197 protein-coding genes, 1 tRNA gene, 1 other RNA gene, 3 pseudogenes, 1 riboswitch and 1 other annotated feature (1 of these 204 cut by a window edge) are annotated in these 210,717 nt (G+C 56.9%); of the genes and pseudogenes, 91 read left to right on the forward strand and 111 right to left on the reverse strand.

Annotated elements, in window-relative coordinates:
* A protein-coding gene (gene fadD, locus MFP24_RS22920; RefSeq protein WP_249232367.1) for a long-chain-fatty-acid--CoA ligase FadD crosses the window boundary here: on the forward strand, nucleotides 1-117 show its 3' end. Its footprint begins 1,569 nt before the window's first position; 117 of the gene's 1,686 nt are visible here — the last part of the coding sequence; its start codon lies beyond the left edge, outside the window; it ends in the stop codon at nucleotides 115-117.
* Nucleotides 118-177: 60 nt separating this feature from the next.
* Entirely contained in the window at nucleotides 178-1,299 is a 1,122-nt protein-coding gene (rnd, locus tag MFP24_RS22925) for a ribonuclease D (RefSeq protein WP_249232366.1), read from the forward strand.
* Between the two features lie 123 nt (nucleotides 1,300-1,422).
* Here the strand turns inward: rnd and minE are convergent, their stop codons facing one another.
* The 3 genes from minE to minC are packed head-to-tail and all read right to left on the reverse strand — an operon-like array spanning nucleotide 1,423 to nucleotide 3,217.
* Entirely contained in the window at nucleotides 1,423-1,692 is a 270-nt protein-coding gene (gene minE / locus MFP24_RS22930; RefSeq protein WP_136167850.1) for a cell division topological specificity factor MinE, read from the reverse strand.
* Nucleotides 1,693-1,695: 3 nt separating this feature from the next.
* Nucleotides 1,696-2,508: a septum site-determining protein MinD gene (gene minD / locus MFP24_RS22935; protein WP_249232365.1), complete on the reverse strand. Its 813-nt coding sequence runs from the start codon at nucleotides 2,506-2,508 to the stop codon at nucleotides 1,696-1,698.
* A gap of 22 nt (nucleotides 2,509-2,530) precedes the next feature.
* Nucleotides 2,531-3,217: a septum site-determining protein MinC gene (gene minC, locus MFP24_RS22940; protein WP_249232364.1), complete on the reverse strand. Its 687-nt coding sequence runs from the start codon at nucleotides 3,215-3,217 to the stop codon at nucleotides 2,531-2,533.
* A gap of 136 nt (nucleotides 3,218-3,353) precedes the next feature.
* Between minC and MFP24_RS22945 the strand changes: the two genes are divergently transcribed.
* From MFP24_RS22945 to MFP24_RS22960, 4 genes are all read left to right on the forward strand, one after another.
* Nucleotides 3,354-3,611: a YcgL domain-containing protein gene (locus MFP24_RS22945; protein ID WP_249232363.1), complete on the forward strand. Its 258-nt coding sequence runs from the start codon at nucleotides 3,354-3,356 to the stop codon at nucleotides 3,609-3,611.
* Between the two features lie 224 nt (nucleotides 3,612-3,835).
* A complete protein-coding gene (locus tag MFP24_RS22950) occupies nucleotides 3,836-4,492 on the forward strand; it encodes a fumarylacetoacetate hydrolase family protein (protein ID WP_249232362.1) in 657 nt (218 codons plus the stop codon).
* Nucleotides 4,493-4,591: 99 nt separating this feature from the next.
* Nucleotides 4,592-5,038: a cysteine cluster protein YcgN gene (gene ycgN / locus MFP24_RS22955; protein ID WP_009112912.1), complete on the forward strand. Its 447-nt coding sequence runs from the start codon at nucleotides 4,592-4,594 to the stop codon at nucleotides 5,036-5,038.
* Nucleotides 5,039-5,127: 89 nt separating this feature from the next.
* Nucleotides 5,128-5,325, forward strand: coding sequence for a DNA polymerase III subunit theta (locus MFP24_RS22960; RefSeq protein WP_136167854.1), 198 nt, complete (start codon nucleotides 5,128-5,130; stop codon nucleotides 5,323-5,325).
* 66 nt (nucleotides 5,326-5,391) lie between these two features.
* Here MFP24_RS22960 and dsbB read toward each other — a convergent pair whose 3' ends face one another.
* On the reverse strand, nucleotides 5,392-5,925 hold the full coding sequence (dsbB, locus tag MFP24_RS22965) for a disulfide bond formation protein DsbB (protein ID WP_249232361.1): 534 nt from the start codon (nucleotides 5,923-5,925) through the stop codon (nucleotides 5,392-5,394).
* Nucleotides 5,926-6,333: 408 nt separating this feature from the next.
* On the opposite strand from dsbB, the gene fadR reads away from it, so the two are divergent.
* A complete protein-coding gene (fadR, locus tag MFP24_RS22970; protein WP_009112909.1) occupies nucleotides 6,334-7,053 on the forward strand; it encodes a fatty acid metabolism transcriptional regulator FadR in 720 nt (239 codons plus the stop codon).
* A 68-nt stretch (nucleotides 7,054-7,121) separates the two neighbouring features.
* Here the strand turns inward: fadR and MFP24_RS22975 are convergent, their stop codons facing one another.
* Entirely contained in the window at nucleotides 7,122-8,660 is a 1,539-nt protein-coding gene (locus MFP24_RS22975) for a SpoVR family protein (RefSeq protein ID WP_249232360.1), read from the reverse strand.
* Between the two features lie 284 nt (nucleotides 8,661-8,944).
* On the opposite strand from MFP24_RS22975, the gene MFP24_RS22980 reads away from it, so the two are divergent.
* Nucleotides 8,945-10,201 (forward strand): D-amino acid dehydrogenase, encoded by a 1,257-nt coding sequence (locus MFP24_RS22980; RefSeq protein WP_249232359.1) that lies wholly within the window; start codon nucleotides 8,945-8,947, stop codon nucleotides 10,199-10,201.
* Here the strand turns inward: MFP24_RS22980 and MFP24_RS22985 are convergent.
* The 3 genes from MFP24_RS22985 to yeaG form a co-directional block, all read right to left on the reverse strand.
* Nucleotides 10,198-11,397 (reverse strand): multidrug effflux MFS transporter, encoded by a 1,200-nt coding sequence (locus MFP24_RS22985; RefSeq protein WP_249232358.1) that lies wholly within the window; start codon nucleotides 11,395-11,397, stop codon nucleotides 10,198-10,200. The genes MFP24_RS22980 and MFP24_RS22985 overlap by 4 nt on opposite strands.
* Nucleotides 11,398-11,538: 141 nt before the next feature.
* Nucleotides 11,539-12,810 carry a YeaH/YhbH family protein gene (locus tag MFP24_RS22990; protein WP_249232357.1) on the reverse strand — a complete coding sequence of 424 codons (1,272 nt, stop codon included), beginning with the start codon at nucleotides 12,808-12,810 and terminating at the stop codon, nucleotides 11,539-11,541.
* Nucleotides 12,811-12,846: 36 nt separating this feature from the next.
* Nucleotides 12,847-14,781 (reverse strand): protein kinase YeaG, encoded by a 1,935-nt coding sequence (gene yeaG, locus MFP24_RS22995; protein WP_249232356.1) that lies wholly within the window; start codon nucleotides 14,779-14,781, stop codon nucleotides 12,847-12,849.
* A gap of 468 nt (nucleotides 14,782-15,249) precedes the next feature.
* Here yeaG and MFP24_RS23000 point away from each other — a divergent pair, with 468 nt between their 5' ends.
* Both MFP24_RS23000 and MFP24_RS23005 read left to right on the forward strand, forming a co-directional pair.
* A complete protein-coding gene (locus MFP24_RS23000; RefSeq protein WP_249232355.1) occupies nucleotides 15,250-15,999 on the forward strand; it encodes a MipA/OmpV family protein in 750 nt (249 codons plus the stop codon).
* A 110-nt stretch (nucleotides 16,000-16,109) separates the two neighbouring features.
* Nucleotides 16,110-16,964 carry an aldo/keto reductase gene (locus tag MFP24_RS23005; RefSeq protein ID WP_249232354.1) on the forward strand — a complete coding sequence of 285 codons (855 nt, stop codon included), beginning with the start codon at nucleotides 16,110-16,112 and terminating at the stop codon, nucleotides 16,962-16,964.
* A 59-nt stretch (nucleotides 16,965-17,023) separates the two neighbouring features.
* On the opposite strand, the gene MFP24_RS23010 is transcribed toward MFP24_RS23005, so the two are convergent.
* Nucleotides 17,024-17,899, reverse strand: coding sequence for a D-hexose-6-phosphate mutarotase (locus MFP24_RS23010; RefSeq protein WP_249232353.1), 876 nt, complete (start codon nucleotides 17,897-17,899; stop codon nucleotides 17,024-17,026).
* 163 nt (nucleotides 17,900-18,062) lie between these two features.
* The gene (gene gapA / locus MFP24_RS23015) at nucleotides 18,063-19,058 is read right to left on the reverse strand and encodes a glyceraldehyde-3-phosphate dehydrogenase (RefSeq protein WP_249232352.1); all 996 of its coding nucleotides are present in this window, start codon (nucleotides 19,056-19,058) and stop codon (nucleotides 18,063-18,065) included.
* A gap of 344 nt (nucleotides 19,059-19,402) precedes the next feature.
* Between gapA and msrB the strand changes: the two genes are divergently transcribed.
* Entirely contained in the window at nucleotides 19,403-19,822 is a 420-nt protein-coding gene (gene msrB / locus MFP24_RS23020; RefSeq protein WP_249232351.1) for a peptide-methionine (R)-S-oxide reductase MsrB, read from the forward strand.
* Nucleotides 19,823-19,938: 116 nt separating this feature from the next.
* A complete protein-coding gene (locus MFP24_RS23025) occupies nucleotides 19,939-20,214 on the forward strand; it encodes a YeaC family protein (RefSeq protein ID WP_249232350.1) in 276 nt (91 codons plus the stop codon).
* Nucleotides 20,215-20,261: 47 nt separating this feature from the next.
* On the opposite strand, the gene pncA is transcribed toward MFP24_RS23025, so the two are convergent.
* The 3 genes from pncA to sppA form a co-directional block, all read right to left on the reverse strand.
* Nucleotides 20,262-20,909 (reverse strand): bifunctional nicotinamidase/pyrazinamidase, encoded by a 648-nt coding sequence (gene pncA / locus MFP24_RS23030; RefSeq protein ID WP_249232349.1) that lies wholly within the window; start codon nucleotides 20,907-20,909, stop codon nucleotides 20,262-20,264.
* A 19-nt stretch (nucleotides 20,910-20,928) separates the two neighbouring features.
* Nucleotides 20,929-21,948: an asparaginase gene (gene ansA, locus MFP24_RS23035; RefSeq protein WP_249232348.1), complete on the reverse strand. Its 1,020-nt coding sequence runs from the start codon at nucleotides 21,946-21,948 to the stop codon at nucleotides 20,929-20,931.
* A 78-nt stretch (nucleotides 21,949-22,026) separates the two neighbouring features.
* On the reverse strand, nucleotides 22,027-23,883 hold the full coding sequence (gene sppA / locus MFP24_RS23040; protein WP_249232347.1) for a signal peptide peptidase SppA: 1,857 nt from the start codon (nucleotides 23,881-23,883) through the stop codon (nucleotides 22,027-22,029).
* Nucleotides 23,884-24,066: 183 nt separating this feature from the next.
* On the opposite strand from sppA, the gene MFP24_RS23045 reads away from it, so the two are divergent.
* The 3 genes from MFP24_RS23045 (at nucleotide 24,067) to MFP24_RS23055 (ending at nucleotide 26,921) form a co-directional block, all read left to right on the forward strand.
* Entirely contained in the window at nucleotides 24,067-24,618 is a 552-nt protein-coding gene (locus tag MFP24_RS23045) for an NAD(P)H nitroreductase (RefSeq protein WP_249232346.1), read from the forward strand.
* A gap of 93 nt (nucleotides 24,619-24,711) precedes the next feature.
* Entirely contained in the window at nucleotides 24,712-26,634 is a 1,923-nt protein-coding gene (locus MFP24_RS23050; RefSeq protein WP_249232345.1) for a DNA topoisomerase III, read from the forward strand.
* Nucleotides 26,631-26,921, forward strand: a complete 291-nt coding sequence (locus MFP24_RS23055) for a DUF1496 domain-containing protein (protein WP_249232344.1) — start codon at nucleotides 26,631-26,633, stop codon at nucleotides 26,919-26,921. The genes MFP24_RS23050 and MFP24_RS23055 overlap by 4 nt, the downstream gene beginning before the upstream one ends.
* Before the next feature lie 67 nt (nucleotides 26,922-26,988).
* On the opposite strand, the gene xthA is transcribed toward MFP24_RS23055, so the two are convergent.
* Complete coding sequence (gene xthA, locus MFP24_RS23060) at nucleotides 26,989-27,795, reverse strand: exodeoxyribonuclease III (protein ID WP_249232343.1); 807 nt, start codon at nucleotides 27,793-27,795, stop codon at nucleotides 26,989-26,991.
* Nucleotides 27,796-27,936: 141 nt separating this feature from the next.
* A riboswitch (glycine riboswitch) is annotated at nucleotides 27,937-28,029 on the forward strand.
* A 118-nt stretch (nucleotides 28,030-28,147) separates the two neighbouring features.
* Between xthA and MFP24_RS23065 the strand changes: the two genes are divergently transcribed.
* Nucleotides 28,148-28,768 (forward strand): trimeric intracellular cation channel family protein, encoded by a 621-nt coding sequence (locus tag MFP24_RS23065; protein ID WP_249232342.1) that lies wholly within the window; start codon nucleotides 28,148-28,150, stop codon nucleotides 28,766-28,768.
* Between the two features lie 94 nt (nucleotides 28,769-28,862).
* On the opposite strand, the gene MFP24_RS23070 is transcribed toward MFP24_RS23065, so the two are convergent.
* From MFP24_RS23070 to MFP24_RS23085, 4 genes are all read right to left on the reverse strand, one after another.
* Nucleotides 28,863-28,992, reverse strand: a non-coding RNA gene (locus MFP24_RS23070) — RtT sRNA.
* Nucleotides 28,993-29,034: 42 nt separating this feature from the next.
* Nucleotides 29,035-29,119: transfer RNA gene (locus tag MFP24_RS23075), tRNA-Tyr, on the reverse strand.
* 157 nt (nucleotides 29,120-29,276) lie between these two features.
* Nucleotides 29,277-30,125: a formyltetrahydrofolate deformylase gene (purU, locus tag MFP24_RS23080; protein ID WP_249232341.1), complete on the reverse strand. Its 849-nt coding sequence runs from the start codon at nucleotides 30,123-30,125 to the stop codon at nucleotides 29,277-29,279.
* An 84-nt stretch (nucleotides 30,126-30,209) separates the two neighbouring features.
* The gene (locus MFP24_RS23085) at nucleotides 30,210-30,680 is read right to left on the reverse strand and encodes a YchJ family protein (protein ID WP_249232340.1); all 471 of its coding nucleotides are present in this window, start codon (nucleotides 30,678-30,680) and stop codon (nucleotides 30,210-30,212) included.
* 135 nt (nucleotides 30,681-30,815) lie between these two features.
* Here MFP24_RS23085 and rssA point away from each other — a divergent pair, with 135 nt between their 5' ends.
* The 3 genes from rssA (at nucleotide 30,816) to galU (ending at nucleotide 33,941) form a co-directional block, all read left to right on the forward strand.
* Nucleotides 30,816-31,724: a patatin-like phospholipase RssA gene (gene rssA, locus MFP24_RS23090; protein ID WP_249232339.1), complete on the forward strand. Its 909-nt coding sequence runs from the start codon at nucleotides 30,816-30,818 to the stop codon at nucleotides 31,722-31,724.
* A gap of 87 nt (nucleotides 31,725-31,811) precedes the next feature.
* Nucleotides 31,812-32,828 carry a two-component system response regulator RssB gene (rssB, locus tag MFP24_RS23095; protein ID WP_249232338.1) on the forward strand — a complete coding sequence of 339 codons (1,017 nt, stop codon included), beginning with the start codon at nucleotides 31,812-31,814 and terminating at the stop codon, nucleotides 32,826-32,828.
* Between the two features lie 201 nt (nucleotides 32,829-33,029).
* Nucleotides 33,030-33,941: a UTP--glucose-1-phosphate uridylyltransferase GalU gene (gene galU / locus MFP24_RS23100; RefSeq protein WP_249232337.1), complete on the forward strand. Its 912-nt coding sequence runs from the start codon at nucleotides 33,030-33,032 to the stop codon at nucleotides 33,939-33,941.
* Nucleotides 33,942-34,078: 137 nt separating this feature from the next.
* Here the strand turns inward: galU and hns are convergent, their stop codons facing one another.
* Nucleotides 34,079-34,486 carry a histone-like nucleoid-structuring protein H-NS gene (hns, locus tag MFP24_RS23105; RefSeq protein WP_009112886.1) on the reverse strand — a complete coding sequence of 136 codons (408 nt, stop codon included), beginning with the start codon at nucleotides 34,484-34,486 and terminating at the stop codon, nucleotides 34,079-34,081.
* A gap of 393 nt (nucleotides 34,487-34,879) precedes the next feature.
* Between hns and MFP24_RS23110 the strand changes: the two genes are divergently transcribed.
* Nucleotides 34,880-35,476 carry a thymidine kinase gene (locus tag MFP24_RS23110; protein ID WP_249232336.1) on the forward strand — a complete coding sequence of 199 codons (597 nt, stop codon included), beginning with the start codon at nucleotides 34,880-34,882 and terminating at the stop codon, nucleotides 35,474-35,476.
* 150 nt (nucleotides 35,477-35,626) lie between these two features.
* Here MFP24_RS23110 and adhE read toward each other — a convergent pair whose 3' ends face one another.
* Complete coding sequence (gene adhE, locus MFP24_RS23115; protein WP_249232335.1) at nucleotides 35,627-38,317, reverse strand: bifunctional acetaldehyde-CoA/alcohol dehydrogenase; 2,691 nt, start codon at nucleotides 38,315-38,317, stop codon at nucleotides 35,627-35,629.
* Between the two features lie 810 nt (nucleotides 38,318-39,127).
* On the opposite strand from adhE, the gene oppA (MFP24_RS23120) reads away from it, so the two are divergent.
* From oppA (MFP24_RS23120) to oppF, 6 genes are all read left to right on the forward strand, one after another.
* Nucleotides 39,128-40,765: an oligopeptide ABC transporter substrate-binding protein OppA gene (oppA, locus tag MFP24_RS23120; protein WP_249232334.1), complete on the forward strand. Its 1,638-nt coding sequence runs from the start codon at nucleotides 39,128-39,130 to the stop codon at nucleotides 40,763-40,765.
* A 107-nt stretch (nucleotides 40,766-40,872) separates the two neighbouring features.
* Nucleotides 40,873-42,510, forward strand: a complete 1,638-nt coding sequence (gene oppA, locus MFP24_RS23125; RefSeq protein WP_249232333.1) for an oligopeptide ABC transporter substrate-binding protein OppA — start codon at nucleotides 40,873-40,875, stop codon at nucleotides 42,508-42,510.
* A gap of 63 nt (nucleotides 42,511-42,573) precedes the next feature.
* Entirely contained in the window at nucleotides 42,574-43,494 is a 921-nt protein-coding gene (gene oppB, locus MFP24_RS23130) for an oligopeptide ABC transporter permease OppB (RefSeq protein ID WP_249232332.1), read from the forward strand.
* 16 nt (nucleotides 43,495-43,510) lie between these two features.
* Nucleotides 43,511-44,419, forward strand: a complete 909-nt coding sequence (gene oppC, locus MFP24_RS23135; RefSeq protein ID WP_249232331.1) for an oligopeptide ABC transporter permease OppC — start codon at nucleotides 43,511-43,513, stop codon at nucleotides 44,417-44,419.
* 11 nt (nucleotides 44,420-44,430) lie between these two features.
* A complete protein-coding gene (locus tag MFP24_RS23140; RefSeq protein WP_249232330.1) occupies nucleotides 44,431-45,426 on the forward strand; it encodes an ABC transporter ATP-binding protein in 996 nt (331 codons plus the stop codon).
* Nucleotides 45,423-46,445: a murein tripeptide/oligopeptide ABC transporter ATP binding protein OppF gene (gene oppF, locus MFP24_RS23145; protein ID WP_249232329.1), complete on the forward strand. Its 1,023-nt coding sequence runs from the start codon at nucleotides 45,423-45,425 to the stop codon at nucleotides 46,443-46,445. The genes MFP24_RS23140 and oppF overlap by 4 nt, the downstream gene beginning before the upstream one ends.
* A gap of 62 nt (nucleotides 46,446-46,507) precedes the next feature.
* Here oppF and MFP24_RS23150 read toward each other — a convergent pair whose 3' ends face one another.
* Together MFP24_RS23150 and cls are read right to left on the reverse strand one after the other, a co-directional pair.
* Complete coding sequence (locus MFP24_RS23150; protein ID WP_249232328.1) at nucleotides 46,508-46,831, reverse strand: HI1450 family dsDNA-mimic protein; 324 nt, start codon at nucleotides 46,829-46,831, stop codon at nucleotides 46,508-46,510.
* Nucleotides 46,832-46,886: 55 nt separating this feature from the next.
* Complete coding sequence (gene cls / locus MFP24_RS23155) at nucleotides 46,887-48,347, reverse strand: cardiolipin synthase (protein ID WP_249232327.1); 1,461 nt, start codon at nucleotides 48,345-48,347, stop codon at nucleotides 46,887-46,889.
* Between the two features lie 194 nt (nucleotides 48,348-48,541).
* Here cls and MFP24_RS23160 point away from each other — a divergent pair, with 194 nt between their 5' ends.
* Entirely contained in the window at nucleotides 48,542-48,718 is a 177-nt protein-coding gene (locus MFP24_RS23160) for a YciY family protein (RefSeq protein WP_249232326.1), read from the forward strand.
* 44 nt (nucleotides 48,719-48,762) lie between these two features.
* Here the strand turns inward: MFP24_RS23160 and MFP24_RS23165 are convergent, their stop codons facing one another.
* Both MFP24_RS23165 and MFP24_RS23170 read right to left on the reverse strand, forming a co-directional pair.
* Nucleotides 48,763-50,430 carry a methyl-accepting chemotaxis protein gene (locus tag MFP24_RS23165; RefSeq protein WP_249232325.1) on the reverse strand — a complete coding sequence of 556 codons (1,668 nt, stop codon included), beginning with the start codon at nucleotides 50,428-50,430 and terminating at the stop codon, nucleotides 48,763-48,765.
* 140 nt (nucleotides 50,431-50,570) lie between these two features.
* Nucleotides 50,571-50,867, reverse strand: a complete 297-nt coding sequence (locus MFP24_RS23170; RefSeq protein ID WP_249232882.1) for a YciI family protein — start codon at nucleotides 50,865-50,867, stop codon at nucleotides 50,571-50,573.
* Nucleotides 50,868-51,060: 193 nt separating this feature from the next.
* Here MFP24_RS23170 and MFP24_RS23175 point away from each other — a divergent pair, with 193 nt between their 5' ends.
* Both MFP24_RS23175 and MFP24_RS23180 read left to right on the forward strand, forming a co-directional pair.
* Nucleotides 51,061-51,861, forward strand: a complete 801-nt coding sequence (locus MFP24_RS23175) for an energy transducer TonB (protein WP_249232324.1) — start codon at nucleotides 51,061-51,063, stop codon at nucleotides 51,859-51,861.
* 112 nt (nucleotides 51,862-51,973) lie between these two features.
* Nucleotides 51,974-53,451, forward strand: a protein-coding gene (locus tag MFP24_RS23180) for an IS1182 family transposase (RefSeq protein WP_407062047.1) whose coding sequence is annotated in 2 segments (ribosomal slippage) — nucleotides 51,974-53,408 and nucleotides 53,408-53,451 — 1,479 coding nt in all. Because the reading frame shifts where the segments join, the coding sequence is not laid out codon by codon here.
* A 254-nt stretch (nucleotides 53,452-53,705) separates the two neighbouring features.
* Here MFP24_RS23180 and yciA read toward each other — a convergent pair.
* The 4 genes from yciA to MFP24_RS23200 all read right to left on the reverse strand — a co-directional run bounded on the left by yciA (nucleotide 53,706) and on the right by MFP24_RS23200 (nucleotide 56,171).
* Nucleotides 53,706-54,131: an acyl-CoA thioester hydrolase YciA gene (yciA, locus tag MFP24_RS23185; RefSeq protein ID WP_009112872.1), complete on the reverse strand. Its 426-nt coding sequence runs from the start codon at nucleotides 54,129-54,131 to the stop codon at nucleotides 53,706-53,708.
* A 62-nt stretch (nucleotides 54,132-54,193) separates the two neighbouring features.
* Complete coding sequence (locus MFP24_RS23190) at nucleotides 54,194-54,757, reverse strand: septation protein A (RefSeq protein WP_249232322.1); 564 nt, start codon at nucleotides 54,755-54,757, stop codon at nucleotides 54,194-54,196.
* A gap of 200 nt (nucleotides 54,758-54,957) precedes the next feature.
* The gene (locus tag MFP24_RS23195) at nucleotides 54,958-55,710 is read right to left on the reverse strand and encodes a YciC family protein (protein WP_249232321.1); all 753 of its coding nucleotides are present in this window, start codon (nucleotides 55,708-55,710) and stop codon (nucleotides 54,958-54,960) included.
* Nucleotides 55,711-55,811: 101 nt separating this feature from the next.
* Complete coding sequence (locus MFP24_RS23200) at nucleotides 55,812-56,171, reverse strand: YkgJ family cysteine cluster protein (RefSeq protein ID WP_249232320.1); 360 nt, start codon at nucleotides 56,169-56,171, stop codon at nucleotides 55,812-55,814.
* 283 nt (nucleotides 56,172-56,454) lie between these two features.
* Here MFP24_RS23200 and ompW point away from each other — a divergent pair, with 283 nt between their 5' ends.
* Nucleotides 56,455-57,093: an outer membrane protein OmpW gene (gene ompW, locus MFP24_RS23205; RefSeq protein ID WP_249232319.1), complete on the forward strand. Its 639-nt coding sequence runs from the start codon at nucleotides 56,455-56,457 to the stop codon at nucleotides 57,091-57,093.
* Between the two features lie 148 nt (nucleotides 57,094-57,241).
* Here ompW and MFP24_RS23210 read toward each other — a convergent pair whose 3' ends face one another.
* The 6 genes and pseudogenes from MFP24_RS23210 to MFP24_RS23235 all read right to left on the reverse strand — a co-directional run bounded on the left by MFP24_RS23210 (nucleotide 57,242) and on the right by MFP24_RS23235 (nucleotide 64,913).
* Nucleotides 57,242-57,961: an oligogalacturonate-specific porin KdgM family protein gene (locus MFP24_RS23210; RefSeq protein ID WP_249232318.1), complete on the reverse strand. Its 720-nt coding sequence runs from the start codon at nucleotides 57,959-57,961 to the stop codon at nucleotides 57,242-57,244.
* Nucleotides 57,962-58,337: 376 nt separating this feature from the next.
* A complete protein-coding gene (gene trpA / locus MFP24_RS23215; RefSeq protein ID WP_249232317.1) occupies nucleotides 58,338-59,144 on the reverse strand; it encodes a tryptophan synthase subunit alpha in 807 nt (268 codons plus the stop codon).
* Nucleotides 59,144-60,337, reverse strand: a complete 1,194-nt coding sequence (trpB, locus tag MFP24_RS23220) for a tryptophan synthase subunit beta (RefSeq protein ID WP_249232881.1) — start codon at nucleotides 60,335-60,337, stop codon at nucleotides 59,144-59,146. The genes trpA and trpB overlap by 1 nt, the downstream gene beginning before the upstream one ends.
* A gap of 53 nt (nucleotides 60,338-60,390) precedes the next feature.
* On the reverse strand, nucleotides 60,391-61,752 hold the full coding sequence (gene trpCF, locus MFP24_RS23225; RefSeq protein WP_249232316.1) for a bifunctional indole-3-glycerol-phosphate synthase TrpC/phosphoribosylanthranilate isomerase TrpF: 1,362 nt from the start codon (nucleotides 61,750-61,752) through the stop codon (nucleotides 60,391-60,393).
* A 7-nt stretch (nucleotides 61,753-61,759) separates the two neighbouring features.
* A pseudogene (trpD, locus tag MFP24_RS23230) lies at nucleotides 61,760-63,351 on the reverse strand (bifunctional anthranilate synthase glutamate amidotransferase component TrpG/anthranilate phosphoribosyltransferase TrpD).
* Complete coding sequence (locus MFP24_RS23235; protein WP_249232315.1) at nucleotides 63,351-64,913, reverse strand: anthranilate synthase component 1; 1,563 nt, start codon at nucleotides 64,911-64,913, stop codon at nucleotides 63,351-63,353. Before MFP24_RS23235 ends, trpD begins: the two are co-directional and overlap by 1 nt.
* 28 nt (nucleotides 64,914-64,941) lie before the next feature.
* Nucleotides 64,942-65,046, reverse strand: a sequence feature (Trp leader region).
* A gap of 214 nt (nucleotides 65,047-65,260) precedes the next feature.
* On the opposite strand from MFP24_RS23235, the gene rnm reads away from it, so the two are divergent.
* The 3 genes from rnm (at nucleotide 65,261) to rluB (ending at nucleotide 67,982) form a co-directional block, all read left to right on the forward strand.
* Nucleotides 65,261-66,163 carry an RNase RNM gene (gene rnm / locus MFP24_RS23240; RefSeq protein WP_263458571.1) on the forward strand — a complete coding sequence of 301 codons (903 nt, stop codon included), beginning with the start codon at nucleotides 65,261-65,263 and terminating at the stop codon, nucleotides 66,161-66,163.
* Nucleotides 66,164-66,270: 107 nt separating this feature from the next.
* Entirely contained in the window at nucleotides 66,271-66,891 is a 621-nt protein-coding gene (locus tag MFP24_RS23245) for an L-threonylcarbamoyladenylate synthase (protein WP_249232313.1), read from the forward strand.
* A gap of 206 nt (nucleotides 66,892-67,097) precedes the next feature.
* Complete coding sequence (rluB, locus tag MFP24_RS23250) at nucleotides 67,098-67,982, forward strand: 23S rRNA pseudouridine(2605) synthase RluB (protein ID WP_249232312.1); 885 nt, start codon at nucleotides 67,098-67,100, stop codon at nucleotides 67,980-67,982.
* 292 nt (nucleotides 67,983-68,274) lie between these two features.
* Here rluB and cobO read toward each other — a convergent pair whose 3' ends face one another.
* Both cobO and MFP24_RS23260 read right to left on the reverse strand, forming a co-directional pair.
* Nucleotides 68,275-68,865, reverse strand: coding sequence for a cob(I)yrinic acid a,c-diamide adenosyltransferase (cobO, locus tag MFP24_RS23255; protein WP_249232311.1), 591 nt, complete (start codon nucleotides 68,863-68,865; stop codon nucleotides 68,275-68,277).
* Nucleotides 68,866-68,882: 17 nt separating this feature from the next.
* Nucleotides 68,883-69,644 (reverse strand): YciK family oxidoreductase, encoded by a 762-nt coding sequence (locus tag MFP24_RS23260; protein ID WP_249232310.1) that lies wholly within the window; start codon nucleotides 69,642-69,644, stop codon nucleotides 68,883-68,885.
* Between the two features lie 316 nt (nucleotides 69,645-69,960).
* On the opposite strand from MFP24_RS23260, the gene sohB reads away from it, so the two are divergent.
* Entirely contained in the window at nucleotides 69,961-71,007 is a 1,047-nt protein-coding gene (sohB, locus tag MFP24_RS23265) for a protease SohB (protein WP_249232309.1), read from the forward strand.
* Nucleotides 71,008-71,066: 59 nt separating this feature from the next.
* Here the strand turns inward: sohB and MFP24_RS23270 are convergent, their stop codons facing one another.
* Nucleotides 71,067-71,336: a YciN family protein gene (locus MFP24_RS23270; RefSeq protein WP_009112800.1), complete on the reverse strand. Its 270-nt coding sequence runs from the start codon at nucleotides 71,334-71,336 to the stop codon at nucleotides 71,067-71,069.
* A 500-nt stretch (nucleotides 71,337-71,836) separates the two neighbouring features.
* Between MFP24_RS23270 and topA the strand changes: the two genes are divergently transcribed.
* Both topA and cysB read left to right on the forward strand, forming a co-directional pair.
* Entirely contained in the window at nucleotides 71,837-74,434 is a 2,598-nt protein-coding gene (gene topA / locus MFP24_RS23275) for a type I DNA topoisomerase (protein WP_249232308.1), read from the forward strand.
* Between the two features lie 517 nt (nucleotides 74,435-74,951).
* Complete coding sequence (gene cysB, locus MFP24_RS23280) at nucleotides 74,952-75,926, forward strand: HTH-type transcriptional regulator CysB (protein WP_249232307.1); 975 nt, start codon at nucleotides 74,952-74,954, stop codon at nucleotides 75,924-75,926.
* Between the two features lie 45 nt (nucleotides 75,927-75,971).
* Here the strand turns inward: cysB and nth are convergent, their stop codons facing one another.
* From nth to MFP24_RS23325, 9 genes are all read right to left on the reverse strand, one after another.
* Nucleotides 75,972-76,607 (reverse strand): endonuclease III, encoded by a 636-nt coding sequence (nth, locus tag MFP24_RS23285; protein WP_249232306.1) that lies wholly within the window; start codon nucleotides 76,605-76,607, stop codon nucleotides 75,972-75,974.
* Nucleotides 76,604-77,317 carry an electron transport complex subunit E gene (locus MFP24_RS23290; RefSeq protein WP_249232305.1) on the reverse strand — a complete coding sequence of 238 codons (714 nt, stop codon included), beginning with the start codon at nucleotides 77,315-77,317 and terminating at the stop codon, nucleotides 76,604-76,606. Before MFP24_RS23290 ends, nth begins: the two co-directional genes overlap by 4 nt.
* Nucleotides 77,314-77,943, reverse strand: coding sequence for an electron transport complex subunit RsxG (rsxG, locus tag MFP24_RS23295; protein WP_249232304.1), 630 nt, complete (start codon nucleotides 77,941-77,943; stop codon nucleotides 77,314-77,316). Before rsxG (MFP24_RS23295) ends, MFP24_RS23290 begins: the two co-directional genes overlap by 4 nt.
* A 9-nt stretch (nucleotides 77,944-77,952) precedes the next feature.
* Nucleotides 77,953-79,008, reverse strand: coding sequence for an electron transport complex subunit RsxD (gene rsxD / locus MFP24_RS23300; protein ID WP_249232303.1), 1,056 nt, complete (start codon nucleotides 79,006-79,008; stop codon nucleotides 77,953-77,955).
* On the reverse strand, nucleotides 79,009-81,153 hold the full coding sequence (gene rsxC / locus MFP24_RS23305; protein WP_249232302.1) for an electron transport complex subunit RsxC: 2,145 nt from the start codon (nucleotides 81,151-81,153) through the stop codon (nucleotides 79,009-79,011). It lies immediately after the preceding gene.
* Nucleotides 81,146-81,724 (reverse strand): electron transport complex subunit RsxB, encoded by a 579-nt coding sequence (rsxB, locus tag MFP24_RS23310; RefSeq protein ID WP_249232301.1) that lies wholly within the window; start codon nucleotides 81,722-81,724, stop codon nucleotides 81,146-81,148. The genes rsxC (MFP24_RS23305) and rsxB overlap by 8 nt, the downstream gene beginning before the upstream one ends.
* Nucleotides 81,724-82,305: an electron transport complex subunit RsxA gene (gene rsxA, locus MFP24_RS23315; RefSeq protein WP_249232300.1), complete on the reverse strand. Its 582-nt coding sequence runs from the start codon at nucleotides 82,303-82,305 to the stop codon at nucleotides 81,724-81,726. Before rsxA (MFP24_RS23315) ends, rsxB begins: the two co-directional genes overlap by 1 nt.
* A 321-nt stretch (nucleotides 82,306-82,626) precedes the next feature.
* Entirely contained in the window at nucleotides 82,627-84,135 is a 1,509-nt protein-coding gene (araA, locus tag MFP24_RS23320) for an L-arabinose isomerase (RefSeq protein WP_249232299.1), read from the reverse strand.
* A 36-nt stretch (nucleotides 84,136-84,171) separates the two neighbouring features.
* A complete protein-coding gene (locus tag MFP24_RS23325) occupies nucleotides 84,172-85,857 on the reverse strand; it encodes a ribulokinase (RefSeq protein WP_249232298.1) in 1,686 nt (561 codons plus the stop codon).
* Nucleotides 85,858-86,234: 377 nt separating this feature from the next.
* Between MFP24_RS23325 and MFP24_RS23330 the strand changes: the two genes are divergently transcribed.
* The 6 genes from MFP24_RS23330 (at nucleotide 86,235) to MFP24_RS23355 (ending at nucleotide 93,157) form a co-directional block, all read left to right on the forward strand.
* Nucleotides 86,235-87,218 (forward strand): arabinose ABC transporter substrate-binding protein, encoded by a 984-nt coding sequence (locus tag MFP24_RS23330; RefSeq protein ID WP_249232297.1) that lies wholly within the window; start codon nucleotides 86,235-86,237, stop codon nucleotides 87,216-87,218.
* Between the two features lie 105 nt (nucleotides 87,219-87,323).
* Complete coding sequence (gene araG / locus MFP24_RS23335) at nucleotides 87,324-88,847, forward strand: L-arabinose ABC transporter ATP-binding protein AraG (RefSeq protein WP_249232296.1); 1,524 nt, start codon at nucleotides 87,324-87,326, stop codon at nucleotides 88,845-88,847.
* 18 nt (nucleotides 88,848-88,865) lie between these two features.
* On the forward strand, nucleotides 88,866-89,873 hold the full coding sequence (araH, locus tag MFP24_RS23340) for an L-arabinose ABC transporter permease AraH (protein ID WP_249232295.1): 1,008 nt from the start codon (nucleotides 88,866-88,868) through the stop codon (nucleotides 89,871-89,873).
* Between the two features lie 71 nt (nucleotides 89,874-89,944).
* The gene (gene araC / locus MFP24_RS23345) at nucleotides 89,945-90,880 is read left to right on the forward strand and encodes an arabinose operon transcriptional regulator AraC (RefSeq protein WP_249232294.1); all 936 of its coding nucleotides are present in this window, start codon (nucleotides 89,945-89,947) and stop codon (nucleotides 90,878-90,880) included.
* A gap of 97 nt (nucleotides 90,881-90,977) precedes the next feature.
* Complete coding sequence (locus tag MFP24_RS23350; protein ID WP_249232293.1) at nucleotides 90,978-92,024, forward strand: oxidoreductase; 1,047 nt, start codon at nucleotides 90,978-90,980, stop codon at nucleotides 92,022-92,024.
* Between the two features lie 104 nt (nucleotides 92,025-92,128).
* Nucleotides 92,129-93,157 (forward strand): bile acid:sodium symporter family protein, encoded by a 1,029-nt coding sequence (locus MFP24_RS23355; protein ID WP_249232292.1) that lies wholly within the window; start codon nucleotides 92,129-92,131, stop codon nucleotides 93,155-93,157.
* A 344-nt stretch (nucleotides 93,158-93,501) separates the two neighbouring features.
* Here the strand turns inward: MFP24_RS23355 and add are convergent, their stop codons facing one another.
* The 4 genes from add to manA all read right to left on the reverse strand — a co-directional run bounded on the left by add (nucleotide 93,502) and on the right by manA (nucleotide 98,456).
* Nucleotides 93,502-94,524, reverse strand: coding sequence for an adenosine deaminase (gene add / locus MFP24_RS23360; protein WP_249232291.1), 1,023 nt, complete (start codon nucleotides 94,522-94,524; stop codon nucleotides 93,502-93,504).
* A gap of 82 nt (nucleotides 94,525-94,606) precedes the next feature.
* Complete coding sequence (locus MFP24_RS23365; RefSeq protein ID WP_249232290.1) at nucleotides 94,607-95,581, reverse strand: arsenic resistance protein; 975 nt, start codon at nucleotides 95,579-95,581, stop codon at nucleotides 94,607-94,609.
* Nucleotides 95,582-95,672: 91 nt separating this feature from the next.
* Nucleotides 95,673-97,220: a YdgA family protein gene (locus MFP24_RS23370; protein ID WP_249232289.1), complete on the reverse strand. Its 1,548-nt coding sequence runs from the start codon at nucleotides 97,218-97,220 to the stop codon at nucleotides 95,673-95,675.
* Between the two features lie 63 nt (nucleotides 97,221-97,283).
* The gene (manA, locus tag MFP24_RS23375) at nucleotides 97,284-98,456 is read right to left on the reverse strand and encodes a mannose-6-phosphate isomerase (protein ID WP_249232288.1); all 1,173 of its coding nucleotides are present in this window, start codon (nucleotides 98,454-98,456) and stop codon (nucleotides 97,284-97,286) included.
* Nucleotides 98,457-98,621: 165 nt separating this feature from the next.
* Between manA and fumC the strand changes: the two genes are divergently transcribed.
* Nucleotides 98,622-100,019 carry a class II fumarate hydratase gene (gene fumC / locus MFP24_RS23380; RefSeq protein ID WP_249232287.1) on the forward strand — a complete coding sequence of 466 codons (1,398 nt, stop codon included), beginning with the start codon at nucleotides 98,622-98,624 and terminating at the stop codon, nucleotides 100,017-100,019.
* A gap of 57 nt (nucleotides 100,020-100,076) precedes the next feature.
* Here fumC and tus read toward each other — a convergent pair whose 3' ends face one another.
* Nucleotides 100,077-101,009 (reverse strand): DNA replication terminus site-binding protein, encoded by a 933-nt coding sequence (gene tus, locus MFP24_RS23385; protein WP_249232880.1) that lies wholly within the window; start codon nucleotides 101,007-101,009, stop codon nucleotides 100,077-100,079.
* Nucleotides 101,010-101,119: 110 nt separating this feature from the next.
* Entirely contained in the window at nucleotides 101,120-102,361 is a 1,242-nt protein-coding gene (locus MFP24_RS23390; protein ID WP_249232286.1) for an MFS transporter, read from the reverse strand.
* Nucleotides 102,362-102,493: 132 nt separating this feature from the next.
* Between MFP24_RS23390 and MFP24_RS23395 the strand changes: the two genes are divergently transcribed.
* From MFP24_RS23395 to MFP24_RS23410, 4 genes are all read left to right on the forward strand, one after another.
* Entirely contained in the window at nucleotides 102,494-103,387 is an 894-nt protein-coding gene (locus MFP24_RS23395; RefSeq protein ID WP_249232285.1) for a LysR family transcriptional regulator, read from the forward strand.
* 148 nt (nucleotides 103,388-103,535) lie between these two features.
* Nucleotides 103,536-104,753: a sugar metabolism global transcriptional regulator Mlc gene (mlc, locus tag MFP24_RS23400; protein ID WP_249232284.1), complete on the forward strand. Its 1,218-nt coding sequence runs from the start codon at nucleotides 103,536-103,538 to the stop codon at nucleotides 104,751-104,753.
* Nucleotides 104,754-104,920: 167 nt separating this feature from the next.
* On the forward strand, nucleotides 104,921-105,586 hold the full coding sequence (gene bioD, locus MFP24_RS23405; RefSeq protein WP_249232283.1) for a dethiobiotin synthase: 666 nt from the start codon (nucleotides 104,921-104,923) through the stop codon (nucleotides 105,584-105,586).
* Nucleotides 105,587-105,723: 137 nt separating this feature from the next.
* Entirely contained in the window at nucleotides 105,724-107,211 is a 1,488-nt protein-coding gene (locus MFP24_RS23410; RefSeq protein ID WP_249232282.1) for an MDR family MFS transporter, read from the forward strand.
* Between the two features lie 184 nt (nucleotides 107,212-107,395).
* Here the strand turns inward: MFP24_RS23410 and MFP24_RS23415 are convergent, their stop codons facing one another.
* From MFP24_RS23415 to MFP24_RS23445, 7 genes are all read right to left on the reverse strand, one after another.
* Nucleotides 107,396-107,713: a DUF1161 domain-containing protein gene (locus MFP24_RS23415; protein WP_249232281.1), complete on the reverse strand. Its 318-nt coding sequence runs from the start codon at nucleotides 107,711-107,713 to the stop codon at nucleotides 107,396-107,398.
* A gap of 95 nt (nucleotides 107,714-107,808) precedes the next feature.
* Nucleotides 107,809-108,159 (reverse strand): DUF1283 family protein, encoded by a 351-nt coding sequence (locus MFP24_RS23420; protein ID WP_249232280.1) that lies wholly within the window; start codon nucleotides 108,157-108,159, stop codon nucleotides 107,809-107,811.
* A 98-nt stretch (nucleotides 108,160-108,257) separates the two neighbouring features.
* Nucleotides 108,258-109,499 carry an acyltransferase family protein gene (locus MFP24_RS23425; RefSeq protein WP_249232279.1) on the reverse strand — a complete coding sequence of 414 codons (1,242 nt, stop codon included), beginning with the start codon at nucleotides 109,497-109,499 and terminating at the stop codon, nucleotides 108,258-108,260.
* 447 nt (nucleotides 109,500-109,946) lie between these two features.
* A complete protein-coding gene (gene ydfG, locus MFP24_RS23430; RefSeq protein WP_249232278.1) occupies nucleotides 109,947-110,696 on the reverse strand; it encodes a bifunctional NADP-dependent 3-hydroxy acid dehydrogenase/3-hydroxypropionate dehydrogenase YdfG in 750 nt (249 codons plus the stop codon).
* Nucleotides 110,697-110,723: 27 nt separating this feature from the next.
* A complete protein-coding gene (locus MFP24_RS23435; RefSeq protein WP_249232277.1) occupies nucleotides 110,724-111,776 on the reverse strand; it encodes an aldo/keto reductase in 1,053 nt (350 codons plus the stop codon).
* A 157-nt stretch (nucleotides 111,777-111,933) separates the two neighbouring features.
* On the reverse strand, nucleotides 111,934-113,151 hold the full coding sequence (locus tag MFP24_RS23440) for a glycosyltransferase family protein (RefSeq protein ID WP_249232276.1): 1,218 nt from the start codon (nucleotides 113,149-113,151) through the stop codon (nucleotides 111,934-111,936).
* 41 nt (nucleotides 113,152-113,192) lie between these two features.
* A complete protein-coding gene (locus MFP24_RS23445) occupies nucleotides 113,193-114,017 on the reverse strand; it encodes a mannosyl-3-phosphoglycerate phosphatase-related protein (protein ID WP_249232275.1) in 825 nt (274 codons plus the stop codon).
* Nucleotides 114,018-114,299: 282 nt separating this feature from the next.
* On the opposite strand from MFP24_RS23445, the gene MFP24_RS23450 reads away from it, so the two are divergent.
* Complete coding sequence (locus tag MFP24_RS23450) at nucleotides 114,300-115,925, forward strand: dipeptide ABC transporter ATP-binding protein (protein WP_249232274.1); 1,626 nt, start codon at nucleotides 114,300-114,302, stop codon at nucleotides 115,923-115,925.
* Here the strand turns inward: MFP24_RS23450 and MFP24_RS23455 are convergent.
* Genes MFP24_RS23455 through MFP24_RS23485 form a run of 7 tightly spaced genes read right to left on the reverse strand, consistent with a single transcriptional unit; the run spans nucleotide 115,905 to nucleotide 123,397 of the window.
* Nucleotides 115,905-116,741, reverse strand: coding sequence for a sulfurtransferase (locus MFP24_RS23455; RefSeq protein WP_249232273.1), 837 nt, complete (start codon nucleotides 116,739-116,741; stop codon nucleotides 115,905-115,907). The two genes, MFP24_RS23450 and MFP24_RS23455, sit on opposite strands and share 21 nt — an antisense overlap.
* Nucleotides 116,741-117,739 carry an ornithine cyclodeaminase gene (locus MFP24_RS23460; RefSeq protein ID WP_249232272.1) on the reverse strand — a complete coding sequence of 333 codons (999 nt, stop codon included), beginning with the start codon at nucleotides 117,737-117,739 and terminating at the stop codon, nucleotides 116,741-116,743. Before MFP24_RS23460 ends, MFP24_RS23455 begins: the two co-directional genes overlap by 1 nt.
* 1 nt (nucleotide 117,740) lies before the next feature.
* Nucleotides 117,741-118,739 carry a 1-aminocyclopropane-1-carboxylate deaminase/D-cysteine desulfhydrase gene (locus MFP24_RS23465; protein ID WP_249232271.1) on the reverse strand — a complete coding sequence of 333 codons (999 nt, stop codon included), beginning with the start codon at nucleotides 118,737-118,739 and terminating at the stop codon, nucleotides 117,741-117,743.
* 45 nt (nucleotides 118,740-118,784) lie between these two features.
* A complete protein-coding gene (locus MFP24_RS23470) occupies nucleotides 118,785-120,134 on the reverse strand; it encodes a M20/M25/M40 family metallo-hydrolase (protein WP_249232270.1) in 1,350 nt (449 codons plus the stop codon).
* Nucleotides 120,131-121,045 (reverse strand): ABC transporter permease, encoded by a 915-nt coding sequence (locus MFP24_RS23475; protein ID WP_249232269.1) that lies wholly within the window; start codon nucleotides 121,043-121,045, stop codon nucleotides 120,131-120,133. Before MFP24_RS23475 ends, MFP24_RS23470 begins: the two co-directional genes overlap by 4 nt.
* Before the next feature lies 1 nt (nucleotide 121,046).
* A complete protein-coding gene (locus MFP24_RS23480) occupies nucleotides 121,047-121,907 on the reverse strand; it encodes an ABC transporter permease (protein ID WP_249232268.1) in 861 nt (286 codons plus the stop codon).
* Nucleotides 121,904-123,397, reverse strand: a complete 1,494-nt coding sequence (locus MFP24_RS23485) for an ABC transporter substrate-binding protein (protein WP_249232267.1) — start codon at nucleotides 123,395-123,397, stop codon at nucleotides 121,904-121,906. Before MFP24_RS23485 ends, MFP24_RS23480 begins: the two co-directional genes overlap by 4 nt.
* 191 nt (nucleotides 123,398-123,588) lie before the next feature.
* Between MFP24_RS23485 and MFP24_RS23490 the strand changes: the two genes are divergently transcribed.
* Nucleotides 123,589-124,251: an FCD domain-containing protein gene (locus tag MFP24_RS23490; RefSeq protein ID WP_249232266.1), complete on the forward strand. Its 663-nt coding sequence runs from the start codon at nucleotides 123,589-123,591 to the stop codon at nucleotides 124,249-124,251.
* A 14-nt stretch (nucleotides 124,252-124,265) separates the two neighbouring features.
* Here the strand turns inward: MFP24_RS23490 and MFP24_RS23495 are convergent, their stop codons facing one another.
* The 6 genes and pseudogenes from MFP24_RS23495 to MFP24_RS23520 form a co-directional block, all read right to left on the reverse strand.
* On the reverse strand, nucleotides 124,266-125,099 hold the full coding sequence (locus MFP24_RS23495; protein WP_249232265.1) for a helix-turn-helix transcriptional regulator: 834 nt from the start codon (nucleotides 125,097-125,099) through the stop codon (nucleotides 124,266-124,268).
* A 19-nt stretch (nucleotides 125,100-125,118) separates the two neighbouring features.
* Nucleotides 125,119-125,745 carry a YbhB/YbcL family Raf kinase inhibitor-like protein gene (locus MFP24_RS23500; RefSeq protein WP_249232264.1) on the reverse strand — a complete coding sequence of 209 codons (627 nt, stop codon included), beginning with the start codon at nucleotides 125,743-125,745 and terminating at the stop codon, nucleotides 125,119-125,121.
* Nucleotides 125,729-126,384, reverse strand: a pseudogene (locus tag MFP24_RS23505) (alpha/beta fold hydrolase); the annotation flags it as partial. The pseudogene MFP24_RS23505 and the gene MFP24_RS23500, both read right to left, overlap by 17 nt.
* 681 nt (nucleotides 126,385-127,065) lie before the next feature.
* Nucleotides 127,066-127,353 carry a type II toxin-antitoxin system RelE/ParE family toxin gene (locus MFP24_RS23510; protein ID WP_249232263.1) on the reverse strand — a complete coding sequence of 96 codons (288 nt, stop codon included), beginning with the start codon at nucleotides 127,351-127,353 and terminating at the stop codon, nucleotides 127,066-127,068.
* Entirely contained in the window at nucleotides 127,350-127,616 is a 267-nt protein-coding gene (locus MFP24_RS23515; RefSeq protein WP_249232262.1) for a CopG family ribbon-helix-helix protein, read from the reverse strand. Before MFP24_RS23515 ends, MFP24_RS23510 begins: the two co-directional genes overlap by 4 nt.
* Nucleotides 127,617-127,795: 179 nt before the next feature.
* Complete coding sequence (locus MFP24_RS23520) at nucleotides 127,796-128,908, reverse strand: 5-methyltetrahydropteroyltriglutamate--homocysteine S-methyltransferase (protein WP_249232261.1); 1,113 nt, start codon at nucleotides 128,906-128,908, stop codon at nucleotides 127,796-127,798.
* A 338-nt stretch (nucleotides 128,909-129,246) separates the two neighbouring features.
* Between MFP24_RS23520 and MFP24_RS23525 the strand changes: the two genes are divergently transcribed.
* From MFP24_RS23525 to sodC, 5 genes are all read left to right on the forward strand, one after another.
* The gene (locus MFP24_RS23525; protein WP_249232260.1) at nucleotides 129,247-129,516 is read left to right on the forward strand and encodes a YjbD family protein; all 270 of its coding nucleotides are present in this window, start codon (nucleotides 129,247-129,249) and stop codon (nucleotides 129,514-129,516) included.
* 200 nt (nucleotides 129,517-129,716) lie between these two features.
* Nucleotides 129,717-131,099 carry an SrfA family protein gene (locus tag MFP24_RS23530; protein WP_249232259.1) on the forward strand — a complete coding sequence of 461 codons (1,383 nt, stop codon included), beginning with the start codon at nucleotides 129,717-129,719 and terminating at the stop codon, nucleotides 131,097-131,099.
* The gene (locus tag MFP24_RS23535) at nucleotides 131,099-134,083 is read left to right on the forward strand and encodes a virulence factor SrfB (RefSeq protein ID WP_249232258.1); all 2,985 of its coding nucleotides are present in this window, start codon (nucleotides 131,099-131,101) and stop codon (nucleotides 134,081-134,083) included. Before MFP24_RS23530 ends, MFP24_RS23535 begins: the two co-directional genes overlap by 1 nt.
* Nucleotides 134,080-136,542 (forward strand): putative virulence factor, encoded by a 2,463-nt coding sequence (locus MFP24_RS23540; protein ID WP_249232257.1) that lies wholly within the window; start codon nucleotides 134,080-134,082, stop codon nucleotides 136,540-136,542. The genes MFP24_RS23535 and MFP24_RS23540 overlap by 4 nt, the downstream gene beginning before the upstream one ends.
* Nucleotides 136,543-136,761: 219 nt before the next feature.
* On the forward strand, nucleotides 136,762-137,286 hold the full coding sequence (gene sodC / locus MFP24_RS23545; RefSeq protein WP_249232256.1) for a superoxide dismutase [Cu-Zn] SodC: 525 nt from the start codon (nucleotides 136,762-136,764) through the stop codon (nucleotides 137,284-137,286).
* 51 nt (nucleotides 137,287-137,337) lie between these two features.
* On the opposite strand, the gene MFP24_RS23550 is transcribed toward sodC, so the two are convergent.
* Together MFP24_RS23550 and MFP24_RS23555 are read right to left on the reverse strand one after the other, a co-directional pair.
* Nucleotides 137,338-138,657: an ABC transporter substrate-binding protein gene (locus MFP24_RS23550; RefSeq protein WP_249232255.1), complete on the reverse strand. Its 1,320-nt coding sequence runs from the start codon at nucleotides 138,655-138,657 to the stop codon at nucleotides 137,338-137,340.
* A gap of 131 nt (nucleotides 138,658-138,788) precedes the next feature.
* Complete coding sequence (locus tag MFP24_RS23555) at nucleotides 138,789-140,078, reverse strand: Gfo/Idh/MocA family protein (RefSeq protein WP_249232254.1); 1,290 nt, start codon at nucleotides 140,076-140,078, stop codon at nucleotides 138,789-138,791.
* Between the two features lie 103 nt (nucleotides 140,079-140,181).
* Here MFP24_RS23555 and MFP24_RS23560 point away from each other — a divergent pair, with 103 nt between their 5' ends.
* The 3 genes from MFP24_RS23560 (at nucleotide 140,182) to uspE (ending at nucleotide 143,996) form a co-directional block, all read left to right on the forward strand.
* Complete coding sequence (locus MFP24_RS23560) at nucleotides 140,182-141,774, forward strand: hypothetical protein (RefSeq protein WP_249232253.1); 1,593 nt, start codon at nucleotides 140,182-140,184, stop codon at nucleotides 141,772-141,774.
* 379 nt (nucleotides 141,775-142,153) lie between these two features.
* Nucleotides 142,154-142,906, forward strand: a complete 753-nt coding sequence (fnr, locus tag MFP24_RS23565) for a fumarate/nitrate reduction transcriptional regulator Fnr (RefSeq protein WP_249232252.1) — start codon at nucleotides 142,154-142,156, stop codon at nucleotides 142,904-142,906.
* Nucleotides 142,907-143,030: 124 nt separating this feature from the next.
* Nucleotides 143,031-143,996 carry a universal stress protein UspE gene (uspE, locus tag MFP24_RS23570; RefSeq protein WP_249232251.1) on the forward strand — a complete coding sequence of 322 codons (966 nt, stop codon included), beginning with the start codon at nucleotides 143,031-143,033 and terminating at the stop codon, nucleotides 143,994-143,996.
* 72 nt (nucleotides 143,997-144,068) lie between these two features.
* Here the strand turns inward: uspE and pntB are convergent, their stop codons facing one another.
* Nucleotides 144,069-145,457, reverse strand: coding sequence for a Re/Si-specific NAD(P)(+) transhydrogenase subunit beta (pntB, locus tag MFP24_RS23575; RefSeq protein WP_249232250.1), 1,389 nt, complete (start codon nucleotides 145,455-145,457; stop codon nucleotides 144,069-144,071).
* A gap of 10 nt (nucleotides 145,458-145,467) precedes the next feature.
* Nucleotides 145,468-146,997, reverse strand: a complete 1,530-nt coding sequence (gene pntA / locus MFP24_RS23580; protein ID WP_249232249.1) for a Re/Si-specific NAD(P)(+) transhydrogenase subunit alpha — start codon at nucleotides 146,995-146,997, stop codon at nucleotides 145,468-145,470.
* A gap of 530 nt (nucleotides 146,998-147,527) precedes the next feature.
* Between pntA and ydgH the strand changes: the two genes are divergently transcribed.
* Nucleotides 147,528-148,478: a DUF1471 family protein YdgH gene (ydgH, locus tag MFP24_RS23585; RefSeq protein ID WP_249232248.1), complete on the forward strand. Its 951-nt coding sequence runs from the start codon at nucleotides 147,528-147,530 to the stop codon at nucleotides 148,476-148,478.
* Nucleotides 148,479-148,594: 116 nt separating this feature from the next.
* Here the strand turns inward: ydgH and kdsA are convergent, their stop codons facing one another.
* The 6 genes from kdsA to hemA are packed head-to-tail and all read right to left on the reverse strand — an operon-like array spanning nucleotide 148,595 to nucleotide 153,932.
* Nucleotides 148,595-149,449, reverse strand: a complete 855-nt coding sequence (gene kdsA, locus MFP24_RS23590; RefSeq protein WP_249232247.1) for a 3-deoxy-8-phosphooctulonate synthase — start codon at nucleotides 149,447-149,449, stop codon at nucleotides 148,595-148,597.
* 49 nt (nucleotides 149,450-149,498) lie between these two features.
* Nucleotides 149,499-150,308 carry an invasion regulator SirB1 gene (gene sirB1 / locus MFP24_RS23595; RefSeq protein WP_249232246.1) on the reverse strand — a complete coding sequence of 270 codons (810 nt, stop codon included), beginning with the start codon at nucleotides 150,306-150,308 and terminating at the stop codon, nucleotides 149,499-149,501.
* 2 nt (nucleotides 150,309-150,310) lie between these two features.
* Nucleotides 150,311-150,703 (reverse strand): SirB2 family protein, encoded by a 393-nt coding sequence (locus tag MFP24_RS23600; protein WP_318011361.1) that lies wholly within the window; start codon nucleotides 150,701-150,703, stop codon nucleotides 150,311-150,313.
* Between the two features lie 19 nt (nucleotides 150,704-150,722).
* Nucleotides 150,723-151,559: a peptide chain release factor N(5)-glutamine methyltransferase gene (prmC, locus tag MFP24_RS23605; protein WP_249232245.1), complete on the reverse strand. Its 837-nt coding sequence runs from the start codon at nucleotides 151,557-151,559 to the stop codon at nucleotides 150,723-150,725.
* Nucleotides 151,559-152,641 (reverse strand): peptide chain release factor 1, encoded by a 1,083-nt coding sequence (gene prfA / locus MFP24_RS23610; RefSeq protein ID WP_249232244.1) that lies wholly within the window; start codon nucleotides 152,639-152,641, stop codon nucleotides 151,559-151,561. The genes prmC and prfA overlap by 1 nt, the downstream gene beginning before the upstream one ends.
* A 34-nt stretch (nucleotides 152,642-152,675) precedes the next feature.
* Complete coding sequence (gene hemA, locus MFP24_RS23615; protein WP_249232243.1) at nucleotides 152,676-153,932, reverse strand: glutamyl-tRNA reductase; 1,257 nt, start codon at nucleotides 153,930-153,932, stop codon at nucleotides 152,676-152,678.
* Between the two features lie 214 nt (nucleotides 153,933-154,146).
* On the opposite strand from hemA, the gene lolB reads away from it, so the two are divergent.
* The 3 genes from lolB to prs all read left to right on the forward strand — a co-directional run bounded on the left by lolB (nucleotide 154,147) and on the right by prs (nucleotide 156,741).
* Nucleotides 154,147-154,770 (forward strand): lipoprotein insertase outer membrane protein LolB, encoded by a 624-nt coding sequence (lolB, locus tag MFP24_RS23620; protein WP_249232242.1) that lies wholly within the window; start codon nucleotides 154,147-154,149, stop codon nucleotides 154,768-154,770.
* A 3-nt stretch (nucleotides 154,771-154,773) separates the two neighbouring features.
* Nucleotides 154,774-155,646 carry a 4-(cytidine 5'-diphospho)-2-C-methyl-D-erythritol kinase gene (gene ispE, locus MFP24_RS23625; RefSeq protein ID WP_249232241.1) on the forward strand — a complete coding sequence of 291 codons (873 nt, stop codon included), beginning with the start codon at nucleotides 154,774-154,776 and terminating at the stop codon, nucleotides 155,644-155,646.
* A 147-nt stretch (nucleotides 155,647-155,793) separates the two neighbouring features.
* Nucleotides 155,794-156,741 carry a ribose-phosphate diphosphokinase gene (prs, locus tag MFP24_RS23630; protein ID WP_009112736.1) on the forward strand — a complete coding sequence of 316 codons (948 nt, stop codon included), beginning with the start codon at nucleotides 155,794-155,796 and terminating at the stop codon, nucleotides 156,739-156,741.
* A gap of 83 nt (nucleotides 156,742-156,824) precedes the next feature.
* Here the strand turns inward: prs and ychH are convergent, their stop codons facing one another.
* Nucleotides 156,825-157,094 (reverse strand): stress-induced protein YchH, encoded by a 270-nt coding sequence (gene ychH / locus MFP24_RS23635; protein ID WP_249232240.1) that lies wholly within the window; start codon nucleotides 157,092-157,094, stop codon nucleotides 156,825-156,827.
* Nucleotides 157,095-157,419: 325 nt separating this feature from the next.
* Between ychH and pth the strand changes: the two genes are divergently transcribed.
* Both pth and ychF read left to right on the forward strand, forming a co-directional pair.
* On the forward strand, nucleotides 157,420-158,007 hold the full coding sequence (gene pth, locus MFP24_RS23640; RefSeq protein WP_249232239.1) for an aminoacyl-tRNA hydrolase: 588 nt from the start codon (nucleotides 157,420-157,422) through the stop codon (nucleotides 158,005-158,007).
* A gap of 123 nt (nucleotides 158,008-158,130) precedes the next feature.
* On the forward strand, nucleotides 158,131-159,222 hold the full coding sequence (gene ychF / locus MFP24_RS23645) for a redox-regulated ATPase YchF (RefSeq protein ID WP_249232238.1): 1,092 nt from the start codon (nucleotides 158,131-158,133) through the stop codon (nucleotides 159,220-159,222).
* 113 nt (nucleotides 159,223-159,335) lie between these two features.
* Here the strand turns inward: ychF and MFP24_RS23650 are convergent, their stop codons facing one another.
* From MFP24_RS23650 to MFP24_RS23660, 3 genes are read right to left on the reverse strand one after another with little or no spacing between them, the layout of a single operon-like run.
* Nucleotides 159,336-159,782 (reverse strand): DUF421 domain-containing protein, encoded by a 447-nt coding sequence (locus MFP24_RS23650; RefSeq protein WP_249232237.1) that lies wholly within the window; start codon nucleotides 159,780-159,782, stop codon nucleotides 159,336-159,338.
* Nucleotides 159,783-159,791: 9 nt separating this feature from the next.
* Nucleotides 159,792-160,295, reverse strand: a complete 504-nt coding sequence (locus tag MFP24_RS23655; RefSeq protein ID WP_249232236.1) for a hypothetical protein — start codon at nucleotides 160,293-160,295, stop codon at nucleotides 159,792-159,794.
* 54 nt (nucleotides 160,296-160,349) lie between these two features.
* Entirely contained in the window at nucleotides 160,350-161,399 is a 1,050-nt protein-coding gene (locus MFP24_RS23660; protein ID WP_249232235.1) for an alpha/beta hydrolase, read from the reverse strand.
* Nucleotides 161,400-161,502: 103 nt separating this feature from the next.
* Between MFP24_RS23660 and MFP24_RS23665 the strand changes: the two genes are divergently transcribed.
* Nucleotides 161,503-162,417, forward strand: a complete 915-nt coding sequence (locus MFP24_RS23665) for a LysR substrate-binding domain-containing protein (protein WP_249232234.1) — start codon at nucleotides 161,503-161,505, stop codon at nucleotides 162,415-162,417.
* Between the two features lie 5 nt (nucleotides 162,418-162,422).
* Here the strand turns inward: MFP24_RS23665 and MFP24_RS23670 are convergent, their stop codons facing one another.
* Nucleotides 162,423-163,277, reverse strand: coding sequence for a helix-turn-helix transcriptional regulator (locus tag MFP24_RS23670; protein ID WP_249232233.1), 855 nt, complete (start codon nucleotides 163,275-163,277; stop codon nucleotides 162,423-162,425).
* Between the two features lie 170 nt (nucleotides 163,278-163,447).
* Here MFP24_RS23670 and MFP24_RS23675 point away from each other — a divergent pair, with 170 nt between their 5' ends.
* Nucleotides 163,448-164,425 (forward strand): SDR family NAD(P)-dependent oxidoreductase, encoded by a 978-nt coding sequence (locus MFP24_RS23675; RefSeq protein WP_249232232.1) that lies wholly within the window; start codon nucleotides 163,448-163,450, stop codon nucleotides 164,423-164,425.
* A gap of 84 nt (nucleotides 164,426-164,509) precedes the next feature.
* On the forward strand, nucleotides 164,510-164,698 hold the full coding sequence (locus MFP24_RS23680) for an aminoglycoside adenylyltransferase domain-containing protein (RefSeq protein ID WP_249232231.1): 189 nt from the start codon (nucleotides 164,510-164,512) through the stop codon (nucleotides 164,696-164,698).
* 5 nt (nucleotides 164,699-164,703) lie between these two features.
* Here MFP24_RS23680 and MFP24_RS23685 read toward each other — a convergent pair whose 3' ends face one another.
* The 3 genes from MFP24_RS23685 to MFP24_RS23695 all read right to left on the reverse strand — a co-directional run bounded on the left by MFP24_RS23685 (nucleotide 164,704) and on the right by MFP24_RS23695 (nucleotide 166,000).
* Nucleotides 164,704-165,003, reverse strand: a complete 300-nt coding sequence (locus MFP24_RS23685; RefSeq protein ID WP_249232230.1) for a winged helix-turn-helix domain-containing protein — start codon at nucleotides 165,001-165,003, stop codon at nucleotides 164,704-164,706.
* 95 nt (nucleotides 165,004-165,098) lie between these two features.
* Nucleotides 165,099-165,680 carry a TetR/AcrR family transcriptional regulator gene (locus tag MFP24_RS23690; RefSeq protein ID WP_249232229.1) on the reverse strand — a complete coding sequence of 194 codons (582 nt, stop codon included), beginning with the start codon at nucleotides 165,678-165,680 and terminating at the stop codon, nucleotides 165,099-165,101.
* The gene (locus MFP24_RS23695; RefSeq protein ID WP_249232228.1) at nucleotides 165,677-166,000 is read right to left on the reverse strand and encodes a DMT family transporter; all 324 of its coding nucleotides are present in this window, start codon (nucleotides 165,998-166,000) and stop codon (nucleotides 165,677-165,679) included. Before MFP24_RS23695 ends, MFP24_RS23690 begins: the two co-directional genes overlap by 4 nt.
* 202 nt (nucleotides 166,001-166,202) lie before the next feature.
* Here MFP24_RS23695 and MFP24_RS23700 point away from each other — a divergent pair, with 202 nt between their 5' ends.
* The 5 genes from MFP24_RS23700 to MFP24_RS23720 all read left to right on the forward strand — a co-directional run bounded on the left by MFP24_RS23700 (nucleotide 166,203) and on the right by MFP24_RS23720 (nucleotide 171,629).
* Nucleotides 166,203-167,387, forward strand: coding sequence for a helix-turn-helix domain-containing protein (locus MFP24_RS23700; RefSeq protein ID WP_249232227.1), 1,185 nt, complete (start codon nucleotides 166,203-166,205; stop codon nucleotides 167,385-167,387).
* 201 nt (nucleotides 167,388-167,588) lie between these two features.
* Nucleotides 167,589-168,092, forward strand: coding sequence for a Csu type fimbrial protein (locus MFP24_RS23705; RefSeq protein ID WP_249232226.1), 504 nt, complete (start codon nucleotides 167,589-167,591; stop codon nucleotides 168,090-168,092).
* A gap of 71 nt (nucleotides 168,093-168,163) precedes the next feature.
* The gene (locus MFP24_RS23710) at nucleotides 168,164-168,835 is read left to right on the forward strand and encodes a fimbrial biogenesis chaperone (RefSeq protein WP_249232225.1); all 672 of its coding nucleotides are present in this window, start codon (nucleotides 168,164-168,166) and stop codon (nucleotides 168,833-168,835) included.
* A gap of 2 nt (nucleotides 168,836-168,837) precedes the next feature.
* Nucleotides 168,838-171,180: a fimbria/pilus outer membrane usher protein gene (locus MFP24_RS23715; protein WP_249232224.1), complete on the forward strand. Its 2,343-nt coding sequence runs from the start codon at nucleotides 168,838-168,840 to the stop codon at nucleotides 171,178-171,180.
* Nucleotides 171,177-171,629 carry a spore coat protein U domain-containing protein gene (locus MFP24_RS23720; RefSeq protein WP_249232223.1) on the forward strand — a complete coding sequence of 151 codons (453 nt, stop codon included), beginning with the start codon at nucleotides 171,177-171,179 and terminating at the stop codon, nucleotides 171,627-171,629. The genes MFP24_RS23715 and MFP24_RS23720 overlap by 4 nt, the downstream gene beginning before the upstream one ends.
* Nucleotides 171,630-171,688: 59 nt before the next feature.
* Here the strand turns inward: MFP24_RS23720 and MFP24_RS23725 are convergent, their stop codons facing one another.
* Entirely contained in the window at nucleotides 171,689-171,934 is a 246-nt protein-coding gene (locus MFP24_RS23725; protein WP_249232222.1) for a hypothetical protein, read from the reverse strand.
* Nucleotides 171,935-172,224: 290 nt separating this feature from the next.
* On the opposite strand from MFP24_RS23725, the gene MFP24_RS23730 reads away from it, so the two are divergent.
* Entirely contained in the window at nucleotides 172,225-173,169 is a 945-nt protein-coding gene (locus MFP24_RS23730) for an omptin family outer membrane protease (RefSeq protein ID WP_249232221.1), read from the forward strand.
* Nucleotides 173,170-173,242: 73 nt separating this feature from the next.
* Here the strand turns inward: MFP24_RS23730 and MFP24_RS23735 are convergent, their stop codons facing one another.
* The 4 genes from MFP24_RS23735 to nifL form a co-directional block, all read right to left on the reverse strand.
* A complete protein-coding gene (locus MFP24_RS23735) occupies nucleotides 173,243-173,770 on the reverse strand; it encodes a nitrogen fixation protein NifQ (RefSeq protein ID WP_249232220.1) in 528 nt (175 codons plus the stop codon).
* Complete coding sequence (nifB, locus tag MFP24_RS23740; RefSeq protein ID WP_249232219.1) at nucleotides 173,770-175,170, reverse strand: nitrogenase cofactor biosynthesis protein NifB; 1,401 nt, start codon at nucleotides 175,168-175,170, stop codon at nucleotides 173,770-173,772. The genes MFP24_RS23735 and nifB overlap by 1 nt, the downstream gene beginning before the upstream one ends.
* Nucleotides 175,171-175,349: 179 nt before the next feature.
* The gene (gene nifA / locus MFP24_RS23745; RefSeq protein WP_249232218.1) at nucleotides 175,350-176,936 is read right to left on the reverse strand and encodes a nif-specific transcriptional activator NifA; all 1,587 of its coding nucleotides are present in this window, start codon (nucleotides 176,934-176,936) and stop codon (nucleotides 175,350-175,352) included.
* 4 nt (nucleotides 176,937-176,940) lie between these two features.
* The gene (nifL, locus tag MFP24_RS23750; RefSeq protein WP_249232217.1) at nucleotides 176,941-178,425 is read right to left on the reverse strand and encodes a nitrogen fixation negative regulator NifL; all 1,485 of its coding nucleotides are present in this window, start codon (nucleotides 178,423-178,425) and stop codon (nucleotides 176,941-176,943) included.
* Nucleotides 178,426-178,759: 334 nt separating this feature from the next.
* On the opposite strand from nifL, the gene rsxA (MFP24_RS23755) reads away from it, so the two are divergent.
* Genes rsxA (MFP24_RS23755) through MFP24_RS23790 form a run of 8 tightly spaced genes read left to right on the forward strand, consistent with a single transcriptional unit; the run spans nucleotide 178,760 to nucleotide 184,509 of the window.
* Nucleotides 178,760-179,338 carry an electron transport complex subunit RsxA gene (gene rsxA / locus MFP24_RS23755; protein WP_009112707.1) on the forward strand — a complete coding sequence of 193 codons (579 nt, stop codon included), beginning with the start codon at nucleotides 178,760-178,762 and terminating at the stop codon, nucleotides 179,336-179,338.
* A 10-nt stretch (nucleotides 179,339-179,348) separates the two neighbouring features.
* The gene (locus MFP24_RS23760; RefSeq protein WP_249232216.1) at nucleotides 179,349-179,897 is read left to right on the forward strand and encodes an RnfABCDGE type electron transport complex subunit B; all 549 of its coding nucleotides are present in this window, start codon (nucleotides 179,349-179,351) and stop codon (nucleotides 179,895-179,897) included.
* Nucleotides 179,890-181,335 (forward strand): electron transport complex subunit RsxC, encoded by a 1,446-nt coding sequence (gene rsxC / locus MFP24_RS23765; protein ID WP_249232215.1) that lies wholly within the window; start codon nucleotides 179,890-179,892, stop codon nucleotides 181,333-181,335. Before MFP24_RS23760 ends, rsxC (MFP24_RS23765) begins: the two co-directional genes overlap by 8 nt.
* Entirely contained in the window at nucleotides 181,329-182,300 is a 972-nt protein-coding gene (locus tag MFP24_RS23770; protein WP_249232214.1) for an RnfABCDGE type electron transport complex subunit D, read from the forward strand. The genes rsxC (MFP24_RS23765) and MFP24_RS23770 overlap by 7 nt, the downstream gene beginning before the upstream one ends.
* 1 nt (nucleotide 182,301) lies before the next feature.
* Nucleotides 182,302-182,952 (forward strand): electron transport complex subunit RsxG, encoded by a 651-nt coding sequence (gene rsxG, locus MFP24_RS23775; protein ID WP_249232213.1) that lies wholly within the window; start codon nucleotides 182,302-182,304, stop codon nucleotides 182,950-182,952.
* Nucleotides 182,945-183,682, forward strand: coding sequence for an electron transport complex subunit E (locus MFP24_RS23780; protein WP_249232212.1), 738 nt, complete (start codon nucleotides 182,945-182,947; stop codon nucleotides 183,680-183,682). Before rsxG (MFP24_RS23775) ends, MFP24_RS23780 begins: the two co-directional genes overlap by 8 nt.
* Nucleotides 183,679-183,942: an RnfH family protein gene (locus MFP24_RS23785; protein WP_249232211.1), complete on the forward strand. Its 264-nt coding sequence runs from the start codon at nucleotides 183,679-183,681 to the stop codon at nucleotides 183,940-183,942. Before MFP24_RS23780 ends, MFP24_RS23785 begins: the two co-directional genes overlap by 4 nt.
* Before the next feature lie 39 nt (nucleotides 183,943-183,981).
* On the forward strand, nucleotides 183,982-184,509 hold the full coding sequence (locus tag MFP24_RS23790; protein WP_249232210.1) for a flavodoxin: 528 nt from the start codon (nucleotides 183,982-183,984) through the stop codon (nucleotides 184,507-184,509).
* A gap of 116 nt (nucleotides 184,510-184,625) precedes the next feature.
* Here the strand turns inward: MFP24_RS23790 and nifM are convergent, their stop codons facing one another.
* From nifM to nifE, 10 genes are all read right to left on the reverse strand, one after another.
* Nucleotides 184,626-185,507: a nitrogen fixation protein NifM gene (gene nifM, locus MFP24_RS23795; protein WP_249232209.1), complete on the reverse strand. Its 882-nt coding sequence runs from the start codon at nucleotides 185,505-185,507 to the stop codon at nucleotides 184,626-184,628.
* The gene (locus MFP24_RS23800) at nucleotides 185,494-185,940 is read right to left on the reverse strand and encodes a nitrogen fixation protein NifZ (RefSeq protein WP_136168386.1); all 447 of its coding nucleotides are present in this window, start codon (nucleotides 185,938-185,940) and stop codon (nucleotides 185,494-185,496) included. Before MFP24_RS23800 ends, nifM begins: the two co-directional genes overlap by 14 nt.
* The gene (locus tag MFP24_RS23805; RefSeq protein WP_249232208.1) at nucleotides 185,937-186,284 is read right to left on the reverse strand and encodes a nitrogenase-stabilizing/protective protein NifW; all 348 of its coding nucleotides are present in this window, start codon (nucleotides 186,282-186,284) and stop codon (nucleotides 185,937-185,939) included. Before MFP24_RS23805 ends, MFP24_RS23800 begins: the two co-directional genes overlap by 4 nt.
* 261 nt (nucleotides 186,285-186,545) lie before the next feature.
* On the reverse strand, nucleotides 186,546-187,691 hold the full coding sequence (gene nifV / locus MFP24_RS23810) for a homocitrate synthase (RefSeq protein WP_249232207.1): 1,146 nt from the start codon (nucleotides 187,689-187,691) through the stop codon (nucleotides 186,546-186,548).
* A 17-nt stretch (nucleotides 187,692-187,708) separates the two neighbouring features.
* Complete coding sequence (gene nifS / locus MFP24_RS23815) at nucleotides 187,709-188,899, reverse strand: cysteine desulfurase NifS (protein WP_249232206.1); 1,191 nt, start codon at nucleotides 188,897-188,899, stop codon at nucleotides 187,709-187,711.
* A gap of 11 nt (nucleotides 188,900-188,910) precedes the next feature.
* Complete coding sequence (gene nifU, locus MFP24_RS23820) at nucleotides 188,911-189,777, reverse strand: Fe-S cluster assembly protein NifU (RefSeq protein ID WP_249232205.1); 867 nt, start codon at nucleotides 189,775-189,777, stop codon at nucleotides 188,911-188,913.
* Between the two features lie 33 nt (nucleotides 189,778-189,810).
* Nucleotides 189,811-190,128, reverse strand: a complete 318-nt coding sequence (locus MFP24_RS23825) for a hypothetical protein (RefSeq protein ID WP_249232204.1) — start codon at nucleotides 190,126-190,128, stop codon at nucleotides 189,811-189,813.
* Between the two features lie 152 nt (nucleotides 190,129-190,280).
* The gene (locus tag MFP24_RS23830) at nucleotides 190,281-190,739 is read right to left on the reverse strand and encodes a NifB/NifX family molybdenum-iron cluster-binding protein (protein ID WP_249232203.1); all 459 of its coding nucleotides are present in this window, start codon (nucleotides 190,737-190,739) and stop codon (nucleotides 190,281-190,283) included.
* A complete protein-coding gene (gene nifN, locus MFP24_RS23835; RefSeq protein ID WP_249232202.1) occupies nucleotides 190,727-192,127 on the reverse strand; it encodes a nitrogenase iron-molybdenum cofactor biosynthesis protein NifN in 1,401 nt (466 codons plus the stop codon). Before nifN ends, MFP24_RS23830 begins: the two co-directional genes overlap by 13 nt.
* Nucleotides 192,128-192,142: 15 nt before the next feature.
* Nucleotides 192,143-193,519 (reverse strand): nitrogenase iron-molybdenum cofactor biosynthesis protein NifE, encoded by a 1,377-nt coding sequence (gene nifE, locus MFP24_RS23840; protein ID WP_249232201.1) that lies wholly within the window; start codon nucleotides 193,517-193,519, stop codon nucleotides 192,143-192,145.
* Nucleotides 193,520-193,790: 271 nt separating this feature from the next.
* Between nifE and dld the strand changes: the two genes are divergently transcribed.
* From dld to MFP24_RS23880, 8 genes are all read left to right on the forward strand, one after another.
* Complete coding sequence (dld, locus tag MFP24_RS23845; RefSeq protein ID WP_249232200.1) at nucleotides 193,791-195,545, forward strand: D-lactate dehydrogenase; 1,755 nt, start codon at nucleotides 193,791-193,793, stop codon at nucleotides 195,543-195,545.
* A 301-nt stretch (nucleotides 195,546-195,846) separates the two neighbouring features.
* A complete protein-coding gene (locus MFP24_RS23850; RefSeq protein ID WP_249232199.1) occupies nucleotides 195,847-197,412 on the forward strand; it encodes a BglG family transcription antiterminator in 1,566 nt (521 codons plus the stop codon).
* Between the two features lie 28 nt (nucleotides 197,413-197,440).
* The gene (locus MFP24_RS23855; protein WP_009112674.1) at nucleotides 197,441-197,911 is read left to right on the forward strand and encodes a PTS sugar transporter subunit IIA; all 471 of its coding nucleotides are present in this window, start codon (nucleotides 197,441-197,443) and stop codon (nucleotides 197,909-197,911) included.
* Between the two features lie 22 nt (nucleotides 197,912-197,933).
* Entirely contained in the window at nucleotides 197,934-198,248 is a 315-nt protein-coding gene (locus MFP24_RS23860) for a PTS fructose transporter subunit IIB (RefSeq protein WP_249232198.1), read from the forward strand.
* 25 nt (nucleotides 198,249-198,273) lie between these two features.
* On the forward strand, nucleotides 198,274-199,365 hold the full coding sequence (locus MFP24_RS23865; RefSeq protein WP_249232197.1) for a PTS fructose transporter subunit IIC: 1,092 nt from the start codon (nucleotides 198,274-198,276) through the stop codon (nucleotides 199,363-199,365).
* A gap of 12 nt (nucleotides 199,366-199,377) precedes the next feature.
* Nucleotides 199,378-200,229, forward strand: coding sequence for a class II fructose-bisphosphate aldolase (locus MFP24_RS23870; protein ID WP_249232196.1), 852 nt, complete (start codon nucleotides 199,378-199,380; stop codon nucleotides 200,227-200,229).
* Nucleotides 200,230-200,319: 90 nt separating this feature from the next.
* Entirely contained in the window at nucleotides 200,320-201,180 is an 861-nt protein-coding gene (locus MFP24_RS23875; protein WP_249232195.1) for a ketose-bisphosphate aldolase, read from the forward strand.
* 36 nt (nucleotides 201,181-201,216) lie between these two features.
* Entirely contained in the window at nucleotides 201,217-202,128 is a 912-nt protein-coding gene (locus tag MFP24_RS23880; RefSeq protein ID WP_249232194.1) for an ROK family protein, read from the forward strand.
* A 30-nt stretch (nucleotides 202,129-202,158) separates the two neighbouring features.
* On the opposite strand, the gene MFP24_RS23885 is transcribed toward MFP24_RS23880, so the two are convergent.
* Genes MFP24_RS23885 through nifH form a run of 5 tightly spaced genes read right to left on the reverse strand, consistent with a single transcriptional unit; the run spans nucleotide 202,159 to nucleotide 207,116 of the window.
* Nucleotides 202,159-202,824 carry a NifB/NifX family molybdenum-iron cluster-binding protein gene (locus MFP24_RS23885; protein ID WP_249232878.1) on the reverse strand — a complete coding sequence of 222 codons (666 nt, stop codon included), beginning with the start codon at nucleotides 202,822-202,824 and terminating at the stop codon, nucleotides 202,159-202,161.
* 49 nt (nucleotides 202,825-202,873) lie between these two features.
* Nucleotides 202,874-203,089, reverse strand: coding sequence for a putative nitrogen fixation protein NifT (nifT, locus tag MFP24_RS23890; protein WP_249232193.1), 216 nt, complete (start codon nucleotides 203,087-203,089; stop codon nucleotides 202,874-202,876).
* 59 nt (nucleotides 203,090-203,148) lie between these two features.
* The gene (gene nifK / locus MFP24_RS23895; protein WP_249232192.1) at nucleotides 203,149-204,714 is read right to left on the reverse strand and encodes a nitrogenase molybdenum-iron protein subunit beta; all 1,566 of its coding nucleotides are present in this window, start codon (nucleotides 204,712-204,714) and stop codon (nucleotides 203,149-203,151) included.
* Nucleotides 204,715-204,772: 58 nt separating this feature from the next.
* Nucleotides 204,773-206,221 (reverse strand): nitrogenase molybdenum-iron protein alpha chain, encoded by a 1,449-nt coding sequence (gene nifD, locus MFP24_RS23900; protein ID WP_249232191.1) that lies wholly within the window; start codon nucleotides 206,219-206,221, stop codon nucleotides 204,773-204,775.
* 10 nt (nucleotides 206,222-206,231) lie between these two features.
* Nucleotides 206,232-207,116 (reverse strand): nitrogenase iron protein, encoded by an 885-nt coding sequence (nifH, locus tag MFP24_RS23905; protein ID WP_249232190.1) that lies wholly within the window; start codon nucleotides 207,114-207,116, stop codon nucleotides 206,232-206,234.
* 304 nt (nucleotides 207,117-207,420) lie between these two features.
* Here nifH and MFP24_RS23910 point away from each other — a divergent pair, with 304 nt between their 5' ends.
* Together MFP24_RS23910 and MFP24_RS23915 are read left to right on the forward strand one after the other, a co-directional pair.
* Nucleotides 207,421-208,641, forward strand: a complete 1,221-nt coding sequence (locus MFP24_RS23910) for a M20 peptidase aminoacylase family protein (RefSeq protein WP_249232189.1) — start codon at nucleotides 207,421-207,423, stop codon at nucleotides 208,639-208,641.
* A gap of 262 nt (nucleotides 208,642-208,903) precedes the next feature.
* On the forward strand, nucleotides 208,904-210,097 hold the full coding sequence (locus MFP24_RS23915) for a serine hydrolase domain-containing protein (RefSeq protein ID WP_249232188.1): 1,194 nt from the start codon (nucleotides 208,904-208,906) through the stop codon (nucleotides 210,095-210,097).
* A 44-nt stretch (nucleotides 210,098-210,141) separates the two neighbouring features.
* Here MFP24_RS23915 and MFP24_RS23920 read toward each other — a convergent pair.
* Nucleotides 210,142-210,357 (reverse strand): annotated as a pseudogene (locus MFP24_RS23920) (type II toxin-antitoxin system RelE/ParE family toxin); the annotation flags it as partial.
* Nucleotides 210,358-210,413: 56 nt separating this feature from the next.
* Between MFP24_RS23920 and MFP24_RS23925 the strand changes: the two are divergent.
* The coding region (locus MFP24_RS23925) for a transposase (RefSeq protein WP_249232187.1) at nucleotides 210,414-210,717 on the forward strand (304 nt) is incomplete at its 3' end.

Raw genomic sequence — 210,717 nt, forward strand, 5'->3', positions numbered from 1 at the left:
AAGGTGCCGAAAGAGATTGAATTCTGCGAGGATTTGCCCAAGTCTAACGTAGGCAAGATCCTGCGCCGGGAACTGCGGGATGAGCAAAATAAAATCGCGGAGACGACAAACACATAGGCGAATCGCCGGCTGCCGGCGATTTATGGATTATATTGCAACCACCAAGAGAATGATGTTTTGAATTATCAGTTGATCACCACCGACGCCGGGTTAGAACAGGTTTGCACGCAGGCGCGCCACTATACGCAGGTCGCGCTGGATACCGAGTTCGTCAGAACTCGCACTTATTACCCGCAATTGGGGCTGATCCAATTGTACGATGGCGAACGGCTTGCGCTTATCGATCCCTTGACCATTACCGACTGGGCGCCTTTTCAGCAGCTGTTGAGCGACGAGCAGGTGGTCAAATTTCTGCACGCCGGCAGTGAAGATCTGGAAGTTTTTCTTAATGCTTTCGGCCTGTCGCCGACGCCGTTTATCGATACCCAGATTCTGGCCGCTTTTTTAGGTAAGCCGCTCTCTTTTGGCTTTGCCGCCCTGGTGGCCGAATATATGGACGTCGCGCTGGATAAAAGCGAATCGCGTACCGACTGGCTGGCTCGTCCGCTAAGTGAAAAACAGTGCGACTATGCCGCCGCCGATGTGTTCTACCTGTTGCCGATGGCCATAAAACTGGTGCAGGAGACGGAGGCCGCCGGATGGATGGCCGCCGCGCTCGATGAATGTCGCCAGCTGTGCCAGCGTAAGCGGGAAATATTGGCGCCGGAGTCGGCCTATCGCGAAATCGGCAATGCCTGGCAGCTGCGCGGGCGGAATCTGGCCTGCCTGCAACTGCTCGCCGCATGGCGCCTGCGCAAGGCGCGCGAGCGCGACAGCGCGGTGAACTTCGTGGTGCGTGAAGAGAATCTGTGGCAGGTGGCGCGTTTTTTACCCGCGTCGTTGGCAGAGCTGGATTCGCTGGGGCTGAGCGGTCCGGAGATTCGCTATCACGGTAAAACGATGCTGGCATTGGTTGAGCAGACCAACGGCTTGAGCGACGAGGACTGTCCGCCGCCGGTGATCAACCTTATCGATTACCCCGGCTATAAAAAGGCCTTTAAAGATATTAAAGCGCTGGTGCAGGGCGTCAGCGAACGTAGCGGATTATCCCCTGAGCTGCTGGCGTCCCGCCGTCAGATTAACCGGCTGCTTAACGAGCACTGGAAATTGAACGGACAGAATGCGCTGCCGGAAATGCTGTCTGGCTGGCGTAATAATTTATATGGCGATGAGCTGCGGGCAGTTTTACAACAGTATTAAGCGCGGCTCGTTCACCCCGGCCATCTTTTATTCAGGCGCTTTATTTCTCAATACGAAAAAGGCAGGGGAAAGGGATCTGAATATCCCCTGCCAAATAAGCAGGGGATATTACGGCGGGAAAAGTCATTTAGGGTTTTCTTCCGTTTCCGGCAATGTTACGTTCAGCTCAAGTACGGAAATATCATCGCCCTTTTGCTCTAACTGAACGCTCACCATTTCCGGGTCTATCTGTACGTATTTACAGATAACTTCCAGAATATCCCGTTTTAACTGCGGCAGATAATGGGGCTCGCTGTCTCCCCGACGTCGCTCCGCGACAATAATCTGCAGCCTTTCCTTGGCAATATTGGCCGTCGCTTTTTTGCGGGACAGAAAGAAATCGAGTAATGCCATAATTTATCCCCCAAAAAGTCGTTTAAGGAAACTTTTCTTCTCTTCTTCAACGAAGCGGAAAGGCCGCTCTTCGCCTAATAGACGATCGACGGTGTCTGAATAGGCTTTGCCGGCGTCGGCTTCCGGATCCAGGATAACCGGCTCGCCCTGGTTGGACGCCCGCAGCACCGACTGATCTTCCGGGATAACCCCGACCAGCGGAATACGCAGAATTTCCAGCACGTCTTCCATGCTCAGCATATCGCCGCGATTCACCCGGCCCGGATTATAGCGGGTCAAAAGCAGGTGCTCTTTGATCGGCTCTTCCGAGCGTTCGGCGCGGCGCGACTTGGAGGACAGAATGCCCAGAATGCGGTCGGAGTCGCGTACCGATGAGACTTCCGGGTTGGTGGTGATCACCGCCTCATCGGCGAAATAGAGCGCCATCAGCGCGCCGGTTTCGATACCGGCCGGCGAGTCGCAGACGATAAAGTCAAAGGACATTTCACCCAGATCGTCCAGCACTTTTTCCACGCCTTCGCGGGTCAGCGCGTCTTTATCGCGCGTCTGCGAAGCGGGCAGAATGTACAGATTTTCAGTGCGCTTATCTTTGATTAACGCCTGATTCAGCGTGGCGTCGCCCTGGATCACATTAACAAAGTCGTAAACCACGCGACGTTCACATCCCATAATCAGGTCGAGGTTGCGCAGACCGATGTCAAAGTCGATGACAACCGTCTTTTTTCCTTTCTGGGCTAAACCGGTAGCAATGGCCGCGCTTGAAGTAGTCTTGCCAACGCCCCCTTTACCCGATGTAACAACAATGATGCGTGCCATAAATGTTTCCTTGTCAAAGGGCTTAGTCTAGAGGTTGTATGTTTAAAACGTTATCCTGCAGGTTAAGGTTTACCCTTGCCGCCTGCCCGGAAAATGCGGGTGGAATTTGATCGCTCAGCCAATATCGGCCGGCGATCGATACCAGTTCGGCCGCCAGATGGGTGCAAAATATCTGGCTCTGCACATCGCCTGAAACGCCGGCCAGCGCCCGGCCGCGCATCATGCCGTAAATATGGATATTGCCGTCGGCGATCACTTCCGCCCCCGCGCTGACGCTGCTGGTGACGATCAGATCGCAGTTCCGCGCATAGATTTGCTGGCCGGAGCGAACGGGGGCGCTGATGACCTGGGTCTTCGCGGCGCCGGGCGCTGCGGTGACGGGCGGCGCTGCCCGCCGCTGCTCTTTCCCTTCGCTCAGCAGGGGCAACCCCGCCTGCGTAATGACCTGTTTCAACCGCTCGTCCTTGCATCCGCTGATGCCGACGACGTGCAGCCCGGTTGAGGAAATGGCCTGCTGTAATTTTATCCAGTCGATATCCGCGGTTAACGCGGCGACATTAATGACAACGGGAGCATTTTTCAGAAAAGCGGGCGCCTGCTCGATCTTTTCCTGTAATGCCTGATAAATTACCTCGGGTTGGGAATCATGCAAATGAACAACCGATAAGGTAAAGCTGCTGCCTTTTAGTTCAATTGGCGTTTGTGACATCTATCCTGACTCAGTTTCAGCATCTTTTAATCCCCAGAGTAACATTTGAGGCATGATATTCCAGAGCGCTGTAAGCATGTTATAGTCACAATTATATACAGGCAAGATGCCATTCTCATTAAATAGAGTAAAAAAAATGTTTTGTGCGATCTACCGGAGTTCCAAACGCGATCAAACCTATCTCTATGTCGAAAAAAAAGACGATTTTTCCCGCGTGCCTGAAGAATTGATGAAAAGTTTCGGCAAACCGCATTTAGCCATGTTATTGCCGCTGGACGGCAGCAAGAATTTGGCCGCCGCCGATATTGAAAAAGTTAAACAAGCGCTCGAAGAGCAGGGGTTTTATCTGCAGGTTCCGCCGCCGCCGGAAAGTTTATTAAACACGCTTTGGTAAATGTAAAAAAATAATACCAACGCTTATTTTCGGATAATGCCTTAGTGATAATATCTCGCCGTTTGCCATTAAAAAAGAAATCCGCCGTTAATAAACGGATTTCTTTCCTGAACGATCTTCCGCCCAGGGGCATTTAACGCGTTGCCGGCGGGAGGGGGGTATCAGGCGCGCGTTTATTGTGATAAGTGTAATGTTTACCCAACTGACAGGGCAGGAGACTATTCATGTATCAACACAGAGACTGGCAGGGTGCGCTGCTGGATTTCCCGGTAAACAAAGTGGTGTGCGTAGGCAGTAACTATTCGGCGCACATTAAGGAAATGGGAAGTGCGACGCCCACCGAGCCGGTTTTATTTATTAAGCCGGAAACCGCGCTGTGCGATTTACGCCAGCCGGTCGCCGTTCCCAAAAATCTTGGCTCTGTCCATCATGAGGTCGAACTGGCGGTGCTGATCGGCACGCCGCTGAAGCAGGCGAATGAGGAGCGGGTGGCGCGGGCCATCGCCGGCTACGGCGTCGCGCTGGATTTAACGCTGCGCGATGTACAATCCGCATCCAAAAAAGCCGGGCAGCCGTGGGAAAAAGCCAAGGCGTTTGACGGTTCCTGCCCGATTTCCGGTTTTATTCCGGTAGCGGAATTCGGCGATCCGCAGCAGACGGATCTGGGGGTTAAAGTGAATGACGAGGTGCGACAACAGGGCAATACCCGCGATATGATTACGCCGATCCTGCCGCTGATTGCTTATATGAGCCGCTTCTTTACGCTGCGCGCGGGCGATATTATCCTCACCGGAACGCCGCAGGGCGTTGGGCCGATTTTGTCTGGCGATATGCTGAAAATCACCCTTAACGACCGCTCTCTCAACACCCGCATTATCTAATTCCGCGCTGCCCGCTTCACTGCGAACGGGTAGCAAAACTTGCCTCCGCCGCGTAAACCCGCTATACAGAGCGCCAATACAGATTAACCGGAAAGAGAAATGACTGAACGCCCTTTTTGGCAGCACAAGACGTTGGCTGAAATGTCCGACGACGAATGGGAGTCGCTGTGCGACGGCTGCGGGCAGTGCTGTTTGCATAAACTTATCGATGAGGACACGGAGGAAATCTACTTTACCAACGTGGCCTGTAATCAATTGAATATAAAAAGCTGTCAATGTCGCAACTATAGCCGTCGCTTTGAATATGAGCCCGATTGCATCAAGCTCACCCGCGAAAATCTGCTGACCTTTAACTGGTTGCCGGCCACCTGCGCCTATCGGCTTATCCATGAAGGGAAGGGGCTGCCGCAGTGGCATCCGCTGATTGCCGGTTCCAAAACGGCGATGCACGGAGAACGGATTTCCGTGCGGCATATCGCGGTGCGGGAGAACGAGGTGGTGGATTGGCAAGACCATATTCTGAACAAGCCGGCGTGGGCCCGATAAGCGGAAATATTCGCACGCCTTCCCCATGTGAAAATCAAAATGTGTTGTATAATTTTAATACAACAACAGCGAAAGAAAGGGGGGAGCAGATGATCAACTTTGAAAAGATGATTCTTGGATACAGCGATCAGTACGCTGATTTTGCTGCTTCCACGATTGCTTTTATGGAAAGTCAGAAAAAAACCATTAATGCTGACGAAATCGCGGAAAAAATCCCACAAGAGAAACGGCAGTACTTTAAAGAAAGATTGGACCATTACAGGGATATATACGGACCACAGCAGTAGCATAGATTGATAAAAAAGCCCGGGTGATATTTACCCGGGCTTTTTTACGCGCCGGCGCGCGGCTTTTCAGCGGCTGAAAAGGTCGCGGCGTTTGGGGCGGAAAGGCTGGGCGATCAATACCAGCAGCGCAATCAGCAGATAGGCGGCGAAAATACCGACCAGCCACTGCGGCATTTCCAGCGACAGTAATTGCCATTGGCGCTCCGAGCAGTCGCCCGTCGCATTGAATACCGCGGGGAGCCATTTATCCAGCGGCAGCCAGGACGGGAAGCTGACAAAGAAATCGCAGGTATTAAAGGGCGAGGGGTGCAGCAGGATATCCGTATGCTTCCAGGCCAGGCGCAACCCCTCGAATGAACTGTAGATCCACAGCGCAATCGCCGGATACCGCAGCAGCAGGCTGCCCGGCGCGACGGCGCCCAACAAACCGGCCCCCATGATGCCGAACAGGGCATTGCGCTGATAAATGCACAGCACGCAGGGCTTTAATAGCAACACATGCTGGAAATAAAGCGCGACCAATTCCAGAGCCAAGGCTGTCAATGCCAGTAATAACCAGGCGCCGCGGCCACGTGAGCAACGGTTGAGAAATCGCAACATAACAAGTATTCCATGCCAAAATGAGCGACTCGGCAGTTAAAGCGGACCAGCCTCACTGCCATCATTATTCAGCGCGGATTCGACACCATTAAAAACCGCTAACGGGGCTTGCGCTGACTGAATTGATATCCACCGACCACTATACAGGATTATCCGCGCCAATGACGGTCATAAATGATGCCGGCCCGTCGCCGTGGAGACTTTTCTTTATCGCTAACGTGGCATCATAGCTGAAAATTTTGCCCACCGGCCAGTGATATGGATTGCCGGATTGCATGGTTTTGTTTGCAGTCACAGTTTTATCTTGAATTTGTTTGGCGCGGGGCGGCGATGCTATGTCATGTTTGGTTCATCTGGTATGATGAGTGCAGCTTTCATCGGTAAATATCGCTACGGAATATCAAACTCATGGTTATAAAGGCGCAAAGTCCAGCCGGATTCGCGGAAGAATATATTATTGAAAGTATATGGAATAACCGCTTTCCTCCGGGGTCAATTCTGCCTGCAGAAAGAGAGCTTTCCGAGTTGATAGGCGTGACGCGCACCACGTTGCGGGAAGTGCTGCAGCGTTTGGCGCGCGACGGCTGGTTGACGATTCAACACGGTAAACCAACGAAAATCAATAACTTCTGGGAAACATCCGGACTGAATATCCTGGAGACGCTGGCGCGGCTCGACCACGATAGCGTACCGCAACTTATTGATAATCTGCTGGCGGTGCGTACCAATATCGCGGCTATTTTTATCCGCACGGCGCTACGGCAGCACCCGGAAAAGACCCGTGAGGTATTAAAGCAGACCGGCGCCGTGGATGATAACGCGGATGCGTTCGCGCAACTGGATTACAACGTATTCCGCGGGCTGGCGTTTGCCTCCGGTAATCCGATTTACGGCCTGATTCTCAATGGGTTGAAAGGGTTGTACATTCGCGTCGGCCGCTACTATTTTTCCAATCCCGATGCCCGCAGGCTGGCGCTGGACTTCTATAAGCGGCTGGAAACGCTGTGCCATGACGGCCTGTACGAGCAGGTTATGGACGTGGTCCGGCATTATGGCAAAGAGAGCGGCGCTATCTGGCATAGTATGCAGAGCGCCATTCCGCACGATATCGCCGAAATTCGCCGCTAACAATCAAAAGGGTATTCAGACAACGGCCCGAATACCCTTTTGCAACGATTTATCAGTTCGATGTAGCGCTATGAAGAGGGCGCGTTACGCGGCGGGCAGCGCTCCAGCAGCTCGATGCTGCCGTCATCGTTCGCCTGCTCCATATATACCTCAAAACCCCATAGACGATGAACGTGCTTCATCACTTCCTGACTGCTCTTATCCAGCGGCGCCCGATTATGCGGGATATAGCGCAGCGTCAGTGAACGATTGCCGCGTAAATCCACATTCCAGACCTGAATATTGGGTTCGAGATAGCTCAGATTATACTGTGCCGACAGCTCCTGGCGGATCAGGCGGTAGCCTTCTTCATCATGGATCGCGGCGATTTCAAGATAATTATTGTGGTCGTCGTCAAGCACGGTGAATAGCCGGAAATCACGCATCACTTTCGGCGACAGGAACTGGCTGATAAAGCTTTCATCCTTAAAGTTCTCCATGGCGAAGTGCAGCGTATCGAGCCAGTCTTTACCTGCGATTTCCGGGAACCAGTAGCGGTCCTCTTCGGTGGGCTCCTGACAGATGCGCTTAATGTCCTGAAACATGGCGAAGCCCAGCGCGTAAGGGTTGAGCCCGCTGTAGTAAGGGCTGTTGTATGGCGGCTGGTAAATGACGTTGGTATGGCTGTGCAGGAACTCCAGCATAAAACGTTCGGAAACCCGGCCTTCATCATAGAGATGATTAAGAATGGTGTAGTGCCAGAAAGTGGCCCATCCCTCGTTCATCACCTGGGTCTGTTTCTGCGGGTAAAAATACTGGCTGACTTTACGCACGATGCGCAAAATTTCACGCTGCCAGGGTTCCAGCAGCGGCGCGTTTTTTTCCATAAAGTAGAGCAGGTTTTCCTGCGGTTCGTGCGGGAAACGCCGGGCCTGCTCCTGCGCCACGCCCTGTTCGCGGCGCGGAAGGGTTTTCCACAGGTCGTTGACCTGGCTTTGCAGATAAGCTTCGCGGCTCTTCTGGCGGGATTTCTCTTCTTCCAGCGAGATTTTCTGCGGGCGTTTGTAGCGATCCACGCCATAGTTCATCAGGGCGTGGCATGAGTCCAGCAGGCGCTCCACCTCTTCGACGCCGTAGCGCTCTTCGCATTGCGCAATATACTGCCGGGCAAAGATAAGATAGTCGACGATTGAACCGGCATCGGTCCAACTGCGGAACAGATAATTGCCTTTGAAGAAAGAGTTATGCCCGTAGCAGGCGTGGGCCATAACCAGCGCTTGCATCGGCAGGGTATTCTCTTCCATCAGATAGGCGATGCAGGGATCGGAGTTGATAACAATTTCATAAGCCAACCCTTGCTGGCCGTGCTTGTAACGTTGTTCGGTTTCAATAAATTTCTTGCCGAACGACCAGTGGGAATAGTTAATCGGCATGCCTATGCTGGAATAGGCGTCCATCATTTGCTCGGAGGTAATCACTTCGATTTGATGGGGATAGGTATCCAGACGATAGAGTTTCGCTACCCGATCTATCTCATCAAGATAGACCTGCAGTAATTCAAAAGACCAGTCTGGCCCGTCATCCAGGCGATTAGGTTTTTTTACCGGGTTATCAGTCGATATAGCCATCAGCGCGCCCCTTACATGATCGCCTGCACAATATCGTACAGACATGATTAATCTTAGCTCAATCTGATAAAAGTGACGTAAAAACGGCAGGTTGGCAGAAAACATTCACCGAGTCATTCGGTATAATATGCTGCCTGCGGCGGCAACGAACAATAGATAAATGCTATATCTCCACATGATGACAATTTTTACCTAAATGCTAGAGTAGTCTTTTATTCCAATAGATAGCTAATTATCCAGCATATTACATGGCAAGTAAGCGTAACGGACGGAGATAAGTAAAGATGCGGATTGTCATTCTAGGGAGTGGTGTTATTGGCGTTAGTACCGCCTGGTATCTGGCGCAGGCCGGACATGAAGTGACCGTCGTCGATCGGCAGGCTGAGCCGGCGCTTGAAACCAGCGCCGGCAACGCCGGACAGATCTCGCCGGGCTATTCCGCCCCCTGGGCGGCGCCGGGCATACCGCTGAAGGCCGTTAAATGGCTGTTTCAACGCCATGCGCCGCTGGCCATCCGGCCCGACTTTTCGGCTGAACAGCTGCGCTGGATGTGGCAGATGCTGCTGAATTGCGACAGCCGTCATTACCAGGTCAATAAGGCCCGCATGGTCAGGCTGGCCGAATACAGCCGCGATTGCCTGCAGGCGCTGCGCCAGAAAACCAATATTCAGTATGAAGGCCGGCAGGGCGGCACGCTGCAACTGTTTCGCACCGCGCAGCAGTATGAAAACGCGGTGCGCGATATCGCGGTGTTAAAAGAGGCGGGCGTGCCGTATCAACTGCTGGATAACCTGCAGCTGTCCTCCGTCGAACCGGCGCTGGCGAACGTCACGGATAAGCTCACCGGCGGTTTACGCCTGCCCCATGACGAAACCGGGGATTGTCAGTTATTCACCCGCAGTCTGGCCAAAATGGCGGCGGATGCCGGCGTGGTATTCAGGTTCGGTCTGGCCGTCCGTCATTTGCAGGTGGCGGGGGCGCAGGTCACCGGCGTGCAATGTGACGATGAGACGTTGACCGCGGACGCTTACGTCATGGCCTGCGGCTCGTATTCGACGGGGCTGTTGCGTGATTGGTTCACTATCCCGGTCTATCCGCTGAAAGGCTATTCCCTGACCATACCGCTGCTCGATGAGGCCGCCGCGCCGGTTTCCACCGTGCTGGACGAGACGTACAAGGTCGCCATCACGCGTTTCGATCGGCGTATCCGCGTGGGCGGCATGGCGGAAATCGCCGGTTTTGATACCGAGTTGAATGGCAAACGGCGTAAAACGCTGGAGATGGTGGTGCGCGATCTTTACCCGCACGTCGGGCCGGTGGAGCAGGCGACCTTCTGGAGCGGGTTACGTCCGATGACGCCGGACGGCACGCCGCTGGTCGGACGCTCTCCGCTGAAAAACCTGTTCCTGAATACCGGGCACGGTACGTTGGGGTGGACGATGGCCTGCGGCTCGGGACAGCTGCTGGCCGATATCATCGCCGGTAAAGCGCCGGATATTCAGTCCGACGATTTATCCGTATTCCGCTACGCCAGGGTTTAACGCTGGGGCAGCGGGGTAATGCGGCCTTTCAGCCCGCGGGTTAACGCTCTTGCCCGAACGGCCAGCAGCGCGGCGCACAGCATAACCAGCGCCAGGGATATTTTGGCCGGCAGCGGCAAGGCCATCGCCGCCAGCCCCAGCGCCGCGCCGCCCGCCATCTGAATAAAGCCGGCCATCGCCGAGGCGATCCCGGCCTCATTCGAGTAGGGTTCCAGCGCGTAGCTGGTGGAGGGGCCGATAAGAAACGCCAGCCCGGCGCAGGCCAGCGCGACGGGCAGCATATAGCTCGGCCAGGTATCCTGTAGCTGGGGCGGCAGCAGGGCCACGCCGGCAATCAGGCTGAGAGCCCCGGCGCCCATCAGCGCGCTTCCTATGCTCAGGCAGACCGGACGGCCAATCTTGCGAATAATGCGGTTGGCGAAAAAGCTCACCAGCATGATCCAAAAGCCATTGGCGCCGAAGGCCAGCGAAAATTGCAGCGGCGTCAACTGAGCCTGATTCATCAATACCACCGGTGAAAAGGAGACATAGGTCAGCGCCATGCCCATGGCGCCCGCATTCACCAGGGCGAATGCCAAAAAGCGCGGGCTGGACAAAATGCGCGCGTATTGCCGCAGCGGCAATTGACGAATCGGCAGGGTGGATTGCGGCCGGGTTTCCGGCAGGAAAAAGGCGATCAATAGTAAAACCGCCACGCTGTAGCCGGTCAGAAACCAGAACGGCGCGCGCCAGCCGAAGGCTTCGGCCAGCAGCCCGCCGAATAACGGCGCCAGGGCCGGCACGATATTCAGCGTGCCGTTAAGAAAACCGAACGCGCGGGCGGCGTCATCGCCGCTTAGTCTGTCGCGTACGCTACTGGAAATCGCCACCGCGGTGCAGCAAACCGCCATGCCCTGAAAAAGGCGCGACAGCACGAAAATGGCGGCATCGGTCGCCAGCGACGCCATCACGGCGCCGATAAGGTAGATAACCACGCCGGCCAGCGCCATGGGGCGACGGCCATAGATATCCACCAGCGGGCCGGCGATCAGCTGCCCTAATCCCATAACCAGAATGAAAAGCGCGATGGTTGATTGAATCAGCGGTTCGGAACTGTTTAATCCTTGGGCGATGGCGGGGATCAGCGGTAAATAGATATCGATGCCCAGCGGCCCCAGCAATACCAGAGCCAGCAAGAGCAGAACAAATTTTTGCATAACGAAACGGCGGCCTGAGTTTATCTTGGCGTTAGGGTAATGCGGCGCGCCGGCTAATGAAAGGGTTATATTGGTGACGTTGTAACAAGTTACGGGCGATTAAATCAGCCAGGATAGGATTAGCTGGCTGATTTAGTTAGGTTAGTTACCGATGGTTTGCTTGCGGAAAAGTTCACGGAACACCGGATAGATATCATCCGGATCGCGGATATGCTGCATGGCGAAGTTATCAAATTCGTCACGCAGCATTTCGTACTCGCGCCACAGCGTTTGGTGGGAGCGGCGGGTGATTTCAATATAGCTGTAATAACGCACCATCGGCAGTAGCTGGTCGGCCAGCAACTGATGGCACAACGGGGAGTCATCGGCCCAGTTATCGCCGTCGGACGCCTGCGCCGCATAGATATTCCAGAGCGACGGATCGTAACGTTCGCGCACTACCTCCTCCATCAGCTTCAACGCGCTGGAAACAATGGTGCCGCCGGTTTCCTGCGAGTAGAAGAACTCCTGCTCATCCACCTCTTTAGCCTGGGTATGGTGCCTGATATAAACCACCTCGACGTTTTTATAATTTCTGCTGAGAAACAGATAGAGCAGAATATAAAAGCGTTTCGCCATATCCTTGGTGGCCTGATCCATCGAACCGGAAACATCCATCAGGCAGAACATCACCGCCTGACTGGACGGCTCGGCCCGGCGCTCATAATTTTTGTAACGCAGGTCGAAAGTATCGATAAACGGCACCCGGGCGATCTTTTGCCGCAGTTCGGCAATATCCTGGCGTAAACGCTCTTCTTCCAGCAGTTGCACCGGTTCGGAATGCTCCAGCTGTTCCAGTTCCTCCTCCAGGGCGTGCAACTCACGGCGTTTGCCCGCCGTCATCGCCATCCGCCGGGCCAGGGAGTTTTGCAACGAGCGCACCACGCTGATATTGGCGGGAACGCCATTGGCGGTATAACCCGCGCGATGGTTTTTGTACTCGTTCAACTGCCGATGCTGGGTTTTTTTCAGATTCGGCAGCGCCAGATCTTCAAACAGCAGGTCCAGATATTCGTCCTTGGATATCTGAAATACGAACTCATCCTGACCTTCGCCGTCTTTACTGGCATCGCCCTGGCCGGAACCGCCGCCGCCTCCCTGCGGCCGCTCGATGCGGTCATTCTGTATAAAGTGATCGTTCCCCGGATGCACGCGATGGCGCCGGCCGCCGCGCCCCTGATGGAACATCGGTTCGTTAATGTCTCCGTTGGGAATCGATACCGATTCCCCGCTGTCTATATCGGTCACCGAACGCTTGTTAATGGCCTCGGAAATCGACTGTTTTATTTGCGACTTATAGCGGCGCAGAAAGCGCTGGCGGTTAACCATGCTTTTGTTTTTGCCATTTAGCCGTCGATCAATGAAATAGGCCATGCTTCCCCCAAACGACGTTGCCAGTTTCATGCATCATTATGACGATTTCCTCACCCGCAGATACCATTCGCACAGCAAACGCACCTGTTTGCGGGTATAGCCTTTTTCCATCATGCGATCGACGAAATCATCATGCTTTTTCTGTTCATCCGTTGAGGTTTTGGTATTGAACGAAATCACCGGCAGCAGCTCTTCGGTGTTGGAGAACATTTTCTTCTCAATCACCGTGCGCAATTTCTCGTAACTGGTCCAGTTCGGATTACGTCCGCTATTGTTGGCGCGGGCACGCAGCACGAAGTTGACGATTTCGTTACGGAAATCCTTGGGATTACTGATGCCCGCCGGTTTCTCGATTTTCTCCAGTTCGGCGTTCAGCGATTCACGGTCGAACAGCTGCCCGGTATCCGGATCGCGGTACTCCTGATCCTGAATCCAGAAATCCGCATAGGTAACATAGCGATCGAAGATGTTCTGTCCGTATTCGGAGTAGGATTCCAGATAGGCGGTCTGAATCTCTTTGCCGATAAACTCGGCGTATTTGGGGATTAGATAGCCTTTCAGGTGTTCCAGGTATTTCTCCGCCTGTTCCTGCGGGAACTGCTCGCGTTCAATCTGCTGCTCCAGTACATAGAACAGGTGTACCGGGTTGGCCGCCACTTCGCTGTGATCGAAGTTAAAGACACGGGAAAGTATCTTGAAGGCGAAGCGGGTGGAAAGACCGTTCATGCCCTCATCGACGCCGGCATAATCGCGATACTCCTGATAGGACTTCGCTTTCGGGTCGGTGTCTTTCAGGGTTTCGCCGTCGTAAACCCGCATCTTCGAATAGATGCTGGAGTTTTCCGGCTCTTTCAGCCGCGACAGGATCGAGAAACGGGACAGCGTTTCCAGCGTACCCGGCGCGCAAGGGGCGTGAACGAGTTCGCTGTGATTAAGCAGCTTGTCGTAGATCTTGACCTCTTCGGAGACGCGCAGGCAATACGGCACTTTCACGATGTAGACGCGGTCAAGGAAGGCTTCGTTGTTTTTGTTATTACGGAACTGCACCCATTCCGATTCATTGGAGTGCGCCAGAATAATGCCGTTGAACGGCAGGGCGGCGATACCTTCCGTACCGTTGTAGTTGCCTTCCTGCGTCGCGGTCAGCAGCGGGTGCAGCACTTTAATCGGCGCCTTGAACATTTCCACAAATTCCATGATGCCCTGGTTGGCGCGGCACAGCGCGCCGGAGTAGCCGTAGGCGTCGGGATCGTTCTGCGCGTAATGTTCCAGTTTGCGGATATCGACCTTGCCGACCAGCGCCGAGATATCCTGATTGTTTTCGTCGCCCGGCTCGGTCTTGGCAATGGCGACCTGCGCCAGAATGGACGGCCAGACTTTGATGACTTTGAATTTAGTGATGTCGCCGCCGAATTCCTGCAGCCGTTTGGCGGCCCACGGCGACATGATGGTGCCCAGATAACGCCGCGGAATGGCGTATTCTTTCTCCAGAATGGCGGCATCTTCCCGTGGGTTAAACAGGCACAGCGGATGATCGTTGACCGGGCTGCGTTCGCCGTTGGCGCTAAGTATATAGATCGGGACGTGCTGCATCAGCACTTTCAGGCGTTCCGCCAGCGAGGATTTACCGCCGCCGACCGGTCCCAGCAGATAGAGAATCTGTTTCTTCTCTTCCAATCCCTGCGCGGCGTGTCTCAGGTAGGAGACGATTTGCTCTATGGCGTCTTCCATGCCATAAAATTCTTCAAAAGCGGGATAGCGCGCAATAACCCGATTGGAAAATAGACGGGATAGCCGCGATTCATGAGCGGTATCCACCATCTCGGGTTCACCGATAGCCATTAGCAATCGCTCGGCCGCGTTAGCATACGCACTACGATCCTGCTGACAGATAGTAAGGAATTCCTGCAGTGTGAACTCTTCATCCTTGGCAGCGTCGTAACGCTGACGGTAGTGATCAAATATGTTCATAGCGATGCCGTCCTTCGTCGATTAGCACAGATGATTAAGAGAGCGTGTAGAATGCGTACGGCCTATAATATGCCCTCGAAAGAAGAAATCTCCCCTGACTACAGCCTAACTACGGTCTGATTACAGCAACCCTTATGCCAACTTGTGACTCCGGGCGATATCGTGGTTTTATTTATGCCTGCAGGCGCGGAAAACTTCATCTTCTATATTAAAGCGTAGTTTGCATCCGTAAAATTTCCTCTCCTGAGCAGACATCTTTTTAAGACATTTCAATGACTCACTTCCTGGCAATAGCGTGTAACATCCAGCGTGGCGGGTCTTGAAGCAGAATAACGCCTGTTGCACATAAGGTAGAGACAATATTGGTATAAGTTATTCTCTTGTCTTATTTTTATTAAGACGCGCAGAGAAAAACACCAACGGCCGCAGCATCATTTTTAACGATGTATATCTGTATAGGAAAAAATTGTGAAGAAATTTCAACTATGTCTGTCAGTCGCGCTGGCGTCGGCCGCCGCGGCGCTCCCCGCAGCCTATGCTGCGGAGGTTTCCCTGGGGCTGGGGGCCGCAGGGTCGACGTCCGTCTATCGCGGTGACGATAATCACGTTTACCCGTTGCCGATGTTGAATTATGAAAGTGAAAGCTTTTATTTTCGCGGCCTGGGGGGCGGATACTATTTGTGGAATGACGGCGCCAACAAGCTATCGCTGACCGCGTACTATCTACCGTTGGGGTTCAAGCCCGGCGACAGCGATGACGTCCGGATGAAGCAGTTGGATAAGCGGCGCGGCACGCTGATGGCCGGGGCGGCCTATGAGCATATCGCCGAGTGGGGGCAAATTCGCACCGTACTGGCCGGCGATACGCTGGACTACAGCAACGGCCTTATCTGGGATAGCGCCTATCTTTATCGCTTTACGCTGGGCGATCTGAATATTACTCCCGGCATCGGCGCCAGCTGGTTCAGTGAAAATATAAACCGTTATTACTATGGCGTCAGCAGTAAGGAGTCGGCGCGCTCCGGGTTTAATCGCTACCGTCCCGGGGATGGCTGGGCGCCCTATGTCGAGCTCAGCGCCAATTATCAGATAAATCCCAGCTGGAGCGCCTGGGCGGTGGGCCGCTATACCCGTCTGTCCGACGAGGCGAAGGATAGCCCGATAGTCGATAGCAGCTATAGCGCATTATTGAGCCTGGGCGTCAGCTACCGGTTCTAAAGCCGGTCGACAGATGGTGCGCCGATTGCACTAAAATGGGGTGATATCACTCCATTTGCACTTTAATGGCGCATTGGCGTGGCGCGCTATTGGTTACAGGAGAAAGGATAATGGCGATAAAAGAAGTCGGTTTTCCGGACGGAAGCACAGTGCCGGCGGTCGGGCAGGGAACCTGGTTTATGGGGGAGAATGCCGCAGCCAGAGCGCAGGAGGTCAAGGCGCTTCAGGCGGGTATCGACCAGGGGCTGACGCTGATCGACACCGCGGAAATGTATGCCCGTGGCGGGGCGGAAGAGGTCGTCGGAGAGGCGATTCGCGGGCGACGCGACGGGGTGTATCTGGTTTCCAAGGTTTATCCGCACAACGCCGGCGGCCAGAAGGCGGTTAACGCCTGCGAGCAGAGCCTGAAGCGTCTGCAAACCGATTATATCGATCTCTATTTGCTGCATTGGCGCGGCGGCATCCCGCTGAGTGATACCATCTCCGCCATGGGGCAGCTGCAGCGCAGCGGCAAGATCCGCCGCTGGGGCGTATCCAATCTTGATGTTGATGATATGCGCGAGCTGTGGTCGCTGGAAGGGGGCGAGGCGTGCATGACCGATCAGGTGCTGTACCATCTGGCGTCGCGCGGTATCGAGTTCGATCTGCTGCCGTGGTGCCGGCAACAACGGGTGCCGGTGATGGCGTATTGCCCGATTGCCCAGGCGGGGCGGTTGCGCGACGGGCTGTTTGCCCACCCGGTGGTTAACGCCGTCGCCAGGCAGCATGACATCACTCCGGCCCAGGTTCTCCTGGCCTGGGTTATCCGCCAGCCAGGAGTGATAGCCATTCCCAAAGCCAGCAGCGAAACGCACGTTAAACAGAATGCGCAGGTACTGGATATTGTGCTGTCGCCGGAGGCGCTTGCGCAGCTGGATCAGGCATTTCCGCCGCCGCGGCGCAAACAGCCTCTGGATATTGTCTGATACGCTCCGGAGCGCGTAGATAATGGCGGATGATCGGGCGATTATCCGCCATCCGGCGATTATGCCGTTTTCCTGATGCGCAGGGTGGCGGACAGCCGGGCGGGGGAGCGCAGCGTGGCGGTAAAAGGCTGATTAATGCGCGCGGTTTCCACGCAGACGAAGGTTTTATAGCCGTCGTCGGTCATATCGCCGATGGTGTGCGATAATTCCGCGCCCGGGTTCCATGACACCACGTCGCTGTGGTGGGCGTGGTGCACTTCAATCGTGCGCTGCAACGCCGGGTCATTAATAACGCTAATAGTCTGCGGATGGGTGTAGATGCGGTCCGTACGGCCGGTAAAGACCAAATCGCCTTGCTGATACGCGATCTCGCCCTGATTCACTTTATCGATAAACTGTTCCCCCAGGCCGCCGATGGCGATCCGGCCGATATCCCCGATATGGAAATAAGTGTGCAGGGCGCTGGTGATGCTGTAATCGCCATGGGCTTCCAGTTCGATACGGCTCTCTTTCCCCAGAGTGAAACGCGCGATCAGGGTAAATTCGTGCGGCCAGTATTCCCGGGTCTGCGCATTGTCGCGCAGCGTGAAGGCGAGCTGCACGCCGTGTTCGTCTTCGCTATGGGAGGTGAACTCCCACGGCAGCAGACGTGCAAAGCCGTGGTTGGGGGAGGAAAAGGGGCCGAACCACGGAAAGCAGATGGGGATCCCGCCGCGGATCGCCACCTGTTCGGTGAACGCGGTGTTGTCGCTCAGCCACAACACCGGCGCTTCGCCCGTCGGCTGCCAGCTCAACAGATGGGCGCCCTGTAATGCCACCGCCGCGCGAACCTGCGGGTGTTCGACCACGATGACCGGCAGTTGATCCAGCTGCCGTTGGCTTACGGTTGCCGTAACGGGTTTGCTGATGGGAAGCGCGAAAATCTTATCATTCATGATGTTGCCTTTTTTTGTGGCGTGCCATCCATGGCCGCCACCCTGTGGGTCGTCGCTAACGCGACGTCAAAAACTTCTCCCGGAAGTTTTTTGGTTGTTGTTAATCAGCAAGTAAAAAGGGCGGCCCCAGGGCCGCCCTTCATCATTGAATCATTACCCAGACTTACTTGGAGATATGGGCGATCAGATCCAGAACTTTGTTGGAGTAGCCGGTTTCGTTATCGTACCAGGAAACCAGTTTCACAAAGTTGTCGCTCAGCGCGATACCGGCTTTCGCGTCGAAGACGGAAGTCAGTTTTTCGCCGTTGAAATCGGTGGAAACCACGTCATCTTCGGTGTAACCCAGAACGCCTTTCAGTTCGCCTTCGGAAGCGGCTTTGATGGCGGCACAGATTTCTTTGTAAGAAGCCGGTTTTTCCAGACGGGCGGTCAGGTCGACAACGGATACGTTCGGGGTAGGAACGCGGAACGCCATACCGGTCAGTTTGCCGTTCAGTTCAGGAATAACCTTGCCGACCGCTTTCGCTGCGCCGGTAGAAGACGGGATGATGTTCTGAGATGCGCCGCGGCCGCCGCGCCAGTCTTTGTGAGACGGGCCGTCAACGGTTTTCTGCGTTGCGGTGGTGGCGTGAACGGTGGTCATCAGCGCTTCAACGATACCGAAGTTGTCGTTGATGACTTTGGCCAGCGGCGCCAGGCAGTTGGTGGTACAGGATGCGTTGGAAACGATATCCTGGCCGTCGTAGCTTTTATGGTTAACGCCGATAACGAACATCGGGGTGCTGTCTTTGGACGGACCGGTCAGCACCACTTTTTTGGCGCCGGCGGTGATGTGTTTACGCGCGGTTTCGTCAGTCAGGAACAGACCGGTTGCTTCAGCGACAACATCAACGTTGACTTCGTTCCACTTCAGGTTCGCAGGATCGCGCTCTGAGGTGACACGAATCGTTTTACCGTTAACAACCAGGTGGCCATCTTTAACTTCAACGGTGCCGTTGAAACGGCCATGGGTAGAGTCATACTTCAACATATACGCCATGTATTCAGCGTCTAACAGATCGTTGATCGCGACGATTTCGATGTCGGAACGTTCCTGTGCAGCGCGGAAAACAATACGGCCGATGCGGCCAAAACCGTTGATACCTACTTTGATAGTCATATATTCCACCAGATATTGGTTAGTGAATAAAAGGTTGGTTGTAAAATTACAAAAACCTTGCTGGGCGTCAAGCGGAATCGTGTCAATAGTTGCTGTAAGTCAAACCTGCCGCCAACCCTTGCACGAAAATCCGCCAGTGCTTGTAAATAAAGAACATTTCAGACGGATACCGGCTCTGAGAGCATCATATAAACTCCGTCCCATCCAGAATTGCGATAAAGGTCACAATTAAATATTCGCCCCGACAACAGCTATTATATTAAGCCAAAATGGCCTGTAAAGTTGTTAATTTTTTGTTATAATTAATGATCAATTTAATAGCTAACACACGCAGTGAGGCGACTATGAGCGACGATCCCTCTCAACAAACACCGCCAGATGCAGAACAACTGACGGAAATGCAGCGCTATGTGACCCAACAGCGGGGCACCGAACCCGCTTATTCCGGCAAGCTGCTGCACAATAAGCGCACGGGTATTTACCACTGCCTGTGCTGCCAGAAGCCGCTGTTCTATTCGGATAACAAGTACGACTCAGGGTGCGGTTGGCCGAGTTTCGACCAGCCGGTCTCATCCGACGTCATCCGCTATCTTGAAGATAACGCCCACAACATGCGGCGCATCGAGATTCGCTGCGGTAACTGCGACGCGCATCTGGGCCACGTATTCCCTGATGGTCCGCAGACCACGGGGGAGCGCTACTGCGTTAATTCCGCGTCGCTCAGCTTTATCGACGACGTAGATGGCGAGCGGGTTGACGGCTAAATCGGCCACCGGTGCAAGCTGGCTACCCGACCTGAATTGTAACCTAGCTTAATCGTTTCAGCCAAGCGTTTATAGCGATAAATATGGCAGCAAAACCGCATGCGGGGAGATAAAGGATGCAACTCGACGATCTGATTGACGCCATGACGCCGGAAATTTATCAACGGCTGGCAACGGCGGTGGAGTTGGGCAAATGGCCGGACGGCGTCGCTTTGTCCGCGCAACAGAAAGAGAATTGTCTGCAAATGGTGATGCTGTGGCAGGCTCGCCATAATCAACAGGCGGAGCATATGACCATCGGCCCCGACGGCGAGATTGTGATAAAAAGCAAACAACAGCTGAAGCAGCAGTTCAGTGAACCCGCCGTGGTGAAGATAAAAATGCAAGGCTAAACGCAGGCCGGGGGGAAGGGCGACGGACCTGCGCCGAGACGGCGGCGTTAGCCGCCGGACGCCAGCCCGGCAACGAAGCTTTGCAGATCGACAAGCTTCGCGCCGCGCCGCTGCATTTCCGCCAGCGCCGCCTGGCTGTCCTGCGGGTCAAGATTGACGCCGCGGCATCCATCCACCAGCACCTCGGTTTTATAGCCCAGTTCGAGGGCGTCCAGCACGCTGAATTTCACGCAATAGTCCGTGGCGATGCCCATCACGGTCAGGCGAGTAATGTTCCGCGTCCGTAGCCAGTCGTCGAGCGCGGTTTTAGCGCGGTGCCCGTTATCAAAAAACGCGCTATAGCTATCAATATCGGCCTGGGTGCCTTTGCGTACCACCCATTCAATCGCCTGCCGGTTCAACGCCGGATGAAACTGCGCCCCCGGCTGATGCTGAACGCAGTGTACCGGCCACCAGACCTGGGGCAGGCCGTCCAGCTCGCCGGTTTCCCCCACGGCGGCGTTGGCGTTGATCGCGAAGCTGCCGTGATCGGCCGGGTGCCAGTCCTGGCTGGCAATGACCGGGATGTTCGCCGCGGCGCAGGCGGCGATGGCGCGATTCGCCACCTCAATCACCCGATCGCCCTCGGCCACCGCCAATGCGCCGCCGGGACAGAAATCATTTTGCAAATCAATTAACAATAGCGCTCTGTTCATGGTTGGCCTCGTGACGGATTTAGTCTTTATCGCTCAGTTCGCCGCGCAGATTTTGCTGCATCAGCCGCCGAATTTGCTCAGGGTCGAGGTCCGGCCGGCTGAGCAGATAGTGCAGTTTCGTCAGCGCGGCTTCGACGGTCATATCAAAACCGCTGATCACGCCGGCCTGCGCCAGCGCATTACCCGTGGCGTAGCCGCCCATATCAACCCGCCCGGAGAAGCACTGCGTCAGGTTAACCACCACGATGCCGCGTTCCGCCGCCTGACGCAACTCATTCAGCAAGCCGGGGCTTTGCGGCGCGTTGCCCACGCCGTAAGAGCGCAGTATCAGCGCTTTTACCGGCTGGCGCAGAAAGTTGCTCACCACGTCCGCCGAGATACCCGGATAAATGGTAATCACCCCGATAGGCTGGGGCGTAATGGAATGAACGCGCAGCGGAGGACGGTTCTCGTCTGACGCCATCGGCGCCAGGCGGCGGATATGAATACCGGCTTCCAGCAGCGGCGGATAATTAGGCGAGGCGAACGCATCAAACCCATCGGCATGGGCCTTGGTGGTGCGATTGCCGCGCCACAGTTTGTTATTGAAAAACAGCGCGACCTCATTGACCGGGTGATTGGCGGCAATATACAGCGCATTCAGCAGGTTGGTTTGCCCGTCGGAACGTAATTCCGCCAGCGGAATCTGTGACCCTGTCACTATTACCGGCCTGGAGAGATTCTGCAACATGAAAGAGAGCGCCGACGCGGTAAACGCCATGGTGTCGGTGCCGTGCAAAATAACAAAACCGTCATAGTCGCCGTAATGCTGCTGAATATCGTTGGCGATGGTTTGCCAGTCCGCCGGCGTGGTATCGGAGGAATCAATCAATGGCTGATATTCATGAATAGTAAACGCCGGCATTTCGGCACGATGAAATTCCGGCATCTGCGCCAGCTGCCGCTGTAAGTAGCCGGAGACGGGAATATAGCCGTTGGCGGAACGCTGCATGCCGATGGTGCCGCCGGTATAGGCGACGTAAATGGATTTTTTGCGCATAGATATGAAAGACGATAGAGATGACCAAAGAGAGAAAGCGGCATAGCCATAAAAATGGCTATGCCGGACCGAACGGCTTTACCGCACCTGCACTTCGCCGCAGGTGAGGCAGAGCGCGTAACGATGCTGCGGGTCGTTAAGGTTATGCATAATGGACGGCTGCGCCCGAACCACTTCGGCCAGCTGCGCCGCCGGTGCGGGCAGCAGCGACTGAACGGTGCCGGGCAGCCAGGCATAAACCGAGGCGTTAATCTGGTTCAGCATGGCGTCAAACAGGCTGGGCTGTTCGGCAAACCAGCTAAGCTGGTATTGCCCCAGTTTTGCCAGTTCGGCGGCTTTTTTCACCGCATCGTCAAAATCCCCTAACTGGTCCACCAGGCCATTCTCTTTGGCGTCGCTGCCGATCCACACGTGTCCCTGAGCGATCTGATCGATCTGCTCCGGCGTTTTTTTGCGAGCCTGAGCGACGATATCGATAAAATTCTTATACCCGCGCTCAATGCTTAACTGAACCAGCTGGCTGAATTCGGGCGGCAGCGATTTGGTGATCGACAGGTCGGCCAGCGGCGAAGTGGCTACGCCGTCGGTGTGCACGCCGATGCTTTCCAGAGAGTTTTCAACGGTGTTGATTACCCCGAAGATGCCGATAGAGCCGGTGAGGGTGCTGGGGCTGGCGATAATGGCGTTTGCCGGCGTTGAAATCCAGTAGCCGCCCGATGCCGCCATACCGCCCATGGAAACCACCACCGGTTTGCCGGCCAGGCGTACCGCCATCAGCTCGGAGCGGATCATTTCCGATGCCGTCACGCTGCCGCCGGGGCTATTGACGCGCAGCACGACCGCCTTGACCTTGGGATCGAGACGCGCGGCGCGGATCTGGGCGGCCGTGGTATCGCCGCCCACCATTCCCGGCGTTTCCGGGCCGTCAATAATGGCGCCGTTGGCAAAAATCACCGCTATCTGATTATTGTTCTGCACCGCCGGCTTGGGCGCATAGTCGTAAATGCTGATGAAATTGAAGTTATTGGTTTTGTTATTCCAGCCGAACGCTTTTACCAGCGTTTGCTCGATAACGGAACGGGAAGTCACTTCATCCACCAGTTTATTCTGCAAGGCATAGCGGGCGGTGTCGCCTTGCACCGCCTGTAGCGCGGAGAGAATACCGACGGCGCCGGGGAACAGCTGCTGCGGGGTTATCTGCCGGTTGGCGGCGACGGTGTTCAGATAGTGCTGCCAGAGGGTGTTAATCCAGCGGCCGTCCGCTTCTTTGGCCTCCGGGGACATATCATCGCGCAGGTAGGGTTCGACCGCGGATTTATAGGTTCCGACGCGGAATATATTGGTGGTGACTTTCAGCTTGTCGAGCAGGGATTTGAAGTAGAGATTGTTGGTGGCGAAACCATGCAGGTCCACGCTGCCCTGCGGGGTCAGCGCCACCGTATTGGCGAAACTGGCCAGATAATATTGCGCCTGATTATAGCTATCGCCCACGGCGTAGATGGGTTTGCCGCCGTCGCGGAATTCCCGCAGGGCTTTACCGATGTACTGCAGCGATGGCTGGTCCGCGCCGGTAAAGTCGCTCAGATCCAGCACGATGCCGGTAATATTATCATCGGCTTTCGCCTGCCGAATGCTGTCGACAATATCAAACAGGGAGTTTTCCTGGCGGCGGTTGCTGGATGCGCCGAAAAACTCACGCCCCAGCTGACGCAGCTTATTATTCATGCTGGGCTGATCGACCACCACGCCGGTGAGGTCGATCAGCAAGGCGCCGCGGGCGGTTTCCGCCGGCTTGCTGTTGAATTGCGTATAGATCCCGACTCCGATAAGAATGAGCGCGATAAGAAAAATATTGAGAATAAATTCTCTGATAAAATTAAGCAGACGCCATGTCCACTTAAAAAATCCGCTAAAAATTCGCCACAATGTGCGCATAACATCTCCGAAAACGGGAAAACAGCTTAATATCCTAAAGAGCGGACGCTTAAAAGTCAGCATTAAATAGTGCCCGCAAGGCGCCGGGGTGGGGCTATCTTGTAACAAAACTTCTACTTGTGCTACCGTGGCGCGCAATATCGCCTTATCACAGAAACCAGATTGTAATACAGGAGATGTGCGATGGATGCTCTCGAACTGTTACTTAATCGCCGTTCGGCTTCCCGCCTGACAACGCCCGCACCTTCGGGCGCGGCGCTGAACAATATTATCCACGCCGGTATGCGCGCTCCCGATCACGGAACCTTACAGCCCTGGCGCTTCTTTGTGATTGAAAATGAAGGGCTGGCGCGTTTTAGCGCGCTGTTGAGCGATGCGGCGCAGCAGGCGGGGATGGATGAAGCCGGGATAGAAAAAGCCCGTCTGGCGCCGTTCCGCGCGCCGCTGATTATTACCGTGGTGGCGCACTGCGCGGAAAATCCCAAAGTTCCGCGCTGGGAGCAGGTGGTTTCCGCCGGCTGCGCGGTACAGGCGATGCAAATGGCCGCGCTGGCGCAGGGGTTCAACGGCATCTGGCGCAGCGGCGCCTGGACGCATCACCCGCTGGTGCGCGAGGCTTTTCATTGCCGCGAGCAGGACGAGATCGTCGGCTTCCTCTATCTCGGGACGCCGCAGCTAAAGGCATCCACCAAGGTGACGCCCCTTGAGCGTGAAAAATTCGTCCGTTATTTCTGATAAACGCGCAGTGAAAGGTCTTCGCTCCTCGTTGCCGCTTCCCTGTTCGGCACAGCGGCGGTTGGAAACACTCTTTCAGCGTAATGGTGCGTAATGCGACTTTTTATTGCCGAAAAGCCCAGCCTCGCGCGGGCGATTGCGGATGTGTTGCCTAAACCGCATCGACGCGGCGATGGTTTTATTGCCTGCGGTCAGGACGATGTGGTGACCTGGTGCATCGGGCACCTGCTTGAGCAGGCGCAGCCCGACGTTTACGACGCGCGCTATGCTCGCTGGTCGTTGGCCGATTTACCGATCGTTCCCCAGAAGTGGCTGCTGCAGCCCCGTCCGTCGGTGAGCAAACAGCTTAACGCCATCAAAAAATTACTGCTGGAAGCCGATGAAATCATTCACGCGGGCGACCCCGATCGTGAAGGACAGCTGCTGGTCGACGAGGTGCTGGAATATCTCTCGCTACCGCCAGAAAAGCGCCATCAGGTGCGCCGCTGCCTGATTAACGACCTGAACCCCCAGGCGGTTGAACGGGCGGTGGCCAGGCTGCGCGAGAACCGGGAATTCATTCCGCTGTGCGTTTCCGCGCTGGCCCGTTCCCGCGCCGACTGGCTGTATGGCATCAATATGACCCGGGCCTATACGCTGCTGGGGCGTAATGCCGGCTATGACGGCGTGCTGTCCGTGGGCCGGGTACAAACGCCGGTGCTGGGGCTGGTGGTTCGCCGGGATGAAGAGATCGAAAACTTTGTGTCGAAAGACTATTTCGAAGTTAAAGCCCATATCATCACCCCCGCCGGCGAACGGTTTGTCGCGCTCTGGCAGCCGAGCGAGTCCTGCGAGCCTTATCAGGATGAGGAAGGGCGCTTATTGCATCGCTCCCTGGCGGAGCACGTGGTCAAGCGCATTGACGGCCAGCCCGCATGGGTGACCGGCTATAATGATAAACGCGAGTCGGAAACGGCGCCGCTGCCTTATTCGCTGTCGACGCTGCAGATTGAAGCCGCCAAACGCTTCGGACTCAGCGCCCAGCAGGTGCTGGATATTTGTCAGAAGCTGTATGAAACCCACAAGCTGATTACCTACCCGCGTTCCGATAGCCGCTACCTGCCGGAAGAGCATTTCGCCGGGCGCCATGCGGTGCTGAACGCCATTTCGGTGCATCAGCCGGAATTATTGCCGCAGCCGGTAATGGATATCGACAAACGCAACCGCTGCTGGGATGACGGCAAAGTGGATGCCCACCATGCGATTATCCCCACCGCCCGCAGTTCGCACACCGCGCTGTCGGATAACGAGCGCAACGTTTACGGACTGATCGCCCGCCAGTACATCATGCAGTTTTGTCCGGACGCGGTGTTCCGTAAATGCGTTATCGATCTGGATATCGCCGGCGGGAAATTTGTCGCCAAAGCCCGCTTTCTGGCGGAAGCCGGCTGGCGCACGCTGCTGGGGGGCAAGGAGCGTGATGAAGAGAATGAGGGCACGCCCCTGCCGGTGGTCGCCAAAGGCGACGAACTGCTGTGCGAACGCGGCGAAGTGGTGGAGCGGCAAACCCAGCCCCCGCGGCCGTTTACCGACGCCACCCTGCTGTCGGCGATGACGGGCATCGCGCGATTTGTGCAGGATAAAGCGCTCAAGAAAATTCTGCGCGCTACCGATGGTTTAGGTACCGAGGCGACGCGCGCGGGCATTATCGAGCTGCTGTTCAAGCGTACGTTTCTGTTCAAGAAGGGGCGTTATATCCATGCCAGCGAGGCGGGGCGGGCATTAATCCACTCTCTGCCGGACAGCGCCGCGCATCCGGATATGACGGCGCACTGGGAGGCGACGCTGACGCAGATCAGCGAAAAGCAGTGCCGCTATCAGGATTTTATGCAGCCGCTGACCCAGACGTTGCAGGAGTTGATTCACCAGGCCAGAGCAAGCCGGGCCGTGAGCGCGTTCAAGGGCATCACGGCTCCTCCGGTGAGCGGTAAAAAGCGGCGCAAGCCGCAACGCAAAGATAAGGAGCAGAGTCAATGAGAGGATTAGCTGGCTGGTTTATGGCCGCCGCCGTGCTGGCGCTGCCGTCGGCGGCGCAGGCGAATCGCGGCGGAACGGAGGTGGTGGTGCCGGTTCCCGCCGAAGCGTGGGGCGCCGGCTCCGCCGCGCGGGAGCGGAATAATAATTGTATGCGCTGTTGTGTTTACGAAAACCGTAACTATACGGAAGGCGCGGTGTTGAAAGTGGACGGGGTGATCCTGCAGTGCGTGCGGGATAAACAGACCCTGGGGACCAATAATCTGATTTGGCAGCCGATCAAACAGTAGCGTCAACGCTTAAACGCCGCCGGTTAAGCGCGGTCGCGCCGCGGAACTGCGCCACCGCGTCGTTATATTACACCGCGAACTCGGCCCATATCGGCGCATGGTCGGACGGCTTTTCCATCGCCCGGATATCATAGTCGATGCCGGTAGCGGTACAGCGTTCGGCCAGCGGCCGGCTGGCCAGTATCAAATCGATACGCAGGCCCCGGTTGGTATCGAAACCGGCGGAACGATAGTCAAACCATGAAAAACGGTCGTTACAGTCCGGGTTGGCGGCGCGGAACGTATCGACAAGCCCCCAGCCCTGTAACCGGGCCAGCCATTCGCGCTCTTCCGGCAAAAAGGAACATTTCCCGGTGCGCAGCCAGCGCTTGCGATTCTCTTCACCGATACCGATATCAAGATCGGTGGGGCTGATATTGAGATCGCCCATAATGATTAAGGGGCGATCGGCGAGATGGTGCTGCTCGATGTAGTTTTGCAGATCCTGATAAAAGCGCGTTTTGGCAGGAAATTTAATCGGATGATCGCGGCTTTCCCCCTGCGGGAAATAGCCGTTTACCACGGTAAGCGTCCCCTGTTCGGTAGCAAAGTCCGCCATAATAATGCGGCGCTGGGCGTCTTCCTCATCCGTCGGAAAACCGCGGCGCACGGCAATCGGCGGGGTCTTGCACAAAAGCGCGACGCCATAGTGGCCTTTTTGTCCGTGATAAAAAACGTGATAGCCATGTTGGCTCACTTCGTCCAGGGGAAACATATCGTCATGGACTTTAGTTTCCTGCAGGCCGATCACGTCGGGCCGGTGCTGTTCGATAATGGCGGCCAACTGATGCGGACGCGCTCTTAGCCCATTGATATTAAAAGAAACAACCTTCATATTCGCTGCCGTTCAATGAAAATGTTTCCCGATGGTAACAGAAATTCAGGCGGTGAGTCACCGCCGGCGTGGGAAGCCGCTCAACGGGTAAACAAGATTCGCCTATAGCGGATTGAACCGGGAGGGCGTAGCCCGTATACTCCGCAGTTCGCAGGAGAGAGAGCTTCGCCATCGAGGCTCCGCCGAAGGCGCAAACTCCCATAATCGCTCAGGCCGCCATACTGCGAATTCCATTTCAGCCAACTGGAGAGAGGTTGTTGCGACAACCCACCGAAGGGGCAAGCGGCGAGCGCCGCGTAAACTCTCAGGTAAAACGGACAGAGGGAGGGGCACATTTCACAGGAAATATTGTGTGCTGACTTACATCTATCTGATCGCCATCACCGCTGAAGGCATGTCCGGCGCGCTGGCCGCCGGGCGCCGCAATATGGATATTTTCGGCGTCGGCATGATTGCGTTTATCACCGCGCTGGGCGGCGGCACGGTGCGCGACATTCTTCTTGGCAACTATCCCATCGGCTGGACGCAACACCCCGGTTATATCTATCTCACCGTCGGCGCCGGCCTCTTTACCATTATCATCGCGCGCGTTATGCATCATTTGCATCGCCTGTTTCTGGTGCTGGACGCCATGGGGCTGATCGCCTTTACCATTATCGGCTGCAACGTCGCGCTGGCGCTGGATTATTCCCTGACGGTGGTGATTATGGCCGGGATTGTGACGGGGATTTTCGGCGGCATTCTGCGCGATATCTTCTGTAACCGTACCCCTATGGTATTAAAGAAAGAGCTCTATGCCAGCGTTTCGCTGCTGGTCGCGCTGCTGTATCTGGGGTTGAAGTCACTCAACGTGAATCATGATATCAACCTGCTGGTTTCTTTCGCCATTGGCCTGTCGCTGCGTCTGGCGGCGATCCGCTGGTCGTGGCAACTGCCAGTTTTTTCTTACGGGCCGGGGAGTTGGAAGAGTTAATCCCACGCCCGAACCTTGGTCGAAGGTTCTCACCTTCCCCCAACGGGAATCTGAAAGCTGAGTGCTGGAATTTAATTCAGGGAAATCTTAGAAGTGGTGGTGGGGGAAGGATAACTCGCCGCTGCGCGGCTCGCCCTGCGGGCCAACGCTGAAGCGTTGTTCAAAACCTGGCGGTTTTGTCGAACCTTGGTCGAAGGTTCTCACCTTCCCCCAACGGGAATCTGAAAGCTGAGTGCTGGAATTTAATTCAGAGAAGTCTTAAAAAGTGGTGGTGGGGGAAGGATTCGAACCTTCGAAGTCTGTGACGGCAGATTTACAGTCTGCTCCCTTTGGCCGCTCGGGAACCCCACCACTGGCCTTGCTGCAAGATGCTTTCGTTTCAAGCGGGGCGCATCATATCAAATGACGCGCCGCTGTAAAGCCTGATATATCAAAAATAAACCCGTTTGCCGATTTTTTATTCCATTCGGCGCATCCTGATAGATAAAACGATGTCCGATCGGCAAATTTAAAGAATAATGGTGCGGTTCCCATAGACGAAAACGCGCTGCGCCAGCACCCGGTACAGCGCGCGGCTTAACACGTTTTTCTCTACGTCGCGTCCGGCTCGCATCATATCATCGGCGGTGTAGGTATGGTCGACGTGAATAACGTCCTGCATGATGATCGGGCCTTCGTCCAGGCTGTCGTTCACGTAGTGCGCCGTGGCGCCGATGATTTTCACGCCGCGCTCATAGGCCTGATGATAGGGGCGGGCGCCGATAAAGGCCGGCAGGAATGAGTGGTGGATGTTGATCACCTGATTGGGATAATGCTGCACAAACGCCGGGGTCAACACCCGCATGTATTTCGCCAGCACCACGTAATCCGGCTGATACTGGTCAATCTGCGCGATCATCTGTTGATCGTGTTCTTCCCGGGTAAGCCCCTCATGGCTGACCAGATGGAACGGGATCTCAAACCGTTCGACCAGGGTGCGTAATGTTTCATGGTTGCCGATAACCGCGGCGATTTCGACATCCAGTCCGCCGTAGACGCTTTTCATTAACAAATCGCCCAGACAGTGGGCTTCCTTGGTCACCAGAATGACAATCCGGCGGTTACCGGCGCTGGTCAGTTCTCGAACCGAGCCCTCGGGAAGCGCGCCGTCCAGATCGGCCAGCAGGGTGGTATCGTTGAAGATACCTTCCAGTTCGGTGCGCATGAAAAAACGCCCGGTGCGATGATCCACAAACTCGTTATTTTGCACGATATTGAGTTCGTGCTTGTAACAGATATTGGTGATTTTGGCGATAAGCCCTTTGGCGTCCGGGCAAATGGTGCGTAAAACTTTTCTTTGTATATTCTGGGGTTGCATGAGCACGTGGATCCTGTCCAAAACTAAAATAACGACCGTATGTTAATGCAGTGCCGGAATTCACTGCGGGTTAATCTCTGTTTCCTACTGTCCGCAACACTTTTTGTATTTTTTGCCGGAACCGCACGGACAGTGCTCGTTTCTGCCGGTTTGCAGATGAATGCCGTCCATATAGTACCAGCGATTATGATGGCGAAGGAAGCGTGAGCGCTCGCGCATGATTAATCCCGTCCGTTGTTTGTCCGTCGCGGACGAATAGCGGGCGGCGAATTCGACATAACCTTCATCCGGCGTGCCGCCGGCGGAGGTTGCCAATATGCTAAGTCCCAGCCAGCGAGTATCCTGACAGCTTTCGGCAATGGCGGTGCGCCATTTTTCCGGCTGCAGTTCGGGATGCCAGGTCGCTATCAGGTAATCCACATCCCGTCTGACATAGGCCGTATAGCGGGAGCGCATCAGGGTAACGGGATCGGCGGGTTGAGCGGCATGGCTGAGGTATGGCTGGCAGCACGATCGATATGGCGACCCGCTGCCGCAGGGGCAAGATTCCGGCACAGCATCTCCTGAAAAAAACTTAATTATAAAAAACGTGATAAATAATAGTGGGATCCCTATTCAGGATGCCGATATGTTACCTAATAAGCTCAGGATGTAGCAATGTGCGCTAGAATGAAAACACATGAGGCAACCATGCGACAGATAAAAGTTGGTCTGGCATTAAGTTCCGGAGCCGCCAGAGGATGGGCTCACATCGGTGTTATCAAGGCACTGAAGGAGCTGGGAATTGAAGTTGATGTGGTAGCCGGTTGTTCCGTCGGCGCCTTGGTCGGCGCCGCCTATGCGACGCACCGGCTGGATGCCATGGAACGCTGGGTCAGCGGATTTGGCTATTGGGACGTTATCCGCCTGATGGACCTCTCCTGGCAGCGCGGCGGCCTGTTGCGCGGCGACAGAGTGTTTAATAATGTAAAGCTTCTGTTACGTACGCAGCGGATTGAGGATTGTGATATTAAATATGGCGCCGTGGCGACCAATCTGAGCACCGGGCGGGAGCTCTGGTTGACAAAAGGGGATTTGCATCAATCAATCAGAGCGTCTTGCAGCATACCCGGCCTGTTATCTCCCGTTCGCTTTAACGGCTATTGGCTGGTGGATGGCGCGGTGGTGAATCCGGTGCCGGTATCATTGACCCGGGCTATGGGGGCCGATATTGTGATCGCCGTTGATTTGCAACAGGAGGCCAGCCTTAACCACCACGATTTTCTATCGATTAAGCCGACGGCGCCGGAACCTGAGGTGGGGGAGGTTGCCAATAGCTGGCGGGGTAAAATTCGTGAGCGTTTGTTGCGGGGGCAACGTCAGCGCACCGTGGTCTCGCCGACGGCGATGGAGATCATGAGCACGTCAATTCAGATTCTGGAAAACAGGCTGAAGATGACCCGGATGGCGGGCGACCCGCCCGATGTGATCATCCAGCCTTATTGCCCGCAGATTGCCACTCTGGATTTTCATCGGGCGCAGGAAGCGATTGAGGCCGGTCGCCAGGCCGTGGAGAAGAAACGTGATGAATTGCTGCCTTTGGTCAACAAGTCGCACTGAATATCCTGCGCACGCGACGTCAGACGTTATAAGCCCTGGCGTTAACGCAAATCTGGACAATGAAGAGTTTGAAGTAAGGGGCAACTGATGGAACAACCGTTGGCGGGTAAACATATTTTGGTTATCGAGGATGAAGCCGTTTTCCGCTCGGTGCTTTCCGGTTATCTGACTTCGCTTGGCGCCGCCGTTTTGGAGGCTATCCATGGTCTGGAGGCGTTAAGCGTTTTGGAGCATCATCATCCTGATTTAATCATCTGCGATCTGAAAATGCCGATGATGGGCGGCATTGAGTTCCTCGAACATTTGCGCTTAAAAGATAACAATACCCCGATACTGGTGATATCCGCGACCAGCCAAATGGCCGATGTGGCGAAAGTTCTGCGGCTTGGCGTGCAGGATGTACTGCTCAAGCCCATTCGTGACTATGCTCGCTTGCGTGAGTCGGTTATGTCATGTCTGTATCCGGATATGTTTACGTCGCCGTCAAATGAGCTTGAACAGTTAATGCTGGATATGGATTCGCTTAATCAGTCGCCCGAAACCGTTACAAAGCTGCTGGCGCAACTGCAGCCGCCGGTGCAGCAAACGCTTGCGCGTTGCCGAATAAATTACCGCCAGCTCACCGTTGCCGAGCAACCGGGACTGGTGCTGGATATTGCCGCGCTCTCTGAAGACGATCTGGCGTTCTATTGTCTGGATGTTACCCAGGCGGTAAACAATAACGGCACGCTGGCCGCCTTATTGCTCCGTACGCTGTTCAACGGGGTGCTTCAGGAGCATCTGGCGAATCAGCAGCACCGTTTGCCTCATTTGCCGATGTTATTAAAACAGGTCAATCAACTGCTGCGCCAGGCAAGCCTGGAAGGACGTTTTCCCCTGTTGGTTGGCTATTATCATCGGGAATTAAAACAGCTGATACTGATTTCCGCCGGTTTAAATGCCACGCTGAACGTCAATGAGCGTCAGATCGCGCTGAATAGCGGCGTGCCGTTGGGAACGCTTGATGAAGCCTACCTCAATCAGTTAAACCATCATTGCGATGCCTGGCAGTGTCAGATATGGGGAGTCGGGGGGCGTTTACGGCTAATGCTTGCTACAGAATAGTCTGATAGCTGGCATGTTTACTCTCTTCAGGCGGCGTTCGGCTTCCGTTATTATTTTTTATTTTCTACTATGTAACCTGTTACCTTATTTTTTATTGAACGCCACGGTGGGCAAGCGTGGCCCGGCTAAACTGGTATACTTATCCTGTTTTAGGCCAGACAAATAAAGTTCATTATTTGAACGATATATAAGAGGTTGTTTATGTCGATTTTTAATAAAAAAGTAAAAAAAGCGGTTATCCCGGTAGCGGGGTTGGGAACGCGCATGTTGCCCGCCACCAAGGCTATTCCCAAAGAGATGCTGCCGTTGGTAGATAAACCGCTAATTCAATATGTTGTCAATGAGTGTATCGCTGCGGGAATCAATGAAATAATTCTGGTCACCCACTCATCAAAGAATTCCATCGAGAACCATTTCGATACCAGCTTTGAGCTGGAAGCCATGCTGGAAAAACGTGTTCAACGTCAGTTGCTGGAAGAAGTTCAATCTATTTGTCCGAAGCACGTTACCATTATGCAGGTTCGTCAGGGGCTGGCTAAAGGATTAGGGCACGCCGTATTATGCGCGCATCCATTAGTGGGTGATGAACCGGTGGCGGTTATTTTGCCGGACGTGATTATTGATGAATATGAATCGGATCTGCGGAAAGATAATCTGAGCGAAATGTTGCAACGTTTTTCTGAAACCGGGCATAGCCAGATTATGGTTGAGCCGGTTGAGAATGTTAGCAGCTATGGCGTAGTAGACTGCAAAGGGGTGGAATTAAAACCCGGTGATAGCGCGCCGATGGTCGGCGTAGTAGAAAAGCCGAAGGCCTCTGAAGCGCCATCTAATTTAGCCGTTGTCGGCCGTTATGTTCTTTCGGCTGAAATTTGGTCCCTGTTGGAAAAAACCCCGCCGGGGGCGGGCAATGAAATTCAGTTAACGGACTCCATCGCCATGTTAATGGAAAAAGAAACGGTGGAAGCGTATCACCTGAAGGGCGTTAGCCATGATTGCGGCAACAAACTCGGGTATATGCAGGCTTTCGTGGAATATGGCCTGCGCCATGATAGCCTGGGTGGCGAACTCACCCAATGGCTGCAGGAAACTATTGAAGCGGAAGAAAAATAATATTCGGCAAACGCGGCTCTCTGTTTTATTACCCAAGGCGGAGAGCATAAAATTTCATCGACATACTGCTTTTTTGCACAAAAAAAACCCTTGATGGAAATCAAGGGTATTTGCGTTTTGTGTTATCCGAAAAAGGATTAGAGCAGGAAATCGTCTAAAGATTTACCTTGTTCTTCGATCGCTTTTTTGATTACCGCCGGAGTGCGGCCCTGGCCGGTCCAGGTTTTTACTTCGCCGTTCTCGTCGGTATATTGATATTTGGCAGGGCGGGCGGCGCGCTTGCTTTTACCGGCTACTTTGACTGAACCTAAAGATTGTAATAGCTCGTTAGGGTCAATACCGTCTGCAATCAACATATCGCGATACTGCTGTAATTTACGTGCGCGTTCTTCAACTTCTGCCTGAACCTGGCTTTCTTCTTCGCGGCGCTCATTTACCACGACTTCCAGTTTCTCCAGCATTTCTTCCAAAGTGTCCAGACTACATTCTCTTGCCTGGGCACGCAGAGTACGGATGTTGTTTAGAATCTTTAGTGCTTCGCTCATTGTGATAATCTCAAATTTATATTATTGGTGGCGTGTATGTAGTGTGATAATAGAGTGCTATTTTCTTTTCTGCAATAGTCAAATTTGTAAGTTTGTTAAAAATTGCCATTTTAAAACGGATATCACACTCGGTGTTACAGGAATATAAAAACCCACACCGCGCTAAAAATACATTTAATCCGTCATTTTTTCAACGCCCATCTGCTCGATAAGATATTGCGCTCCGGTCTGCCTTATAAGGAATGTTTATATCTTTTATCCCATCGCGTCTATCAATAGCGCTAACCCGGCGAGTTTGCGCAAGTAATAGTCCGTTGCATGCACTAACGTCGAGTTGTTACAATAAATTTTTAGCGCATGCGTGATATAGCCTCTCTTTTGGAGCATCCGGGTATGGCTCAACTTTATTTTTATTATTCAGCAATGAATGCAGGGAAATCCACCGCGCTATTACAGTCGGCATATAACTATCAGGAACGAGGTATGCGGGCGCTGGTTTTCACCGCAGAAATAGATAACCGGGATGGGGTGGGGGTGGTCAGTTCGCGTATCGGCCTTTCTTCTCCGGCGCTATTGTTTAATCCGCGGACATCGCTATTTAACCTGCTGGCGAAAGAACACCGTAGCCAGCCGATTCATTGCGTATTAATTGATGAATGCCAGTTCTTGACGCGCGAACAGGTTAGCGAGCTTTGCGACGTGGTGGACCAATTGGATATCCCGGTATTGTGTTATGGCTTGCGCACGGATTTCCGCGCCGAGCTGTTTTCGGGCAGCCACTACTTATTAGCCTGGGCGGATAAGCTGATTGAACTCAAAACGATTTGCCATTGCGGCCGTAAAGCGAACCGCGTATTACGGCTCGACGCGCAGGGGAATCCTCTTCATGAAGGGGAACAGGTGGTTATCGGCGGTAATGAAAGCTATGTTTCCGTTTGCCGCAAGCATTATAAGATTGCGTTAGGATTGGTCAGAGGTGAAATCGAATAAGGGCGGCTATGGGCGAAAAAATACCCTGGCGGTATAACCGTCAGGGTATCGGAGCGTTGACAACGTAGCCATGCGCAATAGCGAAATCCAAATCCGTCATTCCCGCAGATCCCCGCCTGCGCGGGGATGACGAGGATGATTGGCAATGGGTTAGCTAGTCACTTTTTTGGCTTGCTTCGCCGCTTTTGCTGCGGGAGCAGGTGCGGCAGCGACTTCGGCAGTCTCTTTGGTATGTTCCGAGAACTTGCGTCCGTAATAGGTATCCAGCAGGATCTGTTTCAGCTCTGAAATCAGCGGATAGCGCGGGTTGGCGCCGGTACACTGGTCGTCGAAGGCGTCTTCGGACAGTTTGTCCACTTTCGCCAGGAAATCGGCTTCCTGTACGCCGGCTTCACGGATAGACGTCGGAATACCCAGGTCCGCCTTGATTTCATCCAGCCACTTCAGCAATTTCTCGATCTTCTGCGCGGTGCGGTCGCCCGGCGCCGACAGGCCCAGATGGTCGGCGATTTCGGCATAGCGACGGCGCGCCTGCGGACGGTCGTATTGACTGAAGGTGGTTTGCTTGGTCGGGTTGTCGTTGGCGTTATAGCGGATAACGTTGGCGATCAACATGGCGTTGGCCAGGCCGTGCGGGATATGGAATTCCGAGCCCAGTTTATGCGCCATCGAGTGACAGACGCCCAGGAAGGCGTTGGCAAACGCGATACCCGCAATGGTGGCGGCGTTATGTACCCGTTCACGCGCTACAGGATTCCTGGCGCCCTCATGATAGCTGGCCGGCAGGTTTTCTTTCAGCAGTTTCAGCGCCTGCAGGGCCTGACCGTCCGAATATTCATTCGCCAGTACGGAAACATAGGCTTCCAGCGCGTGGGTGACGGCGTCCAGCCCGCCGAAGGCACACAGCGATTTCGGCATATTCATCACCAGATTGGCGTCGACAATCGCCATATCCGGGGTTAATGCGTAGTCGGCCAATGGATATTTCTGGCCTGTCGCATCGTCGGTCACCACGGCGAACGGCGTGACTTCGGAGCCGGTGCCGGAGGTGGTGGTAACGGCGATCATCTTGGCTTTCACGCCCATTTTCGGGAACTTGTAGATACGCTTACGGATGTCCATAAAGCGCAGCGCCAGTTCTTCAAAATGCGTATCCGGGTGTTCGTACATCACCCACATGATTTTCGCCGCATCCATCGGGGAACCGCCGCCCAGCGCAATGATGACGTCCGGTTTAAAGGAGTTCATCTGTTCCGCGCCTTTACGCACGATGCTCAGGGTGGGGTCCGCTTCCACTTCGAAGAATACTTCGGTTTCCAGCCCCTGACGTTTCAGTACGTCGCTGATCTGGTCGACATAGCCGTTATTGAACAGGAAACGGTCAGTCACGATAAACGCGCGTTTCGCTCCGTCGGAAGCGACCTCTTCCAGCGCGATCGGTAATGAGCCGCGACGGAAATAGATTGATTTGGGAAGTTTATGCCACAACATGTTTTCTGCTCGCTTGGCTACCGTTTTCTTGTTGATCAGGTGCTTCGGACCGACGTTTTCCGAGATGGAGTTGCCACCCCAGGAACCGCAGCCCAGCGTCAGGGAAGGGGCGAGTTTAAAGTTATACAGATCGCCGATCCCGCCTTGTGAAGCCGGGGTGTTGATCAGGATACGGGCGGTTTTCATCATATCGCCGAAGTGGTTCACGCGATCTGTCTGGTTGTCCTGGTCGGTATACAGACAGGATGTGTGGCCGATACCCCCCATCGCCACCAGTTTTTCCGCCTTGAGCACGGCATCGTTAAAGTCGGTGGCGCGATACATCGCCAGCGTCGGCGACAGCTTCTCATGAGCGAAGGGTTCGGTTTCGTCAACCGCAGTCACTTCGCCGATCAGCACCTTGGTGTTCGCCGGCACGGTAATACCCGCCAGTTCGGCGATTTTCGCCGCCGGTTGACCGACAATCGCCGCGTTCAGCGCGCCGTTTTTCAGCAAAATAGCCTGCACTGCCTGCAAATCTTTGCCTTTCAGCATATAAGCGCCATGGGAGGCAAAGCGTTCACGGACGGCGTTATAAACGCTGTCGACCACGATCACGGATTGTTCCGAGGCGCAAATCACGCCGTTATCGAAGGTTTTCGACATCAGGATGGATGCGACGGCGCGCTTGATATCCGCGGTTTCGTCGATAACAACCGGCGTGTTGCCCGCGCCTACGCCGATGGCCGGTTTACCGGAGCTGTATGCGGCTTTGACCATGCCCGGTCCGCCCGTCGCCAGAATCAGGTTGATATCCGGGTGGTGCATTAATTGATTGGAGAGTTCGACGGAAGGCTGGTCGATCCAGCCGATGATATCTTTCGGCGCACCGGCGGCGATAGCCGCCTGCAACACGATATCCGCCGCTTTGTTGGTGGCGTTTTTTGCCCGCGGATGCGGGGAAAAGATAATGCCGTTACGGGTTTTCAGACTGATCAGGGCTTTAAAAATCGCGGTGGAAGTGGGGTTGGTGGTCGGCACGATACCGCAAATCAGACCGATGGGTTCGGCAATGGTAATGGTGCCGAATGCGTCGTCGGTGGAGAGGATGCCACAGGTTTTTTCATCCTGATAGGCGTTGTAAATGTACTCGGAAGCAAAGTGGTTTTTAATCACTTTATCTTCCACAATCCCCATCCCGGATTCGGCGACCGCCATCTTCGCCAAGGGGATCCGGGCGTCGGAAGCAGCCAGTGCGGCTGCCCGGAAGATTCTGTCGACTTGTTCCTGAGTAAAATTGGCAAATTCATGCTGTGCCTTTTTTACTCTTGCGACCAGTGCGTTAAGTTCAGCGACATTGGTTACGGCCATAATGCTCTCCTGATAATGTTAAACTCTTTCAGTCAATGGTCTGCTCAGTAAGAAGTATAGATAAACGGACGCGTATCCGTGCCCGGGCAACCAAACTTGAGGTTCCATCAACTCTCTTCTATATTCATTGACTCAAAGAGCTTGTTCACAGTATGGCAACAGACAAACCCGCGGTGGTTTGTTGGCGTAACTGGATAAGTGACAGCATACCCGCCTAAGACTATTTTTTTTGTGATCTCCATCTAGTTTTTCTCATGCTGACTCCTTTCAGCAAGGTGTTTTTGAGAATGATTCTCATCTTTATTGGTGAGCCGCTCATCTTTTCTTCATTTTATTTTTGCATAAATAATACTTATGTCTCAGGGCGTGTTTGTATTCTGGCGTTATCACTTTATCGTGACCCGTATCCCTTTCTACCATGTCTGCTTATGTGTTATTTTGTGAAATTAATGACATTCATCACATTGCGAAATGGGGTTGCGACGATCGGCCTTATTGGCGTTACTTTGTGCACCGGTCGATTTGGTGCGCTTATCGCCGGTAATCGGCAACGTTTCCTGTTTGTGTTATTCAGTGACTTTTCTAACGGATATGAAACCGATCGTCATGCATATTAAAAATATTGACGGTGGCTGCGCTTTTTAATTGCTTCAGGCCACATTAGTTGGCAATGCTTATTGATGAATTTTTCTTATTTATCATGCGAGTGGGATATAGGTTATAACACTTCGCGTTTTGGGTACGCACAGGGTTTAGGTGTGTCTGTGAATGACCGGTTATATCGCAGTATGAAAACAGGGCGGATAAATGATGGAAAAGAACACAACGAAAAAAAGCGTTGTCGCCGGAATGATGGCGACGCTGGTTATGGCGTCATGTGCCAACGGATGGGCGGCGGAGGTTCCTCCCGGGGTGGAGCTGGCGCAAGAGCAGACCCTGGTGCGCAATAACGGCGCGGAAGTCTCCTCGCTGGATCCCCATAAGATAGAAGGGGTGCCCGAGGCCAATGTGGCGCGCGATCTGTATGAAGGATTGGTGATTTCAGACGCCAACGGGCATCCGATACCCGGCGTGGCCGCAAGCTGGGACAGTAAGGATTTTAAAGTATGGACTTTCCATCTGCGCAAGGACGCGCGCTGGTCGAATGGCGAGCCGGTCACCGCGCAGGACTTCGTCTACAGCTGGCGGCGCCTGGCCGATCCGCAAACCGCTTCCCCTTACTCCAGCTATCTGCAATACGGCCATCTGCTGAATATCGACGACATCATCGCCGGCAAGCAGAGTCCGGAAACCCTGGGGGTAAAAGCGCTGGACGATCATACGCTGGAAGTGACGCTCAGCGAGGCGGTTCCCTATTTTTACAAGCTGCTGATTCATTCCTCCCTGTCTCCGGTGAATAAAACGGTGGCGGAGAAGTTTGGCGACAAGTGGACCCAGCCGGAGAACTGGGTGGGGAATGGCGCCTATAAACTGGCGTCCTGGGTGGTGAATGAAAGAATCGTGCTGGCGCGCAATCCGCAATACTGGGATAACGCCGCTACCGTGATTAACCAGGTGACCTACCTGCCGATCGCATCCGAAGTGACCGACGTCAATCGCTACCGGGCCGGGGAAATTGATATTACCAATAACAAACTGCCCATTGAGCTGTTCCAGAAGGTAAAGAAAGAGATCCCGCAGGAAGTGAAGGTAAATCCTTATTTATGCACCTACTACTATGAAATCAACAACCAAAAGCCGCCGTTTAACGACGTACGGGTAAGAACCGCGCTGCGCCTGGGGCTGAGCCAGGATATTTTAACCAATAAGGTTAAAAATCAGGGGGATATTCCCGCTTATGGTTTTGTGCCGCCCTACACCGACGGCATAACCTCGGCGCCGCCGGCGTGGTTTGGCTGGCCGCAGGAGAAGCGCAATCAGCAAGCGAGAAAACTGCTGGCGGAGGCGGGGTATAGCGCGCAGAAACCGCTGACCTTTAGTTTGTTGTATAACTCGTCCGACTTGCATAAAAAGCTGGCGATAGCCGCGGCCTCCCTCTGGAAACAGAATATCGGCGTGAACGTAAAACTGGAAAATCAGGAGTGGAAAACCTTCCTGGATACCCGCCATCAGGGCGGTTTTGATGTCGCCCGCGCCGGCTGGTGCGCCGATTACAATGAACCCACCTCGTTTTTGAATATGATGCTGTCGGACAGCAGCAACAATACCGCCCATTATAAGAGCGCCGAATTTGACGGCCTGATAACGCAGGCGGTTCAGGCCGCGACGGATGCGTCGCGGGCCGCGCTATATCAGCAGGCTGAATCGCAATTGGATCGGGACGCCGTCATCATTCCCGTGTATTACTACTCCAATATCCGGTTGGTAAAACCGTACGTCGGCGGGATTACCGGTAAAGATCCGTTGGACAATCTGCGGGTCAAAGACCTTTATATTATCAGGCACTGACCAACGAGCCGGCTTTCAGCTCAAGGCAAGAGTCTGAAAACCGTCAGCGGCACGGGATTCACAATCCGCATGCCGGATGGGGACCACAAACAGGACAGGAGAGGCTAATGGCACAGATTACAACAAAAATAAGCGTGGCCGCGGGCATTATCGCGCTGCTTGGCGTTGGGGCGGGCGGTCCGGCCTGGAGCGCCACGGTGCCCGCCGGCGTCGAGCTGGCGGAAAAGCAGGAGCTGGTGCGTAATAACGGCGCCGAAGTGGCGTCGCTGGATCCCCATAAGATAGAAGGGGTGCCCGAATCCAATGTGCTGCACGATTTGATGGAAGGGCTGGTGATAACCGACGTCAACGGCAAGGTGATCCCCGGCGTGGCGGAAAGCTGGGATAATAACCAGTTCCGGGTGTGGACCTTTCATCTGCGCAAGGACGCGCGCTGGTCGAATGGCGAGCCGGTCACCGCGCAGGACTTCGTCTACAGCTGGCGGCGCCTGGCCGATCCGCAAACCGCTTCCCCTTACTCCAGCTATCTGCAATACGGCCATCTGCTGAATATCGACGACATCATCGCCGGCAAGCAGAGTCCGGAAACCCTGGGGGTAAAAGCGCTGGACGATCATACGCTGGAAGTGACGCTCAGCGAGGCGGTTCCCTATTTCTACAAACTGCCTATTTATGTCGCGCTGTCGCCGATAAACAAAACCGCGGTGGAGACGTTCGGCGAAAAGTGGACGCAGCCGGAGAACTGGGTGGGGAACGGCGCCTATCAGCTGAAAGAGTGGGTGGTGAATGAAAAAATCGTGCTGGCGCGCAACCCGCAGTACTGGGATAACGTCCACACGGTGATTAACCAGGTTACCTATTTGCCCATTGCCTCCGAAGTCACCGACGTTAACCGCTATCGCAGCGGTGAAATCGATATGACTTATAACAACCTGCCGATAGAGCTGTTCCAGAAATTAAAGAAAGAGATCCCGCAGGAGGTAAAGGTCAACCCCTATCTGTGCACCTACTACTTTGAAATCAACAATCAGAAGGCGCCGTTTGACGACGTGCGGGTAAGAACCGCGCTGCGCCTGGGGCTGAGCCAGGATATTTTAACCAATAAGGTCAAAAATCAGGGGGATATTCCCGCGTATGGGTTTGTGCCGCCCTATATCGACGGCATCATCTCCGTGCGGCCGGAGTGGGTAAGCTGGCCGCAGGAAAAACGCAATGAGGAAGCGAGAAAACTGCTGGCGGAGGCGGGGTATAGCGCGCAGAAACCGCTGACCTTCAACCTGCTGTATAACACCTCCGATTTACATAAAAAGCTGGCGATAGCCGCGGCCTCCATCTGGAAACAGAATATCGGCGTAAACGTAAAACTGGAAAATCAGGAGTGGAAAACCTTCCTGGATACCCGCCATCAGGGGAGTTTCGATGTCGCCCGCGCTTCATGGTGTGCCGATTACAATGAGGCATCCACCTTTTTCAACAGCATGCTGTCCGACAGCAGCAGTAATACCTCGCATTATAAGAGCGGCGATTTCGACGCGCTGATAGCCAGGTCGCTGCAGGTGAAAACGGAAGAAGAACGCGCCGCCGTTTATCAACAGGCCGAAGCTCTGCTGGATAAAGACGCGGTAATCGTTCCGGTTTACTATTACGCCAATACCCGGTTGGTGAAGCCGTATGTCGGCGGTTTAACCGGTAAAGATCCGATGGACAATATCTACGTAAAAGATCTTTATATTATTAAGCACTGATAATACGGCGGGTGGCGTGGCTTGGGCCGCCCGCTTTTATTGGCAGGTTTATAGGTGCGGGCAATGTTAAAATTTATTTTTCGCCGCTGTCTGGAAGCGATTCCGACGCTGTTTATTCTGATCACCATTTCATTTTTTATGATGCGCCTGGCGCCGGGCAGTCCTTTTACCGGCGAGCGCAATCTGCCTCCCGAAGTGATGGCCAATATCGAAGCCAAATATCATCTTAACGACCCGGTGATAACGCAATACGGCAACTATTTGTTGCAGTTGGCGCAGGGGGATTTCGGCCCGTCGTTTAAATACAAAGACTATTCGGTCAATGACCTGGTGGCGGCGTCGTTTCCGGTTTCCGCCAAGCTGGGCGCCGCGGCGTTTTTGCTGGCGGTGGTTTTCGGCGTCGGCGCCGGGGTGATTGCCGCATTGAATCAAAACGGCAAATGGGACTATACGGTAATGGGATTTGCCATGACCGGCGTGGTGATCCCCAGTTTTGTGGTGGCGCCGCTACTGGTGCTGATCTTCGCCATTACGCTGCGCTGGCTGCCGGGGGGCGGCTGGAATGGCGGACAGGCCAGATATATGATTTTGCCGATGGTGGCGTTGTCGCTCTCGTATATCGCCAGTATCGCGCGTATTACCCGCGGGTCGATGATTGAGGTGCTGCATTCCAATTTTATTCGCACCGCGCGCGCCAAGGGGTTGCCGCTGCGGCGCATTATTTTGCGCCATGCCTTGAAACCCGCCATGTTGCCGGTGCTCTCTTATATGGGGCCGGCGTTTGTCGGCATTATTACCGGTTCCATGGTTATCGAAACGATTTTTGGTTTACCGGGCATCGGGCAGCTTTTTGTTAATGGGGCGCTGAATCGCGATTATTCGTTGGTGCTCAGCCTGACGATTTTAGTTGGCGGATTAACGATTTTATTTAACGCGATAATTGACGTGTTATACGCCGTTATCGATCCGAAAATTCGCTACTGATCAACCGGGGGACGCTATGTTTTGGCATCGAAGAGATATTGAGGCCCTGGATAATTTCAGCGAGCAGATGGAAATCGAAGGGCGCAGCCTGTGGCAGGATGCCCGCCAGCGCTTTATCCACAATCGCGCCGCCCTGGCCAGCCTGGTTGCGCTGGGGCTGATTACGCTGTTTGTCGTCGCGGCGCCGTTGCTATCGCCGTTCAATTATGCGGATACGGATTGGGCCATGATGTCGGCGCCGCCGGATATGACGTCCGGGCACTATTTCGGCACCGACTCCTCAGGGCGCGATCTGCTGGTTCGCGTCGCCATCGGCGGGCGGATTTCGCTGATGGTGGGGGTGGCGGCCGCGCTGGTCGCCGTTAGCGTCGGCACCTTATACGGGGCGCTGTCCGGCTATCTTGGCGGTAAAACGGACTCGGTGATGATGCGTTTGCTGGAGATCCTCAACTCATTTCCGTTTATGTTTTTCGTTATTTTGCTGGTGACCTTTTTCGGGCAGAACATGCTGCTGATCTTTGTGGCGATCGGCATGGTCTCCTGGCTGGATATGGCGCGTATCGTGCGCGGGCAGACGCTCAGCCTGAAACGCAAGGAGTTTATCGAAGCGGCGATAGTTTCCGGCGTATCGACGCGCGGCATTGTCCTGCGTCACATCGTACCGAACGTGCTGGGAGTGGTGGTGGTGTACGCCTCATTGCTGGTGCCGAGCATGATCCTGTTTGAATCGTTCCTCAGCTTTCTGGGGCTGGGCACCCAGGAGCCGTTAAGCAGCTGGGGCGCGCTGTTGAATGACGGCGCCAATTCCATGGAAGTTTCTCCCTGGCTTCTGTTTTATCCCGCCGCGTTTCTGGTGGTGACGCTGTTTTGTTTTAATTTTATCGGCGACGGCCTGCGTGATGCCCTCGATCCGAAAGATCGCTGAGGAGTGGCCTGATGAACGGGATTGATTCAACCGCCGAGCGCGAAGCGCTGCTGAAAGTGCGGAATTTACGGGTGTCCTTTCGCACGCAGGATGGCGAGGTCATCGCGGTCAACGATCTTGATTTTACCCTCGACGCCGGCGAGACGCTGGGTATCGTCGGTGAATCCGGTTCGGGAAAATCGCAAACCGCCTTTGCGCTGATGGGGCTGCTGGCGCAAAACGGCCATATTAGCGGTTCGGCGCGTTTTCATGGCCGCGAGATCCTTAATTTGCCCGAGCGTCAGTTGAATAAGCTGCGCGCGGAAGAGATCGCCATGATATTTCAGGATCCGATGACGTCGCTCAATCCCTATATGCGGGTCGGCGAGCAGCTGATGGAAGTGCTGATGCTGCATAAGCGGCTGAGCAAAAGCGAAGCTTTCGACCAGTCGGTCAGCATGCTTGATGCGGTAAAAATGCCGGAAGCGCGCAAACGCATGAAAATGTATCCGCATGAATTTTCCGGCGGCATGCGTCAGCGGGTGATGATCGCCATGGCGCTGCTGTGCCGCCCCAAACTGCTGATTGCCGATGAGCCGACCACTGCGCTGGATGTGACTGTGCAGGCGCAGATTATGACGTTATTGAATGAGCTGAAACGCGAATTCAACACCGCCATTATTATGATCACCCACGATTTGGGGGTGGTGGCGGGTATTTGCGACAAGGTGCTGGTGATGTACGCCGGGCGCACCATGGAGTATGGCTCCGCGCGCGAGGTCTTTTATCAGCCCAGCCATCCTTATTCCGTCGGGCTGCTGCATGCCGTTCCCCGCCTGGACGCCGAGGATGAGTCGCTGGCGACCATTCCGGGCAATCCGCCCAATCTGCTGCGTCTGCCGCCAGGCTGCCCGTTTCGGCCGCGCTGTCCTTATGCGATGGAGGTCTGCCATAAAACGCCCGCGCTGGAGTCTTTTGATAACGGCCGCCTGCGCGCCTGCTTCAGAACGGTTGGGGAGGGACTATGAATAAGGCGTCGGAAAAGGTGATATTGCTGGAAGTGGACGATCTGAAAGTTCACTTTGCGGTAAAGGATGATAAACAGTGGTTCTGGCAGCCGCCTAAAACGCTGAAAGCGGTGGATGGCGTGACCTTCCGTTTATATGAGGGGGAAACGCTGGGCGTGGTGGGCGAATCCGGCTGCGGCAAATCCACGCTGGCGCGCGCCATTATCGGTCTGGTGAAGGCCAGCGCCGGGCGCATCAGCTGGCTGGGGAAAGATTTGCTGGGCATGAGCGATGCGCAGTGGCGCGCGGCGCGCAGCGATATCCAGATGATTTTTCAGGATCCCCTGGCGTCGTTGAATCCGCGTATGACCATCGGCGAAATCATCGCCGAACCGCTGAAAACCTATAACCCCGAACTGTCGCGCCGGGCGGTGAAGGATCGCGTCAAGGAGATGATGCTGAAGGTGGGGTTGCTGCCCAATCTGATTAATCGCTATCCCCATGAGTTTTCCGGCGGGCAGTGTCAGCGCATCGGCATTGCCCGGGCGTTGATACTGGAGCCGCGGCTGGTGATCTGCGACGAGCCGGTTTCGGCGCTGGACGTCTCCATACAGGCGCAGGTGGTAAACCTGCTGCGGCAGTTGCAGCGTGAAATGCGGCTGTCGCTGATTTTTATCGCCCATGATTTATCGGTGGTGAAGCATATTTCCGATCGGGTGCTGGTGATGTATCTGGGGCATGCGGTGGAACTGGGGACTTACGATCGGGTTTATCGCCATCCGCAGCACCCCTACACTAGGGCATTGATGTCGGCGGTACCCATTCCGGACCCCGATAAAGAGAGGAATAAGCGCATACAGCTACTGGAGGGGGAACTGCCTTCGCCCATCGACCCGCCGTCGGGGTGCGTGTTCTGCACGCGCTGCCCGATAGTCGGGCCCGAGTGCGTCAAAACCCGGCCGCTGCTGGAGGGCAGCTTCACGCATGCGGTGTCCTGCCTGAAGGTCGATCCGCAGTCGCTGCTGCCGGCGAAGGCGTGATTGTTGGCTCCGTCGCGCCGGGGAAGGTATGACGAGACGGCGGGGAAAATAGAGGAGGCGGCTTATTCTTTCCACAGAATATGGCAAAGCTTATGGTCTTTTTCCCGGCAGATTAAGACGCGGGCAAAAATATCGGTAATATCCGCGCCGTCCTGCTCCGCCAGCCCGATCACCACTTCCGCGAAGAAATCCGGGTTGAGGTCGAAATCCACGTGCTCGGACCAGTCTTCGGCCGGATCGAATAACTCGGCGCCGCCGCGCTCCTCGAACTGCAGGTTAAACAGCAAAATATCCGCGGGATCGAGGTTATCGGCGGCCAACTCGAGAAAGATATCGTAGGCCTGTTCCAGCGCTTCGTCTTCGGTCAGGCGGTTATTCAAATCCATATCAAATGTCCTGTTAATAGGTAATGGCGCTATTAGAACACGAGGAACCGCGCATTTATAGCAGAGGGCTGAAAAAGTAAAACAGCCGCTCCACCAGCCGCTGCCAGTAAGGCCGGTTTTGCCACTGCGTCGGGTCCAGCAGCGTCGAGCGGGCGATATAATCCTCCTGCACGCAGGAAAGGTCGCTGCCGAAACCGGCGTCATCAATCACGATGGTGATTTCAAAGTTCAGCCACAGGCTGCGCATATCGAGGTTAACGGTGCCCACCAGGCTTAATTGCCCATCCACCAGCACGCTCTTGGTATGCAGCAGCCCGTCTTTAAACTGATGGATTTTTACTCCCGCCGCCAGCAGTTCGGCAAAGAACGCCCGGCTGGCCCAACCCACCAGCACCGAATCGTTTTTATACGGCACGATAATACTGACATCCACGCCGCGCTGCGCGGCGGTGCAGATGGCGTGCAGCAGGTCGTCGCTGGGCACGAAATAGGGCGTGGTCATAATCAACTGCTTGCGCGCGGAGTAAACCGAGGTTAGCAGCGCCTGATGGATCATCTCTTCCGGATAGCCCGGTCCGGAGGCGATAACCTGAATGGTGTGCCCGGTTTCCTGTTCAAACGGCATCATATTGACGTCCGGGGCGGGGGGCAGTAGCCGCTGACCGGTTTCCATTTCCCAGTCGCAGCAATAAATAATCCCCAGCGTCGTCGCCGCCGGGCCTTCGATGCGCGCCATCAGGTCAACCCACTGGCCGACGCCCGCGTCCTGTTTGAAATAGCGGGGATCAACCATATTCATACTGCCTGTATAGGCGATGCGATTGTCGATCAGGATAATTTTACGGTGCTGGCGTAAATCCATCCGCCGTAGAAAAGCGCGGAATAAATTCACTTTCAACGCTTCCACCACTTCAATGCCGGCGGTGCGCATCAGCTCCGGGTAGTGGTTGCGGAAAAACTTAACGCTGCCGGCGGAGTCGAGCAATATCCGGCAGTTAACCCCGCGCCGGGCGGCCGCAATCAGCGACGACATCACCTGATCGACAAGCCCGCCGGATTGCCAGATATAAAACACCATCTCAATATTGTTATGGGCCAGTTCAATATCGCGGATCAGGGCTTTAATGGTGTCGTCAAAGGTGGTCAGCAGCTGCAGCTGGTTGCCCTTTACGCCGCCTACGCCCTGGCGGCGTTCGCACAGTTGAAATAGCGCGCTGGCGACCTCGCTGTTTTCCGTGGCGAAAATACGCCGGTACTCTTTCAGCTCACGCAGCCATTTCGCCGTCGACGGCCACATTTTACTGGCCCGTTCCGCCCGGCGTTTGCCAAGATGTAATTCACCGAAGGAGAGATAAGCGAAAATGCCGACCAGTGGCAAAATGTAGATAACCAGTAACCAGGCCATGGCTGAGGGCACAGTCCGACGTTTCATCAGAATTCGCAGCGTAACGCCTGCGATCATCAACCAGTAACTGAAAACAAGTAACCAACTGATTACGGCATAAAATGTTGTCATAAACGCGGCACGGGTCCCTGTTGTAAATCATTGCCAAAGTGTACGCATAGTTTGCTGAAAGGGGAAACGCCTTTGCGCCGAATAAGCGCGCGCAGTGACGCTTTTCCGCCGGTACGGAAAGGTAAACACCGCTTGGATCGCGCTATGAAGGGGGTATAATATGCGCCGCGAGTTATCGATAGAAGAGTCATGCCATGAAACGCAGCCGGAATGAAGTCAGCCGCTGGCGGATGTTGCGTCAGGTTCAGCGTCGCAGAAGCCGCTGGCTGGAAGCACAATCGCGCACTTACCGCCATATTCACTACGCCCGCTATTTGCAACAAAAGCATAAACGGCGCGCGCTGTTATTTGCGGTAGCCTACGAGTGGTAATCTGCTGAAAAAGAGCGATCGTCCTGATACGACCGCTCTTTTTTTCAGGGTAACGCCGGTATCAGCCCGTCGTCGGCGTTCGCCGGCGATTGATGTGCGGCGGGCGGCAGCAGAAAGCGCGACACGGCGGCGTCGAGTCGCGCGGTTTGCTCCAGCAGGGATGAGAACGTCAGCGCCGTCGCCTCGACCTGGCCCGCATTCTGGCGGACGGTATCGTTCAAGGTGCTGATACGGCCGGTGACCTCATGGATACTCTGGTTCTGCTGGTCTGATATTGCCGATATTTCACTGAGAAAGGTGCTGGTCCCTTGCGCCGCCTGAATAATTTCCTGCAGACGATCGTTCAACGCCCTGACTAGCTGCGCCCCCGTATCAACGCTATTGTCCGAATCACGGATTAAAATATTGATATTGTGCGCTGAATGGCTGCTTTGCGCAGCCAGAGCGCCGACTTCGCGCGCCACGACGGCGAATCCCCGCCCCATTTCCCCCGCGCGGGCGGCCTCGATAGCCGCATTCAACGATAGAATATGCGTCTGGAACGCCACGTTTTCAATCATGCCGATGGCCTCCGTCATTTCCCGGGTGCGGCCGGCAATATCGGACATGGCCGTTTTTACCTCGTTCATCATCCTCTCGCCCTGCGCGGCGATATTGCTGGTGTCTTGCGCGTGCAGACCGGCCTGCTGGGTGCGCAGGGTGTGCTGTTCCAGATGCTGGCTCAGTTGAATGATATGCTCGGTAGTGGCTTTCAGCTCGTGGGATTGGCGGTTTGCCTGCTGCGACAGCGTCCGGTTATCGGCCGCCACTTTATCAACCTGGTCCACCATGCTTTCAACGCTCTGCCGAACCTGATTAACCAACGCCGCCAGACCGCTTTGCATCTGAATAACGCTGTTATTCAGCAAGGCTATTTCACGCGTGCCGTGCTTCAGCGGTTCGACGGTATGTGAGAGGTCGCCCGCCGCAATAAGCCGCAGATGATCGATAATACCCGTCAGCGGGCGGATAATAACCTTGTTGACGCCGCTCCACACCAGCACTGATATCCCCAGCAGCAGCCCCAGAACGATAATCAAAACGCTATGCGCCCGGTCGATGGAACGCAGGAAGTGCTGACCGTGCCGTTTTTGCCGGTTATCGTTATCCTGCAGGTAGCGCGAATATTTCTCGGCGAAATCGTTTTGATAGGCCTGAATGGGAACGGCGAAGAAAATATCAATTTGATTGCTGGCTTTGATGCCCTGCGCCAGTTCGAGCAATCCCGCATAGAGCTGTTGATAACTCTTTTTCAATTCGGCGAACGTGTCCAGCTCAACGACGGCGTCCGCGCCGGATAAGGTATCCAGCAATTGATAATGGACCTCCGCCTGTTTTAATGAGCTTTCGGCCTCAGCCATCAAACTGTGCCAACTGCCGACCGATCCCGTCTCTTGATCGACCAATAGATAAATCCCGGCGCGGTTAAGTTTATCGCTGGCGTTCATGACCGCCATTCTGGCTTTATCCATCAATGCCTGTTGCTGACGCAGATTTTCATTGGCGGAAATATCCTGCCTTACCTGGGTCATGGTTTGGGAAATCATGGCCACCGAAATCAGCTGCAATAAAGAAAATAGCGCGATGACCAGCAGTAAACCCGAAAGGATGCCCAGTCGGCGACGGCGGTATGCCGTGAGTATTCCCAGACGTGGCGTAGCGAACGTTAACATAGGATATGACTCTCTACAGATGCAAAGAGGTCAACCTAGCATTGTTAAATGACTAGAATATTTCAGGTTTTATTGGGCGGGAAGGGAAAGCGTCGGGTCATGGCCGATGCCGCCGCCATGACCGAGAGAGATAGGCGAAATTAAAAAGCCTTTTTGAACGGTTTTATCGTTACCTGCCGGTAAACGTCGGCGGCAACGTAGGGATCTTCATCCGCCCAGGATTTTGCCTCCTGCAGGGAAGGGAATTCGGCGATGATTATCGAACCGGTAAAACCGGCTTTGCCGGGATCTTCGCTGTCGACGGCCGGCAAAGGACCGGCGGTCAGCAGCCGCCCCTGATCCCGTAGCAGCTGCAGGCGGGCAAGGTGCGCGGGTCGCGCCGCCAGTCGTTTCTCCAGTGAATCGGCGATATCTTCAGCATAAATAACGTACAACATCATGGGCCTCGCAGGTTGGAAAGTAAAAACGGACGGACTTAATCATACGTGATGAGGCCGCGGAGGCAATAGGCTGATTTGCCAGATAAATAGGGGGATGCGCCGGTTTTTTTTAACAATTGGACGGGTTGTTATTGAATATGATTGCTATTTGCATTTAAACTTGGGCGGTATCTGAGGATGAAGAAATACTATGCCGCAAAACACGTTTCTCCTGACCCGCCGTTATTCATGGCCATTTATACTTTCCGTTGGTGTTCACGGTTCGCTGATCGCCGGTCTGCTGTACGCGTCGTTCAATAACGCGGTCGAACTGCCGCCGGAATCCAAGCCGATCAGCGTGGTTATGGTCAATCCGGCCGCGTTTGAAGCGGCGCCTGCGGCCCAGCCCGCGCCCGCCGAGCCGGAGCCGGTAAAACAGCCGGACCCCGTCCCGGAGCCGATTCCCGAGCCCGAACCAATTCCGGAGCCAGAGCCGATTCCGGAGCCGATTCCGGAGCCGATTCCGGAGCCGGTTCCCGTACCGCTTCCCGAACCCAAGCCTGAGCCTAAACCTAAACCCAAGCCGAAACCGGTGAAGAAAGTGGAACAGCCGAAGCCGGTCAAGCGCGAAAAGGCGGTCGAAAAACAGCCGCCAGCGCCTTTTACCAGCGAAGAGCCAACGCAGAATGTGAAGAATGCGCCGGTCAGGCAGGCGCCTGCGCCGGTGGCAAGCTCACAGTCAACGGGACCGCGGCCGCTTAGCCGCGCTCAGCCGCAGTATCCGGCGCGGGCGTTTTCACTGCGGGTTGAAGGCCGGGTGAGAATGCAGTTTGACGTTGACGGTTCCGGCCGGGTAGAGAATGTGCGGGTGGTTTCCGCCGAGCCGCGCAATATGTTTGAGCGCGATATCAAACAGGCGATGCGCAAATGGCGCTATGAAGCCAATAAACCCGGCAAGGATCTGATGGTGACGATCGTATTCAGGATCGACGGCGGGGCGGCGATGGAGTAATCAGGCGTAAATAAAAAAGCCGCGTCAGCGGCTTCAGACTGTTGACAAAGTCCTGGCCTCCCGGTCAGGACTTTGATCTAATAAGGTCAGTGCAAAAAACGGACTGACCGCCATGCTCAGAGAACCCGCCCCACAGCAGTACCAGTTTGAAATGGTTACCCTCGAAGAACTGGTGCCTGAAGACCATCTGGTGCGCAAAATTGATGCCGCCATCGATTTCGAATTTATCCGCGACACCGTCACCCACCTCTATTGCCCCAATAACGGACGTCCCGCCATCGACCCGGTGCGACTGATTAAAATGATGCTGCTCGGCTACCTCTTCGGTATCCCTTCCGAGCGCCGTCTGGTGAAAGAAATCCAGGTCAACGTCGCCTACCGCTGGTTCCTGCGCATGGGCCTGACCGAGAAAGTGCCTGACGCCTCCACCCTCAGCCAGAACCGCATCCGCCGCTTTAATCACAGCGATGTCTTCCAGCAGATTTTTGACCATATCGTCGAACAGGCGCTGGCAAACGGTATGGCCAATGGCCGGGTGCTTTATACCGACAGTACGCACCTGAAAGCCGACGCCAACCCGCGCAAGGCAGTAAACGAACGGCGCCCGGAAGGGGTGAGCGAGTATCTGGAACAGCTTAACGCCGCGGTGGAGGCCGACCGGAAGCAACACGAAAAAAAGCCGCTGCCCGCCGTAAAAAACAAGCCAGAAAGCGAAGCCGCCGTTAAGAACACCAAGGTCAGCACCACCGACCCGGAAAGCGGCTTCATGCACCGGGACAACAAGCCGCAGGGCTTCTTCTATCTGGACCACCGCACGGTGGACGGGAAACACGGCATCATCATGGATACCCATGTGACGCCGGGCAATGTGCATGACAGCCAGCCGTATATAGGCCGACTTGAGCGGCAGATACAACGCTTCGGGCTGGAGCCGGTGGCGGCGGGGGTGGACGCGGGGTACTTTACGGCGGCGGTGTGTCATCTGACGCAGGAGATGGGCGTGGCGCTGGTGCCGGGTTACCGGCGACCGAACAAGGGAAAGAATGTCTATCAGAAAAAACACTTTACCTATGACCCGGAGCGGGATGTGTATATCTGTCCGGCGGAAAGGTTACTGACGTACGGTACGACAGACCGTAACGGCTACCGGCACTACCGTTCGGATGCCCGCGTCTGTGTCGGATGTCCGTTACGAGATAACTGTACGAAAAACAAAAAGGGAGAGAAAACCCTTACCCGACATGTCTGGGAAGAGGCAAAGGAGAAGGCGAATGCGCTGCGGCTGACGACATGGGGTAAAAAGATATACGCACGGCGCAAGGAAACGGTGGAGCGGAGCTTCGCGGATGCGAAACAACATCACGGTCATCGGTATGCGCGGTTCCGGGGGCTGATGAAAGTGCAGATGCAATGCCTGCTGGCGGCCACGGCGCAGAATATGAAGAAGATGGCGCTGCTGGCGCTGTTTTGTCTGCTGTTACTGGCTGAATGCGGCCTGATAAGGCGCAATAAGAAGCGGATGATGAGACTAAACGCGGTTATGGGCTAAAGGCAAAAAATATCGCGATCGCGACCTACGGTCGCTTATAAAACAAGAACCCCACGGAAAATGTGGGGTTCGTCAGCAATCTGAAGCCGCGTCAGCGGCTTCAGACTGATGACAAAGGACAATTTCGTATCGTAATTTCCACATTCGTCGTTCCGCGCACTTTCCCGTCATTCCGTGCACTTTCTCCGTCATCCCTGCGGTAGTCGGCAGGGATCTGCATTTGATGGCGGCTCAGTGCAGGATCTCCCTCCTCGCGAAGGCAGGGACCTGCGGGGATGACTATGGTGTGGGCCTGTCAGGCTTCCCCAGGGGTAAAATGACTCTTGCCCATGGGCAATTCACGCGGGCGACCGTCTTCATCAACGGCGACATAGGTAAACAGCGCCTCGGTGGCGCGATAGCGCTGGCCGATGGGTTCGGACGACACCTTTTTTACCCACACTTCGACATTAACGTTGATGGAGCTGCGGCCTGTGCTCACACAGCGTGCGTAGCAGCACACCACGTCGCCCACGGCCACCGGTTTCAGAAACGACATCCCGTCGACCCGTACGGTCACCACCCGGCCTTCCGCAATCTCTTTTGCCAAAATAGCGCCGCCCATATCCATCTGCGACATGATCCAACCGCCGAAAATATCCCCGTTCGCGTTGGTATCTGCGGGCATTGCCAGTGTGCGAAGCACCAGTTCGCCATGAGGTAACACGTCTTTTTTGCTCATTATGATATCAATCAGTTAGGTTGAATTATAACGTCATACCCGTTTTTATCCGGCGTGCTCCATTAACGCTCGCCGCCATTTTCTTCCGACTTTTCCCCCTCCCCGGGTAAATGCCGATAAATATAAACGCCGCAGAACAACGTAAACAGCAGGGTAACGCCTGTCAAACCAAAGACCTTGAAGTTTACCCAAACGCTTTGCGGCATCCAGAAAGCAATATAAATGTTTACCAATCCACATACCAGAAAGAACATGGCCCAGGAGAAGTTAAGTTTTCCCCATACGGTCTGCGGCAAGGTTAACTCTTTACCCAGCATGCGCTGAATCAGCGTTTTTTTCATCACGAACTGGCTGAACAGCAGCGCCAGCGCAAACAGGGTATAAATAATCGTCACTTTCCATTTGATAAACTGATCGTTATGGAAGACCAGCGTCAGCGTGCCGAAAATGGCGACCATGACAAAGGTCACCAGCATCATCTTCTCTATTTTGCGGTAAATCACCCAGGTGACGATCAGCGCCAGCGCGGTTGCGGCGATCAATGCGCCTGACGCCACATAGATGTCATACAGTTTGTAAAAGACAAAAAAAACCACCAGCGGAAGAAAATCAAGAAGTTGCTTCATTATATCAATCCGTCACTTAATTTATTGGCGATAACCCCGTGGTTATCTGATAACTGACCGTATTATCCTTTATTGTGCTGCACTGTTCCTTTGATATCACAATAATTTGCAGAAAATTACGCTTGGGCGCGACTGACGGCAGGTTTCAGGATAAACAGGAAGAAGAAGCGCGCCGCACTAGGTATGCGGCACGCCATAGATCACGCGCGCAGCAGCATATACAGGCGAAACAGATAAACCAGCAGAATTGCGGATATCAGGTTGCTCAGGCCGTTTAACAGCACGGCCATCACTGTGGGTGAAAATACCGTGATTTTGGTCACCAGCAGCAGAATGGCGATTTTGGTCAATAACCACAGGATCACCGCCGGCGCCGTCACGCGCAAATTGGCGTAAGCCAGCGTTGCGCTGGTTTTCATCGAGCTGAATACGCCGCGTTTCTCGGTGACGGCAATCACCGGGGACAGGCTTAAGGCGATAGCCAGCAGTACGCCCGGAATGACCAGAAACAGCATGCCGAGCTGAACCAGCAGGGTGCAGAGCAGGATCAGCAGAAACAGACGCGGCAAAACGGGAGCCGAAGCGCCGATCGCCCGCAGCGCGCTGGTGCGGTTTCCGGCGGATACCATCTGAATCAGCATAATGATGCCGCCGGTAAGAAGAGCGTTGCCGATCAAGGCGGAAAAGGTGCCTGCGGCAGACATTTTAAGCAGTACGGTTTGCTGTTCCGGCGTCATCTGCTGTATCAAATCCATTAAGCCCAGTTCGACGGAGGAAGAGAGATCGCCGCCCGCGTTGTTCAGCGTTTGCAATTCTTCACTTCCGGGAGCGAAAGCCTGATTCAGGATGACAGTAATGAACGCCGTCAGCAGTGACATCATTAAAATGGTGATGAACTGGTTACGCGTAAAATTCATTGTGTCACGGTACAAAGTGTTAGCCGTGATAGGCATGCAAGCTCCTTGAAAAAAGATGACCAATAGTACTTAGCCTGCAATTGTAACCTGTTACGCCAGACTGTGGCACCCCGTCTATATCGCGATGCGCGCATTTCTTATCTTTCGGCCCGCTGCGTTTCAGTTTTGACGTCCAGCGGCGCCAGCCCGTAGTGGGCCCGGGCGCGGTCGCAGGCATCGTTTACCTGACCGTGGGCGCCGGACGGCATAAATTCGCGGCACGGGGAGGGGCGGTCGGCGTAAATCGAACAGCTTACGTTTTCGCCAATATCTCCCCGCAGCGCGCGGCAGCGGGGATTTTTGCCGTTTGAACCCTGCATACAGCGTAAAAAAGGCGAAAGCGGTTCGGTAAGTCGAACCGGCACTACGCCGCTGCCGTCATCGGCCTCGGCCCAGTAAAAAGAGACTCTGAAATAGGCGCAACAGGCGCCGCAGCGCATACAGACGTTATCACTCATTTGATTACCCACCGCCCTGAACCGGTATTGAATCATAGTAGTCCGAATAAAAATTTACCGCTGAAACTCTCCCTTTGGCAGGGTATTTTCCCCTGAACGCATTTTATGTCCTTATTGGCTGTTTTTGATATAGATCAATTCTTGTGTTTTTAGTGGGTTATGTGAATTTGATAAGGGATGAAATTTTCGAAAAACTATTTAAAGATGTGATCTGGCTTAAAACAAGAATGGTGGCATAAGGGTATATTTCGCTCGAAATTAAACCATACAAAGGGAGTGGATAATGAAAAAGGCGTCTTTTGTATTACTGGCGGCAGCGCTTATGCCAGCCTTTGCCCAGGCTCATCAGGCGGGGGATATTATTATTCGTGGCGGCACGGCGACCGTGCGCCCGGTGGAAGGGTCCGACAATGTGCTGGGCAGTCTGGGCTCGTTCAAGGTTGACAATAATACCCAACTGGGGCTGACGTTCAGCTATCTGGTGACTGACAATATTGGCGTGGAGCTATTGGCGGCGACGCCGTTTACCCATCGCGTGGGGTTGAGCAGTCTTGGCGGAACCATTGCCGAAGTCAGTCATCTGCCGCCGTCGCTGGTGGCGCAGTATTATTTCGGCGACAAGACCGATAAACTGCGGCCTTACCTCGGCGTGGGCATAAACTACACCCTGTTTTATGATGAAAAATTCAACCAGCGTGGGAAAGAAGCCGGGGTAAGCGATCTGAGCCTGAAAAATTCCTGGGGGTTGGCGGCGCAGGCCGGTCTGGATTACAACCTGGATAAAAACTGGCTGATTAACGCCTCGCTGTGGTGGATGGATATTGACACCGAGGTGAAGTTTAAAGCCGGCGGAGAACAGCAAAACGTCAGCACCCGTTTGGATCCCTGGGTGTTTATGTTTGGCGTGGGCTACCGTTTCTGATTTTAATAAAATGGCGTTGCCATTACTTTATCTTGGTTTTAATAAAAAACGGCGGATTTTACTCCGCCGTTTTTGCAGACAGGAAATAACTACTAATGAGAAAAATTCTATTCTGATGATAAAGCTAATTGTTCAAATTTACTAATAATTAGAAGTTGTACTGGACGCCTGCACGATAGCGAGTTTGGCGTTCGTCGGTGTTTTTACTTCCTTCAACGTTGGCCAGTTGGACATAAGGCGTCCAGTTTTTGTCGAATTTATACGACAGTTTCAGATCGTGAGTCATGTTGTCGTTTTCCTGATCGGCGATATAACCGAACGCGCCGGCCTTGGTATTCTTGTTATATTCGAATTCATATTCAATGGTGAAGTTGGCCGGCAGTTTATACCCCAGCGTACTGGTGATGGTATAGCCTTTCATATCGGTAGGGGCCGAGCCGCCGATATTATTGCTGTAACGCTTGTAGAACGGACGATAGCGCAGACCGTAGTACAGCGAATCAGTGATATTGGCCGTGCCTTTGATATAAGGGCGGTAGTTGTTGGTATCGGAGTCCGTCACCATGTTGAACCCGCCTTCCAGGCCGAATACCTTATCGAACTTATATAGATAGCTGGCGGTTACCTCGGTGCCGTTGCTGACCGTTTCGTTATAGGGTTTATTGGGCGTGCTGTCATTGCCGTGCTGTTTCCATTTGCCTTCCAGAGACAAACCAAAACCATTGGCAAAGCGGTTGGATATCAGTAAACGATCCTGGTGGTTTGCATTCTTCGTATCTTTCATTTCATGGCGATAGTCAATCGTCACAGCCATAGCGTTTAAGCTGATTAAAGAGGTTATCACCATCGCCAATACTTTTATTTTCATTTTATTTTCCCGTGTCAAAGAGAATTATTAATAATACGCTGCCACTTTTGTTCAGCAGTTCAATTCTATTTATTATTTTTTTTAGTAATGTGAACAAGATCGGCAAAGCAAGAAAATTAAAAAGCAATTTACTTTTTGTGATTTTAATCCTGTTTTATGTTTTTAGTTTATGCATTTAGAAATAAAACAGCAGTTCAATAAAAAATATCTGGCATTGTTATTAAATTATTTTAAATTGAAATTAATTTTTACAAATAACAATTTCCTGAAATAAAATATGATTTGCATGTTTTTTTTAAAGCTGACGGTGAGATAATTGACGCGCCATAGCGGAAAAGATGAAAACCGCTATGGCGCGCAAAGAAAGGCGTGGCGCTTATGAACGCGTCGCCGCTTTCATGGCGCTGACGAAGGCGTGGAGTTGCGCCAGCATTTCGTCGGGCTGATGCTGATTTTTTTCGATAATCTTGACGATTGCCGAACCGGAAATCGCCCCGGCGGCGCCGGAGGCCAATGATTCCCGCACCTGCGAGGGTTCTGAAATACCAAACCCCTGCAACGGCGGCGCCGCATGGTATTCATGCAGTTTGGCGATCAGATGATGAAGCGGCAGCTGCGCCCGTTTTTCCGCGCCGGTTACCCCAGCGCGCGACAATAAATAGGTATAGCCGCGGCCGTAGGAGGCAATCTCGCGCAGCAGGTCGTCATCCGCATTGGGCGGACAGATAAAAATCGGCGCGATGCCGTGACGCTGGGCGGCGGCGCGGAACGGGGCGGACTCTTCAACCGGCACGTCGGCAACCAGCACCGAGTCAACGCCGACTCGGGCGCAGCGCTGATAAAACTCGTCGATGCCGTTGCTGAACACCAGATTGGCATACATCAGCAGGCCGATGGGAATATCAGGGTATTTCTGCCGGATGGCGGCAAGCATTTCAAAACAGTGTCCGGGGGTGACGCCGGCGGCGAAGGCGCGCAGCGTGGCATCCTGAATCGTCGGCCCGTCGGCCAGCGGGTCGGAAAAGGGGATACCCAGCTCCAGCGCGTCGGCGCCGGCGGCGATCAGGGTATCAATGATTTTCAGCGACTGCTCGGGCGACGGATCGCCCAGCGTGACAAAGGGGACGAATGCGCCTTCTTTATTGCCGGCCAGACGTTTGAACAGGTGTTGATAGCGCTCCATTAAATTTCTCCCCGAGCTTTCAGGATATCGTGAACGGTAAATATGTCTTTATCGCCGCGGCCGGACAGGTTGACCACCAGAATCTGCTCTTTCTGCGGTTCCTGCTCGATCATTTTCAGCGCATAGGCCAGCGCGTGGGAGGACTCCAGCGCCGGGATAATGCCTTCATGGCGGGAGAGTTCCTTAAACGCCTCCAGCGCTTCGTCATCGGTAATCGACACATAGTCGGCCCGACCGATGCTGTTCAGATAGGCGTGCTGCGGGCCGACGGACGGGAAGTCCAGGCCGGCGGAGATCGAATAGGATTCTTCGATCTGCCCGTCAGCGGTCTGCATCATCGGCGATTTCATGCCGAAGTAGATGCCGACGCGTCCATGCTTGAGCGGAGCGCCGTGTTGTCCGGTTTCAATCCCCAGCCCGGCGGGTTCGACGCCGATCAGGCGGACGGCGCTGTCATCGATAAAGTCGGCGAACATACCGATGGAGTTGGAGCCGCCGCCCACGCACGCCAGCAGCGCATCGGGCAGACGGCCTTCTCTGTCCAGCATCTGGGCTTTGATTTCTTCGCCGATCATGCGCTGAAACTCGCGCACGATGGTGGGGAAGGGATGCGGACCCGCCGCCGTGCCCAGCAGGTAATGCGCCTTCTCATAGCTGCCGGACCAGTCGCGCAGCGCTTCGTTGCAGGCGTCTTTCAGGGTGGCGGAGCCGCTGTGAACCGGGATGACGTCGGCGCCCATCAGCCGCATGCGGAATACGTTGGGGGACTGGCGTTCAACGTCCTTGGCGCCCATATAGATGCGGCATTTCAACCCCAGCAGGGCGCAGGCCAGCGCGGTGGCGACGCCGTGTTGGCCGGCGCCGGTCTCGGCGATAATTTCGCTTTTCCCCATCCGCTGGGCCAGCAGCGCCTGTCCCAGCACCTGGTTGGTTTTGTGCGCTCCGCCGTGCAGCAAGTCTTCGCGCTTCAGGTATAGCTTGGTGCGCGTGCCCTTGGTCAGGTTCTTACACAGGGTCAGCGCGGTGGGGCGTCCGGCATAGTTTTTCAGCAGGTCGGTAAATTCGGCCTGAAACCCGGGGTCTTGCTGCGCGCTGACAAAGGCTTCTTCCAGTTGGCGCAGGGCCGGGATAAGGATCTGCGGCACATACTGTCCGCCGAATTCGCCAAAGTACGGGTTAAGTAACGTCATAATATTCCTGTCTTTTATCGATTTTAAATGGCGTGGTGCGGTTACGGATCAAGGGGTTATACCGTCCGTAACGCCTGAAAAACGGCCGCGATTCGCTGCGGATCTTTTTGGCCGGGCTGACTTTCCACCCCGGAGTTGAAGTCCAGTCCGGCGCATCCCAGTTGGGCGGCCTGTCCGCAGTTGTCCGCATTCAAACCGCCGGCCAATAGCACGTTGTCCAGATTCTGGCCCTGGAGCAGCGACCAGTCAAAGGTTCGGCCGCTGCCGCCCTGGGCGTTATCCAGCACATAGCGATCGATATGCGGCAGATCCCTTTGCGGTACAGCGCCGGCGATGCTCAGCGCCTTCCAGATTTGGCAGCCGGCGGGCAACTGCCGGCGTAATTCAGTAACGGCGAGCGCATCTTCGTCGCCGTGCAACTGCACCGCCGCCAGGCGCAACCGCCCGGCCGTGTCGACAATACGTTCGACCGGCGCATTGCGGAACACGCCGACATAGCGCAGCGGCGCGCCGTCGATAACGCCGGCGGCCTGCTCAAGCGTGACGCGGCGCGGCGAGGCGTCGACGAAAATCAGACCGCCGTAGACGGCGCCGGCCTGGTAGGCCGCCTGGGCGTCTTCGGCGCGGGTCAGGCCGCAGACTTTGTTTTCCCCCAGGATAACGCGGCGCACCGCCAGCGTCAGGTCCGGCTCGGACATCAATGAACTGCCGATAAGAAAACCGTCGGCAAAGCGGCTCAGTTCGCGGATCTGCGCGTGCCGGTGAATCCCCGACTCGCTGATAACGGTAACGCCCTCCGGCAGGCGCGGCGCCAGCCGGCGGGTACGGTCGAGATCGATGGAGAGATCGCGCAGGTCGCGGTTATTGATTCCCACCACGCGCGCCTCCAGCTGGATCGCGCGCTGCAGCTCTTCCTCGTTGCTGACCTCGGTCAGAACCCCCAGCTTCAGGCTATGGGCGACGGCGGACAGCTGGCGATATTGACTATCGTCCAATACGGATAACATCAGCAGAATGGCGTCGGCCTGGCAATAGCGCGCCAGATAGATCTGATACTCCGAAATAATAAAGTCTTTGCACAGCACCGGTTGATGAATCGCCGCGCTGACCTGCGGCAGAAAAGCGAAGTCGCCCTGAAAATATTTTTCATCGGTCAGTACCGAAATGGCCGAGGCGTAGTCTTTATAGGTCTCGGCGATTTTCACCGGATCGAAATCGTCGCGAATCAATCCCTTTGAAGGGGAGGCTTTTTTACACTCCAGAATAAACGCCGGCCTGTTCTGCCGCAGGGCCTGATAAAAATCCCGCTGGCTGGGCGTCACCTGGTGGCGAAAAGTAGACAGCGGCTGTTGCTGCTGGCGCGCTGCAACCCATACGGCTTTATCGCGTACGATTTGGTTCAGAATGGTTTCCTGCATAACTGCTTTATCCTCTGGCGGCCAGCGCGGTGACGCGTTGATAGGCCTGTCCGCTATGAATTACCGCCAACGCCTGCTGCGCGTTGCGACGCAAATCTTCCTGCCCGAACAGCTTCAGCAGCACCGCCACGTTGGCGGCCACGGCCGCGTTGTGTGCCGGCTCTCCCTTACCTTGCAGCAGGGCGGCCAGAATATCACGGTTTTCTTCCGGCGAACCGCCCCGTAACGCGGAGAGCGGGTAGCTGTCCAGACCGAAGTCCTGGTGCGTCAGTTGGTAGGTTTCAATATCGCCGTCGCGCAACTCGGCGACCTGCGTGGGCGCATGAATGGCGACCTCATCCATCCCGCCGCCGTGCACCACCGCCGCGCGTTGATAGCCCAGCACCTTCAGGGTTTCGGCGATAGGGAGCACCAGTTCGGGGCTATAAACGCCAATCAGCGCCAGCGGCGGACGCGCCGGGTTAACCAACGGCCCCAGCACGTTAAACAGCGTACGGGTTTTCAACTGCTGGCGCACCGGCACCGCATGGCGAAAACCGGGATGATACTGCGGGGCGAACAAAAAGCACACGCCTAAGTCGTCCAGCGCCTGACGGGCCTGTTCCGCGGGCAGATCAAGCCGGATGCCGAACGCCGCCAGCAGATCGGACGATCCCGAGCGGCTGGAAACTCCGCGGTTGCCGTGCTTGGCGATTTTCAGTCCGCAAGCGGCCGCCACAAAGGCGCTGGCGGTGGAAATATTGATGCTGTTGGTGCCGTCGCCGCCGGTGCCGACGATATCGGCAAACGGATAGTCGGGACGAGGGAACGGCTGGGCATCCTCCAGCAGGGCCGTTGCCGCGCCGGCAATTTCTTCCGGGCGTTCGCCGCGAACTTTCATGGCGATCAGCGCCGCCGCCAGCTGGCTGTTTTCCAGCTCGCCGCGCACGACGGCGCCAAACAGCGCCTGGCTTTCCTGCCGGTCGAGTATTTCAGCCTGATATAATTTTTCAAGAATGTTTTGCATGATTTAGTCCTTTACTATGCCAATGCCCAGTCCAGCGTCTGTTCGAGCAGACGCGCGCCGTGGGTGGTTAAAATGGATTCAGGATGAAACTGGAAGCCGCAAACGCGGTCGGCATCGTGGCGAACCGCCATCACCATGTCATTAAAATGGGCGTTAACGGTCAGCGCCGCCGGAATGTTGCTGCCCACCAGCGAGTGATAGCGCGCCACCGGCAACGGATGGGGCAGCCCGGCGAACATCGCCTGACCGTCATGATCGATGATGGACGCTTTGCCATGCAGAATTTCACCCGCCTGGCCCACATGGCCGCCATAGGCTTCCACAATCGCCTGATGCCCCAGGCAGATGCCGATAATCGGCAGTTGGCCGCGCAGGCTGCGCAGCAGCTCCGGCATACAGCCGGCCGCGGCCGGGGTTCCCGGACCGGGAGAGAGCATCAGCACCGGTCTTTCCATGTTCTTTAAACGCTGAATAATGGCGCCGCCCGGCAGATGGTTACGGTAAACCACCACCTGATGCCCGCTGGCGCGCAGTTGATCCACCAGATTGTAGGTGAATGAGTCGATATTATCGAGCAGTAGGATATCAGCCATTAGAACAGCTCCTTCGCGTTGTGGGCGCTGGCGATGGCCCGTAGAACGGCCCGCGCTTTATTTCTTGTTTCATCGGCTTCCGCCTGCGGATCGGAATCCAGCACCACGCCGGCGCCGGCCTGAACCGTGGCGATGCCGTCTTCTACGTAGGCGGAGCGGATAACGATGCAGGTATCCAGATCGCCGTGGGCGGTGAAGTAGCCCACCGCGCCGCCATAGCTGCCGCGCCGCGTTTTTTCACTGTCGGCAATCAGCTGCATGGCGCGCACCTTCGGCGCGCCGCTCAGCGTTCCCATATTCATACAGGCGCAATAGGCGTGCAGTACGTCCAGATCTTCACGCAGGGTTCCCACCACGCGGGAGACCAGATGCATCACGAAAGAGTAACGGTCAACCTGGGTCAGGTCGGCCACATAGCGGCTGCCGGGCTTACAGATGCGCGCCAGATCGTTGCGCGCCAGATCGACCAGCATCAGGTGCTCGGCCATCTCTTTATGGTCGGTGCGCATCTCCAGCTCGATACGGCTGTCGAGATCGCGATCCAGCGAGCCGTCGGCGCGGCGTCCGCGCGGGCGGGTGCCGGCGATGGGATAGATTTCAATCTGGCGGCTGTCGGCGTCGTATTTCAGCGAGCTTTCCGGCGAGGCGCCAAAAAGCGTGAAGTCCTGATCCTGCATAAAAAACATATAAGGGCTGGGATTATTGTCCTTCAGAGTTTGGTAGGCCGCCAGCGGCGAGGGGCAAGGCAGGGAAAAACGGCGCGACGGGACAACCTGAAAGATCTCGCCGAGGCGAATCGCCTGCTGCATCTGACTGACGACCTCGCCGAATGCCTCATCGCTCTGGTTACAGTTGAGCGCCATGCTGTCGATGGACTGATGCGGCAGCGCCGGCGCCGGTTGTTCCAACTGCTGTTGCAGTTGCGTCAGGCGCTGCTGCAGCCGCTGCCGTTCCGCGCCGTCCGGCGTAAACAGGCTGGCCTGAAGAACCGTAGCCTGCCGTTGATGATCGAGTATCAGCAGCGTTTCCGCCAGGTAAAAGCAGAAATCTGGGCAGCGCTGCTGCTGGCTCAGCGCGGGTAAGGCTTCAAAACCGGCGACCAGATCGTAAGCGAACAGGCCGCCTAAAAACATGGCTTCTCGTTCATCCGCCGGGCACTCAACCAGCGTCAGGATGCTGCGCAGGGCGTCAAATACGGATAACGAGCGCAGGCGGGAGTCTTCGTCCTGCTGGTTATCGATGGGCGGAAAGGTCAACTCGCGGCCATTGGGGCGGGATTCCACCACGACCTCCGGCGGCAGGGCCTTATCCAGCAGCGGCAGCAAATTCGCGCCGTTGGCCGTCAGCGCCTGAATGGAAACCTGCTGGCCGAGAGCGGTAATGCGCAGCGCGCTGTCGATAATCAGCAGACTTTTCAGATTTTGTTTACTGTCGATTTCAGCCGACTCCAGCAGCAGCGTGGCGGGTCTGGCGCCGCAAAGCTGGTGAAATATCGCGCTGGGGTCGTTGCGGTAGACGGCCTCGGTACGCAGCAGCGCCAGTTTTGGTGGTGTTATGTGCATTATTGTTACCTGTATTGTTTTTTTGCCCATAAAAAAGCCCGCTGGGTAAGCGGGCCTGGGGAAATCTGCATGTAATGACAATAGCTATGCGTGATTACTCCACCCGCCAAAGGGAAGAGCGCCACCAGCCAAGTTTCATCGTATTTTGCATCGCCATTATCATCATCTCGCTATCGGTATGCCGAACTGCGTACTAGTAAACTAGTTCGCGGTTCGAAAGTCAACAACAGGAATAATATTATTTTATCGATGCGCGCAAAGCGCGTGCAAGGCGTGCATTATCCCCAATGCCTTGGAACTTCGTTACAATTCCGGCGTCGTTAGTGGCATCATAGCGCGCTCAAGCCATGAACTCAGCCAGCAACGGGACACTATCTGTGCCACAAGAACTTCAAACGCCACCGCCTTTCGCGCTTTACGATCTGCATAGCCACACCACCGCCTCGGATGGGTTGCTGACCCCCGGCGAACTGGTGACCCGTGCGGCGGCGATGCGGGTCGGCATTCTGGCCATCACCGATCACGATACCACCGACGGACTGGCCGCCGCCCGGCGGGCGATTGATGACCAGTCGCTGCCGTTACGGCTGATTCCCGGGGTGGAGATTTCCACCCTGTGGGAAAACCATGAAATTCACATTGTGGGGCTGGGCATGGATATTGAACACCCGGCCCTCTGTGCGCTTTTGCGGCAACAGGCGCAATCCCGGCGGGCGCGAGCGGAGCAAATCGCCATCCGGCTTGAAAAAGCGCGCATTCCCGATGCCCTGGCCGGCGCCAGCCGCCTGGCGGCCGGCGGGCAGATCACCCGCGGCCATTTCGCCCGTTATCTGGTGGAGCAGGGCGCGGCGCCGAATATCAATCAGGTGTTTAAAAAATATCTGGCAAAAGGGAAAACCGGATACGTCCCGCCGCAGTGGTGTACAATAAAGCAAGCGATTGATGCCATTCATCAATCTGGCGGCGTGTCGGTGCTGGCGCATCCGGGGCGTTATGATTTGACCGCCAAATGGCTGAAACGTCTGTTGGCCGCGTTCGCCGATAACGGCGGTGAGGCCATGGAGGTGGCGCAATGCCAGCAGGCGCCGGACGCACGCACGCAGCTCGCCCGCTACGCCAGAGAGTTTGGCCTACTGGGGTCGCAGGGGTCGGATTTTCATCAGCCGTGCGCCTGGATTGAACTGGGGCGCAAGCTGTGGCTGCCCGCCGACGTGGAGCCGGTGTGGCATCACCGGGCGTTGGCGCAATAATTTATTGGGTATCACGGTTAACGCCTGCCAGCATAAAATAATGGCGTTGCCGATTACGCGGGAGATGCGGTGTTTTCTTCCGTATTGCAGATGCAAGAGGTAGTGTCATGAGTCAGTTTTTCTATATTCATCCGCAGAATCCACAGCCAAGGCTTATCAAGCAAGCGGTGGATTTTCTGCATAAGGGCGGGGTGATTGTCTATCCCACCGATTCCGGCTACGCGCTGGGATGCATGCTGGGCGACAAGAACGCGATGGAGCGTATCTGTCGTATCCGCGATCTTGACAGCAACCATAATTTCACCCTGGTGTGCCGCGATCTGTCCGAGCTGTCCACCTATGCCTATGTCGATAATGCGGCGTTCCGGCTGATCAAAAACAATACGCCGGGCAACTACACCTTTATCCTCAAAGCCACTAAAGAAGTGCCGCGCCGCTTGATGAATGAAAAACGTAAAACCATCGGGCTGCGCGTCCCCTCCAATCCCATCGCGCTCTCTTTATTGGCCGCGCTGGACGAACCGCTGATGTCGACCACCTTGATGCTGCCGGGCAATGACTTTGCCGAATCCGACCCGGAAGAAATTCAGGAAAGGTTGGGAAAACTGGTCGATCTGGTGATTCACGGCGGTTTTCTCGGCCAGCAGCCCACCACGGTTATCGATTTGACCGAATCCACCCCGCAGATTGTGCGCGAGGGAACCGGGGATATCACGCCGTTCCTGTAGATTATCGGCGGCAAGGCTTTGCCGTGGTTGAAAAATCGACAAAAATAGCCCGCTGGCTGTAACAATTGGCATACAAACGGCGCGAATCTCTGTATAATCGCGCCTGCGTTTTTTATAACCCTAGGTTTTTATGTAAGTGGCTGAATTTGAACAGCGATTTATGATTTCTCCCGACGCCTGTGAAGGCGGCACTCAGAGGTTGCTCGATGAGCGAAAAGTTACAGAAAGTATTGGCGCGCGCCGGCCATGGTTCGCGCCGTGAAATAGAAGGTATTATTCAGGCCGGTCGCGTCAGCATTGATGGAAAAATCGCCACGCTGGGCGACCGCGTCGAAGTGACCAAAGCCACCAAAATCCGCATTGACGGCCACGTGGTTTCCGTTAAGGAAACCGAAGAGACCGTCTGCCGCGTGCTTATCTACTATAAGCCGGAAGGCGAGCTGTGTACGCGCAGCGATCCTGACGGGCGCCCGACGGTGTTTGACCGTTTACCCAAGATACAGGGTTCGCGCTGGGTGGCCGTGGGCCGTCTGGACGTCAATACCTCGGGGCTGCTGCTGTTCACCACCGACGGCGAGCTGGCGAATCGTCTGATGCACCCCAGCCATGAAGTGGAGCGCGAATATGCCGTGCGGGTGTTCGGTGAAATCAACGATGAGAAGATTAAGCAACTGAGTAAGGGCGTGCAGTTGGACGACGGCCCGGCCTCATTCCGCACCATCCGCTATCAGGGCGGCGAAGGGCTGAATCAATGGTATAACGTCACGCTGACGGAAGGGCGCAACCGCGAGGTGCGTCGCCTATGGGAAGCGGTCGGCGTGCAGGTCAGCCGCCTGATCCGCGTCCGCTACGGCGATATCCAGTTGCCGAAAGGCCTGCCGCGCGGCGGCTGGTCGGAGATGGCGCTGGAGAAGGTGAACTATCTGCGCGCGCTGGTGCAGCTACCGCCGGAAACGGAGACCAAGCTGCCGGTCGAGCGCGAGCGCCGGCGGGTGAAAGCCAATCAGATCCGCCGGGCGGTCAAACGCCACAGCCAGGTGGCGCCGACGCGGCGCGCCTCGCCCAAGCCGAAGCGTAGCGGTCAATCTTAAGAATAACAGTTGCAGATACTGTGTTAAGCCTCAGCGGCCAAGACACTTTTATTGACCACGCCTTACCCCTCCGTCATGCCCGCGAAAGCGGGCATCTCAGCAACACCGAGCCGCCAGCGAAAAGCAGATCCCTGCCTACGGACGCAGGGATGACGGAGAGAGGAATCGGGGCGACGGAGAGGAGATACGCAGCCTTTTCCCATACGTCGTTCCTGCGGAATGACGATGGTGGTTGGCGAGGATGACGGCGTTGTCTTTTCACAACAACGCTGTTAATTCACCGCCCGGCCCGTCACCAATCGATCCCCTGCTGCGCCTTGATGCCGGCCTCAAAGGCGTGTTTTACCGGCCGCATTTCGGTGACGGTATCCGCCATCTCCAGCAAATCGCGATGACATCCCCGCCCGGTGATAATGACCGTTTGTCCCGCCGGGCGATGGCGCAGGGCGCTCACCACTTCTTCCAGTTCCAGGTAGCCGTAGCTGATCATATAGGTCAGTTCATCCAGCACCACCAGATCCAGCTGCGGGTCGGCCAGCATGCGTTTGCCGTGTTGCCAAACCTGGTGCGCGGCGTCGCTATCGGTGTGGCGGTTTTGCGTTTCCCAGGTAAAACCGGTGGCCATAACCTGAAATTCCACCCCGTGTTGCTGCAGCAGGTTTTTCTCGCCGTTCGGCCACTCGCCTTTAATGAACTGGATAACCCCGGCCCGTAAATCATGGCCCACGGCGCGGGTTACCGTACCGAAGGCCGCGGTGGTTTTTCCTTTGCCGTTGCCGGTGAAAATTATCAGGATGCCGCGTATCTCGCTGGCGGCGGCGATGCGGGCATCGACCCTTTCTTTTATACGTTGCTGACGTTGTTGGTGACGTTCATCACTCATGCGGCGTTTTCTCCTGACTATTCGGCCGGGCCTGATTTTCTGCCGGGCTGCGCATCAAAACTCATACCTGTTTTACGGCGGCTGTCGTCGCCCATCAGATAGAGGTAGAGCGGCATGATATCCGCGGGGGTCTTCAGTTTCTCCGGGTCTTCATCGGGAAATGCCGCCGCGCGCATGCCGGTGCGCGTCCCGCCGGGATTGATGCAGTTCACCCGCAGATTCTGCTGGCGGTACTCGTCCGCCAATACCTGCATCATGCCCTCGGTGGCGAATTTCGATACCGCATAGGCGCCCCAGTCGGCGCGCCCCTGGCGGCCCACGCTGGAACTGGTGAACACCAGCGACGCGCCGGGGGATTTCAGCAGCAGCGGCAGCAGCGCCTGGGTCAGCATAAAGGTGGCGTTGACGTTCACCTGCATTACATCGTGCCAGACGTCCGCCGATTGCCGCGTCATCGGCGCGATCTCGCCCAGCAGTCCGGCGTTGTGCAGTACGCCGTCCAGGCGGGGCGTCACCTGGGCCAACTCGTCGGCCAGCTGAAAGAACTGCGCCGAATTGGTCGTTAACATATCGCAGACGATAATGTGCGCCTGCGCGCCGTTTTCTTCCTGAATCCGTTGCTTAACCGCCTGAAGTTTGCTTTCGGTGCGGCCCAGCAGAATAAGGCGCGCGCCGAAGCGGGCGTAGGTAAGCGCGGCTTCACGGCCGATGCCGTCGCCGGCGCCGGTAACCAGGATGATTTTCTGTTGCAGCAGGTCATTTTGAGGCGTGTAGTACACGGGTAATTCCTCTTACAGACGGAGCGGATACCTTTGCTAAAGCGAATCGTTAACGCGCAGCCACGGCATCTGGCTGAAAAGGCATCCGATAAATAGGATAAGTTGACGGGTTTTATGCCTTAAATGGACGGCATTTTCAATGAGACTGGCGCCATTTCTTGCCGCGGGTGTATTAAAAAGCAGCGGAAAACAGGGCGATGGCGCGATTAACATCGCCATATCGCGCGGCATAAGCTAGCTTAAAGGTCTGGCATATGAATGCCGATTTAGCGTTATCACTTTGATATTCAATACTCAGTCGATGAGGGCGGTATTTGTGGAATTACTTTCTCTGTATGGTTTATTCCTGGCTAAAGTGCTTACCATCGTCGTATTTATTGCGGCGCTGGTGATTTTAGCCGTCGGTGCGACACAGCGTAAACGTCAGCGCAAAGGCGAATTGCAGGTGGTTAATCTGGGCGAGCAGTACCGCGATATGCAGCGGGACATGCGCATGGCGTATCTCGGCGACGCTGAGCGCAAGCTGTTGTCCAAACAGGAAAAAAAGAAAGAAAAAGCCAGGGCCAAACAAGAAAAACAGCGCGCCAGGCGCGGCGAGGAAAAAAGCGCCAAACCCTGCCTGTACGTGCTGGATTTCAACGGCAGCATGGACGCCGGCGAAGTGAGTTCGCTGCGCGAAGAGGTCTCGGCGGTGCTGGCGGTGGCCAAGCCGCAGGACGAGGTGTTGCTGCGCCTCGAAAGTCCGGGCGGGGTGGTTCATGGCTACGGCCTGGCCGCTTCGCAGCTGCAACGGCTGCGCCAGGGCGGCATCCGCCTGACGGTGGCGGTGGATAAAGTGGCGGCCAGCGGCGGCTATATGATGGCCTGCGTCGCCGACCGTATTGTCGCCGCGCCTTTCGCCGTGGTCGGGTCAATCGGCGTGGTCGCCCAGATCCCCAACTTCAACCGTTTGCTGAAAAACAAGGATATCGACGTTGAACTGCACACCGCCGGGGAGTTTAAACGCACCTTGACGCTGTTCGGTGAAAATACCGAGCAGGGACGGGAGAAATTCCGCGAAGATTTAAACGTTACCCACGGCCTGTTCAAGCAGTTTGTTCATCAGATGCGCCCCTCGCTGGATATCGACGCGGTGGCGACCGGCGAGCACTGGTTTGGTTCGCAGGCCAAAGATCTGGGGCTGGTTGACGCGATCGGCACCAGCGACGATCTGCTGATCGCCGAAATGGCCAATCACGAAGTGCTCGGCGTACGCTACACGCGGCGTAAGCGCCTGCTGGATCGGCTGACCGGCAGCACCGGCGACGCTCTTGAACGGCTGATGCTGCGCTGGTGGCAGCGCGGGAATAATCCGCTGTTATAATCAAGGCGGCCGCATAATGCCATCGTCCGGCGCCCGCGGGTTATCGCGGGCGCCGTCGTTTAATCGACCAGATAATATTTTTCCGACAGCACATGCGCCAGATGCTTGAACATATTGAACACGGCGGTGGTTTTTAACGTCGGCAAACCGTTTTCATCGAGAAAAAATTCGCCGCGGAAAACCAGCACGCCGTTTTTCTGCTCGACGTCATCGGCCGCCATGCCGTGCAGATAGTCGTCGTGACTCTTGATGATGGCATTGGCTTCGGCCAGCAGGGTCTGGCGGTCGATAGGTGATTTTTCTACGCTAAACTGCATTTCATCGGACATGTATTACCTACTCCCAGGTCGCTTTTAAAGCGATAGCGCGTATATCGGGCCGCCGTCCAGGTTATGGGAAATGGGACGCCATAACGGCTCGAACGCTATCCAGATTGGTGCTTCTGCGGCGGATTTTATCACAAATGCACTAAGTTTTAGTCACTTGCCTGCCGATACTGAGTTCACCGTCGGGTGGCTAAAACCGCTTTTCCATGCTAATTAAGTTGCGTGACGACATTTATCAGGTAGAGTGTGGGATTTTGCGCGGTCAGTGGAATAAATTCTTTACGTCAAAGCAGTCCGTGTTTATCCGTCGTTGCAATAAAGGCGTTACTATTCAGACCGAATATGCGGGTTACGGAAGATTATTTGGGTGGAAACGCTCACCTGTAACGGATAAGCGAACGGCGCCGTAACCGATAATTAATCGAGTATCCGCCCTTGTCACTGCGGCGGGTGCCCCCAAAAGATATCTGATTTTCAGAAGAATCCAGCAGGTAATAGTACATATGGGTAAAGCTCTCGTTATAGTTGAGTCCCCGGCAAAAGCCAAAACGATCAATAAGTATTTAGGCAATGACTACGTGGTTAAATCCAGCGTCGGTCATGTGCGCGATCTGCCGACCAGTGGCTCAGCCAGTAAAAAGAGCGCGGACTCAACCAAAGACAAAACCAAAAAAGCCGTCAAAAAGGATGAGAAATCCGCGCTGGTGAACCGCATGGGCGTCGATCCCTATCACGGGTGGAAAGCCGATTACGAAATCCTGCCCGGTAAGGAAAAAGTCGTTTCCGAACTGAAAACGCTGGCGGAAAACGCCAGTCATATCTATCTGGCGACCGACCTTGACCGCGAAGGGGAAGCCATTGCCTGGCACCTGCGGGAAATCATCGGCGGCGACGATCAGCGTTTCAGCCGCGTGGTATTTAACGAAATCACCAAGAATGCGATCCGCCAGGCGTTTGAGAATCCGGACAAGCTGAATATCGACCGCGTTAACGCCCAGCAGGCCCGCCGTTTTATGGACCGGGTGGTGGGCTATATGGTTTCGCCGCTGCTGTGGAAAAAGATTGCCCGCGGGTTATCCGCCGGACGGGTGCAGTCGGTGGCGGTGCGGCTGGTGGTCGATCGCGAGCGTGAAATCAAGGCCTTTGTGCCGGAAGAGTACTGGGAACTGCATGCCGAGCTACTGGCGGGCAGCGACACCCAGCTGCAGATGCAGGTCACGCATCATAACGGCAAGCCGTTCAAGCCGGTCAATAAAACCCAGACCCAAGCCGCCGTCAGCCTGTTGGAAAAGGCTGAGTATGCGGTGGCTGAGCGGGAAGATAAACCCACCAGCAGCAAGCCGGGGGCGCCGTTTATTACCTCCACGCTGCAACAGGCCGCGAGCACCCGTTTAGGCTTCGGGGTGAAAAAAACCATGATGATGGCGCAGCGGCTGTATGAAGCGGGCCACATCACCTACATGCGTACCGACTCGACCAACCTGAGCCAGGACGCGCTGAACATGGTGCGCGGCTATATCGGCGATGAATTCGGTAAACGCTATCTGCCTGACGCCGCCAATCACTACAGCAACAAAGAAAATTCGCAGGAAGCGCACGAAGCCATCCGACCCTCCGATGTGAAAGTGCTTGCCGAGCATCTTAAGGATATGGAAGCGGATGCGCAGAAGCTGTATCAACTGATCTGGCGGCAGTTTGTGGCCTGTCAGATGACGCCGGCGCAATACGATTCCACCACGCTGATTGTTGAAGCGGCGGGTTATCAACTGCGCGCCAAAGGGCGCACCCTGCGTTTTGACGGCTGGACGAAAGTGATGCCGGCGCTGCGCAAGAACGACGAAGATCGCACGCTGCCGACCGTCGCCGTCGGCGAGCCACTGGCGCTGCAGAAGCTGCTGCCGGGACAGCATTTTACCAAGCCGCCCGCCCGCTACAGCGATGCGTCGCTGGTCAAGGAGCTGGAAAAACGCGGCATCGGCCGGCCGTCCACCTACGCCTCGATTATTTCGACCATTCAGGATCGCGGCTACGTCCGGGTGGAGAATCGCCGCTTCTATGCGGAAAAAATGGGCGAGATCGTTACCGACCGCCTGGAAGAGAACTTCCGTGAACTGATGAGCTACGATTTCACCGCGCGCATGGAAAGCAGCCTGGATCAGGTGGCGAATAATCAGGCGCAGTGGAAGGCGGTGCTGGACGCGTTTTTCGCCGAGTTCAGCCAGCAGTTGGAAACGGCGGAGCAGGATCCTGAAAAAGGCGGTATGCGCCCCAACCAGATGGTTCTGACCAGCATCGACTGCCCGACCTGCGGACGAAAAATGGGTATCCGCACCGCCAGCACCGGGGTGTTCCTCGGCTGTTCGGGTTACGCGCTGCCGCCGAAAGAGCGTTGCAAAACCACCATCAACCTGATCCCGGAAGCGGAAGTGCTTAACGTGCTGGAAGGGGATGAGGCCGAAACCAATGCGCTGCGCGCTCGGCGGCGCTGCGCCAAATGCGGCACGGCGATGGACAGCTACCTGATTGATAACCAACGCAAGCTGCACGTCTGCGGCAACAACCCGGTGTGCGACGGCTATGAAATCGAAGCCGGCGAGTTCCGCATCAAAGGCTATGACGGCCCGGTGGTGGAGTGCGAAAAATGCGGCGCGGAAATGCATATGAAAATGGGCCGCTTTGGTAAATATATGGCCTGCACCAACGACGTCTGCAGCAACACGCGCAAAATTCTGCGCAACGGCGAAGTGGCTCCGCCGAAAGAAGATCCGGTTCCATTGCCGGAGCTGCCGTGCGAAAAGTCCGATGCCTATTTCGTGTTGCGCGACGGCGCGGCCGGCGTTTTTCTGGCGGCCAATACGTTCCCGAAATCCCGCGAGACGCGCGCGCCGCTGGTAGAAGAGCTGAAACGCTTTAAAGATCGCCTGCCGGAGAAACTGAGCTACCTGGCGGATGCGCCGGTGGCCGATAAAGACGGCAACAAGACGGTGGTGCGCTTTAGTCGTAAGACCAAACAGCAATATGTCTCCTCGGAAAAAGAGGGCAAAGCGACCGGATGGTCGGCGTTCTATATCGACGGCAAGTGGGTGGAAGGGAAGAAATAGTCACGCCTTAGCCGCGTAAAGCCAGCCTTTTTAGGCTGGCTTCAGAACATTGACAAAGTAAGCATTCGTGATATTGACCCCAAATCCGTCATTCCTGCGTAGGCAGGAATCTTGCTGATATCAATGCACTAGCTGAAAATAGATCCCCGCCTGCGCGGGGATGACGATGAAGGGTTTGTCAGCAACCTCAGCCAGCCTTTTTAGGCTGGCTTTTTTGATCTGGGTAAGGAGAGCGCGATTTATCCGAGAGGATAATCATCCGCTGCGTTACTCTCTATTCTTGCGCGAGACGGCGTGTTGGCTTCTTGCGCCATCGGTGATAGTTTTCCTGAACCGACGCTTTCTTGCGCTACACCATCCGATGGTGGTTATATAAAAACTATTTTTATGATTAAATGACATTAGTTGATGAGAATATGCACCAGACGACAAGGGTGCAACAGCATATTTCAGAAAAGGGAATATCGTCAGAATTTTGGATGCCGTGCGCACAATTCAATTAATAATGGGATAAATTATGAAACTGCAACAGCTTCGTTATATTGTTGAAGTTGTTAATCACAACCTGAATGTTTCTTCTACCGCGGAAGGGTTGTATACCTCTCAACCTGGGATCAGCAAACAGGTCAGAATGTTAGAGGATGAGCTGGGGATTCAGATCTTTGCCCGCAGCGGCAAGCATCTGACGCAGGTGACGCCGGCCGGACAGGAAGTCATTCGTATTGCGCGTGAAGTCCTGTCGAAAGTCGACGCCATCAAGGCCGTCGCCGGGGAGCATACCTATCCGGACAAAGGCTCGCTGTATGTCGCCACCACCCATACCCAGGCGCGCTACGCGTTGCCCGCCGTGATTAAAGGATTCATCGACCGTTACCCCCGGGTATCGCTGCATATGCATCAGGGGTCGCCGACGCAGATTGCGGAAGCCGTGGCCAAGGGGACGGCGGATTTCGCCATCGCCACCGAGGCGCTGCACCTCTACGATGATTTGATCATGCTGCCGTGCTACCACTGGAACCGCGCCGTGGTGGTGAAACCGGACCATCCGCTGGCCTCGAAGACCGACATCACCATTGAAGAGCTGGCCGCTTATCCGATAGTGACCTACACCTTCGGCTTTACCGGGCGCTCGGAGCTGGATACGGCCTTTAACCGCGCCGGACTGACGCCGCGCATCGTGTTTACCGCTACGGACGCCGACGTGATTAAAACCTATGTCCGTCTGGGGCTGGGGGTGGGGGTTATCGCCAATATGGCGGTGGATCCGCAGATAGAAACGGATCTGGTGACTATCAACGCGAACGGCATTTTCAGCTACAGCACCACCAAAATCGGCTTCCGCCGCAGCACTTTCCTGCGCAGTTATATGTATGACTTTATTCAGCGCTTCGCGCCGCACCTGACGCGCGACGTGGTGGATAGCGCGGTGGCGCTGCGTTCCAATGACGAAATAGAAGCGATGTTTAAAGATATCGCGCTGCCGGTGAAATAACCGGCGCGCCATGGCAGCGTGATGCCCGCTCAGGCGGGCATTTACTCAGGCGTAAACCTTATCTTTGTATTCGCACAGATCTTCGATCAGGCAGGAGCCGCAGCGCGGCTTACGGGCAATACAGCTGTATCGTCCGTGCAGGATCAGCCAGTGATGGCAATCAACCTTGAATTCGGCCGGCACTACCTTAAGCAGCTTTTCTTCAACCTGTTCGACGTTTTTGCCCGGCGCGAAGCCGGTACGGTTACAGACGCGGAAAATATGCGTATCCACGGCGATGGTCGGCCAGCCGAACGCGGTATTGAGCACCACATTGGCGGTTTTTCGGCCCACGCCGGGCAAGGCTTCCAGCGCGGCGCGATCTTCCGGCACCTGGCCGTGGTGCCGTTCTATCAGTATGCGGCAGGTTTTAATCACATTTTCGGCCTTACCGTTAAACAGGCCGATGGTCTTGATATAGGCTTTTACGCCCTCAACGCCCAGCGCCAGCATGGCTTCCGGGGTGTTCGCCACGGGGTAGAGTCTGGCGGTCGCTTTATTGACGCTGACGTCGGTCGCCTGCGCGGAAAGCATAACCGCAATCAGCAGTTCAAACGGCGTGGCGAATTTCAGCTCCGTCGTGGGGTGGGGATTATTGGCGCGCAGCCGGCTTAAAATCTCAATCCGTTTGAGTTTATTCATAACGTCTCCCTGGCTACCCCCGTCGATGCGGATTTTACCTCTGACTCTGTCACCGCTTTAACCTTAACCTTGCGCTGTTTCATTTTTTCATCAATCAGATATTTTGCCGCCAGCATCAGCCCCAGTCCGATAAAGGCGCCGGGAGGCAGCATGGCGAGCAGGAACGGCGACTCCAGATGCATAACCTCGATGCGCAGCGCTTTGGCCCAGTCCCCCAGCAGCAAATCGGCGCCGTCGAATAAGGTGCCGTTGCCGACGACCTCGCGCAGGGCGCCTAAGACAAACAGGGCGCTGGTGGCTCCCAGCCCCATGGCCAGGCCATCCAATGCGGAAAGTCCCACCGGATTTTTAGAAGCGAAAGCCTCCGCGCGGCCGATAACGATACAGTTGGTGGTGATGAGCGGAATAAAGATGCCCAGCGACTGGTACAGCCCGTAGGCGTAAGCGTTGATCAGCATTTGTACCGTACTGACGACGGAGGCGATCAACATGATATAAATCGGAATCCGGATTTCAGCCGGCGCCCAGCGCCGCAGCGCGGAAACGGCGACGTTGGTGAGAACCAGCACCAGCGTCGTCGCCAACCCCAATCCCAGGGCGTTGGTGGCGGTCGAGGAGACCGCCAGCAGGGGGCACAGCCCGAGCAACTGCACCAGCGCCGAGTTGTTTTTCCACAATCCCTGGATCAGCAGATGTTTGACTTCACTCATTGATTCTCTCCACAGGCGGGCAGGGAATTAAGCTGCGACGGCAGCGTTTTCAGGTACAGCGCGCTGCGTTTTACGCTGTTGATCACGGCGCGCGGCGTAATGGTGGCGCCGGTAAACTGATCGAACGCACCGCCTTCCTTTTTCACTGCCCAACGGGCATCATCGCTATTTTGCACGCTTTGGCCGCTAAAGCGCGTAATCCAGTCTGAAATGCGCACGTCAATCTTATCACCCAACCCCGGCGTTTCGTGATGTTCGGTTACGCGAGCGCCCAGCACGTTGCCGTTGAAATCGGCGCCGACCAGCAAGTAGATGGCGCCGGAGTAGCCGTCCGGGGCGATACTTTCCACCGCCGCCGCGACGGGCGCGCCGTCTTTGCGGGCAATGAAAACCCGCTGAGCGGAGGCGGTGCCCAGCGCCGAGTCGGTGACAATGTAACATTCCCGCTGCATATCATTGTCATATAACTCGGCGGGAACCACCTGATCCAACAGCTTTTTTTGCTGCAATGCCGTCTGCTGCGCGATGGTCGGCGCGGTCAGGCCGTTGACCACGGCGGTAAGCGCGGTGGTGCCGGCGGCGAAAATAGCCAGCGTGGTCGCATGACGGCGTATCGTGGCGAACATGATAACTCCTTAGCGATGATGGCCGTAAGCGCGCGGCTTGGTGTAATAATCAATCAGCGGCACGGTGATATTCGCCAGCAATACCGCAAAGGCGACGCCGTCAGGATAACCGCCGTAGGTTCTGATTAGCCAGACCAGCAGGCCGATCAGCGCGCCAAAAATCAGCCGGCCCCGATTGGTGGTGGAGGCGGTAACCGGGTCGGTGGCGATAAAAAACGCCCCCAGCATGGTGGAGCCGGAGAGCAGGTGCAGCAGCGGCGGCGCGCATTTTTCCGGCGCCAGTATCCAGCCCAGCGACGCGCACAGCATCAGCGTCAGCAAAAAGCTGACCGGGATATGCCAGCGAATGGTTCCCCGTTGCAGCAGGAACAGCCCGCCGAGCAGAAAACCGAGGTTAACCCACTGCCAGCCCATTCCGGCCAGGGTAGTGGAAAATAGCGGCTGCTGGAGAATATCCTCGGGTGAATGGCCCGAACGCAACGCGGTTTTAAAGGTATCCAGCGGGGTCGCCTGGCTGACGCCGTCAACCGTTTGCATCAGCTGTGACGCCGAATGTCCCGCCGGCGTATGCCCGCTAAAAATGGTCAGCAGCGTATCCTGGAAGCCGAGGGGCAGGCTTTGCAGCGCCGCGGGGGGCAGCCAACTGGTCATCTGCACCGGAAAGGAGATCAGCAGTACCACATAGCCAATCATCGCCGGATTAAACGGATTCTGACCCAGACCGCCGTAAAGCTGCTTGGCGATAACGATGGCGAACGCGGTCCCCATCACCACCATCCACCAGGGCGCCAGCGGCGGCAGGCTGATGCCGAGCAGAATCGCGGTCAACAGCGCCGAATTATCGGCCAGCGCGGTGCGAACGTTAAACTTTCTGAGTGACAATGTCACAGATTCGGTAGCCAGAGCGGTAGCCGCCGCCAGCAATACCTGAATCAGATTGCCGTAACCAAAGAAATAATACTGGGCCAGCATGCCGGGAATACAGGCAATGATCACCAGCAGCATAATGCGCTGAGTGCGCTGCTGATTATGCGTAAAGGGTGAACTCGCGATCTTGAAAGCCATTTATTCCTCTTGAGACTTCGATAAAGCCTGTGCGGCCTTACGGGCTTTTACCCGCTCGATGGCCGCGGCGACGGCGGCTTTGCGCGGGTCGACGGGCTCGGCTGCTGCGCCGGATGTTTCGGGCGCCGCAGCCGGCGGCGGGGCGCCGTTAGCCTGCGCCTGCTGGGCGGCCTTGCGGGCTTTCACCCGTTCGATGGCCGCGGCGACGGCGGCTTTGCGCGGGTCGACGGGCTCGGCTGCTGCGTCGGCTGTTTCGGGCACCGCAGCCGGCGGCGCGGCGCCGTTGGCCTGCGCCTGCTGGGCGGCCTTGCGGGCTTTTACCCGTTCGATGGCCGCGGCGACGGCGGCTTTGCGTGGGTCGACGGGCTCGGCTGCTGCGTCGGCTGTTTCGTGCGCCGCAGCCGGCGGCGCGGTGCCGTTGGCCTGCGCCTGCTGGGCGGCCTTGCGGGCTTTTACCCGTTCGATGGCCGCGGCGACGGCGTCTTTACGCGGGTCGGCGGCCTCAGCGGAGGCCGCCTGATTGGCTCGCGCCTGTGCCTTGCGGGCGGCGCGGGCGGCGATCGCCGCGCTGTTATCCGGCTGCCGGCCCGGCACGATCTCAATAACCGATTTAGCGGGGGCTTGTTCCGCCGACTGCTTATTGCGTATTCTTTCCAGCGCCGCCTGAACGGCCTGCTTGTCGCCGTTCGTCACGCCGGCGGCGGCCTGCTTATGCCGCTGCTCGCGCGCCAGTTTTTCACGTTCAAGCCGCGCCTGTTTGGCCTCAAAACGAATCTTGGCCTGCGCCGCGCGCTGCGCTTCCTCATCGCTGGCGCGGATTTCCGCCTTTTCCTGGCGGTAATACTGCACCAGCGGGATGTTGCTGGGGCAAACATAGGCGCAGGCGCCGCATTCGATACAGTCGAACAGATGATGATCGCGCGCTTTTTCATGTTCCTGCCCGCGGCTGAACCAGTACAGCTGTTGCGGCAATAATCCTGCCGGACAGGCATCGGCGCATTTGCTGCAGCGGATACAGGACTGCTCTTTGGCCGTCGGTTCGATTTCCGCCTCCGACGGCGCAAGAATACAGTTGCTGATTTTAACCACCGGCACATCCAGCGAGGGCAGCGTAAATCCCATCAGCGGACCGCCCATTACCACCATCGGCCGATGAGTGACGTGGAATCCGGCGTGTTTCAGCAAATGGCGCACCGGGGTGCCCAGCCGCGCCCAGACGTTTCCCGGCTGGCGCAATGCTTCGCCGGTCAATGTCACCACCCGCTCGGTAAGCGGTTCGCCGTCGATAACGGCGCGCTTGATGGCAAAGACGGTGCCGACGTTCTGCATCAGCACGCCAATCGCCGCGGAGTGTTTGCCGAAGGGAACTTCCTTGCCCGTCAGAATCTTGGTGAGCTGTTTGGCGCCGCCGGAAGGGTATTTGGTCGGGATAACGCGCAGCACGATATCGCCGCGCGAATGCAGCGCCCGGCGCAGCGCCGCAATGGCCTCGGGCTTGTTATCCTCGATGCCCAGCAGGATGCGCTGCGGCTGCAACAGATAAGCCAGAATATCGATGCCCTGAACGATTTCATCCGCATGCTCCTGCATCAAACGATCGTCCGCGGTGATATAGGGCTCACACTCGGCGGCGTTGATAATCAGGGTTTCGATGCCGCGCATGCCGCCCTGCAATTTTGCGGCGGTGGGAAACCCCGCGCCGCCCAGGCCGGCAATCCCGGCCTGATGCAGGTGGGCGAGCAGGGCCGCCGCGGAGTGTTGGCGGTAATCGCTCAAGGAACGGCGCTCACACCAGCGGTCTTCGCCATCGGCGCTAAGGATCACGCTCAACTCCGGCAGGGCGGACGGATGCGCCGTCATATGCTGACGAATGGCGCTTACCGTGCCCGACGTCGGCGCATGGACGGGCAGCGTCCGGCCTTTTCCCAGGGTGAGCGGCTGGCCGCGCAGCACCCGGTCGCCAACCTGCACGCACAGTTCGCCTTCCGGCCCGAGATGTTGTTTGAGCGGAATAATAAACTGCTCCGCCAGCGGTATGGCGCGCAGCGGAACCTGGCTGGACTGCGTTTTCATTTCCGGCGGATGAATTCCGCCGTTGAAGTCCCAGATCCTGTCTTTTCTCAGGGAGGCAAACAGCTTAAGCATGGTGTTCTACTTGAATAACGCGTACCGGAATAGTATTGAGATCCCATTTCCAGTTTTCGGGTGTCGCGGCAACGGGCCGCAGTTCAATGCAGTCTGTCGGGCAAGGGGAGACGCACAGATCGCAGCCGGTGCACAGATCGCTGACCACGGTATGCACCGCTTTGGTACTGCCGACAATGGCGTCCACCGGGCAAGCCTGAATGCATTTGGTGCAGCCGATACAGTTGCCTTCGTCAATCCAGGCCACTTTTCGTTCCGGCTTCAGCACGGTGGCGTCGCCGTCGAGCGGCTGCGGATCGATATTCAGCTTCTCGGCCAGTTTCAGCATCATCGCTTCGCCGCCGGGCACGCATTTATTGATTTTTTCGCCGTTCAGGGAAACCGCTTCGGCATAGGGCCGGCAGCCTGGGTAGCCGCACTGGCCGCACTGGCTTTGCGGCAGCATGGCTTCAACCTGCTCCACCACCGGATCTTCATCCACCTGAAAGCGGCGCGACGCGTAGCCGAGGACGACGCCGAAAAACAGCGCCAGCGAACTGAGTGCCGCAATGGCGATCCAGATAGCCGTCATCAGAATTTCACCAGTCCGGTAAAGCCCATAAAGGCCAGCGACATCAGCCCGGCGGTAATCAGGGCGATGGAAGAGCCGCGGAACGGGGCGGGAACGTCGGAAACGGTCAGCCGTTCGCGGATGGCGGCAAACAGCACCATCACCAAAGAAAAGCCGGCCGCGGCGCCGAAGCCGTAGACGGTTGATTGCAGAAAACCGTGCGTCATATTGACGTTGAGCAATACCACTCCCAGCACGGCGCAGTTGGTGGTGATCAGCGGCAGAAAAATACCCAGCAGGCGGTACAGCTCCGGGCTGGTTTTACGCACCGCCAGTTCGGAAAACTGCACCACCACGGCCAGCACCAGAATGAACGCCATGGTGCGCAGGTAAAGGATATCGAGCGGCACCAGGATAAATTCGTTGACTATCCACGAGAACATGGAGCCGACCGTCATCACGAAGGTGGTGGCCAGGCCCATGCCTACGGCCGTTTCCAGCCGTTTGGAAACGCCCATAAACGGACATAGCCCCAGGAATTTCACCAGGACGAAATTGTTCACCAGAAGGGCGCTAACGAATAACAGTGCGAATTCGGTCATTACTCTGCCTAAAAAATAAAACCCGCATATTATCGGGTATTATCAGGCTTTCGACAACATACCCAAAGTAGGGATATAGGCGAAACCTGAGTAAATTTGCCGTCCGAGCGGTAAAAGTGGCGCAAAGGGCCATCCTAAAGCAAATCGCCCGCCGCCAGAAGCCAATTCTTCCCGCGGCGGCGTTAGGTTCAGCGATCGAGGTCGCCTTGCCGAAGCTCAGGCAAAAAACGAGGTGGGGGATAAGCGGCGGTACGAGGGGGAAAAGGCCCGCCTGCGCGGGCATAATGGCAGAAGGTTGCAGATTGCAGAGCAGGCAGCGTGCTAGTAGCGGCCGCCGAGCCGGTAGTACGCCTCATTCCAGCGCAGCGCGTCTTTGAAAGCCGGAAGCCGGGTATCGTCGTCAATCACCAGTAATTCAATATCCTGCATTTCAGCGTACAGGCGCAGATAATCCACGTCCAGCGCCTGGCTGAATACCGAGTGGTGCGCGCCGCCGCCCAGTATCCAGGCTTCCGCCGCCACCTCCAGCGACGGACGGGCCTGCCAGATGGCGCGCGCCACGGGCAGTTTCGGCAGCGGATGGGGCTGTTCTACGGTATCCACCAGATTGACCAGCATCCTGAAACGTCCTCCCATATCGATAACGCTGGCGTTGAGGGCGAGACCGGGCGGCGTGGAGAAAATCAGCCGGGCGGGATCGGCTTTGCCGCCGATGCCCAGATGCTGCGCGTCCAGAATGGGTTTCCGCTCTTTGGCGATGCTGGGACAGACTTCCAGCATATGGGAGCCGACCACCAGATTATTGCCGTTTTGGAAGTTGTAGGTGTAATCCTCCATAAACGAGGTGCCGCCGGGCAAGCCGTCCGCCATTACCTTCATGATGCGCAGCAGGGCGGCGGTTTTCCAGTCGCCTTCGCCGCCGAAACCATAGCCTTGCTGCATCAGGCGCTGTACCGCCAGCCCCGGCAACTGCTTCAGTCCATACAGATTTTCAAAATCGGTGGTGAAGGCCTTATAGCCGCCCTGTTGCAGAAAACGCCGCATCCCCAGCTCGATTTGCGCCGCGTCGAGCAGGTTTTGCCGATTGGGGCCATGAAGCTTTACCGCATCCGTCAGTTGATAGCTGGCTTCGTACTCTTCGACCAGCGCAGCGATATCGCCCTGGGAGACGGCGTCAATCACGCCGGTCAAATCCCCCAGCCCCCAGGCGCTGACGGAATAGCCGAAGCGGATCTGCGCGCCGACCTTATCGCCCTCGGTGACCGCCACTTCGCGCATATTGTCGCCAAAGCGGGCCAGCTTCAGCCCTTTGCTTTCCTGAATCGCCGCCGCCACCCGCATCCATTTGGCGATGCGCCGATGGGCCTGTCCATCCTGCCAGTGGCCGACCACCACCTGGTGCGGCAGGCGCATGCGCGCGCCGATAAAGCCGAACTCCCGGCCGCCGTGGGCGGTCTGGTTCAGGTTCATAAAATCCATATCCATGGTGTCCCAGGGGATTTGCGCGTTGAACTGGGTATGGAATTGCAGTAACGGTTTATGCAAAATGCCGAGCCCGCCGATCCACATTTTGGCGGGAGAGAAGGTATGCAGCCAGACCAGCAGGCCGATACAGCTATCCTGATGGTTGGCGTCGCGGCACAGCGCGCCGATTTCGTCCGCGGTTTTTACCAGCGGCTTAAGCACCAGCCTGACCGGCAGGCGCGCGTCCTGATTCAGACCGGCGACGACCTTTTCCGCATTATCCTTTACCTGACGCAAGGTTTCCGCCCCGTAAAGGTGCTGACTGCCGATAACGAACCAGACTTCAAGGGATGTAAAATGATCCATGGTTACTCCTGTTTATTCCCGGCGGGAAAAGAAAAATTACGCGTCGGTCTTGAACCGGGCGCCGTAAGCCGGTTCGGCCGTGCGGCACCACTGCTGGTAGCGCTCATAAAGCCGCTGATAGCGGGCGACGCGCCGGCTATCCGGCGTCAACGTTTGCTCGACGCCGCTGGACATCCGCCGCTGCGCGCTGGGAATATCGCTATGGACGCCCGCGGCGACGGCGGCGAAGATGGCCGCTCCCAGCGCGCAGCACTGGTCGGAGGCCACAATTTGCAGCGGGCGATTCATCACATCGCTGCACACCTGCATGATGGCGGGGGATTTGCGGGCGATGCCGCCCAGCGCGAGAATATTGTCGACCGGCACGTCCTGGCTTTCAAAACACTCCATAATGGCGCGGGCGCCGAAGGCGGTGGCGGCGATAAAGCCGCCAAACAGCGTCGGCGCGTCCGTGCCCAGATTAAGGTCGGCGATAACGCCTTTTAACCGCTGGTCGGCGAAAGGGGTGCGGCGTCCGTTAAACCAGTCGAGCACCACCGGCAGATGATCCAGCGAGGGATTTTCGGCCCAGGTCTGGGTGAGCCGCTCAAGCAGGCCGGCTTCCGCGGCCTGCAAAGGGATCTTCAACTGCGGGTCATCGGCGATCGCCTGGCGCAGCGGCCAGCTCAACAGTTGGCCGAACCAGGCGTACATATCGCCAAAGGCGGACTGCCCGGCCTCCAGCCCGATATGGCCGGGCACCACGCTGCCGTCCACCTGGCCGCAGATCCCCCTGATGGTGCGATCGGCGATGCGCGCTTTATCGGCAATCAGGATGTCGCAGGTGGAGGTGCCGATCACTTTAACCAGGGTATAGGGCTGCGCTCCGGCGCCCACGGCGCCGACGTGGCAGTCAAAGGCGCCGCCGGCGATAACCACGCTTTCCGGCAGGCCGAGCCGCGCGGCCCATTCGGCGGTGATGGCGCCGACGGGCGCGTCGGCGGTCCAGGTGTCGCTAAACATCGGGTATTGCAGCTTTTCGCTCAGGCGGGGATCGAGCGCGTGCAGAAAGGTTTTGGGCGGCAGACCGCCCCAGTCGGGGTGCCACAGCGACTTGTGTCCGGCGGCGCAGCGGCCGCGTCGAATGTTGCCAGGAGCCTGGGTGCCGGAGAGCAGGGCGGGCACCCAGTCGCACAGTTCGATCCAGGAGACGGCGGCCTGACGCACCGCCGCATCCTGGCGTGAGACGTGCAGTATTTTGGCCCAGAACCATTCCGAGGAGTAGACGCCGCCAATATAGCGGGTGTAATCCGCAAACCGGCCGCTATGGCACAGGCTGGTGATCGCCTCCGCCTCTTCTATCGCCGTATGATCCTTCCACAGCACGAACATGGCGTTGGGGTTGGCGGAAAACTCGGGGCGCAGCGCCAGAATCGTCCCCTGTTCGTCGATGGGCGCGGGGGTGGAGCCGGTGGAATCCACGCCGATGCCGACGATCCGCCGGCGCTGCGCCGCGCTCAGTCGTTCCACCACGGCGCGAATGGCCTGCTCCAGCGACTCGATATAATCCAGCGGGTGGTGGCGGAACTGGTTATTCGCCGGCTGACAATACATCCCGGCGCGCCAGCGCGGGTAATACGCCACCTCAGTGGTCAATTCTTGCCCGCTCCGGCAGTCAACGGCCAATGCGCGCACCGAATCACTGCCAAAGTCGAGGCCCAAGGTAATCGCGCCAGCGTTCATCGCTCCCCTCCCGTCAATTCCGCCTTTGTTTATAGCCGTATACGATAGGCGGGCATTAACGCGGGGCGTGAGGAGCGGTTAGCTGGAAGTATGCATTTTCCTGCCGCTCGCCGTCATTCTGTGATGCTCGTCAAAAGTTAATGACTGGTTAAATTTGCTAAATATATGCACAAACCTGTCGTTGTTCGGGGATGTGATAACGCTCGATATTCTTGCTGAAAATAACCGCTAAAACATACAGCGTCTGAATGCTGCTGAGTAAAGGACTGCCACCAACGCTGTGCTTTTCCTTTATCCCGACCGGAAATGCCTTAATGGAACCGATTACACATCCAGGATCCTCTGACGTGTAAAAAATAACTATAGCGGAGAACATCATGCATAAATTCACTAAGCTGCTGGCGACGATTGGGCTGGCCGCGGTTATGTCACAATCGGCTATCGCCGAAACGTTGAAGCTGGGGTTTCTGGTTAAACAGCCGGAAGAACCCTGGTTTCAGACGGAATGGAAATTTGCCGATAAGGCGGGAAAAGATCTCGGTTTCGAGGTGATTAAAATCGCCGTCCCGGACGGCGAAAAAACGCTTAATGCCATTGATAGCCTGGCGGCCAGCGGGGCGAAAGGCTTTGTGATCTGTACCCCCGACCCCAAATTAGGGGCGGCGATCGTCGCCAAGGCGCGCAGCTACGACCTGAAGGTCATCGCCGTGGACGATCAGTTCGTTAATGCCAGAGGCGAGCCGATGGACTCGGTGCCGCTGGTCATGATGGCGGCCAGCAAAATCGGCGAGCGCCAGGGGCAGGAGCTGTGGAACGAAATGAATAAACGCGGCTGGAAGGTGGAGGAAACCGCGGTGATGGCGATCACCGCCAACGAACTGGATACCGCCCGGCGCCGCACCACCGGCTCGATGGATGCATTAAAAGCCGCCGGTTTCCCGGAAAAGCAAATCTATCAGGTTCCCACCAAATCCAACGATATTCCCGGGGCGTTTGACGCCGCCAACTCGATGCTGGTGCAGCATCCCGGCGTGAAGAACTGGCTGATTGTCGGCATGAACGACAATACCGTGCTGGGCGGCGTGCGGGCGACGGAAGGTCAGGGGTTCAAGGCGCCCAACGTGATCGGCATCGGTATCAACGGGGTGGATGCGGTGAGCGAACTGTCGAAAGGACAGGCCACCGGTTTCTATGGTTCGCTGCTGCCAAGCCCGGATATCCACGGCTATAAAAGCATCCAGATGCTGAATGAGTGGGTGACCAAAGGCGTGGAACCGCAAAAGTTCACCGAAGTTACCGATGTGGTGCTGATCACCCGCGACAACTTCAAGGTCGAACTGGAGAAAAAAGGTCTGCTGTAACGGCCGGCGGGACAGGGAGGTCCGTGCGTTCGCCGCCGGTTTCCATCCCCGCTGCGGCGGGAACGACCGGTGCGACGGCGAGTGGTCAACTATGAGGAAACGAAAATGACGGTACAGTCAGCCTATTTGTCGTTTCATGGCATCGGCAAGGAATTCCCCGGCGTCAAGGCGCTGGCGGATATCAGCTTTTCCTGCCAGGCGGGGCAGATCCACGGCTTGATGGGGGAAAACGGGGCGGGTAAATCCACGCTGTTGAAAATCCTGAGCGGCAACTATTTGCCTTCCGCCGGGGAAATCCATATCCAGGGCCGGCCGGTGCGCTTCAATAGCACCATGGATGCGCTGAATGCCGGCGTGGCGATTATTTATCAGGAGTTGCATCTGGTGCCGGAAATGACGGTGGCGGAGAATATTTACCTTGGCCAGCTGCCGCACAAGTACGGCATGGTGAATTATTCGCTGCTGCGTTATGAGGCCAAACTGCAGCTTGAGCACCTGGGACTGGATATCGATCCCGACACGCCGCTTAAATACCTTTCCATCGGCCAGTGGCAAATGGTGGAGATCGCCAAGGCGCTGGCCCGCAACGCCAAAATTATCGCTTTTGACGAACCCACCAGTTCGCTATCCGCCCGCGAAATCGAACAGCTGTTCCGGGTGATCGCCGAATTACGCGGCGAAGGGCGGGTGATTTTGTACGTATCGCACCGCATGGAGGAAATTTTCGCCCTGGGGGACGCCATCACCGTGTTTAAAGACGGCCGCTATGTGCGCACCTTCGACGATATGAGCCAGGTGGATCACCAATCGCTGGTGCAGGCGATGGTGGGCAGAAACCTGGGGGATATTTACGGCTATGCGCCGCGTCCGCACGGCGAGGAGCGGCTGACGCTCACGGAGGTGAAAGCGCCGGGGGTGAAATCGACGGTATCGCTGCGGGTGCGGCAAGGGGAAATCGTCGGGCTGTTCGGCCTGGTGGGCGCCGGGCGCAGCGAACTGCTGAAGGGGATATTCGGCGCGACCCGCATTACCGGCGGACAGGTGCTGCTGGATGGCAAACCGCTCACGGTGAGGTCGCCCATTGACGCCATCCGCCAGGGGGTGATGCTGTGCCCGGAAGATCGCAAATCCGAGGGGATCATCGCCGTGCATTCGGTGCGCGACAATATCAACATCAGCGCGCGGCGCAAGAGCCTGAAGGCCGGCTTTATCATTAATAACCGCTGGGAAAAGGAGAATGCGGCCAAGCGCATTCAGGCGCTGAATATTAAAACCCCCAGCGCGGCGCAGCTGATGATGAACCTTTCCGGCGGTAATCAGCAGAAGGCCATTCTGGGGCGCTGGCTGTCGGAAGAGATGAAGGTCATCCTGCTGGATGAACCGACGCGCGGCATCGACGTCGGCGCCAAGCACGAAATCTATCACGTCATTTATGAGCTGGCGAAGCAAGGCATCGCCGTGCTGTTCGCTTCCAGCGACCTGCCGGAAGTGCTCGGACTGGCCGACCGCATCATTGTGATGCGGGAAGGGGCGGTATCCGGCGAGCTGCTCCACGATGAGGCCACTGAGCAGAAAGTGCTGAGTCTGGCAATGTTGCGAATCCCCGATATCGAAGCCGCGGTTGCCTGACCGCCAAGGAGTAATGCTATGCCAACAAAAATTCTGCCGTCCAATGAGGATGCGGCGACGACCCCGGATAAGCGGAAAGCCGGCTCGGGGATATCCCGCATTTGGGATAACTACGGCATGCTGGTGGTTTTTGCCGTGCTGTTTCTGGGGTGCGCGATTTTCGTGCCCAATTTCGCCAGCTTTATCAATATGAAAGGGCTGGGACTGGCGATATCCATGTCCGGCATGGTGGCCTGCGGCATGCTGTTTTGCCTGGCGTCGGGGGATTTTGACCTCTCCGTCGCCTCGATTATCGCCTGCGCCGGCGTGACCACGGCGGTGGCGATCAATATCACGCAAAGCCTGTGGCTGGGCGTGGGCGCCGGACTGTTGCTGGGCGTGGCGTTCGGCCTGCTTAACGGCTTTATCATCGCCCGGCTCAGGATTAACGCGCTGATCACCACCCTGGCCACGATGCAGATCGCCCGCGGGCTGGCTTATATCATCTCGGACGGTAAAGCGGTCGGCATCGAAGACGAGCGTTTCTTTGCGCTGGGCTATGCCAACTGGCTGGGGCTGCCGGCGCCCATCTGGATCACCGCGATCTGCATGATCCTGTTCGGGCTGCTGCTGAATAAAACCACTTTCGGGCGCAATACGCTGGCGATCGGCGGAAACGAAGAGGCCGCGCGTCTGGCCGGGGTGCCGGTGGTGCGCACCAAAATCATCATCTTCGCGCTTTCCGGCCTGGTCTCCGCCGCGGCGGGCATTATTCTGGCATCGCGCATGACCAGCGGCCAGCCGATGACCTCGATCGGCTATGAGCTGATCGTGATTTCCGCCTGCGTGCTGGGCGGCGTGTCGTTAAAAGGCGGCATCGGCAAGATTTCCTACGTCGTCGCCGGGGTGCTGATTTTGGGAACCGTGGAAAATGCGATGAACCTGTTGAATATTTCGCCGTTTTCGCAATACGTGGTGCGCGGTTTGATTCTGCTGACGGCGGTGATCTTCGACCGCTACAAACAGCTGTCCAGGAAGACCCTGTAAGCGCCGCCGCTATGCCCGCGCAGGCGGGCACGCTTGCGCGACCCGTCGTTAGATAAAGCTCCGGAGGTTGGATGTATCACCGTGTGGCGCATGAATCCCAGTCTAATCCGTTACTGCCGGGTTACGCCTTTAACGCCTACCTGGTCGCCGGATTGACGCCGATCCTGGCGGACGGCCCGCTCGACTTCTTTATCGATCGCCCTGACGGCATGAAGGGCTACATTATTAATCTCACCATCAAAGGACAGGGACAGGTTTTTGCCGGTGACGACGCCTTTTATTGCAATCCCGGCGATTTGCTGCTGTTTCCCCCCAAATCGACGCATTTTTACGGCCGCTCGCCGGACAGCGACTGCTGGTATCACCGCTGGGTCTATTTCCGCCCGCGGGCCTATTGGGCCGACTGGCTGGAATGGCATACCCGGCATTGCGGCGTCGGGCGTCTGAGCCTGCCGAATAACCCGCTGTTGCTGGAGTTCGATCGCCTGTTCGCCAATATTGAACAGACGCAGCGTTCGGGGCGGCGCTTCTCGCAAGAGCTGGGGATGAACCTGCTGGAACGCTTGCTGCTAAGGGCGATGGAGGAAGATCCGCAGAGCCCGCAAAAAATCATCGACCCGCGCATTATCGAGGCCTGCCAGTTTATCACCGGCAATCTGGCGGGAGAGTTGCGTATCGACGAGGTGGCCCGGCACGTCTGCCTGTCGCCGTCGCGGCTGGCGCACCTGTTTCGCGAGCAGGTCGGCATCAATATCCTGCGCTGGCGGGAAGATCAGCGGGTGATCCGCGCCAAGCTGCTGTTGCAAACGACGCAGGAATCCATCGCCAATATCGGCCGGGTGGTCGGCTATGACGACCAGCTCTATTTTTCGCGGGTGTTCCGTAAACGGGTGGGCGTGAGCCCGAGCGATTTCCGCCGCCGCAGCAGCGAAATCAACTATCCCGCGGCGAAAACGCCGGAAACGACGCCGTGGGAGGACCGAACGCCCAAAATCGCCGGCCGGTAGCCAAGGGGCAAAATGAGAAAATCCCCGTTAAATAGGCCGTCTCTGCGGTGCTATACTGAGTTCACATCACCAATTGAGCGGCCAAGGGGGAAGATTCATGAGTGACAACGTTCGTGTCGGGTTACTGGGATACGGCTATGCGAGTAAAACGTTCCACGCGCCGCTAATCGCCGGGACGCCTGGCCTGGAGCTGGCGGCGATTTCCAGCAGCAATGCGGATAAAGTCCGCGCCGACTGGTCGACAATCAGGGTTGCGAGCGATCCGCAAACGCTGTTCAACGATCCGGATATCGATCTTATTGTTATTCCCACGCCGAATGACACCCATTTCCCGTTGGCCAAGCAGGCGCTGCAAGCGGGCAAGCATGTGGTGGTGGATAAACCGTTTACCGTGACGTTGTCACAGGCCCACGAGCTGGGACTGGTGGCGGAACATACCGGCAAGCTGCTTTCGGTGTTTCATAACCGCCGCTGGGACAGCGATTTCCTGACGCTGAAACATTTGCTGCATACCGGGTCGCTGGGCGATGTGGTCTACCTGGAGTCCCATATCGACCGTTTTCGGCCGCAGGTTCGCCAGCGCTGGCGCGAAGACGGCAGCGAAGGCAGCGGTATCTGGTACGACCTGGGGCCGCACCTGCTGGATCAGGCCCTGCAGCTATTTGGACTGCCCGTCGCCATTCAGGTCGATCTGGCGCAGCTGCGCCCCGGCAGTAAAGCGACGGACTATTTCCATGCCATCCTGATTTATCCACAGCGCCGGGTGGTGCTGCATGCCAGCATGCTGGCGGCGGCGCCGTCGGCGCGTTATATCGTCCACGGCACGCGCGGCAGCTTCGTCAAATTCGGTCTCGATCCGCAGGAAGATCGGTTGAAAGCCGGTGAGCGTCCGCCGCAGGAAAACTGGGGACAGGATCGGCGCGACGGCGTGTTGACGCTGCATCATGACGGCGTTGTGGCCGAGCAGGCCGTGCCGACCCTTGCCGGCGACTACCCGGCTTATTATGCGGCGATCCGTGACGCGTTACACGGCAAGGGCGAGAATCCGGTCACGGTTCACCAGGCTATCCAGGTGATGGAACTGATAGAAGTGGGATTGATATCCCATGAGCAGAAAAAAGTGATGACGCTGAAAAATAGCTAGATTTGTCGATTTTTATCGCAGATAGTTAACGTTTGGTTTAAGCAGGCGATCTCAGGATCGCCTGCGCTGTTTTTAATCAGGCGAAAACAAGAAAGGGATGAATAATGGGGTGGCTACAGCGATTGCGCATCGACAAATTTTTGCTGGTATTGGTTTTAGTGGTGATCACCGCATCATTTTTCCCCTGCGAGGGCGCCGCGAAGGTCTTTTTTGAATACCTGACCACGGCCGCCATCGCGCTGCTGTTTTTTATGCACGGGGCAAAGCTGTCGCGGGAAGCCATTACCGCCGGGATGGGGCACTGGCGTCTGCATCTGGTGGTGTTCGCCAGTACCTTTTTACTCTTCCCGCTGCTGGGAATGGGCATGAGTATTCTGGTGCCGGTGGTATTGACGCCGACGCTCTACCTCGGTTTTCTGTACCTGTGCGCCTTGCCGGCGACCGTACAGTCGGCCATTGCCTACACCTCGATGGCCGGGGGCAACGTCGCGGCGGCGATTTGCAGCGCCTCGGCTTCCAGTATCCTGGGCGTATTTCTGTCGCCGATTCTGGTCGGCCTGCTGATGCATACGCAGGGCGGCGCGGAGACGGATACGCTGCACGCCATCGGTTCTATTATCATGCAGCTGATGGTGCCCTTTGCGGCGGGGCATTTATCCCGTCCGCTGATTGCCGGATGGGTGGATCGCCATCGTAAATTAATCAATATTACCGATCGGTCATCAATTCTTCTGGTGGTTTACGTCGCCTTCAGCGAAGCCGTGGTGCAGGGGATCTGGAGCCAGATTAACGGCTGGTCGTTACTGGCGGTGGTGGGGGTTTCCATCGTTTTACTGGCCATCGTGCTGGTGGTGAATACGCTGGCGGCGCGCAAGCTGGGCTTTAATATCGCCGATGAGATCACCATCGTATTCTGCGGCTCGAAGAAAAGCCTGGCGAACGGCATTCCGATGGCCAGCGTTCTGTTTCCGGCGGCGACGGTGGGGGTGATGGTATTGCCCTTGATGATTTTCCATCAAATCCAGCTGATGGTGTGCGCGGCGCTGGCGCAGCGCTACGCCAACCGGATAAAGCGCGCCGAACAGGCATCCGCGGCGACGGGAAAAACGGCGAGCGGAGTGGAGCAAAAATAGGGCGGTTTTTTAAAGGTTTTCCTTCGCGTAAAAAATCGCGCTGAGGTGGGCGTGACCGCCGGGTGAGCGACAGGACGTCGCGAAAGCCAGTGCCGCGCCGGGAGCGCGTCAATGGCGGCCCGATTAGCGGTTACGAACGCCGAAGGCATCGCGTAGCGACGCGATTTCGCGAAAAGCCTGGGGCCACGGGGCGGCGGCGACTGAGCCGCCTCGTGTCGGGCGCGTGCTGCGACGGTTGCAGAAATCGACTGAGGTTAGTGCGCACGAAACCCTCACTGCGCTTACAGACATTCCTTTCCCTGATTTATGGGGAAGCACGAGGCCGCAGGAACGACGGTAATACGTTATGCCCGCGACGCCGCGCCCCGTTTACCCAGCACTTTCTCCCGCAGCCGTTGCTTTTCCTGTTCGCTGATAAAGGCGATATCCAATCCGTTTTCCTGCGCCCGCCGGGTCTCTTTGGCGGTCAACCCGGCCAATGGCGCCGCAACCTGATACTCGTGGCGGATTTCGATGCCCTGTACGGCAGGATCGTCGGTATTAATCGTGGCGGGAATACCGTGGCGCAGAAAATGCAACAGCGGGTGCCGATCCAGCGACTCGACCGTGCTGGTCTGGATATTGGAGGTCAGGCAGGACTCAATTCCGATGCCGTTTTCCGCCATATACGCCATCAGTCCGGTATCGATAATGGCGGTAACGCCGTGGCCGATCCGCTCGGCTTCCAGCTGGTTGATGGCCTGCCAGATACTTTCAGGACCGGCGGCTTCCCCCGCGTGCACGGTAATGCGCCAGCCGGCGTCCCGCGCCTGCCGGAAGTGCGATGAAAAAAGCTCGCCGGGATACCCCAGCTCATCGCCGGCCAGATCGAGGGCGACGATACGGTCGCGGTGGGCCAGCAGGCCGTCCAGCTCCTGTTGGCAGGCCTCGGTGCCGAAGGTGCGGCTCAGAATGCCGATCAGACGGATATCAATGTCGAGATCGCGGCTGCCCGCGGTCACGCCGTCAATCACGGCTTCCACCACGCCGGCAATCGGTAGCTGATGGTTCATCGCCATATAGTAGGGGGAGAAACGCAGCTCCGCATAATCCAGCCCGGCGTTGACGGCGTCTTCAACATTTTCATAGGCGACGCGGCGGCAGGCGTCCAGCGACCCCAGAACGGCGACGCCCCAATCCAGCTTTTGCAGAAAGCTCAGCAAATCCGGCTCGGTTTGGGTCACTTGAACATGAGGGCGCAGTGAGGCCAGGTCATTGGCGGGTAAGGCGATATTGAACTGGCGGCCCAGTTCCAGGATGCTTTGTGGCCGGATATTACCATCCAGGTGGCGGTGAAGGTCCGTTAGCGGGAGTTGCAAATCAATCATGGAGTACTCTTGGTATCAGTAAGCCGGGCCGTGGCCCGTTAAGTGCGGTGAAGTATAAAAACAAATGCCGGCAACGGCAAATTCAGTCGGATAAACGGGATGGCTGCGCGGTCAGTCTGGGGATCGCCCGGATATAAATCAGCTCGCTTAACAGTTCCACCAGCGTCTGGGCGACGATAATGGCCGGCAGCAGCGGGATGGCGCCGGGGATGGCCAGCGCCAGAGGCAAAACCACCAGGGAGTTCCGCGTCCCGGCGCTGAAGGCCACCGCGCGCGCGCCGGCCGGCTCAAGACGGAATACCTTGCCGGTAAACCATCCCAATACCGGGGCGACGATAGCGAACAGCGCATAGAACGGAACGGCGTTCAGCACCATCGGCCAGGTGGTTTTAAGCTGGGGAATAACGGAAATCACCACCACGAATAACACCAGAGCAGTGGCGGGAACCGGCAAAAAACCGAGCCGCTCGGCGAATTTATCCACGGCAGGTAAGCGGGAGGCTCCCCATTGCACCAGCCCGGCCAGCAGCAGGGGAATCGCAATCAGCCAGATAAAGGCGTGGAAAAACGGCGCGATATGAATAAGCCCGGCCGCTTCCCGGCTGAGAAACAGCCCGAGGTAAAACGGCAATGCCAGCATTTGCACCGCCAGCAGCGCGGGGGTGGCGGCCAGCAAACTCGGGGCGTCGGCGCGGCCGAGATGAGAGAAGGTCACCACATAGTCGATACAGGGGGCGAGCAACACCAGCAGCATGCCCAGTCGGATAAGCGGGTCGGCGGGGAAATAAGGAATAAGGCAGGCCACGAACAGCGGTATAACGATAAAATTGGCCGCCAGCAGGGCGCCAAGAAAGCGGACCCGGGTCAGACTGCGCTTTAGCGACGTTAACGGCACCTGCAAAAAAGTGACGAACAGCATCAATGCCAGCGCCGGATTGATCGCCACGTCCAGTTTTTCCGTACCGGGCAGCAACAGGGCGGCCACGCCTGCGGCGATAACCGCGATAAAGTAGATGGCGCTCTGACGTTGTTCCATAAATGTTTGGTATTTTTGCATGCTCAATCTCTTAACGGGAACAGCCGGCGCGGACAAAAAACGCCGGCGGCGGCCATAAAGCCGCCGCCGACTGTTCTCTTCTTATTGCCGGTTACTGCGCGGGAGGCGCAAGGGGCGGCACCTGTTCCTGCGGCGCTTCATCGCTTTCGCCGGGAATGGTGATAAACGGCGCAATAAAGTCCGCCAGCGACATTTTGTTGCCGTTGAAATCAACCTGGCCGTCCGCATACTGCAATGAACTGGTGATGGCATTGTCCTTGGTGACGGTAACCTGATTCATCTGGCCGATGCTTGCCATCATCTGCGCCTGCTGCAGCGCCATTTTCTCGGCTTGCGCCTTCTCTTCATCGTTTGCCGGCTGTTGTTGCCCGGCCTGCACCATCAGCTCCGCCAGCATGGCCAACGGCACGTTCAATTTGGCGTCAAGCTTGTTAAGCGACTGGCGGATGATTTTTTCTTCATCGGAAGCGGCCGGATCGGTTGCTTTCGCCGTGTTCTGCAGGGGATCGGTCAAGTCCAGCGCCAGCGTGAAGGTGCTTTCCCCTTTGGCGTTTTTCCAACTGACCGGGGAGAGGGTGATAGTGGGGTTGCCTTTCAGCAAATCAGGCAAATGTTTCAGCAAAACCATGGCGATTTCGTGCTGGTAGACGTCCGGATCCAGCCCTTGCGGATCCTGTAAAAGCTGCTGAGCCTTTTTCTGATACTCGGCGGCAAAACGCTTGGTGCCCTCGCCGTCAAGCCGGGAAAAGGCGAGTTGCAGATTCCCCGAGCCGAGATTACGCTCGCTGACGGCCAGTGATTCCAGCGTCAGGGACAATTTGCCCGCCAGGTTCTTCTCGTCTTCGGTGACGCTGCTTTGTACCGCGAAATTATTCAGCGTAATCGGTTCGCCGCCTTCAACGGTAAATTTCAGGGTCTTGATGGTCGCCTTGCCGTCGCCCAGATTAAGGTCGAATTTACCTTTGTGGTTGGCCGTATCAAGCGCGAAATCATTGATGCTGACCTGTTCGGTCTCACCCCACGGATTTTTCTTTTCCAGCAGCAGGCTATTAACGGTTCCCGTCAGCGCGCTGCGGCGCAGATCGCTGGCGACGTCCAGCTGGAGTTCGGTGCCGCTAAAGGAGAATTTCTGATCGTTGCCCTGATACTCGACCGGAAGCAGCGTCACCTCCGAATGGGTATCGCCGCTGTAGGCCACGCGGGTTTCGGCCGAGATAAAGGGTTTATTCTGGGTAAGATCGAACAGCGGTTTAACCACCGGCGTATTCGCCAGCTCGCTATGCACCGACGCCATCGCCGGCAGCAGGTTAAGCTGCTTGAGCTGCGCTAACGGGAACGGGCCGTGAGAAACCGACTCATTGAGAACAATCTCCTCGCCGGGGGCGAGAAGCTGCGTCCCTTTGGCGGTACCGTCGGCTTGCAGCACATAGGCCAGTTTACTGCTGAAAATGCCGCCCTGATAATCGCGATACACCAGTTTCAGTCCGGCGTCCGGGTAGGCGGATTTGAGTTGTGTATTGATATCGTCGGTAAATTCATCAATATGCTGAGCCAGCTGTTTACCGGTGTACCAGGATGCGCCTGTCCAGACTGCGCCCAGAGCAATGATAACGCCGGCGGCAATTAACGACTTCTTCATTTTATTTATCCTTTATTAAAAACACGTCCCGATTCTTCAAGACGAGAGGGTATATACCGGTCATCAGCGATTAAATACGCGGGCGATGCGTCCCTGTCCCTGGACCGATACCGGTGATTCACTGGCGGAAATAAAGCAGGATTCGCCCGCCTTGAGCCTGATTTGCCGCCGCTCTTTTTGCAATAACGCCTCGCCGTCGACGCAGAAGACAATCGCGGCGCTGCTCTGGCTGAGCGTTTGCGCTTCATCGCTCAGGTTATGCAGGGAAAAGGCGAAATCATCCACCGGAATAGGGAAGCTTAGCTCATTTCCCTGTCTGATGGGGGCGGTCAATAAAGCGGCGGCGGGTTTGGCGGCAAACTGCACGTTGTCCAATAACTCCGGAATATCAATGTACTTCGGCGTCAAGCCTGCCCGCAGCACGTTGTCCGAATTCGCCATGACTTCCAGCGCCACGCCGTTTAAATAGGCGTGCGGCGTTTGGGCGTATAAAAACATGGCGTCGCCCGGCTGAAGCGTAATGACGTTGAGCAACAGGGGGGAAAACAGACCGCTGTCGTGCGGATAAAAGCGCGTAATGTCCCGGATCGTCGCCCAGGGTTCATGCTGCTGGCTGTTCAGCGCGGCTTTTAATACCCCCAGCGCGCGCTCTTTTTGTTCGCCGCTCATGTTCAGCAGGTTGGCAAACAGCATGGAGAGGTTTTTGCCGTCCGGCTGTTGCAAAAAAGCGCTAATGGAGGGATGCGCGCCGGCGACCGGCGCTAACAGCGCGGCGATTTCAGATAATTCTCGAAAGCCGTTCAGCGCCTGAAAAGGGGTGAGCGCAAACACCAGTTCCGGCTTGTGATTGGCATCCTTGTAGTTTCTTTCCGCGGCATCCAGCGGGATGCCCGCCGCATTTTCCCTGGCAAAACCCTGTTCCGCCGCGGATTTGCTGGGGTGTACCTGAATGGAAAGCGGCTGCTCCGCGCACAGCACTTTAAATAAAAACGGTAATTCGCCGAAGCGCCGCGCCACGGCCGCGCCAAGGTGCGAGGAGAGGTCTGCGGCAATCACTTCGCGCAGATTGCGCTCGTTGCCTTGTTCATCAATGACCTGGGAACTGCTCTTCGGATGGGCGCCCATCCATAGTTCAGCCATTGGTAAATCATTAGGATTTTCAATGCCGTATAGCTCAGTTAAAGCGTGTTTGCTGCCCCAGGCGTAGTGCTGGACGCGATTGAGCATTTTTTGCATGATGGATTCCTGAGGTTATATAACCGTTGATTAAAATACTTCCAATAGTTAATAAAATGACTGGTGAATAATACGCGGCATCGGCTCACACCATGTTAATGTTTTATGTGTCACTATTCCAGGCAGTGCTACTTTCATCATTCAGAATGATAAGGAGAAAAGGCAATGACAACGACGCGTATTGAAAAAGACTCAATGGGGCCGATTGACGTTCCTGCCGACCGCTTATGGGGCGCTCAGACGCAGCGATCGCTTGAGCATTTCCGCATTTCAGAAGAAAAAATGCCGCGCGCGCTGATTTATGCGCTGGCGCAGACCAAACGCGCGGCCGCCAGCGTAAATATAGACCTGAAACTGCTTCCGGCGGATCGCGGCAACGCCATCATCCAGGCCGCCGATGAAGTCCTGGCCGGCAAGCATGGCGGCGAGTTTCCGCTGGCCATCTGGCAAACCGGCTCCGGCACCCAAAGCAATATGAATATGAATGAGGTGCTGGCAAACCGCGCCAGCGAACTGCTGGGCGGGGAGCGGGGGAGCGACCGGCTGGTCCATCCCAATGACGACGTCAATAAAAGCCAAAGCTCCAACGACGTTTTTCCCACGGCGATGCACGTCGCGGCGGTGGTGGCGATTAATGAACACCTTATCCCTGAGCTGAAGGTACTGCATCAGACGCTGGCGGCCAAAGCGGAAAAGTTTAAAGACATCGTAAAAATCGGCCGCACCCATCTGCAGGATGCCACGCCGCTGACCCTGGGACAGGAAATTTCCGGCTGGGCGGCGATGCTGCAACACAGCCTGAAGCATATCCAGGACAGCGTGCCCCATCTGGCCGAACTGGCGCTGGGCGGAACCGCCGTCGGCACCGGGTTGAATACCCATCCGGAATATGCCGTGCGCGTCGCCGCCGAACTGGCGCGCCTCACCGGCCAGCCGTTTGTCACCGCGCCGAACAAGTTCGAGTCGCTGGGTACCTGCGACGCGCTGGTTCACGGACACGGCGCGTTGAAAGGGTTGGCGGCGTCGTTGATGAAGATTGCCAATGACGTGCGCTGGCTGGCTTCCGGGCCGCGCTGCGGCATCGGCGAACTGAGCATTCCGGAAAATGAACCCGGCAGCTCCATCATGCCCGGTAAAGTCAATCCTACGCAGTGTGAAGCGGTTACCATGCTCAGCAGCCAGGTGCTGGGAAATGACGTCGCCGTCAATATCGGGGGCGCTTCGGGCAACTTCGAACTCAACGTCTACCGTCCTCTGGTAATTCATAATTTCCTGCAGTCCGTCCGTCTGCTGGCCGACGGCATCAAAAGCTTTAATGACCACTGCGCCATCGGTATTGAACCGAATCGTGAGCGTATCGATCAACTGCTGAACGAATCGCTGATGCTGGTTACGGCGCTGAATACCCATATCGGTTATGACAAAGCCGCTGAAATCGCTAAAAAGGCGCATAAGGAAGGGCTGACGTTGAAAGCCTCCGCGCTGAAGCTGGGCTATCTCACCGAAGAGCAGTTCGATGAGTGGGTACGGCCTGAGGATATGGTCGGCAGCCTGAAAAGCTGATTGCGCTACGCTTTAGTTTGTCTGCCTGCCGGGGAGCGATCTCCGGCAGGCGTCGTTTTACGGCGCGTCGGTGTACAGGTGCAGGCGGGGGATCAGCAAACGCAGCGGCGTCGCCTGCGGTTTATGTTTATGCTTGATGTTGTGGGCGTCATAGTTATTCAGCCCGCCGATAACGGGAACTTCGCCGCCGCTCTCTTGCCGGCACAGCACTAACAGCGGAGACGGGCAGGGATGCTGCACCTGCTTCTGCCGTTGCGCGTACCAGACTCTGGCGATGGGCTGGACTTTGACCGGGCGCTTTATCTTTAGCGTCGCCCGTGGCGGCAATCGCAATAGGGTGTCGATCTCCTGCTCCACTAATCCCGCCCATTGTTCCTTGCTGTACGGCGCCGGGCCTCTGCCGGCCTTCAGGCTTTTTTGCAGTTTCTCCAGCAGTTCGGCGCGCGTCATATTTTTGATGATATGTTTATTCGCCCACCCAAAGCGTACCGACGTCGGGTCGGCGATCGGCGTCAGCGTCCGGTAGGCGCTTAGGGTAATCAGACCGCGCAGATGGGTATGTACAAACTCAAAGCGCTGCTCGGGCTCCAGCCCCGACTCGACGGTCACTATCTGTTCCAGCTCTTTCTTCAGCCCGTTGATATCTTCGATAAGCCGCTGCGCCTGTTGATACTGGTGGTGGTCGACGGAAAAACAGAGCGCGCCGGGAAGGCGGATGGCGGCTTTGCTGCTGATGGTCTCCGGGTAGTGGTGGATAAACAGGCGTTGAAAATGCGCCAGTCCTAATTCACGCGCTTCCTGGCCGACGTACTGTTGCACGGCGATTTGCGTGATGGCGTCGTGCTCGGCGCCTTTTGCGATATCGGGCAGGGAGTAAACCCGGCCCGCCAGCAGCCTGAACCCGGCAAACTGCGTCTGCATCAGGGCCAGTTTTTCTTCCAGCTCGGCAAAGCACCGGTGCATGCGGTCAATCAGCGTATAGTGGTCCACGGTATTATCCATCTTAGTTACAACATACTAGTAGTTATAATACCAACCCCCGCCGGCGGCAAACGTGATGTGGTTCGCCTAGCAGGGATTAATCGGGCAGGGGGGTGAAATCAGGTCAGTTGTTTCAGGCGGAAGCTGACCGCCAGGGCGACCAAGAGCAGGGACGCCAGAAAGGCGGTGATGCCCGCCCAGCCGTAAGCGTGCCAGAATACGCCGCCCAGCGTTCCGGCCAGGCTGGATCCCAGATAATAGCAAAACAGATACATGGATGAAGCCTGGCCTTTGGCCCGGCGCGCGCGCTGGCCAATCCAGCCGCTGGCGACGGCATGGGCGGCAAAAAAACCGGCGGAATAGAGCATCATGCCGATAAACACGCACGCCAGCGGGCTTAAGGCGGTAACGCCCAGTCCCAGCAGCATCAGTCCGATGGAAATGGCGAGCACCGGTCCCCGGCCGTAGCGGGAAGTCAATGCCCCCGCTTTAGGCGAGCTGTAGCTGCCGGTCAGGAAAACCACCGACAGCAGGCCGACAATCGACTGATTGAGCAGGTAAGGCGATTCCAGCAGGCGATAGCCGATATAGTTGAAGAGGGTAACGAACGAACCCATCAGCAGAAAGCCCTGCAAAAACAGTAACGGCAATCCGGCGTCGTGCCAGTGCAGTTTCGCATTCAGCCATAGGGTTTTGGGACGCAAAGAGCCGGCGCGGAAATGGCGGGAGTCGGGCAAAATCTTCCAGAAGGTTAATGCGGCGATTAACGCCAGAACGCCGATCGTCCCCACGGCAATCCGCCAGGGGAAATAGTCGCTCAATACGCCGCTTACCAGACGTCCGCTCATGCCGCCGATGGAATTGCCGCTGATATAAAGTCCCATGGAGAAAGCCAGCACGCTGGGGTGGATCTCTTCGCTCAGGTAACTCATGGCGACGGCCGCTACGCCGCTGAGCGATAGGCCGATCATCGCCCGCATAATCAGCACCCCCTGCCAACTGCTCATAAAGGCGCAAATAAGCGTGCAGGCGGCGGCCAGCATCAGCGAGACCGCCATTACGTTTTTGCGTCCTACGGTATCGGACAGGGGGCCGGTAAACAGCAGTCCAATCGCCAGCGTCACCGTTGATACCGAAAGCGACAGGCTGCTGGCGGCCGGAGAAATGACGAAATCCTGCGAAAGAAGCGGCAATAGCGGCTGTACGCAGTAAAGCAGGGCGAAAGTGGCGAAGCCGGCGGAAAATAGAGCCAGTGTCACGCGCATAAACTGCGGCGTGCCGCGTTTGATATAAGGTGATTTTCCGGTGGCGATAGGTTTGGGGGAAAGCGCTTCCTCATCGGTGCTAATGGAAACGGGCATAGCGGGCGATGCCGGAGATGACGGGGTACTCAAAATAAATCCAGATTTAGGAAAGGAATGAATACGGCGATCATAGAAGAGCTATATTATTTTGTATAATATATTAATAATCATAATTGATACTTATAAAATATGAATATCGAATTACGCCATCTGCGTTACTTTATCGCCGTTGCCGAAGAACTGCATTTTGGCCGCGCGGCGGAGAAATTGCTGATTTCGCAGCCGCCCCTCAGCCAGCAAATACAGATGCTGGAAGAGCAGGTGGGCGCAAGATTGCTGGAGCGTAATAACCGTAATGTGCGGCTGACGCCGGCCGGCGAAATGTTTTTAAAAGAGGCCTGGTCCATTATCGCTCAGGTCAACCAGGCGGCGGAGCGCGCCGCGCGCATCGAGCGCGGTGAAATAGGCGAGCTGACGATAGGTTTTACCTCGTCGGCGCCCTTTATCAAAAAAGTGTCCCGCAGTCTGCTGCGCTTTCGCCAATCCTTTCCGCAGGTGCATATTCAGATGATGGAGCTGAACACCAAGCAGCAGATCGAACCCTTATTGAACGGCAAGCTCGATATTGGCGTGATGCGTAATAATCCGCTGCCGGACGCCCTTGAGCATCAGCTGTTGCTGCACGAGGCCCTGGTTGCGGTAGTGCATGAGGACCACCCGCTGGCCGGGCAGTCAAACGGGCCGATCGGTATTCGGCAATTGGCGAATGAGCCTTTCGTTTTCTTTTCGCGCACCGTCGGCACGGCTTTATATGATGAAACGCTGACGTTGCTGAAACGGTACGGTATTCACCCCTACATCACCCAGGAAGTCGGCGAAGCCATGACGATTGTCGGTCTGGTTTCATCCGGGCTGGGGGTTTCCATCCTGCCCGCCTCCTTTATGCGCATCAAGGTCGACGGGGTGAAATATCTGCCGCTGGCCGAGAGCGATGCCATTACCGAAGTATGGCTGGTTACCGCCCGTAATCGGCCGTTAAAAACCGCGGCGCAGACGCTGATTTCGTTGATGCTTAACAGATAATTTTTGCAATATGTGCGTTAAATCACATAACGAAGCAAATATTTGACGGCATTGGCGAAAAGCCCCACCATGCCCTCAGTTTTTTATTTTGCAGCGTGAAAAATAAATGCGGTAGCAGCAATAAACACGAAGAGTAGGAGCCAGGTTTGTGATTGCCGACGGTCAGCCAGGACATATTGATCAAATTAAACAAATCAATGCCGGGGCGGTATACCGGTTAATCGACAAGTATGGCCCGATATCGCGTATCGAACTGTCCAAGCGGGCGCAGCTGGCGCCCGCCAGTATCACCAAGATTGTACGCGAACTGCTGGAAGCCCACCTGGTACAGGAAACGGAATACCAGGACATCGGCAGCAGAGGGCGTCCGGCCATCGGTCTGATTCTTGATACCGAGGCCTGGCATTACCTTTCGGCGCGCATCAGCCACAACGCCATCACGCTGGCGCTGCGCGATCTGAGCAGTAAGCTGGTGGTCGAGGATAGCGTTCCTCTTCCCGCCGAACATCCGCAACCTTTGCTCCAGCGCATTCTGAACGAAATCGACCAGTTCTTTATCCGCCATCAAAAGCGGCTGGAACGGCTGACCGCCATCGCCATCACCGCGCCGGGCATCATCGACGCCGTCACCGGCGTGATCCACCGTATGCCGTTCTATGACGTTGAAGAGATGGCGATAGGGCCGGCCCTGGAGCAGCGCACCGGGCTGCCGGTTTTTGTACAGCATGATATCTGCGCCTGGACCATGGCGGAGGCGCTGTACGGCGCATCCCGCGGCTGTCAGAACGTTATTCAGGTGGTGATTGATCATAATGTCGGGGCGGGGGTGATTACCGGCGGGCGTATTTTGCACGCCGGCAGCCGTAATCTGGTGGAAATAGGGCATACCCAGGTGGACCCTTACGGTAAACGCTGCTACTGCGGTAATCACGGATGCCTTGAAACGGTCGCCAGTACGGAAAGCATGCTGGAGCTGGCGCAGCAGCGCATGGGTTCATCGATGAGTTCACTGCTCCATGGCTCTCCGCTGACGGTGGACAGCCTCTGTGAAGCGGGACTGAAGGGCGATCAGCTGGCCAGGGATATTATTAACGACGTCGGCATTAACGTCGGCCGTATCGTCGCCATTATGGTGAACTTATTTAATCCCGATAAAATTTTAATAGGTTCCCCGCTAAATAAAGCGGCCAGTATTTTATATCCGGCGATGATGGGATGTATTCATCAGCAATCTTTTCCTCCTTATAGCCACAATATCCAGGTAGAAGCGACGCGGTTTTATAATCAGGGCACCATGCCCGGCGCCGCCTTGGTCAAAGATGCGCTGTATAACGGTTCATTATTGGTGAAACTGTTGCAGGGTTGAACGCGGGCTTTCTTTTCTCTGCGCAGGGTCGGAGAAATAAAATATTGAGCTAACTTGAGCTAACGCAAGCCGCCCGAATGGCGCATCGCCTAGACTTTTACGCTTGGAAAGCATTTTTTTGCAGTGCTGGTTATTTTTCTTTTCAGGTGGGCCTCCGGAGTTTTCTTATGTTGAAACGCATTTTTGTCACAGGCACTGATACCGCGGTCGGTAAAACCGTCGTATCCAGAGCGTTATTGCAAAAACTGGCAATGACCAACAAACCGGTGGCGGGTTATAAACCGATAGCAAAAGGATGTGTGGAAACGGAAGACGGGCTGCGGAATAAAGATGCGCTGCTGCTGCAGGCCGCCTCTTCGCTCGATTTACCCTATGACAGGGTGAACCCCATCGCGCTGCGGGAAGATGAAATCAGCGCCAGCGTGCATCCCGTTGATTACAGCGCCATGACGCAGGGATTGCATTACCTATGCGGCGTCGCCGACATGGTGGTGGTCGAGGGCAGCGGCGGCTGGCGCACATTGATGAACGATCTGCGCCCCTATTCCGAATGGGTGGTGCAGGAGCAACTGCCGGTGGTGTTAGTGGTCGGCATTAAGCTGGGCTGCATCAGCCATGCGTTATTAACCGCGCAGGCGATTATTAATGACGGATTACCGCTGGTGGGCTGGGTCGCCAACCGCATTAATCCGGGGCTGGCGAATTACGCCGAAATTATCAGCGCGCTGCGTAAAAAAATTCCCGCTCCGCAATTGGGCGAACTGCCTTATTTACCCCGGGCCGAGCAGCGTGATTTATCTTCCTATATCGACCTCTCCGCGGTGAATTACTAATCGCGATATATGTGCCGCCCGGCATCGGCTTTGGCAAATTCCCGCAGCCCGCGGGAGTTCTTTTTCCCCTCCGCCCCTCCGCAGGATAACAACTGATATACTCAACCACTGATTCTATTCTCCAAGCAGAAAGTTTAATGAAAACAACGAATCATTCTGAACACCCTCCGCTGCCGCATCGTCACTGGGTATTAATTGCCTGTATGCTGGCCATGTTTACCGCGGCCATTGAGGTCACCATCGTGGCGACGGCCCTGCCGACGATCATTGCCGATTTGGGCGGTTTTTCATTACTCGGATGGGTGTTCGCCGGTTATTTGCTGACGCAGGCGATCAGTATTCCTATTTACGGTCGGCTGGCCGATCTTTTCGGCCGTAAACGCGTCTTTTTCATCGGCACCATTATTTTTCTGCTGGGGTCCGTGCTGTGCGGTTTTGCTACCAATATGGGCTGGTTAATTCTGTTTCGCACCATTCAGGGACTGGGCGCCGGGGCGATCACCCCGATTGCCTTTACCATTGTCGCCGATGTGTATAGTTCGATGGAGCGGCCAAAGATTCAGGGATATCTCTCCAGCGTTTGGGGAATATCGGCGATTGTCGGCCCGCTGATGGGGGCGTTTATCGTTCAGCATTTCAACTGGGCGCTGGTTTTCTGGGTTAACGTGCCGATTGGATTACTGTCGATATTTTTACTGGCCCGCTATTTGCCCGCGGTTAATCAGGTGCAACGGCATAAGCTGGACTGGGCCGGCGCGTTCTATCTTGCCATCGCCGTCGCCAGCCTGTTGATGGCGCTGCTACAGGCAGAAGCGCTCGGCCTGTGGATCGTTCCGTTGCTGGCGGTCAGCGCGCTGGGCGGTATTTTATTATTCAGGCAGGAAACGCGCACGCCGGAACCGCTTTTCCCGCTGGCGCTATGGCGTAACCGGGTGATCGTCGCCGGCAACCTCGGCGGCCTGATTATCGGCGCGGCCCTGATGGGGGTCAGCGCTTTTCTGCCGACCTTTATTCAGAGCGTGATGGGAAAAACGCCGCTGGAAGCCGGCAGCATTCTGGCGTTGGTGTCTATCGGCTGGCCGCTGGCCAGCACCTTGGGCGGCAGATTAATGCTGTGGACATCCTACCGGGTTACCGCCGTCAGCGGGGGCGTGGTGCTGATTGCCGGCAGCCTGATACTGCTGATGCTCGATCCTGACCGCAACCTGGACTGGGCGCGTGTCGCCGCTTTTCTTATCGGGGCGGGGATGGGGTTGTGCAACACCACCTTTCTGGTCTCAATCCAAAATTCGGTGGACTATTCCATTCGCGGCATTGCGACGGCGTCAACGATGTTCACCCGTATGCTGGGTTCCGCGCTGGGTACGGCGATCCTCGGCGCCACGCTGAATATCAATCTGCACTGGCGTCTGCCGGAGATGGACGACCCGCTGCAAACGCTGATGGATGTCCACAGCCGCGGCATGATGAGCGCGACGGAGCTGGAGTCGCTCTCCTGGCAGGTTTCATCCTCTCTGCATTGGGTGTTTATCGTTTCCGCGCTGATCGCGGTGATGACGCTATTTTCAGCGTGGATGATCCCGGCGAACCAGCGACCGCAGCATGCGCCAGCGGGGCGGGAATAAGAACAAGGCACTGCGTAGGTTGCAGACAAAGTCGTCAGTGAGTCGGAGATACACGGGCCTACCGTACCGAGGGGCGCTCCGGCGGCTCACGCCGCTACGACCCCTCGCCACGCTCTCCCTAATAACGAGCTTTGTCAATCGCCTGAAGGCACGGGCGTTCGTGCCTTGGCTGATAATGGAGCCGTTACTGCGCGGTGGTATCTGACCGATCATCCGTCGTGGATGTTTCTGGCGCGGATGATGCGCTTTCAGCGCCGGTTTCGCCATCGGCATGGCGGGTATAAACGATTTTTTGCGAGTCGTTTTCGCAATGGCCGACTACCTGGCCGCCGGCCTGATCCACCTGATCGTTAGGCACGATATCAAGCGTAAAACCTGACTCCGGCACGCCGTTGTTGATGATCTTCTGTGATATATCCGCTTTAACGCTTTCACAGGACGCCTGCGCCGCCAGAGGGGATATCACCAATAAAGCCGCGCCAAAAATAATTGCCTTTTTCATCTTGTCACCCTTTTTATCTGAAAAAAGTCCCGCCCATCGCCTGGCGTTGCCGCCGCCAGGCCGATGATGCCTGTTTTACAAGCGTAGACTAAAAATCAGGGGGTCACAGGGCGGCCGGTGCGGCGATCCAGACAACGCTCGGTGTTGGCTTCCCAATAGGCGTTGACGTTATAGCTGGCGTCGCACTTCTCCTGCCCGTCAATCGCCTTTTCAGTTTTATCAAACTCTTTCTCGACGCGCGTATTGACCTTATTACGCAACGAATGGGTGGCATTCCACTGTTCGCCGCTTTGGCGCGCCGCTTCTTTCGATAAGCTGCTGTCGCCCGATTCGACGATAATATGACGGGTATCCGCCAGCGCGGCCGGTTGCCAGGCCGCGCAAGCCACGACCATGGTCAGCGGGAGCAGGGCTCGAATCAGGGATGCAAAAGAGTATGCTTTCATGTTTCACCTTGTGCAGATAGGGGATGGTACGAACGTGGCTATTATGACGCCTAATAGGCTGTCGATAAAGCCGGTTTTCCTCCGTCGTCCGGTGGGCGCTATTTGGCGCAGGAAGAAGATTGAGCGACGGCGCGGGCGAGCGCCTGCGGCTCGCGCCGTGTTTTTTTACCGTGCGATATTATGATAAAGGGTTTCTCGATCTTCAAATAGGTGAATACGCTGATAAGCGTCACCAGGGCGAAAGCGACCGCCAGGGCGGCGAAAGCGCCGAAGTCCGGGTAAATCAGCGTAAAGGCGGAGGTCAGCACCAGCCCGTGAATAATATAGGTGCTGTAGCTGATTATGCCGCTGAAGCGAACCGGTTTCAGCGTCAGCAGGCCGAACAGCGAGTTGCCGCTGGCGGCGATCAGGAAGAACAGCGCGATCAGCAGTACCGACAGGCTGGTATAGGCGAATTCGAAAAGAGAGAAGCTCAGCGCCACGCTGCCGATGGCCAGCGCGGCGAACAGCCGTTTCAACCACGGCCGCGCATTGATATTGCGCGTTTCACGCTGGAACGAGGGGAACTGTTGCAGCGTCGCGGTCAGCATGCCGCAGATAAAGGCGAAGAGGATACTGTAAGTGCCGCCGGTAATCACATCGAAACCCAATAGCACCAGCAGGACGGCCACGGCGCCGAGCAGCATCAGCAGCGAGACGACCCTGTTTTTGCACAGTGAGGCAAGAAAGGGGAACAGCGCGTAAAACTTCACTTCAATCGCCAGCGTCCAGAATACGCCGCACAGGATCAGCCATCCCGGTTTGCTGTCGGTTAACGGCATCCCCTGAACAAAGCCGAACGACAGCCACGAGGCGAGGGAGTTGACGAAATAGCGCATATCCATATTACTGCTGAAGCCTATCAGGAACGACAAAAAATAGACGCAGATGACGGCAAACAGATAGAGCGGCAGTAAACGATATATTCGGCGCTTATAGAAAACGCCCACGTCGCCGGTGCCGCCCTTTAGCGCTTTGTTCCAGAATAAATAGCCGGTAATCATAAAGAATACCATCACGCCGAAAGATCCGAACTGGGTTAATGTGCGATGAATGGTTTCATTGAAATAGGAGATATAGCCGGCGTTGATTTTCCAGGTCGAGTCGGTAAAAAGATTGGACATCAATATCCCATGATGAATGATAACCGTCGTCGCGGCCAGACCCCGTAGCCCGTCGATGGTGGATATTTTCCCGCCGTCGCTAATTTCCTCCGCGAATTTATTTTTCAGCAGCGGATAAAACAGAAAACAGGAAAAAATCGGTAATGTACACACGGCTAAAAATAGTAATGCCTGCATCAATTACGCTCACTTCATGGCAAAAAACTCCATCAAGCATAGTGCGGCGGGTCGGCGGGATCAAGCAAGACGGCCGATCGGCGCTATTGGGCGCCCCCGGCGGCTAAATAACTATCTTACTGTATTTCGAATAAATTTCGCGAGAGAAAGCCGCGGGGGAAAATAGATAAAATTAGGGATATTCTTAATAAACCTTACGCAAGGTCCGTCAATAAAAATTGTTGTCAATAAGCAGAAAGTAAGGAAAGGTATTAAATTTGGAAAAAACGAAAAATGATATTTCAGGAGTATTATCATCGTCAAGGTGACGACGGCGATAATAGCGCCTAAACGGCGAGCAAATAAAAAACTTATTCCCTTGAAACATAATGAGGCGGATTTTGCCGTATGGAGGCGCTTATTAAACCCGGCGGCGGGGCGCGAAGCGGAACTTCGCGCCAGACGGGATTACTCCTCCCGATAAACGTTCAGCCCGGCGAAAGACTGGCTGACCGGCATCATTTCCAGGGTGTTGATATTGACGTGGGCCGGCAGGGTCGCGACCCAGAATACCGCTTCGGCGACGTCTTCCGCGGTAAGCGGTTGGGTCTTGTCGTAGGTTTTGTTGACTTTATCTTCGTTGCCTTTAAAGCGCACGGCGGAAAACTCCGTGCCGCCGACCAGGCCCGGCTCGATATTGGTGACGCGAACCCGGGTGCCGAACAAATCCGCCCGCAGGCCGAGGCTGAACTGGCGCACAAAGGCTTTGGTGGCGCCGTATACGTTGCCGCCCGCATAGGGCCAGTTGCCGGCGGTGGAACCGATATTGATCACATGCCCGGTATTACGCTTGACCATATGCGGCAACAGCGCGCGGGTGGTAAAAACCAGCCCTTTGTTATTGGTATCGATCATGTTTTCCCAGTCGTTCACATAGGCTTTATGCGCGGGCTCCAGGCCCAGGGCCAGCCCGGCGTTGTTCACCAGAACATCGATGTCGCGCCAGGCGGCGGGCAGCGAGGTCATCGCCTGATCGATGGATTTCTGGTTACGAACGTCAAGCCGTAAGGTATGCAACGAGGCTCCCAACGCGTTTTTCAGCGCATCCAGGCGTTCCTGACGACGGCCGCAGGCGATGACCTTATGACCCTCCTGGATAAATTTACGGGTAATTGCCTCGCCAAATCCGGCCGTGGCGCCGGTAACGAAAATTATCATGTTGTTATTCCCTCAGACGGTGTTTGATTATTTTAAATACGGGGCGATAAGCGACAAATCGGCGCTGCCAAGGCGGTCGGCGGCGGTTTGCGCCTGATGCCAGTACGGGTACAGCAGGGGAAGTCGACTGACCTCATTGAGTCGCGCAATCTCTTGCGGGTCAAGAATAACATTAACAGCTTTAAGGTTATCTTCAAGCTGGTCGTCGCGACGCGCCCCAATGATTACCGAACTTACCGCGTCATTGTGCAGTATCCAGGCCAGGGCGACCTGGGCGGCGGAGATGCCGCGCTGCGCCGCAATATCCACCAGCACGTCGACGATATCATACAGCGCATTCTCATCCCGCACCGGCGGTTCATTCCAGTTCTCCAGGTGGCGGGTGGTTCCCTCCGGCTGTTTATCGCGGCGATATTTCCCGCTCAGCAGGCCGCCGGCCAGCGGGCTCCAGACTAAAACGCCCAGCCCCTGATCCCGGGTAATCGGCAGCAGTTCATACTCCGCTTCCCGCGCCTGCAGGGTATAGTGGATCTGCTGGCTGACCGGCCGTACGGTGCGTTGGCTTGCGGCGACGCCCAGGGTTTTCATCAAATGCCAGCCGGAAAAGTTGGATACGCCGACGTAGCGTACTTTTCCGCTGCCGACCAGATGGTCCAATGCGGCCAGCGTCTCTTCCAGCGGGGTCAGACCATCCCACTCGTGCAACTGGTAGAGATCGATGTAGTCGGTATCCAGCCTTTTCAGGCTCGCTTCGCAGGCGCGGATAATATGGTGGCGGGAAGAACCGCGATCGTTGGGTCCGCTACCCATGGGAAAACGCGCTTTGCTGGCAATCAGAACCTGATGACGTTTATCTTTCAGCGCCTTACCAAGAATTTGTTCGGAAGCGCCGTCGGAATAAACGTCGGCGGTATCGAAAAGATTAATGCCCGCGTCGATGCAGCGATCGATTTGCCGGCGGGCGCCTTGCAGATCGGTATTACCGGTTTTGGCAAACTTTCCCTGACCACCGAATGTCATGGTGCCCAGGCTCAGGACCGAGACTTTCAGGCCGGAACGGCCTAACTGACGATATTGCATGGTTAACTCCCTGACAGGTTGCAAGACAGTTATCACTCTGTGCCACTTTATCTGAAAAATCCAGTTCCATGACATCGCGGAGTGATGCGCTACCTACTGATTATTCACGCTGATTTATCGCCGCCGGGAGGCGGCGGGGCGCGGTCATTCAACGCGTTCAGTCGTCCTGATTATCCGCCTCGACCGCATTATATAACCGCTCAAGCACATCGGGGAAAGCGGACTGTACGCGGTTCCAGCTGGGCACAAAGGGTTTGTCCCCCGGGCTGTCGCTGTAAACCTGGCCGGAAAGCGTAATCACGTCGGAAAAAAGCTCGACGGCGGACTCTTCTTTATGGCGATCGAACTGCAAACCGTTCATGCGGGCATCGTGTTCGAAGGCGTCGATCATATCCAGCGCGGTACGATAGTAGGTCGCCCGCAGCACGCGGAAAGAGTCGCTGGTAATATTCACGCCCTGAATAGCCAGCTTGCGGTACAGCGCCTTGGTGATATCGATGGCCATCCGTTGCAGGCCCGTAGTGGGGTCGTCTTCCGATATCGGCTGGTGTTTATGATCGTAGTTGTCGGCGATATCGACCTGACAGATACGGCTGGTCGCCGTGCCGCGGTGGATCTCCGACAGCACGCCGATTTCCAGCCCCCAGTCGCTGGGAATACGCAGGTTATTCAAGATATGCGTTCGCATGGCGAACTCGCCCGAGAGCGGATAGCGGTAGCTGCGCATATACTCCAGATAGTCGGAATTGCCGTAAACATTTTGCAGCGACTTCAGCAGCGGGAAAACCAGCAGCCGGCCGACGCGTCCGTTAAGCTTGCCATCGGCTACGCGCGCATAGTAGCCCTTGCAGAAGTCATAATGAAAATACGGATTCGCCACCGGATAGAGCAGGCGGGCCAGCATGCCGCGCTCATAGGTGACAATGTCACAATCATGCAGCGCGACGCAGGAGGTGCGCCGCGACGCCAGGGTGTAACCGACGCAGAACCATACGTTGCGCCCTTTGCCCGGCTCCGTGGGCGACAGCGATCTCTCCGCCAGCTCATCGCTCAGCTGCTTCAGCCGCGGACCGTCGTTCCACAAGATGCGGTGGCGCTGCGGCAGGCGGGAGAAAAACTTGCGCGCGTTTTGAAACTGTTCCCGGTCCGCCCGGTCGAGACCAATAACAATCTCGCCGAGATAACGCACCTGGGACAGCTGCTCGATAATCTTGTCCAGCGCGGGCCCTTCCAGCTCCGAATAAAGGGAAGGGAGGATAAGCCCCATGCTGTTTTGCCCGGAAAACACCTGTAGATCGTATTCCAGCTCTTCCACGCTGCGTCGGGTCAGATTGTGAAAGTTGGTAATTATTCCATCCTGATAAAATTCACTCATCGTATTCTCCCCTACAAATTGTTTTTTATCTTATTAATATTTCAAGATGAAAGAGAATCACCAAGAAAGTGGTCCAGGCCTTCGCTCCAGCCGTCAGGCCCCCTATTGCGCGTGCGGTATAATTTGCCGGAATAGCTTTCCGGCAGGTCGACAAGCTGATTTCCCTTGGCCTTAATCACCACCGCGTTATCCATCGCCGCCAGCAGGGCGACATCGTTCGGTCCGTCGCCCAGGCCAATCGTTCGTACCCGGTTATCATTTTTAGCCGGGTACTGTTCTTTTATCCAGTTGGCCGCCGTTCCCTTACTGACGCCGCCGCCCATCACGTGATAAAAACGCCCGCCCTGGGTCAGCGATAACCCGAGATCCGTTAATGCCAGCCGAAAGCGGGCCAGGGAATCCGCATCGCCCAGCCATTGCAGCGGCTCGGAGGCTTCGCGACGGCGGGCGAGCGCGGCGCCGTGCAGCGGTAATCCGGTTAATGCGGCGACCTCGGCGGCATCCATATCGGCAAAGCCTTTAAAACGGAAGTCATGATTTTCCCGCAGCTGATGAAGGCGGGCGCAAATAAAAGCGTAGTCGGCGGAAAAAATCTTGCGCGGATAGTCCGGGTGCCCGTGCCAGTTGGCCGGCAGGGCGATCAGCGCGCCATTTTCGGCAATATAGGGAAGGTGGTCGAGGCCAAGCTCGTATTGCAGCCGCTCAACTTCGGCCGCGGTTTTACTGGTGGTGATGATAACCGGGATCTTATGCCGCGCCAGCCGTTCCAGCCAGGGACGCGCCGGTTCCCAACCGTAGCTATCGTGGTCGAGCAGCGAACCGTCGAGGTCGCTGAAAATCATCAGATTGACGCTCAATTCTGACATGGGATCTCCATAAATTATCGGGGATACACGAAAATAACGATGGGTGTGAACGCTGCGTTGCGCGACGGTCCGCTGCCGATTTTGCTATCAGACCGATAAGGAAAATGAAATGCGGTTTACATTGCCGTCTTTAACTGTATGCAATAATCGCCGGTTACGCAAACCAGGCGCCCAAGTGCGCCGCAGGCATACCTTATCCCGAATCGGACTAAGCCCGCCGCGTCGCCGGGAGAGAATATAGGATATATTCTTTACTCACCTTTCTCTGGCAGGCGGCGCTTTATGTCATCAGCGACACATTTATTAGAAGCAACCGGACTCGGCATAGGAACCGTCGACGGGCTTGCTCTGGTTAATGACATTTCCTTTTATGTCGACCGCCGCGAGATCGTCGCGCTGGTGGGGGAATCGGGGTCGGGCAAAACCCTTAGCGCGCTGGCGCTGATGGGGCTGCTGCCTGAGGGCGTGCGGCAGCATCACGGCGCCATTATGTTTAATGGCGCGACGATCGCCGGCCCGCAGCGGCCTTTCGCCGCAGGGTTACGCGGCAGGCAGATGGCCACCGTCTTTCAGGAGCCGATGACCAGCATGAACCCGGTGCTGAAAATCGGCGAGCAGATTGCCGAAGTGCTGGTGCGTCACCGGCAGTTAAGCTGGCGACAGGCGCGCCGGCAGGCGATAGAACTGCTGGATCGCGTCGGAATCATCGATCCCGCGCACTGCGCCGGACAGTATATTCACCAGCTTTCCGGCGGCATGCGCCAGCGGGCGATGATCGCCAGCGCCATCAGTTGCAAACCCGCGCTGCTGATTGCGGATGAACCCACCACCGCCCTCGACGTCACTATTCAGGCGCAGATTCTGGCGCTATTGCAGGAATTGCAGCGGGAGATGGCGATGGGTATTTTACTGATAACCCACGATCTCGGCGTGGTGGCCCGCTATGCCGATCGCGCCTATGTGCTGCATCGCGGTCATATAGTCGAGCAGGGAGATGTTCCCACGCTGCTCACTTCGCCGCAAAACCCCTATACGCAAAAACTGATTGCCGCCTCAGGGTCCGAGCCGCTGGCGCCGACCCTGTCCGGCGCCGGCCGGCCGTTGCTCAGTTTACGCGCCCTGACCAAAAGCTACCCGCGGCAACAGGCGCGGTTTTTTTTCAACAGGGAGCGCCGGACGGTATTGTTTCCCACCACCATCGATATTTATCGCGGTGAAATTGTCGGGCTGATTGGCGAGTCGGGGTCGGGAAAAACTACCCTGGGGCGGGCGGCGATAGGGCTGATCCCGGCGGACGGCGGCGAGGTGATTTTCGACGGCACCGATCTCCGACGGGCGAGCAAAGCGCAGAAACAGGCTTTACGCCGCCGCGCGCAGATTATCTTTCAGGATCCTTACGCCAGCCTGAACCCCAAAATGACCATAGGCGAGCAGATAGCCGAGCCGCTGCGCGTGTACAAACTCCGGCCGGTAAAGCACATCCCGGCGCGCGTCGCCGAACTGCTTGAACTGGTGGGGCTGGAGCCGCAGCACGCTCGCCGACTGCCGGGGGAGTTTTCCGGCGGACAGCGTCAGCGCATCGCCATTGCCCGCGCGCTGGCGCTGGAGCCGGATTTACTGGTGGCCGACGAAGCGGTTTCCGCGCTGGACCTGTCGATTCGCGGACAAATACTGGCGTTACTTAATCAACTACGGCAACGGCTTGGCTTGACGATCCTGTTTATCAGCCATGATTTGGGCGCGGTGCGTCAGGTTTGCGACCGGGTGGCGGTGCTGTATCGCGGCAAGGTGGTGGAATATGGCGCCGCCGCTCAGGTACTTAACGCGCCGCAGCATGAATATACCCGCGAGCTGATCGCCGCCGCGCCGGATATCCGCCAGGCGCTGTTATTGCGCCGCACCGGTTAACAACGGCAGTTCGGCATGTTCCGCCCATTCATGCCAGGAGCCGACGTAAACCGCCAGGTTTTGATAGCCCGCCAGCCGCAGCGCGGCGAGAACCGTGGCGGCGCGCGCGCCGCGATGGCAGTAAATCATAATGCGCTGTTGCGGGGATAACCCGACGCCCGCCGCCAGTTCGGCAATCCTGTCGCCAGGCAGGAAATGGCCGTCTTCGATGACCTCCTGCCAGAATAAAAGACGGGCGCCGGGTATGCGTCCGGCGCGGTGACAACAGTCATGCACAAAGCTGCCGTCGAATTCAGCCGGCCGCCGCACATCAAGGATCACCGTGACGATATCGTCCGCGGCCCGTATTTCGTCGCGGCTGGCGACCCAGCTCCGTTGGCGCGCCGTCAGCGGCGCGGGCGGCGTGGTTTCAGCATCGCCAGCCAATATGGCCGCGCGGGCGCCGTTTCCCGGCCGTAAGGTTCCTCCCGCCGCTAGCCAGGCGTCGACGCCGCCGTCAAGAATCAGGGCGTCTTCCCGGCCGATAAGCCAGGCGAACCAGGCGCCGCGCGGCGAGCGCATCCCAACCTGCCGTTCGAAGAAAACCGGGATGCCGCTATTATTCTGCGCCAGTCGCCGCCACTCCGCCTGAAAGGATGCCGCCATCGCCGCCAGCCCCTCGGCGGTGCAGTCGGGAATAAAATAATCGTAAACGTTCATATTGGCCGCGCCCGGCAGCGTGGCGCTGCGCCAGTCGGCCTCCTCCCGCACGTCAATCAACAGGTAGGATTGCCCCAGTCGCTGTTGCGTCAATATCTCTTTGGCTGTTATCAACATCACTGAACTCCTGGAAACAACGGTAATAAGCGGCCGCGCTGCCGCCGTTCGGCATCCTGCAGCAGGCGGGCGGCGAGGGCGATATCGAAAACGTTCAGGCCGAAAGAGGAAAAGTACACACGGTCGTCGGCCGCGGGCCGCCAGTGGTCGATCAGCAGGTGGCCGAGATCGGCGGCCAGTTCGTCGGGGGAAAAGCTCCCGGCGCGGAACATCTGAAACAGACTTTTGGCGCTGGTCTGGCTGAAATCGCCCCACAGATCGGCGACGACTTTAGTGGCCCGGCGGATGCCGGCGAACTGCATTTCGTGATAACCGATTTGCAGCACGATGGTGCCTTCACGCAGCGCCGGCGCGCCAAGAAAGGGCTGCGTGGCGCTGGTACAGGTGATAAGCGCATCCGCTTCGCCGGCGAGGGCCGCGGCCAGGGTGGCGGGACAGGCTACCGGCCACGGCAGATCGCCGGCATTAGCCAGCAGGCGTTGGCGTTTCTGCGCGGTGCGGTTCCAGCTGATCAGCTGTTCCAGATCGGGGAACAGGGATTTCAGCATGGCGATATGCGCCTGCGCCTGCACGCCCGCGCCCAGCAACAGCACCCGTTTCACCGGCCGCGGCGCGGCATGGCGCAGCGCGATCGCCGAGACGGCCGCGGTGCGCGTCGCCGTCAGCAGCGCGCTTTCCACCAGTCCGACCGGCACGCCGCTGTCGGCGCGGTTGATAAGGGTAAGCGCCAGCGCCTGCGGCAGCGAATCCGCGGCCTGGGGACGGTGCGCCGTCCACTTGACCCCGGCGGCGTTAAAACGTCCGCCGACGTAGGCGGGCAGGGCGTAGGCCTTACCGAGCGGCGTCGCCAAATCGATATGGGTTTCCGCGGGCATATGGGCTTCGCCGCCGCGCATCAGGTGCACCACGTCGATAACATCCTGTAAGGCCCGGTGCGGGTCGGCGCCGCCCAGTTGGATGACATCCTGCTGGCTGAGATAACGTAACGCCGGCCGCATCTCAGCGCTCCAGCAACGTTTGCGCGAACGGGTATAGCGCCGGCGAGCCGCCGCAGTGGATGAACAGCACCCGCGCTCCCGGCGCGATTTCCCCTCGTTCGACCAGGTCGATCAGCCCGTGCATGGCCTTTCCGGTATAGACCGGATCCAGCAATACCCCTTCGGCCTGCGCCACGCGGTAAATCGCCTCGATACCGCCCGCCGAAGGCACGCCGTACGCCGCACCGACAAAATCGTCTTCGATCCAGATATTCTCCGGCGCCCAGCGCTGCGGCCATTGCAGTAAGTCGGCGCACTCCTGCGCCATGGCGGAGATGCGCTGCTGAAACCAGGGCGCTTTGGCGCTGACGCTGATGCCGACGATTTTGGTCTGCGGCCAGTATTGGCGCGCGCCGACATACAAACCGGCCAGCGTGCCGCCGGACCCGGTTGGCGCGACGATCGCCTCCGGGGGCCGTTGCCCGCGATCCTTGAGCTGGGAATCGATCTCTTCCACCGCCCGCACATACCCCAGGGCGCCCAACGGCGTGGCGCCGCCGAGGGGGATGATCATGGCTTTCAGGCCGCGCGCGGCGGCGGCATCGGCGTGCGCCTGCATCGCGTCGGCTATCTGACTGAAATAGCCTTCCGGATCGAGAAACTCCAGCTCGGCGCCGAACAGTTTGTCCAGCAGCAGGTTGCCCTGATAGCGGTCCGGCGGATTGCCGCGCAGCACCAGCACCGGGTTCATGCCGAATTTTCGCGCCGCCGCCGCCACCATCCGCGCATGGTTGGATTGGTGGCCGCCGGTGGTGATCACCACATTTATCCCCTGCCGGCAGGCATCGGCCATCAGGTATTCCAGTTTGCGCACTTTGTTGCCGCCGCCGCCAAACCCGGTGTAATCGTCGCGTTTGATTTCCAGCTCGATCCCCAGCGCCGCCCCCAGGTTCCTCAGCGGCTCGAGGGGAGTGGGAAAGAAACCGAGTGCCACACGTTCAAAGTCATCTACCGTTTTCATCTTGCCTATCCTGATATCGCGGCGCCGCGGCGCCGGGTAATAAAATCAAAATGCGCGCAGCCAGCAGGTCAGCGATTGCTGAAAGCGCCGCAATCCGCGCAGCGTGACAAATTCATTAACGCCGTGAGCGTTGCCGCCGTGGCCCAGGCCGCCGATAAGAAACGCCGGCGCCACCGGGGCGAAAGCGTAAGCGGGAGCGCACCCCGGCGCCCACGGCCAGATTTGCGGCCTGGCGTGGTGGTGGCGATAGCTGGCCAGCAACTCGTTAACGCCGGCGGCGTGCCGGCTGAAACGGTAGCCGGGATAGCTGTCGTCCAGCCGTAGTTCGACCCCTTCCAGCCCGGGTGCCGCCAGCCGTTGCCGCATGCCGGCTATCGCCTGCTCCGGGCTGAGTCCCGGCGGAATGCGTAAAGCCAGCTCCGCCGTGGCGCGATAGGGGATCACTCCCTTGCCGCCCGGCGGATCGGTATGTATCTCGGCCAGGTTGAGCACGGCGGCGCCGAGCCACTGCCGCAGGCAGCTCAGGGCGTCGCCGGTGACGAACGGCCTTGCGCTGCGGCGAAAACGCAGCTCATCCGCCATGCTGAAATTTTTCGCCAGTTCGACCAGCAGCGCATCGGCTTCTTTATCGGGGATAAGGCTATCCAGCACGCCACTGGCATGAGCGGGCGCGATGGCATTCAGGGCATCGACCAGCCGCCATGCCGGATTGGCTATCCAGCCGGCGTTGCTGGCATGAATGGCGGCCTGCGGGCCGCCCCAGGGGCCGCCGCTGACGGACAGCCTGCCGCTGCAAAGGCCGGTGAAGCCGAGATAAACCCGCGGTTGGCCGCCGCCGTACTCGCATAACGACGGAAAGAGCACCGCCGCGGCCGGGGAGACCGGGCAGGGGCGCTGCGCCAGGTAACGCCGCAGGTTGCCGCTGCCGCTCTCTTCCTCGCCTTCGAGAATAAATTCAATATTGACGGTCAGCTCTCCCGCCGCCAGCAGATGTTTAACCGCCATCAGCATTCCCGCCAGCGGGCCTTTGTTATTCTCCGCGCCCCGGGCGATAAACACCGCGCCAAGCGTCGGCCACTCCGTCACGCCGCCGGTAAAGGGCGGGATATCCCATCCCAGCGGCGTGGCGGGCATCACGTCGTACATGTTGTACAGCACCAGCGTTTTCGCCGCGCCCATCTCCAGCCGGGCATGGACCAGCGGCGGCGCGCTGTGCGACAGCTGCTGCCGGACGGGCAGGATCGGCCGCGCGCCCAGCTCCGTCTCCAGCCAGCTTTCCAGCCACTGCGCCAGCCCGCGCTGCTGCGCTATCTCGCCGGCGACGCTGCGAAACGGCGTGAGCGCCGTCAGTAATTCAAGGGTGGCTTGCACGGACGCATCAAGAGGTTCGGTCACAGGCGGATCCTCGGGTTGAGCACCACGTAGAGCAGATCGATAATCAGATTAATGCCGACGAAGACCAGCGCCGCCAACAGAACAATCGCCTGCACCAGCGGGAAGTCGCGGTTTTGGATGGCCTGAACGGCCAGGCGGCCGATACCCGGCCAGGCAAAGATGATTTCGGTGACCAGCGCGCCGCCGAGCAACGAGGCGAAATACATACCCTGTACCGTGACGACGGGGATCAGCGCATTGCGCAAAGCGTGGCGCACCAGGATGCGCCACTGGCTCAGCCCTTTGGCCCGCGCCGTGCGGATATAGTCCTGCTGCAATACGTCGATCAGGCTGGAGCGGATCAGGCGGGCGATGGCGCTCATATAATAGGCTCCCAGGCTTAACGCCGGCATAATCAGATGCGTTGCGTCGCCATAGCCGCCGGAGGGCAGCCAGCCCAGATTCAGACTGAACAGCATAATCAGCAGCAGGCCCAGCCAGAATACCGGTACCGCCTGGCCGCTGAAGGCGAACAGCCGCGCGATCAGATCCCAGGGGCTGTTTTGCTTCAGGGCGCTGAAGATGCCGAGCATTAAGCCGACCAGGGTGCTCCACGCCAGCGCGGTCGCCGCCAGCAACAGCGTGGCGGGAAGACGCTGCCCGATAAGGGCGGTGACGGGCTGGCTGTAGCGCAACGACTCCCCTAAATCGCCATGCAGCACGTCATGGAGGTAGCGGCCGTATTGCCATAATAACGGGCGATCAAACCCCATGCTGTGGCGAAACGCCGCGATTTCCTGCTGGGAGGCGCCGGGAGGCATCATTAGCGCCGCCGGGTCGCCCGTCAGATGCAGGCTGAAAAAAATCAGCAGCGAGACGCCGAACATCACCAGTACCGCCTGTCCGAGACGAGCCAAAATATATAGCGGCATCTTAATCGATCCTGGTATGCGTTCGGCGCGACAGACAGTCGCCCAGCAGATTGGTGCCGACGACCAGCGCGGCGATAAACAACCCCGGATAGAGCACCAGCCATTGGGCGAGCAGCATGGAGGATCGCCCTTCGCCGATCAGGTTGCCAAGCGTCGGCGTGGGCGGTTGAATTCCCATGCCGAGAAAACCTATCGAGGCTTCGAGGACGATCAGCCGGGGAATATCCAGCGTCAGCAGTACCACCAGCGGGGTGATGAGATTGGGTAACACGTGGCGCAATAAAATTCGCGCGGTTGAAAAGCCCATGGCGCGCACCGATTCGATATATTCCAGTTCGCGGATCTCCAGCGTTTTAGCGCGGGCGACGCGGGCATAAACCGCCCAGCCGGTTACGCCCATAATGGCGATGATGTTGGCAAGCGAGGTGCCGAACAGGGCCATAACCAGCAAAATCAGCAAGATAAACGGCACGGACAGCTGAATATCCATCAACCGCATAATCACCGCGTCCAGCCAGCCGCCCACATAGCCCGCCAACATGCCGAGCAATGAGCCCATCACCGCGGCGATGGATGCCGCCATCAGCACGATAAACAGCGACAGCCGGGTTCCCGCCAGAATACGCGCCAGCAGGTCGCGCCCCAGTTGGTCGGTGCCCAGCCAGTGCGTACCCGAAGCGCTGGAACTGCCCGGCGGCAGGAAGCTAGCGGCAAGATGGTTGGTCAGCGGATCCGGGAGTGGCAGCCAGGGCGACGCCAGCGCCGCGGCGATCGCCGTCGCCAGCAGCAGGCCGCCCAGCACCCCGTCGCCGTAAAAGAGACGACGGGGCTTTCTGCGCCATGCCGTATACCATGGGATCATTTAAGCCTCAGATCAAACAGCGGGATACGCGCATCGGGCCGCCCGGTAAACGTCAGGGCGCTGCTGCTGGCGTAGATCGAGTCTTCACGATACAGCGGGATCAGGGGTTGCCGTTGCGCGACCACAAGCTGGATTTGCTGCAATATTTTTTCGCGTTTTGCCGCGTCAACCGTCAGGCGGCTTTCATTGAGCAAGTTATCCAGCTCCGGCAGGCTGACGGTTGAATAGGGTTCGCCGGTATGCAGTATCGGATACAGCGCAGCATCGGCATCCAGGGTTTGGGTCGAACCCCAGGCCAGCATATACAGCGGCGCCTGTTTTTGCGCCGCCACCTGCTGGGTGTAAACCGACCACTCCGGCACTTCAAGCTGGGCTTTGACGCCGATCGCCGCCAAATCCTGCACGATCGCCTGCGCCACGTCGGCGCTGGCGATATAGCGGCGCGGCGCCTGAAAGCGCAGGGTAAAACCATCTGGATAACCCGCCTCGGCCAGCAGCGCTTTGGCTTTGGCGATATCCTGTGCCGGGGCCGGGATGGCCTGATAGCCGAAATCCTTGGCGCCCGCCATGGTTCCCGTCGGCGTGCCGAAACCGTGCAACAGCTGGCTGGTATAGGCGTCGCGGTTCAGCGCCAGGGAGAGCGCCTGGCGAACGCGCACATCGTCGAGCGGCGGCCGATCGTTTTTAAGGCCCAGATAGATAGTCAGCCCGCCGCCTTTGACCTGCTCCAGATGAATATTCGGCTTATTGCGCAGCGCCGGCACCAGATCCGCCGGAACGCTCTCCACCAGCTGTACCTCGCCGGTCAGCAGCGCGGTGACGCGGGCGGTGGCTTCAGGAATAGGGCGCCAGACAACCGAGTCGATGGCCGGTTTGCCGCGCCAGTAGTCCGGGTTGGCTTTCATAACCACTTTTTCGTCCGGCACGAACTCGGCCAGGGTATAGGCGCCGCTGCCGATAGGTTTACGGGCGAACTGCGCGCGGCCGACCTGGGCGACATAGCCAGGCGGCACGATATAGGCCGGGTAGCGGCTCATGCGCGTCGGCAGCAGCGGGTCCGGCCCGGCGGTATGGATCTGCACCCGATAGTCGCTGATGACCTCAACGGATTTAATGGTGCGGATATAAGAAATCGTCGGCGCGTGATTGGCCGGGTCGAGAATACGCTCGATGGAGAATTTTACCGCCTGCGCGTTAACCGGTTCGCCGTTGCTAAACTTGACCCCCTGACGCAGCTCGAACTGCCAGGTGGAATCATCAATCGCCTGCCAGCTGAGCGCCAGGCCGGGCTGCAGGTTCATCTGCGGGTCGCGCATCACCAGCGTGTCGAACAGATTATCGACCAGCGTCGCCGGCTCTTTCAAAAAGCCGGGATCGAGCGCCGTGGCGGAAGCCGACTGGGCGATCACCAGTTCGGAAGCGGAGGCGAGCGGAGACATCAGGCTGAACAACATGGCCAGCGACGCAAGCTTGCGGGCAGGTATTCTCATAAGATTCTTCCCCAAGTGAAGCCGCCAACGACAGGCTGACGGAATTAAAAACGCGTTAGCGAAAAACAGGCATTGTTTAATCGGTGTTCAACTTTTTGATACATGATATATCCTATATAATGCATTTCTGGCAGGCCACGGATTAAACCGCAAAAGGAAAGACAATTTTTTGCTAAAAGGAAAGGGGCATTATGTTTGAGATGGAAAAAGCGCAGCGGCTAAGCCTGACGATGCAGGTCGAGGCAAAGCTGAAAGCCGTCCTGATTGTCGGCGTGCTTAAACCCGGCGCGCGGCTGGTGACGAAAGAGATTGCCGGGCAGTTGGGAACCAGCGTCACGCCGGTGCGCGAAGCGTTGCTGCGCCTGGTGGCGGCGGGCGCGCTGGACGCCACCCCGGCGCAGGCTTTTTTGGTGCCGAACATACCGCTGGGTAAATATCAGGAGATCACCCTGATTCGTAAAAAGCTCGAAGGTCTGGCGGTGTCACAGGCGGCAGGCGCGCTGGATGCGGAAAAACTGGCCCGTTTGCAAACCCTTAATGCGCAATTTATGGCCGCCAAACGGCAGCAAAACGTTGAGCACGCCTTGCAGGCCAACCGTGAGTTCCGTTTCGCGCTGTATGAATATGCCGGGTTGCCGACGCTGACGTCGCTTATCGAGCAGCTATGGGTCCAGATCGGCCCCTGTTTTAACTATCTTTATCCCCAGTCCGCTGAAATGGCGCAGGGACAGCATAATTATGACGAGCTGCTGCTGGCCCTGGCCGCGGGAGACGGCGAACGCGCCGTGACGTCAATTCACAAGGCGATAGACGATGGCGCCGCCATTCTGGCGGAGCACTATTTTAGTCGATAGGCGTGTCTGAATCATCAGCGGATATCGGCGGGAGAACAGCCGAATCGCTGTTTAAAACGCAGTGAAAAGCGGGACGTGGCGCGATAACCGCAGGCATCGGCGATTTGAGCAAGGCTCCAGCGCGTCGTTTGCAGCAGCGTCATCCCGTGGTGCATGCGGATATCCTGCAGCAATGTGCGAAAGTGGGTCTGTTCTTCCGCTAACCGGCGCCTTAACGTCGCTTCGCTCATGCCGAGTCGCTGGCCTGCATGCGCCGCCGTCCAGGCGAACTCCGGCGAAGCGGCCAGCAACGCGGTCAATCGGCCGCCGAGGGGGGCCGAGTCGCGCGGCATAAAAAGGATCCCGCGTTCGGCCAGGGCGATCAGCACGCCGCTTAAACGATGCTGCTGCACCGGGTAACTTGGCGATCCGCCGTTAAGCCCGCGCAAACAGTAATCCAGCGTGTCGCGCAGTTCGTCGTCCAACGAGAGCGTTTTAAAACCGGAAAGGGGCGTCAGTGGGGCAAAAAATGGCGCCCGATCGCGATAAAACGCGGCAATAAGCTCGGATGAAAAGCTCAGATATAAAGACTGAAATACCCCCGTCGCCGCATCGGGGGTTTTACTTACGTTGGCCAGGGTATGCGGAGCAACCAGCATGATGTGCTCGGCGTTGTCCAGTTGCATGGATAAATCCTGCCCGCGGCTCAGGTTCAATCGCCCTGATTTCACCAGCAGCAGCGTCGCATCAAAAAAACGAAAATCGACGACCTGATGCGCATGTTGCAGGTAAGGCAGAGCCATCGAATAGAGCCGGTAGCGTTCTACCGGCAACGGAGCGTTGGTAATATCAGGGACGTCGCCTTTCATCGGTTTTCCCGCCAAACTTCTAACGCACGTCGGGATTGAGGCTGTACGTGCCGGTCAAACTCGCTTCAGCCAGAATATGGCCGGCGATAGCCGATAATACCGTCGGACCATCAAACTTGCCTTGCAGCTCCAGGCTTGGAATATCAAGCGCATAGAGCGTAAAGGTATAATCATGGGCAAGGGTATCGTTCCATGGCGGACAGGGACCGTCGTAACCGTAGTAATCGCCGCTCATCTGCTCATCGTCTTTAAACCAGGCGGTATAATCATTAATGCCGTGGCGTATTCCCGCCTCTGCGGATAGCGGCGCTTTTCCCCGCGGGGTAATGCCGTCGCTGTGGCTGCCGGCGGCAATTTCACGAACCTGCGCGGGAATATCCACCAGCACCCAGTGGAAAAAGTTAACGCGCGGCACCGATGCCGCAACTTCTTTTCCTTCCTGGTTGACGTTATCAAGGGTGCTTGGCGCATGAGGATCCACGCACAGCAATACCAACGACCGGGTGGCGGCCGGCACCTCGCTCCAGGATAGATGCGGGTTTTTATTGCTGGATAACGCCAGATGATTTTCGGCATCCTGAACGGCAAAAGCAAACTCGCCCGGAATGGGCGCACCCTGTTCAAAACTTTGGCTGGTCAATTTCATTGGAAATCCCCTCTAAATCGGGGTAGCGTTTCAGGTTGTTGGCATAATCCAGGAACAGATCCAGCTGGATATCCTTGTTGCCGGGGCGCTCAAGCAGCAGGGTATCAAGATGATATGTTTCAGGCGCCACTTTTTCCGGCTCCTTTACGCCGTGCAGATACTGCCAGCGAATTCCTTCCAGATTCATGACCGCATCATTAACAACTTGGCGATTTTCAGCGGACGCGTCTTCCCAGTAAGCGCGGACCGGCGCCCAGGCGTCACCCAGTCCTTCAAGATAGGCATTGCCGTTTTGAGAAATCAGCCCCGTCACCCGCTCAGGATAATTGAGAGCAAGGCGCAACCCGGCTGGCGCGCCGTAATCAAAGACATACAGCGCATAGCTTTCCAAACCCAACGCATCGACAAAATCGGTGAGGGTCTGGCCGAACGAATCAAAGCTGTAGCGGTAATCACGGTCTGCCGGAACCTCGGTAAAACCGAAGCCGGGCAGGTCAGGCGCCACCAGATGAAATTTATCGGCCAGCAAAGGAATCAACTCGCGGAACTGATGAGAAGAGCTGGCGAAACCGTGCAGAAGAACAGGGTCGGATTGGTCGGCTCGCCGGCTTCACGGTTGCCCGGTTTAGGCGGCAGCAGAAGTAGGGTTTGAGGATTGACCTGGGATGGAAATTCGCAGGTTTAGTTCAAAGACAATAGGAGAGGTCAGGTGATGCAGGTTATCTATGGGGCTTAATATCTTATTTAACATAATATACATTATGCGCACCAAGATAGGAGTGGGAGGGAACTGGTATTCCGGTGCTGTCATTGGTCGTGTCGATGCGCTGAATCAAATACCACTTCTTCAGTGCCATGCTCCAGATCGTTAAGAATTGCCTTTCGGCACTGTTCAGATAGCCAACGCTGATTACGTCGACGAAGTTTTTGTTTCATATGAACCTCGCTAAAAACTGCCGCGCCAAATCAGCAACAGCTTTACTTCACGGCGTTCCGGCCGGGTTATCTTCTGATTTCGATACCAGGATGGTGATTTATTCGCCCAGGCTGCACAACTGACAAAACGGGAACCAACTCGGCGATATGATTTCAGGCGACCATTGGGTATCCGGTCACGTGTCTTGTTTTTTATGGACATACTTAATCCTCTAAGTAATTGAATACTTAGAAAATATCGTATTGTTCATACCCCGTAAATTTTGACACCATAATAAAAAACTCCTTATTAATCAGCCCGAATTGTCATGGATAACTCTCTATCCTCCGGCATCCAGTCCACTTGATAGATTTTTCTCTTACTACCGATATGGCTTTCATTAATCACCCCCCTTTCATCCGGGGCCAAAGCTGCGACGTATGCACTAAAGCCAATACCCAAACATCATCCGACCGGATTTCGTAAATCAGACGATAATTCTCATGAGGAAAAATCTCTCGAGTGCCGGCAATCTCCCCCTCGTGCCCCATATAAGGAAAATCAGCAAGACGCTCGGCAGAGGCTTCAAATAACTCATCCATTTTCACAGCGGCATCAGGATTTTTTTCGGCAAGATATTCCCATATCTGCTGACTGTCATTGAGTGCTTGTTCCGACCAATAAACTATCACAAGCCACCTTTTATTTTAGCCCTGCGTGCGGCAAAGATAGCTTTTGCATCATTATGTTCGACACTTCTTCCTGCCGCTATATCCTGACGAGCAACGTTGACCTTATCTTCAAGGAAACGGCGGTATTCCTGACGCTCAATGTATTGTCTCATCAGATCGCGAACAACCTGTGATGCAGGACGATGCTCAGCTTCGGCTGCGGCCATAAAAGTATCACGCAGCTCAGCCTCAAGTTTCATGGTGAAAACGGCTTGCTTGGTCATGTTCTTACCCCCTTGAATATATACTAAAAAAGTATATACCTTTTCATCACCACGCGGAAGAAGGGACAATTTTGCCTATTTTCACGTTGTAGGTTATCTCGTCGCATTTTACAGCCGTTGGAGAGTCCGCAGGACTCCCCAACGCCCTTTTCTTTTACTTCACAAGCTGTCTGGGTCGGTTATTCACCCCAGACCTCGTTGGCGACTTCCACGATCAAGCGGATCTTGGCCCATTGCTCCTCCTCGGTAAGGGTATTTCCTTCTTCGTTGGAGGCAAAGCCGCATTGCGGGCTCAGGCAAAGGTGCTTAAGCGGAACGAATTTCGACGCCTCGCTGATGCGCGCCTTAAGTTGTTCCTTGTCTTCCAGTACCGGCGACTTTGAGGTTACCAGGCCCAATACGACGGTTTTACCCTCGCCCACCTTTTCTAACGGCTGGAAGCCGCCGGCGCGATCGGTGTCGTACTCCAGATAGAACGCATCGACATTTTCCTTGTTGAGTACGTAAGGCGCGACCGGCTCGTAGCCGCCGGAAGTCCACCAGTCCGACGAGTAATTCCCGCGGCATATATGGGTGTTGATCACCATATCCGCCGGCTTATCGGCGAGGACCTGGTTGTTGATATCCAGATAAAGCTGGGCGACGGTATCAAAATCGATATCCAGTCCTTTCATTTCATTGAATTTCTTCGGATCGACCAGGAATCCCCATGTGCAGTCGTCAAACTGCAGGTGGCGACAGCCGGCGGCGTAAAAGGCACAAACCACATCGCGGTAAGCCTGGACAATGTCTTTCTGGAGCTCGGTCAGATCCGGGTATTGCTGCAGCGTTTCCTGCAGGTTATCCGGGCGGAAAAATTCCCAGTAACATTGGGATGGCGATGGAATGGTCTGGCGAGCGATAACGTCATCGCCGGCAACGGACTTCAGGAATGTGAAGTGCTCGATAAAGGGATGGCTGGTAAAGCGTATCTTGCCAACAATCCGCGACGTATCAAATTTCGTGGTCACTTCATTGAACTTTACGCGGTAGTCCGACGACTTGCGTTCGATGCCGTCAAACCCCCAGAAGAAGTCCGAGTGCCACATGCTGCGGCGGAATTCGCCGTCGGTCACCGCTTTGAGGCCCGCGGCTTTCTGCTTGGCGACCAGGTCGATGATGGCCTCGTCCTCTATATGGCGCAGCTCGCTCTCAGAGATTTTACCGGCCTGAAAGTCGGCGCGTGCCTGCTTAAGCGCTGCCGGGCGGAGAAAACTACCGACAACGTCGGCTCGAAAGGCAATATCTTGCATAGATAATTGATGACCTGAAGGTAAATTAAAGAGAACTAACAATGGCGACGACGCAACCATCGCTTCGTTGACATAACGGCTGCCAGCTACCACTGACAGACCGTGACGATAGCCAGTTTGCCTTAATTTAAGGCTACTTAGAAGAGTATGTTGCGTAGGAATTTTATCGGACATGCGACGCAATGCGCGCTGTTTACGACAATATGTCGGCGCATTGATCCGCCCTCGCCTCGCGATTTAAAGCCGGATAAGGACCGTTTACATTGAAATAATTTTTCTGAGCGCGGCGCGGTTTTCCTCTACAATGAAGTTCCCTGCCCGCAACCAGGTCGATATCCATGCCAAGACTGACTCAGAAAGACATGACGGAAAGTGAACAACGCCAACTGAAAACCCTGCTCGATCAGGAAAGGAAAAAACACGGTCGCCCGCTTACCAACTCTGAAAGCAACCATATCAAAGACGATTATATTGATAACTTAATGAAAGAAAGGGAAATTCTTGCCAAGAAAGCGCGTACCGAGAAGAAAAAGAACAAGTTTAAGCCCGATGTCTCCGCCACCTATGAATGGTCGTCCAACACCAATTTACGCGGACCCCGCCGTTAGCGCGTTTAACTGCCAATGATTTACTCTGGCGGCAACGGATTGGCCGCCAGACGTAACGCCGTACTCTATGGCTTAAATATTTGCCGGTTTTGCCCCTTCTTTAAGCATTTGATTCACCATCAATACACTAAAGTATAGCCTGTCGCAGATTACACCCTGTTTTCTGCCTTCATGCATCTATTACAAAAGGTCTCTTTTGCGTGACAAAACTTTTTTTACGTAGCGGGAGTTTGGATGATTTTCTGGCTCTGGGCGAAAATGGACAGCCGGTTTATGCATCCGCACTTCAGCTACGCGAAACATTGCGCCTCAGAAAACAGCAGCCGATCGCGGATTGTCTGGCTATCCCCCAGCCGAACGAAGACGGCGACCGTATTGACTGGTACGCGCCGGTGGAAGGTAAGATAACCTCCTGGATCGCCGCCAGCGAAGAGCAACGGGCAGCGGCGCTAAAGCAATTGGAAACCTATCAGGCGGCCGTCGCCGATATCAGCCAGCGGGCGCAACGCTCGGAAAAACCGGCACAGCAGCTTTTTGGCGTGCTGCTGGCCAAAGCCATCCAGTTCCCTGGCCCCAACCACGTTTATCTGGTTGACGGCAAACCGGTATTGACCTTCTGGGGATTTGTGAATCTGGATAAAAAATCCCGCGCCGACGCGCTGGATTGCCTGCGTCAGGTGGAAGAAGCCGCCCCGGTTTTCGCCGCCGCGCCGGTCAATGCCGAGCCCCCCGCTACGCCGATAACGCCGCCCCGGCCTAATCCCGTCGTCACGCCGGAGCCGGCTGCTAAACCTCAGGCCGCCGCCCGCAGCCAACGGCTGCGCCTGTGGTGGCTATTCCCCGCGGCGGCGCTGTTGGCGGTGCTGTCGCTACAGATTTATGGATGGCTTGCTCAGCAGGATAAGACGCCGGAGCCAACGCCATTGGCCGCCACCATACAGCCCGAAAAACGCGCGTTGCCCGCTTCCGTGCGCGAGCCTGAGCCGCAGCCGGCGGCCGAACCTGAGGTGCGGGAAGCGAAGAGTGAAGCGGCAAGTCCCGAATCGCCGCCGGAAACCGCGCCGGTTGGACCGGTAACCGCCACGCCGTCAGCCGCGACTGAATCGCAAGAGGCCGCGCCGGCGCCAGAGTCGGTTCCCGAGCCGGTAATCCCGGAGCCAACGCCGGTTGCCCCGCCCGCCGCGGCCGGCAAAGAGGAGCTGGTTATGCCGGCTGACGCGGTAAGGCTGGGGTCGGTCAACTTCCTTAACGGCAACTGGCGGGTTTCCGTCGATGCCAGAACCCCGATTACCGTTACCGGCCGCCCGCCGAGCCTGAGGTATCAGATTAAAAACGGCAAGGGTACGGCAAGAATCACCCATGGCGACGGCATCACCTGCCGGGCGGATATCGAGGCGGGATTGATGAGTTCCGGTAATCTGGTCATCAACAGCCGATATCGGGCGCGATGCAGCGACAATAGCAGATTCAAGATGCCGGAGCTGGTATGTAAACGAAGCGCGACGGGCATCGCAGAGTGTACCGGTCGCTATAACGCTGATGCGGTCTTCCCCATGACGATAAAGCGCGAGAGTAAATCATAATGCTGGCGACGATCACCGATTACCAACAGAGAATTACGCTTATTCAGGACAGCGGCATTCAATTTCTTGATTTTGCCCTGAAACCGGAATTATCCGCCGCGCCGCCCAATAAATATGTGCGCAAAAGCGCCAATGGGCCGTTGCTGCGCCTGATCTATAACCCGCAGACGGGTAAATACATCCTCCCGTCGCCGGCGGGCGCCCCGCCGGAGGTGGTCAAGCCGGAACTGAGCATTCCGCTCGAGCAGTCGCTGAGGCTGCTGGAAAAAATCTGGCTGCCGCTGCCGTTTTTGCGTTTTAACCCGCCGCGCACCTTTATGGGCGGGCCGGACAACTGGGCGCGGATGCAGATCTTAGCGCTGGATACCCCGGACCAGGACGGCAATACGCATCGAATTTGCCTGGCCTTCGATACCAAAGTCTACCCCGAGGGCCACGAATACGAATCTCTGGCGCCGAATGAGAACGATATCAAAACCGGGGGCGGCTTTGCGCTGGCCTATCACAGCGATGAACTGGGCGAGTTTCTCGATCACACCTGGGTGGACGGCTGGCTGCGGGAGGTTTTTACCCAGCAGGCGATCAGGCGGGAAAACCGCAACGAGCGGGAAATTAAACTGGCGCTCAGAGGATTTGAATATCAGGCGCATTACATGAATTTGCTGGATATGCTGGGCAATCAGCTATCGGTGCCGGAAATACGCATTAACGCCAGTACGTTGCAGGAGCCCGCCGTCAACGTCGATCTGATTCTGGACGTCGGCAACTCCCACACCTGCGGCATTTTAGTGGAAGATCACGCCGATGAAAGCAACGGACTAAAGCAGACGTACGAACTGCAACTGCGCGATCTGAGCCACCCCCACTACCTGTATAACGAGCTGTTTGAAAGCCGGGTTGAATTTGCCCAGGCTAAATTCGGCAAGCAGAACTTTTCCGTTGAAAGCGGGCGCGACGATGCCTTTATCTGGCCGTCCATTACCCGCGTCGGCCGTGAAGCCGGCCGAATGGCGTTATTGCGTCAGGGGGCGGAGGGCTCAACCGGCATTTCCAGCCCGCGGCGTTATCTGTGGGATGAAGAGAGCTATGCGCCCGGCTGGCGCTTCAGTCAGCCCGAAACCAGTGCGCAGAACGAGCCGCCGGCGACGGCCATGCCGCTGACCGTGTTGCTCAACGACGAAGGCCGGCCTTTGTACCATCAGCCGTTTGAGGAGCGTTTGCCGGTTTTTTCCCCGCACTACAGCCGCAGTTCGCTGATGACGTTTATGCTGTCCGAGTTGCTGTTGCAGGCTCTGATGCAGATGAACAGCGCCGCCCAGCGCCAGAAAATGATCCACTCCAGCGCGCCGCGTCAGCTGCGCAATATTATTCTTACCCTGCCCTCGGCGATGCCGAAGCCTGAGCGGGAAATTTTCCGCCGCCGGATGAATGAAGCCATCGCCCTGGTATGGAAATCCCTGGGCTGGCATCCGCTGGACGACGATTTCACCACCCCGGAAGACCGGGCGAAAAGCCGGGTTCCGGTGCCGGAAGTGCAGATCGAGTGGGATGAAGCCACCTGCGGGCAAATGGTGTATCTGTACAACGAAGCGCAGGTCAATTTCGGCGGGCGCGCCGAAGACTTTTTCGCCAGCATGGCGCGTCCGGATAAGGAAACGTCGGAAAACGAGCCAGCGGGCAAAACGTTACGCATTGCGTCGATTGATATCGGCGGCGGCACCACGGATTTGGCGATCACGCAATATCTGTTGGATGACGGCGTCGGCAGCAACGTTAAAATCATCCCGCGTTTGCTGTTCCGCGAAGGGTTTAAGGTGGCGGGCGACGATATTCTGCTGGACGTTATCCAGCTTTATGTCTTGCCGGCGCTACAGGCGGCGCTGAAAACGGCGGGAATGGCCAGCCCCGAGGCGTTGATGGCCAAACTGTTCGGCAACGAGGGGCGCATCGACGGGCAGCTAACGTTGCGCCAGCAGGTTACCTTACAGATATTCATCCCCATCGGGCGTTCGATTCTGCAAGCCTATGAAGGTTTCGACCCGCTGGACGCCAGCGCCGAAATAGAGTCCTCCTTTGGCGAACTGCTGGAGCAGCATCCCACGCCGAAGGTGCTGGATTACGTCAATACCGAAGTGCAGCGCGAACTGCCTGACGATAGCGCTTTCGATATTTTACAGGTGCCGCTGATCCTCAAACTCAGCAAGCTGCATGGGGAGTTTTTATCCAACCGGATGGGCATTACCCAAAACCTGCGTTTGATGTCCGAGGTCGTCTCTCTCTATTCCTGCGACGTGCTGCTGTTAACCGGGCGCCCTTCCCGTTTTCCGGGTATTCAGGCGTTGTTCCGCCATTTGCAGCCGCTGCCGATCAACCGCATGCTGTCGCTGGACGGCTATCACACCAACGACTGGTATCCGTTCAATAAACGCGGGCGGATCGATAATCCGAAATCCACCGCCGCCGTCGGCGCGATGCTCTGCCTGCTGGCGCAGGATCTCCGGCTGCCGGGGTTCTATTTTAAAGTCGGTGATTTTCAGCCCTATTCCACCGTGCGCTATCTTGGCATGATGGACGGTAATAACGTGCTGAGTGCCGACAATGTCTATTACAGCGACATCGATCTGGATGCGCCGGGCTTTGCGCTCGATCCCGACGGCGGCTTCCAGGTGCGCGGATCGCTCTGCCTGGGCTTCCGCCAACTGGACAACGAACGCTGGCCGGCATCGTCCCTGTATATCCTGTCGATTGTCGATCAGGAACTGGCGAGAAAGGTGGTCGGCGACAGCGTGCTGCGCGTCAGGCTGGCGGTGACCGGCGGAGACGAGCTGCACGGCCCGGAACATTTCGCCATCGCCGATGCGGTTCTGGACGACGGCAGCCGCATTCCGCCGCAGCATTTGCGGCTTAAATTGAACACATTGGCCGCTAACGACTCAGGGGCGACCCATTATTGGATCGATAGCGGGAGCGTATTTAGAAAATGAAACCATTAACGCCCAAACAACAGTCGAGCCGACTCCATAGCCAGCTACAGGCCGTAGCGCAAGGCGTTGATCGGGCGATCGACTGGATCGAAACCACGCGGCAACATGCGCCGCGGCTGGATATTGAGGCCGACAGGCTGATTGTTAAACTGCGTCGTCATCGCAATAAGGCGCAACAACTGTCGGACGTGGCGCTGAAAGATATCGCCATTGGTTTCTTTGGTCTGTCGCAGGCGGGAAAATCTTATCTGATTTCCGCCCTGGCCGCGGGAGAGAATGGCCGGCTGGAAACCTCTTTCGAGGGGCAGCAGCTTGATTTTCTTACCCATATCAACCCGGATAATCACCCCACCGCGCTGGTTACCCGCTTTAGCCGTCAGGCGGCGGTGAAAAATAAGTCCTTTCCCGTTCAGCTGCAACTGCTCAGCGAAGCGGATATCGGCAAGATTATCGCCAACGCCTTTCTGCACGAGCGGCAACAGGAAAACGCGTTCGAGGAGCTGGACGAACGGCAGATCGCCGACCATCTGAGCGTGCTGCTGCTGCACCGCCAGCCGGAACCCGTTGCCGGCGTAAACGCGGATGAGGTCGTCGCCCTGTGGGACTATCTGGCGCGCCATGACGCCAAACGGCAAAAGCAGCTGGAGACGCACTTCTGGCCCGCGGCGGTGGAACTGGCGCCGTACCTCAGTGTTGACGACCGCGCGCAGCTGTTCTCGCCGCTCTGGGGAGCGCGTCAGGATCTGACCGCCGCCTATCGCCATTTCGCCCATACGCTGCAACATCTTTCCGGCGCCCACAAGGTGCTGGCGCCGATCCGGGTGTTGGTGGATGAAGCCCTGCGCCCCGCCAACGGCATGATTAACGGCGCCACGCTGGAGCGTCTCAACGCCGCCGATGACGCGGGGGTGCTGCTGCGGCCGGTATTGAACGGCCGCGCGGCAAAAGCGGTTGAGCTATCGCAGGCCGAGCTGACGATGCTGGCGGCCGAACTGCTGATCCCTTTGCATTCTCCTCCCCGCGAAGCGTTGTTTGAGCAGGTCGATATACTGGATTTCCCCGGTTTCGGCGATACGCCGCCGGCAGTCGCTCAGCGGGACGACGACGAGAAAAAGGATCCGCATCCCCTGGCGCATAGCCTGTTGCGCGCCAAGCGCGCCTATCTGCTGGAACGCTATACCGACAATCAGGAAATGAATTTGCTGATGGTTTGCAGCGCCGCGGGCCAACGTTCCGAGGTAAAAGCCGTCGGCAAGGCGCTGGATTACTGGGTTAAACAGACCCAGGGGGAGAACGCGCAGGTTCGCAGCCGCCGCAAGCCGGGACTGATCTGGGCGGTGACCCGCTTCGATCGCCGCATTACGCACGGACAGAACTATGACGCCGCGGTACAGCGTTACGTCGGCAATCCCGGCGACGCCTGGGGCACCATGCTGGCGATGGATAAACGGGGCGTAAGCCGCATGGCGGCCTGGCTGGGTACGGAGGTTCACCGTGAAGTCAAGCTCGGACGCATCGATGAACAGCTCGGCGAAATCCAGCGCGAGCTGGGAGATAATCTGCTGGGCAACTGGTATCGGCCGGCGGAAATCGACGATCCGGCGCAAAAACAGCGTATCGCCGAAACCCTGCTTAAAGCATTGCAGACCCGCACCGGCGTACACGGCGAGTTGCTGGAACGATTATTGCCCTCGCGCGACGAGCTGCGCCGCCTCTACCTGAAGCAGCAGGGACAACCGGGCTATGGCTATCAGCAGGAAGCCGACGATCCCGGTGCGCCGTTAAGCGGCGCCGAGCCTTTTGGCATCGGGATCGAAATCGATCTGTTTGCCGACGAACCCGTCGATATCGATCAACCCGCCTCCCCCGTTCAGGCGCTCGATCGTGGCTATGAAGCGGAATATGCCCACCATGTTTATCGTTACTGGATAAACCATCTGCGCGGCCTGCCGGAAAATGCGCCGTTAATAGAACTGCTGGGGGTGGCTAAAGCGACCATCGAAATACTGGTGGAAGAGCTGATCACCGCCAGTATCCGGCTGGAGATCGAAGACGCGCTGGTCGGCATGCTGGCGGATAGCGAACAGTTATCCGTACACCGTGAAAGTAAAGCCGACCGTCAGGTATCCCGGGTGCTTACCCTGTTGGGAGACTTTGTCGCCTGGCTGGGCTTCCAGCAGGTGGACGAGGCGCTGCGCCCCGCCAGCCGTATTAATCGCGGTCATAAAATTTTCGCCAAGCCGGAAAAGCAGGCGGTGAATTGGGGCGCGGCGCAGCGGCTGACCAAGCTGTCGCTCACGCCCACCAACAATACGGCGTTTTATATTTACGACTGGCTGATCGCGCTTAATGAAATGATTATACAAAACGCGGGATATTCCGCCGCCCGCGAGGTCGGTGACCAACAACGCGAACGCCTGGGCGTGATATTAAAGGTGATTAAACCCGCCGAGAAGTAGTGCCGTCCTCCCCCGGTTCGCTCCGGGGGAGCGGCGTTTTCGCCGCTGAATAATGAACATTTCATGCCTTTGGCATCATTTTTTCTTCAGAAAACAATCCCCTGATTTGACGCCTCCCCTGGCTCAACTATTATTTCATTCCGAGATGTATTCATCCTGCATGACGATATCGGCTTAATGAACCATCGGCCGCTCCAATAACAATAGAGGCAAAAGACAATGAAACTGAAGGCTCTTATCCTGACGGGCGTGTTCTTTTCCTGTTCCGCATTCGCCGCCAGCACCACGGTGACCCTGAATGAAGCGCTGCCAACGGGCAACGGCAAGGCGCTTGGCGAGGTGTCGATAACGGAAACCCCCTATGGCCTACTTTTTACCCCGAAGTTAACCGGACTGGCCCCGGGGATCCACGGCTTCCACGTTCATGAAAAAGGCAACTGCGCGCCGGCGGAACAGGATGGCAAAACCGTGCCCGCGCAGGCGGCCGGCGGGCACCTCGATCCTGAAAAAACCGGCAAGCATCTGGGGCCTTATACCGACCAGGGACATCTGGGGGACCTGCCAGGGCTGGTGGTTAACGCCGACGGCACCGCCACCTATCAGGTGCTGGCGCCGCGGATAAAATCGCTGTCCGAGGTGAAAAACCATGCGCTGATGATTCATGCCGGCGGCGATAACTACGCCGACAGCCCGGAAAAACTGGGCGGCGGCGGCGCGCGGCTGGCCTGCGGCGTGATTGAGTAACGATTTATTATGGATGCCGCCGCGGTATCGCTGCGGCATCCGCCTTGGGGCCTACCGAATGGCGCGCTTTAATATCCGGTTGGCGCCGCTTAAAAAGTCATCGGCGATCTCTTGCAAATTCCCCTTGCCGTAGTCCAGCTTTTGTACGCTGTTGGTCCATAGCTGCACCAGTTCCTGATTTTCCATAAAGGGCGAAACCGCAACCTGTGATTCAGGCTGTGCGGCGGCGGCGCGATAGGCATTGGCCAATACATTCTGCGGATTGATCACCCCGATATCCTCCAGCAGCTTTTGCGCCTGCGGGGTTATCGGCATGCCGTTTTGCAGCCCCAGCGCTTTTATTCCCTGCGCATCGTTCAGCAGAAAATTGATCAGCTGCGCCGCCTCCCGCGGGTGCCGGGTATGTTTGCTAACGGCAAACAGCGAAGACGGCTTGGTGGTCATGCCGGAATCCTTGGCCGCGGGCAGCGTGATAAACGGTCCCGGCTCCAGCACCGCCTCTTGCGGCATATTGCTCGCATAGGTGTAGATGGAAGAGTCCCACAGATACATACCGGCCAGCTCGCCGTTGATCCACGGGCGGATCTCATACATGTTGGTGCGGCCGAACGAAGAAAAATAACGCTGATCGGGTATCACATGGGAATCGACCAGTTTCTGGTAAAAACGGAACAGCTCATAAACCTGCTCCCGGCTGTAGGCCAGACCCCGTTTCTGCTCATCAATCAGATCGATACCGTATTTCTGCGCCATATAGTTGCGGGCCAGCGCCAATATGTCGAGTGAATCCCCGGCGCCCTGCGCCACGCCAAGCGGATAATAGTTATTCCCCAGCTTTTGCTTGAAAGTCAGCCCGGCGGCAAAGAGTTCATCCCAGGTTTTGGGATAGGCGACGCCCGCTTTTTGCCAGGTGTCACGGTTATAAATCAGGGTGCGCGAGGTCATGGAAATCGGCACGCCTTGCAGCTTCCCTTTTATATCGGCCATTTTAAGGTACTGGGGCGGGAAATTTTGCAAGGCCAGCGTCGCCTGCTGCCGGTTCAGATCGTAGAACCCTTCGCCGTTGCGGGAAAACTGCGGCAACCAGTTCCAGTCTATGCGCATTACGTCCGGCTCCTGCCCCCCGGCCATTTGGGTCGACAGGCGCGAGAGGTAACCGTCCCATCCGGCATATTCCGCTTTTACCTTAATAGAGGGATTTGCCCGCTGAAAAGCGTTGATCGCCGCCAGCGTCGCCTCGTGGCGCTGATTTCCGCCCCACCAGGAAATGCGAATTTCCGCTGCATCCGCCGGTTGAGAAAATGCGGCGGCCAACGGCAATACGGCGCCGAGTAACAGCAGGCGAGGTAATTTGTGGAGAAACGTCGTCATAATAGAACCCTTGTTATCGTTGATATGGGTAATTTCCACCCGCATGGCAGGTGAATTCTGGGTACGACGGATGTGGAAAATGCCTGCCTGAACATCGGCTCAGGCAGGATTTCTATCGACTTATTTCAGACTTACTTCGGTAAGTTGACCGCCAGCTGTGCAATTTTCACCGGCAGTTCCAGGCGCAGGGAGCGGTTGGCGGCAATACCGGTCAGAATGGACATCGCCCCGTCGCGATAGCCGGCCGCCCTGTTTAACGGATCGGGCTGCGGCGTGCCGAATAGGTCGTTCAGCATCACCTGGTCGCCGCCGCCGTGGCCGCCGGCCTGATATTCAACCGCGACGCGATAAGGCGCGCCGAACATGGGGTAGACTTTTATTTCGCATTCGTTCAGGGCGCCCTCATCTTCTTTTCGTCCGCCGCCGTTAACATAGGATTTTTCGACCAGTTTCATTTCCAGCCGCCCTTTACTGCCGTTAAACACCACGTTTAAGCCTTCCCAGGGCAAATAGGCGTTTAATGAATAGGTCATGATGGCTTTGTTTTTATAACGTACCATCACGCCGAGCACATCTTCGATATTAATACCGTCGTCAAACACGCTTTTGTCACGGTAATAGCCATCCTCATGCTCGGCGTTTAAATATAAGGCGCTCAGCTGTTCGCTTTTATGCATATGCAGGGCAAAGGGATCGTTTTCCGCCGCCGGGCTTTGGTGCGAGCGCGCATAGAATTGCGTGACGCCGCGCGCTTCGGCATTCGCCTTGCCGTAAAACCGCAGGTCGCCCTGGGCATAAACCGTTTCGGGCTCGCTGTTCAGCCAGAAGTTGACCAGATCGAAATGGTGGGTGGATTTATGCACCAGCAAACCGCCGCTGTTACGTTTGTCGCGGTGCCAGCGCCGAAAGTAGTCCGCGCCGTGCTCGGTATTCAGCAGCCATTCGAAATGGACCGAAAACACCTCGCCAATCACGCCGGCGGCAATCAATTCACGTACTTTGCTGTGATGAGGCGCATAGCGATAGTTAAAGGTTACCCGTAGCTTACGACCGGTGCGGGCGATGGCATCGACGATCGCCTGACATTTTTCCTCGTCGATGGTCATGGGCTTTTCCGTGATCACATCGCAGCCCAACTCCATCGCCCGGATAATATAGTGGTGGTGCGTGCGGTCAATCGAACACACGATAACGATATCGGGTTTTGTTTCCGCAATCATTTGCTCAAATTGATCGGCCCGATAGGCCGGCACGGCCTGGTGGCCATATTTGCCGATTATCTGATTGGCATAGTCGATGCGCGTTTGGTTGGTGTCGCAAAATGCGACAAAGCCCCCCTGCTGTTGATAATCTCTGGCGATGGATTCCAAATAAAGACCGGAACGTCCCCCGGTCCCGACTACGGCATACTTTTTCTTCATTATGATTATTTCCTCTTGATGACAAACTATTGCGCTTGATTGACAGACTTTTGCTAATGCCTTATATCCTCTAGCTACACTCAATGGGTATAGCGAATAACATATGGGTTTTTATCCGCCGTTGCGTTTACTGGAGGTAAATACGCCGTTAATCTGGTATTGGCCTCACTTTCTTGAAATTATGGCGGTAATCGATAAATATCGATTTAACGGCCTGATTATTCATCAGCAAAATATGCTGGCGCTGCTCGCCCGCCCTTCCGTTTTCAGCAAAAGTCCCGGAATAGAAAATCTGCATCTTGAACGGGAAAATACCCTGAGTTACCTGCAACGCATCAGCGACTATTGCCTGGCGAAAAATATTCAGCTGTGGATCCAGGGAGAAGCGTTTCCTCTCGATGCCAAAATAAAACAGAAATTTCCGGAATATTTTCTTAGCGAAAATAATAGCGTCAGCGGCCAGTTTCTGACGCGCTTTTATAGTGAAATCGTGGATGAGGCGGTCGCCGCGCTGCCGGATATCAGCGGCCTTATCCTTAGTCTGCAAATTCCCGAATTCCATGAAACCCAATGGAAAGAAGGCATGAAAGCGATGCATCGCTGCCTGCGTCGGCGCGGCAAGAAGCTGGTGCTGCGCGATTACATCGACGACAGCTGGCCGCGGCGCCAATTGCAAAGTACGCTGAATAGCCTGCCGAATGACGTGCGCGCCTCGATCAAGGCGACCGCGCTGGGCTATCGTCCCGGCTTTGCCAATAATCCGGACGTGGCTGATTTTAAAGGCTATAAGAAATGGATCGAGTTTGACCTGTGGGGTATCGATTACGGTTGGACGCTGCTGCCCTGTATGCTGGCGGATGAAATTCAGGGCCGTCTCAGCTGGGCCCAGGCCGTCGCCGGAGATGAGCTGGAAGCCGTCAGCGCCAGAATCAGCTGGGAATGGCTCAGTAACAGTTCGTTGCTGGAATCGATTAATGAAGTCAACCTGTTCGGCCTGTCGCAAATCGTCGGCCAGTCTGATGAAAGTCTTAATGCCGGGGCGATATTTCTGCGCTGGCTGGCGGCAAACGGCGTTGATATGCGTAATAAAACCCGCCTTGACGCGGTGCGGAAACTGTTCTTCAGCAGCTATGACTGGATGTGTAAAACCCCTTATTTTCTGGGACGCCTGTTGCATCATCATAGCCAGATACCTCTTAGTTTTGAGCACGCCGTACAGCTATTGCACGCTGAAACCCGCAGCGCCAACTGGGCGCAATCTTTCCAGCCGCTTTTCCCGCCGGACGATCCCGGTTTTGGCGGATCGCAACGGCAGCTGTTAACCCTTGAATGTCAGCAGATGCAATTCTTCGCTCAGCGTTTGCGCCAGTCGGCCCGGGAAATCCAACATGCCCGCCTGCTGCCTGAGCCCTTATCTTCCCGGCTGTCGTCGGCGTGGGAATATGCCTGGTGGTACACCGAATTATTTAATAACGCCAAGCTGTTGATTGCCGGCCGCCTGTATATGGACAACTACGGCGTTACGCTTGCAGGACGCAGTAGCCAGTTACCGCAGCTTGCTGAAGCCCAGCGCTTTGCCAATGAACTGCAAAACTGGCTGCTAGGGCACCGGCATGAGCATCCGCATTTCCTCTCCATACTGATGGCGCCCGAACGGTTGACGGCCCTGACCGAGGATTGCCGCGTGCCTGACTAACATCGGGGGAGCTGGGTGAGACAAGCATAGGTGGGGGAGAAAATGATTGAAATGGCGTTCCAGAAAAATTAGCCTTACTAAAGGACGTAAGCCGTTAATTTGTGAGCAAACTTGCAAATGATAAAATTTTAATGTGATTTATCTTCCGTTTTTTTAAATTGGAAGCGTGATGTGTTTCTCTTTTTCACTTTCAATATGTGACGTTAATTACATTTTATTTTTGCGACTCGATATAGACCGAATAATTACGCCCCGAAACTACTCGCGCTTTTTCAGTTAGTTCACTATTTATTGGCCTGTTCTAAGGATTACCGGGCTTATCAGCGACGATAAAAGCTGTTAAAATTGACCGATATCAATTATTGCCTGAGCAGAGACTATGATACCGGAAAAGCGAATTATCCGACGCATCCAGTCTGGCGGTTGTGCAATCCACTGCCAGGATTGCAGCATCAGTCAACTATGTATCCCCTTTACTTTAAATGAGCACGAGCTCGATCAGCTCGACAATATCATTGAAAGGAAAAAGCCGATCCAGAAAGGACAGGCGCTGTTCAAAGCGGGCGACGAGTTGAAGTCTTTATACGCCATCCGCTCGGGTACCATTAAGAGCTATACCATCACCGAACAGGGTGATGAGCAGATCACCGGTTTTCATCTGGCGGGCGATCTGGTCGGCTTTGATGCCATTGGCAATGCGCAGCATCCCAGCTTTGCTCAGGCGCTGGAAACCTCGATGGTGTGTGAAATTCCATTCGAAACGCTGGATGATCTTTCCGGGAAAATGCCCAACCTGCGCCAGCAAATGATGCGTTTGATGAGCGGTGAAATTCGCGGCGATCAGGATATGATCCTGCTGCTGTCGAAAAAGAACGCAGAGGAGCGTCTGGCGGCCTTCGTATATAACCTCTCCCGGCGTTTTGCCGAGCGCGGCTTTTCTCCCCGTGAATTCCGTTTGACCATGACGCGCGGCGATATCGGCAACTATCTGGGATTAACGGTGGAAACCATCAGCCGGCTGCTGGGGCGTTTTCAGAAAAGCGGCATTCTTGCCGTAAAGGGCAAATACATCACCATTGAAAATATCAGCGCGCTTTCCGAGCTTGCCGGCGCCTCGCCGAATAAATCCTAAGCTATTGCCGGATCAGTGATAATCCTCTTTTATTGATCCGGCTCTCATCATCTGTTGTCCAAAGTGATTCCCATGGGGTACTCTTAATTTACCGGCTGTGAATTGACGGCTGCTTGGAGGACCTATGGCAAAGTATCAGAATTTACTTGTAGCTATTGACCCAAATCAGGATGACCAGCCAGCGCTGCGTCGGGCGGTGTATCTGGTTCAGCGGCTTGGCGGCCGAATCAAAGCGTTTCTGCCTATTTATGATTTTTCTTATGAGATGACCACCCTTTTATCTCCCGATGAACGGACAGAGATGCGTCAGGGCGTGATTCAGCAACGTACCGAGTGGATTACCGAGCAATGCAAATATTATCTTGAAGCGGGCGTACCGATAGAGATCAAAGTCGTCTGGCACAATAAGCCGTTTGAAGCCATTATCCGCGAGGTCATCGCCGGACAGCATGACCTGTTATTGAAAATGGCGCATCAGCACGATCGACTGGAAGCGGTTATTTTCACCCCCACCGACTGGCAGCTATTGCGTAAATGCCCTTGTCCCGTGTGGATGGTCAAAGACCAACCCTGGCCGGAGGAGAGCCGCGCGCTGGTGGCGGTTAATCTGTCCAGTGAAGACCCGTATCACGACCCCCTTAACATCAAGCTGGTATCCGAAACGCTGGAGCTGGCTAAACAGGTCAATGAAACCGAGGTCCATCTTGTCGGGGCCTATCCGGTTACCCCGATTAATATCGCCATTGAACTGCCTGATTTCGACCCCGGCGTCTACAACGACGCCATTCGCGGCCAACACCTGATTGCGATGAAATCGCTGCGTCAGAAATTCAATCTGGATGAACGCGTCACCCACGTGGAAAAAGGGCTGCCGGAGGAGGTTATTCCCGATTTGGCGGAGCATCTGCAGGTGGGCGTGGTGGTGTTGGGCTCGCTCGGACGCACCGGTCTTTCCGCCGCGTTTATCGGCAACACCGTGGAGCACGTGATCGACCATCTGAAATGCGATTTGCTGGCGATCAAGCCGGATGATTTCGTCTCCCCCATCACGCTGGATGAGGAAGACGAGGCGGAGGATGATAAGAAGTAACGGCCGGTCGATATAAAAATATAAAAAAAGGGGCGATTTCTCGCCCCTTGCTTTTTCGCTTTCCAGCGCGGTTTACAGCGCCTTCAGAATCGCCTCTACGCTGGCTTTGGCGTCGCCAAACAGCATCTGCGTATTTTCTTTGAAGAATAAGGGGTTCTGCACGCCGGCATAGCCGGTGTTCATCGAGCGCTTGAACACGATAACGTTCTGCGCTTTCCACACTTCCAGCACCGGCATCCCGGCTATCGGACTGTGCGGATCTTCCTGCGCCGCCGGGTTCACCGTGTCGTTTGCGCCGATAACCAGCACGGTATCGGTAGCGGAGAAATCATCATTGATTTCATCCATCTCCAACACGATGTCGTAAGGCACTTTCGCTTCAGCCAGCAGCACGTTCATATGGCCCGGCAAACGGCCCGCCACCGGATGGATGCCAAAGCGGACATTGATGCCGCGGGCGCGCAGCTTGGCGGTAATATCGTGTACCGGATATTGCGCCTGCGCCACCGCCATGCCGTACCCCGGAGTGATAATCACCGAGCTCGAGTTCTTGAGTAAGTCGGCCACCTCTTCCGCTGAGGTTTCGCGGTACTCGCCCATCTCTTCGCCTTCACCGGTGGAGGTGCCGTCGGTACCGAAACCGCCGGCGATCACGCTGATAAAAGAGCGGTTCATCGCCTTACACATGATATAGGACAGGATCGCCCCGGAAGAACCCACCAGCGCGCCGGTTACGATCAGCAGATCGTTACTCAGCATAAAGCCGGCGGCGGCGGCGGCCCACCCGGAGTAGGAGTTCAGCATGGAAACCACAACCGGCATGTCGGCGCCGCCGATGGAAGCCACCAAATGCCAGCCGAACACCAGCGCAATCGCCGTCATCAACAGTACGGCGACGGCCTGCAACGCCACGCTGCCGGTATTGACAAACAGCAAAAGCAGCAGGAAAGAGACCACCAGCGCCGCCAGGTTCATTTTGTGGCGGTGAGGCAGCGCCAGCGGTTTGGATGAAATGATGCCGCGCAATTTGCCGAAGGCGACAACCGAACCGGTAAAGGTTACCGCGCCGATAAAGATACCCAGAAAGACTTCCGTCAAATGAATATTCACCAGCACCGGATCGGTAATTTCACCGTGGTCGAGAAAGCTATTGAACCCTACCAGCACCGCGGCCAACCCGACAAAACTGTGCAGGATGGCGACCAGTTCCGGCATTTCGGTCATTTCAACTTTACGCGCCAGATAGACGCCGATCGAGCCGCCAATCACCATGGCGACGATAATCCAGCCGACGTTGCCGGCATCCGGTCCCAGGATGGTGGCGATCAACGCAATCGCCATCCCGACGACGCCGAAAATATTCCCCTGCCGGGACGTTTCGTGTTTCGACAACCCCGCCAGACTGAATATAAACAAAATCGCGGCAACGATGTATGCCGCTGTAACTAATCCACCAGACATGTGTTATCCCTTAGTTTTTGCGGAACATTTTCAGCATGCGCTGAGTGACGGTGAACCCACCGAAAATATTGATGCTGGCAATCAATACGGCGATAAAGGAAAGGAAGGATACCCATCCGCCGTGACCGATTTGCAACAATGCCCCTACGACGATAATGCCCGATATCGCATTGGTTACCGACATCAACGGCGTATGCAGCGCATGACTGACATTCCACACCACGTAGTATCCCACCACGCATGCCAGGGCGAATACGGTGAAATGCGACAGAAACTCTTTCGGCGCCACGTTCGCCAGCCAGCCAAACAGCAGGATCGCAATAGCCAGGAACGCGTATTTCTTCCATGGCGAAGCCGGCTTTTCCTCAGCCTTGACCGCGGCCGCGGCGGGTTTCGCCTGTTGCGGCTGGGCGGAAACCTGAATCGGCGGCGCGGGCCAGGTGATTTCGCCATTTTTGACTACCGTCACGCCGCGAATGACATTGTCTTCAAAATCAACGTCGATTTCGCCGTTCTTCTCTTTGCATAACAGCTTCAGCAGGTTGACCAGGTTGGTGCCGTAAAGCTGGGAAGACTGGGTCGGCAGGCGGCTGGGCAGATCGGTGTAACCGATAATCTTGACGCCGTTTTCGGTGACCGTAACGCGGTCGGCAACGGTTAACTCACAGTTACCGCCCGTCTGCGCGGCCAGGTCGACAATCACGCTGCCGGATTTCATGCCCTGCACCATCTCTTTGGTAATCAGCCGCGGTGCGGGTTTACCAGGAATAAGCGCGGTGGTGACGATGATATCCACTTCTCTCGCCTGGGCGGCGAACAGTTCCATTTCCGCTTTGATAAAGGCTTCCGACATGACTTTGGCATAACCGTCGCCGCTGCCCGCCTCTTCTTCAAAGTCGAGCTCCAGGAACTCGGCCCCCATACTTTTGACCTGTTCCTTGACTTCGGGACGCGTATCAAAAGCACGTACGATAGCGCCTAAACTTCCAGCGGCGCCGATCGCCGCCAGGCCGGCAACCCCGGCGCCGATAATCATCACCTTGGCCGGCGGAACCTTACCCGCCGCGGTAATCTGACCGGTAAAGAAACGGCCAAACTCATGAGCCGCTTCCACAATGGCGCGGTAACCGGCGATGTTCGCCATCGAGCTAAGCGCATCCATTGACTGGGCGCGGGAAATGCGGGGAACCGAGTCCATCGCCAATACCGTCACCTGACGAGCCGCCAGTTTTTCCAGCAGCTCAGGATTCTGCGCCGGCCAGATGAAACTGACGATGGTGCTCCCCGCCCGGGTGAGCTCAATTTCATCTTCCAGCGGCGCATTGACCTTCAGGACAATGTCGGATTGCCAGACTTCGGTACTGTCGGCGATCGACGCGCCGGCTTCGGTATAAGCCGCGTCGTCGAAGCTGGCAAGTTTCCCCGCCCCTTGTTCTATCGAGACCTCAAAGCCGAGTTTCAGCAGCTGTTCGACCGTTTTCGGCGTTGCTGCAACCCGTGCTTCATTGGCCAACCGTTCTCTTGGAACACCAATACGCATACTGATTCCCTTTTTCGCTTATTTTTTAACGAAGGTTATTATAATCCCACCGGTAACATGAATCAGCCGAGATTTATTGCACGCTGTCTGCCTCTTGCTATATATCTCTCTTTGAGCAAATTCACCTATAACCTACTGAAAATGTGATCGATGATCCATACATAAAACGAATTTCATCTAAAAGCCGAGTCATCGCCGACGTCATTCGCTTTTTTTGGTCAAAAATCACCCTTAGTCGCCTCTTTTGTAGCATTGTTATTAACGAATTGTTCTGGGGTATTTCACAAAAATGGTGTGTTACGGGCATTGTTGTTGCGCAGATCGGCGTAAATACCCCTTATGTAAGTTAAATAATCAATAAGCGTTATTATTGCAGCTTTTCTTCATCCCCGCGGATAAAAGATCGTTGCGATGTTTTATAAAATGCTAAAGCATGCGTGTTTATTCCGTGCGATAATCGGCGACTATTCCGTTACATCTTGATTGCTAAGCATGTTGTAAAACCAGTGTGTCAGGCGAAAGGATTTTTTATGAAGCTGAAAACTACTGTTATTGCGTCCACGTTACTTTCATTAGCTGCATTTTCAGCACAGGCGGCGCAGGAACTTACGCCGGAGCAGGCTGAAGCGGTGCAGCCATTTGAGCGTATTACCTTTATCGGCCGTTTTAACGCCATTAACGAAGCGGTCGCCGCGGCGTCGAAGCGGGCGGATAAACACGGCGCCGACGCTTTCTATGTTCAGGGCATAATGGATGTAAACGCCCGCGGCAACTCGAAGGTGACGGTCGACCTCTATCATAAAGATGCGCCGAAAGTGAGCAACGAGGTCAAATACCGCACTTTCCACGGCGTTAAAGAACTGCCGAAAGACGTCGCCTACGGTCTGGAACCTTTTGATACCGTCACCGTGGGCGGTTTCTTCCGCAGTCAGCCCGATCTGAACGATGCCATCGCCAAAGCGGCGAAAGAAAAAAATGCGGATTCGTTCTACATCGTGCGTCAGGTTGACGTGAACTCCAGCGGCGGTAATCAAAAAGTCACCGCTTACGTTTATAAAGCCGATGCGCCTAAACGTCAGATCCAAAGCACCGACCTTATTCCCGCCGATTCCGATGCCGGCCGGGCCGCCCTGGCCGCAGGCGGCGTCGAAGCCGCCAAGGTGGAAATCCCCGGCGTCGCCACTTCCGGCAGTCCGAGCCGTAATATCGGTAACTTCTTTGAAACGCAGTCATCAAAAGGTGGTCGTTACACCGTAACGTTAGCTGACGGCAGCAAGATCGAGGAGTTAAATAACGCCACCGCCGCGCAGATGGTGCCGTTTGATTCGATTACCTTCCGCGGCAACTTCAGCACCGAGCCCGCCGTATCCGAGGCCGTCGCCAAACGCGCCGGTGAAAAAGGCGCCAAGTACTACCACATCACCAGGAAGTGGCAGAATAAAGGCTCGAACATGACCATCAGCGCCGACCTGTATAAATAACGGTGTTGCTGAGATCCCCGCCTGCGCGGGGATGACGGGTGGTGGGTTATTCAGGGATAACGCTTTCGCAGTCTGAAAGCCCGCATAGCGCGGGCTTTTTTATGCACAGCAATCGCTTAGTTGCTGGTATCCAGTTCCGGGAAGTTTTTCACCAGATCGTCAATGGCTTTGATCTGTTTCAGGAAAGGCTCCAGCTTATCCAGCGGCAATGCGGAAGGACCGTCGCATTTCGCGTTGGCCGGATCGGGATGCGCCTCGATAAACAGCCCCGCCAGACCCACCGCCATACCCGCACGGGCAAGTTCGGTCACCTGCGCCCGGCGTCCGCTTGAAGCCGCGCCAAACGGGTCGCGGCACTGCAATGCGTGAGTGACGTCGAAAATCACCGGTGAACCCTTGGATACCTGCTTCATCACGTTAAAGCCCAGCATATCCACCACCAGATTATCGTAGCCGAAGTTGCTGCCGCGATCGCACAGAATGACCTGATCGTTGCCGCCCTCGATAAATTTGTCGACGATATTGCCAATCTGCCCCGGGCTGACGAACTGGGGTTTTTTCACATTAATCACCGCGCCGGTTTTCGCCATGGCTTCAACCAGATCGGTCTGACGGGCCAGAAACGCAGGCAGCTGAATCACATCCACCACCTCGGCCACCGGCTGCGCCTGGCTGGATTCGTGGACGTCGGTAATGATTTTTACCCCAAAGGCCTGTTTCAGCTCCTGGAAAATCTTCATCCCCTCTTCCAGGCCCGGCCCGCGGTAGGAATGAATGGAGGAACGGTTGGCTTTGTCAAATGACGCCTTGAACACGTAGGGAATACCCAGCTTCTGGGTCACCGTCACGTAATGCTCGCAGATACGCATCGCCAGATCGCGCGATTCAAGCACGTTCATACCGCCGAACAGTACGAAAGGCAGATCGTTGGCTACCGGGATATCCCCTATTTTGACCACTTTGTTCTTCATGCAGTTACCTTATATCGGATAAATCAAAATTGCGTAAACTAACGAGGCGTTAATGCAAAACGATATGTTTTTGCTCTATTGAGTGAATCTGAACTTTGATCATTTCACTCACCGGATCTTCCGGGCATTGTTCGACAAAATAGTTAAGATCGGACAGCGCGATATGATCGCAGTCCAACTGGGCGTAAATCAGACCGCGATCGCGGATTTCATACGGGTCGTCGGGATCGAACTGCAATACCGCTTCGCTGGCTCTCAGGGCCAGTTCCATCTGCTTTTCTTCCATCAGGGCGACTTTCAGCGTATCCAGCATTTTACGCACGATCAGCACGTTTTCCGCTTCATCCAGATCTTCATCCAACAGCTCCGATGAAAGGCCGATGTTGCCTTTCAGCCACACATCCAGCACGTGCTCACTCAGGGTATCGCCGTTTAACGGGTTGATCAGCCACATCTCTTCATCCAGCCAGTCCGCCCGCAGGATCAGCTGGGTCGGGAAAATGACCGGCATCAATGGCAGCTCAAGCTCATGGGCGATATGCAGAAAAATAACGCCGAGGGAAACCGGCATCCCCTGCCGGGACTCCAGTACCTTATCCAGCCATAAAACGTCGGAAAGCCGATAAACGCCGCTGGCTCCGCCGAACCCCCAGGTGTGAAAGAAAAGCTCGATGAGTTTTTCCAGTTGTAAATCCTGATCCAGATCCTCGGGGATAACGGCGCGGGCATCATCAACCAACTGTTGCAGATTTTTCCGCACGTCCAGGGCGGGGAAGTCACGGCGAATGGCCTGTGAAACTAATACGACACCTTCACTTAACTGTGAACGGTTGAATTCAAAATCAGCAATAGAACTCATAGTTATTCCATCAGCAACGGTAACTTGGTAAACGAAACCTGCATAACCAGATAAAAGCATACCAAGGCAAGTATAAACGCCACCCAGCGCACATTCTGACCGCGTGGGCGTTTCCCCAGGGCAACGGCGCCCAGGAGAATATAAATAATAACGCCAAACAGTTTTTCCGTCAGCCAGCTTTGTTGCGCGGTAAACGGATAAACGTGGTTAATAAAGATCAGACCGACGCCGCTAAGCAATAATAAGCTGTCGTTAATATGCGGCAGTATCCTGACCCAAGGTTGCTGCAACATGGCGGACTTACGGCATAGCCAGAAAAAGCGCAGCACAAACAAAAAAATGCTGGCGCCGACGGTCACCATATGCAGATAGGCGAATGCTAAAAAGAGTGCCACAGCGTTTCCTTATGAAAAATTATTTATCCGGCCATTGTCCCAGCGAGACGCGATCGTTATTGCCGTAATCCTGACGGGTTTCTATCCGTGCAAAACCGTTATCCCGCAGCAGTCGGCGAACCGCCTCTCCCTGCCGCCAGCCGTGTTCCAGCAGCAGCCACCCCCGCGGCAGTAAATGGCCGGCCGCGTTGGCAATAATAAAACGCAGATCCGCCAGCCCCTCTTCCGCCGCCACTAACGCGCTGGCTGGTTCAAAACGTACGTCGCCCTGCGACAGGTGGCTATCTGAGGCGTCAATATAGGGCGGATTACCGACGATAAGCGCGAAGCGTTGCTGCGCCAGCGCCGAAAACCAGTCGCTCAACAGGAAACGGGCATTGGTAATGCCCAGCCGCGCGGCGTTATGTTCGGCCAGCGCGACGGCGTCAGGCTGGGCGTCCACGCCGGTCACCCGGCAGTCCGGGCGCTCGCTGGCAATCGCCAGCGCAATCGCCCCGCTGCCGGTGCCTAGATCCAGTATGCTCGACGGCTCGGACGGCAGGCGTTGCAACGCCTGTTCAACCAGGCACTCGGTATCGGGACGGGGGATCAGCGTGGCCGGCGATACCGCGAGCGACAGCGACCAAAACTCCCGCTCCCCGGTCAGATAGGCGATCGGTTCGCCGCTAATCCGCCGCGCCAGCAAGGCATCCAACTGCCGGCGCTGGTCATCCGTCAGCAGGGTTTCACCAAACGCCAGCAGAAAGGTGCGCCCTTTGCCGGTGACGAAGCTCAGCAATATTTCCGCATCCCGCTTCGGGCTTTCCCCCGCCGCCAGGCGCTCGCTGGCTGCGGCCAACCAGGTTTGATAGTTCATCACTCTTGCTCGGAAAGCGCAGCCAGCAGATCGGCCTGATATTCCTGGACCACCGGCTGGATCAGCATATCCAGTTTGCCCTCCATCGCCTCATCCAGACGGTAGAGCGTCAGGTTGATGCGGTGATCGGTCACCCTTCCCTGCGGGAAATTATAGGTGCGGATACGGTCCGAACGATCGCCGCTGCCCAGCAGGTTACGACGCGCGGACGCCTCTTCCTGCTGACGCCGCTGCATTTCCGCCGCGCGGATACGCGCCCCCAGCACCGACAGCGCTTTCGCTTTGTTCTTGTGCTGGGAACGCTCATCCTGACATTCGACCACAATGCCCGTCGGCAAGTGGGTAATGCGGATGGCGGAATCGGTGGTGTTGACGTGCTGGCCGCCGGCGCCCGATGAACGGAACGTATCGATACGCAAATCGGAGGGGCTGATCTCCGGCAGTTCGGCTTCCGGGATCTCCGGCATCACGGCCACGGTGCACGCCGATGTGTGAATGCGCCCCTGCGACTCGGTCGCCGGCACGCGCTGTACGCGATGGCCGCCGGATTCGAACTTGAGCTGGCCGTAAACGCCATCGCCGGAAATCTTGGCGATGATCTCTTTATAGCCGCCATGCTCGCCGTCGCTGGCGCTGATCACTTCAACCCGCCAGCGGCGGGTTTCGGCATAACGGCTATACATGCGAAACAGATCGCCGGCGAAAATAGCGGCTTCATCGCCGCCGGTGCCGGCGCGCACCTCAAGAAAACAGCCGCGCTCATCGTCGGGGTCTTTCGGTAGCAGAAGCAGCTGAAGCTGCTGTTCCAGCTCTTCGCCGGTCTGTTTTGCCTGTTTTAACTCTTCCTGCGCCATTTCGCGCATTTCCGCATCATCCAGCATCATTTCAGCGGTTTGTATGTCTTCCTGTACCTGCTGCCATTGGCGGAAACAGCGAGTAACATCGGTGAGCTGTGCGTATTCGCGGGACAACGCGCGAAAACGGTCCATATCCGCGATCACGCTCGACTCGCCGAGCAACGCCTGAACTTCCTCATGGCGTTCTTGTAACGCTTCCAGTTTAGCAACGATAGAAGGCTTCATGCGGGCTGTTAAATCCTGTTAAGAGAGATAAATGCTAGTCCAGCCCAAGGCTGTCACGTAAAATTTGTAAACGATCCAGGTCGCCGTCGCGAGCGGCCTGCTGCAGAGATTTGGTGGGAGCATGGATTAAACGATTGGTTAAGCGGTGCGTCAATTCCTGAATGACCGTTTCGACATCGTTCCCCTGCTGAATGGCGGCAAGCGCCTTGGCTGTCATTTCCGAACGCAGTTCATCCGCCTGGGCTCGGTAATCACGAATGGTTTCGACCGCGGACTGCGCCCGCAGCCAGGCCATAAAGTCGGCGCTTTCCTGCTGTACGATCGATTCCGCCTGAATGGCGGCGGCTTTACGCTGGGCAAGATTGTGCTGAATAATGGCGTGTAAATCATCAACGCTATAGAGATAAACGTTAGGCAGTTTGCCGACTTCCGGTTCGATATCGCGCGGGACGGCAATATCCACCATCAACATAGGCTGATTGCGTCTTGCTTTCAGCGTCCTTTCCATCATCCCTTTCCCAATAATTGGCAACGTACTGGCCGTTGAGCTAATCACGATATCGGCATAAGCAAGCTGCTCATCCAGTTCCGCGAGGGTGATAACTTCAGCGCCGACCTCGGTGGCCAACGCCTGAGCGCGCTCGCGGGTGCGGTTGGCGATCACCATCCGATGCACCTGATGTTCGCGCAGGTGACGGGCAACCAGTTCGATGGTTTCCCCCGCCCCAACCAGCAAAACATTAACCTCGGCGAGGGACTCAAAAATCTGCCGCGCCAGCGTACAGGCCGCAAACGCTACGGAAACCGCGCTGGCGCCGATATCCGTTTCGGTGCGTACCCGCTTGGCCACGGTAAATGATTTCTGGAATAACCGCTCCAGCTCCCCGGACAGCGACTGTCCGCGCTGCGATACGGCAAACGCTTTTTTCACCTGCCCCAGGATCTGCGGCTCGCCGAGGACCAGCGAATCCAGACCGCTGGCGACGCGCATCAAATGGCTGACCGCCGCGTTGTCCTGATGCCAATAAAGGCTGTCGCTGAAGTCATCGCGATTCAGGCGGTGGTATTTGCACAGCCAGTCAATCAGTTGCTCACGCTGGTTTTCCTGCTCTTCAACGCTGAGGTACAGCTCGGTGCGGTTGCAGGTGGACAGCAGCACGCCACCCTGCACCAGCGGTTGCTGCAGCAGGCTATTCAGCGCCTGCCCCAGGGTATCCGGCGAGAATACAACGCGTTCCCGCAAAGAGACAGGAGCAGTTTTATGATTAATACCAAGCGCGAGCAGGGTCATTGAGCAATTCTTGAGTAATACCGATGTTAGTATGGGTTTCGTCTGCCTTGGCATTCTACTTGATGCCGGGAAGCAAGAAAAGCGACAGCGCGCGTTGTTCTCCATCCGGGGTATATACTTTACGCTGAAAAACGACAAACATTGACGCTGAACGGCAAGCCCGTTAGCGTGGCTGTTTTGCGATACTAAATCTGATTGATAGGATCTGAGCGACATGCCATTAAATCCCGCCCGTTGCCTGCGGCTTGCGCCGTTAGCCAGTTTTCTGCTGGTTGCCTGTAGCCTTCACCAGCCCACGTCGCCGGGGAAAAGTCCGACCTCTCCGCAGTGGCAGCAGCACCAGCAAAAAGTGCGGCAGCTGAGCCAATATCAGACCCGCGGCTCCTTTGCCTATATCTCCGATAGCAAAAAACTATATGCCCGTTTTTTCTGGCAGGAGTCATCGGCGCAGCGCTATCGTCTGTTGCTGACCAACCCGCTTGGCAGCACCGAGCTGGAGCTGAGCGCCCAACCGGACAGCATACAGATTACCGACAATCAGGGTAAACGCTACGTGGGGAAAGATGCCGAAGATATGGTGTACCAACTGACGGGAATGGCGATCCCGCTGAATAATCTGCGCCAGTGGATTCTGGGTTTGCCCGGGGAAGCGAGCGATTTCACCCTCGACGATGGCTATCTGCTTAATAAACTGACCTATCGCCAGGGGAATCAAAACTGGACCGTCAGCTATCAAAGTTATAACCATAAGGTTAACCCGCCGCTGCCTGAAAACCTTGAGCTCACGCAGGGCGAGCAGCGCATCAAGTTAAAAATGGATAACTGGACGGTAAAATAGCCCATGCGCCTCACCCCGATTGAGAAATGGCCCTCGCCCGCCAAACTGAACCTGTTCCTTTACATTACCGGGCGGCGCGCCGACGGCTATCACCTGCTGCAAACCCTGTTCCAGTTTTTGGACTACGGCGACACGCTGACCATCGTTCCCCGTCGGGACGAGCGCCTGCGCCTGCTTACGCCGCTGGACGGCGTTGATGATGAACAGAACCTGATTATTCGCGCGGCGCGGCTGCTGCAACAGCATTGCACCAGCCATGGCATCCGCCCGGATAGCTTCGGCGCGGATATCAGCATCGATAAACGGCTGCCGATGGGCGGAGGTCTGGGGGGCGGTTCATCCAATGCGGCTACGGTGCTGGTGGCGCTGAATCATCTGTGGCAATGCCGTCTGGATTGCGAGACGTTGGCGGATCTCGGCCTGCGGCTTGGCGCCGACGTTCCGGTGTTTATTCACGGTCATGCCGCGTTTGCCGAGGGCGTCGGCGAGAAGCTGACCCCCGCGCACCCGCCGGAGAAATGGTATCTGGTGGCCCACCCGGGGGTCAGTATCGCCACTCCGCTGATATTCGGCGATCCCCAGCTAAAGCGAAATTCTCCGGTGCGATCGTTGGAATCGCTATTAAAGCAGACCTTCGTCAATGATTGTGAGAGTATCGCAAGAAAACGTTTTCGTGAGGTTGAACAGCTACTTTCATGGCTGTTAGAATACGCCCCGGCGCGCCTGACCGGAACGGGAGCTTGTGTGTTTGCCGAGTTCAACACCGAGCCCGAAGCCCGTCAGGTGCTTGACCAGGCCCCGGAATGGTTGAATGGTTTTGTGGCGCGGGGCGTTAACGTTTCACCGCTGCAAAGCGCGCTTTCCGGGCAATGTTAAGCATTGATAACAAATAGCCGCTTACGGTTATTTACTATCAAACTTAATTCATACACCCGTATGCATATTGTGCCTGTTGTTGCTCCCCGCTTCCGGATACTATAGCGGACACAATATTTCTCTGGACGCAAGCCTGAGGTTCTTCTCGTGCCTGATATGAAGCTTTTTGCTGGTAACGCCATCCCGGAACTAGCACAACGTATTGCCAACCGTTTGTACACTAGCCTTGGCGACGCCGCCGTCGGTCGTTTTAGCGATGGTGAAGTCAGCGTGCAAATCAATGAAAATGTACGCGGTGGTGATATATTCATCATCCAGTCCACCTGTGCACCCACCAACGACAACCTGATGGAACTGGTTGTTATGGTCGATGCGCTGCGCCGCGCTTCCGCGGGGCGTATCACCGCCGTTATTCCTTACTTCGGCTATGCACGTCAGGACCGTCGGGTGCGCTCCGCTCGTGTGCCGATCACCGCCAAAGTGGTTGCTGATTTTCTTTCCAGCGTGGGCGTTGACCGCGTATTAACGGTGGATCTGCATGCAGAACAGATTCAGGGCTTTTTTGACGTTCCGGTTGATAACGTTTTCGGCAGTCCGATCCTGCTGGAAGATATGTTGCAACAGGATCTGGAGAATCCGATCGTGGTCTCTCCGGATATTGGCGGTGTGGTACGCGCCCGCGCCATCGCCAAGCTGTTGAATGATACCGATATGGCGATTATCGATAAACGCCGCCCGCGCGCCAACGTGTCCCAGGTGATGCATATCATCGGCGACGTGGCCGGCCGCGACTGCGTGTTGGTTGACGATATGATCGATACCGGCGGTACGCTGTGCAAGGCGGCCGAGGCGTTAAAGGAACGCGGCGCCAAACGCGTGTTTGCCTATGCGACGCATCCGATCTTCTCGGGGAATGCTTACGACAACATTAAAAATTCGGTTATTGATGAAGTGATTGTCTGCGATACCATCCCGCTGACGGACAAAATCAAATCGCTGCCGAATGTCCGCACCCTGACTCTCTCGGGAATGTTGGCCGAAGCGATTCGCCGTATCAGCAACGAAGAATCCATCTCCGCCATGTTTGAGCATTAAGCGTCTTTAACCGGGCATCCGGTTACTGACTCAACTGCACCCTGAAAGGCAACAAGTAAGGGTGCAGTTTTTACGATCGCGATCTATGAATGGCGCTGGCGCTGACAGCGTTTATCAAAATGTTTTACCCACCAGTAGCGATCGGCCACTTTTTCACGACCGCTGATACGCGCGCCGGCCAGCCAGGAGATGGCGCCGACAAAAATGGTGATCAAATCCAGATAGGCGATAAACTGCGGTAGGTTCAGTTTGGCGAACTGGCTGATGATGCAATAGGCGATACCGCCAACCATCAGCACCATGCCGAGCCCCATCAAACCATTGCCAATCGTGATTGCGTTTTTACGTTTCATCTGTCACCTCCAGATAAACATCGGTGGATGAATGAAGTGGTTACAGCAATCCATCCCTGCTTTGATGTAATTATAGCCAATGAGGCATTTGCATTTGCGCGAGCGATCACAGATGAATACGACAAATTAATATTTTTTTACGAATTAACAAATAAATACACAGTTATTGAAATAATCACTATAGGTAATCAATGCCGCCGGCGAGGAATTCCCCGCACACATTTGGCGATCAACCTGCCCTGTGTGTAAACTAGCGCACATCTACCGTCACTTATGTACATCACGCGGCGTTAATCGCTTGAAACGCCCAATCTGGAAACTTATCGTGAGCAGCATCAAGTTAATTGTCGGCCTGGCCAACCCCGGCGCCGAATATGCGGCAACCCGCCATAATGCCGGGGCCTGGTATGTGGACCGCCTGGCCGACGTCCAGCGCCAGCCGCTGAAGGAAGAGAGCAAATTTTTTGGCTATACCTCGCGCCTGACGCTGGCCGGGCACGACATTCGCCTGTTGGTCCCTACCACCTTTATGAATCTGAGCGGCAAAGCGGTGGCGGCGATGGCGACCTTCTACCGAATTCAGCCCGCTGAAATTCTGGTCGCACACGACGAACTGGACTTATTGCCGGGGGTTGCCAAACTCAAACTGGGCGGCGGCCACGGCGGTCACAACGGCCTGAAAGACATCATCAGCAAATTGGGCAATAACCCCGACTTTCACCGGCTGCGTATCGGCATCGGGCACCCCGGCGATAAAAACAAGGTCACCGGCTTTGTGCTGGGTAAACCGCCGTCAAGCGAACTGGCATTGATAGATAAGGCGATTGACGAGGCGGTACGCTGCACCGAGATCCTGCTGCAAGAGGATATGGTCAAGGCGATGAACCGGCTGCATGCTTTCAAGGCGGCATAACGCGCCGGCTGATGCGGATCGAGATAAACCGACATTCCGTGTATAATCGGCCGGAAGATTTTCATTCTCACAGATGATTTTAACTAATCATCTGATTAATAAGTAATTTAAGGTGATATAAACATGGGATTCAAATGCGGTATCGTTGGGCTGCCTAACGTCGGTAAATCCACTCTGTTCAATGCGCTGACCAAAGCCGGTATCGAAGCGGCCAACTTCCCGTTTTGTACCATTGAGCCGAATACCGGTGTGGTGCCGATGCCCGATCCGCGTCTGGACAAGCTGGCGGAAATCGTCAAGCCGCAGCGTATTCTTCCCACCACCATGGAGTTTGTCGATATCGCCGGGCTGGTGAAAGGCGCCTCCAAAGGGGAAGGCCTGGGTAACCAGTTTCTGACCAACATCCGCGAAACGGAAGCCATCGGCCACGTGGTGCGCTGTTTCGAAAACGACAACATCATCCACGTAAATAATAAAGTTGATCCGGCTGACGATATTGACGTCATCAACACCGAACTGGCCCTGTCCGACCTCGATACCTGCGAACGCGCCATCCATCGCGTGCAGAAGAAAGCCAAAGGCGGCGATAAAGACGCCAAAGCCGAACTGGCGGCATTGGAGAAGTGCCTGCCGCACCTGGAAAACGCCGGCATGCTGCGCGCGCTGGATCTGTCCGATGAAGACAAGGCCGCCATCCGCTACCTGAGCTTTCTGACGCTGAAGCCAACCATGTATATCGCCAACGTTAACGAAGACGGCTTCGAAAATAACCCCTACCTCGACAAAGTCCGTGAAATCGCGGCGAGCGAAGGTTCCGTCGTGGTGGCCGTGTGCGCCGCGGTAGAGTCGGACATCGCTGAACTGGACGACGCCGATCGCGAGGAGTTTATGGCTGAACTGGGGCTGACCGAACCGGGTCTGAACCGCGTTATTCGCGCCGGTTATGAGCTGCTGAATCTGCAAACCTATTTCACCGCCGGGGTGAAAGAAGTCCGCGCCTGGACCATTCCCGTCGGCGCCACCGCCCCGCAGGCGGCGGGTAAAATTCACACCGACTTTGAAAAAGGCTTTATTCGCGCCCAGACCATCTCCTATGAAGACTTTATTACCTATAAAGGCGAGCAAGGCGCTAAAGAAGCAGGAAAAATGCGCTCGGAAGGTAAAGAGTACATTGTGAAAGACGGCGACGTGATGAACTTTTTGTTTAACGTCTAAGTTGTTTCTGTTGTCTTATGAGATCTTAGTGAATCTCATAAAGACTGAAAAAATCCACGCGGTTGCGTGGATTTTTCTTTTCATAGCGTGGTAACGGTCATAATGGCACCTTCTTAGCTCTCAACTGGAATAATAGAAATATGACCGTTGCGCTCCAGAATGGCATATTTTATTTTTCCCAACTCCGTAATGCCCTGATTTTGCCGCGCCGCAACCAGAATATCATCGCAAGAAATATCCACCTTTTTCAGTTTATCGGTTAACGGAACGCCGTTTTCAACCAGGATAACGGGAGAACCATCCAGAGCGGACTCCGCGCCGGATAAATATTTTTTCATTAAGCCAAACAGCATATCGACCACGACCAGGGTAATAATGGTGAGCATTGCGCCGGTTACCGAAAAGTCGTTACCCAATAATGCCTGCTGCGTCGCTTCACTGATAATTAACAATAAAATCAGGTCAAAACTGGTCATCTGTAACAATGCCCGGCGTCCGGCGATTTTAAACACCACCAGCAAAATTAAATAGATCGCTAACGCCCGAAATACCATCTCCATACCGACCTCCTAAGGATAAATAAACTGCCAGAAGCGGATTTCAGGCTCGGCGTTTAGCTGGATGGAATTCATTATCTTCCACGCTTTCGCTGGCGTGACGTATAGCCAGACGGAAAAATCCTTACTACTTTTCAAGTTGTTATAGACCAGATAGATTACATCCCCCCGGCTGTACATGGTGTCCGGCCGTGGCCAGATGCTCCCTATCTCATAAGACTTGTTAAAATCACCACCGAGACTAAAGATGTATTGATCGGCATGAAGGGATTGCGCCGAAATTTTTAATTTGAATTCTGTTTGCAGACGCCCAAAGCGCTCATAATCGATTTTTACCGAGCGTGCCGTATTGATTTTTTCGGTTGTGCTAAAATGTCCGCCAGAAAATACTCCGGCTAATGCGGATAAAATAATACCCAACAAAATAACGAAGCCAACCTTACGCGAGGCCGATTCAAAATTCAGTAAGCGCTGACTCTCCTTTATACCTGGCAATTTTTCCTTTTCACTTGCCATTTATCACCTCACCGTTTTGTTTGCCAGATTAAGGATTGTAGACTGAATCTGATGTTATGGATGCGCCCCTTTCGCAAGCGGTGCCGTGAAGGCCAGTATGGCGTCAAGGAACTTCTGACGATCCGCCGTGGGTTGCAGGTGAACGTAATGCGAGGCGCCAGCGATCTGGACTACTTCTACCGACGCCGCATCCGTCAGATGCGACCGCAGCGTGGTTACATCCGTCGGACGTGACCAGAAGTCGCGTTCCGAGCGTAGTATCAGTACATGAGAGCGAATGAATGACGCGTCAAAGATTTGGCGTCCGTTGACCAGCTTGAGCGTGTCAGCCGTAGGGCCTGACGGAAATCGGAAGCTGGGCGGCTCGCGTGTGTCGGCGGTCGCATCACCTTCCATCGACAATTGTGCGTAGCGAGCGAGAAATGCCGCATCGATTCCCTCGTCGCGCCAGCGGCCTACCAGGTTGTCGACCGTTGCAAACCGGTAGGCCCCGTGCCGTGAACGGTTCAGTTCCGTTGGCTGCAGCGGATCCCCGAACTCCTGTTGAAGCTGCCATCTACCCGCTGGTCCGCCATAGGCCGCGTTGTAGTAGATCAGGTGGGATAGCCGTTCCGGATATAGCGACGCATAGTGGCCCAACCACTGGGAACCGGTCGCCCAGCCGATGGCGGTCAGACGCTCGTCGCCAGGATGGCGACGACGGATCTCCGTCACCACCGCTGCAATATCACTCACTGCTTCGTTTGACCGCACGGCGACGGGACCATTCCGCACCTCGGATGTGTCATGCATCTCTGGGGGGAACTCCGAGCGGCCAAAGCCCCGGACATCCATCAGGTACACCTGGTGTCCCGCCTTGGCAATCTCTTGTGCCGCCGACGTGCCGGGCGCATCCACGTCCCAACTGGCCAGTACGCCTGAACGACCGCCATTGACCATCAGTATAGGGCCGCGATCGGCCGTTGCGTCAGTGTCACGCAATTCCCGAACGAAGATCCTCAGGCCGTCTTCAGTGGTGATGGTGAAGTCATGCCGGACGGTTTGCGCCGCGGCGGGAAATGACAGAAAAAGACTTATGCAAGCCGTGGTCAGTACGAGTTTCATGCGCTTTTCTCCCATGTTGAATAACCTGAGATTGAGCGTAATGGCAGGATATGATGCAATCAATGATATTAAAATGTATTAATTGATGCATCGAGAGGTATTGATGGAATTTAGTCAGCTCCGCCATTTTCTGGCCGTTGCCCGGACGCTGCATTTCGGCAGGGCCGCCGAAGAGCTGGGGATGACCCAGCCACATCTGAGCAGGGCCATAGCAAGGCTGGAGGCAGAGCTGGGCATATTGCTGTTCCTGCGCACCAGTCGTAAGGTACAACTGACTGCCGCAGGTGAAGTCTTTCAGTCCGAAGCCCTGGAACTGGTGCGTGGTCAGCAGCGAGCAATGTTGCTCGCTCGTGCCGCCTCGACCCAGGGGAACCAGGTGCTACGTATCGGCTTTGTCTCCGCCGCTCTGTATCATTTGCTGCCGGCAATGCTGCGCGAGCTACGCGCCATGCAACCTGGCGTGCGCACGGAATTGAGAGAAGCGTCGACACAGGAGCAATTGAACTTACTTGCCGGGGGTGATATTGACATCGGGCTGGGCCATCCACCGGTCGAATGCTCAGGCCGCATCGTGAATGAAGTGCTTCTTAGTGACCACTTTGATGCTTTATTGCCGGCGGATCATGATTTAGCTCACTGGTCATCGGTATCCTTTACGCAATTAGCTGCGTATCCCTTCGTGCTGTTCCCCGAAGAGCAAGGTCCGGTACTGTACGCCGCAATACGAGATCAATGCCGATTGGCAGGCCATCCCCTGGTCACAAGCCAGACGGCAACACGGCTGCACAGCCAGTGCTCGCTTATCGCAGCGGGTCTGGGGGTGGGCCTGGCGCCTGTACAGTCGCGCAGCCTGCAGGTGGAAGGAGCGGTCCGCGTACCCATCAAGCCCTATCCGGCCACGTTACAACTCCCGTTGGCGGTCTTTCGGGATGAGCGCAGGCATTCCAGCCTTCATGAGAATTGCCTGCGGATACTGAGACGGCTTTCGCGCAGTCACGCTGATGCCCTCGCCACGTGATGCTGTCATTTATGGAAATCCCCGAGGAGCCTGGCAAGTTTTTCCGCGCTGCCCTCCTCCTGCATCGGCGTATAGATGACCAGCTTCAGGTCGGAGTTGTCGAGAACCGCAAGCCTCGTATATTCGAACACCATCAGACCCACCTCGGGCTGGTCGATGCGCTTGAAGCCGGCGACGGCGTTGGAGACTTCATGCCGCGACCAGAGCGCTTCAAACTCGGGGCTGGCGGCACGCAGAAACACGATCAGCCGTTCGAAATCCGGGTCGCCAGCGAAGCGAACGCTATCCGCGCGGAAGTTAGCCAGCGCGATGGGGGCCATGATCTCCCAATCAACCACCTTACGGCGGTGTTCGGGATTGGCGAAAACCATATGCATGATATTGCGGGCATCGCCTTCGAGCAGACCGTAGTCGCCGAATACCGCCGCCGCCGCGCGATTCCACGCCAGAATATCCCAGCGGCGCCCCAGCACATAGGCCGGCTGGCCAGCCATGCTCTCCAGCGCACGCAGAAGCGCGGAAGGAACGGTTTCCCGTGCGGTTGCCTGCATCCTGTGCGGGGGCCGGTCGCTCAGCCGGTACAGATGCTGCTGTTCGTCGGGATCGAGCAGCAAAGCGCGGGCGATGGCGGACAGCACCTCGGCTGAGGGACGCACGTCGCGGCCCTGTTCCAGCCATGTGTACCAGGTCGAACCCACCCCGGCGAGCAGCGCCACTTCTTCACGGCGAAGTCCCGGCGTACGCCGCCGCATCCCTTGCGGTAGGCCGACGTCATCGGGTGTCAGCCGCTCACGGCGGCTGCGCAGGAAGTTGGCCAGTTCCCGGCGTCGAGTGTATTCATTCGAACCTTTCGCGTCCATATAAGGGGCTCACCATAACTTTCGCGTTTATAAGGATTACCATAGCAGTATCAATACCAGAATAAAATCGGTCCTGTTTGCGGTTTTCCGATCGTGGCAAGGTTCCCTTAAAGGGGACCGTAAACAAAGCGGTAACGCATCCATCACATATTGAAAGAGGAACGATGCACATGGCCGAGAAACTTGATGCCGCACATGCTACAGACCTGCAACTCGCTCCCGATGCCCATTCATATCGCACCAGGCGCCGCAGATTCCTCGCAAAGCTTGCGTTTGCCATGGGAGCCTGCGCGATGGCTCCCATGGTCATGCGGCAAGGATCGGCCAACGCCGCAGAAGTGACGGGCAGGCGCACGGTCCTTATCACCGGATCGACGAGCGGCATGGGGCGCAGGCTAGCTGAACGTCTGGCTGCGCCCGGAACCACGATCCTCGTCCATGGCCGCAACCGTCAGCGTGGCGAGGAGGTGATGAAAGCCATTCAGGACGCGGGCGGCGAAGCGCGATTCTACGCCGCCGACTTCTCTTCCCTTGCCGATGTCCGGAGTCTGGCCGACGCGGTGACGAAGAGCAACGATCGCCTCGACGTTCTGGTCAACAATGCGGGGATTTATTTCGGCGAACCGGAAAGCCGTCAGCTTAGCTCGGACGGGCATGAACTGCGTTTCGCGATCAACTATCTCGCGCCTTTCGCCCTGACCCATCGGCTGGCGCCTTTACTGAAGGATAGCCGCCCTGCCCGGATCGTTAACGTCGCGTCCTCCGGGCAGAACGCCATCGACTTCGACAACCTGATGCTGGAGCGGAGTTACGGCCACCAGCGCGCCTACGGCCAGAGCAAGCTCGCGCTTATCATGTTCACCATCGACATCGCGGAAGAACTGAAGGAAGCGGGCGTCATCGCGAATGCGGTCCATCCCGCGAACTACATGGACACGCCGATGACTCGCGATGCCGGCATCCAGCCGTGGAACAGCGTCGACGAAGGCGCGGATGCCGTGCTGCATCTGATCAACGCCCCCGAACTGGCAGGGACGACGGGGGCGTATTTCAGCGGAGAGCGGCAGTCGCGGGCAAGTTCGCAAGCCTATGACGCTGCCGCCCGCGCTCGCCTTCGCGACCTCAGCCGCCGGCTCGCCGATATCTGATCGCTCGTGATGCTGGGGCGCGCATGGCGGGCTCCAGCGCAATCCAATCGTGCGGGGCGCTATCGATAGGGAGACAACACAGCTATGCTTTTAACCTTCTCCACACGTATGGCCAGCACGATGGAGTTCGTTGCCAAGGAGGCGGCCGCGGCCGCGGCCTGGGCGATCCCGCAAATTCCCCAGCAGGACGCCGCCACGCTGGACTATGCGCGCAGGGCTTATCTGGGGGAGATCGTCGATGAATGGGGAAATCGATTTGCCGACGCGCTCTAGGCTTATCAAACCACTCGCCAAGATCCGCTTTTCGTCGCCCCGACCCTTATCAGGCGCCCTTTTTCCCGCAATATTTTGATATTGCGTTCCACGGTGCGCCGGTTCATTCCTAGCTTATCAGCCAGTTGAATAATGGTAATCGTCGGGGTTGCCGCGATGGCGGCCAAGATCCGTTGGGCGGACGGTGATAAATCCCCTGAATTTTCTACCGACATTTGTACCGATATTTGTACCGGCATGGCGACGGCATAAGCCTGCTGGGCATCAATACCCTCGGCCAGCGCTTCAGTCAGTTTTTCCAGCATAAAAGCGATAACAACGTGCAGTTACCGGCGCGATCGCATTCTCTCAGCACCTGATGTCTCGCCACTCGCCAAGGATCGTTGCCGATCGATAAGATCTACTCTTTGCCGGAAGATGCGCCGTTAAGAATATGCCGCAGAAGCCGATTGACCTCGGCGGCCGAGATCGGTTCGTCTTCCAGCAGGGCTCTGGCACAGATACCGTCCGCCGCCACCACCACGCTCTGAATCGTCAAGGGATCCCGGGTATGCTTACCGGCGGCGCGGGCGACCAGATCGCGCCAGTGCCTGGCGATGGGCCGTAATGCGGGGCGCCTTGCAGCCTGTAGGGTGAGTTCGTGCTCCGCCAGCGCCCGTCGGCGCCCTGCTCCGCTGGCGTCTGAAATCATCTCGGCGATGCCGTCAATCTCATCGCCGCCGCTTTCGATAAGCGCTTCCAGCTGCGCGGCATATTCCTCTGCCGCCGCGGTCAGCGCGGCGAGCAGCAGATCGTCGATGGTCGCGAAGTAGTAGATCGCCGAACTGGCGCCAACGCCCGCCTCTTTGGCAACGCTGCGGTGCGTCACGCCGGAAACGCCTTCGCGCTCCACGACGGTCAGCGTGGCGGCGATCAGTTTCCGGCGCCGGGCATCCCCCCTGGCCCGGCGGCCGTCTTTATTGGCGGCGGACGCGGTGCTCACGGTTTTGCGCCCAGTTCAAGCGAGAGGACGCCGCCAATCACCAGTACGATGCCGACTATTTGTATCCAGGTAAGCTTGTCGCCAAGGAAAAACGCACCGATAAACGCCACGGAAGCTACGCCGAGCGCCGCCCAGACGGCATAGGCCACGCCGATGGCCATGCCGCGGTTCAGCACCAGGGAAAGCAGATAGTAGGCGCCGATAACGCCGACTATCGCCAGCAAGGTTGGCAGGGGCCTGGTAAAACCGTTGGAAAAACGGGTCGCCAGCGCGCCCACGATTTCCGAGGCAATCGCCGCGGCCAGAAGAAGGTAGGTCATTGATGCGCTCCATGTAGTTGAACTAATGTTCAACTATTATTGTTAATGATTACCCTGCTGTCAATCAAGCGTGTGAACTATACTGAGGTAACACGAGCCTGTAATGGCGGCGTTATTTATGTATGCGTTGGGGACGCCGCCTTTCCACCACTCGAATTATTTAGGGTATAAAAATGAATATTATAAAAAACAGCGGCCTATCATGAATACGAACAGCGGGCCTTTATGGTCCGCGCAAAAAAATAAGCTCTTATTGTCCGGCCCCGGCGTAGATATCAGGCAGATTGTGATCCTGACTTATACCGACTGTTTTCTCGGTGACGTGGTGAAACTATTGGAGATGCTGACGTCGCTTAATTCCAGCCAGCCAGGTTTATCCGCGGAAAAAATAGAGTACGTCACTCATATTTATTCTTTATATGGCGGTTCAGTCTCTTCTCCCGCAACCGCCCTGATGAATATGGAAACTCAGGCAATGCAGATTTCCCGCCCGCTGGACATTGATATACTTATTATTGCGCACGGTCCTCAACAGGCAATATCCACCCCGCCGGACTCGACTGTTAATTGGTTACGCGCTATCTGTTCCCAGTCACGCTGCGTCGTCGCTCTCGGCGCCGGTATTTTCTTGCTGGCCGCCACCGGGTTGCTGCATCAACGAACCGTCACGACCTATTCATCTCTGGTAAGCAGGCTGATAGCCGGCTACCCGACCCTGCGGGTGAAAAAGAGCGCCGATTTTCAAAGAGACGGTAAATTCTATACCACCAGCGAACGTATCAATATAAAAGAAATGGCACAGCTTTTATTACGTGCCGATCGCGGAGAAAACGGCAACGATAGCCGGCGGGTGGAATCCTCGGTATCCACATCTACGGCCTTATGCCCGTTAAATTCCATTTTCACCCGCCCGCAATCCATCGCCTATCGCGTCACTTTCTGGTGGCTTACCCATATTGACCAGGATTTGAATATGGCCCAATCCGCCGATTTTTTAGCGATGAGCGAACGCAGCTTTCGGCGTCATTTCAAACTCCAGACCGGCTATTCACCCTCGTTATTTTTATTATTATTACGCCTTGAACTTTCCCGCCAGGCGTTAATTGACAGCGACTTGCCTATTGATAAAATCGCCCGCCGCTGCGGATTACTGGACGGACAACAATTAGCCAGAATATTCAGGAAATTTATCGGTACTTCTCCGCATCTATATCGCGAGACAAAGCGGCAGGAGAATTTAGCCGCGCTCCATCCCGCGTATGGCGATTTATTTAATGCGCGCGCCTTGCCGCAATGGCTATCCCATTTTTTAACCAGAGTCAGTCCGGAAAAAAAACAGTCTATTCTGATATGTTTACAGCGCCAGTCTGCGGTCGCGTCGCTATAAGGCGCCTAAAAGGATTACGCCGTCCCTTTCTTTATCAGCCGGTTTGTTATTGGCCGGTTTTGCAGTACATCGGGCCGGATATGAAGCGGTTTCGCCCCAATATTCCCCTGGGTAACTGTTAAACTACCCATGAGAAATGGCTCCCTTGTTTTTACGCCAAATCCATTCAGTTCCCTTTTGCGTTTTCAAGGCATCCTTATTATGTCCAACAATCTATTAATTAAAACGACTCTGCTCTCTTCGCTGTGTCTCGGCGGTGTGATAGCCGCTCCAGCCCTTGCCGCTACCGCAACCACCAATATGGCCGTCAGTGCGACCGTTGTCGCCGCCTGTACGATATCAACCACGGCTCTCGCCTTCCCCGATTATTCAGGCGTAGCGGTTGATTCCACCGCCACCCTGTCGGTACTTTGCTCCAACGCCGCGCCTTATACCGTAGGTCTTGGCGCGGGTACGGCGGTCGGGGCCACCACTGCCCTGCGCGCCTTGACCGGCTCGGTTGCCGGGTCAACGCTGAACTACGGCCTGTATCAGGAAGCCGCGCATACCACCAACTGGGGCGATACCATCGATACGGATACCGTGGCCGGAACAGGCTCCGGGGCGACGCAAACGCTGACCGTGTATGGTGAAATCGCCGCGAATCAGCTTACCTCAGCCGTCGGCACCTACTCGGATACCATCGCCGTTACCGTCAACTACTGATATAAAGGTCAGCGATTATGCCCCGTAATAGATTAATATTCAGGGCGCTGATACTTGCAGGCCTGTGGAACATGGCGCCACAGGCCTTCGCGCAAGCGCTATCCATTGTTCCGATCAGCCAGGAGCTGTCAGCCAATAAACGGGCCGCCAGCTTTACCCTGACCAACCACGGCGATAAAAATACCCAAATCCAGATCCGTAGCTACGCCTGGACGCAAACGGTTAACGGCGACTCTTACCAAAGTACCGCCAGGCTGGCGATCAGCCCGCCTTTCGCCACCATCGCCCCGGGCAAATCCCAAACCATCCGCCTGTTATTACGCGAACCCGCCGGCCAAATAGAAGAGGCTTATCGGGTCATCTTTGACCAAATTCCGGACAACAATAAAAATAAGGTCGAACTGGCGTTGCGTTTTACCATCCCGGTATTTTCCAAACCCCCGGCCGCAACCACGGCGGATGTCCAGTGGCGGGTTGAAAAACGCCAGGATCAGGCCTTATTGATCGCCGTTAATCATGGCCTGCAACATGCCGTGCTGACCAATATCTCGCTCAACACCGACAACAACGTCAAGCTTGGACTCAAGGGACCGGGGCTGCCTTATATTCTGGCGGGCAGCGAACGTCACTGGCGGATAGACGATCGCTCACAGCGGTTAAATTCCGGCATGCGCCTGCGTCTGCAAAATCCCGGCGTCACGGGTCATGCCGATCGGTGGTTGACCGTGGGTAGCAAAGATTGAATGTGGCCTGTAAACGGGTGGGATTATTTTGGGGCATGATCTGCCTGGCCTGCACAGGGGTCAGCGGCATCGCCTGGGCGGAGGATCCCGCCAGACAAAACCTGTTGCTTAACGTGGTGGTGAACGGGCAAGAACGCGCCGGCGTTGATGATTTTGTCGAAGATAACGGAACGCTGTTCGTTACCGCGACGCAGCTCACCCGGCTGGGACTGATCCTGCCGCCCTCTTCTTCCAGCACGGGCGATGAATTGGTCGACCTCGCCACCATCCGCGGCTGGCGCTACCGGTTGGACAATGAAACGCAAACGCTCCATTTGCAGGTTCCCAACCAGAATCTGGTCGCGCAGCAGCTAAACGCGCCCCAAACGCCGGACAGCGGCGCAGTTGCGCACAGTGATAATGGCGCGGTATTAAATTACGACACCCAAATAACCAGCTATGACGGGCAGCTCAGCGATAGCACCACGGGCGATTTACGCTTGTTTGGCAATTACGGCGTGTTTGAAACCAGCGCCGTGCGGACACACAATCCTTACCTGCGCCGTACCGTGCGGCTAAACAGCACCTACAGTATTTCCGATGTGGAAAAACTGCGCACCTACCATGTCGGTGATTTTATCAATAGCGGGTTGCCCTGGACCCGGCCAATCCGCATGGCGGGTATGCAGATGACCACCAATTTCGGCCTGCGCCCGGATCTGGTGACCTTTCCCCGTCCAGGCATCACCGGCGAGGTCGCGGTGCCCTCATCGGTGGATATTTACATCAACGGCATCCATCAGTTATCCAGTCGGGTTGAGCCGGGCCCCTTTGAAGTCACCCAGTTACCGGTGACCAGCGGCGGCGGGGAGATCGCGATGGTGGTCAAGGACGCCAGCGGCCGGCAAACCCGACAGACGCTGCCTTTTTATACCGGCGCATCGCTGCTGCAAAAAGGGCTGGACTCGCTGGCCGTGGAAACGGGGATGGTGCGCCGCCGCTACGCCACCCGCTCCAGCGATTATACCCAGAGCGCCGCCGCCCTGAGCTATCGTCACGGCGTAACCGACGGGATGACGCTGTCCAGCCATTTTGAAGCCACAGAAAAGCTGGCCATGGGCGGGATCGGCGCCGATCTGTTGCTCAGCCGCCATGGCATACTTTCCGCCTCGTTGGCGACCAGCCAGTTCGGTAGCCGGCAGGGCAACCAATACGGGCTGGGGTTTTCCCATCTTCTGCCGGCCATGAACTACGGCATCAGCATTCTACAGGCGGATAAAAATTTCTATGATATCGCCGCCGCCAATGACGACACCATGCCGGGCACCACGCTGCGCGCCAGCATCGGGTTTCCCGTACCGCCGGGCAACGGTTCGTTCAGCCTGATCTACGCCAAGAGAATGGTCAATTTTTATAATGACTATGATTTAACCTCGGAACGCATCGCCACTTCGACCTTGTCGGCCACCTACTCGGCTTCGCTGCCTTATGATTCCTATGGCTATGTCACCCTGTTGCATGATTTCGACAATCACCAGGGAAGCGGTATTTTTATCGGCTTCGCCATCCCCTTCGGCCGCCGAGCCACCGTTAGCGCCAATAGCAGTATGAGCAACGGTAATCACTATCAAACCGTACAGGCGCGGCAATCCGCGGTACAGCGCGGCGATATCGGCTGGAAAGTCGCCAATCAGAGCGGAAGCCGCGCCCGGCAAAATATGGCGTTGGATTACAAATCCCCATGGGGATTGATTGGCACCGAGATCGAACGCAGTAAAGAAGGAAATGCGCTTCGCGCCAGCGCGCAAGGGGCGATTTCCACCCTTGGCGGTCATTTTTTTGCGTCGAATACCATTTATGACAGCTTCGGCGTGGTGGAGACCGATGGCTTGCCCGGCATTACCGTATTGCAGGAAAACCGGCCTCTGGGCAAGACCGACCGCAACGGCGTAATGTTTATTGAACAACTCAACGCCTATGAAAATAATCATCTGTCGATTAACCCTGACGACGTGCCGATGGACGTTTCGCTGCGCTATACCGAACTCAACCTCACCCCCGGCGATCGCGCCGGCATCCTGGCCAAATTTCCCGTTCGCCGCAGCAACAGCGCCACCATCCGGCTGATTGACGCAAACCGTCAGCCTTTGCCTCTGGGCAGTACGGCCGTCCTGAACGAGAACGGCGTGCAACAGGTGGTCGGCTATGACGGGATTGTTTTCTTTGAAAACCTGGACCCGCATAACACGCTGGCCATAGAGCGGAATGAACAGCCCGCCTGTCGCGTCGCGTTTGATTATCAGCCTCAGGCCAACGCGATCCCCGAAATCGGTCCGTTGATCTGTCTTAGCGGAGAAAAGCCATGAGATTAACCACGTTATTGTGCCTGCTCGCCCTGCTTCCGGTAAAAGCGCCGGCCTACAGCTGCGCGATCGACGCCACGGCGTTAAGTTTCGGCGCCATCGAAGGGATTACCGGCGTCTCACAGCAAAGCACCGCCACCCTCACGGTGAAGTGCCAGGCGGACACCGATGCGGATAGCGCCATCAGCTATCAGATTATGATTGACGGCGCCGAGACGGGGGGACAGCGCCAAATGACCGACGGAAATAACTCCACCAATTACCAGCTCTATACCTCGAATAATTACCAGCAGATCTGGGACGGCGGCAGCGGGGCGCTGACGGACAGCTACACGCTGACCGCCAACACCAGCGAGACGCGCACCTATACCGTATATGCCCGAATGACGCCCTCTTTTCAGGATGCGCCGGGGACATATATCGATACCCGCAGCGTGAATCTGCTGTATTAGTCGAATGGTTGCGCCCCACTTTAATGGGGCTCGTCAATACAGTGCGCCGCGATGGACGCTTAAACGTAGACGTTGATCTGGTTGGTCGCCGTCGGGCGATTAATGCCGTCCGCCGCGGGGGAAATAATATCGGCGGCGCTGTCGTAGCCGGTCGCCTGACCGCGTCGCGACTGTAGCGTGGAAAGCTGCTGGCGTAGCGTTTCGATTTGCGCTTCCAGCATCTTAGCCGCCAGCTGCGAGGCTTCATTATCCTCAGATGTACCGGAAGAGGCGTCCTGGTCAGCCTGCCCGGCTAACGACCGCACCCCGGCAATCCTTTGTACGTAATCGTGGCTGTTTATAGGGTTATATGGCACTGAAGAAAATGTGCTGATAAGGTTCATTGTTCTTCCCTCCATTCATCCGCCTGCTCAAGAACTATTTTGAGTATAGGACAGTTGAACGCCGGGGTGATTTAAGGTTTTGTCTGAAAAAGCGGCGCCGGGGTAAATATAAACACAGGTTAAATGCCCCATTGGTTAGCGCTTGACTCGCTAAGCGGTTGCGCGAGAATAAAAAAACAGATTACAGACCAATAAACAAAGGAAATTTAGTTTTGAGATTGAAACTCCTGGCTTTAATCCTCTCCGCGCCGGTGGCCTTTGCCGCGGCGGCAGACGCTGGAGATGCTCTTTTTACCGCTGAGAAGGTTAGCGGCGAAATTGGTTTAGGCACACTGAGCGGCAAGACCAAAGAACGCGTTTACGATGTAGACGCGGGCGGCCGCAAGGTCAGCCAGCTCAACTGGAAATACAATAATGCAGCAATCGTAAAAGGCTCCCTCGACTGGGATTTAATACCCTGGTTATCGGTTGGCGCTTCGGGCTGGACGACTATCGCCAGCCGCGGTGGTTACATGGACGATACCGATTGGCTGGACGAAAACCAGAAGGAATGGACAGACCAAAGCAGGCATCCCAACACACGCTTAAACTACGCTAACGAGTTCGATATCAACGTTAAAGGGTGGTTGTTAAACGAACCGGCTTACCGCCTCGGCGTGATGGCCGGCTATCAGGAGAGCCGCTACAGTTTCAAATCTACCGGCGGCACCTACAACTACACTGACGAGGAGACCGGCTTACCGGATATCGGGTCTTTCCCGGCTGACATCAAGGGAATCGGCTACAAGCAGCGCTTTAAAATGCCGTACGTCGGCCTCGCGGGTAGCTACCGCTATGAGAATTTAGAGTTCGGCGGTGCCTTTAAGTACAGTGGATGGGTGCGCACCTCTGACAACGACGAGCACTATCTGACAAACACTACTTTTAGGGCGAAGATAAAGAACCAGAATTACTACTCTCTCGCCGGCAACGCCGGTTACTACGTGACGCCGAACGCCAAAGTTTACGTAGAGGGGATCTGGAGCCGCACAACGAACAAGAAAGGCAGCTTATCCGCTAACGATCGCGATCAGGGCACCACGAATAGCGCAGAGAACAGCAGCGGTATCGAGAGCTATAATTTTATGACGACGGTCGGTCTGAAATACGCTTTCTGAGTCAGTTAGCCGGGCTTCTCGTCCGGCTTCTTTCTGGCCCTGGAGCCGGAAATTCAGCGCATTTAGCCTCTTATCAAATCTCCGCTGAAAAGCACAGAGCAATTTCGCTACAGTTTTCGCAGGAGGGGGAACGGCAGATCAGTTCGCCCTCCTGCGCCAGACAAACCTGGCGGTAGAAAAATTTTTTCCACCGCATATTGTTCGCATTCATGGCGATCAGCGGCGCAAAACAGGTTGCCATCATTTCGCGCAGTTCCGCGCGCGACGACAGCCCTAAATCCTGCCACAGATGATTGAACCCCATCGACGCGCCGGCGACCAGTTGGTGCATCGGCGCGGCGTCCGGCGCCATATATTGCCTCAGCCAGTCGGCGAGCTGCTCACACTCTTGACGGCGCGGCATCAGCAGGCGAGCCAATAGCTCATCCTGTTGCTGTAAATGCCGCGGACGCGGCGGCGACGCGGATAAGCCTACCCGCAACATCAGACCGCGCCAGGCGGCGTCATCCAGATTCATCCGCGTCGGGAAGCGGGCCAGGCCGCGCAGATGATTGTCGACCAGGGCGCGTAGCCATGTCTCCGTCGTTCGGACGATAACCATTACGCCACCCCCTTGCGGTCGACCTGCGGCGCAACGCGCTCAGCGCGCCACCGTTCAAGCGTTTCGCGTACCGGCTGCCATGCGCCGTTGACGTAAGGCTCGATGCCCGCAGACTCCAGCCGTTGCCAGGGCGCCAGGCCGATGCGGGCGCAAAATACCGCTTTGACGTCCGCCAGCAGCGCGATGACCCGGTCGAGCCGCTCGCCCGGTTCCTCCTCCTCCCCGCAGTCGGCCGGCCCCCGGCAATAGCGCTGGGTAAAACGCTCCCCCAGCGCAATGATGCCGGCCTGGGAAATACTGAAGATATGAAACCGATCGACATGCCCGAAATGCTGGTCGATCACCTCCCCCTTGCCGGTCGCCACCGCCACCAGACAGGCATCGGGTTCTTCGGACTCCCCCTGCGAGGCGATGCTGGCCTGAATACTTGCCCGGCGAAACAGCGCCGGCAGCAAGGGCTCATTTTTTTCCGGCAACGAAGCCAGCGGAAATTCCTGGCTGCGGTCGTCGCCCAGCATGCCGATCGCATCGGCACGGCACTGGCTACAGTGGGCCATCTGCGGCATGTGCCGGCCGCACCGGCCGCGCGCCTCGCTCAACTCTTCGCCGTCGGGCTCGCGTACGCCCTGCAAACCAAACTGCGTGCCGTGCTCCGGCCGTGAAATCAGCGGCATAACATTGTGCAGCACCGCCCCCCACTGGCGAACCTGCAAACTGACCTCGTTCAGGTGCCGCGCGTTGATCTGCGGGATCAGCACCGAATTCACCTTTACCATGACGCCGCGCTCGGCCAGCTTGCGGATGCCCTCGCCCTGCCGCTCGATCAGCAGATCGGCGGCGATGCGCCCGTGCAGTTTGTCCCCTTCATACCACAGGTGGTGATAAATCTTTTCCGCCACCACGGCGTCAATGGCGTTCACCGTCACGGTGACGTGGTCGACCCCGATATCAACCAGCCTGTCGACCACATCGGGCAGCATCAGCCCATTGGTCGACAGGCACAGTTTGATATCCGGCAGCTCCGCGCGCAGCCCTTCCAGGGTGTTGAACGTGCGGGCGATATTGGCCAGCGGATCGCCGGGTCCGGCGATGCCGATAACCGCAAGCTGAGGGATTTGCGCGGCGACATATCTGGCTTTGGCTATTGCCTGTTGCGGCGTCAACAGCTCGGAAACCACGCCGGGCCGCGACTCATTACTGCAATCATATTTACGGTTGCAGTAATTGCACTGCAGGTTGCAGGCCGGCGCCACGGCCAGATGCATTCGCGCATAGCGGTGGTGCGCCAGCGGCGAGTAGCAAGGGTGGCGGGACACTTTATCCGCCTGCAAAGGCGTAAAGTGCGCCCTGTTCATCGGCCCGCATGCGCGTCGGCCTGAAAATGATGCGTTGTCTGCCATAGGCTTAATCCCCGGTAATGTGCGAACCTCGTCTCATTTTCTGCAAAGGCCATGCCGGGAAGAGGAAAATAAAAACCCTCTATTAAATAGAGGGTTATCCGTTAACCACGAAGCTTGATAAGCGACATTGTCGGACAATGTACCGAATGCGACATTGGCGCGGGATGCCGGCGGCGGCCTCACATCCGCTGCATATTGATATTCATAATCTGAATACGGTAAGCCACCTGCCGGGGCGTCATGCCCAACAGCCGGGCCGCCTTGGCCTGCACCCAGCCGGTGCGTTCCAGCGCCGCGATCAGCCGCTGCCGTTCATCCTGAATATTTTCAATACCCGGCTCGCTGCCGCCGGCGGTTAGCGCGTCGTTGGTTTTGTTGCCGTTAAACGGCATCAGGGCGTTTTCCCTGTAGTTGAACAGGATCACATCACGGTCGATCAACCCGTCCTCCGCCATCACCGCCGCACGCTCCAGACAGTTCTCCAGTTCGCGCACGTTGCCCGGCCAGTCGTAGTTCATCAGCAGCCGTAGCGCGCCGTCGCTGATATGCAGCGTCCGCCCCTGGCGTTTACTCAGCTTGGTCAGCAAAAACTGCGCCAGATCCTGCACATCCTCAATCCGCTCGCGCAGCGGCGGTAAAAAGATAGGCATTACGTTCAGCCGGTAATAGAGATCCTCGCGAAAATGGCCGGCTCGCACCTCGTCTTCCAGATTACGATTGGTGGCGGCGATAATGCGCACGTCCACACGCAGGGTTTCGTCGCCGCCGACCCGCTCCATTTCGCCTTCCTGCAGGATGCGCAACAGCTTGGCCTGAAACGAGGCGCTGCTTTCGCCAATCTCATCGAGAAACAGGGTGCCGCCGTCGGCCAGCTCAAAACGCCCTTTGCGCTGTTTCACCGCGCCGGTGAACGCGCCCTTTTCATGGCCGAACAGTTCGCTTTCCAGCAGCGAATCCGGCAGCGCCGCGCAGTTGAATTTGACGAAAGGCGCGCCGGCGCGCGGGGAGTTGTAGTGAATGGCGTTGGCGATCATCTCTTTGCCGGTGCCGCTCTCGCCGCGGATCAACACCGTGGTGTCCCAGCGCGATACCTGACGCATCATGTCGAAAATATGCCGCATCGGCAGGCTTTTACCCACGATATTGTCAAAGCCGTACTGCTGCTGCACCTTTCTGCGCAAACTATCGCGCTCGGTGCGAAGCGCCTCGCTTTCCCCATTGGCATGGCCGACCAGACGGACGGTTTGCGCTATCAGATTGGCGACCATTTCCAGAAAACGGGTGCTGGAGGGCAGCCGGTCTTCATGCAGTTCCATCGGCTGCGCGGCCAAGACCCCCAATGGCATCTCATCCGGTCCCGGAATGGGCACGCAGATAAAAGGCAGCGCATAGTCATACAGGTTAAGGCGATCCAGAAAACGCGGATCGTCCGATACCCGGGGTAAAACCAGCGAGGTCCGCTGGCTCATCACCGAACCTAAAATACCTTCGCCAACCCTGTAGCGCACGCCCCGCCCCCCTTTGATCACCTGGGTATCCGCCCCTTGCAGCGCCTCGATAAATAACGACGCGCGATCTTTATCAAACAGGCACACCATGCCGTACTGCATAAAGGCATGGTCGTGCAGCGCCTGAATCATCGCCTCCAGCGTATGCTGCAAATCCAGTGAGTGGCTGAGCGCCACGCTGATTTTATGCAGCGCGACAACCTGTTGTTGCAGATCCAGGCGGCGGGTCACCCGTTCTGTCGTCGGAAAATGAGCCATTTTTTCATCCCCTCGAAGTGGCGGTATCGGTGAGGCATAAACCATCAAGCGGCAGGGCGAGCATCATCCTGGTTGCACCGGATGAGATATTCTCGATATTGACCGTGCCGCCCAGCTGCGACGCGATCATCTGAATCAGGCGTAACTCCATGCACTGCCCGGTAGCCAGGATTTCCATCATCGGGTGCGGGGCATTCCGTGCCGCCAGCGGCAGATTATCGGCGACGGAAAAACAGATGCGGCGGCACTGCCGGGCGGCGCGGATCTCAATCACCGTCTCGACCTCCTCGCTTGCCGACAGCGCCAGGCAGCGATCGAGCCACAGGCTGAGCGCGGTCAGGATCAGCGTCCGCTGGCCGCGCAGCGTTAAATCCGCCGAGGAGCACGACCAGACCAGTTTGCCGATCTTGCCGATGCGGTACTGATAGAGCTCCGCCAGATCCGCCAGCATCGCAGGCACCGTCCAGCTGTCCGGCGGCTCATGATGCATTGAGGGACGGCACGCCGTCAGACGGGCTATCGCCTCTTTACCCTCATTCCACGCCGCGCGCAGCGCGACGCTGTCGGCATCGGGGTTCAGGCGCAGCGCGGCGGACAGCATATTTAACGGGCAACTGAGCTGGATCAGCGCCGCGTCCAGCGTTTCGCGGATAGCCGCCATCATCTTATTGACGTTAATCAGGCGTTCGAGCTGGGCGCGCCGATCCTGGTTGATTTGCCGCTGCTGCTCGGTGCAGTCCACAATCACCACCAATTGCCGCGGCGGCGCGCTGTCGGTGAAATAGAGGCTGGCCTCTTCGTTGACGGCGTGCAGCGGCCAGCAGCTGACCGAAAACCAACGCTGCGCGCCGCGAATGGTCAGCGGCAGCAAGGCGTCCGGCGCCGCGTGGTTTAACCCATCCAGCAATACCAGCGGTTCCCGACCCTCGCAGTCGGCGCTGAGGGTTTTATAGGCCAGATTATCCATCACGATTTTCTGCTGGCCGTCCACCACCACCACCGCGGCCGGAATATTGTTCAGCACGGCGGAGATCAGCGTCATCTGGTTACGCACCCGCTGCGCCAGCGCGTAGCGTTCGCTGATATCCTTATGCATCCCGAGATAGTGTTCGATTTCACCCTGCGCGTTGACGATGGGGGAAATGGTGATTTCCGCCAGATAAAGCGATGAATCCCGGCGCCGGTTTATCAACTGGCCGCTCCAGGCGTTACCGGCGGTTATCGTTTCCCACATCGACTGATAAACCGATTCCGGCGTCTGATTGCTGGAAAGCAGATTGTGATTGGCGCCAATCAGCGTTTGCCGCGTATAGCCGCTCAGCGCGCAGAATGCTGGATTGACGTAAACAATGTTCGCCTGCGGATCGGTAATCGAAATAGCGACCGAAGACTGCTCCACGGCGGTGTGAAACACCGCCGCATGCAGCCCCTTTCCCCCCCAGGATGATGTAATCAGCTGTACATCATCCAAAACCAATGATGAATTCATCCTGGCTCCTCCGGTTTGCATTGCGGATTCTGTCGGCTTCATGACAAATTGTCAGATTGCGGAACAGCCGTCGAACGACACGAAATAACCATAAAAAATGTGCAAGATTCATTCCTCATGGATGAAAAAACGCCGAAAGCTTGATCTTGATAGGGGTTTTGGCCCTGATAAGCGGGTTTGGCGCTGTCTGTGACCGCAATCACATCCCCTGGATTTTCCCCGCTGCGCATTTTTGGCGCAGGGAATTGCCTTCTTATCGGGCATTAATTGAGCTGCATAAACTGGCATGGCTTTCGCAATACCCTTGGTGGCAATCATGACGCCGGGGGGATAAATGAAAGAGATACTGCTAATCATGCTGACCAATATTCTGGTCAATAACGTCGTGCTGGCGCGCTTCCTGGGGCTGTGCTCCTTTATGGGCGTCACCAATCAGGTTCACGCCGCCGTCGGCATATCCGTCGCCACCACCGCGGTCATTACGTTGGCCGCCGGGCTGAGCTGGATGGTCGAATCCTGGATCCTGATACCGCTCGATCTGGAATATCTGCGCCTGCTGTCGGTGATTCTGGTGATCGCCTCGCTGGTGCAGCTGATTGAAATGGTGATGGCGAAATACAGCCCGGCGCTCTACCGCACGCTGGGGATCTTTCTCCCGCTGATCACCACCAACTGCGCCGTGCTCGGCGTGGCGCTGCTGATACTGCAGGAGCATCTCGGTTTCACCCACAGCGTGCTGTTCGGCTTTAGCGCCTCGCTGGGGTATTCGCTGGTGATGGTCATCTTCGCCGGTTTGCGCGAGCGGCAGGCCAGCGCCTTGCCGCCGCTGCTGTTTAAAGGCACCCCGCTCAACTTTATTACCGCCAGCATTCTGGCGCTGGCCTTTACCGGCTTCGCCGGATTGTCATCATAGGGAGGCGGCGATGATTTTACTGGTGCTTTCCCTGCTCGCCATCCCGTTTATTTCCGCGATAATCGGCGCACTGCTGGGCTATGCCGCCATCTACCTGAAAGTCGAAAGCGACCCGATGGTGGAAAGCATTGTGGCGCTGCTGCCGAGCGGACAGTGCGGCCAATGCGGCTACCCCGGCTGCCGTCAGGCCGCCGTCGCCATGGCCGGCGGCGAAGCGGCCGTCACCATCTGCTCGCCCGGTGGAAATAGGGTTGCCCAACGCATCGCCGCATTATTGGGTGTCAATCTGGAGGATAACGGCCCCCAAGGGCCTATGGTGGCGGCGATCGCCGCGCCGGGCTGTGACGGCTGCGGCCGCTGTTTAAAACAGTGCGCGTTCGACGCCATCGTCGGGACGACACGTCAGCTGCACGGCGTCCTCAGCGAAGACTGCACCGGGTGCGGCGCCTGCCTGAGCGCCTGCCCTAATAGCTGTATCACTCTCTACGCCGATCCCCATCTCACCCCCGCGGTCGTCAAACCGGGTTTACCTTTACCTCAGGAGCCGGATTATGCTTAAAGCCCTCGCCACGCCTCACGGCGGCATTCGGCCTTATAGCCACAAATCGTTAACCCGCCACCAGGCCATCCGTACCCTCGATACGCCGGACAGGCTAACCCTGCCGTTACGCCAGCATACCGGCGCCCCCGCGCTTCCCGAGGTAAAGGTAGGTGACACCGTCACCTGTGGCCAGCTGCTGGCCCGGCCGTTCGGCCGCATGTCCGCGCCGCTGCACAGCCCGGCGCAGGGTATGGTGACCGAGGTGGTTCCCGGCGAGTCCGGTTATATCCGCTTGCGCGTGTTGCCCTCCACGGCGCAGGCCATACGTCTTGAGCCCCCGGAGGCCCCGCCCGCGGAGCAGATGCTGTCGCTGATCGCCCAGGCCGGCATCGTGGGAATGGGCGGCGCGATGTTCCCGGCGGCGGATAAAATCCGCCTGGCCATGCGCCATGAAATCGACTATCTCATCATCAACGGCGGCGAGTGCGAACCTTATATTACCGCCGACGAGCGCATGATGCAGGAGCAGGCCGAATTCCTGATCGGCGGCATCCGCTATTTACAACAGCTGACCAGTGCCCGGCACGTCTATATCGGCATTGAAGACAATAAAAGCGAGGCGCTCCGGCGTCTTGACGGCCTGTGTCAGGATGAGGAAGCGATGGACGTGGTCGCCCTGCCGTCGCTCTACCCGATGGGATCGGCCAAGCAGCTGATTGAAGCGGTGACCGGCCGGCAAATTCCGCACGACAAACGATCGCCGGAGATGGGCGTGCTGGTGCAGAACGTCGGCACCTGCATCGCCATTTTCCACGCCATTCGCTTTCGTCAGCCGCTGACCCACCGGGTGATCACCGTCAGCGGCCGGGCGATTGAACGGCCCGGCAACCTGCTGGTGCCCATCGGCACGCCGATAAACGCCATTATCTCCGCCTGCGGCGGCATGAAAAGCACCCCCGCCAGAATCATTCTGGGCGGGCCGATGATGGGGCGGGCGACGACCGACCTCAACGCGCCGATCACCAAAGGCACCAGCGGTCTGCTGCTGCTGACCGAAGATGAAATCCCCCAGCCTCACGCCAGCGCCTGCCTGCGCTGCGGCCGCTGCGTCGATGCCTGTCCGATGGGGTTGGCCCCGCTGGCGATGCTGGCGGAGCTGAAAATGGATGCGTTGAATAACGCCCGGGATCTGGGGCTGAACAGCTGTCTGCTGTGCGGTTCCTGCTCATGGGTTTGCCCCGCGGTGCTGCCGTTGACGCAGTTCTTCGACTGGGGACAACAGCAGCTAAGGCTGGAACGGCGCCAGGAGCAAAAAATAGCGCGCGCCAGCGCCAATAGTCTCCGCCGCCAGGCGCGCCTCGCCCGGGAAGCGGAGGAAAAGGCGGCGGCGAAAGCCGCCAGGCCGTCGCGCCGCCGTGCTACGCCAACTACCCCGCTGGAGGATCCCGCATGCTGACATCACCCCATGTACATCAGGGACTTAGCACACAAAACCTGATGTATAAAGTCAATCTGGCGCTGCTGCCGGTGGTGCTGCTGGGCATCATCCAGTTCGGCGCCCCGGCGCTGATGCTGATGTTCGCCAGCGTTGTTACCGCTCTGCTGTGTGAAGCGCTGTGCCTGCGAATGCATCCGCTGGCCCTCGGCCATGTCTTTGACGGCAGCGCGCTGCTGACCGCGCTGCTGTTTACCCTCAGCCTGCCGCCCCATGCCCCGCTGTGGCTGGGGGCGCTGGGTTCCGCCATCGCCATCCTGCTGGGTAAGCATATCTATGGCGGGCTCGGTCAGAATCTGTTTAACCCCGCCATGCTGGCGCGCGTCGTAGTGCTGATCTCCTTTCCGGTGCAAATGACCCACTGGGTCGTTCCCAGCGAGTTCTGGCATGGCGCGGTCTATTCCCTGCATACCGACGGCGCCACCGGCGCCACCCTGCTGGGCGCGTTCCGCGAACGTCTCCAGGCCGATTTTTCATGGCAAAACGCCCTGCTCGGCACCCATAACGGCAGCTTTGGCGAAACGTCCACCCTGCTGCTGGCGCTGGGCGGGCTGTGGCTGTTGCAGCAGCGGGTTTTCAGCTGGCATGCGCCGGTCGCCATGCTGGCCGGCTGCCTGTTTCCCGGCCTGGTGCAATGGCTTATAGCGCCGGAGACGATTTTGCCGCCGATGGCGCAACTCACCACCGGCGGGCTGATGCTGGGGGCGGTTTTTATTATCACCGACCCGGTGACCGGCCCCGGCAGCCCGCGCGGCCGCCTGTATTATGGCGCGCTGGCCGGCCTGCTGGTCTGGGCCATCCGCAGCTTCGGCAATTATCCCGAAGGGGTCGCCTTCGCGGTGCTGCTGGTCAACGCGGTGACGCCGTTGATCGATAGCTGGACCCGGCCGCGCGCCTACGGCTACCAAACGCAGAAGGAGAAATGACATGACCTCTGCCTTTTACCGCGGGCTGAACTGGCCGCCGCGCAGCCACCCGCTGAACCTGAGCTTGCTGCTTGGCGCCTTTACCCTGTTGATCAGCCTGACGATCGGCGGCGTCTGGTGGGCAACCTATCACGAAATTGAGCTGCGCCATCAGGAAGACACCCAGCGTCAGCTGGCGGCCGTCTTCCCGCCGGCGCTGCACGATAATGCGCTCGGCAGCGGCGAGGTCACGCTGACGCTGGCGGGGGAGCCGATACGGATTTACCGCGCCACGCTGCAAGGCCGACCCAGCGGCGTGGTGATGTTCGGCGCCGAACGAGGCTACAGCGGGGTGATTTCCCTGCTGATTGGCATTAATGCCGCCGGCGAACTCACCGGCGTGCGCACCATTTCCCATACCGAAACGCCGGGGCTGGGAGACAAAATCGAACTTGGCCACGGCGACTGGATCCTGGGCTTTAACGGTAAGTCGCTGCAAAACACCACCGAGAAACAGTGGCACGTCAAAAAGGACGGCGGCGACTTTGATGCCTTTACCGGCGCCACCATCACCCCGCGCGCCGTGGTAAAAAGCGTTCACCAGACGCTGCTGCTATTCCAGCGCCACCGGGCCGAATTGCTTGGCTTGACGGAGGAAAAAACCAATGAGTGACATTACCGCGGTCGCGCCGGCGGAGCGCCCCGCCTATCGGGATATTCTGGTCAGCGGCATCTGGACCAACAATATCACCTACGTACAGATCCTCGGGCTGTGTCCGCTGATGGCGGTTACGACCACCGCGACCAACGGCTTCGGCATGGGGCTGATGACCACCGCGGTGCTGGCGGGGGCCAATCTGCTGGTGTCGCTGCTGCGCCATATCACCCCGCACCAGATCCGCATTCCGGTTTATATCCTGATCATTTCCAGCCTGGTGACGCTGCTCGACCTGTCGATGAATGCCTGGATGCACGATCTGCACAAAATACTCGGGCTGTTTATTCCGCTGATTGTGGCGAACTGCGCCCTGCTCGGCCGGGCGGAATCCTTTGCCGCCCATAACCCGCCGTTCGCCGCCACGCTGGACGGCATGGCGACGGGGTTGGGCTTTACCCTCGGGGTGACCTCTATGGGCGCCATCCGTGAAATCATCGGCAGCGGCACGCTGTTCAGCGGAGCGGAACGGCTGCTGGGGCCGGCATTCCATTTTCTGGAAATGCACCTGCTGCCGGACTATGACGGTTTTCTGCTGATGCTATTGCCGCCGGGCGGTTTTGTGGTGATGGGACTGGTGCTGGCGGCGATCCGCGGCGTCAAAGTGCTGCGCTACGGCCGCGACGTATTGAAGAAAGAATCGTCGGGCTCAGGCTGCGGCGCCGGATGCGGAGGCTGCCACGGATGAAATTCACCATCGCCCACGCCAACGGTTACCAGAGCCGCTGCATCGACATGGAAATGCCGGAGCCCGTCACGCTGCGAGAGGCTTTTCTGGCCTCGCCGCTGCCGGCCCTGTACCCCGGGCTGAACCCGGATGTGCATCGTATGGGAATTTACGGCCGCCTTTGTTCCCCGGACAGCGAAGTACGCGAAGGCGATCGGGTGGAAATCTATCTGCCGATTGAACGCGCCGCCGCGCCGGCGGACGATGACGATGAGCAATAACCGCCCTTTTTCGGACGTCCTTTTAAGGAGATGTAAACCATGAGCACTATAGGCATTTTTTTCGGTACCGACACCGGTAAAACCCGCAAGGTCGCCAAGCTTATCAAGCAGAAGCTGGGCGAACAGGCCGCCGATCCGGTGAATATCAACCGCGCCTCGCTCGACGATCTGCTGGCCTACGATATCCTGATCCTCGGCACCCCCACCCTGGGCGACGGGCAACTTCCCGGCCTGGACGCGGAGTGCGTGAGCGAGTCATGGGCGGAATTCGCCAATGAACTGGCAAACGCCGATCTGAGCGGCAAAACCGTCGCCCTGTTCGGGCTCGGCGATCAGGAGAGCTATCCCGATGACTTTGTCAGCGCCCTGGGCGAGCTGTATGATATCGTCAGCGAGACCGGCGCCAATATCATCGGCGCCTGGCCGGCCGAGGGCTATACCTTTACCGACTCCGCGGCGTTGGAAAGCGGCAGCTTCGTCGGGCTGGTACTGGATCAGGATAATCAGCAGGATTTGACGGAAGAACGCGTTACGCGGTGGGTTAGCCAGCTTCAGGCTGAGTTTTGATATGGGAAAATGGTGTTCACGATCAGATTAACGGCGTATCTGCTTACAAGCACCATCATTCCCGCCACTACCCCATCATTCCCGCCACTACCCCGTCATTCCCGCCTACTACCCCGTCATTCCCGCGGCAGTAGGCGGGAATCTCCTACTGAAAGCGTTAACAGCCACTGGCGCTGATACCCTTGGCGGCGCTTTTCCCGCCACTGCCGGCGGATTTGCGCCAATGCGTCCGCTTTGGGCAGTTCACCGGCCGGCCGGATCGCTTCGCACCAGAGAATATGCAGCCCCATCGGGCTTTCCACTACCGGGCTGACGTCATTCGCCGCCAGGGAAAATAATTGGCTATCCAGTACCGGATACAGCATACCCCGGCTCACCCAGCCGATTTTCCCGCCTTCCAGCGCCGTCGGGCACTGCGAGAAACGCGCGGCCAGCCGGGGAAAGCGCCGCGGGTTGGTCTTCAAGCGGCGGCACAGCGCGGCGATCCGTCCGGTGACCGTTACCCTGTCACAATCGACCTGCGTATCGTCAATCACCAGCAGTAAATGGTGCGCCAGCCGTTGCTCCGGGCGTTGGAAGCGATGGGCGTTATGGCGATACCACGCTTCGATTTCCTCCTCGCTTACCTCTGGCGCCTGGTCGGCCACATTTTCCAGCATGGCGGTAAGCAGGGTTTCATGGACCAGGGCCTGCGACAGGCCGGCGGCGTCAATGCCCGCGCGTTGCAAGGCGTTTTGCCAGTCCTGTTCGTCAGCGAAATGGCTACGCAGCAGATACTGCGCGTCGCCGCTATTTTGCCGCGGCGCGCCGATTCCCTGCCGTTGCGCATGGTCGCGGATAGCGGCTTCCAGCCGCCATTGCCGTGCGACCTGTGCGGCGAACGCCGCCCGCTGTTCGGGCGTTTGCCGCCACGGCGGACACTGGTAAAGGGATAAGGAGAGCTTGAGCCGGGAGTAACGCTGCCACATGGTCGGCGCATCGATATTACAGGTCGTCACGATCGATCGCCTCCAGAGCATGTTCCGGCACCTGTAGCAACGTACCGCCGAACAGCACGATAAACTGCATCGGTTGCATATCGCGTTCCACGCCCATTATCTGACCGACATCCCCGGCCTGCACCCGGATATGGCGATCGGTGGCCAGGATCATGGCGGCGGCGACCCAGTCGCCGTATTGAAACGCCCCGTCGACCCAGGGGGCCGCGGCCGGTATCAGCTCGTGCTCGCGGCAGCCCACAATGCGGTCGCTATCCAGAAAATGGACCTGGTAGATAATATTGTCCTGCAAAAACGTGCCCCACTCGCGCACGTAGCCGACGGCACCACGGCGCACCAGTTGCTCGCCGCGCGCCATAGCCGGAAAAGTACCGTCATTACGCAGGGTGCGGATCGCCCGCACCGCTTCGCCAAACGCAAAACGCGGCTTCATCCGTTTTCTCCTTCATCCAGCAGCAGCCAGGGGATAAAACAGCGGGCGCTGCGCTGATAGACTTTCAGCGGCGAACGTTCCCGCAGTTCGCCGCCGACAACGTGGCGATAGCTTTCGAGCAGCATCGCGCGTACCTGTTGCAGCCGGAATTGCTGACGCTGCCGCGGCGCGAGCGGCGGCTCATCAAAGAGTTGATAGCGCCGCAGGCGCAGGTTGAAAGCGTGCAGGATATGCAGATGTTTAACCCGTACGCTGCGTTCATCAAACGGAATGGCGAAAAAACGCAGGAAGTCTTCGGCGCTTTCCAATTGGCTTACGCCGGGTAGTTGATTAAACCAGTTCATACTTATCCTCTTTAGACCTGAGGAATCCCCACAAATTTGGGGAAAGAATTTCTGTAAGCACAGTGAAAGTTTCGTGCGCACTAACCTCAGTCGATTTCTATGACCGTCACAGCACGCGCCCGACACGGAGGGGCTCACCCGGCGGTCACGCCCACCTCAGCGCGATTTTTTACGCGAAGGAAAACCTTTAAAAACCACATCCTGCTATCTGAGACGATTTATCAAATAATGCTTAATTATTTGCTGGGAATCCCTCAGCCTTCAGACGACGTTAAGCTCCCCGGCCGGTGTTTCGCTTATCCCGCGATAGAGGCGGTAAAGCTCATCGCCGGTGGGGCTGCGTTTGTCGCTTTCGGCAAAGGCGCGCAGCGCTTGCTGAATCAGCGGGATTTGCGCCGCGCTCAGCGGCAGGCCCAACTGCGAGAACACCGCCTCCAGCGCCCGCCGGCCGGAATGCTTGCCCAATACCAGTTGGTGCTCGCGTCCCAGCAGCTGCGGCGCAACGCTCTGATAACTCTCAACCCCCTGCAACAAAGCTGCCACGTGTACGCCCGACTCATGGGTGAAGACCCGTTCGCCGACCAGCGGTTGCCGACAAGGGACGCTCTCTCCGGCGGCGCCGGCGACCTGCCGGCACAGGGCGGGCAACTGCCGGGTATCGATATGGGTGGCGCCCAGCCGCGTATGCCGCAGCGCCAGCGCCACCTGCTCCAGCGCGGCGTTGCCCGCCCGCTCGCCCAATCCCAGAACGGTGGTGCTGACGTGCGTCGCCCCGGCGCGCACCGCCGCCAGGGTGTTCGCCGTCGCCATGCCGAAATCGTTGTGGGCATGGATCTCCAACTCGCCCGGCCAATAGCGCCGTAGCCGCCGAATCTGCCGCCCGGTCGCAGAGGGATCGAGCAGTCCCAGGGTATCGGCAAAGCGCAAGCGGCCGGCGCCGGCGATGCCGGCGACCTGCGCCACCGCCGCCAAATCCGGCTCGTCGGCGCGTGAGGCGTCCTCACCGCCCACGCAGACCTTAAGCCCCAGCGACAGCGCGAAGGAGATCAGCTCGCCGAGCCTCCGCAACATATCCGGCCACGCCAGGCCGACTTTGTACTGCCGCAAACAGGCGGACACCGGCAGTGAAATATCGACCCAGTCCACTCCCAGCCGCGCCGCCTGCCGGATATCCTGTTCATTCAGCCGACACCAGGCCATCAGGGTGATATCCGGCAGGCGCTGGCGGATGCGATAAATACGCGCGCGCTCCTCGTCGCCCATGGCGGGGGTGCCGACTTCCAGCTCGGGCACCCCCGCCCGCGCCAGCGATTCGGCAATCGCCAGTTTCTCATCGGCGCTGAACGCCACGCCGGGGCTTTGCTCGCCGTCGCGCAGCGTGGTGTCGTTAATGACGATGGTTTTCATCGGCGCAATCTCCCCGGTTAACCCCAGGCGGGGGTGAATTCCCCCGGTTTTCCCTGCTGCCAGTAGGGCGACAGCGCGCGTAGGCGGTCGATCACCGGCGGGATCTGTTCGAGCACGTAGTCGATCTCTTTCTCGCGCGTATAGCGCGACAGCGAAAAACGGATGCTGCCGTGCGCCGCGGTATAGGGGATGCTCATCGCCCGCATCACGTGGGAGGGCTCCAGCGAGCCGGAGGTACAGGCGCTGCCGCTGGAGGCGGCGATTCCCGCCTGATTCAGCATCAGCAGAATGGCCTCCCCTTCGATAAACTCAAAGGCGATATTCAGCGTATTCGGCGTGCGCGGCTGCCCCGCTCCCATCACCCGGGTGCCGGCGATGGTCCGCAGCCCGGCTTCCAGCCGGTCGCGCAGCGGGGCGATGCCGGCCGCCATCATCGGCAGATGGATGGCGGCCAGTTCACTCGCCATGCCCATGCCGACGATACCGGCGATATTTTCCGTGCCCGCCCGGCGGCCGCGCTCCTGATGTCCGCCGCGCAACAGCGGGCGAAAGCGCGTACCGCGGCGCAGCCACAGGCAGCCGGTGCCCTTCGGTCCGTGAATTTTATGTGCCGAACAGGAGAGCATATCAATTGCCGAATCCGTCACCGCGACCGGCACCTTCCCCAGCGCCTGCACGGCATCGCAGTGAAACAGAATGCCCTGTTCATGGGCCAGTTGGGCCATCCGCTCAACCGGAAACAACACCCCGGTTTCGTTATTCGCCCACATAACGCTTACCAGCGCCACGCCGTCGTGCAGCAAGGCGCGGTAGCGATCCAGATCCAGCGCGCCCTGCTGGTCTACCTCCAGCCGGTGAATTTTATAGCCCTGCCGTTCCAGGTGCTCGCATACTTCCAGCGTGGCCGGGTGCTCCACGGCGGTGGTGATGATTTCGCGCCGCGCGGGAAAGGCTTCCACCGCGGAAAGAATGGCGGTCGAGGTCGCTTCCGTCGCGCAGGAGGTGAAGATGACTTCACTGTCGTGACGCGCGCCGAGAAAACTGGCGACCTGTTCGCGCGCTTTGGCCAGCGCCCGCCGCGACGGTTCGCCGAAATCATGAATCGACGACGGGTTGCCGTACTGATCCTGCAAAAACGGCAGCATGGCTTCCAGCACCATCGGGTCCAGGCGGGTGGTGGCATTGTTATCCAGATAGATGGGTTTCACGTGCACGCTCCTTAGCAGTCTGAAGTCTGGAAAATCACCCCGGCGGCGGGCGTATCGGCAACCACGCGGATAAAGCAGCCCAGCCGCTCCAGCAGTTTCTGTTGCAGCCAGCCCAGCGTCATATCCGTCATCATGCAGCCATTGCAACTGCCGGACAGGGCTACCCGCACCTCATCGTCCGTCACCCGGATCAGCGTAATGTCGCCCCCGTCCATCTGGATATGCGGCCGCAGTCCGGCAACGATCTCTTCCACCGTCCGCCAGCGTTCGCTTTTCTCTTCCACCGCCGCCGCTGGCGGGTTATCGCCGGCCGCGTCCAGGATCGCGCCCAGCGCCTGCTCGATTTTTTCATGACAGGCGGCGCACCCGCCGCCGGCCTTGGTGTAATGGATGACCTCTTCCAGCGTGGTCAGCCCGTTGGTCAGCACCGCGCGTTTGATTTGCCCTTCGTCGACGGCAAAGCATTTGCAGATCAGCGCGCCCTCTTCATGCTCCTCATCCAGGGTTTCGCCGCGATAGTTGGCGATCGCCACCCGCAACGCTTCCTGGCCCATTACCGAGCAGTGCATCTTTTCAGGCGGCAGACCGTCAAGATAATCGGCGATATCCCGATTGGTGACCCGCGCGGCGGCTTCCAGCGTTTTACCGATAATCAGTTCGGTCAACGCCGATGAGGAGGCGATGGCGCTGCCGCAGCCAAAGGTTTGAAATCCGGCTTCCTGAATCACTTCGCTGGCGGGGTCGACCCGCAGCATCAGCCGCAGGGCATCGCCGCAGCTGAGAGAACCGACGTCGCCCACCGCATTCGCCTGCTCGACCACTCGGGCGTTGCGCGGATGAAAGAAATGTTCTTTTACCTTTTCGGAATAATTCCACATGCTCTCTTCTCCCGTTGGTTACCGCTCGTCGATCTATGCCGTTGCCGCCGCGCACGTCCCCTCTGCGCAATGACATCCCAGCGGCTGAAACTCCACCCAGACGCCTTGCGCGTCGGAGCTGATGCGCGCCTGCGCCAGGTGCCGCCAATGCTGTTCGGAGGCCAGCAGCCGCAGCCCGGCGACGTCGCGGCATTCGTCGCCCGGCAGCGCCTGCGCGCGCCACGTCATCCGCAGCGTCCAGCCCCGGCAGGCATCCCCCATCACCACCAGCGCCAGACCGGCGGTCGGCTGAGTACGCTGCCGTTGGCGCTGTCTGAGCTGGTTTAGGGTCGTCGCATCGATTTGGATCATGGTTTGGGCTCCGCTATCTGACGCTTATCACTGAGCAAATGTGATGCCAGTCACAAAAAATCTCTTTTATCAGTGAGATAGCGGAAAAAATAGTTGGCGATCTGTGGCATACCCGCCGGTAATTGTCGGTTTTGTCGCACAGCCGACAAGCGTCACTCTTCGTCGCACCAGCCGTTTTCCTGCATCATGGCATCGAAACGGCCGTGGTCTTTTTTGCGCAACGATTTCTTGATCCCGCCGTCGGCGCACAGCGCCTGCGCATCGGCCAACAGCACCGCTATCGGGGTATTGCGCGCCACGTTCACCGCCCGCACCCCGATCGCCAGCAGCCGCCTGAACGCCGTATCGCCGATGGCCGTGCAGTAGAGGGTGAAACAGCCCTCCACCGCGCTGACGCGGCTGGTGAGTTTATCCTCGCTGTGGCCGAGCAAGACGGTGAAGTCGGCCACTTCCAGCAGCTGTACTTCATCACGGCGTATGCCGTAAATCGCCAGACGCGGCGACGAGCCGAAATGCTGATCGACGACGCGCAAATCGACGCTGGCGAACGCAATACGAATAATCCAGCTGTCGACGGAGGGGATCGCCAACTGACGGGTTAAATGTCGCATGGCTTTGTCTCCATAATGGGGTCCTGCGCGGCGGCGGACGGAAAAGCCTGTTTCAGAGGAGAGTGATAAACCGGGAGCTGGCGATGGGCCTGACGCATGGCGTTCGCCAGCTCGAACAGGGTATCGCGCATTCCGCCATAGCCCTGGCGCAGGCGACGGAACTCGCCGAGGCGATCGAACAGCGGAAAACCGATACGCACCAGCGGCAGGTGGTATTTCTGCGCCAGCGCCGCCGCATGCGAGTTGGCGCACAGCATATCCACCGGGTGACGTTGTAACCTATCGTCCACGTCCTCCAGATCGCCGATTTGCACCTCGGCCACCGGCAGCGCGGATAGGCCGGGCTGGTTCGCCGGGGCGACCACGCACTCGGGCCGGATCCCCTGGCTGAGGGCGAAGTCCAGCCAGGCGGCCAGCAGATCGCCTTCCGCCGCAATCGCCATCCGCTTGTCCTGGAGCCAGATATGGGTGTCAATCATCGCGTCCTGCAACTGGCCGCGCTGGCGGGCGATCCAGACGGGCACGTCGCGGCCGGAGAGCTGGCGCAGGCGCTCGATAAAGGCGTCGCACCGATCCAGCGTCATCAAATGCGGCAGCCAGAGCGACGGCGTATGGCTGCGGCGCTCCAGCAGACGCGAGGCGCGCTGGAGCGACACGCCGATGGCGATGGTCGACGCGCTCTGCCCCATCTGTTCAAGCTGGCGCAGCGGCGTGCCGCCCTGGGTCAGGGCGGAAAAATCGCCCTCCGCCAGATGGCCGTCCAGCGACCCCGCCAGATCGGGCAAAACGATCGCCTGCAGGCCGAAAGCCTCGACATAGCTGCGGATCTGTTCATGGTCGCCGGGGGTCAGCATATGCCCCAGCAGCAGGTTTACCCGCTTTTTGCTGATGGCGCTGACGTTCGGGGATGGCGGCACGCACTGTTCAATCACGCTTTCCAGCACGGCGGCATAGCCATTTTCCATCGAGCCGTAAAAATCCGGCGAACTGGCGGCGACCACGGCGACGGCGTGATATTTGGGGTAGGTCTCTCTGAACTGGCGTAAGGCGAAAGCCAGATCCGCCCCCTGGGCCTCCGACAGGCCGGTGCTCAACACCACCATTATCTTCGGGTTATGGCGCTCGCACAGCAAAGCCAGGGCGTCCAGGACGTTATCGTTCGACCCCATAATGGTGGTGACCGGATCCATCGCCGTGGTTTGCAAGGGAATGGGCTCGTGAAAGTGCTGAATAAAAAACACCTTGGCGAAAGCGCTGCACCCCTGGGCGCCATGAACCAGCGGAATACACCCCTCCAGCCCCATGCTTGCCAGAATTGCCCCCAGCGGCTGCCCGCTTTTAATCGGGCTGGTGGCCAGCGGTTTCGGCGATTTCAAAATCTGCGCCATTGCATTTCTCCTTCCTCAGCTCTGCCAGGGCGCCCGGCGGTTCACCTGCGGCCAGATCGGGCTTTCCAGCGTCAGGCACAGCTGGCGAGCCAGGGCGACAATCCCCTGATATCCGGCGAAAGCCTGTTCCCGTTCCTGATTGATATCCAGAAACGGCAGCCGGGCCTTATAGGCGGTATACATGTTGCGCCCTCCGGCAATCATGATGTCGGCGTGGTAGCGATACGCGGTATCCAGCAGCAGTCGGGCGTTGCCGTCTTCCAGCATCACGGCGTTCTCCCCCATCAGTTCACGGATGCGCGCTTTATCCTCTTCGGTGGATTTCTTGGTGCCGGTGGCCACCACCTCCAGACCCAAATCCTGCAGCGCGGAGACCACCGACCATGACTTCACGCCGCCGGTGTACAGCAGCGCGCGCTTGCCCTGCAGACGCCGGCGATAGGGCTCCAGCGCCAGATCGGCCGCCTGCTCCTGCCGTTGGATAAGTTCTTCGGTTCTGGCCTGTAGATCCTTATCGTTCAGGGCGCCGGCCAGGGCGCGCAGCGAGCTCGACATCTCCCGCAGGCCGTAAAAGCTGCCTTCAAACCAAGGCGTGCCGTAGTGAAGCTCGAGGTGGCGCGCCACGTTGATCAGCGCGCGCGAACACACCAGCATATTGACTTCGGCGCGGTGCAACGTCTGCAGCTCGGCGAAGCGGGCGTCGCCGGAGAGGCTTCCCAGCACGCGGATCCCCAGGCGATCGAGTAACGGCAGCACATGCCAGAACTCGCCGGCGATGTTGTATTCGCCAATCAGACCGATGCTGTGCCCCCGCGCCTGCGGGATGGCGAAATCCGCCGGCCAGGGCGCGGGTTCGCGGCCGCCGATCACCTTTTTCGCCATAATGTCGCCGGCGATGCGGTTGCCCAGGTTTTTGCCGCCGTAAAATCCGGCGGCATCGATAGCGATGACCGGAACCTGATTGACCTGCTCCGCCGCCCGGCACACCGCCTCAATATCGTCGCCTTCCATGGCGGGCACGCAGGTGTTGTAGATAAACACCGCCGCCGGATGGTAGCGCTCGACGATATGGCGCACGGCATGAAACAGGCGCCGCTCGCCGCGCCCCATGATCACATCCTGCTCGCTCATATCGGTGGTGAATCCCAGCCGGTTAATCCGCGGCCCGGAGCTATGGCTGCCGCGGTTATCCCAGGAACTGCCCGCGCAGCCAATCGGGCCGTGCACCAGATGGGCGACGTCCGCAATCGGCAACAGGGTGATTTGCGCGCCGTCAAAGGCGCAGCCGCCCGCCGCCGTACCCGGCTTGGGGGCGCTGCAACCGGATTTCCCGCCGCCATTATGCGCGCAGGCGGGTTGATCCATTAACGCCACGATTTCGCTATTTCTCATCACTCACCTCGGCTCGATTAACAGGACTCCATCTATCCAAGATGCAATCGGTATGCCACAAGGTAATCATTTGATTTATAGAAACTTTATATTGTCGGCTATGCAACAAAACCAACAATGGCAAGATAAAAACGCTATAGCGCCGACGGCGGTGGAGATAACCGGACAAAATGCTGATTTTTACGCTAACTATCGGTATCTATTAGCAAGAATGAAACAGAGGACTATGCTTTTATCGTGTTATTTAGCGTAATTAACAGGACAAACTGTCATGCAGGACTATGTAAAAACTCCCTCCGCCGTGGATTCCCAGGGTCTTATTCGCACCCTGACCGATATCGTCGGCAAATCGCATATCCTTACCGATCAACATAAAACGGAACGCTATCGCAAAGGTTTCCGCTCGGGTCAGGGCGAGGCGCTGGCGGTAGTCTTCCCCGCTACGCTGCTCGAACAGTGGAAAGTGTTTAAAGCCGCCATCGAGGCCGGCCGCATCGTGCTGATGCAGGCGGCCAATACCGGCCTGACGGAAGGCTCCACGCCGAGCGGCGAGGGTTATGACCGTGAAATCGTGATCGTCAATACCCTGCGGCTGGATAAAGTCCAGTTGCTGGACGAAGGACGACAGGTTGTGGCGCTGCCGGGCAGCACCTTGTGGCACCTGGAGCGGGTGCTGAAACCGCTGGGGCGCGAGCCGCATTCGGTGATCGGCTCTTCCTGCATCGGCGCGTCGGTGGTCGGCGGCATTTGCAACAACTCCGGCGGCTCGCTGGTGCATCGCGGTCCGGCCTATACCGAAATGGCGCTCTACGGCCGGGTCAACGAACAGGGACAGGTGGAGCTGATTAACCATCTGGGGATCAATCTGGGCACGACGCCGGAAGAGATCCTCACCCGGCTGGAGTTGCGGCAATACCGCGCCGAGGACGTCATTCACGACGATCGCCAGGCGTCCGACCATGAATATGCCGAACGTATCCGCGATGTGGACGCGGATACCCCGTCGCGCTTTAATGCCGATGAGCGCCGACTGTTCGAAGCGGCCGGCTGCGCCGGCAAACTGTCGGTTTTCGCCGTCCGCCTGGATACCTTCGCGGCGCAAAAGTCCCAGCAGGTGTTCTATATCGGCACCAATCAGCCGCAGGTGCTGACCGAGCTGCGCCGCCATATCCTCTCCGGCTTTAAAAACCTGCCGGTGGCGGGGGAATATATGCACCGCGATATGTTCAATATCGCCGAGGTATACGGTAAAGACACCTTTATCATGATCGACAAGCTGGGCACCGACAAAATGCCCATGTTCTTCAACCTGAAAGGACGCATGGACGCCATTTTCGGCAAAGTGCCCTTTCTGCCGGCGCATCTGGTGGACCGCACCATGCAGGTGCTCAGCCGTCTGCTGCCCTCCCACCTGCCCGATCGCCTGAAGACCTATCGCGATCGCTTTGAACACCACCTGATGCTGAAGATGGCCGGCGACGGCATCGAAGAGGCGCGCCAGTGGCTGGAACGCTATTTTCGCGACGCCGACGGCGAATTCTTTGTCTGTACGCAGGAAGAAGGCGCCAAAGCCTTTCTGCACCGCTTCGCCGCGGCGGGCGCGGCCATTCGCTATCACGCGGTGCACAGCAACGAGGTGGAAAACATTTTGCCGCTGGATATCGCCCTGCGGCGCAACGACCATGAATGGTTTGAGCGCCTGCCGGCGGAATTCGATGAGATGCTGGAACACCGCCTCTATTACGGCCACTTTATGTGTTACGTCTTCCATCAGGATTACATTGTGAAGAAAGGCGTCGACGTGCATAAGCTGAAAGAGAAAATGCTGGCGCTGCTCGACCAGCGCGGCGCGGAGTATCCGGCCGAGCATAACGTCGGCCATCTGTATAAGGCCAAACCCCAGCTAAAAGCGTTCTATCGGCATAACGACCCGACCAATAGCCTGAATCCGGGGATCGGCAAAACCTCGAAACTGAAAAACTGGGGCGGCGACTGCTGCGGCGATGAACACCACTCGGCGCATTGACGGCTCCCGCAATAAAAATAGTTATCCTGACAGGCGCACAGCCTGTGTCTGTCAGGAGTAAATAATATATTTTGCATTAATACGAGATCGTCATCACATTTAACAGCCGATAAAATGTGATCCAGTCGAAATTAATCCCCTATTCTGTGGATGTTTTAATTTTGTCCCATCTGCCGGACAGCATTTAGTATGGCCGTTATTTGTCCGGGAATCTATATTCAATATTAGCAAAAGGATGATAAACGAACCTATACCAATAATAATTAACATCATATTTGACGCAGAATACAAGGGTTATATTATGCAACCACTTACCTCGCGACAAAACAGATTATTGAAGTATTTGTTACAGCATCAACGCTATGTAACGGTCAAAAATATTGCAACCCATCTGAACATTTCAGAAAAGACCGTACATCGAGATATGCAATTTATTGAAAGCTTTCTTGCCGGATGGAATATCTACCCTGAGAAAAAAGTCGGCGCGGGAATTCTGTTAATTTCTGATGATGTTAAAAATCTTATTCATCTGGAACAACGGCTTGTTGCGGATGACGGCGGTTCAGACGCGCTGGCCAATAATGCGCGCCGGGTGAAAATCGCCTCGCAGCTGCTCAGCGACACGCCGCTGGATACCTCGATCAGCAAGCTGGCCGAGCGCTACTTCATCAGCAATGCGTCAATCGTCAACGACTTAAAGATTATCGAAAGCTGGATCCGGCCGCTGGGGCTAACCCTGATCCGCAGCCAGAGCGGCACCCATATCGAAGGGAGCGAAAACCAGGTGCGCCTGGCCATGGCCACCCTGATCAATGAGGTGATGAACCACAAAGAGCCGGGCAGCCTTAACCACTCGCGCCTCGATCCCGGCAGCTACCATGCGCTGATTCACTATTTCGGCGAGCCGGACGTCGGCTTCGTCCAGCAACTGTTGCAGGAAATGGAACAGCGGCTCTCTTACCCGCTGGGGGAGCCTTATTATATCAATATTTTCACCCATATATTAATTATGATGCACCGTATGGCGCAGGGTAATTCCCTGCCGCCGGGCGAAGAGACGCACCATAACCAGGTTGACCGCCATATATTCAGCATTGCGGAAAATATGATTGAAAAAATAGAACAAAGAATTAATAACCGCCTGCCCGATAACGAGGTCTGGTTTATCTATCAGTACATTGTTTCTTCCGGCATTGTGATTGAAGAACATGGCGACCGCTCGGTGGCCAGGCAACAATTATCCAATGGCCAATCACGGCGGGTGACGCTAAAGCTGATTGATATATTTTCCACTCTGATAAATATCGATCTGCGGGCGGATACATTATTGTATGACGGACTGCTGATTCATATTAAGCCGCTGCTTAATCGCCTGAAATACCATATTCGCATCCGCAACCCGCTGCTGGAAGATATAAAAAGCGAGCTGCGGGATATTTATCATATTACCGAACGCGTGACGCAGCTGCTGTGCCAACGTTTTCAACTACCGCCGATCGCCGAAGACGAAGTGGGTTACCTGACGGTGCATTTCCAGGCGGCGCTGGAGCGGCAAATCGCCCACCGGCGCATTCTGGTGGTGTGCTCCAGCGGCGTCGGCACTTCGCACCTGCTCAAAAGCCGCATCCTGCGGGCTTTCCCGGACTGGATCATCGTCGGCGTGGTTTCCGCCGGCAGCATGGCGGCGTTTTGCCGCCGGGAAGCGGTGGATCTGGTGATCTCCACCATCCACCTGGAAGAGCGGCAAACCCCTATCGTCTACGTTTCGGCGTTTTTTAATGACGATGACATCAAGCGCGTCACGGAAAAGGTGATTGCCGGTCAATTGCATCAGGCGGTGAATTTACTCCCGGCGGCTGAATATTAGTTCCTTTTAATTGTTTGAGGTGAAGTGGATGGACATTAATAAGATTCTCAATGCCAATCGCGTCAAATTAGCCATGACGGCGCGGAATAAAGAAGAAGTTATTCAGGAACTGACCGAACTGCTGTATCAGGACGGCGCCATTATCTGCAAAGAGGCCTTTATTCGCGACGTCTGGCTGCGCGAAGCCGAAGGCTCCACCGGTTTTGAAAATCATATCGCCATCCCGCACGGCAAATCCGCCGCGGTGACCCAAACCACGCTGGCCATCGGCCGCACCCGGCAGGACATCCCCTGGGAGACGCTGGATGGCAGCAACGTCCGCTGCATCATTCTTTTCGCCGTGCGCCTGGAAGACCAGAACACCACGCATATCCGCCTGCTGTCTCAGGTTGCCGGCGCGCTGGCCGACGATGAGGTGATTGCCCGACTGCTAAACGAGCCCGACCCGGAAAAAATTATCCAACTGTTCGGCCAGTACGCGGAAACAGACCTCTGCTAATCCGGAAAAGACGAGGAATAACATGAAAATAGTTTGTGTAGCCGCCTGCACGGCAGGCATCGCGCATACCTATATCGCGCGGGAAAAACTTATCAAGGGCGCCAGGGCGCTGAACCACGACATCAAGGTGGAAACCCAGGGCACCATCGGCACGGAAAACGCATTATCCGCGGAGGATATCGCCGCCGCCGACGTGGTGATCCTGGCCACCGATATCAAGATAAAAGGGGAAGAAAGATTCAAAGACAAACCGGTCGTCCGGGTAAAAACCGATGTGGTGATTAAGTCCCCGGTGAAGTTTCTGGAAAAAGTGGCGGGCTCGCTGGCAGGCGCCTGAAGATTAACTTTTCGGGAATAACATGATGAACGACAGCAAAAATAGACTAGGCCAGGAAATAAAGGGGCACCTGCTTACCGGCATTTCCTGGATGATCCCGCTGATCGTCGCCGCCGGTATCTGTATCGCCCTCGGCCAGGTGATTGGCGGCACCAACGTGGCGGAAAAAACCGGCAGCTTCGCCTGGATGCTCAACCAAATCGGCGGCTGGGGCATGGGACTGATCGTGCCGCTGATCAGCGCGGCCATCGCCTACTCCATCGCCGACCGTCCCGGCTTCGCTCCCGGCCTGATCGTCGGCTTTATCTGCGGGCAGATCCAGACCGGCTTTATCGGCGGCATCCTCGGCGGCTTTCTGGTGGGCTATACCGTGCTGCTGCTGCGCCGCTACATCAAACTGCCGGCCTCGATGCAGGGGCTGATGCCGGTGATGATCCTGCCGGTGCTCGGCACCGTTATCGCCGGGCTGCTGATGATGACGTTTATCGGTCAGCCCATCGTCTGGCTGCAAAAAGCGCTGATCCACCTGCTGGAATCCATGCAGGGCGGCTCGAAGTTCCTGATGGGCGCGATCCTCGGCGCCATGGCCACCTTCGATTTTGGCGGACCGGTGAATAAAACCATGTCGCTATTCGCCGACGGCATGCTGGTGGACGGCATCTACGGCCCGGAAGCGGTGAAGTTTGTCGGGTCGATCATCCCGCCGTTCGGCATCACCCTCTCCTTCCTGCTGACGCGCCATAAATACACCAAAGCGGAGAAAGAAGCGCTGAAGGCCGCTTTTCCGATGGGAATCTGCATGATCACCGAAGGGGTGATACCCATCGCCGCGCGCGATCTGCTGCGCGTCGTCGCCAGCTGCGTGGTCGCCTCGGCCATCGCCGGCGGGCTGATCATGGTCTGGGGAGTGGAAGCGCCTGTGCCGCACGGCGGCATGTTCGTGGTGCCGTTGTTCACCAAACCGCTGATGTTCTGCCTGGCGCTGGGCATCGGCACGGTCATCTGCGGCGTGATGCTGTCGCTTATGAAAAAACGCGTCACGCAGGCGGACGAAGAATTCGACGATATCGACGACGGCAACGTACGCGACGAAGACATCAAATTCACCCTTGAATAAACAGGAGTGGCTATGTACGCCCCAATGAAAGCCGTTATTGCCGACGCCTATCAGCGGCAGTACGCCGTGCTGGCGATCAACTGTTTCAACCTGGAAACCGCGCGCGCCGCCATCAGCGCCGCCGAGCGGCAGCGGGCGCCGCTGATCCTGAACGTTTACCAGGGGCACAGCGCGCATTTTCCGCCTCCGGTAGCGGTGGCGGTGGTCAGCGCGCTGGCGCAGCAGGCCACGGTGCCGGTGGCGCTCAGCCTGGACCACGGCAACGCGTTCGATCTGATCGGCCAAGCATTCCGCGCCGGTTTCAGCGGCCTGATGATCGATGCCTCCAGCCACCCGCTGGCGGAAAACATCCGCCAGACCCGCCAGGTGGCGCGGATTGCCGCCACCGCGGAGGTGTGCGTGGAAGGCGAACTGGGTCATATCGCCGATGCGCCGGTTTACGATCCGGCCGATGCCGCGGTGAAGATGACGCAGGTGGAAGACGTGCGGCCGTTTATCAGCCAAACCGGCATCGACCTGCTGGCCGTTTCGGTCGGCACCGCGCACGGGCTGTACCCGCCCGACGTAACGCCGCAGATTAACTTCGAGCGCCTGGCCGCGCTGCATAAGGCATCTCCGGTGCCGCTGGCGCTGCATGGCGGCAGCGGAACCCGCGCCGAAGATATCCGCCGCGTCAGCCGGTACGGCGTGGCGAAGATCAACGTCGGCGCGGCGGTGTTCGCCGCCGGCAAAACCGCGTTGCAGCAGACTCTGCAACAGCACCCTGCCAGCGAACTGGCCGAGGTGATGGCGGTAATGGAATCCGCCTGCCGCGAAGTAGTGTTGGAATATCTGGGCTGGTCCGGCTCCGCCCATAAGGCCTAAGCCGCGTTTCACTCGTTCACGCATCACCATCGGCGCGCCGCGCCGGTGCGGGAAAGTTTTACCCCTAATCAGAGACGAAAGGAGAGTAACATGTTGATTTCAATGCACGAAATGCTAAAGCCCACCCGTGAGCACCGCTTCGCCATCGGGGCTTTCAACGTGGCGGACAGCTGCTTTATCCGTGCGGTGGTGGAAGAAGCGGAGTCCACCCATACCCCGGCGATTATTTCCATCCACCCCAGCGAACTGGAGTTCGTTACCGACGAATTCTTTGCCTACGTGCGCGAACGTACGCTGCGCAGCCCGGTGCCGTTTGTCATCCACCTGGATCATGGCGCGTCGATCGCCCACGTGCTGCGCGCCATCCAGTGCGGCTTCACCTCGGTGATGATCGACGGTTCACTGTTGCCGTATGAGGAAAACGTGGCGCTGACGCGCGAAGTGGTGGAACTGGCGCACGCGGTGGGGGTTTCCGTTGAAGGCGAACTGGGCACCATTGGCGATACCGGCACCACCATAGAAGGCGGCGTCACCAAGGTGATCTATACCGAGCCGGCGCAGGCGGAAGACTTCGTCAAACGCACCGGCGTGGATACGCTGGCGGTGGCGATCGGCACCGCGCACGGCATCTACCCGAAGGATATGCAGCCGCAACTGCAGATGCACATCCTGCGCGACATCTCCGAGCGGCTGCCGATCCCGCTGGTGCTGCACGGCGGTTCCGCCAACCCGGACGCCGAGATTGCCGAAGCGGTAACGCTGGGAGTAGGCAAAATCAATATTTCCAGCGACATGAAGTACGCCTACTTCCAGAAGGCGCGCGAGATCCTGAGCCGGGAAACCTGGTGGGACCCGAACGCCATCTACCCGGAACCCATCAAGGCGGCCAAAGCGGTGATCCGCCACAAAATGGCGCTGTTCGGCTCCACCGGCAAGGCCGGTCTGTACTAAGCGGCGGCCCGCCGCCCGGCCGCAATGGAGGAGACAATGGCATATTTAGGCCTGGATATCGGCGGCACAAAAATTGCCGCCGCGGTGCTCGATGAAAATGGCGCGGTGCTGCTGCAACAGCGCACCGCCACCCGCAAAGAGAGCTACGCCCAGTTCCTGAGCGACGTGTGCCGGATAATCGCCGCGCTGCAGGGCAGGTTTAGCGTTCCGTTGTCGATCGGCATCGCCCTGCCGGGCGGCGTTTCGCCGCTTACCGGGCTGATCAAGAACTCCAACATTCTGCCGCTCAACGGCCGGCCGCTGCAGCAGGATTTGCAGCGGCGCCTGAACCAGCGCGTCGCCATCGCCAACGACGCCAACTGCTTTACCCTGTCTGAAGCCCTGGACGGCGCCGGCAAGGGCCACCGCATGGTGTTTGGCGTCACGCTCGGCACCGGCTGCGGCGGCGGGCTGGTGATCGATAGGCAGGTGATTGCCGGCGGCCACGGCAATGCGGCTGAGTGCGGACACAACCCTTTGCCGGGTTACGATCCGGCCAGGGATGGCCCCGCCGCCCACTGCTACTGCGGGCAGCGCAACTGCGTGGAGTCTTTTGTTTCCGGCACCGGGCTTGCCGAGCGTTATTTGTCGCTTACCGGACGCAAAGCCACGGCGCAGGACATCGTGGCGCTGGCGGAATCGGGGGACGCCGCGGCCGCTCGTCAATTTGATCTCTACCTCGACCAATTGGCCAGAATGCTGGCAACGATAGTGAATTTGATCGACCCCGATGTGATCGTCTTCGGCGGCGGGCTTTCCAATGTAGCGGCGCTATACCGGGACATCTCATCGCGCGTGGCCGCTTATACCTTCACCGATCGGTTCTCTACCCCTATCGTGCAGGCGGTTCACGGCGACGACAGCGGCGTACGGGGCGCGGCCTGGATGGGTAAAGAGATATCCGCCTGACGGGCACGGCATCGCCCGTCGGCTTATGGTTCAAAAACCGAACTCCCGACGCTGCAGCGGGTTGTCTTTTCCCAGCCGTTTCGCCAGCCAGGGCGGCATATGCTCGGCGATCATCTTTTGCAGGGCCTGTAATTGCCCGTCGATGGTGGTGGCCGCGGGAACCTTGATCGGGTGAATATTATGGCGGATCACCCTGGCCGCCGCCGGCCCGCCGATCGACTCGCAAAACAGCAGGTGGCAATCGCTCAGCAGGCGCAGGCGCCCTTCGTTCCCCTCCTCCCCCTCCTGCGGCTGATAACGCCGCAAGGCGCTGAGAAAAGGCCCTTGCCGATCCCAGGCGTAAATAAAGAACAGGCGGCACTGGCCGAAGTGGCCGTTAATCGTCAAACCGTTGCTGGAAGCGAACGCCACCTGTAGCTGTTGTCCCTGCTTGCGTTCGGACTGTTCGGTTAAATGAGGCGGAAGATTGCCGTGCAGGCAATCCATGATTTGCTGCCAGCGGGCAACGGTAAGTACGCTGTTATCAACGGGTAAATGGCGGGATAGCTCATCCAGCGACAGGGCGGACAGACGCTCCAGCGTCAACGCCTCGTCGCAGGTGGCTTCCAGCCAGTTAATCAAGGTGGCGGGGGCAATTTCCGGCAGCAGCTGCGCCAGGGCGAACAGCCGCCAGAAAAGTAAATCGTCCCGTGTCAGGCTCATGAGCATCTCCGGTGTTTATCGCGATCGTCGCGGCGATCGACGGTTAGCTGGCATATTTTTTGGCGCGCAGGGTGACGGGAAACGTGGGCTTCGCCGTCAGCGGCGTAATAAACCAGTCCTCCCCCCCTTCAAGCCGGAGCCGCCCGCCCCAGCGATCGGGCTGGTCGAACTCCAGAAACGTGACTCTGGCTTCCAGATCTTTTTTGGCGATATAACAATGTATGCCGTCAGCGCGCTGACGAAGAATGATGTTGGCCATGCGCCCTCCTGTGGGTCGGCAAAAGCCGCGCCGTACGCCGATACAGCGCGGCGCTAGCGTTAGCGAACCAGGTCGTAACCGTAATCGGTTTTACCCAGCGCCATGGTGTCGCCGTCGAGTTTTTCCAATATGGCGTTTACCAGCGTGGTCAGCATGGTCATCGCGCCTTCATAACCCCAGGTGGTCGCCCGGTGTAAATGGTGGCGATCGAAGATCGGGAAACCGATGCGGATCAGCGGAACCTCAAACTGGTCGCCTTTGGCTTTGGTGTCGCGCTGAATAAACTTGCCGTAGGAGTTGCCGATCATAAAGTCCGGCTGGCGGGTGAACATCAGCGAGCGGAAATGCCACAGATCGCAGTTGATAAACACCTCGCTCTCCCGGCCGTAGGGAGACGACTCCAGCAGTTTGTTCATCGCTTTCTGCCAGCGCTTGTTGCCGTTGTGGCAGAGGATCACCGCCGGTTCGCAGCCCAGCTCCATAAGGAAGCGGGTGAGCCCCATCAGGAAATCGGGATCGCCGTAAATGCCGAAGCGTTTACCGTGCAGCCAGGTATGGGAGTCCAGCATCATATCCACCAGCCGGCCGCGCTCCAGCGCCAGCGCCTCCGGAATGGGCTTGCCGGTCAGCTGGCTTAGGGTCATCAGAAAGTCGTCCGTGGCGGCCAGTCCCATCGGCACCGCAACCTCCGTGGCCGGCTGCCGCCAGTCATCCTTCACCACTTTTTTGCTTTTGACCAAATGCCAGGGTTGCAACAGCAGCGTATCGATGGCGTTGGGCGCATCGCGCATTTCAGCCTGGGTGGTACCGCCGGCATACAGGCGATAATGGCCGTCGGCCGGGGTATCCAGCACGTCCGACGGGTCGGACAGCAGCGAATACGGCACCGCCATCTGCGCCATCATGCGTTTCAGTACCCGGTAGTTGCCGAGATAGGTGTCAAAGCCGGCGACCAGATTGATTTTGCCGTTGCTGCCGGGCTGATACCCCTCGACGCCCTGGGTAAAGGTGCGGGCGAACCCTTCGAACATATTGTCCCAGCCGGTGATATGGCTGCCGATAAAGCTGGGCGTATGGGCGTAAGGCACGGCAATGGCGTCATCCACAAAGCCGTCTTTTTTGGCATTGCTGATAAAGGCCTGCAGATCATCGCCGATCACCTCCGCCATACAGGTGGTGGAAACCGCGATCACTTCCGGCTTATACAGCGCGCTGGCGTTCTGTAGCCCCTGGTTCATATTGTTGTTGCCGCCGAACACCGCTGCGTCTTCCGTCATCGAGTCGGAGACGCAGGCCACCGGCTCTTTAAAGTGACGGTTGAAATAGGTGCGGAAATAGGCGACGCATCCCTGGGAACCGTGCACATAGGGCAGCGTTTTTTCAAACCCGAGCGCGCAGAGCACGGCGCCCAGGGGCTGGCAGGCTTTCGCCGGGTCCACGGTCAGCGCCTGGCGCTGAAAGTTCAGCGCCTCATATTCCGGGGTCGTCGTCCATTCGAAGACCTCCCGCACGCGCTCCTTGCCGTGCCCCTCTTCCAGCTCGCTTTTGCTGGCGAACAGCGCCTGATATTCCGGCTGTTCAAACAGCGGATAACAGGCTTTTACTTTCTCGGTATTCTGGCTCATCGTATTCTCCTCCCGCGCCACAAATCGGTGAACTGACGGGACAAAAGGATGTCGGGCCTCAGGCGGATTGCAGCCAGGGCGCGCGTAGCTGTGTCCAGCAAGGGTTGTTTAGCGTCATATCCATATCGCGGGCGAAGATGGCGAAGCCGTCATAGCCGTGATAAGGGCCGGAGTAATCCCAGGAGTGCATCTGCCTGAACGGCATGCCCAGCTTCTGGAACACGTATTTTTCCTTGATCCCCGACCCCACCAGGTCCGGCTTCAGGCGTTTGACGAACTCTTCCAGCTCATAGGTGCTGAGATCGTCAAACAGCAGCGTTCCCTCTTTCAGGTCGGGCAAGGTGCGGTCGTAGTCGTCGTTATGGGCGAACTCGTAACCGGCGGCCATAATCTCCATACCGAGATCTTCATAAGCGCCGATAACGTGGCGCGGACGCAGTCCGCCGACGTACAGCAACACTTTTTTCCCCTCCAGCCGCGGGCGGTATTTGGCGATTACCGCGTCGGTCTGCGCCTGATAACGGGCAATTACCGCTTCCGCATTCGCCTGAATGGCGCCGTCGAACAGGGCGGCGATTTTACGCAGCGAGGCGGCGATCTGCGTCGGACCGAAGAAGTTGTACTCCATCCACGGAATGCCGTATTTCTCTTCCATATGGCGTGAGATGTAGTTCATCGAACGGTAACAGTGCACCAGGTTGAGCTTCACCTTGGGCGTTTTTTCCATTTCCACCAGCGTGCCGTCGCCCGACCACTGGGCGACCACCCGCAGCCCCATCTCCTCCAGCAGAATACGGGAAGACCAGGCATCGCCGCCGATGTTGTAGTCGCCGATGATGGCGACGTCATACGGCGTGGCGGCGAAAGGTTGATCGTCGCGGGCGGGCAATACCCAGTCGCGGATCACATCGTTGGCGATATGGTGCCCCAGCGATTGCGATACGCCGCGAAATCCTTCACAGCGCACCGGGATCACCGGCTTGCCGAGCTGCTCTTTCGCCGAGCGCGCCACGGCTTCAATATCATCGCCAATCAGCCCCACAGGGCACTCTGACTGAATGCTGATCCCCTTGGTCAGCGGGAAGAGCAGTTCAAGCTCATCAATCAGCTGGCGCAACTTTTTGTCGCCGCCGAAAACGATGTCTTTCTCCTGAAAGTCCGAGGTGAAGTTCACCGTGCCGAAGCTGTCGATACCGCTCATTCCGGTGTAATAGTTACGCCGCCCGGCGCGGGAGTACTGGCCGCAGCCAATCGGCCCGTGCGAGATATGCGCCATATCCTTGATCGGCCCGAAAACCACCCCTTTCGAGCCGGCATAGGCGCAGCCGCGCACCGTCATCACGCCCGGCTGGGACTTGCGGTTGGAAATAATGCATTTCCCCACCGACTCCATCCCCGGCTCAACGGTCATAATATGCTTGGCGCGCTCTTTGCGGGTTTTATCTGGGAAGACCTCAAGCACTTCCTGAATCAGCGCCTGATTCCGCTGTATAATGGTGTCTGTCATATGATGTTCCTCAGGCGGACGCCGCTTCTTCCGCCGCGGTTTTACCGATAATGGCCTCGTTTTCTTCATCGAGGATCCCGAACTCCATCAGCAAAGCCTCCAGCTCATCCATGGTCACCGGCGTCGGGACCACCATTTTGCCGTTGTTGACGATCTTGCTGGCCAGGGTGCGGTACTCGTCCGCCTGTTTGCAGGTCGGATCGTATTCGATCACCGTCATCCGGCGGATTTCGGCGCGCTGTACGATGTTGTCGCGCGGGACGAAGTGGATCATCTGGGTGCCGAGTTTGTCGGCCAGCGCGATGATCAGCTCATCTTCCCGGTCGGTCTGGCGGGAATTACAAATCAACCCGCCCAGTCGTACCTTGCCGGACTTGGCGTATTTGACTATCCCTTTGCAGATGTTGTTGGCCGCGTACATCGCCATCATTTCGCCGGAGCAGACGATATAGATCTCCTGGGCCTTGTTTTCACGAATCGGCATGGCGAACCCGCCGCACACCACGTCGCCCAGCACGTCGTAAAACACGAAATCCAGATCGTCTTCATACGCGCCTTCCTCTTCCAGAAAGTTGATGGCGGTAATCACCCCGCGCCCGGCGCAGCCGACGCCCGGCTCCGGACCGCCGGACTCGGCGCAGCGCACGCCGCCATAGCCGACTTGCAGCACGTCTTCCAGCTCCAAATCTTCCACCGAGCCGACTTCGGCGGCCATTTCCATAATGGTGTTTTGCGCCTTGGCATGCAGGATCAGGCGCGTTGAATCCGCTTTGGGGTCGCAGCCGATAATCATCACTTTCTTACCCAGTTCGGCGAGCGCCGCCACCAGATTTTGCGTGGTGGTGGACTTGCCGATCCCACCTTTGCCATAAATCGCACACTGACGTATTGCCATGATCTATTCCTCTTGCACCGTGAATGTCCCTTTTATCTTGCAGGGGGCATACCAGCCGTATATAACGTGTCAATATATTGATAAGTAATGATATTTTATATTGAGGATTCGACCGGGCGCGGGGGGTTAGATACAATAACGTGACTAATTGTTGTAAAGAAGACAAAGGCGACAGGATAAATTCGGGCGAATGTCGAGTGCAACCGGTCATGATAATCCGCTATGAAATATAACAAGACGGTATTTATGTTCGCCTAACCCTTCAACTACCTTTGATTCAACTCATCATTAAATGGTTTTCGCTATGTCTGAACATTCTGACTGTCGTAACGATCCGTTCGACCAACAACTCATCACCTGGCGACGAGAGTTGCATCAATACCCGGAACTATCCAATCAGGAACAACAAACCACCGTTAAAATTACCCGCTGGCTAAAAAAGAAAGGCATTCGTTTACTGCCGCTGGCGTTAACGTCCGGCGTTGTGGCGGAAATTGGCGACGGCCCCGGTCCGATCGTCGCGCTGCGCGCCGATATCGACGCCCTTCCCATTGAAGAACTGACCGACGTGGCTTTTCGTTCGCAGCACGCAGGCGTGATGCACGCCTGCGGCCATGATTTTCACACCGCGGTGATGCTCGGCGCCGCCTGCCTGCTGAAAAAGCGCGAACAGGCGCTGCCCGGCAAAGTGCGCATTCTTTTTCAGCCGGCGGAGGAGGTTTCCACCGGCGCTTTACAGCTGATCGGCGCCGGCGCGCTGAACGACGTTTCCGCCATTTTCGGCTTACATAACGCTCCCGAGCTGCCCGCCGGCACTTTCGCCAGCCGCAGCGGCGCCTTTTACGCCAACGTCGACCGCTTCTCCATCAGCGTAACGGGCAAAGGCGCCCACGCCGCCAAACCTGAAGAAGGGATCGATAGTATCGTCACCGCCTGCAATATTGTGAATGCCTTGCAAACCTTGCCCAGCCGCAGCTTTAGCTCGCTGGAGTCGCTGGTTATCAGCGTTACGCGCATCCAGGGCGGGAACACCTGGAACGTACTGCCGCAAACGGTGGAGCTGGAAGGCACGGTGCGCACCTACAGCACCCGGGTCCGCGAGCAGATTCCCGCGCGTATCGAGCAGTTGATTAACGGCATTACCCACGCTCTGGGGGCGAAAGCGCGGTTGAACTGGCAGCCGGGACCGCCCTCCGTGGTCAATACCCCCTACTGGGTGGATTTCAGCAAGAAAATCGCCCATGATGCAGGTTACAAAGTGGAAAACGCCGAGCTGCAAATGAGCGGCGAAGACTTTGCGCTCTATCTTCAGCAGATACCGGGAGCCTTTGTCAGCATTGGATCGAATAGCGAGTTCGGACTGCATCATCCGCAATTCAATCCGGACGAAAGCGCAATCTCCCCGGCGGCGCGCTATTTCGCCCAGTTGGCTGAAGCGGCATTGCATCAACAGGCGGCGTTGAATCATGCGTCACCGCCGGTGGTACAACTTAATAACCGACACAGCAAAAATATCTCCGTCTAATGAAAAGAAAACGTATCCTGATCCCTTTGATCACACTGGTGTTGTTTATCCTCTATCTTAACCGCGATGCGCTTAATCCTTTCGCGCCCGACTGTAAAAACATTCCGGCCGGAACGCCCAAGCCCGCGGAATGTAAGCCGAAAGTCGTTGCGCCCGGCTTTGAGCTTTAACGCCGGGCCGTATTAGAAAATCGATGAATATGCGCAACTGAAGGGGTATATTTTCCTTTATCCGCGCAGCGTATGAAAACCAGGAGCTGGTCATGTCACAAATCTCGCCGCCGACTATCGGCAACGCAGCCGCCAACCAAAACCTGCCCGCCCGGCTGAATGCCGTGATTGATCAAGCCATTGCCGAACAGCGTATCGTCGGCGCCGTGGTTCTGGTCCGCCGGCATGGCGAAAACCTGTTCCACCGCGCCGCCGGCCTGGCCGATCGGGAGTCCGGGAAGCCAATGACGGAAGACGCGCTGTTTCGTCTATCGTCGGTGACGAAACCCATTGTGGCGACGGCGGCGATGGTGCTGGTGGGGCAAGGAAAGCTGGGGCTTGATGAGGATATCCGCCGATGGCTGCCCGATTTTCAGCCGCGGCCGGCAAACGGCGATATTGCGGTAATCACGCCGCGCCGGTTGCTCAGCCATACCGCCGGACTGGGCTACCGTTTTCAGGAAAGCGACGATCGCGGACCTTACGCGCGCGCCGGGATTTCCGACGGCCTGGATAACGCGGATATTACCCTGGCGGAAAATCTGCGCCGGCTGGCAAGCGTACCCTTGCTGTATGAACCGGGCCGGGAATGGGGATATTCACTGTCGATGGACGTGCTGGGCGCGGTTATCGAGCGGGTTTGCAACCAGCCGCTGGGAGACGCCGTTCGGGAACTGGTCACCGGTCCGCTGCGGATGGACGATAGCGATTTTTATGTGCGCGATGCCGAACGCCTGGTAACCCCTTACGTTAACCACTCGCCCTCGCCCCGCCGTCTGCAAGAAGGGGAGATTATTCCCTTTGACGAAAACGCCGTCGGCGTTCGTTATTCGCTGGCGCGGGCGTACAATCGGCAGGCGTTTCCATCCGGCGGCGCCGGGATGGTCGGAACCGCCGGGGAGATATTAACGCTGCTGGACACGCTGCGCCAAGGTGGTTCCCCTTTGCTTTCCGCCGACCTGGTTGACGAAATGGGCCGCGATCAAATCGGCGGGCAATCTCTGCCCGATGCGCCGGGCGTCGGCTTCGGGCTGGGCTTCTCCGTACTCGTCGATCCCCAGGTAGCGGGTTCCCCGGAGTCCGCCGGCACCTGGCGCTGGGGCGGCGTCTACGGCCATTCGTGGTTTGTCGACAAAACCCAGGGCCTAAGCGCGGTGGCGCTCACCAATACGCTGTATGAGGGGGTTTCCGGCAGCTTTGTCGCCGACCTGCGGGATGCTATTTATGGCGTGGGGAGCGGGGATTGATTGGCGCTTTGCGGGCTTTTTGAACTATTGCTAATACGGTGCGTTCAGTCGATTTCATCAGACTCCAAGTCGCTTTCATAGTCCTGGTCACCGTGCCATATTCCCACGATGGTGACGGCTTCGTCCTCTTCTTCTACCATGAAGGCGATCACCGTTCTCTTGCGATAGTTTGTCACCCGCAACCCGGGCAGGATATCGTCGCGCCGGTTCCCCCGATGCGGAAACTGCGCCAGTGATTCGCAGTAGTTAACCACGCTTTCGGGAGTGTTAGAAATTCCGTGTCATTCCAGTAATATATCCCAAAAAGGAATGATACATGACCCAACCTTTCGATTTCGACAAAGCGCTGAAAGCGCTCCAGTCTGGCCAAGCCCTGACCGGGAAAGACGGCATCTTAACACCGTTAATCAAACAGTTAACCGAAGCGGCGCTGGCCGCTGAACTCGACTCCCATCTGGCTCAGGATGTGGAAGCTAATCGGAAAAATGGCTCAGGAAAGAAAACCGTCAAAGCCACTACCGGCTCTTTTGAACTGGCCACCCCGCGTGACCGCAACGGCACATTCGAGCCTCAACTTGTCAAAAAGCACCAGACCACCCTGTCGGACGAGATTGAGCAGA

It is taken from the genome of Brenneria tiliae (assembly GCF_023347575.1).
GTDB lineage: Bacteria > Pseudomonadota > Gammaproteobacteria > Enterobacterales > Enterobacteriaceae > Brenneria > Brenneria corticis.

Coding starts and splice junctions, on each gene's coding strand:
- MFP24_RS23420 (WP_249232280.1), bottom strand. CDS start 108,159: ATGAAAGCATACTCTTTTGCATCCCTGATTCGAGCCCTGCTCCCGCTG.
- MFP24_RS23680 (WP_249232231.1), top strand. CDS start 164,510: ATGCTTTTAACCTTCTCCACACGTATGGCCAGCACGATGGAGTTCGTT.
- kdsA (WP_249232247.1), bottom strand. CDS start 149,449: ATGAAGAACAAAGTGGTCAAAATAGGGGATATCCCGGTAGCCAACGAT.
- MFP24_RS23650 (WP_249232237.1), bottom strand. CDS start 159,782: ATGGAGATGGTATTTCGGGCGTTAGCGATCTATTTAATTTTGCTGGTG.
- MFP24_RS23685 (WP_249232230.1), bottom strand. CDS start 165,003: ATGCTGGAAAAACTGACTGAAGCGCTGGCCGAGGGTATTGATGCCCAG.
- sppA (WP_249232347.1), bottom strand. CDS start 23,883: ATGCGCACATTGTGGCGAATTTTTAGCGGATTTTTTAAGTGGACATGG.
- MFP24_RS23290 (WP_249232305.1), bottom strand. CDS start 77,317: ATGAGTGAAGTCAAACATCTGCTGATCCAGGGATTGTGGAAAAACAAC.
- MFP24_RS23495 (WP_249232265.1), bottom strand. CDS start 125,099: ATGAAAGGCGACGTCCCTGATATTACCAACGCTCCGTTGCCGGTAGAA.
- add (WP_249232291.1), bottom strand. CDS start 94,524: ATGATTGATTTGCAACTCCCGCTAACGGACCTTCACCGCCACCTGGAT.
- trpA (WP_249232317.1), bottom strand. CDS start 59,144: ATGGAGCGCTATCAACACCTGTTCAAACGTCTGGCCGGCAATAAAGAA.
- nifA (WP_249232218.1), bottom strand. CDS start 176,936: ATGGCTCATTTTCCGACGACAGAACGGGTGACCCGCCGCCTGGATCTG.
- MFP24_RS23910 (WP_249232189.1), top strand. CDS start 207,421: ATGTCTGAACATTCTGACTGTCGTAACGATCCGTTCGACCAACAACTC.
- nifB (WP_249232219.1), bottom strand. CDS start 175,170: ATGGCAGACAACGCATCATTTTCAGGCCGACGCGCATGCGGGCCGATG.
- rssB (WP_249232338.1), top strand. CDS start 31,812: ATGGAACAACCGTTGGCGGGTAAACATATTTTGGTTATCGAGGATGAA.
- pncA (WP_249232349.1), bottom strand. CDS start 20,909: ATGAACAGAGCGCTATTGTTAATTGATTTGCAAAATGATTTCTGTCCC.
- MFP24_RS23050 (WP_249232345.1), top strand. CDS start 24,712: ATGCGACTTTTTATTGCCGAAAAGCCCAGCCTCGCGCGGGCGATTGCG.
- MFP24_RS23350 (WP_249232293.1), top strand. CDS start 90,978: ATGAGTGACAACGTTCGTGTCGGGTTACTGGGATACGGCTATGCGAGT.
- hns (WP_009112886.1), bottom strand. CDS start 34,486: ATGAGCGAAGCACTAAAGATTCTAAACAACATCCGTACTCTGCGTGCC.
- MFP24_RS23170 (WP_249232882.1), bottom strand. CDS start 50,867: ATGTTGTACGTTATTTATGCTGAAGATATCGCCGATTCACTGGAGAAA.
- MFP24_RS23670 (WP_249232233.1), bottom strand. CDS start 163,277: ATGGACGCGAAAGGTTCGAATGAATACACTCGACGCCGGGAACTGGCC.
- MFP24_RS23270 (WP_009112800.1), bottom strand. CDS start 71,336: ATGTCCGATGAAATGCAGTTTAGCGTAGAAAAATCACCTATCGACCGC.
- ychF (WP_249232238.1), top strand. CDS start 158,131: ATGGGATTCAAATGCGGTATCGTTGGGCTGCCTAACGTCGGTAAATCC.
- MFP24_RS22975 (WP_249232360.1), bottom strand. CDS start 8,660: ATGGCTATATCGACTGATAACCCGGTAAAAAAACCTAATCGCCTGGAT.
- yeaG (WP_249232356.1), bottom strand. CDS start 14,781: ATGAACATATTTGATCACTACCGTCAGCGTTACGACGCTGCCAAGGAT.
- araG (WP_249232296.1), top strand. CDS start 87,324: ATGACGGTACAGTCAGCCTATTTGTCGTTTCATGGCATCGGCAAGGAA.
- pntA (WP_249232249.1), bottom strand. CDS start 146,997: ATGCGTATTGGTGTTCCAAGAGAACGGTTGGCCAATGAAGCACGGGTT.
- rsxB (WP_249232301.1), bottom strand. CDS start 81,724: ATGACGGCTATCTGGATCGCCATTGCGGCACTCAGTTCGCTGGCGCTG.
- MFP24_RS23245 (WP_249232313.1), top strand. CDS start 66,271: ATGAGTCAGTTTTTCTATATTCATCCGCAGAATCCACAGCCAAGGCTT.
- MFP24_RS23235 (WP_249232315.1), bottom strand. CDS start 64,913: ATGCACATAACACCACCAAAACTGGCGCTGCTGCGTACCGAGGCCGTC.
- MFP24_RS23735 (WP_249232220.1), bottom strand. CDS start 173,770: ATGGTTATCGTCCGAACGACGGAGACATGGCTACGCGCCCTGGTCGAC.
- MFP24_RS23855 (WP_009112674.1), top strand. CDS start 197,441: ATGGACATTAATAAGATTCTCAATGCCAATCGCGTCAAATTAGCCATG.
- prfA (WP_249232244.1), bottom strand. CDS start 152,641: ATGAAGCCTTCTATCGTTGCTAAACTGGAAGCGTTACAAGAACGCCAT.
- araC (WP_249232294.1), top strand. CDS start 89,945: ATGTATCACCGTGTGGCGCATGAATCCCAGTCTAATCCGTTACTGCCG.
- ansA (WP_249232348.1), bottom strand. CDS start 21,948: ATGCGCAAAAAATCCATTTACGTCGCCTATACCGGCGGCACCATCGGC.
- MFP24_RS23200 (WP_249232320.1), bottom strand. CDS start 56,171: ATGAGTGATAACGTCTGTATGCGCTGCGGCGCCTGTTGCGCCTATTTC.
- MFP24_RS23365 (WP_249232290.1), bottom strand. CDS start 95,581: ATGCAAAAATACCAAACATTTATGGAACAACGTCAGAGCGCCATCTAC.
- MFP24_RS23555 (WP_249232254.1), bottom strand. CDS start 140,078: ATGAAGAAAAAGTATGCCGTAGTCGGGACCGGGGGACGTTCCGGTCTT.
- MFP24_RS23210 (WP_249232318.1), bottom strand. CDS start 57,961: ATGAAAATAAAAGTATTGGCGATGGTGATAACCTCTTTAATCAGCTTA.
- minE (WP_136167850.1), bottom strand. CDS start 1,692: ATGGCATTACTCGATTTCTTTCTGTCCCGCAAAAAAGCGACGGCCAAT.
- MFP24_RS23790 (WP_249232210.1), top strand. CDS start 183,982: ATGAGCACTATAGGCATTTTTTTCGGTACCGACACCGGTAAAACCCGC.
- MFP24_RS23850 (WP_249232199.1), top strand. CDS start 195,847: ATGCAACCACTTACCTCGCGACAAAACAGATTATTGAAGTATTTGTTA.
- topA (WP_249232308.1), top strand. CDS start 71,837: ATGGGTAAAGCTCTCGTTATAGTTGAGTCCCCGGCAAAAGCCAAAACG.
- MFP24_RS23110 (WP_249232336.1), top strand. CDS start 34,880: ATGGCTCAACTTTATTTTTATTATTCAGCAATGAATGCAGGGAAATCC.
- MFP24_RS23490 (WP_249232266.1), top strand. CDS start 123,589: ATGTTTGAGATGGAAAAAGCGCAGCGGCTAAGCCTGACGATGCAGGTC.
- MFP24_RS23515 (WP_249232262.1), bottom strand. CDS start 127,616: ATGACCAAGCAAGCCGTTTTCACCATGAAACTTGAGGCTGAGCTGCGT.
- minD (WP_249232365.1), bottom strand. CDS start 2,508: ATGGCACGCATCATTGTTGTTACATCGGGTAAAGGGGGCGTTGGCAAG.
- rsxA (WP_009112707.1), top strand. CDS start 178,760: ATGAAAGAGATACTGCTAATCATGCTGACCAATATTCTGGTCAATAAC.
- ycgN (WP_009112912.1), top strand. CDS start 4,592: ATGACTGAACGCCCTTTTTGGCAGCACAAGACGTTGGCTGAAATGTCC.
- rsxC (WP_249232302.1), bottom strand. CDS start 81,153: ATGCTTAAGCTGTTTGCCTCCCTGAGAAAAGACAGGATCTGGGACTTC.
- MFP24_RS23195 (WP_249232321.1), bottom strand. CDS start 55,710: ATGCCTATCACGGCTAACACTTTGTACCGTGACACAATGAATTTTACG.
- MFP24_RS23550 (WP_249232255.1), bottom strand. CDS start 138,657: ATGACGACGTTTCTCCACAAATTACCTCGCCTGCTGTTACTCGGCGCC.
- MFP24_RS23010 (WP_249232353.1), bottom strand. CDS start 17,899: ATGAATGATAAGATTTTCGCGCTTCCCATCAGCAAACCCGTTACGGCA.
- nifU (WP_249232205.1), bottom strand. CDS start 189,777: ATGTGGAATTATTCCGAAAAGGTAAAAGAACATTTCTTTCATCCGCGC.
- nifT (WP_249232193.1), bottom strand. CDS start 203,089: ATGGCCAACATCATTCTTCGTCAGCGCGCTGACGGCATACATTGTTAT.
- MFP24_RS23175 (WP_249232324.1), top strand. CDS start 51,061: ATGCCGCAAAACACGTTTCTCCTGACCCGCCGTTATTCATGGCCATTT.
- oppC (WP_249232331.1), top strand. CDS start 43,511: ATGTTTTGGCATCGAAGAGATATTGAGGCCCTGGATAATTTCAGCGAG.
- rssA (WP_249232339.1), top strand. CDS start 30,816: ATGCGACAGATAAAAGTTGGTCTGGCATTAAGTTCCGGAGCCGCCAGA.
- ydfG (WP_249232278.1), bottom strand. CDS start 110,696: ATGATAATTTTCGTTACCGGCGCCACGGCCGGATTTGGCGAGGCAATT.
- dld (WP_249232200.1), top strand. CDS start 193,791: ATGCAGGACTATGTAAAAACTCCCTCCGCCGTGGATTCCCAGGGTCTT.
- MFP24_RS23665 (WP_249232234.1), top strand. CDS start 161,503: ATGGAATTTAGTCAGCTCCGCCATTTTCTGGCCGTTGCCCGGACGCTG.
- uspE (WP_249232251.1), top strand. CDS start 143,031: ATGGCAAAGTATCAGAATTTACTTGTAGCTATTGACCCAAATCAGGAT.
- rluB (WP_249232312.1), top strand. CDS start 67,098: ATGAGCGAAAAGTTACAGAAAGTATTGGCGCGCGCCGGCCATGGTTCG.
- MFP24_RS22950 (WP_249232362.1), top strand. CDS start 3,836: ATGTATCAACACAGAGACTGGCAGGGTGCGCTGCTGGATTTCCCGGTA.
- MFP24_RS23865 (WP_249232197.1), top strand. CDS start 198,274: ATGAACGACAGCAAAAATAGACTAGGCCAGGAAATAAAGGGGCACCTG.
- bioD (WP_249232283.1), top strand. CDS start 104,921: ATGTTGAAACGCATTTTTGTCACAGGCACTGATACCGCGGTCGGTAAA.
- nifD (WP_249232191.1), bottom strand. CDS start 206,221: ATGACAGACACCATTATACAGCGGAATCAGGCGCTGATTCAGGAAGTG.
- MFP24_RS23710 (WP_249232225.1), top strand. CDS start 168,164: ATGGCGCCACAGGCCTTCGCGCAAGCGCTATCCATTGTTCCGATCAGC.
- rnm (WP_263458571.1), top strand. CDS start 65,261: ATGAACTCAGCCAGCAACGGGACACTATCTGTGCCACAAGAACTTCAA.
- oppA (WP_249232333.1), top strand. CDS start 40,873: ATGGCACAGATTACAACAAAAATAAGCGTGGCCGCGGGCATTATCGCG.
- rsxC (WP_249232215.1), top strand. CDS start 179,890: ATGCTTAAAGCCCTCGCCACGCCTCACGGCGGCATTCGGCCTTATAGC.
- MFP24_RS23695 (WP_249232228.1), bottom strand. CDS start 166,000: ATGACCTACCTTCTTCTGGCCGCGGCGATTGCCTCGGAAATCGTGGGC.
- MFP24_RS22960 (WP_136167854.1), top strand. CDS start 5,128: ATGATCAACTTTGAAAAGATGATTCTTGGATACAGCGATCAGTACGCT.
- MFP24_RS23700 (WP_249232227.1), top strand. CDS start 166,203: ATGAATACGAACAGCGGGCCTTTATGGTCCGCGCAAAAAAATAAGCTC.
- oppF (WP_249232329.1), top strand. CDS start 45,423: ATGAATAAGGCGTCGGAAAAGGTGATATTGCTGGAAGTGGACGATCTG.
- MFP24_RS23330 (WP_249232297.1), top strand. CDS start 86,235: ATGCATAAATTCACTAAGCTGCTGGCGACGATTGGGCTGGCCGCGGTT.
- nifE (WP_249232201.1), bottom strand. CDS start 193,519: ATGAGAAATAGCGAAATCGTGGCGTTAATGGATCAACCCGCCTGCGCG.
- MFP24_RS23025 (WP_249232350.1), top strand. CDS start 19,939: ATGCAACTCGACGATCTGATTGACGCCATGACGCCGGAAATTTATCAA.
- prmC (WP_249232245.1), bottom strand. CDS start 151,559: ATGAACTATCAAACCTGGTTGGCCGCAGCCAGCGAGCGCCTGGCGGCG.
- MFP24_RS23880 (WP_249232194.1), top strand. CDS start 201,217: ATGGCATATTTAGGCCTGGATATCGGCGGCACAAAAATTGCCGCCGCG.
- MFP24_RS23455 (WP_249232273.1), bottom strand. CDS start 116,741: ATGTTGATAACAGCCAAAGAGATATTGACGCAACAGCGACTGGGGCAA.
- rsxD (WP_249232303.1), bottom strand. CDS start 79,008: ATGGCTTTCAAGATCGCGAGTTCACCCTTTACGCATAATCAGCAGCGC.
- MFP24_RS23785 (WP_249232211.1), top strand. CDS start 183,679: ATGAAATTCACCATCGCCCACGCCAACGGTTACCAGAGCCGCTGCATC.
- MFP24_RS23475 (WP_249232269.1), bottom strand. CDS start 121,045: ATGCCGCTATATATTTTGGCTCGTCTCGGACAGGCGGTACTGGTGATG.
- MFP24_RS23055 (WP_249232344.1), top strand. CDS start 26,631: ATGAGAGGATTAGCTGGCTGGTTTATGGCCGCCGCCGTGCTGGCGCTG.
- araH (WP_249232295.1), top strand. CDS start 88,866: ATGCCAACAAAAATTCTGCCGTCCAATGAGGATGCGGCGACGACCCCG.
- MFP24_RS23770 (WP_249232214.1), top strand. CDS start 181,329: ATGCTGACATCACCCCATGTACATCAGGGACTTAGCACACAAAACCTG.
- pntB (WP_249232250.1), bottom strand. CDS start 145,457: ATGTCTGGTGGATTAGTTACAGCGGCATACATCGTTGCCGCGATTTTG.
- MFP24_RS23415 (WP_249232281.1), bottom strand. CDS start 107,713: ATGAAAAAGGCAATTATTTTTGGCGCGGCTTTATTGGTGATATCCCCT.
- nifV (WP_249232207.1), bottom strand. CDS start 187,691: ATGAAAACCATCGTCATTAACGACACCACGCTGCGCGACGGCGAGCAA.
- nifH (WP_249232190.1), bottom strand. CDS start 207,116: ATGGCAATACGTCAGTGTGCGATTTATGGCAAAGGTGGGATCGGCAAG.
- dsbB (WP_249232361.1), bottom strand. CDS start 5,925: ATGTTGCGATTTCTCAACCGTTGCTCACGTGGCCGCGGCGCCTGGTTA.
- nifN (WP_249232202.1), bottom strand. CDS start 192,127: ATGGCGCAGATTTTGAAATCGCCGAAACCGCTGGCCACCAGCCCGATT.
- fnr (WP_249232252.1), top strand. CDS start 142,154: ATGATACCGGAAAAGCGAATTATCCGACGCATCCAGTCTGGCGGTTGT.
- MFP24_RS23560 (WP_249232253.1), top strand. CDS start 140,182: ATGGGTTTTTATCCGCCGTTGCGTTTACTGGAGGTAAATACGCCGTTA.
- nifK (WP_249232192.1), bottom strand. CDS start 204,714: ATGAGCCAGAATACCGAGAAAGTAAAAGCCTGTTATCCGCTGTTTGAA.
- manA (WP_249232288.1), bottom strand. CDS start 98,456: ATGCAAAAAATGCTCAATCGCGTCCAGCACTACGCCTGGGGCAGCAAA.
- MFP24_RS23165 (WP_249232325.1), bottom strand. CDS start 50,430: ATGTTAACGTTCGCTACGCCACGTCTGGGAATACTCACGGCATACCGC.
- ispE (WP_249232241.1), top strand. CDS start 154,774: ATGCGCCTCACCCCGATTGAGAAATGGCCCTCGCCCGCCAAACTGAAC.
- MFP24_RS23760 (WP_249232216.1), top strand. CDS start 179,349: ATGATTTTACTGGTGCTTTCCCTGCTCGCCATCCCGTTTATTTCCGCG.
- oppA (WP_249232334.1), top strand. CDS start 39,128: ATGGAAAAGAACACAACGAAAAAAAGCGTTGTCGCCGGAATGATGGCG.
- MFP24_RS23535 (WP_249232258.1), top strand. CDS start 131,099: ATGCTGGCGACGATCACCGATTACCAACAGAGAATTACGCTTATTCAG.
- cysB (WP_249232307.1), top strand. CDS start 74,952: ATGAAACTGCAACAGCTTCGTTATATTGTTGAAGTTGTTAATCACAAC.
- MFP24_RS23460 (WP_249232272.1), bottom strand. CDS start 117,739: ATGCGGCCGGCGTTACGTTATCTCAGCCAGCAGGATGTCATCCAACTG.
- gapA (WP_249232352.1), bottom strand. CDS start 19,058: ATGACTATCAAAGTAGGTATCAACGGTTTTGGCCGCATCGGCCGTATT.
- MFP24_RS23370 (WP_249232289.1), bottom strand. CDS start 97,220: ATGAAGAAGTCGTTAATTGCCGCCGGCGTTATCATTGCTCTGGGCGCA.
- MFP24_RS23525 (WP_249232260.1), top strand. CDS start 129,247: ATGCCAAGACTGACTCAGAAAGACATGACGGAAAGTGAACAACGCCAA.
- fumC (WP_249232287.1), top strand. CDS start 98,622: ATGACAACGACGCGTATTGAAAAAGACTCAATGGGGCCGATTGACGTT.
- MFP24_RS23500 (WP_249232264.1), bottom strand. CDS start 125,745: ATGAAATTGACCAGCCAAAGTTTTGAACAGGGTGCGCCCATTCCGGGC.
- MFP24_RS23655 (WP_249232236.1), bottom strand. CDS start 160,295: ATGGCAAGTGAAAAGGAAAAATTGCCAGGTATAAAGGAGAGTCAGCGC.
- MFP24_RS23445 (WP_249232275.1), bottom strand. CDS start 114,017: ATGTCAGAATTGAGCGTCAATCTGATGATTTTCAGCGACCTCGACGGT.
- minC (WP_249232364.1), bottom strand. CDS start 3,217: ATGTCACAAACGCCAATTGAACTAAAAGGCAGCAGCTTTACCTTATCG.
- MFP24_RS23660 (WP_249232235.1), bottom strand. CDS start 161,399: ATGAAACTCGTACTGACCACGGCTTGCATAAGTCTTTTTCTGTCATTT.
- MFP24_RS23160 (WP_249232326.1), top strand. CDS start 48,542: ATGAAACGCAGCCGGAATGAAGTCAGCCGCTGGCGGATGTTGCGTCAG.
- lolB (WP_249232242.1), top strand. CDS start 154,147: ATGCCATTAAATCCCGCCCGTTGCCTGCGGCTTGCGCCGTTAGCCAGT.
- MFP24_RS23410 (WP_249232282.1), top strand. CDS start 105,724: ATGAAAACAACGAATCATTCTGAACACCCTCCGCTGCCGCATCGTCAC.
- MFP24_RS23150 (WP_249232328.1), bottom strand. CDS start 46,831: ATGGATTTGAATAACCGCCTGACCGAAGACGAAGCGCTGGAACAGGCC.
- MFP24_RS23325 (WP_249232298.1), bottom strand. CDS start 85,857: ATGAACGCTGGCGCGATTACCTTGGGCCTCGACTTTGGCAGTGATTCG.
- MFP24_RS23780 (WP_249232212.1), top strand. CDS start 182,945: ATGAGTGACATTACCGCGGTCGCGCCGGCGGAGCGCCCCGCCTATCGG.
- ychH (WP_249232240.1), bottom strand. CDS start 157,094: ATGAAACGTAAAAACGCAATCACGATTGGCAATGGTTTGATGGGGCTC.
- sirB1 (WP_249232246.1), bottom strand. CDS start 150,308: ATGAGTTCTATTGCTGATTTTGAATTCAACCGTTCACAGTTAAGTGAA.
- MFP24_RS23355 (WP_249232292.1), top strand. CDS start 92,129: ATGGGGTGGCTACAGCGATTGCGCATCGACAAATTTTTGCTGGTATTG.
- cobO (WP_249232311.1), bottom strand. CDS start 68,865: ATGAGTGATGAACGTCACCAACAACGTCAGCAACGTATAAAAGAAAGG.
- MFP24_RS22985 (WP_249232358.1), bottom strand. CDS start 11,397: ATGCAAAAATTTGTTCTGCTCTTGCTGGCTCTGGTATTGCTGGGGCCG.
- yciA (WP_009112872.1), bottom strand. CDS start 54,131: ATGAGCAAAAAAGACGTGTTACCTCATGGCGAACTGGTGCTTCGCACA.
- MFP24_RS23450 (WP_249232274.1), top strand. CDS start 114,300: ATGTCATCAGCGACACATTTATTAGAAGCAACCGGACTCGGCATAGGA.
- sodC (WP_249232256.1), top strand. CDS start 136,762: ATGAAACTGAAGGCTCTTATCCTGACGGGCGTGTTCTTTTCCTGTTCC.
- trpCF (WP_249232316.1), bottom strand. CDS start 61,752: ATGCAGGAAACCATTCTGAACCAAATCGTACGCGATAAAGCCGTATGG.
- MFP24_RS23540 (WP_249232257.1), top strand. CDS start 134,080: ATGAAACCATTAACGCCCAAACAACAGTCGAGCCGACTCCATAGCCAG.
- MFP24_RS23395 (WP_249232285.1), top strand. CDS start 102,494: ATGAATATCGAATTACGCCATCTGCGTTACTTTATCGCCGTTGCCGAA.
- rsxG (WP_249232304.1), bottom strand. CDS start 77,943: ATGTTCGCCACGATACGCCGTCATGCGACCACGCTGGCTATTTTCGCC.
- MFP24_RS23140 (WP_249232330.1), top strand. CDS start 44,431: ATGAACGGGATTGATTCAACCGCCGAGCGCGAAGCGCTGCTGAAAGTG.
- MFP24_RS23520 (WP_249232261.1), bottom strand. CDS start 128,908: ATGCAAGATATTGCCTTTCGAGCCGACGTTGTCGGTAGTTTTCTCCGC.
- MFP24_RS23480 (WP_249232268.1), bottom strand. CDS start 121,907: ATGATCCCATGGTATACGGCATGGCGCAGAAAGCCCCGTCGTCTCTTT.
- msrB (WP_249232351.1), top strand. CDS start 19,403: ATGAGCGACGATCCCTCTCAACAAACACCGCCAGATGCAGAACAACTG.
- purU (WP_249232341.1), bottom strand. CDS start 30,125: ATGCAACCCCAGAATATACAAAGAAAAGTTTTACGCACCATTTGCCCG.
- MFP24_RS22945 (WP_249232363.1), top strand. CDS start 3,354: ATGTTTTGTGCGATCTACCGGAGTTCCAAACGCGATCAAACCTATCTC.
- MFP24_RS23425 (WP_249232279.1), bottom strand. CDS start 109,499: ATGCAGGCATTACTATTTTTAGCCGTGTGTACATTACCGATTTTTTCC.
- MFP24_RS23190 (WP_249232322.1), bottom strand. CDS start 54,757: ATGAAGCAACTTCTTGATTTTCTTCCGCTGGTGGTTTTTTTTGTCTTT.
- hemA (WP_249232243.1), bottom strand. CDS start 153,932: ATGACCCTGCTCGCGCTTGGTATTAATCATAAAACTGCTCCTGTCTCT.
- galU (WP_249232337.1), top strand. CDS start 33,030: ATGTCGATTTTTAATAAAAAAGTAAAAAAAGCGGTTATCCCGGTAGCG.
- rsxG (WP_249232213.1), top strand. CDS start 182,302: ATGACCTCTGCCTTTTACCGCGGGCTGAACTGGCCGCCGCGCAGCCAC.
- MFP24_RS23870 (WP_249232196.1), top strand. CDS start 199,378: ATGTACGCCCCAATGAAAGCCGTTATTGCCGACGCCTATCAGCGGCAG.
- nifL (WP_249232217.1), bottom strand. CDS start 178,425: ATGAATTCATCATTGGTTTTGGATGATGTACAGCTGATTACATCATCC.
- araA (WP_249232299.1), bottom strand. CDS start 84,135: ATGGATCATTTTACATCCCTTGAAGTCTGGTTCGTTATCGGCAGTCAG.
- adhE (WP_249232335.1), bottom strand. CDS start 38,317: ATGGCCGTAACCAATGTCGCTGAACTTAACGCACTGGTCGCAAGAGTA.
- MFP24_RS23675 (WP_249232232.1), top strand. CDS start 163,448: ATGGCCGAGAAACTTGATGCCGCACATGCTACAGACCTGCAACTCGCT.
- MFP24_RS23045 (WP_249232346.1), top strand. CDS start 24,067: ATGGATGCTCTCGAACTGTTACTTAATCGCCGTTCGGCTTCCCGCCTG.
- MFP24_RS23805 (WP_249232208.1), bottom strand. CDS start 186,284: ATGAACTGGTTTAATCAACTACCCGGCGTAAGCCAATTGGAAAGCGCC.
- MFP24_RS23830 (WP_249232203.1), bottom strand. CDS start 190,739: ATGCGACATTTAACCCGTCAGTTGGCGATCCCCTCCGTCGACAGCTGG.
- MFP24_RS23875 (WP_249232195.1), top strand. CDS start 200,320: ATGTTGATTTCAATGCACGAAATGCTAAAGCCCACCCGTGAGCACCGC.
- MFP24_RS23720 (WP_249232223.1), top strand. CDS start 171,177: ATGAGATTAACCACGTTATTGTGCCTGCTCGCCCTGCTTCCGGTAAAA.
- MFP24_RS22980 (WP_249232359.1), top strand. CDS start 8,945: ATGCGGATTGTCATTCTAGGGAGTGGTGTTATTGGCGTTAGTACCGCC.
- nth (WP_249232306.1), bottom strand. CDS start 76,607: ATGAATAAACTCAAACGGATTGAGATTTTAAGCCGGCTGCGCGCCAAT.
- MFP24_RS23465 (WP_249232271.1), bottom strand. CDS start 118,739: ATGAAAACGGTAGATGACTTTGAACGTGTGGCACTCGGTTTCTTTCCC.
- MFP24_RS23800 (WP_136168386.1), bottom strand. CDS start 185,940: ATGAAGCCGCGTTTTGCGTTTGGCGAAGCGGTGCGGGCGATCCGCACC.
- rsxA (WP_249232300.1), bottom strand. CDS start 82,305: ATGACCGAATTCGCACTGTTATTCGTTAGCGCCCTTCTGGTGAACAAT.
- ompW (WP_249232319.1), top strand. CDS start 56,455: ATGAAAAAGGCGTCTTTTGTATTACTGGCGGCAGCGCTTATGCCAGCC.
- MFP24_RS23825 (WP_249232204.1), bottom strand. CDS start 190,128: ATGATCCAAATCGATGCGACGACCCTAAACCAGCTCAGACAGCGCCAA.
- cls (WP_249232327.1), bottom strand. CDS start 48,347: ATGACAACATTTTATGCCGTAATCAGTTGGTTACTTGTTTTCAGTTAC.
- MFP24_RS22990 (WP_249232357.1), bottom strand. CDS start 12,810: ATGGCCTATTTCATTGATCGACGGCTAAATGGCAAAAACAAAAGCATG.
- MFP24_RS23440 (WP_249232276.1), bottom strand. CDS start 113,151: ATGAGTGAATTTTATCAGGATGGAATAATTACCAACTTTCACAATCTG.
- MFP24_RS23485 (WP_249232267.1), bottom strand. CDS start 123,397: ATGAGAATACCTGCCCGCAAGCTTGCGTCGCTGGCCATGTTGTTCAGC.
- MFP24_RS23915 (WP_249232188.1), top strand. CDS start 208,904: ATGTCACAAATCTCGCCGCCGACTATCGGCAACGCAGCCGCCAACCAA.
- ydgH (WP_249232248.1), top strand. CDS start 147,528: ATGAAGCTGAAAACTACTGTTATTGCGTCCACGTTACTTTCATTAGCT.
- MFP24_RS23390 (WP_249232286.1), bottom strand. CDS start 102,361: ATGCCCGTTTCCATTAGCACCGATGAGGAAGCGCTTTCCCCCAAACCT.
- MFP24_RS23005 (WP_249232354.1), top strand. CDS start 16,110: ATGGCGATAAAAGAAGTCGGTTTTCCGGACGGAAGCACAGTGCCGGCG.
- MFP24_RS23860 (WP_249232198.1), top strand. CDS start 197,934: ATGAAAATAGTTTGTGTAGCCGCCTGCACGGCAGGCATCGCGCATACC.
- fadR (WP_009112909.1), top strand. CDS start 6,334: ATGGTTATAAAGGCGCAAAGTCCAGCCGGATTCGCGGAAGAATATATT.
- xthA (WP_249232343.1), bottom strand. CDS start 27,795: ATGAAGGTTGTTTCTTTTAATATCAATGGGCTAAGAGCGCGTCCGCAT.
- MFP24_RS23705 (WP_249232226.1), top strand. CDS start 167,589: ATGTCCAACAATCTATTAATTAAAACGACTCTGCTCTCTTCGCTGTGT.
- oppB (WP_249232332.1), top strand. CDS start 42,574: ATGTTAAAATTTATTTTTCGCCGCTGTCTGGAAGCGATTCCGACGCTG.
- MFP24_RS23435 (WP_249232277.1), bottom strand. CDS start 111,776: ATGCAATATCGTCAGTTAGGCCGTTCCGGCCTGAAAGTCTCGGTCCTG.